Source organism: Rhodococcus sp. IEGM1428 (assembly GCF_050321865.1).
Classification (GTDB): Bacteria; Actinomycetota; Actinomycetes; order Mycobacteriales; family Mycobacteriaceae; genus Rhodococcoides.
On record NZ_JBNQFW010000002.1, the window covers coordinates 280,507 to 511,192 of the forward strand.

Below are 230,686 nucleotides of genomic sequence, written 5' to 3' on the forward strand. Positions count from 1 at the left end.
GGCGCAGCGCAGGTGGTGGCCGACGCCCTCTACGACTACCACCGCGCAGCAATCGCTCCATACTGGTCGGCGATCAACCGAGTCCTGGAGTCGGACATCATCTTTCGCGGCAGAGAGTTCGCACAGCGAGGTGCAACGGGTCTGTTCGACGGGCTCGGTAGCTCTATTCGGTGGCTGGAAAACGGACTGCTGGAAGTGCACTTGACGACGTCGTCCGTCGGCGACGGGTCACCTGACGACCGAGGACTGGTGCTCACCCCGTCCGTTTTCACCAAGAACGTGACGGCAATCTGGAACCAGGCGTCACCCGGCCACTCGTGGCTGTCGTATCCGGCGCGCGGACAGGGAACGATGATCGGGGAGTACACCCCACTCGACCGAGGTCCTGCACTCGCGGCGTTGGTCGGTAGCGCAAAGGCCGAGCTGCTGCTCGCGCTCGCCGAGCCCGCTTCCACCTCGCAGCTCGCGCACCGGTTCTCCGTTACGCCAAGCGCCGTGTCACAGAACCTTCGGGTGTTGCGCGACAACGGACTGATCGAGGGCTCTCGACACGGCCGGTCGGTGTTGTACCGGCCCACGCCGCTCGGAACACAGATGGCGGCACAGCATCGAGGAGATCGGTAACCCACCTGCCCGCTCCATCGCTCGATTCGAGCTCACGGCAGCGTCTCGGCACGACAAAACCGGACACCGGCTTGTCATTCAATGTATCGGCGCGATACATTCTTCGATAGTGCAGTCAATCGCATCGCCATGTTGTGTCGTCGGAATCGAGAAGGGGGAGTTGCATGCTCGAGCTCGCAATTCTCGGTTTGCTTCTCGAATCCCCCATGCACGGCTACGAGCTCCGCAAGCGGCTCACTGGCCTACTCGGAGCTTTTCGAGCATTTTCGTACGGATCGCTGTACCCGGCACTCCGTCGACTTCAAACCGACGGTCTCATCGCCGAGGACGCCGGTCCCGAATTGCTCGTGAAACGACGAGCAAAACGGGTGTACGTGCTCACCCCACTCGGCAGGGAACGATTTGCCGAACTGGTGGCCGACACCGGACCGCAGAACTACACCGACGACGGATTCGGCGTACATCTGGCCTTCTTCAGCCGGACCCCGGCGGAAGCTCGGGTCCGCATTCTCGAAGGCAGACGTCGCCAGGTCGAGGAGCGCCGAGAAGGCCTCCGCGACGCAGTAGCCAAGGCGAACGGGACTCTCGACCGCTACACCCGGCAGCTACACCAGCTCGGTCTCGAATCGAGCGAACGCGAGGTGCGCTGGCTCAACGAAGTCATCGCGGCCGAGCAGGCCGGCCCCAACCCAGCACCGTCCCACACAGCACCGAACCGGACAGTCAAGACAGAAGGAGAACCCGACCATGGGTGAGAACAACAACGCAATCCGCGTGGCCATTGTGGGTGTGGGCAACTGCGCCTCATCCCTGGTCCAGGGTGTCGAGTACTACAAGGACGCAGACGAGAACGCCACCGTTCCCGGCCTGATGCACGTGATGTTCGGCAAGTACCACGTCCGCGACGTCGAGTTCGTCGCCGCGTTCGACGTGGACGCCAAGAAGGTCGGCTTCGACCTCTCCGAGGCCATCTTCGCCAGCGAGAACAACACCATCAAGATCGCCGACGTGCCCCCGAGCACCGTCAGCGTCCAGCGCGGACCGACCCTCGACGGCATCGGCAAGTACTACTCCGAGACCATCGAGATCTCCGACGCCGAGCCCGTCGACGTGGCACAGGCCCTTCGTGACGCCAAGGTGGACGTGCTCGTGTCCTACCTGCCCGTCGGATCCGAAGAAGCCGACAAGTTCTACGCACAGGCATCCATCGACGCAGGCGTCGCCTTCGTCAACGCACTGCCCGTCTTCATCGCCAGCGATCCCGTCTGGGCCAAGAAGTTCGAGGACGCAGGCGTTCCCATCGTCGGCGACGACATCAAGAGCCAGGTCGGTGCCACCATCACCCACCGGGTCATGGCGAAGCTGTTCGAGGACCGCGGCGTGCAGCTCGACCGCACCATGCAGCTCAACGTCGGCGGCAACATGGACTTCCTCAACATGCTCGAGCGCACCCGCCTCGAGTCGAAGAAGATCTCCAAGACCCAGGCCGTGACGTCGAACCTCCAGAAGGAGTTCAACGCCAAGGACGTCCACATCGGACCGTCCGACCACGTCGGCTGGCTCGACGACCGCAAGTGGGCCTACGTCCGCCTCGAAGGCCGCGCCTTCGGTGACGTTCCCCTCAACCTCGAGTACAAGCTCGAAGTCTGGGACTCGCCCAACTCCGCCGGCGTCATCATCGATGCTGTCCGCGCCGCCAAGATCGCCAAGGACCGCGGCATCGGTGGACCGGTCATCCCGGCTTCCGCATACCTGATGAAGAGCCCGCCGAAGCAGCTGGCCGACGACGTCGCCCGCGAGCAGCTCGAAGCGTTCATCATCGACGCATAAGTGCCTGCGACAGTGGTGTGACCGAGTGCCCCAGCGGCACTCGTCCGCACCACTACGCAAAACGCCCGCCGGTCCACTAGATGTGACATTGACCCCCGAAAGGGCCACCAATTTGTCACATCGAGTGCCGGCGGGCGTTCGCTTATCCCGCGGCGATGATGTCGCGCGGATCGAATGTCACCTTGATTTCCATGATTTTGCCGTTCTCGATTCGCTGCCAGTTCGCGGTCGAGGCCGACGGTGCGATCGACGTGTGCAGGTCGAACCACGTCAGTACGTTCGGGCCATCCACGAAGACGTGCGCGATATCGATATCGGTCACGATCTGCGACATTCCCTTCAATCCGGCCACACATTCGGCACCGCTGGCCGCTGTGCCGAGTGGCCCCCGAAACGTTGCGTTCTCGTGCAGGATCGTCGCCAGGGTGTCGAAATCTTTGCCCTTCCAGGCCTCGAAGTAGGTCGCAGCAATTTCTTCGGGTGTCGGTGTCATGACTTCGAGTCTCGAACGAGCAGAGTCAGAAGTCCAACAGTTGGTTCCGATAAAGCCTAGAAGTTCTACTCATAGCCGCAGCTAGACAACACGCGCTATCGTTCTCGAGTGGCCATCGATCCCACCTCCCAGCATCCGGTCCTCGAACGCGTCCGGACACTGGCGTTCGCCTACCCCGACGTGACCGAGAAAATTTCCCACGGCAGGCCGACGTTCCGTACATCCACGGTGTTCGCCTACTTCGGCGGTGGCGTCAAAGGTGGTGACCAGTTCGATCTGTCGATTCTGGTCAAATGCGAGAGCGCCGAGGAGCAGCGGGCCTGCGAGCTCGAACCGCGCTACTTCCATCCCGCCTACCTCGGTCCATCACGATGGGTGGGCTTCGACCTGTCCGATGCCGACGACGACGTCTGGGCCGAAGCCGCCGAACTGATCGACTGCAGCTACCGCGTCACCGCACCGAAGCGCACTGTGGCGAGGCTCGACGCCGGCGAGGGTCCGAATCTTGGAGTCCAGCAATGGAACTGAGACAACTCGAATACTTCGTGGCCGTCGCAGAGGAAGCGAACTTCACCCGAGCCGCGGCCCGCGTGCATATCAGTCAGTCGGGGGTCAGCGCTCAGATCCGTTCGCTCGAAAGAGAACTCGGCGCCGAGTTGATCGACAGATCCGGCGGCACAGCCACGTTGACGACTGCCGGCAAGGCTGCATTGACGCAGGCTCGCGCCACATTGGCCGCAGCCGGATCCGTCAAACAGTCCGTCGACGACGTGACCGGGCTACTGCGCGGCTCACTGAGCATCGGTATGGTCACCGCCTGCACCGTTCCACAACTGTTCGACGCATTGGCGCGCTTCCACGCGGCTCATCCCGGCGTCGAACTTGCACTACGCGAGGACAATTCGGACCGCCTGGTGGCCGCTGTTCGCGCGGGAGATATGGATCTCGCGCTGGTAGGTGTCGCCGCCCGCAGCCCCGACGGGCTCGAATCGATGGTCGTGATCGACGAGCGGATCGTCGCAGCCGTTCCGGCGGAGCATCCACTGGCGACGCAGAAGGAAGCGACACTCGCCGAGGTGTGCGAGTACCCGGTCGTCGCCTTACCATCGGGTACCGGCATTCGTGCGGTGTTCGACAGGGACTGCTATGGAGTAGGTCTGACTCCGTCGATCACATTGCAGGCCAGCGCACCTGACGCGGTGGCCGACCTCGCTGCCCGCGGTCTGGGGGTGGGGATCCTCAGCCGATCGATGGCGGAGTTCTACGGCGACAAGCTCGTCGCAGTCGAGCTGAGCGACTCACACACCGCCGCCATGCTGGCACTGGTGTGGCGCAGTGCGATGAGTCCTGCACTGACCGAACTGGTGTCCGTGGCGACGGCGAGTTTCAGCGAATCCTCTTGACGACGAACCACAGTGCGGCAAGCAGACCGAGCAACGCTACGGACGGCAGCACGCCCGGATCACCACCGATGATCCCGGCTACGGCGAAACCGAGTGCCACCAGTGCGAAGAACCCGAGGATTCCGGCAAGCAACTGCAGGTGGTCCTGGGCCGTCACGACTTGACGCCGCCCGCCGTCAGTCCGGAGATGATGCGGCGCTGGAACAGCAGCACCATGATCACCAGCGGAATCGCGACGATGGTGCCCGCGGCCATGATCGCGGCATACGGCACCACGAGTGGATCGTTGCCGGTGAACCGCGCGATGGCCACGGTCACCGGTTCGGTCTTGTCGCTCGAAAGTTGGCTCGCGAGCAAGTATTCGTTGACCGCCGCGATGAACGCGAGGATCGCGGTGGTGAACAGGGCAGGTGCAGCAAGTGGGAGCATCACCAGGCGGAATGCCTGGAAACGCCCGGCGCCGTCGATCCGCGCGGCTTCTTCGAGTTCCCAGGGTAATTCGGCGAAGAACGCGGCCAAGGTGTAGATCGTCAACGGAAGCACGAACGAGATGTTCGGGATCACCATCGCCTGGTAACTGCCGATCCACCCGATGTTGGTGAAGAACTGGAACAGCGGGGTCACCAATGCGACGACGGGGAACATCGACGCACCCAGGATGATGCCTGTCACCACGTACTTGAAGCGAAAGTCGATGCGCGAGAGCGCGTATGCCGTGAAGATACCGATGACCAATGCGATCAGCGTGGTCGCGCCGCCGACGATCAGACTGTTGCCCACGGCACGCAGGAAATTGTTGCCGTTCGCCGTCGACAATGCATTCTCGAAGTTCTGCCACGTGACATGGGTCGGCCATGGCGTCGTATCGAAGGTGTAGCGAGGGTCGCGGAATGCCGTGACGACCATCCAATAGAACGGTGCCAGTCCCCAGACGAGAATGACGACGACACCGAGGTAGATGCGAGCCTGCTTCATCGGCCGGGCCCCTTACGCTGATTGTCCTGAGTAGCAACTGCATTGGCACCGAGAAACTTCACCAGGATGAACGCCACGACGAATATGAAAATGAACGAGATGGTCGACAACGACGCAGCGCTGTTGAATCCCTGCCGGATCTGCTCGACCACCAGGATCGAGATGGTTCGCGTGGCGGGGTTGCCCTCGGTGAGGATGGCGGGCAAGTCGTACATGCGCAGCGCGTCCATGGTGCGGAACAGAATTGCCACCATCAACGCAGGCTTGACCAACGGCAGTGTGATCTTGGTGAACCGCTGCCACGCCGATGCTCCATCGACGCGAGCAGCCTCGTAGACGTCGGCGGGAATCATCTGCAATCCGGCCAGAATCAGCAGCGCCATGAACGGCGTCGTCTTCCACACGTCGGCGATGATGACCGCAAAACGAGCGGGCCAGGCGTCGCCGGTCCACAGAATGTTCGTTCCCAGAATGCGATTGGCGATACCGTCGTACGCAAAGATGAAGTACCAGAGTTTGGCCGTCACGGCGGTGGGGATTGCCCAGGGGATCAGAATCGCCGCGCGCAGCAGGGCGCGTCCGGCGAAGGTCTTGCCCATGATGACGGCCATCCCGAAGCCGATCACCACCTCGATGGACACCGTCACGACCGTGAAGAACGCGGTGTTGCCGACGGCACCCCAGAACTGAGACCCGAGAGTTCCCGGCGGGCAGGGCACCAACGTGCCCGACGCCGAGGTGCACTGCTGCAGAATCCAATGCGTGTAGTTGTCGAAGCCGGCAGAACCGCCGGTGACGAACATGCCGGTATCGGGATCGAGACCGGGATCCTTGGAGAAGGACATCACCAAAGCTCGGATCACCGGGTAGACGATGACGATCGCAAGGATCACCATCGTCGGTGCGATCAACAGCCAGGCCCGACCCTGCGTGAGGCCGAACCGCTTGTTCTTGGACCGCACATGCCGACCGCGGCCGGGGGACGAACCCCCGGCCGCGGTGGTTGCGGCGGCCCCACTGGTCACACCAGCAGGTACAGCCATTGGTTCTCCCGAAATCAGTTGGCGCCGGCGGTTTCGATACCGGCCTGCATGTCCGTGATCGCCTGGTCGACGCTCTTCTCACCCTTGATGGCGGCAGAGACGTTGTCCTGCACGGCCTTCGAGACGGCCGGGTAGAACGGGGTGACGGGACGCGGAACAGCGTTCTCGATGGATTCCTTCAATGCGGGAAGGTACGGCATCGCGGCGATCAGTGCGGGATCGTCGTACAGCGACGAGAGCACGGGCGGCAAAGCGCCCTCGGCGATGATGCGCTGTGCCTGCTCTCCCTGCATGAATCGCAGGAAGTCGGCCGCAGTGGCCTTGTTCTCGGAGTACGCGCTGATCGCGGCGTTGTAGCCGCCGAGCGTCGAGGTGCCCACACCGGTGACTCCGGGAAGCGGCGCGACCGCGTACTTGCCGACCACAGCCGAACCTTCTTCTGCGGCGGTGCCGTAGACGTACGGCCAGTTGCGCAGGAACAGTGTCTTTCCGTCCTGGAACGCCTGCTGGCTGTCGGACTCCTTGAACGTGGTGTCCTGGGCCGGGATGACGCCGGTCTCGAACGCGGTGACCAGAGTCTGCAGTCCGGCCTTGGCCTCCGGGCTGTTGACGGTGGGGGTCTTGCCGTCCTCGGCAACTATCGATCCGCCGTGTGCGTTGATGATCTCCGACGCGTTGGCCGTCAGACCCTCGTAGGGGGCGAATTGCCCGGCGTAGCAATCGATGTTGTTGTCCCGGGCGACCTGGCAATCCTCGGTGAGCTCGGCCCAGGTGGTGGGCGGCTCGGGGAGCAGGTCACTGCGGTAGTAGAGCAGTCCGCCATTGGTGTTCTTCGGTGCCGCGTACTGCGTGCCGTTGTAGGTCGCACTCGCGACGGTCGCGGGCAGAACGCCTGCGTTGTCGAGAGCGAATTCGCCCTCGAGCGGGACGAGCCAACCCTTGGCCGCGAACTCGGCGGTCCAGACGACGTCGAGTGCCATGACGTCGTAGTCGCTCTGCTGTGCCTGGAGCTGCTGAACGAAGTCGTCGTGGGCCTGATCGGCGTCGGCGGACTGTTCCTTGAAGGTGACCTGCTCGTCGGGGTGGCTGGAGTTCCACGCCGAGACGATCTGCTGGACGACACCGGTCTCGGTGGTGTCCTGGCCCTCTACATAGGTGATAGGTCCACGGCCATCGGCGTTTTCGGATGCAGCACCCGAATCGCCGCTCGAACCGCTGTCGCTCGAACATCCGGTGAGCGTCAGCAGCGTGGCTGCTGTTGCAACCACTGCCACCTTCGTGATCAAAGACGCCATGTGTTCTCTCCACTTACTTCTACGCGGTGGTATGCGCCCGGAGATCGGCATGCAGAATCGTGCAGTGATGCTCCCCCGACACATATGTCGATGGGTACTGTGGCACACAACTCACCGACTGGTGGTCATTATCGAGTTCCTGAATCGGTCAACCAGGACGTGTCGGAGGTGCCCGGTAGCCTTTCGCTCATGAGTTCGGACAAGATGCTGACGCGAATCGGCGGACTGCTACGCCAGGCAGAGTCCACCGACAACCCCCACGAGGCCGAGGCCTTCATGGAGGCTGCTCAACGTTTGGCCACGTCGGCATCGGTGGACCTTGCTGTTGCGCGTTCGCACAGCGCATCCCGCGAACGGCAGGCGACGCCGACCCAGAAGGTCATCCCCATCGGTGAACCGGGCAAGCGCGGGCTCAAGACCTACGTTCAACTGTTCGTCGCCATCGCGCATGCGAACGATGTCCAGTGCGATGTGTCCAGATCGTCGACGCAGGTGTTCGCTTACGGCTTCGACTCCGACATCGAGACCACCGAGGCCCTGTACTCCTCGCTGCTGATCCAGATGGTGCGAGCATCGGATGCGTACATCAAATCCGGTGCCTACAAATCCGAGACGGCCATTCGTACCGTCACCGAGATCAAGAATCGTCGACGCTACACCCGGCGCGAGGAAGTGCCCGTCGCTGCCGTGACGGCACGACTGAACTTTCAGACCGCGTTCGCAGCCCGCATCGGTCAGCGACTGGGCGAGGTGAAGAAAGACACCGAGGCCAAAGCGATCGCTCAGGAACAGCAGGGTGCCGGTACCGCATTGGTGTTGCGCAACAAGGAGGTCGAGCTACGCGACTACTATCGGCAGACCTCGACTGCGCGAGGACACTGGCGGGGCCAGAGCGCGAACGCCGGGTACTCCGAGGGTGCCCGCAAGGCCGGAGATCGAGCGGGACGAAACGCGAAGATCGGTGCGCACGCCGAACTCGACGGCGCAAGCCGACAGCTGGGTCGCTGATCAAGGCGCGGTCGACGTCGCAGTGAAGACCGGCCATCCGATTTCGGTGCGCCACAACGTCGAGTTATCGGTATCGCGCGGCCCGACGACGTAGACCTCGCGTACCGGTCCCGCGATCGCCAGGCCGTTGGTCTCGACATATACCCCGAGTGCGCCGTAGGTGACGTCGATGTCGTCGTGCGGTCCGTGGTGGACCGTCACGGCAAGTTCTTTGGGCTGCAACGTCATCGGACGAATTCGGCCGACGGACGGTACCATCGAAGCGGGGACGTACACGGTCATCACCCCGCGACCTTCGGTGAACAGCTCGTTGTCGTACAGCCCGCCCGGAGGTCCGGTGGTTTCGGAGACGACCGCGTCGATCTCGACCATCGCCTCGGAGTACCAACCAAGCGCCTCGGACGCGTCGACCATCTCGGAAACTGCTGCGCCCGAACACTGTTCGGTGAGTATGCGCTGAACCTCGATAGTCGGCGGGGTCGGATCCAGCAACCGGCGAAGTGCCGTCACCGCTGATCGGGTGTCGTCCAACTGCCTCTCGAGCCGGGTGAGGTGTTCGCTGACCAACCGGGCTCGTGCGTCGGGGTCCGGGGTGTGCACGATCGCCCGCACCTCCCTCTCCGGCATCTGCATGCTGCGGAACCGTCTGATGATCTGCGCCGTTGCGACCTGTTCGGTGTCGTAGTACCGGTAACCGGAGTAATCGTCGACGGTCGCAGGCTCGAGCAGCCCCGACTCGTGATAGCGCCGCAGCGTCTTCACCGACAGGTGCGTGATCCGAGAGAACTCGCCGATCGTCAGCAATCCGTTCATGCCGACATTCTCACCCCTCCCGGTGGGGGAGAGTGGACTCTCCGTGCGGGGGAGGGGTGACGCTGGGTGTAGCCGAGGCCGCCGCAAACGCGAGCGCGTTCGCCAGGTGCGCGCGGAATCGGAAGCGAACTCGCTCGCGTATGACCAACGCGCGCGCGTTTGCGGGAATGGGGAAGCGGGCGATGGGGCTGCGGGAATGGGGAAGCGGGCGATGGGGGCTGCGGGTCACTCCAGACGCTTCAGCACCACGCGAAGGCCGATGACGCTAGCGATGGGGAACAGCGCAGCGACCAACCATGGGATGGCTGCACCCCAGCCGCTGTCGGGGGAAGCGTCGATCACCGCGCCGAGTGCGATCGATCCGATCAGTACTCCGATGCCACCGAGTGAGGCCATGAAGCCGTAGTACGAGCCCAGTCGACGTTCGGCGGCCATGCGCGGCACCAGGTCCCGAGCCTGTGGCATGGCAATCATCTGGCCCAGAGCGAGAAGCAACACGAACAGTGCCGCCGGGACCAGACCGACCCATCCGTGCAGTTCGAGCGGCGCGGCGACAGCTACGAGAACGAAAGACGCGGCCATGACGGCGAATCCGATCGGCAGCGTGAGTCGCGGTGCCGTACCCGCGACGCGTCGGGTGATCGGCATCTGCGCCGACACCACGAGTACCGCCGAGATCGCGAAGAACCACCCCAGTACCGTCTGCGATCCCCACGCCCGCTCCACCTCGAGGGGTAGCAGTAGATACAGCTGGTTGTAGGCCACCAGTTGCGCACTCATCGCCACCGCGAACAGCACAAAAGTTCTGTTGCGCACCACATCGGTCCATCCCGAGAGCCACGGATCGTCGCGGTGTTCGCCGGGCTCACGTGGCAACCATCGGATGTGTGCGGCAATGACGAGGACAAAGATGCCTGCGGCGACGAGGCATGCGACCCGAAAGTCGACCAACAGCAACAGTGATCCGACGAGCGGGCCGGTGAACGAGCCGATCTGGCTGCACACCGACATGAGCGCGAACGTCTCCACCCGACTGACGGAGCCATTGCGCTCACTCTTGCCCGCCTCGATTGCGACCGCGGATTCGACTGCGGGAGAGAACAGTGCGGCAGCAAATCCGATCGATACCGTAGCGAGCAGCACCGCCGGCAGCGAATCGGCGAACGCCAGGCCCACGAAGCCCGCCACCCGCAACACACAGCCGACGAGGACCACCGGTTTGATGCCCCACCGATCGGCGAGGGTGCCACCGACGAAGAACAGCCCTTGCTGCGAGAAGGTTCTGATTCCGAGCACAACTCCGACGAGCGCCGCCCCGAGTCCCAGATCGGAGGTCAGATGCACCGAGAGATACGGCAACACCATGAAAAAGCCGATGTTGAAGGTCATCTGGGTGAGTACGAGAAGTCGGACGGTGGGGGTGGCCCGCCGTAGATCGACGAGAAACGACCACCGCCATCGCGTCGGCGACCGGTCGGTCTTCGTGCTCATGTACTCGAACTCATGTAACGCGCCCTCCTGCATCGACTTTCTCGACGACGCTACCGGTCGACCTCACTCGACCCGACGTGGCCGCCGCGAGAGATACAGCGAGAACGGCGAGGGCGATCAACGATGCCAGCGGAGCTGCCGCCACCCACGGTGCTCGCTCGACCGCTACGACCCCGTCGGACAGGATCAACCCCCAGTCCGCCGTCGGCGGTTGCGGTCCCAGACCGAGAAATCCGAGTGCGGCCAGGGCCAGAGCGACTCCGGGCAGACGAATCATGGCGTGCCGCAGCACTACCGGAACCACAGTGGGGACGACGGACCCGAAGAGAATTCTTGCGTTGCCTGCCCCGAGCGTGGGCAGGATGGAAATGTACGGCCGAGCGCGGGTTTCCTCGACGAGCGCGGCGGTGTGCGCCGCAAGCGGAGCCCACGTGACGATCAGGACCGCGACGGCCGCCCCGCCTGCGCTCGGACCCCAGATCGCCGCGATCAGAATTCCGGTGACCACCGGCGGTGCCGCGTTGGTCACCTCTACCAGGCCCCTCGACGCGCGCGGAACCAAACCCAGCAGCACACCGACCACCAGCGCCGCGAGCGTCACCGCCAGCGAGAGTCCGATCGACCGCAGTGCGCCGTCGGCGACCCGGGCCAACAGATCTCGCCCTGACGCGTCCGTTCCGAACGGGTAGGCAAGGGATGGAGCCGCGAACTTCTCCCTCGTCGTCGCCTGGCCGTCGCGTGGGAGTCCGGCAAGCACTATGACCAGCAGGACCGACGCGGCAGCGATCGGCACCAACCACCGTCGCGGTGACGGATGGAAAACACCGGACGGGACGGGCATCGCCTTCTCGTGCACTGCGCTGCCGAGGAGCAGCCGTCGGGCAAGTTCTGCAGCGATACCAAGGGCAGCGCTGACCGCCAGCAGGAGCAGAATGTCGATCTGCAGAGCAGGAAGGTCCTGAGACTGCGCATCACCGAGGGTGGCACGACCCAATCCCGGTATGGCGAACACCTTTTCGACGGCCACCGCGCCGCCCGTCATGGCGACCATGACCAGACCGATCTGCGGAGCGATACCAGGAAGTGCGCGGCGCAGCACTGCGCCGGCGACCTGCGGCCGGGAGAACCCGGCCACCGTCCACGTGATGACCCAGCCCTCGGTGAAGGTGACGGCGATTGCGTCGGCGAGCAGTCGGCCGATGAGTCCGCCCGCGGGTAGCCCGAGTGCGAGTGCGGGTAGCACCGCGTACTCGGGGCCGTTCCAGCCGTACGCCGGAAAGGACAGCCACACGGCTCCGAGAAGGACGAGCCCCGACGCGAGCAGGAACTCCGGTAGCGATGTCAACGCTGCGGCGACGCCACCCCCAGTGCGTTTCGGGCAGCCGCGCAAACCTGTTCGCACACTGGGTACTACGACTAGCGCCGCCGTGACGACTGCAACCACCATCGCGAATCCCATGAGTGTGAGCGAGACCGTCAAGGCATCGAGGGCACCCGGCAGCACCGGTTGGCCTGTGTTCCAGGATGTTCCGGGATTGCCCGACGCGATGCCGGTGAGCCAGTCCCAGAACATTCGTAGCGGCCCGGCATCGAGCCCGAGGTCGCGGCGAATGGCGGCCAGGGCCTCAGGTGTTGCTTCCTGCTCGGCCGACCGAGCCCGCAGAATGCTCAGTGCCGGATCGCGATTCGACAACCAGGGCAGCATCCCGACGAGAAGGACGACACCGGCGACGGCAACCAGACGTGAGGCGGTAGTGCGCACTCCGTTACTCGAATGTGGTCTGGTTGGTGATGAGCGTGCGTTCCCTAGGATCGCGGGCGACGCCGGTGATGGCCCCGGATTCACCCTGGATCACGCGTTCGTGCAGCATCGGCACGGCCGCATCCTGCTCCAGGATCAGCTTCTCGGCTTCGAGGATCGCCGCGCGTCGCTCGTCACCCGGCTCGGTGGCCGATGCGTCGGACAGGGCGGCGTCGACCTGCGGGTCGCAGAACTGCGAGATGTTGAACGATCCGTCACAGGCGAAGTCGGAGTAGAGATATGCCACCGGATCGCCGGAGTCGAGCACCGTGGCGCGGGAGAGGATGAACGCGTCGAATGCCCCGCTGAGAGCGTCGGTTTCGATGAACTGGTATTCGCGCACCACCTGGTTCACGACGAAGCCCTTCGCCTCGAGCTCCTGCTGCAGCAGTACCGCGACCTCGGGGAGCTCGGCGCGGTCGGTGAACGTGGCGAGGGTGATCGTCTTACCGGTGGCGTCGCCCGCCGGGGTCTCGGTGCGCGCGGGACGGTCCGCGGCCCACGGGAGCGCCGGTCCGAGCAATCCGTTCGCGGCGTCGGCCCGACCCTCGTAGACCTGCTCGACCAGACGATCCTTGTCCACCGATTCCCGTGCGGCAGCGCGCATGGTCGGATCTGCGAACACCCCGGACGCGGTGTTCAGGTAGAGGGTGTTGGTACGCGGCATGGGGACCTCGTGCACCAGCGCTCGGTCGATGTTGGCGGCCTGCGACACCGGAATCGCCTCCACCACATCGGCCGTCCCGTTGCGGAGCGCAGCGGCACGGGCGGTGCCGTCGGGCACGAAGTCGACGTCGATGCCGGCGAGCCTCGCGGTCTCACCCCAGTAGTTCTCGTTGCGATCGAGAGTGGCACTCGACGTACCGTCCACGGCAGTCAACACGAACGGCCCGGTGCCGGTGCCGACGGGATTGCTACCGCCTGCGGAGTAGGCCTCGGGCGCAAGGATTGCCAACTGCGGGCTCGAGAGTCGCTGCGGCACCAACGGATCAACGTCCTCGGTGCTCACCTCGACGGTGTTTTCGTCGGTGACAGTCACCGTCAGCTCGACGCCGTCGAGGATGCGCGGCTTCGGCGCGGCCGTGGTGGCTGCGGTCAGGGCGGTGACGACGGCGGCGGCATCGAGTGGCGCTCCATTGTGGAAGGTCACATCGGGGCGGAGGTCGAAGCTCCAGGTGCGGTCATCGACACGATTCCAGGCTGTCGCCAACAGGGGCTGAGCATCGCCCAGGTCATCGAGAGAGATCAAGGTTTCGGCTGTCGACCAGCGTGAAAGTTTGAAGGCGTCATCGCTGAACTGCGAGAGCGCCGAGCGCGGAGGCTGCAGCATCGCCACACGGGCGCGGTTCTCTGCATCCCCGGACGCGGACCCGGACGCGAAGCAGCCGGTGAGCGTGAGGGCGCCTATCGCTGCCAGGGCGCCGATACGGAACACGCTGGTAGACAACAGAGTGGTGATCAATGAATCTCCTGTGATGGTCATGCAAGCCGGGGTACGGCGTCGATCAGGTCTCGGGTACAGAGGTGCTGCGGTGCGGTGAGAATGTCTCGTACGCTGCCGGTTTCGACGATCCGGCCGTCGTGCATCACCGCTACGTCGCGGCAGAGTCGAGCGACTGCCGACAGATCATGGCTGACGATCAGCACCGCGCTCGGCAGTCCGGCCAGGACCGCGAGGACCTGCTCACGCAGGTCGGGGTCGAGGCCACTGACCGGCTCGTCTGCCAGCAGGTACTGCGGTTCGCAGGCCACCGCACGAGCGATGGCGACGCGTTGATTCTGACCACCGGACAGTTCCGTCGGTCGGCGCTGCAGATAGCGCTCGTCCAGCCCGACGGCAGCGAGTGCGGTGCCCGCCTTGGCTCGATGATCGCCGTCGACGCCGAGAAGTCGCAGCGGCGTCGCGACCAGATCGAGGACGCTGCGTCGCGGATCGAGACTGGTTGCCGGGTCCTGCGGCACGTATTGCACACGCTGCCGAAACCACCGCATCGATCGCGCGGATCCGGGACGCACTGTGCGCCCGTCCAATTCGATGGCTCCTCCGGAGGGCGTGTCCAACGCCAACAGCATGCGCAACAACGTGGTCTTCCCCGAACCGGATTCACCGACCACTCCTGTACGACCGGCCGGCGGCAGCGTGAACGAGACGCCGTCCAGCGCAGTACGAGACGAGCCGTGCCGAACGTAAGTGCGCATGATATCCGTGGCCACCAAGCCCGCGGTCATGGCATGACCAGCTGACGAAACGGATCGGCAGCACGCGCGTGATCGACCATGCGTCCAACGATGTCGGTCGCAGGGTGCTCCAGAATTGTTGCTGTGGAGCCGGATTCGACGATGTGTCCTGAATCGAGAACCATCAGATGGTCGCACAGCTGCGCGGCGACGGCGATGTCGTGCGTGATCATCAGCAGCGACGGCACCTCACGGAGGGCGTCCAGCACCCGAGCCTGGCTGACCACATCGAGGGCCGTCGTAGGCTCGTCGGCGATCACCAGTGACCTCGCCCGCGCCAATGCGACTGCGATACAGACGCGTTGACGTTGGCCACCGGACAGCTCGAGCGGGTGCGCGGCCAGGATGCGCTCGACATCGAACAGACCCACCCGCTCGAGCAATGCGGGGGCGTCGGACGTACGCAGTTGTTTGCCGACGGTGACCATCGGATTGAGGGCGGTGGCCGAATCCTGAAAGACCATAGCCGGGCGGGCGGCGTGTGGCCGCCGTGGCGTCGGAACTCCGGTGACGTTGTGGCCGTCGACGACGATGCTGCCGCTGCAGGTGATGCCCGGCGGCAGCGCTCCGATCAACGCCGAGGCGATCAGCGACTTTCCCGATCCCGATGCGCCGAGCAAACCCAGGCGTCGACCGTCGGGGATCTCGAAGGACACATTCTGGGCGATGCGGGTGCGTCCGGCGTCGATGCAGAGGTTTTCGACGACGAGCACGGAATCTCCTGAACGCTGGAACTGGGAACGACTTCGACAATCGTTGTCGATAAAGACTCTAGGCGAGGGGAGCGGGCGACACAAATTAGGCTGACCGGGTGAGCAGGGCGAGGGACACGCAGCGGTCCGCGGTGTATGACGCCGAACAGTTGGTGCGCACCATGTTCGATCGCGCCGAGGAGCGTGACATTCGTGTTGTGCAGGTGATGGGCTCGCAGATCACCCTGCCGATCGAGCGTAAGTTCGCGTCGCTGAAATCCGTGCAGACCTACATCGACGCGGTCCTGGCACTGGATTGGGTCGCAGCCACGTGGCCCGAGGCCGGTCGTGTGATCACCGTCCGAGCTCGTTCGGGCTCGGGTGCCGCGCACTACGAACCGGACACGGCCACCATCGCCGTTCCCTTGCATCACGGCAACAGAGCGTGGGCGTTGCGGGAACTGGTGGTCCTGCACGAGCTTGCGCACCACTTCGCAGACGAGGACGAGCAGCAACACGGAGGCGCATTCGTCGATCGCTACATCACCCTCGTCGGCGAGATCGTCGGTTCCGAGGCCGGGTTCGTGCTGCGGGCGATGATGGCCGAGAGCGGCGTCCGCATCGGCTAGTCGTTTTCGGGTGCATCATGGGAGACGCAGCCCACACGACGAGGAGACCCACATGACCGTCAAGATCGGTGTTCAGCTTCAGCCCCAGCACGCTCCCGACTACCAACTCATTCGCGACGCCGTGTTGCGGTCGGAGGATGCGGGCGTCGACATCATCTTCAACTGGGACCACTTCTACCCGCTGTACGGCGATCTCGACGGTGCTCATTTCGAGTGCTGGACGATGCTGGGTGCCTGGGCCGAGCAGACGTCGAACGTCGAAATCGGCGCCCTCGTCACCGGCGGTGGCTACCGCAACCCCGACCTGCTGGCCGACATGGCCCGCACCGTCGACCACATCAGCGGCGGCCGGTTGATCCTCGGCATCGGTGCAGGCTGGAACGAGAAGGACTACGACAACTTCGGCTACGAGTTCGGCACGGCCGGTTCGCGACTGGCATTGCTGAAAGAGAGCCTGGCCAGAATCCGTCACCGACTGGACGTCGGAAACCCGGCCCCCACCCGCGACATCCCGATCCTCATCGGCGGCGGCGGTGAGAAGAAGACGCTGAAGATGGTGGCCGAGTACGCGCACATCTGGCACAGCTTCGCGGACCTCGAGGCGTTGAAGCGCAAGTCGGAGATCCTCGCCGAGCACGGCACCACCGTCGGACGTGACGTTTCGGGCATCACCCGATCGGTCTCGTGGCCGGGCGCGGACGCCGCTCAGGACTTCGTCGACGCCGGAGCAACGCTGTTCACCGTGGGCGTCAACGGACCCGATTACGACCTCGCCGAGCTGGGCCAGGCCATCGCGTGGCGGGACGCACACCGCTAGGCGCGATTGGACTTCGGGAATTTCGGGAACAAGACGGGTGCTTCATACAACTGCAACGTGATTATCGTGTGCCTCCACCGGCGCGATAGCCTCGTTCGTCCCTCCCGATTTACACCTAGGAGCTCCATCTTGAACACACGTCGTTTACGAGGCCGTGCCATCGCAGCCGTTGCTGCGACGCTCGCACTCACACTCGGAGCCGTCGCGTGTTCCGACGGAAGCTCGGGAGGCACGGGCGAGAACGCCCTGGCCGGTTCCGACCAGGCATCGCTGGACAAGTACACGACCGACGGCGTCACCGCGCTCGACCAAATCGACACCGCGAACCTCGGTCTGATCAAGCCGGGAACGCTGTACGTCGGCACCCTGTCCGACGCCCCGCCCAACATCTTCATCGACGAGGCCGGCAACTTCACCGGCTTCGACAACGAGCTGCTCAAGGCGGTCGCGGCCAAGCTCAACCTGACCGTCGAGTTCTCGGCCACCGAGTTCTCCGGACTGCTCGCAGCGGTCAACAACAAGGTCTACGACGCCGGTTCCTCGTCCATCTCGACCACGGATGCGCGTCGTCAGACCGTCGCCTTCACCAACGGCTACGACTTCGGTGAGATGGCACTGGTCGCGAAGAACGACTACTCGATCAAGACGATCGCCGAGTTGAACGCCGATCAGCGCATCGCCGTGGTGCAGGGCACCGTGCAGGACGACTACGTCACCAACACGCTCGGCATCGAGCCGGTGCGGTTCCCGGACTACAACACCGCGTACGCCAACGTGAAGTCCGGACAGGTCGATGCCTGGGTCGCTCCGTCGCAGCAGGCAACCGGCCAGGTCAAGACCGAGGACGGCGTCTCCATCCTGGAGAAGACGATCAACACCACGAACTTCACCGCCTACGCCGTCGCCAAGGACAACCAGCCGTTGGTCGACGCGCTCAACGCCGGCCTCGACGCCGTGGTCGACGACGGCACCTGGAGCACGCTCGAGAAGCAGTGGTACCCGGACCGTGAGGTTCCCGCCGATTGGAAGCCGGGCAGCAAGGCTTCCGTTCTGCCTGCCTCGTAGCCCATGAGCACACTGTCGAATCTGTACGACACGTTCTTCGATTGGGAACTGATCGGCGAGACCATTCCCAAACTGGTCACGGTCGGATTGCCGAACACCCTCATTCTGGCGGCCTCGTCGGGAGTGATCGGTACCGTGATCGGACTCGGGCTGGCGGTGGCGGGCATCTCCCGCACCCGCTGGCTCCGGTGGCCGGCGAGGGTGTACACGGACATCTTTCGTGGACTGCCCGCCGCCGTGGTCATCCTGCTCATCGGACTGGGGTTCGGCCCGACGCTGACCCAATTCACCGGCAGCAGAAGCCCGTTCCCGTTGGGAATCCTGGCGCTGTCGTTGATGGCAGCAGCCTACTTCGGCGAGATCTTCCGGTCCGGCATCCAGAGTGTCGATTCCGGCCAGCTCGAAGCCTCCCGCGCACTGGGTTTCAGCTACCGCCGGTCCATGAACCTTGTGGTCGTACCGCAGGGCATTCGGCGGGTGCTGCCCGCGATCGTGAACCAGTTCATCTCGTTGATCAAGGACAGCTCGCTCATTTATTTCCTGGGTCTGCTTGCCTCACAACGTGAGTTGTTCCGCGTGGGCCAGGACACCGCCGCCCAGACCGGCAATCTGTCGCCGCTGCTGGCCGCCGGATTGTTCTATCTCATCCTGACTATTCCGCTGACTCACCTGGTCAACTACATCGACCGACGCCTGCGCTCCGGTAAGGCCGACACCTCGGGCACCCTCGGTCCCGTCGAAACATCCATCGTGGTGGAGAGGTAGCCGACGTGACTTCAGTTTCTCTGACCGGCAAGGGCATTCACCTGTCGTTCGGCACCAACAAGGTTCTGCGCGGGGTGAGCCTGCACGTCGACGCAGGTAAGACCACTACCGTCATCGGGCCGTCGGGCTCGGGCAAATCGACGCTGCTGCGGGCCCTCAATCGCCTGCACGAGCCGGAGCAAGGCGACATTCTGCTCGACGGGAAGTCGGTGCTGAAAGACAATCCCGACGAACTTCGGCAACGGATCGGCATGGTGTTCCAGCATTTCAACCTGTTCCCGCACAAGACCGTCGCCGACAACATCGCACTCGGGCCGCAGAAGCTGCTGGGGCTCAACAAGGATGCGGCCCGCGCAGCGGCGATGGAACAGCTCGAACTGGTGGGCCTGGCCAACAAGGCCGACTCCCGCCCTGGCAACCTCTCGGGTGGCCAGCAGCAGCGCGTTGCCATTGCCCGCGCTCTGGCGATGAAGCCGGAGGTCATGTTCTTCGACGAGGCCACCTCCGCTCTCGATCCCGAATTGGTCAAGGGAGTGCTGGCATTGATGGCCGACCTCGCCAAGGGCGGCATGACCATGGTGGTGGTGACCCACGAAATGGGCTTCGCGCGCTCGGTGTCCAACAAGGTGCTGTTCATGGATCACGGCAGCGCCGTCGAAACCGGAACGCCGGAGCAGTTGTTCGACGATCCGCACACCGATCGGCTGAAGACGTTCCTCTCGCAGGTTCTGTAGCGAGCCGTCGTCAGCTCGGTACCCGGTACAGACGCCAATCCGGTTGATCTGCACCATCGTTCGGCACCTCGAGAACCAGTGGATACAGATCGGCACCATTGTCGTAGATCGTGGGATAACGCCGGTTGACGGCATCGGATACGCCGCGCCCCTCGTTGGGCACCGTCAACAGGTAGCGCACGCCCGCGGATTCCGGGTCGTTCAGGGTCTCGGTGAAGTCCAGATCGGACGGAACCACGAACTGCTTCGGATGTTCCGAGGCCGCCAGAACAGCGAAACCGTAGACGGTGTCGACGAGGATCGAACCCTCGGGTAAGTCCTGGTTGTCGAGGTAGGACGCCAGTCGACGTTCGGTGGAGAAGGAATCGATGATTCGTCGCGCCGCCATCGCCTGGGGATCGTCGGCCGAAGGATCCTCGTCGAAGAGACGGCCGAGGGCGTACTGCTGGCTGGACAACGTCGGCTGCAACATCGCCCATCCCGTCACCGGAAGCGCGAGTGCGCAGAGCAATACGACGGCAGCCGTGGCGGCAGAACGGAGGGGCACGAGCACGGGGCGGTGCCTACGGAAGGCGCCCGCTCGCCGCGTCGGCTGGTCTCCGGCAGCCGGGAACAGTTGCACCACAACGACGGCAGCCAACGGAACAGCACAGATGAAGAACCTCAAGAACCCGAACGTCGAGCCGGTGATGTAGCTCGCGGCCTGGAACCCGAGCACACCGCCGAAAAGCAGGGGTGCCACCACGAATTCGAGGTCTCGTCGACGCAGAGCCAGCACCACCGCGAACGGCAGCGCCACCAGCAACGTCGGTCCCAACGCGACGACGGCACCGAGCGAGAACAACCCGGTGCTGAGAAGGTCACCGCTGGAGCCACCGGACTGCGTCAGAATCGCAGCATTTCCGTAGCTCGAAGACAACTGGGCGAGCGCCTCACCGGTGATCAGCCAGCTCGTGGTGATCCAGACCAGGAACGCCGCTGTACCGGGACCTGCGACGAGCACAGCGTCGAGAATCGCTCTGCGCCGCATCTCTTTCCAGTACGGACGGCCCTTCCGAAGCACAGTGACGACTGCCACCAGAATCGCGGCGAAAGCTATCGGGACGACGCCCTCGTAGCGGGCCAGGAAGGCGAGCGCCAGCGCGACGCCTGCCAGCAGAAGATCGTGGACGTCGTCGGTGTTCACCCACCGAATCAATCGCCGTACGGCCCAGCAGAGGAAGAACAGGAAGCCTGCCTCGCTCATGCCGTTGGCACCGTAGAAGACGATCATCGGGTTGATCGCGAAGACGACGGTGATCAGGAGGCGGTGACGACCGGGCAGTCCGCGGTCTCGACAGATACCGTGAATCATCACCACTGCACCGGCCATGAACACCGCCGATACCGCGACGCCCGAGATGTTCCACCGGGTGATCGCGGGCCACCACGACGCGAACGCGACCACGGGCAACTGTGCCAGGGCTGTCAACGGCGTGAAGATGAACCCGATCGCCGACACGTGGGGGTCACGGCTGAGCAGCACTGCTTGCGCGGCCGAGGTCCGCGACAGCGCGTCCCCGAGCAGGTAACCGAAGTGCAGGCTCAGTGTCAGTCCCACCGCAAGATAGCCCGCCAGCGCGCTGCCGAAGACGGTCCACGGAGTGCGCCGATTCACGTGGTCTTCACTTTGTCGGCGGCAGGGTCCGCGGCGGGCCCGGACAGGCCGTGGAACGTCTTCTCCCAGTAAGAGGGATTGCGGACCAACTGCCAACAGCCCTTGATGGACGCCACACTCATCATCACCCAGTACAGGGGCATCGTCAGGCTCGGCACGAGCAGGTAGGCGTTGTCGCTCTCTCGGCTCGCGATCAGGTACATGTAGATCGTGGCGATGTTGCCCACCACCAGAGACAGCAACGAGAAGTAATAGATGTACGGCGGAAAGAGCTCGGCAACCAACGCGGGCTGGCCGAGAATCCATGCCGCCGTGGTGAACCAGAAAACCATGTTGATGCACGCAGTGATCGGAGTTCCCGCGAGCAACAACGTGAATCGGTAGGTGCCGACGGGCCCGAGGGCACGAACCGTCGCGACCGGTCTGCGCATGTGCACCAACCACGTCTGCAGATAGCCCTTGTACCAACGGGAGCGCTGACGGACCCAGTTGATCGGATCGCTGTTGGCCTCTTCGAGCGTGGTCGAGTCCAGTACGGCCGTCGAGTAGCCCGAGGCCGCGATGCGGACGCCGAGATCTGCGTCCTCGGTGACGTTGAAGCCGTCCCAGGCCCCCACTTCGTCGATGACATCGCGTCGAAGATGATTGGAGGTTCCGCCGAGGGGGATCGGCGATGTGCTGGCCATCAGACCCGGCAGCAGGTACCCGAACCACAGTGCATAGTCCGCAGTGAACCAACCGGTCAGCAGATTCTGAGATCCGTTGTGGAACGCCAGCTTTGCCTGAACACACGCCACGGTGTCGGGCAGCCGTTCGAAAGCCGCGACGACACGACGCAGCTGCAGTCTCTCGGGTAGATCCTCGGCATCGAAGATCGTCACGATGGTCCCGGTGGCGAAATGCAATCCGTAGTTGCATGCTTTCGGCTTGGTGCGAGGGTCGCCTGCGGGCACCAGAACCACGTCCACGAGATCACTGACGCCGCTGCGCGCGGCCGCTTCGATGGTCACCTCGTCGTCCTCCTCGAGCAGCAACAGAACCTGCAGCTTCTCGGCGGGATAGTCGAGGCCGGTCATCGCCGCGATGAGGTCACCCACCACCTCCGGCTCGTCGTACGCCGGAACCAGAATGGTGTAGTACGGCAACCGATCATCGGGAACGGCCCTGGCCTCCTCGTCGGTCACCGTGACGATCGCCGACGCGTCCAGACCACGCGAGAACAGCAGTACACGGTCGATCATCGCGAGCAGATACCCGATGGTGCAGACGACCGTGACTGCGAGAAGCGTCCCGACTGGGGCGATCACTCCACAGGCGAGCAGGAGCAGCAAAGCCCCGATCGCCACGTACTTCTGCCAGGGAACGAAGGCAATTGCCGCAGACGCCAACGGATTTCGATCGGCCAGCCCGTTGATCGCGTCGTCCAGTGCACTTGCTCGGAACTCCGCGGTTTCCGTTCCGACGCGCGGGGGAGTCGGCCGTTTCCCCTGGGGAGTCGTGGTCATTGCGGCGCACCGTTCGCCGGGGCCCACTGTTGGCGAACCAACCCGGTACCGAAGGTGGTGAGCAGGTCTCGGTCCTTGTACTCCGGATCGTCGTCGATGGAGATCGCATTTCCGCGCAGAAACGTCCCGACGGCCGTCCCGAGGTTCGACGCCATCGACGGCATCGGCTGCGGGAACACCGCATCCTCGTCGTGGTTGTCGACGCTGATGATGGTCACGCGCTGAATCACATCGCCTCGCTCCCAATGGAAGACCAGCTTGGTCCAGGTGAGCAACAGAGCGTCGCTGACGGCGGTGTACAACGAACCCGTCACCCCGCGACCGAGATCGATCGTCAGCGGATGGCTCGTGCGGGTGTTGGACAGCCGGTAGAGCGTGCTTTCCGGATACACGGCCAGACTCGCCCGATTCGTGGTCGACAACACATCCACCACCACCGTCCTCGGCCGGGCCCGCAGATCCCACGCGGAGTTACCCTCGTCGGCGCGCATCGTCTGCCGGGTCAGAGTCGACCGTGTTCCGAAAAACGCACGTACCCAATCGAACTCCTGCATATCGATCACGCTGAAACCGGCCGGCGGAACCAAGGGAACCGATGCCGCACCGGGTGGTCCCGCCACCGACGCCATGTCCGGACGGCTGGGTAGGGGAATGAGGGCAAGAACGACCGCCGCCGCAATCGCGACGATCTTCGAGCTCGGCGACCATTTCGCCGTGGGCAACCCGATACTGCGCGGACCACGCGCCTCGAACCGGCCACGGCGGGCAATGCCGTAGAAGACGAGCCCCATGACCACCGCTGCACCCACGGTAGGCACGAGCTGCAACCAGACGATGTCGATTCCCGGCCACAGCGTCAGCATCAGAGCGGCGACCACGGACCCTGACGCGACGGTGCACCCGAAGCCCAGCCATCCACGGCGCCTCGTTCGCCCGACCGCGATCGCACCAGCGACGCCGGCCAGCAACACCATCACCAGTGCATACGCGAATCGGCCGCCGCCGAGCGCGACTGCGACCAGTCGGTAGCCCAGCGGACTCAACGCCAGCAGCAGAAGCCACACCGACCAGAAGCGGCCGACCGGCCGGAGTCCGAATATCAGGATCGCGCCACCGAAGACGAAGGCAATCGCCGCCAAGACATCCAAGTGGGCCAGCTCGTACTGGTCTGCGTACCGGGGCAGCCAGAGAGCTTTGATGGCGATGGAGACCAGCAACGCCAGGCCGCCGACGATGTTGTCGGTCTGACGGTCGTGGATCGGCAGCTCGTCGGCTCTGCGCCGCGCCACACCCTGAGCCGCAACCGCGGCCAGCAGCGGCAGCACGAAGACATACGCGGTGATGGCTCCTTCGGCTGCCTCCTGAGCAAGCCGCACCCAGGTGGAGAAGAACGCCACCACCACACAGACGAACAGGACAGACCAACGAAAAACCAGAACGTCGACCGGACTGCGGGACAACCTGAACCGCGTGAAGGACCCCGGCAGCTCGGCGTCCACGCTCATTGTGGACCGCTGTGTCGACTCGGCTCGGTCGTCGACCGGCGCGCTCGAAGTGTGACGACCAGAGCGCCCACTCCGGCGACGGCAAGTACGGCCAGACCGACTCCCACGATCAGCACCGTCGTTCGGTCGGAGGGGGCGTCGGACATGGCAGCAGACTCGTCCCTACCGGACAGTGCCGCGCTCGACAGTGACATCGGTTCGGTGTTCTGCGCAGCGAACACGATGTCGCCGTCCAGTGCGTACCACCGAGCGGGATCGGCATCGAGCCAGGACAGCATGGCGTCGAATCCGTCCGGCGTCGAGTTCCAGGAACCGACCAGGACCGCGCTGTCCTGAACCGACGTGACCTGCACCGTCGCGAACGGCTGATCGGTGTCGATCGTCAGTTCGGTGGGACCGCCGGTGGAGCCCGGGTTCGCGACCCGGAATGTCGTCTCGTCGATCGACGACAGCGGAAGCGTCACCGTGTCCGGCAGATCCGACGCCGGTGCGATCACGAGTGCGGGGCCACTACCGTCGAGCGCCTGATCCATCGACACGACCTCCGGCACGAGCGGCAGACTCGACAGACGCTGCAATCCGGTTGCCATCGTGACCGCTCGGACGACTCCCACATAGGACTCGTCGGCGAGCGCGATCTCGAACTTCGGCATCAGCGCCTGCGGCATCGATCGCAGTCCCAGCGGGGCCGGCGTCGAGGAATCGGACGACCGCACCAGACTCGAACCATCCACGGTCACACTCGTATCGGCGGCTGCCGAGCAACCACCGCTTCCGGTGGTCAGCGGATGGTCGACGGCAATGTCGAGTGTCTCGACGCGGGACAGTGCCGAATCGGGAATGTCGATCCATCGATCGAGCCGACCGGTGTCGTCGGCCTCCCACACTGCGAGCGGAGATCCGTTCACCGTGGCCCGCACCGATCCGGCGCCCGGCGTGTAGCTGCCGATCAGGTGCACGGACATGTTCGATGCAGACCGGCCGAGCCGCGTCTGATCGATCGTGATGGATGCGGTTGCAGTGGCACCACCCGACCCGGTCACCGTGCCGATCCCGAGATCGTCGAGCGTGATCGATTCGGGTGCCAGTTGCGCTTTCGGGGCGGACGGTCCTGCCAGAGCAGAGGTGGCCACCGCAATCTCGGAAAGATCGCTGGTGATCAGGCGGGCCTGATCGGTGAGATCCGACCCGGTACCGGTGAGGTACATGCGCGGCGGAGCCTGCTCGAGAGGATAGATCAGCTCGGCACCGGCGTCGGAGTTCTTCGCCAGGACCACCGACCTCTCGAGCGGACCGTCCGGCGCAGCTCCTTGCAGCTCGTTGTCCGGCCGCACGACGACCTGAACCGGCTGCGATCCGTAGCGATGGACTATCGATGTCGCCACAACTGTTGCTGCGGTGATCATGTCGCGATCCGGATCGAACGGAACGAACACCGTGAGCTTGCTCAGCAGGGCAGGCAGAAATTCCGCGACAGTGCCCGGCACAGCGAATTGCCCTGCGTAGTCGACAGACGCGTCGATGAGCCGGACCGCGTCCGAAGCCGGATCCGGGCAGTACCGATCGTCGGGGATCAAGGAGGGGATCAGGTCGAGTGCGATCACCCCGTCGACCGTCTGCGCTGCGGCGAGAGGAATCGATACCGGGGTTGTCGGTGCCGCGTTGTCGAGGGTGATGCGGGCGATCGGCCGGCCGGCCGATTCGACGTCGACCCATCCACGGTCGAGCCAGGCCGGTGTGGTCAGCACACCGCTGAGGGTCGCTGGCACCGAGCCCACGGGGGACGGCACTGTCAGCCGGGTGCGCTCTCCGGTCGGATCGACGGTGGTGGATCGACCCAGGCCCAATTCGGCGAACGTGAATCGGTCGGCATCCTGATCGGCCGGTTGCGCCGACGCCACCGTGACCGGAATCAGCAGATGAATCACGGTGAGAACTATGGCGGAAGCAACGCGAACGATTCGCATAGGAATTGGTCCAGCTTTCGATGAAAGAAACGTAAAGACCATGAGGGTATCGCGCATTATCGTTTTCGGTTGCCCCGGAGGATAAACAAGTGGGTATCCCTGCGTCTCGATTGCCTTCGAGAAACCGACTGGGAGACAGGATAATTGAGAAGTATCGGCGCTTCCGTCCACTCGATCCGAAAGGGATGAACTCGACCCGAAAATCCAGGGGAGGCGGTAATCGCCACCGGCGGCGCACCTTTGCCGATATCAGCGAAATTCGTAAATCGGCAGGAGCCGTCTAACATTACGCCGATGCGGATCGTCTCGATGCTTTCACGGTGCGCACTCGCCACCGCAATGGTGCTGTCTCTCATGTTGAGTGCCGACGCGGCCGACGCCGCAGCAGCCCCCAACCCCGGTGCCCGAGTCACAGCGAACGCCGACGGTCTCGCGCTCGACGGGAATCCCTGGTGGCCGACCGGATTCAACGCCTACCAGCTTGCGACCGATTGGTCGGTCAACGCGGGCTGCGGAGCAATGGTCGACCTGGACGGCTACTTCAGCGCATTGCCTCCGCATTCCCTGACGCGATTCGACGCATTCCAGGCCCTGGCAATCAACCGATTCACCGGCACACTCGACTTTCGTCCCATGGACGCGGTCTTCGCTGCGGCCGAGGCACACGGTCAGCTGCTCGTACCGGTTCTCTCGCCTCAGGACGGGGCCTGTGAAGGAAACGTGTTCAAAGGCAAGCAGTGGTACGTCGACGGTTGGACGACGCCCCCTGCCGTCCCGGGCACAACCGCCGTGACCAGCTTCCAGCAATGGATGCTCACCGCCGTGAATCGGTGGAAGGATTCACCCGCGCTGGCGGCCTGGGAATTGGTCGGTGAGCCGGAGACCAGCTCGTGCACCGACGCGGCATGCTCCTGGACCACCCGAACCTGCACCGCCGACGCAGCCCAGGTTCTGCGATCCTTCTTCGACACCGCGGGGCAGCAACTGCGCTCGGTCGATGCCCGCACACTGATCACCGCCGGTCTCACCGGCGGTGGACAGTGCGGAAGCCAGGGGGACGAGTACGAGTACCTCGCCCAGTCGCCCTTCGTCGACGTGTTGCAGTATCACGATTACGGTGCCGACGGTGTGCCGCTGCCCGGAGATCAGTGGAACGGTTTGCAGCGGCGGATCACTCAGACCGCCTCGGTCGGCAAGCCTCTGTTGGTGGGCGAGATCGGCCAACTTGCCGGTTCGTGTGGCGATATCGGGGCTCGCGCAACCAGTATCGCCACCAAGATCGCCGGTCAACGGGCCGCAGGAACTGCGGGTGCGCTGCTGTGGGCCTTCGTGCCGGACCCACGAGCCACCGTGTGCACCTACGACATCGGTCCGAACGATCCACTGTGGCAGACCATCGGGTCTTAGGGCAGCCTCGTTATCCCCAACTTCATCTGAACGTTCCTTTACTTTCGCTTTTGGGTGACAGCGTGCCGTGACATGAAGCCACTACCCTTGTTCGCCGTTCACGACGGAAGCTCCAAGCGCTCATCATTGACGTGCAAGTACAAGTGCGGTGATGCGTGCTTCCACGAGATTCCCAATACGTCGAAGGGCGAGTACTTCGGCGACATCGTCAAGACCGCGATGTCCCGGCGTGGCGTCATCAAGGGAGGAGCGATGGCGGTACTCGCCGTGGGCGCGGGCAGTGCTCTGGCGGCGTGCTCCACCGACGAGCCGGCGGCCACCGGAACCTCCACCACCTCGGGCACCGACACCCCTCCGGTCGACGGCGTGGATTTTGTTGCGGTGGAACCGAACACCGAGGACGCCGTAGTGGTACCCGAGGGCTACGAACAGGGCATCGTCATCCGCTGGGGTGACGCGGTCGTGGCAGGCGCACCGGCGTTCGACTTCGACAACCAGACGGCCGCCGCGCAGGAGAAGCAGTTCGGCTTCAACAACGACTTCGCCGGCCTTCTGCCGATCGAGGGCACACCGAACGCGCACCTGCTGGTGGTCAACCACGAGTACAGCACCGAGCCGGCCATGTTCAAGGGCTACGACGCGGAGAACCCCACCCGGGAGCAGTTCGACGTCGCCCTTGCCGCACACGGACTTTCGGTGGTACAGGTGCAGGGCGAGTCGGGCACCGGCAAGCTGACCCCGGCCATGGGGCAATACAACCGCCGCATCACCGGCACCACCGAATTCGTCGTCACCGGCCCCGCCGCGGGTAGCAACTTCCTCAAGACGAGCGTCGACCCCACCGGCACCAAGGTGTTCGGCACGTTCAACAACTGCTCGGGCGGCCTGACACCGTGGGGAACCGTGCTCTCCGGCGAAGAGAACTTCAACCAGTACTTCGGCAATGCCGAGTCGGTCACCGATCCCGTTGTGGCCGAACGGCTCTCGCGCTACGGCGTCGAGGGTGCCGCGAGCGACCGCAAGTGGGAGCGCTTCGACAAGCGCTTCGACCTGGCGCAGGAGCCGAACGAGGTGAACCGCTTCGGGTACATCGTCGAGGTGAATCCCTGGGACCCGCAGTCGACTCCCATCAAGCACACCGCCCTCGGCCGCTTCAAGCACGAGGCCGCGACGATCCACGTCACCGATGACGGCACCGTGGTCGCGTACAGCGGCGACGACGAGCGCTTCGACTACATGTACAAGTTCGTCTCCAGCCGAAAGATGATGCCCGGCACCGGCCAGGCCGCGATGCGCAACAACCTGACGCTGCTCGACGCGGGCACGCTGTACGTCGCCACCCTCACCGGGGATACTCCCGACGAGATCGACGGATCCGGCACTCTACCGTCCAACGGCGAATTCCGTGGCACCGGTACGTGGATCCCGCTGCTCGAAACCGGCGAGGACGGCCGCGGCACATCCCTCGTCGACGGTATGTCGGCCGAGGAGGTCGCGGTGTTCACCCGTCAGGCAGGCGACAAGGTGGGCGCAACCAAGATGGACCGTCCCGAGGACTTCGAGCCCAACCCGGTGACGGGCAAGGTCTACGTTGCGCTGACGAACAACTCCAACCGCGGCACCGAAGGCAAGGCTGCGGCCGACGAGGCCAACCCCCGCAACACCAACAAGAACGGTCAGGTACTCGAGCTCGACGACGACCACGCGGGCACGTCCTTCACCTGGAATCTGCTGTTGGTCTGCGGTGACCCCAACGAGGCCGACACCTACTTCGGCGGCTTCGACAAGAGCCAGGTCAGCCCCATCTCGTGCCCCGACAACCTCGCGTTCGACGCCAAGGGCAACCTGTGGGTCTCCACCGACGGCAATGCCCTCGACTCCAACGACGGCCTGTTCGCCGTCGTGCTCGACGGCGAACGTCGCGGCGAGACCCGGCAGTTCCTGACGGTCCCCGCCGGCGGCGAGACCTGCGGTCCGATCGTCACCGACGAGCGTGTCATGGTGTGTGTGCAGCACCCCGGCGAGAGCGACGACGCCACCGCCGACGCGCCGATTTCGCATTGGCCCGACGGCGGTGACACCCAACCGCGACCGTCCGTCGTCGCAGTCTGGAAATCGGCTTAGCCGTATCTGTTTCGCCTGAACCGGGGCACTTATAGTCGGCAAAAGTCGGCTGTAAGTGCCTTTCGGTGTTGTTAGGTGTCATCGAATGCCCGACGGGGATTCTGTGAATTCACAAGGTCTACGGCGATGCGCCAAAGATGGTTGACCCGTTGGTAACGGATGTGTAAACCTACGTCGATAGGCCGGTAGCTGGAACTCCATTCGCGCTGTGCGCGCAATGGAGGACGTTTCGGGGCAACGTCGATTTCCTTTCATCGCACGACGGCGTGCCGGTAACTGCTCCCTTATGTGCGCGAAGAGGCGAGTCATTGGAATCTGTTGATTCACTGACGATTCGGGAAGAAGAACTGGATCGGACGTCCATAGAAGACACCCGACCTTTTCCTCTCACCGCCGCCCAACGCGGTTTATGGTTTGCTCAACATTTGTTGAGTAATGTTCCGATCACTATCGCCAATTACCTCGATATTCACGGTGCCGTCGATCTCGATCTGATGCGTTATGCCTGCCGCCGCACAGCGCGAGAGTTCGGAGTCGGATCTCTGCGTTTGCTCAAGAAGGACGGAGAACCCCACCAATACATCGACGTCGAGCAAGGCGACGATTCGGAGACAGTGGATTTCCGCCAGGAATCCGATCCGGAGAATGCGGCGCGTGAGTGGATGCGTACCTCGTACGGCACCGCTGTCGATCTGACGAACGGTCGCCTGCTCAAGGGCGCGATGCTCCGCATCTCCGACGACCGCACGTTCTGGTACTCCCACGTCCATCACATCGTGCTCGACGGTTACGGCGCCGTTCAGTTCATGCGTCGCGTCGCGTCGATCTACACCGACGTCAGCGAGGGCCGCGAGCCCGCACCGTCCCGGGCGGGCTCGCTCGGGGAGGTCTACGCCGCCGAGGCGCAGTATCGGCAGTCCCCCCGCTTCGCCAAGGATCGTCGGTACTGGCAGAGCAAGACGACCGATCTGCCCCCGCCGCCGTCCATCACCGGCGCTCTCGCGCCGCCCGCGGCCAGGGCACACGTGCGCGGCGGGTACCTGCCGGAGACGATCGAGCGGGTACTGGACAGCGCCTCGAACCGACTCGACTCCGCCTTCGCGCCGCTCGCCATCGCCGCCGTGGCGACCTTTCTGGCTCGCATGACAGGCACCGACGACGTGGTGCTGAGCCTGCCGGTTGCCGGCCGCACGACGGCCCTGCTGCGACGTTCCGGTGGCATGGTCTCCAACGTGCTGCCCGTCCGGGTACGCATCGGCCCGCAGTGCACGCTGTCGGCGTTGGTCGAAGACGTGCAGTTGGAACTGACCGGTGCGCTGCGACACCAGCGCTATCGAGCCGAGGACATCCGCCGCGATGCCGGCGCAGGCAGTGAGACTCGCGGATTCTTCGGCCCGGCGATCAACATCATGGCTTACGAGACCGAGGTGACGTTCGGCCCGCTCACCGGCGAGTTCAACGTGCTCTCCACCGGACCGGTGGAGGATCTCTCGATCAACATCTACCCGGCGTCGGACGGAACACGCTCCCGTTTGGAGTTCGAGGGCAACCCCAACATCTACGGAGCCGAACAGTTCACCGACCTGCATCGTCGCTTCCTGACATTGTTCGAGCGCTTCCTCACGGCCGACTCCGACACACGGATTCTCGAACTCGATGTGCTCGACGCCGCCGAGCGATCGACCCTCGTCCCGCTCGTCGGGCCCGATGCAGTTGTGCCCGCACTCTTTCCAGACTTGCTGCGCCGCGGCGTGGACACTGCGGCCGACAACATCGCAGTCGAGTTCGGTGCCGAAAAGCTGACCTACCGCGAACTCGACGAACGCGCCAACGCGATTGCACGTGCCCTGATCGAGCGCGGAGCCGGGCCGGGCAGCGGGGTCGCCGTCGCACTACCTCGCGGGATCGCCTCCATCGTCGCGCTGTGGGCCGTCGCTGCGTCCGGTGCCACGTTCGTTCCGATCGATCCCGGCTACCCTCCCGAGCGCATCACCCACATGCTCGTCGACTCTGCGGTAACCATCGGGATCAGCGAACACGGGCTCTCACAGCAACTTCCGCAGCGAGTTGGCTGGCTCGACCTCGAGGACGAAGACTTTCGAGCGGAATGCGCGGGCAGATCTACTGCGCCGATCACCGACGCGCATCGACACGCGACCCTCCTCGAGGACCACGCCGCGTACATGATCTACACCTCCGGCTCCACCGGCACTCCGAAAGGTGTTCTGGTCACCCATGCCGGCTTGGCGACGTTCGCCTCGGACGCCAGGCCAGAACTGCGCGTGAATTACTCGTCACGACTACTGCGCTTCTCGTCGTCCAGTTTCGACGCGTCCCTGTTCGAGATGATCCAGGCATTCAGTGCGGGTGCGACGATGATCGTCGCCCCGCCCACCGTGATCGGCGGTGCAGAACTGACTCATTTCCTTCGTGACCATCGCGTCACCCACATCATCTGCGCACCAGCGCTGCTCACCACCGTCGACGCCACCGAGCTCGACGACCTCGACGCCGTTGTCGTCGGCGGAGACGTGATGCCGCCGGACCTGGTCGATCGGTTCGGCACGAAAGCATTGATGTTCAACAGCTACGGACCCACCGAGACCACCATCGTCGTGACGATGACACAGCCGCAGACCGATCCCCGCGCCATCACGATCGGCCGTCCCGTCCAGGGCTCACACGCAGTCGTGCTGGATCGCCGGCTGCAGCCCGTGCCGCCCGGATCGGCGGGAGAGCTCTATCTCGGCGGCCCCGGCATCGCCCGCGGCTACCACCACAGAACCGGGCTGTCGGCCGCGCGCTTCGTTGCCGACCCCTTCGGTCACGGACGGCGTCTCTACCGCACCGGAGACATCGTGCGGTGGACCGGTCCGCTGGACTCCGCCGAGCTCGAGTTCGTCGGCCGCAGCGACTTCCAGGTTCAGATCCACGGCCAACGCGTCGAACTCGGCGAAATCGATGCAGTCCTATCGCAGTTCGAGGCCGTCGACTTCGCGGTGTCGGTGGTGCACCGTCGCGGCGAGGCGTCGATCCTGGTGTCGTACGTCAAACCGGCAGACGCTCTCGATCACACGGCGCTGCGTGCCTTCGCTTCTCGATCCCTGCCCACTCACATGGTGCCCGGGGTGTTCGTCGAACTCGACGCCATACCCCTGACCCCGACCGGCAAAGTAGACCGATCCGCGCTCCCGCCACCCACCTTCGACTCCGACGCCACGGCCTACCGCGCCCCGTCGACACCGGTCGAGAGAATTCTTGCCGACGCCATGGCCGTTGTGTTGCAGCGAGACTCGGTGGGTGTGGACGAATCCTTCTTCGCACTCGGCGGAGACAGCATCATCGCCATCCAGCTGGTGGCTCGCGTGAAGTCGCTCGGAGTGGTGATCACTGCTCGTGACGTCTTCGAGCGTCGTACAGTCGCCGGGTTGGCCGAGGTCGCGACGGACGTAGCGCATCAGGTGACACTCGACGAGTTACCGGGCGTAGGCGTCGGCGATATGCCGTTGACCCCCATCATGAATCAGACGGTTCGGTCGCTGACCCGGGCCGACGGCATGGACGCGTTCCACCAGACCGTCGTACTCACCGCGCCTGCAGATCTCGAACTGGACGGTCTACGCCGGACCGTCGCCGCGATACTCGACCATCACGACGCACTGCGCTCGATACTGACCGACGACGGCCTGACGATCCGGCCGACCGGCAGTGTGGATCTCGATACTGTCGTCACCCGCGTGTCCACCACGAGCAGGCCGGGTAGTCGCGAGTTCACCTCTGTGCTGGTCGAATCCGCTCGGGTGTTCGCTGCGCGCCTTCGACCGCGTGCGGGCGTCGTGCTGCAGGTGGTCTGGGTGGCACCCGACACCGGCCACCCCGAGATCATCGACACCCATGGCATCGGTCGCATCATCGTCATCGCGCATCACCTGGTGATCGATGGCGTGTCGTGGCGCATTCTGGTTCCCGACCTGGCCGCAGCGTGGCATCAGGTGCAGTCGAAGGCCGAGGTGCAGCTGCAACCGGTGGCCACCTCGATGCGCCGGTGGGCCCATGGGTTGAGTGACGTCGCTACGCAGGTGCAGCCGGAATTGGCCGGCTGGACAGCGCTTCTCGACGGTCCGCACGATCTCATCGGTCGACGTCCACTCGATCCTTCGATCGACGTCGGTGCCACCCGCGATCAGGTCTCGGTAGAGCTCACCGCGGAGGTCACCGAGGCACTGATCGGGCCGCTCACGCGCGTCTACCGCGGCACCGTCGACGATGTCCTTCTCACCGCACTGGCGCTGGCCGTCTGGTCCGAGCGTCCATCGTCGTTCCTGGTGTCGGTCGAAAGTCACGGCCGCGACGAGGATCTGGTACCCGGTGCCGATCTGTCTCGAACGGTCGGCTGGTTCACGTCCTCCCATCCGGTACGCCTGTGCCTGGACGGTATCGATACCGAGCGTGTCCTGGCCGGTGAGATGTCGGCCTCCGATTCCGTAAAGCGCATCAAGGAGCAGATCCGCGCAATACCGGGTGCGGGCTCGGGGTTCGGCTTACTGCGGTACCTGAACGACGACACCAGCGCCGTCCTCGCCGAAAGCCATTCTCCGCAGATCTGTTTCAACTATCTGGGACGCATCGCCACCGACATTCCCGACGCCTTGCGCGGGCGGGGCTGGATCCCGGACGCGTCGATGGACATCGGGTCGGGGAGTGGTGATCGGCTGCCGGTCACGGTCGCACTCGACATCAATGCGGTGGTCCTCAACGATCGGTTGCAGGCCACGTTCGCGTTCCCCCGTGGGGTGCTCGACCGCGCGGAGGTCGACAGGCTGGCCGATCGATGGACGGCAGCGCTGGCCCGCCTGGCCGAGCATGCATCCGCACCGGATGCGGGTGGACTGACGCCGAGCGATGTGTCGCTGGTGAATGTCGATCAGAACCAGATAGATCGATGGGAGGGCGCTCACGGCGCACTCGACGACATCTGGCCACTGGCCCCGCTTCAGCACGGACTGATGTTCCACTCCGAGCTCACCCGCGGGCACGTCGACGTCTACACCGCCCAGCTGGTGTTCGAGCTCGGGGGCGAGATCGACGGGGCACGACTGCAGCGCGCGGCACGCAGACTGCTCGCCCGCCACGACAGCCTGCGCACGGCCTTCGTTCGTGACAACCGGGGAACCGCGGCGGCGCTGGTCCTCACCGATCCCGAACTACCCTGGCGCACAATCGATGCCGAGACCACCGAAGTGCCCACCATTGCCCATGCCGAACGCACCACGCGATTCGACCTGGACGCACCACCGTTGCTGCGGTTCGTACTGGTCAACACCGAGGACGGCGCATCGCTCGTGGTCACCAACCACCACATCCTCTTCGATGGCTGGTCGATGCCGATCTTCGTCAAGGAACTGCTGGTGCTCTACGCCGCCGACGGTCCCATTCCGATTCCGGCCAGGACGTACCGGGACTACGTGAAGTGGCTCGACGAGCGCGATCACACCGGTGCACTGGACAAGTGGGCCGATGCCTTGGCGGGGGTCGAAGAACCGTCACTGCTCGCTCCCGGCCACGGAGCGGACCATGAGATACCCGCCGAGCTGGCGGTGCCCCTGGCCGACGCCTCCGTGATTGCCCTCGAAGCCGCCGCTCGGGACCTCTCGGTCACCGTCAACACCGTCGTGCAGGCAGCGTGGGCTCTGGTGCTCGCCGCCGAGCTCGGGCGCGACGACGTCGTGTTCGGTGCGACCGTCTCGGGTAGGCCCGCCGATCTGACCGGCGTCGAGGACACGCTCGGGCTGTTCATCAACACCCTCCCGGTCCGGGTTCGTGTGCACCGAGACGACACCGTCGCAACACTGCTCACCCGAGTACAGGCCCAGAGCGTGGACCTGCTGGACAGTCATCACGTGGGGTTGCCCGAGGTCCGCTCGCGAGTGGGTGCCGGCGCCGGATTCGACACGCTGACCGTCTTCGAGTCCTACCCAGTGGACCGTTCGGCACTCGATCAACACACCGACATCGCCGGGCTCAGGGTGCGTGACCTGCGAGTCACCGACGCCACCCACTATCCTCTGACGCTGATCACCGTCCTCGAGCCGACGGTGCGCATGACGCTGAAATATACTGCCGGAACCATCGATCCGTCTCGAGCGGCGTCGATCGTCGAGCGCTTCCGCCGGGCCCTGAACGGACTCACCGGCGATCCACGGCGCCCGGTAGCGCAACTCGACCTGCTCTCCGAGAACGAGCATGCGCGTCGAGCAGCCTGGAATCGCACAGAGCACCCGGTGGCCGCGCTCACCCTCGTCGACCTGCTCGCTGCCGCGGCGGACGAACACGCTGCCGAGACCGCAGCGGTGTTCGAGGGGAAGAGCCTGACGTACGCGAACTTCTGGGCCCGGGTGCGGTGCTTGGCTCGCTACCTACGCAGTATCGGAATCGGACCCGACGACGTGGTGGGTGTGGCGATGGCGCGCTCGCTCGATCAGCTCGTCGCGGTCCACGCTGTCGTGGCTGCAGGCGGTGCCTACCTGCCCATCGACCCGTCGATGCCGTGCACCCGCATCGAACACCTGATCACCACCGCGTCACCGTCGCTGATTCTCGGTGCACTGGTGGATGTTCCGGTCGACGTGGTCGACCTCGAGTCAATGGATCTGAGCGGCTTCAGCACCGCGCCCCTCGATCCGCTGCCCGAGCTGTTGCCGGACCACGCTGTCTACGTTCTGTTCACCTCCGGCTCGACAGGAAAGCCCAAGGGCGTCACGGTCTCCCACCGCGCGATCGTCAACCGGCTGCTGTGGATGCAGCACGAGTATCCGCTGACGCCCCACGACGTCGTGCTGCACAAAACTCCGGCCACGTTCGATGTCTCGGTGTGGGAATTGTTCTGGCCGCTTCTCGTCGGTGCCACGACGATCATCGCCGAACCCGACGGCCATCGTGACCCGATGTATCTGTCGGGTCTGATACGCGAACATGGCGTCACAACAATACATTTCGTACCCTCCATGCTGGAGTTGTTTCTCACGTACGGCACTCCCGAGCAGTGCACCTCCCTGCGGCAGGTATTCGCCAGCGGTGAGGCGTTGCCCCGGGCCATCGTCGACCGGTACCACGGGGCAATCGACGCCGAGCTGCACAATCTCTACGGACCGACCGAGGCTGCCGTCGATGTCACCTACCATCGCACCCGAGCCGGCGAAGGAGGCCCTGTCCCGATCGGCGCACCGGTCTGGAACACCACCGTCCACGTTCTGAATTCACTGTTGACACCCGTGCCTGTGGGCGTCACCGGCGAGCTCTATCTGGGCGGAGTACAGCTGGCCCGCGGTTACGCCGCGCGGCCGGACCTGACGGCCGCCCGCTTCGTCGCCGCGGACTCGGGACGCCGGCTGTACCGCACCGGCGACCTCGTTCGGTGGTCCGAGGACGGATCTCTGCAATATCTGGGCCGCAACGACTTCCAAGTCAAGCTCCGTGGCCAGCGTCTCGAGCTCGGCGAGGTCGAATCGGCCCTGCTCGCGGTCGACGGTGTGCACTCGGCCGTTGCCGTCGTGCGCTCGGACCGCCTCGTCGCCTACATCGTGGGCACCGCGGACACCGAAGCCGTGACGGCGCACGCGGCACGCACCCTTCCCGACTACATGGTGCCGTCGACCATCGTCGTGCTCGACGCGATGCCGCTCGGTATCACCGGAAAGCTCGACCGCACCGCACTTCCGGACCCACTGGTGTCGCCCGAGAGTGTCGTGGCACCGTCGGGAGAGTCCGAAGAGGCAGTGGCACTGATCTTTTCCGACGTGCTCGACGCCGAGCGCGTGAGCGTCACCCGGTCGTGGTTCGCCCTCGGTGGCGATTCGCTCACCGCCACCCAGCTGATCGCGCGGATCAATGCGGAACTCGACTCCGACCTCGGCGTCCGAGACCTGTTCGAGGCCCCGACCGTCCGTCTGCTGGCGACCCGTCTGAGACGTGGCGTCGGCAGCCACGGCATCGTCGTCGGACCTCGACCGGACCGGATTCCGTTGTCGCCGGCCCAGCACCGGATGTGGCTGCTCAACCGATTCGATCCGTCGTCCGGGGCGTACAACATCGCGGCCGCCTTCCGCGTCGTCGGTGCCCTCGACGTCGACGCACTGCGCACCGGTCTGATCGACGTCGTCGAACGCCACGAAATTCTGCGTACCGTCTACCCCGACGGCCCGAACGGGCCCCAACAGGTCGTCACCTCGCAGTACCCGGACGTCACCGTCGCCCGGACCACCGAGCCGCTGCTCGACGGAGCCCTGTACGCAGTTGCAGCGCGAGGATTCGACGTGACCGTTGCTCCGCCGCTGCGCGTGGCGGTACTCGAAATGTCGCACGAGGACCACGTACTCGTCGTGGTAGCGCACCACATCGCCGCCGACGGGTGGTCGATGAACCCACTGGCTCGCGATGTCATGATCGCCTACGGATCCCGTGCCGCCGGCCACGCCCCGCAATGGACGCCGCTGCCGGTGCAGTACGCCGATTACGCGCTGTGGACCCTGGGCCGTCTCGGTGCCGAGGAGGATCCTGATTCGATTGCGTCCCAACAGATCCGATACTGGACTGCCGCACTGGAGGGTGTGCCCGAGCGACTCGCGTTGCCGACCGATCGGCCCCACCCCCCGGTGGCGTCCCATCGCGGGGGCCGACTGTCGATCGATCTGGAACCGGGCACCGTCGCGGCAATGACCTCGATGGCCGAACGCACCGGAACGACACGGTTCATGATCGCGCACGCGGCACTCGCCGTGGCACTCGCCCGCATTTCGGGTGCCCGCGATATCACCATCGGCACTCCGGTGGCCGGCCGCGGGCAACGCGAACTGGACGACCTCGTCGGAATGTTCGTCGGAACTCTGGTGTTACGCTCGCAGATCGAGCCGTCCGACACGTTCACCGACGTCCTGGGCGCGGTGCGCGAGCGTGATCTCGACGCCTACGCCAACGCCGACATCCCCTTCGAGCGACTGGTCGAGATCCTCCAACCCCCACGTTCGACGGCGTATCACCCGCTGTTCCAGGTGATGCTGTCGATCGAGGATGCGTCGCCACCGGCGGTGGAGCTGCCGAACCTGTCGGTTCGCCCCCTCGATACCGCGCACGTGGCGGCCAAGTTCGACCTGCACGTCACCGTCTCGTTTTCATCGGACGCAGCCTCCTGGTCGTCACCTGAGACCGCATCGATCGAGTTCGTCTATGCCACAGATGTATTCGATGCCGATACCGTGGCCGGGACAGCCGAGCGGTATCGCACGATACTCACGGCGGCGCTCGCGGATCCCGATCTCCCGGTCGGAGACATTCCGGTTCTCTTCGCCGATGAGCCACAGCGGCTGCAGGGCGCGCCCGCGCTGGCTCATCGCACCCTGCCGGATCTACTGGCGGGGGCCGTCATGAGTGCAGGCGGCAGCGCTCTCGCCGTCGAGGCAGGCGGAGTCCGGTGGACCTACTCCGAGCTCGACGACGCGGCGACCGTGCTGTCGCGCAGGCTGATTCGACGCGGCGTCGGGCCGGAGCAGTACGTGGCAGTCGCACTGCGTCGCGGCCTGTCCTCGATACTCGCAACCTGGGCCGTGGCCAAGACCGGCGCCGCGTTCGTTCCGATCGACCCCACCTATCCAGCGGAGCGCCTCGCGTACATGCTCGCAGATTCCGCTGTGGTACTGGGGATCACGGATGATCGGCATCTCGGATCTCTGCCGAACGGACCCACCTGGATGTCCATCGACGATGCGGCCGACGTCGACTCGGACTGCACGCCGGTGGGCGACCTGGACCGAACCGAGATGCTCCGATCGGATCATCCCGCCTACATGATCTACACCTCGGGCACCACCGGGCAACCGAAGGGGGTCGTCGTCTCGCACCGCGGACTGGTGAATCTGGTGGCCGACCTGGTAGATCGCTTCGAACTCGACAACTCCTCACGCACTCTGCATTTCGCATCACCGAGTTTCGATGCCTCGGTGCTGGAACTGTTGTTGGCCGTCGGCGCGGGATCGGCGATGGTGATCGCCGACGCCGACGTACTCGGTGGGGTCGAACTCGCTGCAGCGTTGCAACGCGTCACCCACGCCTTCGTGACCCCTGCAGCATTGGCCACCGTTGACCCCGCCGATGTTCCGGAGACAACCACGATCGTCGTCGGCGGCGAGGCCTGCCCACCAGCTCTCGCGGACGCGTGGTCCGCACGCCTGCGGATGTTCAACGGGTACGGACCCACCGAAACCACCATCTTCGCCACGATCGACGGACCGCTCGAGCCAGGGGCTCCAGTGTCGATCGGGAGCCCGGTTCGAGGCGTCGAATCGGTGATTCTCGACGACCGCCTGCATCCGGTGCCCACCGGAACCATCGGGGAGCTCTACCTCACCGGAGACGGCCTGGCACGCGGCTACCACCGCCGATTCGGTCTCACAGCAACACGTTTCGTCGCCGACCACCGCGGCCGGAGGCTGTATCGCACCGGCGACCTCGTTCGCCGTCCAAAAATCCGGTACGAGTACATCGGCCGACGCGACGCTCAGGTGAAGGTCCGCGGATTCCGGATCGAACTCGGCGAGATCGACGCGGTACTGACCACCTACGACGGCGTCTCGCAGTCGGTGAGCGCCGTGATCGGTTCCCAGGTGGTCGGATACGTCGTCCCCGCGGTCGGTCGGGTGCTGGACCCCGAGCTGATTCGACAACACTCGCGCCGCTTCCTGCCCACTCACATGGTGCCGCAGGCGATCATGATCCTGGAGGCTCTGCCGCGGACCGGCCCGGGAAAGATCGACCGGGCGGCACTGCCGGCACCGACTGTCTCGCCACGGGTCTTCGTCGAGCCCGCGACTGCCACCGAGCGCATCGTTGCCGACGCCTTCGCCGTGGTCCTCGATGGGCCATCCGTCGGTGCCGGGGACGACTTCTTCGCCCTCGGCGGTACGTCGCTCTCGGCCACCCGGGTGATCGCGCACATCAACGACGCCGCAGGAACCGCGCTGCCGGTCCGCGCGCTGTTCGAGTCGACGACGGTGCGGTCGTTGGCCGTGGCGGTCGACTCCGCCGAGCGCTCAGCGTTGCCGCGTCTGGTCGCCGGTCCGCGGCCGTCGGTCGTCCCACTGTCGTTCGCGCAGATGCGAATGTGGTTGCTCAATCGGTTCGATCCGACGTCGGCGGCGTACAACATCGCCTTTGCAGTGCAGTTGAACGGCACCGTCGACCACGAGGCGTTGCAACTCGCCGTCGACGATGTGCTGGCCCGACACGAGTCGTTGCGAACCTACTTCCCAGTGGTCGACGGGGATCCCGCACAGGTGATCGCCCGGAACGTGGCACTCGACCTGTGCCCGGTGGACGTCGACGACAGCGAGATGCTGGCCCGAGTGGCTGCGGTGATCGGCCGCGGATTCGACGTCACCGACGGTGTGCCGTTGCGCGGTGCGTTGCTGCGGACCGGGCCGAGCGCGCACGTTCTCGTCCTGGTCGTGCACCACATCAGCGCCGACGGTCTGTCGATGACTCCCTTGGCACGCGACGTCGCACTGGCCTACGGGGCGCGGTCCCACGGCACTCCACCGCAGTGGACTCCGCTTCCGGTGCAGTATGCCGACTTCGCCGTGTGGCAGCGACAGGCATTGGGCAGCGCCGAGGACCCTACTTCGGTGCTGGCACAACAGATTCGGTACTGGACGCAGACATTGGCCGACCTGCCCGCGGTGCTCGAACTTCCGACCGACCGACCCCGGCCGGCGGTGGCATCCAAACGTGGACGCGCCGTGCAGTTCTCGTTCTCCGAGCAGACCACTGCGGGCGTGCGCTCACTCGCGAGGTCGACCGGATCCTCGGTCTTCATGGTGCTGCACGCGGCGTACGGTGCGCTGTTGGCCCGGCTGACCGGAAGCACCGACATCCCTGTCGGCACCCCGGTGTCGGGCCGCGGATCGGGTGCACTGGACGACGTTGTCGGCATGTTCGTCAACACCCTCGTGTTGCGCCTCGACGTCGACCCGAGTCGATCGTTCACCGAACTCGTTGCGCAGACCCGCACCGTCGATCTGGCCGCGATGGAACACTCCGACGTTCCGTTCGAGCGAGTGGTCGAGGCGGTGGCCCCGGCTCGCTCGACCGCGCATTCCCCGCTGTTCCAGGCCTTGATCGCACTGGAGACCGAGCGGCCAAATGACATGCAATTGCCCGGGCTCGAGATCACGCCGTTCCCGTACGAATCGGAGGTCACTCGCTTCGATCTGGCATTGACCGTCACCGATTCCGACCGGCTGGGCGGATCGCTGCGCTACGCAACCGATCTGTTCGACGAGGCCACCGCTGGGCGGTTCATGGACGAGTTCACCGCTCTGCTCGACGCGGCACTGGCCGATCCGTCGGCACCGATCGGAGATCTCGCCCCGTGCCAGGACGCCGTGCTCATCGGCCCGGTGGACGTCCCGGCCCGCACCCTCGGTCAACTGATCGACGATGCCGTGGCTGCTCGACCCGATGCAGTTGCCCTGCGCTGGAACGGGATCGACTACACGTACCGCCAGGCGGACGCGTACGCGAATCGGTTGGCTCGCGTTCTGCTGGGGTACGGGGTCGGTCCCGAGACCGTGGTGGCCGTCGCCCTCCCTCGATCGGCGGAATCGGTTCTGTGCACCTGGGCCGTCACGCGAACCGGTGCGGCGTACCTACCGGTCGATCCCGCCTATCCTGCTGAGCGCATCGCGCACATGATCGCCGATTCCGGTGCCGTGCTCGGGTTGACGTCGTCGACGGCCCGACGCGGCCTGCCGTCGGAGGTGCCGTGGGTGGAACTCGACGATCCCGCGACGATCGCCGAGCTCGACCTGGCACCCGAGTCGGCCATCGAAGCAGCCGAACTGTTCGGCCCGGTGTCGGCTTCCACCGCCGCGTACGTCATCTACACCTCCGGCTCCACCGGCCGACCGAAGGGCGTCGTGGTGAGCCACCGGGGACTGGCGAACCTGGCCGCGTCCCGCAAGGAGCTGCATCGCGTCGAAACGTCGTCTCGGTTCCTGCACAACACTTCTCCGAGCTTCGACATGGCCGTCGGCGAGATGATCTCTGCACTGTCTGCCGCCGCGACGCTCGTCGTCTCCCCGCCGGCAATTCTGGGTGGCGCGGAGCTGGCCACATTCATCCGCGACGAGCAGATCACCCATGCGTTGATGACGCCCTCGGCACTGTCGACCCTCGATCCGGAGGGACTCGGGTGCCTCGAGGTGCTGTGCGTCGGTGGTGAGGCGTGCAGCGCCGAACTGGTGGCGAAGTGGAGCCCAGGGCGGCTGATGCTCAACGGGTACGGGCCCACCGAGGCCACCGACATCTCGACGCTCGGTGAGGTTCGCCCCGGCGAGCCGATCACGCTGGGCCGGCCACTGCACGGGCTACGCGCGATGGTGCTCGACGCGCGTTTGCGTCCCGTGCCGGTCGGAGTGCGCGGAGAGTTGTACGTCGCCGGGCCCGCTGTGGCACGCGGCTACCATCGCCGATCCGGCTTGACCGCAACACGATTCGTTGCCGACCCACTGAACCCGGGAACTCGGATGTACCGCACCGGCGACCTGGTGCGGCGCACCGTCGACGGTCGACTGCTCTACAGCGGCCGCGCCGATCAGCAGGTGAAGGTTCGCGGCTTCCGCATCGAACCGGGAGAGATCGACGCTGCGCTGACCACGCACACCGACGTCGATGTCGCGGTGACGCTCGCAGTGCCGGGCCCCGCTGGGGAGCAGACATTGGTCTCGTACGTCACCGGCACCGCGGCACCCGAGGCCGTCCGCGAGCATGCGCGACGATTGCTGCCCGCGCACATGGTGCCGTCTGCCGTGACGGTCATCGACCAGGTTCCTCGCACCGGAACCGGGAAGCTCGATGTCGCCGCGCTCCCGGCACCGGTGTTCGGTACCACCGGCTACCGACCCGCCCGGACGGCGGCCGAGATCGCGGTGGTCGAGGCCTTCGAGTCCGTGTTGGAGACACGACGAATAGGACTGGACGACAACTTCTTCGACCTCGGGGGCAGCTCACTGTCCGCGATGCGTGTCATCGGCGAGCTTCGAGCGCGCTCCTACGACATTGGCATGCAGTCGCTACTGATGGATGCATCGGTGACGGCAGTCTCCGAGCGGATCTCGTCCGATTCGGTCGACGCCGAGGAGCTGGCCGTACTGCTGCCGCTTCGGGAGTCCGGCGAGGGCGCTCCACTGTTCGGTATCCATCCGATCCTCGGATTGTCTTGGTGCTACACCGGATTGGGTAGCTACATCGACAATCCACTGTACGGTCTGCAAACTCCTACACCGAAGGAACTGCCGACCACGCTGGCGCAGTTGGCTTCTCGCTACATCGACGAGGTCATCCGCGTTGCACCCGATGGCCCGGTGCACCTACTCGGGTGGTCGCTGGGCGGCGTCATCGCGCACGAGATGGCGGCGCAGTTGGCCGCGTCCGGCCGAACCGTGGCCTCGCTGACGCTGCTCGATGCCCACCACGGAGATCGGGGCGAGTGGGCCGAGGCGATTCCGGTGGCGGATCTGATGTCGGGGCTCGGGCTCGATCTCGCGGTGCCCGACGGTCAGGTCGTCTCTCTCGACACCGCAGGCGAACTGCTCGACTCCGTCGACACCGGTGGCATCCTCGGCCGCGCCGACATCGAGCGACTCATCGGCGCAGCGAAGCACAATCACGCACTGCTGCAACGACATCGGCCGAGCGTCTATCCGGGTGATGTCCTGTACGTCGCGGCCGGACTGGACGACGGTGACGGCGTCGGACAGTGGTATCCGCATGTCGCGGGTTCCACCACGGTCGTCTCCGCACAGGCCACGCACTGGCAGATGTGCGCACCCGCCACACTCGCTGCCATCGGTCCGCGGATCGCCCACGAACTTCGCTCCACCGAGAAGAGAGAAATGACGAATCGATGAAAGCTCCATTCCCGACGGCCACCGTCCGCCGCCTCGCGGTGATGACACTGGCAGTCGGATTGCTGTTCGGCCTGCCCGCGGTAGCAACGGCAGATCCGGTGACACCTGCGGCCGAGCAGGACCGAGGGCCGGTGGGAACCGTCCGAGGAATCGACAAGATCGACGACGTCCGTTCGGATGTGCTCGTCTACTCGCCGTCGATGAACGCCGACATCAAGATTCAGGTGATCCGGCCCGCCGACTCGTCGGTGCCGCGGCCGACGCTGTACATGCTCAACGGTGCCGGCGCAGGTGTCGACGGTGCCAACTGGTTGGCCAAGACCGACATCGTGGACTTCTTCGCGGACAAGAACGTCAACGTCGCCATGCCCGTCGGTGGGTACCTGAGCTATTACACCGATTGGGAGCGCGACGACCCGAAGCTCGGTCGCAACAAGTGGCAGACGTTTCTCACCCACGAGCTACCGCCGGTGCTCGACGAGGCGTTGGGGGCCAACGGCGTCAATTCCATCGGTGGGCTCTCGATGTCAGCGGGATCGGTGCTCGATCTCGCGATCCAGGCTCCCGGACTGTACCGAGGCGTGGCGTCGTACAGCGGATGCGCGCAGACCAGTGATCCGGTGACTCGCAGCTTCATTCGTGCGTTGGTACAGCTACGCGGTGGCGGCAACACCGACAACATGTGGGGACCCGACGGTGATCCGCGTTGGGTGGAACACGACCCACTCGTCAACGCCGAGAAACTCCGCGGACTCGATCTGTTCGTCTCCAATGCCAGCGGGCTGCCCGGGCCCTACGAGGTGCCCGGCAACGTCCGCCCGGCCGGTTCGCCGCCGCTGGCCGACCAGGTGGTGCTCGGTGGTCTCATCGAGGCCGGAGCCAACGCCTGTGCTCACAATCTGGTGAACCGACTCGGCGAACTGGGCATCCCCGTCACCACGAATTTCCCTGCGGCCGGGACTCATTCGTGGCAGTACTGGCAGGACGCACTGAGGGCATCGTGGCCGACACTGGAGCGGTCGCTGAGCTAGCGATCACCGCACGTGAGCGAGAACCCAGGTCATTGCTCGAGTGACCGCACTGCGTGCTTCGTCGGTGTGATCGAGCATGTCGAATCCGTGTCGTCCGTCTGGTACCTCGATGATCTCGAGGTTCGCACCGTGGGCTGCCTCGACAAAAGCGTGTACCCCCGAGACGAATTCAGGACGATCGCGACCCACACGCGTGAGCAGAATCGGCAGTTCGCCCGAATCCGACACGGCAAGAGTGGGATCGAATCGCGGCTCGACGCCCCATTCAGGGAGGTTCTGTAGTACCGGGTATGTCAATGCGAGGCAGGTCAGCCACGCCGGAGAGTCTCTCAGCCAGTCGGCAGCAAGCAACCCGCTCCCGGAAAAGAACCACAGCGCAACTCGATTCGGATCGACTCCGGGGAGTTGTCGAACCTCGTCGAGTCCGATGGCGATCTCATCGGCAGCTGCAGCACACTCGGCCAACGAAGCCATGTGATGTTCGAGTACGACACCGACGACCCCTGCTGCCGCGGCGATGGATCCGTACCCGACGAAGACCGGTTGATCTCGCGGTCGCCATTCGACGCCCGGCGGACGCGGACCGCCGTGAACGAAGACGACTGCGGGCCGAAGTGCATCGTCACCGGGTGCGTTGTTCGGTGCCCGATAGACGTCGAACGAATCGTGGCATTGACGTAGTGCGTCGGGCGTTGCAAGCACGAACGGCTGCGGTTCCATTCACTTACCTCCGTTCACTTACCTCCGTCGATGGTGCGCTGGAAATGGTCGATCGCCCAGCGGGCCCAGTCGGCCAGAGCGTCGTCTGCGCGGATTCCGTACTCCGCGGCGATATGCCCGAACGCCGAGGGCCCTTCGGGGACGAGATCGCGGTTCGGTTCCCGTACACGGCGGAGCTCCGCCGCCTCCGACTCCGCATGCTCGAGAATCTGCGTCAGCACGTCGACCGCGTCCTGGGGCTCGAGAGCCGACAGCAGGAACAGCCGAAGGATATTTTCGTTCCGCACAACAGCCGGGCGAATCGGGGTCTCGACCAGCCACCGCCTGAGTTCGTCTCGTCCGGCCTCGGTGATGGAGTACGTCCGCCTGCCCCGCGCTCCACGTTCGATCACCTCGATGTGACCGGCAGCGTCGAGGCGGTTCAGCTCCGGATAGATGCTGGTGTGCCCGGCTGTCCAGGCATGTTTGCCTATTCCTTCTGCGCTCAGGGCTTCGGTGAGGTCGTATCCGCTACGCGACTCGATGGCGAGAAGGCCGAGCAGTGCGTGCGGGAGCGACATACCGAAAGCTTAGATTCCAATTTCGACATGTCAAGAGTGGCACGTCGCCGTCCTTCACTCGGCGATGTTCCGACCGGGATGGGTTTGGACAGCACGATCGGATGCGTGAATTCTTGTTGTGTGAACACAGTAACTACCTCGCGCACCGGGGTGAGCACGCCCGTCGTTGCGCTGATGGCCGTCGCCACCGGACTCTCCGCCGGCGGTAACTACCTCAACCAGCCACTGCTCGATCTCATCGCCACCGAGTTCGGTGTCTCGGAATCGGCCGCCGCGGTCTCGGTGACCGTCGCACAGATCTCGTACGCGCTGGGGCTGCTGCTGCTCGTTCCTCTCGGCGATGTGGTGGACCGTCGGAAACTCAGCGTCGGCCTCATGGTTCTCGCCGCAACGGGTCAGGCTGTCACCGGCTTCGCACCGGGACTGTCGTGGCTACTGGTCGGCACCGCTGTCGCGGGCTTGTTCTCGGTCGCCGCGCAGGTCATCGTTCCGTTTGCCGCGTCGATGGCACACCCGGAACAGTCCGGACGCATCGTCGGCATCGTGATGGGCGGACTGCTGACGGGAATCCTGCTGGCTCGCAGCATCTCGGGACTGCTGTCCTCGGTCACCGGCTGGCAGGGCGTCTACCGGCTCGCCGCGGTGCTGATGCTCATCTCCGCTGCCGGACTGTGGCGGGTACTGCCGCGTCGCACCGCCACGGCGGACGTCACCTATGGCTCGGCGCTGTTCTCCATGGGTCGGCTGGTGCGCACCCACGCGCGGCTGCGCACGCGCGCTCTGCTCGGTGGTTTGGCCTTCGCGTCGGTGAGCACCGTGTTCGCCAGCATGACGCTGTTGCTCTCCGGCGACCGGTTCGGATTCAGTGCCGCACAGATCGGTCTGATCGGACTGACCGGCGTGGCAGGCGCTCTGATGGCCTCGGTCGCAGGCAGACTCGCAGACCGCGGGCTGGTCCAGTGGGCCAGCGGTGCCTGCGCCGTGCTGCTGATCGCGGTATGGCCGTTGTTCGCCCTCGGCGGGCAGTACTGGGTGGTGTTCGTGATCGCGTTCGTGCTCGTCGACCTGGCTTTGCAGGGCGTGCACGTGAGCAATCAGAATGTCGTCTACGCCCTGGATCCGGCCGCTCGCGCCCGCATCAACTCCGTGTACATGACCACGTACTTCGTGGGCGCGTCAGCCGGCTCTGCCGTCGGCACACTGGCCTGGGAACACTTCGAGTGGACGGGCGTCTGCGTCGCCGGAGCCGGATTCGCCGTCCTCGCCCTACTGGTGTGGCTGTGGGACATGCAGGTCGAACGGCGTCACCAGCGAGCCAATGCCCTCAACGATTCCGGTGTGCCCGCGTAGTGGTTGACGTCGGTGCGCCCGTCGATTCCGGGGATCGTGCCGCGGTCGGTGAACTGCCAGAACAGCCATTCGGTCCAGCCGCCGGGTAAGGGCCCCAGCTCGTCGTTGTAGTCGGCGATCCACAGCGGGTAGTTGTTGAACTCGTGGGTGTCGGCCATCGCCGTCCGCCAGAAGTTGGGATACGTGTAGATGATCGGCTGACGTCCGGTCAGCGTCTGAACGGTGTTGAGGTATCGGTGCGCCCAGTCGATCAGCTCGGCAGGAGACTTGCCTTTGGCGTCTTCGAGGTCGAGTACCGGCGGCAGATCGCCCGGGCCGTTGATGCCCAGCACCAGCGCGGAGTAGTACGCGCCCTGCAGTTCCGGGGAGAGAGTCACATCGGCGTAGTGGTACGCCCCACGCGCCACGGACGCCGTACGCATGACGATCGAATCCTCGACGAAGTACGGGTTGACGTAGTCCAGACCCTCGGTCGCCTTGACCATCGCGAACCCGTGGCCTGCGGCTTTGACGGTGTGCCAATCGATGGCAGTGCCGTCGATGTGTTGCCACGACGAGACGTCCGGTCCCTGCGGAACGGCAGAGGCGACCGCGGGCACGGCACACGTGATGACGCCGACAGACAGGATTCCGAAGAGTGCACGAACTGTGCGAGAGAAGACCACCGGGCTGAGGCTAGGGGCCCGGACCTGGGCACTCAATGGTGAACAGTCACTAATGCGTTCTGTCCACGGACGTGGTTGAGTCGACGGTAATGAGACGTGGGTAACACTCACGCTGCCGACGGCGACATACCCAGAGTCGGCACGAACAAACCCTATGGAAACACGAACTACATCTCTTGGCTCGGAGGCGCACCCATGACTGTCGTGAACGATCTTCCCCATCTGGCCCTCACGGAGCTCGACCCGTCGAACTATGCGGTACCCACTATTGCGCCGATCCGAACCACCGGCCATCTCGATCCCGTGTTCTGCGTCCACCCGCTGGTGGGTCTGGTCGATTGCTACGCAGGTCTGGCCACTCACGTCGACGACGCCCGGCCCATCTACGGCGTCCAGGTACCGACGTCCGGTGAACGCTCCGAGTCCCTCGCGGCATTGGCCGCCTCCTACGCCGACGACATAGTTCGTGTCCAGCCCGCCGGTGCAGTCCACCTCCTGGGGATGTCGTTCGGCGGAGTTCTCGCCCACGCCATCGCCGTCGAACTACAGAGCCGCGGCGTCACCGTGGGCGCGCTGACGCTGCTCGACAGCGACCCGGTCCGGGCCCGCGCCGAGGGAGCGGATCTCCTCGCGTCCATGGGCGACGAGATCGATCGCAGTCACGTCGAGGAGTTGCTGGCCGTCGCCTCGCACAACGACGAGCTCGTTCAGCGGCACCTGCCCGGCATCTACTTCGGCGACATCCTCGCCGTCTCGTCCGTGGGAACCGACTCCGGTTCCGCATGGCATCCCTTCGTGTGCGGCACCGTCGCCAAGTACCTCGTGCCCGACGCCACCTCCTTCGACGTCGTCGGCCCGCTGGTGGACAGCTACCTCAGCTGAGCTTTCGCTCTATCCCAGCCAGTCCAGCACGGCCGCCGCAGTCCACGATTGCTGCATACTCCCGAGCGGCTTGCCGGTGAACGGCTCGTAGTACTCGGCGAAACTGCCGTCGCTGGCCTGCCGCAATCCCTCGTCCCGCAAGGTCAGTGACCGCTCGGACCAACCGCGCCGCGCGAACGCCCACGAGAACAACCACGTCATCACCGGCCACACCGGTCCACGCCAATACTCACGGGCGCGGAAGTCCTTCGACACCGGCGACGTCGACGGCGGGACGGCGTACCGCAGATCCGGATGGCCGCAGAATCGTGTGCCCTCGAATATTCGAAGCAGATTGCGCTCCTGCTCACGGGGCAGACCACCGCACAACAACGGCGCGAACATCGCGATGGTCTCGGTGCCGATCCACTGGCCGGTGCGCAGATCGAAGTCGCGAGCCCCTCCGGAGCGCGCATCCGTCGTCGCGACGACGCCCTTGCGGAACTTCTCGGCCCACGAGCGCAACTCGCGAACGTCGGAGCGCGGACGCGAATGGTCCTCCCCGATGGTGGCGAGCACGTCGCATGCCACTGCGAAGATGGCACTGACGAACACGTCCTCGACAGCGAAACTCATTTTGGTCTTCAACGCGTCGTCGTCGTACCCGACCTGCTTCATCTCCTCCACCAACCAGATGTAGCGGTCGTACTCGAGGTTGCTGGGCCGCTGAGAGGCGTCGGTGATGACCGCCTTGTCCTCCCTGAAGTACGGATCCATCTCTCCGGGAACAACATTGGCGTAGGCCGAATCCCAGCGCGGCGAGTTGTCCATACCCGACTCCCAGCCGTGGAACAACGCGATGCGTCCGTTGTCGTCGACGTCGCGAGCCTGTGCGAGCCAACGATGCCACCGCACCAGATCGCCCCAGCGTCGATCGAGAAACTCCTCGGCGACGGCGCGCGTGGTCCGACCGTGGCGCTTGGAGTGATCGAGGATGCGCTGCACGGCAATCGCGTGCACCGGGGGTTGGGTGATGCCGGAGGTCTGCGGGTTCATCGGAGCCTGCGGGGCGAGGGTACCGGTGGCCCACCGCGCCGGACCGGGAAAGTAGCCGTCGACCCCGTTGGCGAAGACGATGTGCGGGATCATCCCGTTCTTCCACTGCGCCGAGAGCAGCGTGTCCATTTCCACCACGGCACGCTCGACACTCAGCGGTGCCAGCCCGACGGAGACGAATGCCGCGTCCCAGCTCCACATGTGCGGATACAGCCTCGGGGCCGCGCTGGTCATGGTGCCCAGGTCGTTTCCTCGAAGCAGGTACGCCGCCCGTGCCGCCAACTGCGTGGAAGTGAAACCTCGATCGCCCATGCAGACAGTTTGCGTCCATACGCGCAATTCCGCTCGTTTGGATTGCGGACCGAATCTGACCGCTATCGAGCCTAGTGTGAATTTCACCAGCGACCAGGAGGAAAAGATGACCACCGAAAGCACCGACATCGTGAAAATGCTCGCCGAACAGCGCGCCAACTTTCTCATCACCGTCCGCGGAATCACCGACGAGCAGGCACGCACCCGAACGACCGTCAGCGAGCTGACCCTGGGCGGGCTGCTGCACCACGTTGTCAGCAACGAACGGCACTGGATGAAGGTGATCGCGGACCTGGACGAGACCGCCGAATTCGACATGGCCAGCGCCGGCAGCGAGTACGTGATGGCGGAGGACGAAACCGTGGCAGGCCTGGTTGCCGAATGGGAAGAGGTGGCGCGGTCCACCACCGATGCCCTCGCAACGTTGGATCTGAACCTGTCCGTCCCGGTCCCGACAGCACCCTGGGCACCCGAACGAATCTGGCAGACTGCACGATTCACCGTGCTGCACATCCTGCGCGAAATCTCGCAGCACGCCGGCCACGCGGACATCATTCGCGAAGAACTCGACGGTGCGAACACCACCCAGACCTGGGCCTCCGAGGCGGGGATGAGCTTCTAGTTAACCTGATTGCATGACTCGTACTGCACTGGTGACCGGAGCAAGCCGTGGCCTCGGGGCCCATATCGCTCGACTGCTCGCTCCGGATCACCACGTGTTGTTGGGGGGACGATCGGCCGAGTCGCTGGAGCCCATCGCGTCGGAATTGGCCGGGTCCACCCCATGGCCGGTGGAGTTGACCGATCCCGACGCCGTGGCGGCCGCCGCGTCGAGCATCGATTCTCTGGACGTGTTGGTGCACAACGCCGGAGTGGCAGCACTCGGGACGGTCGAGGAGTCGACGGCGGAGGAGTGGCGTCGCCAGTACGAGGTGAACGTCATCGCCGTCGTCGAACTCACTCGATTGCTGCTTCCTGCACTGCGCGCCACCAAAGGCCATGTGGTGCTGATCAATTCGGGAGCAGGCATTCGCGCCAACCCGGGTTGGGGCGCCTACGCGGCGAGCAAGTTCGCACTTCGCGCCTTCGGTGATGCATTACGCCTGGAGGAACCGTCGTTGCGAGTGACCTCCGTGCATCCCGGCCGCATCGACACCGAAATGCAGCAGGAAATCGTCGCGCACGAGGGTGGGGAGTACGACGGCTCGAAGTTCTTGCAGCCCAGTACCGTTGCCCTCGCAGTGCGCAATGCAATCGATACGCCGGCGGATGCTCACCCGACGGAAGTGGTGCTTCGCACCAGGTGAGCGAAACTTCGTAGTGGGGGTCGAGTTTCCGCTCACGACAAGGGGTTTGGCGTTGGACTGGTAGTCCGTTGGTTGGATGAACTTGCGCGGGGCATCGGCTACGTAATTTGCATTTTCCGCACCGTCTATAGCAAAACGCCAGTTCAACACAGTTTTGCTCTGCGGATGTGCCGGTGACCTGCGCTACGCTGCCGGTATGGACTTCCGGTCAGGCCGAATACCTGTGGTGACCCCTTCCGCAGGCATCTCCGGTGCAGGCAGGCCCACGGCTGTCGAGCCGCACATTCCACCCGCCGTCGCGAAGCGGATCGCCAGCGCCGTGCAGTCCTCCCGCTCAGAAGGAACCCGCAAGACCTATGCGGCCGCGTGGAGGCGGTTCACCAGGTGGTGCGAGACGAATGGTCACGTGACACTTCCGGCGCACCCGATCACCGTCGCCGCATACCTCGTCGACGCCGCAGACACCCGCACCGAAACAGGGGAGCGGGCCTACGCCGTCGCCACCTTCGGCACTTGGATCGCCGCGATCAACCACCAGCACCGCACCACCGGCCACCTATCTTCGTGCGCACACGAACTCGTCACCGCAACACTGTCGGGGATCCGGCGAGAATATGCGGCAGCGGGGGACCGACCCCGCACCCCGCGGGACCCGTTGCTGGTCGAGGACATCAAACTGCTTGTGGAGACGGCGCGGAAACAATGCAAAGGTTGGGCAGATGAGGTCTTGGAACGCCGCGACTCGGCGATCCTGTTACTCGGGTTCGCCGGTGCGTACCGCCGCAGCGAACTCTCCGAGCTGGTGTGCGGAGACGTCATCATGCATCGGCACGACGGACTGCACGTGCGGCTGCGGAAGTCGAAGACCGACCAGGAGGGCAGGGGAGCGATGAAAGCTCTGCCGTACACCGACTCTCACGAGACGTGCCCGCCCTGCGCGTATGTCCGCTGGGTGCAGGTGGTCGCCGCGTTCGATGTCGGCGGCCGCCCCTCAATCATCCGGCTACTGCGCAAACGGGAACCCTTTGACGGACATGTGTGCCGTGGGGGAGTGCCACGCACCGCCGCACGATCGCCGTTGCTCCGGGCCGTCGCCAAGAACGGCAACCTTGGCAGCACTGCACTCTCGGGCGCTGCGATCCACCAGACCATCCGCCGCCGCGCTGAACACGCTGGCTACGACCCCGCCGCGCTATCCAAACTCGGCGGACACTCGCTCCGCGCCGGCTTCGTCACTCAAGGCACCCGAAACGGTGCCGAAGGATCTGCCATCGCCCGCCAGACCGGCCACGCCAGCCTTGACTCGGTCGAGGTGTACCGACGTGAACACGCACCTCTAATAGGTAACGCTGTCAACGACATTGGGCTATAGCGAGTAAACAAGCGCAATGTCTACGCGTGCAACGCAGTTTGGAACACCAGTTCGATTCCGCAGACCTCGCGTTAGGTCGGTCCAGAGTCGAACTCCGCACTACGAGTACCACCATCATTGGGTACGGCAATTTGGGCGTTTCTGATTCCGCCCGGTCCGCATCGGTTCCCCGCGGTTCCGGTAATCGTCGTAGCGTCGGCAACCGTGGTCGTCGCTGCGCTTGCATTGGTTCTGAGTCGATCGCGACGGATCAGTAGGCAGTCCCTGTTTGTGTGGAGGGCCCCGTTGGTTATTGCCCTCGCCACGACGGCTGGGTTCCGGGCGCTGTCCTCAGTCTGGATGCCTCGAAGTCTTGGTTTCACCTTCACTGCCCTTGACGGTTTGCTGACCTGGCTGGCGGCGAATGCCCTGTCAGGCAGCTGATTGGATCTACCTCGTAGAGCGCCTGGCGGTCGGAGCCCGGACCGGAGGTGCGGTGTCAGCCTTCGCGGCGCTCGGGCAACCGGCGGAATGAACAAACTTCGGGTCCCTCGCACTGAACCAGTATGCAACCAACGCGATTCGTAGATCGACTACCTGGGCGGGAGATCTCGGCGATCGGCGTGCCCTGCCTGTGTAAGCTCGGCCGGCGTCGAGTTCACCATTGTCGGGGCTACGACCGTACTCGTTACAACAGCATGCACTTCGGACCATCCGGCCACCGATTCGGCTCACCCTCCATTCGAAAAGTGTGCCTCGCGAGGATCCCGCTCGAGGCGGGTAGCACCGAGCAACCGGCGCGCGTCCACGGTGGCATCAACCGATCGGTTGATTCGTCAGTAACCATTTGGTTGATGTAGCGGTGCGCATTCTCGGCGACTGTAGATGCATGCCGATTATCGAGGTAACTCATCTGAGCAAAAGGTATGCGGGAGGTCGGGGCGTCGACGACGTGTCGTTTGCCGTCGACGAAGGCGAGATCTTCGGAATTCTCGGACCGAACGGTGCCGGGAAGTCCACTACGGTCGAATGTATCGGCGGTCTTCGGGTACGCGACGGGGGCCATCTCCGGGTCGCTGGTCACGATCCGGGGCGAGAGCCCCTGGAGCTACGGAAGATACTAGGGATTCAACTGCAGGAGTCCGTCCTGCCGGACAAGATGCGTGTCGGCGAGGCAATGGAGTTGTTCGCCTCGTTCTACGACAGGCCCGCGAACACGGACGAGTTGATCGAGCGACTCGGCCTCGGGAAGCACCGGAAAATGTTCTTCGCCAATCTGTCCGGCGGCCAGAAGCAGCGATTGGCGATCGGAATCGCACTGGTCGGGCGCCCTCGCGTGGCCATCCTGGACGAACTCACCACCGGACTCGACCCGCAGGCCCGCCACGAGGTGTGGTCACTTCTCGAGGATCTGCGCTCGACCGGACTGACCCTGCTGTTGGTCTCCCACTTCATGGAAGAGGCGCAGCGTCTGTGCGACCGCGTGGCTGTCATCGCCGACGGCACTGTAGCTGCTCTCGGGTCGCCTGCGGAGTTGGCTGCGCGCGGCGGCAGTGCTCAGATCGTGTCCTTCATTCCTTCTGGTCCGGTGGACGTCGAGGATCTTCGGGTTCTGTCCTCGGTTACCGACGTCGATCAGCACGGCCTCGAAATCCGCGTTGCCGGAAATGAAGACGTTCTCGACGAAGTCCTCGCAGCATTGCGGTCACGCGGCGTCAGGGCCGCACACGTGCGAGTGGATCAGCCCACGCTCGACGACGCGTTCGTATCGCTCGTCACCGACAGGAAGGCAGACCGATGACAGGTCTCGACACATCCGAATCAACTGCTGCACAGAGCTATTCAGTACGCTCGCATCGGATCCTGAGCTCTCTGTTCATTTCCGAGGCACGATTGATGTTGCGCAATGCGGCGTTGCTCGCGTGGGTGGCTGCAATTCCGGTCGTCGCGTCCATCGCCCTCGGCGCGATTCCTGCGACGCGGTCACCGATCGACGGCCTCGATGGGTCCAGCTGGTTCACGGCCTATCAGCCCATTCTGGTGATGTTCTCGGCCGTTCTACTGAGCGTGCAGATACTTCCCGACGTACTCACCAAGTATCGAGAAACCGGAATGCTCAAACGTCTGCGAACAACTCCGGCATCACCGTCTGCGCTACTCCTCGTTCACGTTGCGCTGACCTTGATCATCGAATTGGTCGTCGCGGCCGCTATGGTGCTATTACCCGCCCTGTGCGGTGCGCCGCTTCCCCGCAACGTGGTGGGAGTCACGATCGCCTTCGTGTTCGCGGCGGGTGCGATGCTCGCGATCGGCATGATGCTGGCGAGTGCCATCAGGAATAACAAAGTGGCCACGGCGGTCGGCACCGTCCTGTTCTTCGTTCTGCAGTTCTTCGCTGGGCTGTGGCTTCCCCGCGCCGCCATGCCAGGCTGGCTGGTCCACGTCTCGGACGCCACACCCAGCGGCGCGGCAGTCGCGGCGCTCACAGAAAGCGTGCAGGGCGGCTGGCCCGGTCTGATGCATCTGGCGATACTCGGCGCGTGGATGGTGGTGCTCTCTGTCGTATCGGTACGCATCTTCCGTTGGGAGTAGCGGTGTCGACACGCCAGCATCGAGGCGCGAATGCGTGCGACACTGAGCCCATGCGTGTCGAGCGCAGCAGCGCACGCCCCCTCCGCTGGGATCGATTCGATATCCCCCCAGCTCTATTGATCGTGATCCCTGGTGGGTTGTTGGTGGCCTCGGCGGCGATTACCGTTCTCTCCGGGTTCATCGGAGGCGGACGGCCCCTGCTCGAGCTGATCGGGCTGTCCGTCATCGCCTTCGCCCTGCATTTTTCGTGGATCCGCTCGACGGCGTTGTCGAATGCGGCGCGAGTGTCGATCTTCCTCGTTCAGTTCGTGGTCAATGCGGCACTGGTGTGGCTCAGTCCGTTCTACGGCGTCTACGTGGTTACCGGGTATCTGACCGCGCTTTTGATGTTCTCCGGCGCAGCATTCTGGGTTGCCGTGTTCGCGAATGCCGCTCTGTCCGCATCCGCTCAGATCGGCGGAATTGGACAGGTCCCGAATTCGTGGCCCGCATTCGTGTTGCTGGCCGCTATCAACACCGGTCTTGTCTTCGCGTTCACCTGGGTAGGCAGCCGACGCGATCGAATAGTCGAAGAAAGAGAAGCTGCGGTGCGCGCACTCGAAGCCGCCCAACTGCGGAATACCGAACTCCAAGAACAGCTTCTGCAGCGCGCTCGAGAACGTGGTGTCCTCGAGGAACGAGCCCGGCTCTCTCGCGAGATCCATGACACCGTCGCGCAGGATCTCGTGGCCATCGTCAGCCAACTCGAAGCCATCGACGGCGACACCGAGTGGAAACCGCGCGTGGAGACAGCCAAGACACTTGCCCGCTCGGGACTGGGAGAGGCGCGTCGGGCCGTCTACGCCTTGCGTTCACCGATGCTCGACGCCCAGCCGCTGCCGTCTGCCCTCGACGAGTTGGTCCGAGCGTGGGCCACAGTCCACGACGTGCGCGCGCACGTTCGCGTCGACGGAGATCCGGTACCCACCGATATGGATCAGGACCTGCTCCGCATTTGCCAAGAAGCGCTGTCGAACGTATTCCGCCATGCCGAGGCGAAATCGGTCGACGTCCGTCTGTCCTACGTAGACGAGGGCGTACTTCTCGACATCCAGGACGACGGGCAGGGATTCGAGCTGCGCCACGTCCGAGAAGGAAACGGCCTCAGAGGCATGCGAGAACGGGTGGCAGCGTCGGGAGGCACCGTGGACGTCACGACGCAGGTCAGCGGAGGTTGCCTGATCAGTGTGGTGGTTCCAGCATGAATACCGACATCACCGTCCTGATCGCCGACGACCATCCCATCGTGCGAGACGGCGTGAGGGGAATGTTGTCCACCGACAGCAGCATTCGGGTGGTCGCAGAAGCATCGTCCGGTCCGGAAGCGTTCGCTCTCGTCGCTCGTCATGACCCGGACGTACTGCTGATCGATCTTCGGATGCCCGACGGCGACGGCGTCCCGACCATCACCGATCTGCGGCGACGCAACGCAGATCGTCCAAAGATCCTGGTATTGACCACCTTCGACTCCGATCGAGACATCGCCACCGCCATCGATGCCGGCGCCGATGGCTACCTTCTCAAAGCGCTGAGCCGTCAGGAGCTGATCGCGGGCGTCGTCGATGTCGCTGCCGGGCGCAGTGTCTTGTCACCGAGTGCAGCGCATAGCTTGCTGGCTCGACGCACAGTAGAAAATCTCACCGGACGCGAGGTAGAAGTTCTGAAAAGAATCGCCCTCGGCGGCACCAACCGCACCGTTGCGCAGGCTCTCGTGATCAGTGAAGCCACGGTCAAGACCCATCTGCTGCACATCTACTCCAAACTCGGGGTTCGCGACCGAGCCGCAGCAGTTCGAGTGGCATACGAACGCGGGCTTCTCGGCTGACCGGCATACCCGCCCGCCCCCGCCTCGGAAGCTGTTGATTTGAGCCTGACGTAACGTAAGCGTCTAGCTTCAGGGCATGACCATCACGGTTCTGGACACACATGCTGGTATCGACCATGTCCTCAGCGGCCCGGTCGCAGAACGCTCGGCACGACTGATCTCGATGCTTACTCCTATGGCGGGGATGTACCGGTACTTCTCGGGCGAAGTCGATCTCGAAGCAATACACCGGATGAGCTTCGTTCGTGCATGGACCGGTTCGGACGGTGATGTACGAAAAGCGTTGCAAATAAACAAATATAGAGTCCAGAGTAGTTCAGGTAAATCCACTTCTAGGGACTTAGAATCCGCACAGTGTCGGTTCGAGTCCGACTGGGGGCACCAGAGTCCATGTGGATCCGAAAATTTCTGCCAGCCGACGAGTTCCGGCGGGTGTCGTGGACTTCGGTGAACTTCGCTGGTTTTGAATAGACAAGTAAAGCAGCAGATTTGAAATCCACTGACGGGCCGGAGCCTGCTTAATCGCTTCCAGGCAAGTATGCGCAGTTCAGGGCAGGTCGCTGCGCCGAAATTCGGCGTAGTTACTTCGTCGACAACAACGATCTCACCACATAGATTTGCGGCAAACCGAAGCCCATTTTTTCGGTTGCGGCGCGAGTACAGGGTGGTCATGGCACCATCAGACCGGCGGGTCGGGACCACATAAACGAAAGTAGCCACCCAGATGCGCAAGACCACAACCGCCGCCCTCGCGGCCGCAGCCGCGATACCTATTGTCTTCCTCGCCGCTACACCCGCCTCGGCAGCACCCGGCGACGTCGCCGCCGTCTTCACCGCTACACCCAACAGAGGGGGAGGGGACAGCACTGTCACCGGAACATTCACCGCAACGGGAGAAAACGCGCCGGCCTACTGCATGATGGTCGACAACAATGTCATCAGTGACGCCGGCGGAGAACGCAATTTCGTACTGGTTGGCAACGCGTACGCATCCAGCGACACACCCAACGCAATCACGGTCGTCGACATGTCCGTGCCTGCCGGCACCTACTCCATCGACTGGGTGTGCTTTCAGAACTCGGGAGTTCTGGACGGTACGAAGTACAACACCGGCGACGACAGCTACGGCGAACCGACGACACTCGTAGTCCCGGTCGCACCTGAAGCGCCAGGTTGCATCGGATCGGTTTGCCTCCCCACTGGATCAGCATTCGGGTTCTGACACCGAAGCGCACGATACTCCGCCACTTCCTGAGTGGCGGGGCATCGTGGGTGCTTTGAGCATCTGCAATAGAGACGTATCGGTCACCGCAGAGATGCAGTCGAGCGAGGACCGTGCCGCGCAATTCCGAGATCTTCTCCTCCGGCCGCAATTCAGTGGCATATCGGATCGCCTTCGACGTGACAAGGTATCCGATCCTGACGCCGCCACCGAACTCTTTTCGGGGCCCATCTTTGATCGCTGGTTGCTCCGCACAGGTCCGTTCGACTCATCGTGGGTAGCGTGTCACGTCGCTCGCACGGTCCGCGCCTATCCCGACGGTCCGGACCATGCCGATCGAGCCGGATGCCGGTGCCATTTCCTCGTCTGGGCACTGTCGAATCAGAACAAGCAGACCTCAGTGCTGTAAACGGTGAGCTGCATCGGTGTTCATCTTCGTTCGGGCCGGGTGGCGCTCCCTGCCGACGTTGCGGAGGGGTGCGTCACGGCGGCGAGGGCGAGTCCGACGATGAACCCGCCGGTGAATGCGAGCCCGTGAGCGTCGCCCGTTACCACGAGACCGGCACCGACGATCACTGCTACGCCCGATGCGACCACGACCCCTCGGGTCAGGCCACGCACGAGAAGCATGCTCAGTACAGACGTGGCCAAGAAGAACGTCGCGCCCGAGTTCCCCCCTCCTGCAGACGGATATAGGTAGACGGCAGGCAGATCGAATGCCGCCGTCGCGAACACGAACAGTCCTCCCGTCCTCAGCCCGCCCCACAGCGGAACTGCGAGCGCTGCGACGATGTACAACACGACGAGGTTGGTGACCGTCCCGAATACCCCACCGTCCTGAACGTAGGCCGAGGTGATCAGTCGCCACCACTCATGACCGTCGCGGATCGCATCCGGTTGCCGGGAGAGTGCGTCGTATATGGCCGGCACAGCGAACTGCGCAATGGACGGAACCGCGACCATCGACCACAGGACAAGCGCAGATCGGTGCGGCCTGCGCATCAAGGCACCGGCGTCGATGACGGTGTCGACCCCACGGAACACCGCGAAGATCACGACGGCATACGCCAGCGCGTTCAAGCCCCCGCCACCCGATGTAGTCACTGTTGCAGCCTGAACCACATCTCGCGCGCGCGCAACGACATCAGACGAAACGCTCGCAGGCTCGATAGGATCGGGCGGGGGTGGAGGTTCGAGCAGTTGGCGACGCACGCCGCACAGAGCCAAGCTTTCTCTCACTGTCCGGCGGGGAGCGGCAACGAGTTCTGATCGCACGCGCGTTCGCGCAGGAACCGAAGGTGCTGGTACTGGACGAGCCGACCAACCATCTCGACGTCCACCATCAATATGCTGTGCTCTCCGCCGCGAAAAAGCTCGGTGTCACCGTCGTCGCTGCCCTGCACGACCTCAACCTCGCAGCCCAGTACTGCGACCAGCTGTTCGTGCTCGGTGCCGGGCGGCTGGTGTGCTCGGGCACCCCCGCCGAGGTCCTCACTGCCGACGTTCTGCGGCGCTGGTTCGAGATCGGTGGCCACATCATCACTCACCCCCGACTGGGCGTCCCCCAGATTATTTTCGACGAGAAGGAGTACCGATGACACATCCGAGACGGAACTGGGTGCCGATCGCTGCAACCACCCTGGCGCTGAGCGCCTGCGGCGCAGAGGTGGAGACCGCAGCAGAACCAGGCGGCGCGGCCGTCACCGTCGCCAACTGCGATGAGCCGTTGACCGTTGATGGCGTTCCGAAGCGCGTGGTCACCAACGACACCGGAATCACCGAGATGATGTTCGCGCTCGGCCTGGCAGACCGAGTCGTCGGCTTCTCCGCGCAAGCATCGAAGGACGGGGACATCGAATCCTCGCCCTGGAAAGTCGATTTCGAGGCCACACCCGATATCGGTGACACCTTCACCAGTGAGGCGGTCCAGGCCGCGAATCCGGACTTCGTCTTCGCCGGCTGGAACTACGGATACAAGGAATCGACCGGTCTGACACCGGACTGGGTGCGCAGCATCGGTGCCACCCCGTATCAGCTCACAGAGGCATGCCGTCAACCCGGCACCACGCAGCGCGGAATCATGGACCCGCTCGACGCGCTGTACGCCGATATCGAGAACCTCGGCGATATCTTCGACGTCCGTGACCGCGCCGACGATCTCGTCGCCGGGTACCGCGAACAAGTTGCGGAAGCGAACGCAACAGCACCGGCCGGGCAGGATCCGGCACGAATGTTCCTGTTCGACAGTGCGACCCCGGAACCGTTCACCTCCGGCCGTACAGCAGCCCCATCGCAGATCTTCCGAGAAGCCGGCGGCAGCAACATCTTCGACGACATCGACAACTCGTGGACCACCGCCTCCTGGGAGGCCGCAGCTCAGCGCGACCCGCAAGCGATCGTCATCGTCGACTACAACTCCGGCGCGGGGGAGACCGTCGAGGCGAAAATCGAACAGCTACGGCAACATCCGCTGATGTCGGGTACGACCGCGGTCCGCGAGAACAACATCACGGCCCTTCCCTACGCGGCGCTCGTCGAAGGCCCACGCAACCCGCAGGCGGTGACTTTCGTCGCGGATTTTTTGCGGTCGAAGGGTCTGTAACAGCGATCGCGGCACGCGACGCTTTTTACCTTGGTGACCGGTACATCGGAGCGACTCGAAACGCTGCATGTGGATAGGAGATGGACACAGTGGCATTGGATCGATCCAGACCGACAGTCATCGTATGCCGCGGATGCTGCTGCGGCACTAGCGACAAGCATCCGGACATCGACCACGACGCCGAACTCGAGAGTTTGCGTCACCTGGTCGATGGTGTCGCTAACTTTCGCGTCACCGAGTGCCTTGGACCATGCGAACGATCGAACGTTGTCGTGGTTGCCCCATCCAGATGCGGACATCGAACCGGTGGCCGACCAACGTGGCTTGGTTTCGTTCTGGGGGGCAGGAATGAAGGAAGAGATCGCAGGTTGGCTCTGCAACGGAGGACCTGGGCTTGCCGAGATTCCGGCGTCTCTCGCTTCGCACTGCTTCGAGCAGCGTCGAAAATAAGCTCAGGGTGCGGACTTTCCTACCGGTGTCCTGTCCGTCGCTTCAATGAACGACCCGACAGGCCTCGGATCGCGCTTCAACGCAACGTCGTCGGGTTCTAAGCGTGACGAGGCTATCTCCAAATTGACGACGGCGGTAACAAGGGTACGAAAGGCAAAGGACTTCGACATTGACGGTAAGCATGCAGACGCTGTTGCGCAACTGAAACTGCTGTTCGATCAGTAGTTCGGCCTAGGCCGAGCCGTCGTGTGCAGCATGACAGAAACCGTCAAGATATCTTGACGGTGCGGTAACTGTCGTAAGCGCACCGTCCACGTCTCGAGTTCGCCTACAACCACCCCATCCGTCGCTCAGAGGTCGTCGAGTTTCACTATCCCGTCTTGCAGGGCCCGGGCGACGAGTGTCGCCTTCGTCGGCGCAGCCCGGCCGACGCGGGAGTATTTGTCCCGAATTCGGGTCAGGTGGGTGTTGACGGTTCCCAGCGCGATGTGGAGGCGTGCACCGACCTCGACTTTGGAGTCGCAGTCCAACCAGACCTTCAGGACTACGACCTCGCGCTCGGTCAGCCCGGGTGACGCGTAGACCGGCGCTGGTCGTTGGCCAAGGATGCGCCCCGGCGCAAGAGCAGTGCGCGTGACGGGCGGCCTCGGGCCGAGGGGGTTGCGCACAGTCCTGGGCACTGCGACTCGGGTCTGCACTTGGGGTCGATGATCGATCAACACCATCTGATCCTCCTCGAGATACCGGCCTTGAGGCCGATGTACATCGGACCACGGGCGTTGAACCCTCTGCAACACAAACCAATTCGAGAAGAATGTCCATTTGAGTGTGTCGTCTACACCGGGATGTAGTCTGAACTAAACCGTGCGGGCTCGACCACTGAATTGCTATAGTTCGTGATCTATTCAGGTGCTGTGAAGTCCAGTGAAGGCGGTTGACGTTGAACCCTAGGTCTGTCCCGCGTGAGCAATTTCTCCACGCCGGATACCGGCTCCTGAGCGAAGTGGACATGACCGATCTCGCCCGGTCGCTGTCCATCTCGGCGGTAGTCGACGGTGCTGGGCTGTCGCATCAAACATTCCACAACACGTACCCCGGCAACTCTCGTAGCGGAGGTTCCGGCGGCAAAGAAGCGTTTGTGGCGGATCTGCTCGACAACCTCACCGTGAATTACAGCGGCACTGCACCCACCGATCCACCTGCCGGGCTGCGAGACGCGGCCGCACCGGTATCCGCCCTGTTCGAGGACCTGACCTCCGGCCTGATGCGGCGGCGCCTGATCGCCACCTTGCTGGCTTCGGACCACGACGGGGCCCGCAAGGCGGTCACTCCAGAATTCGAGCGACTGGATGCAGACCTGCGCACCAAGGTGGGTCAGGCGATTCAAGCTCAGGGCGGGTCCGTCCGCCAACCAATGTCACTGACCTCCCTCTCTACCGTCCTCGGAGCTCTGCTGGACGGACTCGCACTCCGAGAGATGCTGACTCCCGGGTCCTTCTCCGGGGACGACATCGCTGCAGCGACCACCTCGATCCTGCGGTGGGCGATCGATCCACTGCATTCCGATCGACAGACACCCGACCCCGAACCGGCATACCCTTTCGACGACTCCGACGCTCTACGGCCAGACCTCGAGGCCGACGTGATCGCCGCAACGGAGGCTCTGTTCGTCGACAACGGATACTTTCTCGTCACCCTCGCCGATATCGCGGCGGCCGCACGCCTCCGAGCCGACGACCTTCGACGGCTGTTCCCGAGCAAAGTCGACATCATCGTCGCCGCGCTGAAACCGAAATTCGATCGCGTCCTGCGACTACGTCGAGCCGACGAGCGCCTCGGCATCGAACCTGCAATCGCATTGCGCCGCACCCTGATCGAAGTTGGGGAATTCGTGATCGACAACCGTGCCATGAGTTCCGGGATGCTGCTCGCCTTGAGCTTCGAGCAGTTTCAGCAACCCAACACCGTGACCACAGTTCTGGAAAACCTCTACCTTCCATCTGCCGTGGTCCCGATCCTCGAACGGGGACGCGAAGCGGGCGTGTTCAGCGATGAAGCACCGACGATCGAGGCTGCAATCATGCTGACCAACAACGTCCTGTTTCGATGCCTGACGCGGCCGACCGAAACGGCGATCGACGTTGTCGACGGCGTTCTCCGCCTGCTCATGCCCGGCATCGCAACTAGGACCCCATAAGGGTGCCGCACCACCGCGCCCATGCTTGCGGCGTGGCGAGGTGAGTGTGACCGAAATCGATCCCATGCACTGGGATCGATTGTCACGACTGTCGCAGCACCTGCTCGACGACATCGAAGTGGGATCCGGAGACGACGGCACCTGGTATGTGAGTCGCGATATCGAGGCCGCGTTACTTCGACGCACGGTCCAAGGATCCGAGCCACAGATAGTCGTCGGTGGAGCCGGGCACGGAAAGTCGACACTGCTGTGGTCGCTCCACCGAGCGCTACAGGAGCAGGGGCTCCATCCGTTACTGGTCTCTGCCACCTGGCTCCATCCCGGCGACGACGGCATTCGTACAGCCTCGACCGCCGAGATCATCTCCGCCGTAACCGGTCGACCCGGCGCAATACTGCTGCTCGATTCCGCGGACCTGATGCTGCACAGCCGCTCTGCTCGCCACGACATCATCGACCTGGTCACAGTGCTCGCTCGGACGGCAGTCCCCGTGGTTCTGACGACCAGGCCGCTCGAAGGACAAAGCCTTCCCACGAACCTGGGGCACAAGATCACCCTCGGGCCGTTCTCTTCGAACTCGGAACTTCCGACCGCAATCGAGGCATTGACCGTCGAATTCATCGCCGACGACTCGGTGATGCCACCGAATCCGGTGACGGCGATCCAGTCCGCCCTGGCCCGCGGTGCTCTCGTCGACGACGTGTGCACCAGCCCCTTGCTGCTCAGACTGCTCTTCTCGCTGTCGGCACCACATTTTCCTCAGCTCGAACTCGACGTCACCGGCCTCTACAACCTGTTCTGGTCTCGTCGCATCGTCAGCGATCACCGCTCCGGACCGGAGGTACCGGCTGAGGACTCTGATGACCTGTCGGCCAGTGCCGGGTTTCTGGCGATTGCCATGCTCGCGTTGGGAACACCCGAACCACCCGTCGACGTCGTCGTTCGACGCGCGGCGCAGGTCGCGGCATCGGCGGACCATACGTACGACGACGTGGTCCTGCGCAGACATGTACGGGCACTGACCCGGCGCGGCGTACTGGTCACAACCGACAATCGTGCCCGGTTTCTCCATCAAACGTTCTTCGAGTTCGCCGCCGCCAAGGGGCTTGCCAACAGGGGGGCCGAAGACGAACTGCCGCGATTGATCGCTCGTGTTGCACAGACGCCCGACGATCTGTTCGTCGGTGCCGTGGTCGAACAAACCTTGATCATCCTGGGAGCAGATCTACTGGCCAGACCCGCTGTCCGCGCGAGCTGTCAGACCCTCATCCGCACCGGGCTCCCGTATCCCATCTCGATTGCCATGACCGCGTGGGCGCATCATCCTGCGATACTCGAGCTCACCACGGACATGTTCGCTGCGGTCGCCGATGTCCGGCTGCGTCGATACCTGACGACGCTGCCCTTGCTGGATTCGCGGCAATTCGCCGAGCGTGCACGAGATTTCGGCAACCGGCTCGACATCGTTCCCAGGGGAACAGGAACAGGTACTTTTCACGAAATACTGTCGCCTCACGACAGCTCGGTTCACCCGTCGGATTCGCGGGAGCCTGACGAACTCACCACGTACCAAGAGCGCCTCGTTCGCGCTCTGCACCGCGTGGAGGCACGGCGGCGTGATCTCGAACGTGCCACGGACGAGGCCTACCGTGCGATTCGACGCGCAGCCGGCAGCAAGGACGACGATCATCTCGGCCGTATCTTGTTCAGCATTTCCCGATCTGCGTTCTATCGGTTGAAAGCCGGTTCGAGTTGGAGTGCACCCGGAAGAAAGCTCTGCGCCGACATCGATGCCCACGGGGACACCATCGGCGAGCGCTTCGACCTCACACGTTTGCACGACGCCTATGCGGCCGCGACTCAGGCGGCGGACGATGCCCGCCATGCCAGGGATGGGCAGGGCGGATCCGCAGGTCGATGATGTTCGTCGCCAGTTCCGAGTTTCTCGAGAACTCGAACACGCACCCCGCGCGATCGGATCACAGGGTCCCCCAACGTGATTCCCGTTCACCGCCCGGCCGGCGGTGGACATGATCGAAAGGTCAGGCCATGAACCAGGCAGATCGGCACGACCCGACACACACAGCTCTTCGGCTCGTCCAGTCCATCGCACTCTCGGTACCCGCGTATCGCCGTCTGCTCGCCGAGCACGGAATCGAGATCGACGCGATCGCAACGATGACCGACCTCGCTCGATTGCCGACCACCTCGAAGGACACCTACCGAAGAACCAACATCCTCTCCGATCTGCAGGCCGGCGGACCCGAAGAGGTCGAGACCATCGCGAGCAGCGCAGGGTCGTCGGGAACCCCGACCTTCTGGTCACGCGGACAGCGAAGCACCGATCACGGAGCAGCGATGTTCGGGCACGTGCTGCGGGAATGCGCCGACACCGAACACAGAACGACCCTCGCACTCGTGACGTTCCCACTCGGTCCGTACATCGGAGGTGCCTTCATGTACGCCATGTTGCTCGAACTCCGAAAGCGAGGCCATCGGCTCTCGATAGCGACCCCCGGTATGGATCCCGACGTCATTGCCGAGGTGGTGTCCGAGGCCGCAGATGGTTATCAGCAGATCGTGATCTTCGCGTACCCCCCGATCGCCCGGGACCTCCTCGACACCCATGGAGAACTGCTTCGACGGCACGACGTCGTGATCATCGTCGGGGGTGAACCCGTCAGCGAGGCGTGGCGATCCCTCGTCCACGGCATGCTCGGCGACCCCGACGGAGACCGGGTACGTGTGGTCTACGGGGCAACCGACGTTGGATTCGTCGGCTATGAAACGGCAGCCACGACTGCCATACGTTCGGCGGCAGCTGAGGATTCGGCCTTGAACGGCGCGATATTCGGCACCGAGTACGCCGATGAAGATGTCGTGCAACAACCCGCATTCGTGCAGTATCGACCCGAGTTCACCTACATCGAAGTCGATTCCGACGGGTACTTACTCTTCACCGTGGGTGGAGTGCTGCCACTGGTTCGCTACCGCGTGAACGACAGGGGCCACACGCTCGTCGGTAGCGAAGTCCGCGACCGCCTCGTCGATGCCGGGTATTCCGCTCTCGCTGAAGACATCGACCCGAATGCTCACTACCTGTTGGTGTTCGGCCGTACCGACGTCGCCGCCATCTACAGTGCCGTCAACATCTATCCCGACTACTTCCGACCGGCCGTCGAACACATCTCTCTGGCAACACGATTGACGGGACGGTTCATCGCTCGCTGCGAGACCGACAGCGACCAGCGCCAGACATTGACGCTCGACGCCGAGCTTCGGCCCACACTGGAATCCGATCCCGATACTGCCGAACAACTCCGGCAGCTGTCCATCGCCAGCCTGCGGCAATTGAGCGCGGAATACCGCATCGTGCACGACCAGAAGGGTCACGACGCAGAACCCGTCGTACGCCTGCGCCCGTTCCGCTCCGCCGGCTTCGTCACCGGAGGAAAGCAGAAGTCGATCGACTAGCAACCGTCAGCCATCTCGGTTCTCGTCCACCCATTCCGGATGCTCGCGCCGGGCCCACTCTCGCGTGACGACTCCCTCGGTCATCCCGCGCATGGCCTCGGTGTCTTTCCACGCGTACGTGATGTGCCCGACCACCAGCAGGCCGAATCCCAGTGCGAACCAATCGTGTACGAAGGTCGCGCCGATTCGCCAGTTCAGCGGGCTCCAGTTCTGGAAGTACATCACCGCACCGGTCAGCAGCAGCACGAGAATCGACCCACCGCTGAGCGCGCCGTTCAGCTTCTGACCGGCGTTGAACTTACCGACCCCCACCGCCCCGAGGCGACGGGCCTTGGAACGCAACCACTTCCAGTCGTCGTCGACGAATCTGTTGAGGCGCGCCATGTCCCGTCGGTAGCCCCTCGATATCGCACCGGCGACCAACGGAACCGGAAGGAGGAAACCAGACCACACGTGCACGAACTCCACAATCGGGCGGTGCCCCACCAGCACTGCGAGCGACCCGATGTACAGGATCGCAGCGGTGACGATGCAGACGATCACCAGAATCCCGACGGCCCAGTGCACGTATCGTTCGACCCGTCCGAAGCGAGCGAGCTCAGCCCGTTGGGTCATCGCGACGCCCGTTCGATTCGCCGACGTATGCGTCGATGTCGTATCCGCGATTCTCCCAATAACCCGGCACCACGTTGTCGGTGAGCTCGATCCCGCCGAGCCACTTGATGCTCTTGTAGCCGTACATCGAGGCCACGAACAGTCGAACGGGCCCACCGTGGTCGTGGGTCACCGGATCGTCCAACATCGTCAGCGCAACCAGGACGTCGTCCGAACGCGCCTGCTCGAGCGTCAGACTCTCCGTGTAGGTCCCGTCGAACGAGGTGAAGCGAAGCGAGTTCGCCGACGCGGTGGGTCCGACGGCATCGAGAATATCGACCAATCGCACTCCGCTCCAACCAACTTCGGGTACTCGCCATCCCGTGACGCACTGGAAGTCACGTACCAACGACGTCTGCGGCATCGAACGGAGGTCCTGCAGCGTGAACGTGCGCGGTGTGTCGACGGAACCGCCCACCGTCAGGGCATAGGAGTTCTCGTCCTTGCGCGGCGCGCCCTGCGTCACCGAATAGAACCGAAAGTTGTTCCCGACGGGAATCAGCCCGATCAATCCCGTCGGGTCGTGGTTACCGATCGGACCGAGTACGGAAGCGAGACCCTTCTGGATCGCCCCGCCGCCCACGATGCCCGCGGCACCGGCTGCCAACAGGCCGAGCACGACTCGGCGACCCACGGGACTACCCGGGATCTCTCGTTCGTCGATCGGCATCCCTCCACTGTCCACGCTCGACGCCGATCCGTCACCTGGCGATGCTCGAAGTCTGGATGTTCGACGCCGGAAGTCCTACCGTGGAAACATGGCACTGTCGAAGGCAGAACGCGAAGAATTTCTGGCCGAGTCTCGGATCGCCGCCTTGTCCGTCGCTGCGGGTCCGGATCGGGGGCCGCTCACCGTCCCCATCTGGTACGACTACACCCCGGGCGGTGACGCGTGGGTCCTCACCGGCAGAACGTCGCAGAAGGCCCAATTGATCAGGGCAGCAGGTCGATTCACTCTCATGGTCGAACAGTCGAATCCGACGATCAGATACGTGTCCGTCGATGGGCCGGTCGTACGCGAAGAGCCCAACACGCCGGAGCTTCTGCGCGCCATGGCAGCGCGCTACCTACCCCCGGAGAAGGTCGACGGCTACCTCGAGATGGCGAACAGCGAACACGAAGAAAACGTGGTGTTCTACCTGCAACCGGAGCATTGGCTGTCGGCCGATCTCGGGGCCATCTGACCGCCGATCACCGTGTGAACGGCGGTCCGTATCCCGGAGGAGGACGGTTGTAGGTCGGCGCGACGGGGTTGTTCCTCTTCGGACCTATTACCGCATCGATACCGACGGCAATCCACGCCGGCACCGCGATACTCACCAACAGCACAACATCGAGAACCGCGGGCGTCGCTCGAGAATTGAATGCGTCCAACATCAACCAGTGGGCGAAAAGCTGAAATACCGACCCCACCACTGCGGAAATCGCGACCACCACCAAGGTCACCAGTGAGCGGCGTCGGACCAGAACCCACGCAAGTACGGCAGGCACCATCACGATGATGGACAGCAACGCCGCATAGACCACGTAGTCGCTGATGCCGAAGTAGACCGGCCCCAACTCCGCAATCACCGAAATCAAGACCGAAATGCTCAACGCAGCAACGGCAACGATGCGTCGGACCGGAGCAACGGGCTGAAGCACACAGAACACGGCCAACGCGAGAGACGGAATCGTATTCGCTGCGAGAAGGTGGAGGGAGGTGCTGCCGAGAGGCCCCATCGCGAGTCGCAAACCGAGACCGATCACGCACCCCACGACGAGTATCACGATCGACACGACGCTCGGCCGCGGTGACATCCGAGGCTGAGGACGCGGTGGCTGCGGCGGATACGCAACCGGTGGTGGCTGATAGCCGTAGTTGCCTGGACCGTGCATGAGTCCGTCCTTCCGTGGGTAGTGGAGGCCGGGCAGTCACCCCCCGGTTGCCTGCGATGAACCATAACGAACCAAGTGGTATTTCGCGAGAGTACGGACTCGCTGCGGCTACGCGGAGAGGTACCCGGTGACGCACCCGACGCGACGCCGAACTCGAAGTTATGGACGAATACTGAGCGATTTTCATCCATAACTTCGAGCTCGGCGGAGGATGTGCCCATGTTCGAACGTTCCCTGGGTGGTCGGCCTCATCGCTGCGGCCGCAGCCGCTGCGCTGGCAGTGCTGCTCCGCCGCAGTGGTGCGAACAGGAGCCCTGAGGGCACTCAACCGCACCACTGCGCCGGAGGCGCACTACTTCAGGACGATGTTGACCATTCGACCCGGGATCACGATGATCTTGGTCGGGGCCTTGCCGTCGAGCAAGGCCGCGATTTTCTCGTCCGCCAGAGCCGTCTTTTCGACGTCGTCCTTCGTTGCATCGGCAGAGACGGTGATGCGGCTGCGTACCTTGCCGTTGACCTGGATGGGGTAGTCGACGGTATCAGCGACGAGCCACTTCTTCTCCACGCGCGGGAATGGCCCGTGCGCCAACGACTTCTCGTGACCGAGCTTGCCCCACAGCTCCTCCGACAGGTGCGGAGCCAAAGGAGCCAGCATCAGGATCAGCGGCTCGACGACCCCGCGCGGGGCACCGTCGGGGTAGGCCTTGGTGATGTGGTTGGTCAGCTCGATCAACTTGGCACCGGCCGTATTGTCGCGCAGCGCAGCGTAATCCGCGTGCACGCCGTCGATCACTCGGTTGAGCACTCGCAGCGTGTCCTCGGTGGGCTTGGCATCGGTGACGCGGACCTCGCCGGTCACCTCGTCGAGCACCAGTCGCCAGACGCGCTGCAAGAACCGCTGCGCGCCGACGACGTCCTTCGTCGCCCACGGCCGCGAGGTGTCCAGCGGCCCCATCGACATCTCGTAGAACCGCAGGGTGTCGGCACCGTACTCGGCGAAGATCTCGTCGGGGGAGACCGAGTTCTTCAGTGACTTACCCATTTTCCCGTACTCACGGTTGACGGGCTGGTCCTGGTAGAAGTAACCGCCGTCGCGTTCGATCACCTCGGCCGCGGGCACGTAGACCCCACGCGCGTCGGTGTAGGCGTAGGCCTGGATGTAGCCCTGGTTGTACAACCGGCGGTACGGCTCGCTCGAGCTGACGTGACCCAGATCGAACAACACCTTGTGCCAGAAGCGCGAGTACAGCAGGTGCAACACCGCATGCTCGACGCCACCCACGTAGAGATCGACCCCACCCGGATCGTTGGGTCCGTGGATCTCCGGACGCGGTCCGACCCAGTACTTTTCGTTCTCCGGGTCCGCGAAGGCCTCGGAGTTGGTGGGGTCGACGTAGCGCAGCTGGTACCAGGAGCTGCCGGCCCACTGCGGCATGACGTTGGTGTCGCGGGTGTAGGTCTGCAGTCCGTCACCCAGATCGAGCTCGACGTTGACCCATTCGTCGGCCTTGGCCAGTGGTGGGGACGGCTCGGAGCTGGCGTCGTTCGGATCGAACGACACCGGGGCGTAGTTCTCGATCTCCGGAAGTTCGACCGGCAGAGCGGAATCCGGCAAGCCGTGCGGGTTGCCCTCGGCGTCCCAGACGATCGGGAAGGGCTCACCCCAGTACCGCTGGCGCGCGAACAGCCAGTCGCGCAGCTTGTACTGAATCGTGCCGCGGCCGGTGCCGTCCGCCTCCAGACGTGCGATGACGGCGGCCTTGGCCTCGTCGACCGGCAGGCCGTCGAGGAAGTCGGAGTTCACCAGCGCACCGTCGCCCACGTACGCTGCCTCGGTAACGTCGCCGCCCGAAATGACCTCTTGCACAGGCAGACCGAAAGTTGTCGCAAATTCCCAGTCACGGGCGTCGTGGCCGGGTACGGCCATGATCGCACCGGTACCGTAGCCCGTCAGCACGTAATCGGCGATGAACACCGGCACCTGCTCGCCGTTGACCGGGTTCGTCGCGTAGGCGCCGATGAAGACGCCGGTCTTCTCCTTGTTCTCCTGCCGCTCCAGATCGGACTTGGCGGCGATCGACGCCCGGTATGCCGCAACGGCTTTCGCGGGAGTCGCGGCACCGCCGGTCCACTTGTCGGAAACGTCCGCCGGCCACTCGGGAGCGATCAGCCCGTCGACCAGATCGTGCTCGGGCGCGAGCACCACGTAGCTCGCGCCGAACAGGGTGTCGGGGCGAGTGGTGAACACCTCGATGCCGGAGAACGAGACCTGCGCACCGCGGGAGCGTCCGATCCAGTTGCGCTGCATCGTCTTGACCTTCTCGGGCCAATCCAGGTACTCGAGGTCGTCGACCAGGCGGTCGGAGTATGCCGTGATGCGCATCATCCACTGCCGCAAGTTCTTCCGGAAGACCGGGAAGTTACCGCGATCGCTGCGGCCGTCGGCGGTGACCTCTTCGTTGGCCAGCACCGTACCCAGACCGGGGCACCAATTGACCATCGAGTTGGACTCGTACACCAGACGGAAGCCGTCGATCACCGCACGGCGCTCGCCGACGGTCAGCGACTCCCAGGAGCGGCCGTCGTCCAAAGTCCGCTCACCCGAGGCGAAGGCCGCATCCAGTTCCGCGATGGGCCGCGCCTTGCCGACGTCCGTGTCGAACCACGAGTTGAAGATCTGCAGAAAGATCCACTGCGTCCAGTGGTAGAAGTCGACGTCCGTCGTCGCCAGGGACCGTCGACGATCGTGCCCGAGGCCCAGACGTCGCAACTGGCGCCGCATGTTGACGATGTTGTCCTCGGTGGTGCTGCGCGGGTGCGTGCCGGTCTGCACGGCGTACTGCTCGGCGGGCAGACCGAACGCGTCGTACCCCAGCGCGTGCAGCACGTTGCGGCCCTGCATGCGGTGGTAGCGCGCGAAGACGTCGGTGGCGATGTAACCGAGGGGATGGCCGACGTGCAGGCCGCTGCCCGACGGATACGGGAACATGTCCTGGACGAACAGCTTGTCTTTCGGGACGTCTCCGGCGAGCGTGCCGACCGGGTTGGGCGCGTCGAAGGTGCCCTGGGTCTCCCACAGGTCCTGCCACTGCTCCTCGATCTGTCCGGCGAGCTCCGCGGTATAGCGGTGTTCGGGAACGGACTCGGTGGATGCGTCAACGGAATCGGTCACGTCGACCAGCCTAAAGTGTGACGCGGCCCGCCTGGTACCAGGACCTCGCTGCGCCGTATCCTGGCGAGGTGGTCATCGTCTCGGTTGTGTTGTTCGTGCTCGCCCTCGTCGTCGGCGCTGTCGCTGCGCTGTCGCTGCTGGGTCGGCTCCCGCGTAACCGTTTCGCCGGTGTTCGCACCACCGAGGCCATGCGCGACGACGAGACGTTCGTTCTCGCCAATCGCGTCGCCGGGCCGACCACCGCGGCATCGGCTCTGGTGCTGGTCCTCGGCGCAGTGGCGGCGGTTGCGTTGAGTGGAGTATCGGCCGTCGTCGCAGTCGTCGTTGCCCTCGTGGCCGCTCTGTTCATCGCTGCGGCCGGCGGATCCATCGGGGCCCGCGCCGCAGCGGCCGTCCCGCCACCCGCCGAGGCGGACGGATGCGGAAGCTCGTGCATCTCGTGCAGCCTCAAGGACGCCTGCCAGCCGAGCTGAGCAGATGAAAACGAGAGCTGCGCGCACGTTCGACCCCGCTGGAGTGGTCTTCGGTGTTCTCGGACCACTCGTCGTCGCTGCCCTGGTTCTCGTCCTGGCCTACCTGTGGCAGGGCCGACTACCGGACCAGGTCGCCACGCACTTCAGCGGCACCGAACCGGACGACCTCGCCGATCCACTCTCCAATGCCTGGACACTTGCGATCGTGATCGTGCTGGTGGGGGGCGGGTGCAGCGCCGTCGCGTCGCTGGCTCGGGTGCTGCTGATCATGCGCCGAACGATGCTCGTCATCGGACTCACCGTCGTCGGCATGATCGGTGTTCTCCAGATTGCGACCCTGACGCGGGAGTTGGACCTCTCGTCCGGCCAGAGCGTCACCATCCCGGGCTGGGCCATCGCGATGGGCACCGTCATCGGATTCGCCGCTGGGCTGTTCGGTGCTTCCAGGCTGCGCGACCACCGCGAACGCGTGGTCGCCACCTCTGCGCCGCATGCCGATCTCCCGCGCTGCAATCCCGAGCTACCCCTGGTGGTCCGCGTCGGTGCCAGTCGCGTCGCCGGGATCACCGTCGTAGTGATCTCTCTGGCCGGAGCCGGGTTGACGTGTTATCTGACCAGCTCGCCGTGGCCGATCTTTCTCTTCGTCCCGCTGACGATTCTGATTCTGTCGCTGCTGCGCTTCACCGTGCACATCGACAGCGACGGGCTCTACGTGTCCAGCCTGGGCATGGCGGCATTCGACTACGACATCGACGAGATCACCGGTGCCTCGGTGCGGACTGTCGATCCGGGTAAGGACTTCGGCGGTTGGGGTCTGCGGGCCAAGGGGCGCGGGAACTACGCCGTCGCTACCGAAGCCGGCCCCGCGGCCTTCGTCACCTTCGCCAACGGTGACCGGCTCACCATCGGTTCCGACCAGGCCGACACGATCGCAGGCACCCTGAACACCTTGACCGCCCGCACTCGAACCGCAACGGTGGATTAAGTTAGCCGAGTGAAGTTGTTGCGGGATACCGTGCTGGATCCCTTCTTGCTGAGCATCTTCGCAGTGGCGGTACTGGCGAGTCTCTTCCCGGCGACCGGCACGGCCGAGGATGTGCTGGGCTGGGTCACCCGGATCGCCATTGCGCTGCTGTTCCTCATCTACGGTGCAAGGTTGTCGCCTCGAGACGCTTGGGACGGCATCAAGCACTGGCGGCTGCACTCGGTGATCCTGGCGTCGACCTATCTGCTGTTCCCCGCGCTCGGCCTGGCTCTGCGAATACTCGAACCCGGATTGATCAGCGACGACCTCTACACGGGAGTGCTGTTTCTCTGCCTCGTTCCCTCGACGGTGCAGTCCTCGATTGCCTTCACCTCCATCGCCCGCGGCAACGTCGCCGGCGCCGTGGTGAGCGCGTCGTTCTCCAACATCATCGGAGTGTTCGTCACCCCGCTGCTGGTGATCGCGTTGATGACCACCACCGGATCGGTGAGCATCGATCCGAGCTCGATCCTCGACATCGTGCTCCAGCTGTTGCTGCCGTTCGCCGTCGGTCAGTTGATCCGGCCATGGGTGACGGGATGGCTCACCCGGCACAGCGCGCCGACGAAGCTCGTCGACCGAGGCTCGATCCTGTTGGTCGTCTTCGCCGCATTCAGCGAGTCGATGAACCAGCACGTGTGGTCCTCGGTGGCGGTGTGGCGCATCGCCATCGTGGTCGCGGTGTGCGCTGTGCTGCTCGCCGTCGTGCTGACGATCACCTGGTACGCGGGCAAATGGTTCGGCTTTCCCCTCGAGGATCGACTGGTGCTGCTGTTCTGCGGGTCCAAGAAGAGCCTGGCGAGCGGCCTGCCGATGGCCGCGGTGCTGTTCGTCGGACAACCCGTCGGACTGATCGTGTTGCCGTTGTTGCTCTTCCACCAGATCCAGCTGATGGTGTGCACCGTGATCGCTCAGCGATTCGCTCGGCGACCGGAATCGGAACCGAGCCCGGCGGCCTCCGCGGCGGACTAGATTGGGTGTCACTCGAGGCAATGGGGAGAAGACGATGACCAGGAAACTTCACACCGACGGTGTCGTCTCGGCGGCCTACACAGGCCGACTCGCCACCAATCCTGTTCCCGCACTGCGCCTTCCCGAGGAACAACTCGACCCCGACGCGGCCTACCGCTACATCCACGACGAACTGATGCTCGACGGTAGCTCGCGCCTCAATCTGGCGACGTTCGTCACCACCTGGATGGATCCCCAGGCCGAGAAGCTCATGGCGGAGACGTTCGACAAGAACATGATCGACAAGGACGAATATCCGTCCACCGCAGCCATCGAGGAACGGTGCGTCAACATCGTCGCCGATCTGTTCCACGCGCCCGGACTCGACCGCGAGGACCCGTCGTCGGCCACCGGGGTCTCGACCATCGGATCCAGTGAGGCCGTCATGTTGGCCGGCTTGGCGCTCAAGTGGCGCTGGCGAGCCAAGGGAGCCGGCACCGGCACTCCGAACCTGGTGTTGGGCAGCAATGTTCAGGTGGTGTGGGAGAAATTCTGCCGCTACTTCGACGTGGAGCCCAAGTACCTTCCGGTCGAGCGCGGTCGCTACGTCATCACCCCGGAACAGGTTCGCGACGCGGTGGACGAGAACACCATCGGCGTCGTCGCGATCCTCGGCACCACGTTCACCGGAGAACTCGAACCGGTCCAGGAAATCTGCGCTGCACTCGACGAGATCGCCGACGGCGGCGGGCCGGACGTACCGGTCCATGTCGACGCGGCCAGCGGCGGCTTCGTCGTTCCGTTTCTGTATCCGGAACTCGAATGGGACTTTCGGTTACCTCGGGTCAAGTCCATCAATGCCAGTGGGCACAAGTACGGATTGACCTATCCGGGAATCGGATTCGCCGTCTGGCGAACCAAGGAAGACCTCCCCGAAGACCTGGTGTTCCGCGTGAACTACCTCGGCGGCGACATGCCCACCTTCACACTGAACTTCTCCAGGCCGGGCAACCAGGTGATCGGTCAGTACTACAACTTCCTGCGTCTGGGCCGCTCCGGCTACACCGACATCATGAAAGCACTGCGCGACACCGCTGTTCGCGTCAGCCGACACCTCGAGAAGCATCCGGACATCGAGGTGATCACCAACGGATCGGCCATTCCGGTGCTCTCCTTCATGCTGAAGGACCACTGCGAATTCACCGTCTTCGACGTGTCCCACGAGTTACGCGCCCGCGGCTGGCAGGTACCGGCATACACGATGCCCGACAACGCAACCGACGTCGCGGTACTCAGAATCGTGGTCCGAGAAGGCTTCAGCGCAGACCTGGGGCGCATGCTGTGCATTGCCCTCGACGAGGTGATCGATGGCCTGAAGTCAGGCGGACATTCGAGCGCGCAGGCCTTCGCTCACTGAGCGGCTCCGCCGCATGTGATCGGAAAGTCGACCCCTGCTACGAGGCGGGAGTGGAGCCTGCGGAACGACCCGAAGGCACTGCCGCGCACGTGCGGCGCAGCCGCTCAGTTCCGGTCGACGTCGATCGGATGGGACGCGAGCAACGCCAACGGCATCGGCTGACGACGCAACACGTGTGCCCACAGATCGATTCGCGGCGGGCCGATCACATCGGATGGCAAGGCAGACAACACCATCCAGTCCTCGCGGTCCAGTTCGCCTTCGAGTTGCCCGAATGTCCAGCCCGAGTAGCCGGCGAACACCCGCACACCCTCGATCAGTGGGGCGATATCGGCGGGATCGGAATCGAGATCGACCATCACCACTCGGCCGTCGACGCGCCGCAGTCCGGGAACGCCGTCGATCGAGACCCCGGTCCGCAGCGTCGCCAGGCACAGAGCCGAATCGCGCTTGACCGGACCACCGACGTACAGCGCCTGCGGCTTGGCGGCCAGCTCGGACCAGTCGGGGAGCACGTTCTGCACGGCCGTCTCACTGGGACGATTGATGACGACACCGAGGCTGCCGGCATCGTTGTGTTCGATGATGTAGATGACAGTGCGTCGAAACGTGGGCTCGACGAGCTCGATCGACGACACCAACAGACTGCCGGGCCGGACATCGCGCAACGCCGACGCCGTCTGGTCCTCGGGTTCCTCCGCATGCGTTGCCACGTAGCCATTGTGGCACCGCGCACCGCCGGATGTGGCGCAAGCGATGCGGCCAGTCCCTGCTCCTACTCGAGCCCCGCGATCTTCGTCAACAATCCCAACTGATATTCGAACAAGTCGTCCCTGCTGGCGAATGTCGTGGCACCGTACTGATCGAACACATCGAAGCTGATCGCGCCGAACAGCGATGCCCACACCATCACTCCCCGGGCCATCAGCTCGTCGGGCAGGTCTGTTCCCATCTCCCGGCGGATCTCCTCGAAGCTGCCGTGCAGTGATGCCGGTGCCGACACATCGGTCGGGGCCGCGGGCCGGGCATCCGCCCAGGCGGAGTCGAGGACCTGGACCAGCGCGGTGATCACGCGGGTGCCCGGCCCGGTGGTCTGCTCCGCGGGAGCGTGGTAGCCGGGTACCGGGCTGCCGAACAGCAACGCATACCGTGCCGGCTCTCGCAATCCCCACTGCCGCACCGTCCGGCCGAGGGCCAGGAACTTCTCTCTCGGTCCCTCGGCGGCGTCCACCGCTGCGTCGACGGTGTCCCCGAGCTCGGTGTATGCGTCGACGACGAGCAGGGTCAGCAATTCGTCCCGGCTCGAGACGTATCGGTACACCGCGGAGGACACGACTCCGAGATCCCTCGCGACGGCCCGCAACGACAATGCGGCCGCGCCACCGGCGGCCAGATGATCGCGCCCGATACGGGTGATGTCGGCCAGGGTCTGCGCGCGGGCTCGGGTCCGGGGGGTGCTCGCCATGGGCTCACTGTAACTGCCGCTCTTGCGAGAGAGCACTGCTCTTGCTTTTCGTGCGTCCAGGGTGCACACTCGTATCAACAGAGAGCACCGCTCTCGTTTGCAGGAAAGGGAGCACATCATGACCGAACTACACGTCGTCACCGGAGCCGGGCCCGTCGGCTGGACCGTTGCCGAACAACTTGCTGCACAGGGCCATTCGGTGCGGGTTCTGACCCGGTCCGGTAGCGGACCCGATCATCCGATGATCGAGCGCCGCGCCGTCGACATCGAATCCGATGATCTTCGACCCCATCTGAGCGGGGCCACCGCCATCTACCATTGCACCCACGCCGCCTACGACGACGCGGTCTGGCGGGACAAGCTCGAAGCGATGGAAAAGCGAGTGCTCGACGCAGCCGCGGGCACGATCGTCGCGTTCCCCGAAAGTCTGTACGCCTACGGCCGAGTCGACGGCCCGATCCGCGAGAACACTCCCCGCAAAGCCACCTACCGCAAGTTGGGTGTGCGTACGCAGCTCCTGGCGGCTCGCGAGATGCACTCGACTCCCACTGTCAGCGTCGCTGCCTCGGACTTCTACGGGCCTCGCGTCATGACGTCCCACATGGGCGAGAGGGTGATCGCGCCCATCCTGGCCGGCAAGACGATCCGCGTCATCGCCTCCGCGGACCTACCCCACTCGTTCACCTACGTGCCGGATCTCGCCGCGTCGATGATCACGGCCGCCGCGTCACCGACGACCTGGAACACCGTCCTGCACGCACCTACTGCTCCCGCGGTATCGCAGCGGTCGATGATCGAGATGTTCTCCGCCGCGGCCCACGTGCCCACTCCCAAGACAGGCACCATTCCGGCCTGGGTGATGCGGGCACTGAGCGTCGTGCCAGGACCGATGAAGGAACTCGGCGACACCCTGTACCAGTTCCGCTACCCGTATGTGCTCGACTCGAGCCGCAGCGAGACGATCCTGGGACTCGAACCCACCTCGCTCGCCGACGGCACCGCCGCAACGATGGCGTGGTGGAAGGCTGCGGTTCCTGCGGTGGTCAGCGGCAACTAGAGTCCCCTCGGTGAACGACGCCTCCTTCCGTACCCGCCTACGTCGGTCCCCAGGAGTCGGCAAGCTCACCACCATTCGGTTCGCCGGTCAGTGCGGCGACGGATTGTTTCAGGCGGCACTGAGCGGTGCGATCCTGTTCAATCCCGAGCGCGCGACCAATCCAGCCGAGATCGCGGCCGGATTTGCGGTGCTGCTCGTACCGTATTCGTTGGTCGGGCCTTTCGCCGGAGCCCTTCTGGATCGCTGGGACCGACGATCGGTCCTGTTGTGGGCGAACATCGTTCGCATCGTTCTGATCGTCGCTACTGCCATCCTGCTGTGCGCCGGAGTCGACGCGACGCCGTTGTTGCTGTTGGCGCTGGCTACCGTCGGGCTGAGCCGGTTCGTCCTGGCCGGGGCCTCTGCCTCACTGCCCCATGTGGTTCGGCAGTCCTGGTTGGTCCCGATGAACTCGGTGTTGGCCACCGTCGGGTCCGGTTTCGCTGCCGCCGGTGCCGGGCTCGCCGTCGCCGTGATCAGCCTCGTCGGTGCCGGCGATCTCGGCTCGGGTGTGGCTGTGGGTGTCGCCGCCACCGGGTCGATCGTCGGGGCGATCGCGGCGGCACGCTTCCGACCACGGTCACTCGGACCGGGCACCGAGATCCGAACCGACAATCCTGTGGAAGATGTTGCTGCCGGACTGAAGTCGGGTGCTCTCGCCGTCTGGCGAGCGCCCGGAGTGACGGCAGCCATGATCGGTATCGGCGCACACCGCGTGGTGTTCGGCATCAACACGTTGATCATGGTGTTGGTTCTGCGCGAGGCCACCGCGAGCACTTTGCCGGGAGGGCTCGCGGGCTTCGGGATAGCCGTCGGTGCCACAGCCGTCGGCATGTTCCTCGCGGCCGTCATCACCCCGTTCGTCGTTCCGCGGTTCGGACGGACCCCCACGATCGCCGCGGCCCTCGTCCTTGCCATCGCGGCCCAGCTCGGAGCCGTCTCCGGCCTGACGCAGAACAGCCTGCTGATTGGAGCCTTCTTTCTCGGGATCGCCGGGCAGACAGTCAAACTCAGCGGTGACGCCGCCATGCAGATCGAGATCGACGATGCCCACCGCGGGCGGGTGTTCGCTCTGCAGGACACAGTCTTCAACATCGCGTTCGTCGGCGCTCTGGCCGCGGCGGCATTCGTAGTCGGGCCCACCACCACCGATCTGAGCCAGGATCCCACTGCGCACGCCCTGGTGTTCGCCGGAGCGGGCCTCTACGCCCTCGGATTGATCGCAGTGGCCCTCGTCAGCAGGCGCGCACGCCGCTGACGTGGTGTACCTTTCCGTATCGGACCGGGAGTTTTCGTCGGGGAGATGGGGAACCACATGTACGGCCGCACAACGTCGCTCGGCTGTATCTTCGCGGTTGCCGCGGGAACAGCGGTCCTTGCTGCGCCCCCGGCGTTCGCCGCGCCCCCACCCCCGGTGAACTCTTGCGGCGAAACAGGATTCGATCCCAGGGACCATCCACCCGAACCCATCGGCCCGGGAAATCCGCCGCAGCTCCCCCCGCTACCGGACCGCCTGGTGATACCCGTGCCGTACCCGTCCCTCGAACTGGTTCCGGTACCCGACCCGGTCCCGAACAACACCCGCGTCCAGGCCGATCCGCTCAGCGACCCGTGCGCGGACCCGTGCCCCGATCTGACCGACCCCGCCGAATCACCCACGTCGGGGACAGGGTCTGCAGGCCGCCTGCCCTTCCCCCGAATCGAGATCGACCCACAGCCCGAAACCATCCCCATTCCGATCCCCGGCCCCGGTGGCACCCCGGCAACACCGCCCCCTGCCCCGGCCGTCACCGCAGCAGAGCCAGGGCCGAGTACGCCACCGCCGGCGGCAACCGCCGTCGGAACTGTCGATGTGGTCTCGCAGCTGACCGGACCGGGATCGACGAACCGCACCGACAAGCGCTGGCAGGTCGACGGCACCGACCTCGGCATCATGTGGGAGAGCAACCCGGGCGAGGTCGCCGTCGCATTCGGCGACTCCTTCGGCAAGGGCTGGGAATTCGGCGTCGTCGGCGGAGAGGACTGGCGGTCGAACGTACTGGGTCACAGCACCGACACCGACCTGACCGACGGCATGACCCTGGACTCGATGGTGCAGGATTCCCGTTGTCACGCAGCCGAATTACTGCCTTCGCGCAAGGTGAAGAACTGGGAGACCACGGTCATTCCCACCTCCGGGTTCGCCATCGACGATCGGCAGTACATGTCGTACATGTCGATCAGGCGCTGGAGCACGATTCCCGGACTGTGGTGGACCAACTACGGCGGCATCGCCTATTCCGACGACAACGGTTCCACCTGGGTGAAGGACGATCATGCCAAGTGGGACAACGTGTTCGGCTTCTCCAAGTTCCAGGTGTCGACGATGGTCCCGGCGGGGGAGTACGTCTACATGTTCGGCACCGTCAACGGACGCGTCGGACAGGTCGGTCTCGCTCGCGTCCCGAAAGCGGACGTGCTGAACAAGACCGCCTACCAATACTGGGTGAACGGCACCTGGGCTCCGGTCGACTCGAACGAGGCCACCCCCATCGCCGACGGTATGGCCGGGGAACTGTCGGTCCATCACGACGAATCCCGAGACCTGTGGCAGATGACCTACCTCGACCCGATTCGCGGCGATATCGTCCTGCGAGAGGCGAATTCACCGCAGGGGGAGTGGACTCCGCCCAGCACGTTGATCGACACTGCCGAGTACCCGAAGGCGTACGGCGGCTTCATCCACCCCTGGTCGACGCCGAACGAGCTGTACTTCACCATGTCCGAGTGGGACAGCTACAACGTCTACCTCGTCAAGGCCGAGCTTCGCTCGTCGTGAATGGAAGTTCGTAGTGGGCTACGAGGTTCCGCGCACGTGCGCGGGACGCGTCTAGTGCGTAGGCCACCACTCGAGCAGCGCCGCTTCGGCGTCCTCGCGGGTCAGTGGTCCGCGATCGAGTCGGAGTTCCTTCAGGAACTTCCATGCCTTGCCCACGTCGGGACCGGCCGGGATGCCGAGCAACTCCATGATCGCGTTGCCGTCGAGATCGGGGCGGACCCGGGCCAGATCCTCCTGCTCGGCGATGCGGGCGATGCGCTCTTCGAGATCGTCGTACGTCGCCTGCAGCGCGGCCGCGCGGCGTTTGTTCCTGGTGGTCGAATCGGCTCGAACGAGCTTGTGCAACTTCGGAAGTAGCTCGCCGGCATCGGTGGCGTAGCGGCGGACGGCGGAGTCGGTCCATTGACCCTTGCCGTAGCCGTGGAACCGCAGATGCAGGAACACCAGATGCGAGACTTCCTCGATCATCTTCTTGGAATACTTCAAGGCGCGCATACGCTTTCGCACCAACTTGGCTCCGACGACCTCGTGGTGGTGGAAACTCACTCCACCGCCCGGCTCGTTTCGCTTGGTATCGGGCTTGCCGATGTCGTGAAGCAGTGCAGCCCAACGCAATACGAGATCCGGATCGCCGTCTTCCAAATCGATCGCCTGCTTCAGCACCGTCAGCGAGTGCGAATACACGTCCTTGTGTTGGTGATGCTCGTCGATCTCGAGCTTCATGTTGGGAACCTCGGGGATGATCCGCTGCGCCAACCCCGTCTCGCACATCACGTCGATGCCGTCTATCGGGTGCGCGCCGAGCATCAGCTTGTCGAGCTCCACCTGGATTCGCTCGGCCGTGATCCGGTCGATCTGATCCGCCATGTCCTCGATGGCCCGGTGCACCCGGGGCATCAGCGAAAATCCGAGCTGGGAGACGAACCTCGCGGCGCGCAGCATGCGGAGGGGATCGTCGCCGAAGGAGACCTCCGGTGCCGACGGCGTGTCGAGTACGCCCTCGAGCAGCGCATCCATCCCGCCGAGCGGATCGACGAACTCCTGTGCGCCGTCGGCTCCCAGACGCACGGCCATGGCGTTGACCGTGAAATCGCGTCGAACGAGATCTTCTTCGAGGCTGTTGCCGTATTGCACTTCGGGATTACGGGAGACCTGATCGTAGGAATCGGTGCGGTAGGTGGTGATCTCGATCTGCTGGTCGTCCTTGGCCGCACTGATCGTGCCGAACGCGATGCCCGTATCCCACTGATGATCCGCCCAGCCCGACAGCATCGCCTGCACGTCCTCGGGCCTGGCGTCGGTGGTGAAATCCAGATCGGTGCCGAGTCGACCGAGAACCGCGTCGCGTACCGTCCCGCCGACGAGATACAGCTCGTGCCCGGCCGCCGCGAACAGAGCACCGAGCGGAGTCAACACCGGAGCGAGCTCGCGCAGCGTCACCGCCGCTCCGGCCAGCAACCTCTCCCGGCGGGCATCGGTCTGCTCGGCGGAAACGGAAGACAGGGACTGATCGGCCACGGTGGAAGAGCCTACTTGCGCCGAGGCGATCGATTGTCCCGGCCTTTACCCCGCGGTGCGGCACGGCAGAAGAGTGCGCATGGGCAACTAGTATGGATCGGGTGTCTGCTGCCGAACGATCGAACAGGAGTCGCCGCAATCCGCGGCGGCGTCAGGCACGCGCCGACACCGAAGCACCCAAGCTGCGGACCGTCCGCGAAACCTCGGCAGGGGGCCTGGTGGTCGACGGCCTCGACGGTCCGCCCGCCACCCGCTGCGCCGCCCTGATCGGACGTACCGACCGTCGCGGACGTCTGCTCTGGTCCCTGCCCAAGGGTCACATCGAGCAAGGCGAAACCGCCGAACAGACAGCCATGCGCGAGGTCGCCGAGGAAACCGGCATCCGCGGGACCGTCCTGGCATCGCTGGGCAGCATCGACTACTGGTTCGTCACCGAGGGCCGACGCGTCCACAAGACCGTCCACCACTACCTGCTCCGATTCCTCGGCGGCGAACTCTCGGACGAGGACCTCGAAGTCACCGAGGTCGCCTGGGTACCGCTGAGCGAACTGCCGTCGCGACTCGCCTACGCAGACGAACGCAAACTCGCCGCGATCGCCACCCGCCTCATCGACGACATGAACAGCAGCACGAACAACGGGAACTCGAGCGCACCGACCCCCGGCGAGAAGTGATCGTGCGGGCCCGGAAGGTCACTGCCGCCGCACTGACCTCGTTCCTCCTTGCGGTGGCGCCGGCCGTCGGGGTGGCGACGGTTGTCCCCACACAGCTTCCGACGGCCACAGCTCAGCCCGACGCGTCCGTCGGCGATGTCGAGTCCACCAGCGCCGTTCCGGACACCCCGATGACGCAGGCCGGCAACCCCTTTCTGACGCTGAGCATCGAGACCGTCGCCCCGTCGACCGTCACCACCAGCAGCGACCCGTTCGTGACGGTCCGGGCCACGGTGACCAACACCGGAGACCGACGCGTCGACGACGTCAGTGTCCGCATGCAGGCCTCGGCCGCCATCGACACCACGGCAGACCTGCGCACCTCGCTGACCCTCGACCAGGAACGATTCGACCGCGTCGGCGATTTCGTCACGGTGGCCGAGTCGTTGGAGAAGGACGAGAGCCGCCAGTTCGACCTGTCGATGCAACTGCGCAGCACTACCGAGCCCTCGCTCGGGATCGAGGCACCCGGCGTCTACCCACTGCTGCTCAATGTCAACGGCACGCCCGAGTACGGCGGAACCGCACGACTCGACGACGCACGCTTCTTGCTCCCTGTCGTCGGGCTGCCGCGTAACCCGGGCGAGATGGACCCGGCTGCTCCCGACGCGCTGCCGCTGCCTCCGAACACGCGCAACCCCGTGGCGATGACCGTGCTGTGGCCACTGGCCGACATTCCGCGCCTTGCCGCCGGACTACCCGGTTCGGTCGACGAGCGTGTGCGACTGATCGACGACGAACTGGCCGGCGAGCTCGCCTCGGGCGGACGACTCGACACCCTGCTCAAGGCCGTGGAGTTCGCGACGCAACCGGGCCTCGATCCCGGCGGCAACCTCGCGTCGAGCCTGTGCATCGGCATCGATCCCGACCTGCTGGTCACCGTCTCGAACATGACCCGCGGCTACCTCGTCGTCGACGATCCGGCCGATCCTGCGAGCACCGCTCGGGACGGCACCGGGAGCGCGGCTGCGACCCAATGGCTCTCTCGCCTGGAAGCCATCGCGTCGAGCACCTGCGTGACTGCGATGCCGTTCGCGCAGACAGACCTGGGGGCGGTGGCCGACATCGGCGACGCCTCGCTGATCCAGAGCGCGATCTCCACGCCTGCAGATGTCGTCGACGGCATCCTCGGCATCACGTCGACGCGGGGCTTCACCTGGAGCCCCACCGGAGGCGTGGACGCCGACACCGCCGACGCTCTACGCGCGGCGGGCACCGGAACCGTGTTGGTGGCCGACAACAGCATCAGTCCACCGACATCGGCACCGATGGCCCAGCTGCTGTCGACGAACGTTCCTCCGACCGGAACCCAGCCGCCCTCGACGCTGGCCGCTGCCCACTACGACGCGGCCACCGCAGCGGCACTGGCCGGCATGGGAGCTACCCCGTCCACTCCCGCCCTCACTCCAGCCGAGCAGCGCTACGACCTCGACACGGACTCCCGCACAGCGCGACTGCAGGACGCACTCGGTGCCATCAACTTCCATGCTCTCGTCGGCACCGATCGGCCCGGGCGCACCGTCACCGTCGCACCCCCGCAGTACTGGACCGCAGGGGGAGACGAGCCGTCGGCCATTCTCTCGACGGTGTCCTCGCTGCTACGTTCCGGATTGGCGACGCCTCGCCCGCTGGCAGAGCTGATTGCCGAGCCCACCTCGGGCACTCCGGTGACCAGCGTCGATGCCGCCACCGAACTCGACACCGGCACCATCGGCCTGGTGCGATCGCAGAGCGATCGGATCGAGACCCTCATGCAGTCGCTGGTCGACGACCCCCAATCGGCGCTCACCCCGCGTCTGTTCACCGCACCGCTGCGCGAAGACATGCTCCGCGCACTCTCGACGGCGGGCCGAGCCAGTTCGATGGCCGACAAGACCGGCACCATGGCATTCACCCGACTCGCCGCAACCCGGATCGGCATCGACACCATCTACGGATCGGTGACCGTGCTCGCGCCGGGCGGCGTGTACACCCTCGCCTCCGAGCAGAGCCCGTTGCTGCTGGTCGCGCGCAACGACCTGCCGATGCCGGTCAACGTGCTGCTCCGAGTCGATGCGCCACCGGAAATGACGATCAGCGACGTCGGCGTCACCCAGCTCCCCGCCCGTGGCTCACGAACCATCACCGTCCCGGCCGAGGTCGACGCCACCCGCAACCTGTCGGTGGACTTCTCCGTGACGGCGCTCGACGGCAGCAGGCTCGGCGAAGTGTCCACGGTATCCGTACGGTCGAACGCGTACGGCCAGGCGCTGGCCATAATTACCGCCTGCGCCGGCGCTCTCCTACTGTTACTTGCAGGTCGACGACTCTGGCATCGATTCAGAGGTCAACCCGACCCGGCCGACGAAGGGTACGAGAGACCATGACAGGAAACGTCCCGTACGACGGGGACCTGCCGCGGTCGCGTATGCCGGCAGCACAGGTTTTCCGGCGCACGACGCCACCGCGGTCGGCACCCTGGGAACGGCAGTCGACTCCCGAGCTGCGCTCGTACCCGGCACCGCCCCCGCTGGACGGTCAACCGGCCGCCGACGATGCCGTCACCCAACTCATCCCGCGGTTCCGCGACGAGGACTACCCCCAGGCGCCGTCGGGAACGGTTCCTCCGTCGAAAGTTCCGCCGGGCGGGTCAGACCCGGCATCGCAGCCCGAGCCGAGGCCACAGAAGTCGTTGCTGGCCGCGTCGGGATCCATCGCGGTAGCAACCCTGGTCAGCCGCATCACCGGATTCGCCAAGCAGGTCGCCATGACGGCCACCCTCGGCGCAGGGCTGGCCAGTGCGTTCACCGTCTCGACGATTCTGCCGAACATGATCTCCGAGTTGGTCCTCGGCGCGGTACTGGGAGCGATTGTCGTTCCGGTGCTGGTCCGGGCCGAGCAGGAAGACGCCGACGGCGGGCGGGCATTCGTTCGACGCCTGTTCACCATCGCAGTCGCGTTGCTGGGGACCGTTGCGCTCGGAGCGACCATGGCCGCGCCGCTGCTGGCGCGGCTGATGCTGTCGGGAGATCCGAAGGTCAACGAGGACCTGACCATCTCGCTGACGTACCTGGTACTTCCGGCGTTGCTGTTCTACGGTCTGTCCGGTCTGCTCACCGCGGTCCTGAACACCAGGCAGAATTTCAAGCCCGGCGCGTGGGCACCGGTGTTCAACAACCTGGTAGTACTCGCGGTGTTCGGCATCTACTTCCTGATTCCGGACGACCCCACGTTGAATCCGAACGAAATGAGCACCACGCAGGTGCTCGTCATCGGCCTCGGCGTCACCACGGGTGTCATCACGCAGGTACTGGCCCTGATTCCCGCGCTGCGACGCGAACGCATCGACCTACGCCCACTGTGGGGATTCGACGAACGCCTCAAGAAGTTCGGCGCGATGGCCGCCGCCATCGTGCTCTACGTCGTCATCAGCCAGGTCGGGCTGATCGTTGCCACCAACATCGCGTCGGGCACCGACGATGCGAGCAACACGATCTACTCGCAGGCCTGGATCGTGCTGCAGCTGCCCTACGGCATCCTCGGCGTCACGGTACTGACGGCCATCATGCCCAGGCTCAGTCGCAATGCGGCCAACGGTGACACTCCGTCGGTCGTCGACGATTTGTCCGTTGCCACCCGGCTGACGATGGTGACGCTGGTCCCGATCGTGGTGTTCCTGACCTTCGCGGGGCCGTGGGTCGGCGAGGCGCTGTACGGGTTCGGCCGATTTGCCGACGTTGCGAGCCGACTCGGTGAGGCCGTCAGCTGGTCGGCGTTCTCCCTCATCCCGTACGCCCTGGTGCTGATCCACCTGCGTGTCTTCTACGCACGTGAACAGGCCTGGACACCGACCTGGATCATCCTCGGCATCACCGCCGTGAAGATCGGCCTGTCGCTCCTCGCCCCGATGGTCGCGTCCGATCCGAACCAGGTGGTGCTGCTCCTCGGAACGGCCACCGGCCTCGGCTACACCGTCGGCGCGATCATCGGCGGATACCTGCTGCACAAGAGCCTGGGCAACCTGCGGATGGCCAACGTCGGCAAAACCATCTGGCTGGTCCTCATCGCCTCGCTGGCCGGCGGTGCTGCCATGCTTGCGATCGACCGGATCCTCGGGCTCGATGCCATGACGAACGGCTGGATCGGAAACTTCGTCCGCGTCGCGATCGACGCCATCGTCATGCTCGGCATCACGTTCTCGATCCTCTGGTTCGGCAAGATTCCCGAAGTCCTGGCGGTCACGGTGGCCCTGAGCCGCGTCGTTCGTCGATTCCGTGGCGCGCCTGCCGACCGGGACGCCGATCTGGCCGCTGCAGAAACCGGCGTGATTCCGGTTATTCGAACCGAGCCCACATGGGACACTGCGCGGGATCGGCTCCCGTACCCTGGTCCTCGGCACCCGGGGGCATACGCCCACACGGGTCGACCGTTTGCAGAACAACACGGGGCATATTCGCCTGAAGGAGTGACAGTGACCGACGACGATGTTGCTGGGGGGCCGGCACAGTCTCCAGCAAACGAAGCCGACCGAACGAGCGGCGGAGTCGAAGTCGACACCCAGGACCGCACCGAGCCCGTGAAGGCCGAGCCCAAGACGCCGGCCAAGACAGCGGCTCCCGCCAAGGCAATCACTCCTGCGTCCTCGGAGGCAGCGAAGACTGCTGCGGATTCCGACAAGGGCAGCGAGAAGTCGGCAGAGACGGCCGACGCGGTCGAATCGGAGAACGAGGCGACTACCGACAAGACGAGTGCCGAAGACGCCACCACCGAAGAAGCCACTACCGACAAGAGCGCCGCCACCGAGCCTGCTCCGAAGCCGGCCGATCGAACGGTATCCATCTCCAAGTCCGTTCTGGCGTCGCGCCCGACCGACAAGACCATCTCGATCTCGAAGGCACAACTGCCGGTCGAAGAGCCCGCCGACAAGAAGACAACCGACAAGGATTCGAAGCCCGAGGCGGTGTCCGAGGACACGGCAACGGCTCCGACCACGGACAAGGCGACGGAGAAGGCCACCACTGACAAGTCCGAGGCGACCGGTGCGGCTGCCCCCGCGCCCGAGCGGACTCTTCGTGGCCCGACGCTCATTCCCGGTGCCTCCGTCGCTGGTGGACGGTATCGACTCCTGGCTCCGCACGGCGGCGCACGTGGACTCAAGTTCTGGCAGGCCCACGACGTCAAGCTGGACCGCGAGGTGGCACTGACGTTCGTCGACGCCGACCAGCAGTCCACCGCGTCACCCACCGATCGCACCGAGGGTCCGCAGGCGATCCTCTCGCGCACACTGCGCCTGGGTCGGATCAATTCGCCCGGGCTTGCGCGCGTGCTCGACGTGGTGCGTGGCAGCTCCGGCGGCATCGTCGTCGCAGAGTGGACGCCCGGCCGGTCGCTACGCGAAATGGCCGACACCGTGCCTGCACCCACCGGGGCTGCTCGCGCGATCAAGGTTCTGGCTGCAGCGGCCGAGGCAGCACACCGCAGCGGCGGTGCCCTGTCGATCGATCACCCCGATCGCGTGCGCATCAGCTCCAGCGGCAATGCCGTCCTCGCTTTCCCGGCCACGCTCGCCGACGCCGATCCGAGTTCGGACGTCCGCGGTCTCGGTGCCATGCTCTACGCCCTCATCACGGCCAGGTGGCCACTGTCCGACACCACCGGCGGATCGGTCGTGTCCGGTGATGCGGCTCCGGCTCGCAGCGTCGGCGGCATGCGTCCGGCCGACCGAGACGACAAGGGCGCGCCGCTCGAGCCGAGGCAGGTTCGTCCCGACGTTCCGTTCGAGATCTCTGCGGTCGCAGTGCGGGCGCTCGAGCAGAACAGTGGCATCCGTACGGCTGCCACCGTGCAGCACGTCCTCGATCAGGCCGCCGTCGTCAACGACAAGACCGATCTGATGCCGGCTCTACGACTGGGCCAGCGCGCACCAGGAGCCAGCGGGCATTCGCTCGCCGACCCCGAGGAAATCGCCGCCGAGAAGGCCAAATCAACCCGCACCAATATCGCCATCGCAATCCTCGGTGCGTTGACGGTCGTCATTCTGGCGTTCGCCGGCTACTGGCTGTTCACCTCGATCGCCGGTGACAGCACGGACGCGCCCCTCGACAGCCAGGAATTCGGCCTCACCACTCCGGCGGCGGCACCTCCCGCAGGCGAAACTGCCGCACCCCCTGCCGAGACGGGTGGGCCCGTTGCCTTGAACGGTGTCAGCGTCTTCTCGCCGCAGGGTTCGGCCGACAACCCCAGCACGGCGTCCAACGTGATCGACAACGACCCCAGCACCGCGTGGACGACCGACTCGTATTTCCAGCAGTTCCCCGCTCTGAAGAACGGCGTGGGCCTGCTCGTCACGATTCCGGCGACAGCGCTGAACAATGCGTGGATCGAGTCGACGTCCCCGGGAACCGTCGTCGAGATCAGGTCGGCACCGAACGACTCGCCCAGCCTGAGCGATACCACGCTGCTCGGTGAAGCCACTCTGCAAAACGGCCGAACCGACATCGCCCTCGACGACGCCGAGCCCACCGGGAACGTGCTCGTCTGGATCACCACACTCGGAGAGCAGGGCGGCCGCATCGCCACGTCGATCTCCGGGATCGGTTTCGACTCCTAGACCCGACGCTCGGTACGGAATCCGGGCTCGTTTCGTACTTCACGGTCTCCATGGCCTAGGCTCCCCCCAATGCGTTAACACGGGGGGAGCCGTTTTCGTATGACCGAACGTATCGATTCGGCGCTAGGGGAGCGCACGGATGCGGAACTTCTGGCTGCTCATGCGGCCGGGGAGCCGAACGCATTCGCCACTTTGATCTACCGACACCACGAGCATCTGTGGCTGACAGCTCGTCGCACGAGCTACACACCCGAGGACGCCTCCGACGCTCTGCAGGAGGCTCTGCTTTCCGCCCATCGCACCGCCGGGTCGTTCCGCGCCGACGCCGCCGTCCGCAGCTGGTTGCACAAGATCGTCGTCAACGCCTGCCTGGACCGCATCCGCCGCAACAAAGTACGGCCCTCGGTTCCGTTGAGCGAAAACGAAAGTCACGAGCCCGCGTCGCCCAGAGACCGCATCTCCGAGACGGAGACCACCATTCTGGTCCGGCAGGCTCTGATGACGCTGCCGCCCGATCAGCGTGCGGCCGTCGTCATCGTGGACATGGAGGGCTACTCGGTGGCCGACGCAGCCGTTCTGCTCGGCGTTCCCACCGGTACCGTCAAGAGTCGATGCGCACGTGGTCGACTCAAACTCTCGACGCAGCTCGCCTACTTGAAAGACGCAGGGAACCGAATCTAGACCCCTCGCGTCTATATCGTGTGAGAGAGAAAGCAGATTCGGCGAAGGGAGGCAGGAACGTGTCGTCGAGCACCGATGCGCTACCCGATGCCCCGTTCTCACCTGAGCTGTTGGCCGAACTGCATGCCGATGCCCTGCCCGAGGATGTCAGCAGTCGGCTGTGGCCGCTGGTCCGTCGCGACGAGCAGTCGATGCAGGTCCTCGCCGGTCTCGACGCGGTGTCGGCTCGGCTCAACGAGATGGGCGAGGATCCGACCGGGACGTTGTCGATTCCGCCCGACGTCGTCGAACGGATCGATCGCACGATCCATTCCGTCGAGCAATCCGGTCCGCAATTCAGCGATCCGGTCGTCGTTCCGTTCCGGTCCCGCAGGCGTCATGTCGTTCTCGGAATTGCCGCTGCCGCAGCACTTCTCGCTACCGGTTCGGTCGTGTTCGCAGCGGTGTGGCGTACCCCGGACGCACCCGAATCCGTTGCCGCAGAACCGTCGTCGGCACCCGACGGGTCACTGATTCTCGATTCCGCCGACCTCGACTCCGGTTTCGCATTCAGCATTCTCGGCAAGCGCGATGCAGGTACCCTCTCGGATCCAGCGGACCTCGAGGCGTGTCTGGCGGCCAACGACGTCGACCCCGCAACCTCGGTCCTCGGATCCACTCGGGTCAGGATCGACGGCCGAGACGGAACCCTGCTTGTGCTGGCAGGCGCGCAGCCGGCCCAGTTCATCGCCTTGGCGGTGGGCAACGACTGCGGCGGTACCAACCCCGATGTGCTGACTCGGCGCGATATCGGCTGACACATCTCTCTCCGGGGAACAACTGCCTCTAGGGTGGTGTTGACCAGATGTACGTCGACCGGCGCGTGCAGTGTGCACTCGGCTGTCGGCGGCCAGTACACGCCGCACAAGATCGGAAGGTCTGCATTGAGTACCCCCAAGGTTCACGATCTCATCATCGTCGGTTCGGGACCGGCCGGTTATACCGCCGGTGTCTACGCGGCCCGCGCAGAGCTGGAACCGATCCTGTTCGAGGGAACCCAGTTCGGTGGAGCACTCATGACGACCACCGAGGTCGAGAACTTTCCCGGGTTCCGTGAGGGCATCATGGGCCCCGATCTGATGGAGCAGATGCGCGAGCAGGCGAAGCGATTCGGTGCCGACATCCGCACCGAGGACGTCGAGGAGCTCGATGTGACCGGTCCGATCAAGACCGTCTCCGCGGGCGGCGAGACCTACCAGGCTCGCGCGATCATCCTCGCAATGGGCGCAGCAGCCCGCTACCTGTCGATCCCGGGCGAGGAAAAGCTTCTCGGACGCGGCGTCAGCGCCTGCGCCACCTGCGACGGCTTCTTCTTCCGCGACCAGGACATCGCCGTCATCGGTGGTGGCGACTCGGCGATGGAGGAGGCCACCTTCCTCACCCGGTTCGCTCGTAGCGTCACCATCGTGCACCGACGCAGCGAGTTCCGTGCGTCGCGCATCATGCTCGAGCGTGCCAAGAACAACGAGAAGATCCGCTTCCTCACCGACACCAAGGTCCTCGAAGTCCTGGGCGAGACCAGTGTGACCGGCATCTCGCTCGAGCACGCCGAGACCGGAGAGAAGACGACTCTCGACGTCACCGGGATGTTCGTCGCCATCGGCCACGATCCCCGTAACGAGCTGGTCAAGGGTCAGGTCGAACTCGACGACGCCGGCTACGTCAAGGTCGCGTCCCCGTCGTCGGCCACCTCGGTGGAGGGCGTCTTCGCCGCCGGAGACCTCGTCGATCACGTCTACCAGCAGGCGATCACCGCTGCCGGTACCGGATGTACCGCTTCGATCGACGCCGAGCGCTGGCTGGCCGAGCAGGGCGACATCACCAGCAACACGCTCGAACACGCCGATCAACCGGTCGACGCAGTCAACGCCTGACCGGCCCCGTTCACTCACCGCTTCCTACATCGAGGAGATAGAAATGTCCGACGACAAGAGCACAGTCACCATCACCGACGCGTCGTTCGTCGACGACGTGCTGACCAGCGAGAAGCCCGTCCTCGTCGACTTCTGGGCAACCTGGTGCGGCCCGTGCAAGATGGTCGCTCCGGTTCTCGAGGAGATCGCCGCTGAGCACAAGGACAAGCTGACGATCGCCAAGCTCGACATCGACGCCAACCCGCAGGCCGCCCGCGACTTCAAGGTCATGTCGATTCCGACGCTCATCCTGTTCCAGGGTGGCAAGCCGGTCAAGCAAATCGTCGGCGCCAAGGGCAAGGCCGCGCTGCTCAAGGACCTCGAAGGCGTTATCTGATTCACCCCCGAATCGTGTGGATTGCAGCGGAAGGCAGTCTTTCTGCGACAATCATCTGATGTGCCGATGCCCAGCGTCGGCACATCAGCCGCATCGGGATGCGGTGTAGTCAGAACGATCTGGAGGCGTTTCGAGGATGCAGGAACTCAGTCACGGCGATTCCGGACCCGCCGTCGCCGAGGTCCGCGGCACCCTGTCGGCTCTCGGCTTCCTTCACGAGGCCGTGGTTCCGCCCGGTCCCATGGACGACGGTCACTGGACAGCTCCCGGTTCCGTCTTCGACGGCGCCCTCGGTGGGGCTGTACGCGCATTCCAGCAGCACCGTGGTCTGTTGGTCGACGGTGTCGTCGGCCCGGCCACGTATCGAGCGTTGAAAGAAGCGTCGTACCATCTCGGCGCACGAACCCTCATCTACCAGTTGTCCGCCCCGCTGTACGGAGACGACGTCGCCTCACTGCAGACGCGACTGCAGGACCTCGGTTTCTACAACGAACGCGTCGACGGCTTCTTCGGCCCTCGCACTCACGAGGGCTTGTCCTCGTTCCAGCGTGAAATCGGACTTTCCCCGGATGGCATCTGCGGACCGGCAACGTTGCGTTCGCTCGATCTCCTCGGAACGCGTGTCACCGGTGGATCACCGCATGCCATGAGCGAAGAAGAGCTCGTCCGAAAGTCGGGACCACAGCTGACCGGCAAGCGCATCGTCATCGATCCCGACCTCGGCGGTGCCGATACCGGACGCATCGTCGACGGGGCGCTGGGTCGAGTCTCCGAATCGGAAATTCTGTGGGACCTGGCCAGTCGCCTCGAAGGCCGAATGGCTGCGACCGGAATGGATACGTTCCTCTCCCGTGCCCGCGGCACCAATCCCTCTGTGGCCGATCGCGCCGAGACTGCCAATGCCTGGGGTGCCGATCTGATGATCTCCCTCCGGTGTGCCTCGAGCACCAGCCCGGTGGCCAACGGCGTCGCCAGTTTCCACTTCGGCAATTCGCACGGTTCGACGTCCATGATCGGGCAGGTGCTCACCAGCTATGTGCAGCGCGAAATTGTCGCTCGCACACCGCTTCTCGATTGCCGCAGCCACGGCCGAACGTGGGATCTGTTGCGCCTGACCAACATGCCGACCATTCAGATCGACGTCGGATACCTCACCAACGAATCCGACGTCGAGGTGCTGAGCGACCCGCGGTTCCGCGACATCATCGCCGAGGCAATTCTGATCGCCGTGAAACGGCTGTATCTACTGGGTCAGGACGATCAGCCGACCGGAACCTTCACGTTCGCCGAATTGCTCGCCGAGGAACTCGCCGCCGCCGATCGCCCCTGATCTCCCAGTCGCCCCTGATCTCCTGGTCGAGAATCAGCGGGCTCCGACGGTCGACTTCTGTTCGATGTCGACGACGGAGATGCTCGCTGCAATGAGCAACTGTTCCAATGCAGATTCGACATCCTGCTTCCATCCGTGATCCCGATCCAACTCGAGTCGTAGTCTGGGAAATCTGTGATGGGGTGCAATCACTTCGAATCCGACCTTCTCGAGAAAATCGGCCTCGATCATGCACGTCGACGCCGAACACGTCAGATGTGCCGTCGCATTCGGAACCACCGGCGCTGCGTCGTCGGCGTTGTGCCGAATGCCGAATGCCTCGAGGGCGCGCACACCTCGATTGACGAGATCTCCCACCACCGCCTGAATCAGGGTGGCCGAGTGCAGATCGGCATCATCCGGAGAATCGATTCGTAGTTGCGTCAGCAGAACCGCGTCGTGACTGACGGGCGACGTCGGAAACGTACTCGCCCGCGGAACGGCACGGGGTGGGCAATAGAGTGCGCAGCCGATCGTCTTGCCGTCGACGGACAACAGCTGCCCACATGATCCCCACTCGAGCATGATGGTCGACAACCACACTTCGTTCTCGAACTCGAGGTCGACCGACAAATCCTCCGATGCAGGATCGAGCACCCAGAAGCTACAGCGCCGCGAATGCGACGGCAGATGCTCGAACGAACCGAGAGTCACTCCGGTCACCATCGCCGACACCGCTTACCTCAGCCTTCGTGCATTCGTTCCAACGGGAAAATTCTGTCTCGGAGCCGATCCGTACCTCGACAAGAATAGGCGATCCGATCGTCGACCCTCTCGCGCGGACCGTTTCCCTGAAATAGGTTGCATGACAATGTTTTTCGACATCAATCGCGACTTTCGAGACCGTAGATTGTGGAGCTACGTCACAGTGACGTTTCGCCCGCGTACGTCTGGTCCTGAAAAAACGCCGCTACTTTTTCTTCTGCGCTTCCATCATCTCGACGATCCTTTCGAGGTCGTCCACCGACCCGAACTCGACCACAATCTTGCCTTTTCGCTTGCCCAAACTGACCGTCACCCGAGTATCGAAGGAATCGGAGAGCCTGTCGGCGACGTCCTGAAGCCCGGGCATCTGCATCGGCTTACGTCGAGGTGCCGGTTCCGGGCTCGTTCCGTCTTCCCGATTGGCAAGGGTGACGGCTTCCTCGGTCGCGCGGACGGACAATCCTTCGGCAACGATCCGCGCAGCCAACGACTCCTGTGCATCGGAACCTGCATCCAACGACAGCAGTGCACGAGCGTGCCCGGCCGACAGAACTCCCGCCGCCACTCGACGCTGGACCGGAATCGGTAGCTTCAACAGTCGAATCATGTTGGTCACGACCGGACGTGAACGCCCGATTTTCGCGGCCAATTCCTCGTGGGTCACATCGAATTCTTCGAGCAGTTGCTGATACGCCGCCGCCTCTTCGAGCGGATTGAGCTGTACCCGATGGATGTTTTCGAGCAACGCATCGCGCAGCATTGCGTCGTCTGCTGTTTCGCGCACGATCGCGGGGATCGACTCGAGGCCGGCTTCCTGGCTCGCACGCCACCGACGCTCGCCCATGACGAGCTGATATTTTGCGTCTCCGGCGGCGGCGGTACCCGAAACCAGTCGAACCACGATGGGCTGCATGAGCCCGAATTCGCGGATCGAGTGCACCAATTCGCCGAGAGATTCATCGTCGAAGACGTGTCTCGGCTGCTTCGGATTGGCTTCGATTCGATCCGGTGCGATCTCGCGATACACGGCGCCGACGGGGGAGAGGTCGTCTCCGTTGAGCACAGGCGGCGTCGGGGTGGGAGCCGTAGCAGTCTCCGTTGCGTCGTCGGCCGACGGCGTGCGCTTCGGCTTCGTGGACGTATCCGGCTTGTCCTTGGCATTGCGATCCGCCCCGATGATCACGTCTGCGGCAGCGCTGCCGAGGCGCGGCCCGGCATCGGGTCCCGTCGGAATGAGCGAGGCCAGGCCTCGGCCGAGGCCACCTTTACGCGTTTGGCTCATCTATTTACTTCTTTCGTGCTTCGTCGATGCCGGCCGACCGCGCGGCGAGTTCTCGTCCGGCGTCCAGGTAACTCATCGCACCTCGTGAACCGGGGTCGTAATCGAGCACCGTCATGCCGTAACCGGGTGCCTCGGATACCTTCACGCTCCGAGGAATGACGGCCCTCAGGACGGCGTCCCCGAAGTGCTTGCGGACCTCTTCCGCGACCTGGTCCGCCAACTTCGTACGGCCGTCGTACATCGTCAGGATCACCGTGGAGACGTGAAGTTCGGGGTTCAGATGCGACTGCACCAGCTCGATATTGCGCAGGAGTTGTCCCACTCCTTCGAGTGCGTAGTACTCGCATTGGATCGGAATGAGTACCTCGGTCGCTGCAACGAGCGCGTTGACCGTCAGCAGGCCGAGTGACGGAGGGCAGTCGATCAGGATGAAGTCCGCGTCGATTCCCCCGAGCTCCTCGACCGACAGGGCTGTCTTCAGTCGGCCTTCACGGGCAACCATCGACACCAACTCGATCTCTGCTCCGGCAAGATCGATCGTGGCCGGAATGCAGAACAGTCGCTCGCTGTGCGGGCTCTGCTGCACGGCATCCTTGGCGCTGACTTCACCGATGAGCACCTCGTAGCTCGACGGCACACCGGAGTGGTGCTCGACGCCCAGAGCGGTGCTGGCGTTGCCCTGGGGGTCGAGATCGACCACCAGGACCGTCAGGCCCTGAAGGGCGAGCGCGGCAGCCAGGTTCACGGCGGTGGTGGTCTTGCCAACGCCGCCCTTCTGATTGGCGATCGTCAGCATGCGCCGCTTCGCCGGCTTCGGGAGCGACACCGATCCCGGGTGCAGAACCTGACTGGCTCGATGTGCCGCGGCACCGATCGGAGTGTCGTCGGGCGAGATCGCGTTGGTGTACTCGAAGTCGGAGCTCTTCTTCACCGCCGGTGCCGACTCGGACGAGTTGGACGCGTTCTTCTTGGATGCTGTTTCACGTGAAACAGCGGAATCGGACCCACCCGACATATGTGCTCCTTAGTGCGGAACTGACTGTGTTCAATACGATCGATAAGGACGAGCGCGGGACTGACGAGTCCGCAACCGAAGGTCAGTGACGACCCGGTCTCCGAGGCTGACGGACCGCTCTGACGACGATGGTTGGAGTAGGCAGCAGGCCCACTCCACACTCCACTACCTCCAGCTTGCCAGCACCCATCCGTGTGAGGGAAGCCCGGTCTCGCTCGATCTCTTCACCGGCGCTCGATCCCTTCAGAGCCAGCATCCGACCGTGATCGTGAACAAGAGGAAGCGACCACTTGGCCAGCTTCTCCAACGGGGCCACTGCCCGTGACGTCACCACATCGGCGCCGCCCGCCTCCTTCTTCACGCCGGGCTGTTCAGCGCGACCGCGTACAACCAGGACGTTCAGATCGTGCTCCTCGATGAACTCGGCGAGGTACACGGTGCGGCGAAGAAGCGGCTCCACAAGAGTGACACGTAGGTCCGGCCTCGCGATTGCCAACGGGATTCCAGGGAGTCCCGCGCCGCTGCCGATGTCCACGACGGTCTCGCCCTCGTCTATGAGTTCGCCGATCGCCGCGCAGTTGAGGATGTGGCGTTCCCAGAGTCGTGGAACCTCTCGAGGTCCGATGAGCCCACGCTCGACGCCCGCAGTCGCCAACGAGTCGTGATATTGCCGGGCCAATTCGATTCGGTCCCCGAATACCTGCTCCGCGATTGCCATCAACTGGGTGCTATCCGAGCGTTCTTGTTCCACGTGAAACATCTTCCCGTGCCCGGGCGCGGAACGCCAAACGACATCGCTGTAAGTACGCGAAACTGCACACTGATTCGGACATCGCTCTCCTCGGCGGGCTATCCGATACTTCTCAAGCCGGGCGGCGCCATCCCTTGTATCTGTCCAGACCATGTGCGGTCCCTAATCCTGCGGGTGGCGTCCGCCGAACTGATTCCCTGACGATCCAGATCCCATCGGCTCCCAGTTCTCGACGACGCCGACCGGGGTGCACCCCGGATGGGTCGCCCGAGCGAGAGCCACGCGGCTCGATCAGCCGTCGCGAGGGTTGTCCAGTGTTGGCGGCGTTGCCAGATGTTTCACGTGAAACTGCTTCGGACCCGACGGACGCGGGGGTTCTGCTGTGGCAGCTTCCGACCGATTACTACAGAGGCTCGCCAGAACCGCGCGGATTCGGTCTGGCGGGATCGAGGTCTACGCAACGACGAGTCGCACCTTCGTCGCGTCGAGCAATCCGGCGTGGACGCTGAGGTTCCGACCGCGTCTAGGGTCGGCCGATTCTCGGTATCTCGATGGATACCGACGACGATGTTTCACGTGAAACTTTTTCCCATTCGACGCGCCTGAGACTCTGCTGTTGCAGCCTTCCCTCGATTGCCGAGACCTCTCGGTCGAGGCGAGCGGATGCAGTCCCGTGGGGAGGATGTCGACAAACCGACATACGCTTCACGTTCGACACTTCGAGTGCCATCGTGCCAACACCTCAGATCCGATCGGCTAGAGAAGTCCGGCTGTATTCACAATCCATAGGATCGGCGGCCACGATTTCTCACATGACGCTGACCGATCGCCCCATCGCCGGATCGCCCCTGCGCGAACGGGTGACACGTGCGGTCGCGTCTCGGATTCGGGGCGTGAGGCCTTCGGTGAAGATCGTCGCGTTTGCTTCCCCGCTGTGACTGATCATCGACCTGTCGAGTGAGCCGGGGGGAGCGGTTCGCCGCCGGCACCACCTGATGGCCAACCGCCCCGCCTCTCCCAGTTCGTGGGCCCGACGCCACGCGTCCGTGAGGGACAGAGGCGGCACCGGTCAAGGGAGACTCCGCACAACCACAGCGAAGACTTTAGAGCCGGCCACCCTGACGGTCTGCACACTCGAAGCTCTGGTCGGGAACTCGGCCGAAGCCCGTGCGCGCGATGCGTCCAGGATCCGAATAACCAAGCGCAGGCGGAAGTCACTGGTGCGTCTGATAGGTCTCTCCACCATCCACTGACAGATGGTGGCAAGAGATCGCGGCAACTGTCCATTCGTCGCTGATCCCGCCGCACCATATCTCCGATCAAAGTCGCGGCCCCGATTCGTGTCCGACGCGAGTCTGGAGATGCCGGTCCGGCGATACCTGGAGAGGCCGGCGTCATGACTCGAACACCCGATGCCGAGGACCACTTCATGACCTAACCGAGCGACAGTCAAAAAATTCGATTCACCCCAGCTGCGCACGGAAGCCCGGTTTCACGTGAAACATCAAAGGTCGGTCGTGACCGTCCCCGGCGCGTACTTCCCCGTCGTCAACCCTCGGTTTAGGAGCGCTGCCCAACCGGGGACCTTCCCGAGTGTCTGAAGACTTCCGGCGTTGTTTCACGTGAAACCACAACACTCGACTCTTATCGACCACCAACAACCGAGCACGCGTACACGCGTCACAGTGACGAAAGCGTCGCGCATACCTGGATCGAAAGATTTCGTCGACGAGTTCGGTCACAGACCATTCTCGAACCGTGTTTTCGTCCGAATTACACGGATGACATTCGAGCCGATCCTGGACACCAATGACCGCATACGACGATGGCCCCCACCGAAGTGAGGGCCATCAGATCGTGCAACCGAACAGGTTGTCGGGAGGTGGTGCGCTGCTATCCCTTGACGACAACTACCCGCCGAGACGGTTCGACTCCTGTGCTCTCGCTGGCAACGCCGTCGATCTTGGCGACTGCATCGTGCACGATCTTGCGCTCGAACGGAGTCATCGGAGTCAGTTCTTCTCGCTCGCCTGATTCCAACACTCGACGCGCGGCTTCGGCACCGAGATTGCCCAGTTCGGTACGACGCTTCGCCCGCCAGCCGGCAACGTCGAGCATCAGCTTGCTGCGCTCTCCGGTCGACTGCTGAACGGCCAATCGGGTCAGTTCCTGAAGAGCATCGAGAACCTCACCCTTACGGCCTACGAGCTTGGCGAGATCGTCCCCACCGTCGATGCTGACGATGGCCCGGTCACCCTCGACGTCCAGATCGATGTCTCCGTCGAAGTCGAGAACGTCGAGAAGCTGTTCGAGGTAATCGCCAGCGATCTCGCCTTCCTCGACCAAGTAGTCCTCGTCGTCATCATCATCGTCGTCATCGTCAGGCGCGGCCTTCGCAGCCTTGTCTTCGACCACCTCGGACGCGGGGGATTGCTCTATCACGGCATTCTCGTCCGCATCCGCGTCGACCGCGCTGAGCTGATCGGCCTCGACCATCACGTCATTCACTCCATCCCCGGATACCGCACCGACTGGCTTCTGTACTTCGTCGTTCTGAGCTTCTTCTACGTCCGCTGCCATGTTCGTCCTTCTCTCGACGTGTCGGTCAGCGCCGCTTGCGCTTGGTCGACTTGTTCCGGTTCGCCTGCGGTCTCGGCCTGACCGGAGCTGCCGCACCGTTGGTCGGATCCGAGGTGTCACCGGTGTCGGTCGTCGCATCGTCGTCTACCGGCGCCATCTTCGACAGCTTGGGCCGCGCACCCGGCTTCGGCTTGGTCACCGATACCGGCTTCACGCCCGGCTTCGGCGCATTCTCGGAACGCTTCTCCACGGCAGCGACAGCCTTGGCAGCTTCTTCTTTGTCGATCTTTCCGAATACCAGGTGCTGCTGTGCGTACGTCCAGGTGTTGTTACTGACCCAGTACAGCAGGATCGCGATCGGTAGCAGGGCGCCGAAGACCAACACGCCCAGCGGGAACACGTACAGCGCAAGCTTGTTCATGATCGCGGACTGCGGATTCGCAGCTGCTGCAGCACTCTGACGGGCCACCGATGCACGCGAGTTCATGTGGGTCATGATCGCCGCGATGATCATCAGTGGAATCGACACCGCCGCGATGACGAACGTCGACGGAATGGAGGCGCCCGGTCCCACGGCGAACGCGTTGAGCTGCTCCTGCGGCATGGTGATCCATGCCGAAATCGGGGCTCCGAACAGTCGAGCGTCGAGGAAGGACTGCACATCGGCCACGCTGAACGCATAGTTCGAGAGTTCGCGGTTCTCTTCCGGGCTCAGGCCGAGCTGACCGACACCGGTGCCGGTGCGGTTGAACGAACGAAGCACGTGAAACAGTCCGATGAACACCGGTGCCTGTGCCAACACGGGTAGACAGCCCATCAGCGGGTTGAAGCCGTGTTCCTTCTGCAGTTTCTGCATCTCGACGGCCATTTTTTGTTTGTCTTTGCCGTACTTCTTCTGCAGAGCCTTGATCTGCGGCTGTAGCTCTTGCATCTGCCGCGTCGTGCGAACCTGCTTGACGAAGGGCTTGTACAGAATCAAGCGCAGGGTGAAGACCAGGAAGACGACGGACAGTGCCCAGGCGAATCCATTGCTGGGATCCTGGAACACAAAGCCGAACACCTTGTGCCACACCCAGAGAATCCAGGCAACCGGATAGTAAATGAAGTCGAGCACGGCTCTATGTACTCCTCTGTTCTTCCACTCGCACGAGATCGTGGTGTTCTTCGGTTTCGGTCATCTCGGTGACGCTCGCGCGCCACTTACCGGGTTCAGGCACCGGGTTCCATCCTCCAGAGTGCCAGGGAGCACATTTGAGGAGGCGGACGACTGCCAGCAACGAGCCCTTCAACATCCCGTGCACCTCGAGCGCCTCGATGGCGTACTCACTGCAGGTGGGGGAGAAGCGACAGGTAGGAGGTCTCATCGGGGACACATAGATTCGGTACAACCCGATGAAATACATGAGAGATCGAGCAGGAATGGAACGAAGGTTGCCCATGAATGTCATGACGGCGGACCCTTCGGAGCTTCGAGAAGACCGAGCTTCTTCAATCCTGAACGCAGTTGAACCAATAGATCTGCCGAGGACGCTGTCGCGGCACCCGGCAATGCGCGGATGACCACGTCGGTGGTCTCGAGGAGCTCACCGACCACGTCGGTACAGATATGCCGAAGCCGGCGCGCAACTCGATGACGAGTTACGGCCGGCCCGACTGCCTTGCTGACGATCAATCCGAATCGTGGTCCCCGAACGGTCGATGCGATGTCCTGCTCGTCCCGCACAACGGCGTGAACGACCAGATCAGATCTACCCATTCGGCGTCCTCGACGCACCGCTACGGAAAAATCACGTGCTCGGTGCAGTCGATTCGGCTCAGGAAGCATCCCGAGCTCCAAGGTCCGGACGAACGAATATCAGGCTGTGAGTTCTTTACGGCCCTTGCCGCGACGTGCGGAAACGATTGCACGACCCGCACGGGTACGCATACGAAGACGGAAGCCATGAACGCGCGCGCGGCGGCGATTGTTCGGCTGGAACGTCCGCTTGCCCTTGGCCACGGTCAACACTCCTCGAGATTCGAAGACGCCGATCTGTCGGCGCCTGCTGTAAAGGTTCCAGCGAGTTCGGATGAAGTCGCTTGCCTCCCGAGCGAGAAATCCGAGTGAAGACAGACTGTGAGCAGCCAGCAAGCATCGGCCACCTCGCTATTGGGTGACTGTTCGAGAGTACTGATCGAGTCACCGGTGGTCAAACTCGCTCCGAACCGATCGGCTCGGCCGTTCATGCACAGGCACCGGAGGATTCGGTGACCGAGGGTGTGATGTGCCTCGACATCGCTCGCCGATGACCGATCGAGCCCACGCGGTTCGTCCGATCGTACGACAGACAGCGACCATCCATGCAGGTCAGACTTGTGCGTGCGTCATACCACGAGCAGGGAGGAGCCCTGGGGTCACATCGGTGTCGTTTATCCACACCTGTGGATAATTGTGTGGAAACACAGATCAGGTGGCATATTCGTACCTTGCGGGGTCCACCCACGGACCCTGGTCTCCGCCGCGGCGACGCACGATCGACGACGCTATCCGACGCCGACGTCGCGCGGGCAGGAAACGACGCACGAGTTTCGACGCGTCGTACCCGTACGAGACCAATGCTCGGCGGTCCAACCACCGCCGAGACACCGATGCTCGACAACGGAGGGATCGACGTGAACGACGATCCGGATGCGCTCGCGCGTATCTGGCCCGAGGTGGTCGCGGAGCTCACTTCCGACCGTCACAGTGGGTCTCCCCTCACCAAGGGCCAGAAGGCCTGGCTCGCGCTGGTCAAACCGCTGACTCTGACGCAGGGGTTCGCCCTCCTGGCCGTTCCCTCGACATTCGCTCAGGAAGCGATCGAGCGAGACCTTCGAGAGCCGATCCTCGGAGCACTGGGCCGACATCTCGGGCAGGGCGTCGAGGGCCTCGGGGTCCGCATCTCCGCTCCCGAGGACGAGAAGATCGACTCCGAGCGGTCGGCCTTTCCCGACGCCGTCAGCTCGCCCACCTACCGGCGCCGCGTCCTGACCAGCAGAGACGACGAACCTTCCGATTCCGAGACCGCCGATTACGAAGAGGTGGACGACGAGCGCGAAGCGTTGGCGAGCGTGCAGAACTCGTGGCCGACTTATTTCACCAAACCCCCTGAATCTTCACCCCCATCGTCCGGCGCGAACAGCCTGAACTCGAAGTACACCTTCGACACGTTCGTCATCGGCGCCTCCAATCGGTTCGCTCACGCAGCTGCCGTGGCCATCGCCGAAGCACCTGCCCGCGCCTACAACCCGCTGTTCGTGTGGGGTGCGTCGGGATTGGGCAAGACTCATCTCCTGCACGCGGCCGGTCACTATGCGCAGCGACTGTTCCCCGGAATGCGGGTCAAGTACGTCTCCACCGAAGAATTCACGAACGACTTCATCAACAGTCTTCGTGACGACCGCAAAGTGGCGTTCAAACGCCGCTACCGCGAGACGGACGTGCTGCTCGTCGACGACATTCAGTTCATCGAGGGCAAGGAAGGCATCCAGGAGGAGTTCTTCCACACCTTCAACACCCTGCACAACGCCAACAAACAGATCGTCGTCTCGTCCGACCGGCCCCCCAAGCAGCTGGCCACCCTGGAAGAGCGTCTCCGTACCCGCTTCGAATGGGGCCTGATCACCGATGTGCAGCCGCCCGAGCTCGAGACGCGCATCGCCATTCTGAGCAAGAAGGCTCGGATGGACCGCCTGGACGTGCCACACGACGTACTCGAACTGATCGCCAGCCGCATCGAACGAAACATCCGCGAGCTCGAAGGCGCCCTCATTCGCGTGACGGCATTCGCATCGCTCAACGGGCAAGCGCTCGACCTCACATTGGCGGAGGTGGTGCTGCGCGATCTCATTCCCGATTCGTCGAGTCTCGAGATCAATGCCGCAACGATCATGGCCGTCACGGCGGAGTACTTCAACACCTCCATCGAGGACCTGTGCGGCCCGGGTAAGGCCCGAGCGCTGGCGATGGCCAGGCAGATCGCCATGTATCTCTGCCGCGAGCTCACCGACTTGTCGCTGCCCAAGATCGGCCAGACGTTCGGACGAGACCACACGACGGTCATGTACGCGGACAAGAAGATTCGCAAGGAGATGACCGAGCGCCGGAAGGTGTACGACCAGGTCCAAGAGCTCACAGCACGGATCAAGCAACGCTCGAAGCGGTAGCCCACCGGGCACAGACGAACGCAGAAGACGGCACCGAATCCCATCGCGGGTTCGGTGCCGTCGCCGTTTCTCGTCCGTGATCGGCGTCGATTTTCGACTCGATGTCGACCTATTTTTCCGGCGTCGACCATTGATTCACACCTGTGGATAACCATGTGGACAACATTGAAGTTCTGGGGATGGAGTGTGGGCGCCTGTGCACCGATGGGATTCGTCCACAGGCAGCCGCGCGTCAATCGCATATTGGTCCCGAATTCATCCCCACGACACCACGCGAGGCGACCAGCAGATCCGACCGTCCGTGCACAGATTGCACAGGACCTATTAATACTTCTGTTTTCTCCTTGAAAGAACTTCTTTGAAAACAGGTGTTGGGGAACGATCCGTTCACAGGCCCGAAGAGATCACCCGAATCCCACGTACGGCTCGAACCTCGAGCTTTCGTCTCGGGTTCGGAGGGCATACGGTGTGCTTGCGCTGGATGTGCCACACTCGTCGTTGCATCGGTTCGAGCCGCAACCTTCGTGGTTGCACCGCTCCGGCCGTGAGGACGAACGCCACCGAACGAGAGGAAATGCCGAGCGATGGAGCTTGGAAGTTTGAAGTTTCGCGTTGCTCGTGAAGATTTTTCCGATTCCGTGGCGTGGGTGGCCCGTAGCCTCCCGTCACGGCCGCCCGTTCCCGTTCTCGGTGGAGTTCTTCTTGCCGCCGATGAGCAGGGTCTGACGGTCTCCGGATTCGACTACGAGGTCTCCGCTCAGGTCAAAGTCTCTGCCGAGGTAGCCACGGCAGGCCGAGTTCTGGTGTCGGGCAAGCTACTTGCCGACATCACCAAGTCGCTGCCGAACAAGCCGGTGGACGTCACGGTCGATGGAACCCGCGTTCTGGTCAACTGCGGAAGCGCCAAGTTCTCCCTGCCGACGATGCCGGTGGAGGACTACCCGCAGCTCCCCGAGTTGCCCAGCAACACCGGTTCGCTGGCCGGTGATGTCTTCTCCGAGGCAATTGCCCAGGTCGCCATCGCGGCGGGCAAGGACGACACGCTTCCCATGCTCACCGGTATCCGCGTCGAGATCGACGGCACCAACGTCGTTCTTGCTGCCACCGACCGCTTCCGGTTGGCGGTTCGTGAGGTGGAGTGGGCTCCCGCCGGGGCCGACACCACCACCGCGGTGCTCATCCCGGCCAAGACTTTGTCCGAGTCGGCAAAGACTCTGGGCGGTAACTCCGGCTCGCCGGTCGAACTGGCTCTCGGTTCCGGTTCGTCCATCGGCAGCGACGGTTTGTTGGGCATCGTCAGCGACGGGCGCCGCACCACCACGCGCTTGCTCGACGCCGAATTCCCGAAGTTCCGTCAGTTGCTGCCGGCCGAGCACACTGCGGTGGCGACTCTCGAGATCGCATCGCTGGTCGAGGCGATCAAGCGTGTGGCACTGGTGGCCGAGCGCGGTGCGCAGGTCCGCCTGGAATTCAACGCCGACGGTGTACTGCTGTCCGCAGGTGGCGACGATGCAGGTCGCGCCGAGGAAGCTCTGCCTGCCGACTTCCAGGGCGAAGCACTGACCATTGCCTTCAACCCGGGATACCTCATCGACGGGTTGTCCTCGCTGCACAGCGAAAAGGTGACGTTCGGGTTCACGACGCCGAGCCGGCCTGCAGTGCTGCGTCCGACGTCGGACGAAGAACTGGTGGCCGACGACGCAGGCAAGTTCGCGGCGCCCAAATCCGAATACACCTATCTGCTGATGCCCGTCAGGCTGCCGGGCTGATCCTGCCTGGTTACTGTTGGACCCGCGGGAACTTTCGCACCTGACACAGACAAGGACGCGTCATCATGCAGCTCGGCTTGGTCGGTCTCGGAAAAATGGGCTTCAACATGCGCGAGAGGTTGCGCGAGCACGGTCACGAGGTCATCGGCTACGACCCCCGGCCGGAGGTGACGGACACCCCGTCGTTGGCCGGTCTGGCTGAGGCGTTGACGGCACCGAGGGTGGTGTGGGTGATGGTTCCATCCGGCCAGATCACCCGCGATACGATCACGGGCCTGGCTGAGGTTCTCGAGCCGGGCGATCTGGTGATCGACGGTGGAAACTCACGATTCACCGATGACAAGCCCAACGCAGAGTTGTTGGACGCCAAAGGAATCGGCTACGTCGATGCCGGTGTATCCGGTGGTGTGTGGGGCCTGAAGAACGGCTACGGGTTGATGGTCGGCGGTCAGGACGAGCACGTCGCCCACGCAATGCCGATTTTCGACGCCTTGCGTCCGGAAGGCGAACGCGCGGACGGATTCGTTCACGCCGGCCCCGTCGGCGCGGGCCACTACTCGAAGATGGTGCACAACGGCATCGAATACGGATTGATGCAGGCATACGCCGAGGGCTACGAGATCCTCGAAGCCGAAGAGCTCGTGCAGGACGTGCAAGGTGTGCTGCGGGCGTGGAGCAAGGGCACGGTCGTGCGATCCTGGTTGCTCGATCTGTTGGTCGAAGCACTCGGTCAGGATCCGGAATTCAGTGCGATTTCCGGATACACCGAGGACTCCGGTGAGGGTCGTTGGACGGTCGAGGAAGCTATTCGCCACGCCGTACCCGCTCCGGTGATCTCTGCCGCGCTGTTCGCGAGATTCGCTTCGCGACAAGATGATTCGCCGGCAATGAAGGCCGTCTCGGCTTTGCGGAACCAATTCGGTGGGCACGCGGTCAAGAAGGCAGACGCCGACGAGACCCTGCGCGCACCGGCCCCGAAACACGAGTAAGTGTTCGTCCGGTCTCTGCAGCTACACGACTTCCGATCCTGGGACGACGTCACCGTCGACCTGGGACCGGGCTCGACGGTGTTCGTGGGACCGAACGGGCACGGCAAGACCAACCTGCTCGAGTCGCTCAACTATCTGTCGACGTTGTCCTCGCATCGCGTGTCGACGGATGCTCCGATGATTCGGGCGGGTGCTCCCAAGGCGTTCGTGGGCAGCGCGGTGGTCAATCGCGGTCGTGAGCTGATAATCGATGTGGAGCTGCTCGAGGGCAAGGCCAACAAGGCTCGGATGAACCGCTCGCCGTTGCGACGACCGCGGGAGATTCTGGGCGTGTTGCAGAGTGTGCTGTTCGCTCCCGAGGACCTGTCCCTCGTGCGTGGCGATCCCGGCGAGCGTCGACGGTATCTGGACGAACTGCTCACCAGCCGAATTCCTCGAATGGCCACTGTCCGTGCCGATTACGACAAGGTTCTGCGTCAGCGCTCGGCACTGCTCAAGACGGCCAGCGGCTCGTTGCGTCGAGGATCGTCGTCGAGCGACGGTGCAAGTGCTCTCGCCACCCTCGACGTCTGGGACGGGCATCTCGCGGCGCACGGAGCTCGATTGCTCGCTGCCAGAATAGGTTTGGTGCACGAGCTGATGCCTTTCGTGCAGCAGGCCTACGGGTCCATCGCGCCGGAATCGCGACCCGCGACACTGTCGTATCGCTGCAGCCTTGCCGAAGCATTGCCGCCGGAATTCTCCGACGCCGGCCGAGCCCCGTTACCGGACGACGTCGATGTGCTGGAAGCCGCTTTCCTGCACCAACTCTCGGTGATGAGACAGCGAGAAATCGAACGCGGTGTGTGTCTGGTGGGGCCTCATCGGGACGATGTGGAGTTGATGCTCGGTGATCAGCCCACCAAAGGTTTTGCCAGCCATGGTGAATCGTGGTCGTATGCTCTGTCGTTGCGACTGGGGTCCTTCGGGCTGTTGCGCGAGGACGGCACAGATCCCGTGCTGATGCTCGACGACGTGTTCGCCGAACTCGACCGAAAGAGGCGTGCTGCGCTCGCGGCGGTGGCGGCCGGTGCCGAGCAGGTGTTGATCACGGCCGCGGTACCGGAGGACGTACCACCCGAGCTCGATGCCCGTCGCTACGGCGTCGAAGCACATCAGAACTCGGAATCCGGTGCAGCAGGCCGTATCTCGCGTATCACGGATCTGTCGATCACCGTCGACGCCGCACGCGAGGAGAGCGAGGTTCGATGAACGACGACGAAGGAGCATCCGCAGACAAGGGCGAGACGCCGGAGTTGAAGGGCGTCGATCTCGCGCGTCGTGCACTCGAGGACGCGCGCGCCGCGGCCAAAGCCAGTGGAAAGTCGGTGGGGCAAGGGCGGTCGTCTCCGACGGGTGGTGTCCGTGCGCTGCGGGGGCGTCGGCGACGGGGTTGGTCGGGAGCCGGGCCCGACGACCGAGATCCGCAGGCATTCGGCGCACTCGCCAATTCGATCGCGTCCAAGCGTGGATGGTCGGCCAAGGTGTCCGAAGGCGCCGTGCTGGGGCGGTGGGCCAGCGTCGTCGGTGAGGACATCTCGGCGCACGCCGATCCCACCGGGCTCAAGGACGGGGTGCTCAGTATCTCCGCCGAGTCGACGGCATGGGCGACGCAACTGAGGCTGATGCAGTCTCAGATTCTGGCGAAGATCGCCGCGGCGGTGGGCCACGGTGTGGTGACCTCACTTCGTATTACCGGGCCGACCACGCAGAGCTGGCGAAAAGGTGAACGTCACGTCCGCGGTCGGGGTCCGCGAGACACCTACGGATAGTGATTGTTCCCAAAATAGGTTTGTCGTAATGCCTGGTCCACATGATCCTCAACAGATGTTGGGTGCAGTGTTGCTGTGAGACTGTCGGTGTGCGTAGCGTGATTCGGAACACGCAACGGTCGGGGGACCGAATACTGATACATGCGGCCATCGGACGAGGAGAAGTTGTGTCTGCACCTACGAAGAAGGCGTCGACAACGGCGGTCGACGTCGATGGGACCCCCGAAGACAGAGTGGTTCTGCACGCTCGGAACGTCGAGTTCGACTGGGAAACTCTGCCGCTGCACTATATGGACGGCAATCCGCTGGCCACGCACCTGATCAATGTGATGCACCTACTTCTGCCCGAGGGTGAGGAGTGGTTCGTGCGCACGTTCAAGGAGGCGTTGCCGCTGATTCACGACGATCAGTTGCGCGACGACGTGATCGGCTTCATCGGCCAGGAAGCCATGCACGCGCAGGCCCACACCGATGTCCACGACCAGCTCCGTGCACACGGCATCGATGTCGATCCATACGTGGATCAGATGAAGTTCCTGTTCGGCCGCGCTCTCGGTAACCGTTCGGGCCACGGACAGAACAGTCTGGTCGAGCGGCTCGCCCTGATCGCTGCAGCCGAGCACCTGACCGCGTTCCTCGGCGACTGGGTTCTCAATGCGAAGGAGCTCGACGCCGCCGACGTCCACCCGGTGATGCTGGACCTGCTGCGTTGGCACGGTGCCGAAGAAGTCGAACATCGTTCGGTGGCATACGAGGTGATGCGCTACTTCGATGTCAGGCCGGCGCGGCGAATCCGTACCTATGTCGTCATTGCACCCACCCTCGTCTGGTTCTGGACGCGCGGCGTTCGCTACCTGATGAGCCAGGATCCGACGTTGGCACATCTGTCGCCGAAGCAGCGCACGCCGTCGTTCCGCGAATTCCGACGAGTGGCCAAGGCTGGTCTGTTTCCTACCCCGATGTCCATGGTCAAGGCGTCGTTGCGGTACTTCAAGAGCACCTATCATCCGTCGCAGGAAGGCTCGACGGCTCAAGCCGTGCAGTACCTCGCTACCTCTCCGGCGGCGCGGTCCGCTGATCGATGACCAAACGCACGTTGCGGAGCAAGCTCGGCGCAATGGCGCAGAAGGTCGACTCGTTTCGAGTGGGCCGTACGATTCCTCGGAATCTGTACGGGCGTGACGAGCCGGATCAGACGGTGTCGCTGGTCACCGATGCACTCGACAAGTGGTTCGCCCTACTCGACAACGAGAAGTACGACGATTCGTTCGCGGCACCTCCGGTTGCGCGTACCCGAGAACTGACGTTGGTCTCCCGGGAGGTGCTCTGCGTCGACGAGCAGGTGGTGCTGTTGACCTTCGCCGCGGCCGACGGGTCCGCTCTGCCGGCGTGGGCGCCGGGGATGCACTTGGATTTCTACCTTCCGTCCGGTCGTCGACGGCAGTACTCACTGTGCGGTCTGCCGAGCGAGAACACGTACTCGATCGCTGTGCGGCTGGTGCCCGACGGCGGCGGTGGATCTCCGGAGATGCATGCTCTGACGGTGGGCACGCACGTGTCGATTCGGGGACCGCGCAACGGATTTCCTTTCGTCCCGTCCGAACAGGCTGTGTTCGTGGCGGGCGGAATCGGTATCACCGCGATCATCTCGATGGTGCGTCGAGCTCGTGATCTCGGGATGGACTGGCACTTCGTCTACTGCGGTCGCTCGCGTGAGTCGATGCCGTTCCTGGACGAGATCGCCGGCTGGGATCCCGCACGGGTCACCGTCCGCACCGACGACGTGGAGGGCATGCCGTCGAGCATGGATCTGCTCGGATCGACGGCACCCGGCGGATCGGTCTACGTATGTGGTCCGCCGCCTATGATCGATCTGGTTCGCGCGTCGTTCGATGCCCTCCCGGCCACACATCTGCACTTCGAGCGCTTCTCGCCGCCGCCGGTGAAGAACGGTACGGAATTCGAGGTGCAGCTCGTCGACTCGGGAGAGATTCTGTCTGTCGGTGCGGAAGAGACTGCGCTGCATGCCATTCGACGGGTTAGGCCCGATATCGCGTACTCGTGCCAGCAGGGGTTCTGCGGTACCTGTCGGGTGCGAGTACTCAATGGAACACCGCAACATCGAGAGAATCGCCTCACGTCCGAGGAGCAGAAGAACGAGATGTTGATCTGTGTGTCGCGTTCGGACGGACAGCGGATCGTTCTCGATCTGTAGCCGAATCGCCGGTTTTACCCTTCATCTTTGCCGTCCGGTATCGAAAAAATGCGTCTGTGAAGCAATCAGGGGCCTTTTAGGGGTGTCATCGTGCCCATGCTGTCGCAGCCAACCAGTACTATGGACCGGTACGACATCAAGCCCGGAACAAACGCATGGAACGCGCACGGTCGAAAGACCGTGCCGGCCCTCTGCGGTAGCACCTGGTACAGGTGTGAGCGGGGTAGTGGACGCGTAGAAGGAGAACCAGCTAACCGTGGCTGCCCAGAAGTCAGGTAACAGTGAGAACAGCAAGGATTACGGCGCGTCTTCCATCACGGTCCTCGAGGGCCTGGAAGCAGTTCGTAAGAGGCCCGGTATGTACATCGGTTCCACCGGTGAACGAGGCCTGCACCACCTGATCTGGGAGGTCGTCGACAACTCCGTCGACGAGGCCATGGCCGGTTATGCCTCCACCGTCGACGTCACCATCCACGAGGACGGCAGCGTCGAGGTCAAGGACGACGGCCGCGGTATCCCCGTCGCCATGCACTCCTCCGGTGTTCCCACCGTCGAGGTCGTCATGACCCAGCTCCACGCCGGCGGCAAGTTCGACTCCGACTCCTACGCCGTCTCCGGCGGACTGCACGGCGTCGGTATCTCCGTCGTCAATGCCTTGTCCACCAAGGTCGAATTGCAGATCGCGCGTGACGGGCACCGCTACAAGCAGACCTACGACTACGCCAAGCCCGGCCCTCTCGAGACTGTCGGAGACACCGGCGAGACCGGCACCACGGTTCGCTTCTGGGCCGATGGCAAGATCTTCGAGACCCTCGACTACAGCTTCGAGACCGTGCACCGTCGCCTGCAGGAGATGGCGTTCCTGAACAAGGGACTGACCATCAACTTCACCGACGAGCGAGTCGCAGCGACCGACGCGACCGAGGAAGAACTAGGTGAGACCGCCGAGGCACCCAAGACCGCCGAGGAAGAGCAGGCCGACGCGGCCAACGCGAAGCCGGCCAAGGTGCGTAAGCGGACGTACCACTACCCCGACGGTCTGGTGGACTTCGTCAAGCACATCAACCGCACCAAGACCGCGATTCACAACTCGGTCGTCGGCTTCACCGGCAAGGGCGAGGGCCACGAGGTCGAGATCGCCATGCAGTGGAACGCCGGCTACTCCGAGTCGGTGCACACCTTCGCGAACACCATCAACACGCACGAGGGCGGCACCCACGAAGAGGGCTTCCGTACCGCTCTGACGTCGACGGTGAACAAGTACGCGATCGAGAAGAAGCTGGTCAAGGAGAAGGACGTCAAGCTCACCGGTGACGACATCCGTGAGGGCTTGGCTGCAGTCATCTCGGTGCGGGTCGGCGAGCCGCAGTTCGAGGGACAGACCAAGACCAAGCTCGGTAACACCGAGATTCGCTCGTTCGTGCAGAAGGCCTGCAACGAGCATCTCTCGCACTGGTTCGAGTCCAACCCCGCCGACGCCAAGACCATCATCAACAAGGCGGTCTCGTCCGCGCAGGCCCGCATGGCCGCGCGTAAGGCACGAGAGTTGGTGCGCCGCAAGAGCGCAACCGATATCGGTGGCCTGCCCGGCAAGCTCGCCGACTGCCGCTCGAACGATCCGAGCAAGTCCGAGATCTACATCGTGGAGGGCGACTCCGCCGGCGGCTCGGCCAAATCCGGCCGCGACTCGATGTTCCAGGCGATTCTGCCGTTACGCGGAAAGATCATCAACGTCGAGAAGGCTCGCATCGACCGCGTCCTCAAGAACAACGAAGTCCAGTCGATCATCACCGCGTTCGGCACCGGCATCCACGACGAGTTCGACATCACCAAGCTGCGCTATCACAAGATCGTGCTGATGGCCGACGCCGACGTCGACGGCCAGCACATCTCCACGCTGCTGATGACGTTGCTCTTCCGGTTCATGCGGCCGCTGATCGAGAACGGCCACGTCTACCTGGCCATGCCGCCGCTGTACAAGCTCAAGTGGAGCCGCGGAGAGCCCGATTTCGCGTACTCCGATCGCGAGCGCGACGGACTGCTCGAAGCCGGTATCGCCAACAAGCGCAAGATCAACGTCGAAGACGGCGTCCAGCGGTACAAGGGCCTCGGCGAGATGAACGCCAAGGAACTGTGGGAAACGACCATGGACCCGGCAGTGCGAGTGCTGCGTCTGGTCACCCTCGACGACGCTGCTGCTGCGGACGAACTCTTCAGCGTCCTGATGGGCGAGGACGTGTCCGCACGCCGAAGCTTCATCGCCCGCAACGCGAAAGATGTTCGCTTTCTTGACGTTTAGTCACTTCCCTTCACGCGCCGACGAGTGCTCTCGGCGCGTGAAGGTGACCGTTTCTCGAGGAGATTTGTATGTCTGACATCACCGAACCGCCGGTAGGACCCCCGCCGGGCTCGACCACCAATGCCGAGGGTGGAGACCGGATCGATCCGGTCGACATCCAGCAGGAAATGCAGCGCAGCTACATCGATTACGCAATGAGCGTCATCGTCGGCCGCGCCCTGCCCGAGGTCCGCGATGGTCTCAAGCCGGTGCACCGTCGCGTGCTGTACGCGATGTACGACTCGGGCTTCCGTCCCGATCGCAGTTACGTGAAATCCGCACGCCCCGTTGCCGAAACGATGGGTAACTACCACCCCCACGGCGACACCTCGATTTACGACGCGCTCGTGCGTCTGGCTCAGCCGTGGTCGATGCGGTACCCATTGGTCGACGGCCAGGGCAACTTCGGTTCGCGCGGCAACGACGGCGCCGCCGCCATGCGATACACCGAGGCGCGCCTGACCCCGCTCGCCATGGAGATGCTGCGCGACATCGACGAGGAAACCGTCGATTTCATCCCCAACTACGACGGCAAAACCCAAGAGCCGACGGTACTTCCGTCGCGAGTGCCCAACCTGTTGATGAACGGCTCCAACGGCATCGCCGTCGGTATGGCCACCAACATCCCCCCGCACAACCTGCGTGAATTGGGCGACGCAGTGTTCTGGGCCCTCGACAACTTCGAGGCCGACGAGGAAGCGACTCTCGCGGCCTGCATGGAACGCGTCAAGGGTCCCGACTTCCCCACCCACGGACTCATCGTCGGCGGTCAGGGTATTCAGGATGCGTACTCGACCGGCCGCGGTTCGATCCGCATGCGCGGCGTCGTCGAGATCGAGGAAGACTCCAACGGTCGCACGACGATCGTCATCACCGAACTGCCCTTCCAGGTCAACCCCGACAACCTGATCACCTCGATCGCCGAGCAGGTTCGTGACGGCAAGCTGTCCGGTATCTCGAAGATCGACGACGAGTCCTCGGACCGCGTCGGTATGCGCATCGTCGTGACGATCAAGCGCGACGCCGTCGCCAAGGTCGTCCTGAACAACCTCTACAAGCACTCGCAGTTGCAGACCAGCTTCGGTGCCAACATGCTCTCGATCGTCGACGGCGTGCCGCGCACCCTGCGGCTCGATCAGATGATCCGGTACTACGTCACTCACCAACTCGACGTGATCGTTCGTCGTACGCGGTACCGCTTGCGCAGAGCGGAGGAGCGCGCCCACATTTTGCGCGGCCTCGTGAAGGCGCTCGACGCGTTGGACGAGGTCATCGCCCTCATCCGTGCGTCGCAGACGGTCGATCTCGCCAAGCAGGGCTTGATCGATCTGCTCGACATCGACGAGATCCAGGCGCAGGCGATCCTCGATATGCAGCTGCGGCGCCTCGCCGCCCTCGAGCGCCAGAAGATCATCGACGAGTTGGCCGAACTCGAACGCACCATCGCCGACCTGCAGGACATCCTGGCCAAGCCGGAGCGTCAGCGTCAGATCGTGCGAGACGAGCTGGCCGAGATCGTCGAGAAGTTCGGCGACGACCGTCGAACGCGGATCATTGCCGCCGACGGTGACGTCAACGACGAGGATCTGATCGCCCGGGAGAACGTGGTCGTCACGATCACCGAGACCGGATACGCCAAGCGCACCCGAACCGATCTGTATCGCTCGCAGAAGCGCGGCGGCAAGGGCGTGCAGGGAGCGGGCCTGAAGCAGGACGACATCGTCAGCAAGTTCTTCGTCTGCTCGACGCACGACTGGATCCTGTTCTTCACCACCAAGGGTCGCGTCTACCGGGCCAAGGCGTACGAACTGCCCGAGGCCAACCGCACGGCACGCGGCCAGCACGTCGCGAACCTGCTCGCGTTCCAGCCCGACGAGCGCATCGCGCAGGTCATCCAGATCAAGACCTACGAGGATGCTCCCTACCTGGTGCTCGCCACCAAGGGCGGTCTGGTCAAGAAGTCACGCCTGACCGACTTCGACTCCAACCGCAGCGGCGGCATAGTCGCGGTCAACCTGCGCGGCGACGACGAATTGGTCGGCGCAGTGCTCGCATCCTCCGAAGACGATCTGCTGCTCGTCTCGGCACAGGGTCAGTCGATCCGATTCTCGGCCACCGACGAGGTACTGCGACCCATGGGCCGCGCGACGTCCGGTGTGCAGGGCATGCGCTTCAACGGTGAGGACGAGCTGCTCTCGCTCAACGTGGTCAGTGAGAACAAGTTCCTGCTGGTGGCGACATCGGGCGGTTACTCCAAGCGCACCGCGATGGAGGACTACCCGCAGCAGGGCCGCGGCGGAAAGGGAGTACTGACAATCCAGTACGACCCCAAGCGTGGCACGCTGGTGGGAGCTCTCATCGTCGACGACGAGGACGAGCTGTATGCCATCACATCCAGTGGTGGCGTCATTCGGACTGCTGCCAAGCAGGTCCGGAAAGCCGGCCGACAGACCAAGGGCGTGCGGTTGATGAATCTCGGTGAAGGCGACACACTGCTCGCGATCGCGCGCAACGCCGACGAGATCGAACCGGATGCCGTGGGCACCGAAGACGATGCAGCGAAGGAGTCGTAAGTGAGCACTCCCAACCGGCCTGGTAGCAGGCCCGGCCCCAGCGGCGCACCGGACGGCCGCGAGGCACCGCGGGCCGAGCAGCCCGCGCGGCCTGCGCCGCCCGAGGGAGCTCGCCCGGGTAGCCGACCGCAGCCTGCCACTCGTCCGGCACCCGCTGCCGGCCGCGGACCGGCTCCCCAGGGGAACTCCCGTCCGCCGGTGCGTCCGGCACAGGGTGCTCCCTACGGTCCGGCACGACCGACACAGGGCCCGCCCCCGCAGCGGCCGCCTGCATCTCAGGGACCGCCGCCGCAGTCTCAGCCGGGAGTGACGAATCAGGGCCCCCCGACGGCTCGGCCGGTTCAGCCCGGTTCCGGCCAGCCCCCGCAGCGACAGGCGCCGCCGGCAGGACCGCCGTCTCGTCCGGCTCCGCCGCGGGGCCCGGCACCCACCGAGGTGTCGCAGGCACCGGAGGGGTCGGCCGAGGGTGATGACGCGACTCGCGCCAATCGATCGGTGCCCCAGGCTGCTCGCGAGCAAGACCACGCCGCACCGGCCGCCACCCAGGCAATGCCTGCTCAGTCGGTAGAGGGTCCACAGGGTGGGTCGGGAACGCCGCCGTGGCAGCGTGGTGCCGGGCAGCGTCCGCCGCAGCAGGGCGCGGAGGACCGTCAGCAGCCGCAGAACCAGCCGCAGACCAATCTCTCGGGTCGAGGCGCAGCCCTTCCACCGAATGCCGAGTTCGACCGGTCTGCCCGCACGACCGCCGAGCCCGTTCAACGTGAGTCCACCGAGGACAAGACCGAACGGCGCGAGGCCGCTCGATCGAAGGCAGCGGTGATCGACGGGCCGACCCGTCATATCGAACGCAAGGATCTGGCAAAGGACATGCCCGATCTGTCCGCCGTCCGGCATCCCGAGCAGAGCCAGGCCGACCGCGCCGCGCCCGCCGCCATCACGGCAGTGCCCAGCGCGGACGGCAATCCTTTGCGCGCGACCATTCAGATCCGCAAGATCGATCCGTGGTCGACGCTCAAGATCGCGCTCGTCATCGCGGTGTCACTGTTCTTCGTTTGGATGGTGGCCGTCGGCCTGCTGTACGCCGTGCTGGACGGTATGGGCGTATGGGACCGGCTCAACAGTGCGTTCACCGAGATCGTCAACGAATCCGGTGACGGTGGACTCGTCAGCGCCGGACAGGTGTTCGGCTACGCAGCGGTGATCGGTGTGATCAATGTCGTACTCTTCACCGCTCTCACCACAATCGGCGCGTTCATCTACAACCTGTCGTCGGACCTGGTCGGTGGCGTCGAAGTGACGCTGGCAGACCGCGACTGACCTGCACAACGAGTAGCCGTATCGGGCCGTTTTGGAAGACAGCGGCCCGATACGGTAATCTCATCCCTCGGTTCGAGGAGAGGAATTCTTCGACCGAAAGCAGTGATGAGGGCCTATAGCTCAGGCGGTTAGAGCGCTTCCCTGATAAGGAAGAGGTCGGAGGTTCAAGTCCTCCTAGGCCCACACCGAACGAACGAAAAGAGGCAGGACGTGAAAATCCTTCTTCTCGTCGCATCGGTGGTGATCGCAGTGCTGACAGTATCGAAGGTGCGCTCGACGCGCAGCTCGGACGGCGTCTGGCACAGTATCTCCACCGGGTGACAATCGCTCGGAGCGAACGTGTAATGTTCGTGCACGTTCAACCGCAACACCCGGGGCCTTAGCTCAGTTGGTAGAGCGCTGCCTTTGCAAGGCAGATGTCAGGAGTTCGAATCTCCTAGGCTCCACAACAAAAGGACGTCCACTTCGTGGGCGTCCTTTTTCGTGTTCGCACCCTCTCCGGCGGCCCAAGTCCACTCGATGTGCCATTGACCCCCGAAAAGGCCACCAGATGTGACATCGAGTGCCGAGGAAGCCTGGGGATCCGAGGCGGGCCGAGCGCGCGGGTTGTGACCGTACCCAAGGGTGCTCGTCGCCGGCGCCCATATGTCCAGACACTCGACTGTTCTGTTTCGTATCGGGAGCGTGGTCCCTAGCGTTGTGGGTGCGCAAGAACCGTCGGTCCCACGACCGGCGTGAACGGTCGCGACGGCGCACCGCAGGGGGGTGTGCCGTCGCAGCTGTCTCGGCGGACATTGTTCGCCCCTGTCTCGAATCGATTGTCGGTTCGGGCACCTCGATGTTCGAAGGAGCCCCGCAGATGACACGTGTTCTCGATCATGAAGAGCTGTTGACCGAACTCGACGGCACCCTGGAAGCCAATTTGAATCGCCATCTGTCGATGGCGAAGGAATGGCATCCACATGACTACGTTCCGTGGGATCTGGGCCGGAATTTCGCGGCGATGGGTGGGGAGGACTGGTCTCTCGAGCAGTCGTCGTTGTCGGAACTGGCCCGCACGGCGATGATCACCAATCTGCTCACCGAGGACAATCTGCCGTCGTATCACCGGGGATTGGCAGACAATTTTTCGTTGGACGGTGCCTGGGGCACGTGGGTGGGGCGTTGGACCGCAGAAGAGAATCGCCACGGGATCGTCATGCGCGACTATTTGGTGGTGACGCGTGCAGTCGACCCGGTGGAGTTGGAGCGGGCTCGGATGCACCACATGACTGTCGGCGTGGATGCGCCGATGGACGGGGCAAACTTCCTGCATTCGGTTGCGTATGTGACGTTCCAGGAGTTGGCGACTCGGGTGTCGCACCGTAATACGGGGTTGGCGTGTGGTGATCCGGTGGCGGATCGAATGTTGGCTCGAGTTGCTGCGGACGAGAATCTGCACATGATCTTCTATCGGAACCTCGGTGAGGCGTCGTTGGATCTCGTGCCCGATCAGATGGTTCGCGCCATCGCCGATGTCGCAACGGACTTCCAGATGCCCGGCCTGAACATGCCGAATTTCCGCAAGAACGCCATGATTCTGGCCAAGAATGGAATCTACGATCTCCGGCAGCATCTGGACGAAGTCCTGATGCCGGTGCTGCGCAAGTGGAAGATCTTCGAGCGCAACGATTTCACCGGTGAGGGCGAGCGGGATCGCGATCGGCTGGCTGCATTCGTCGAGGACTTGGAGTCCAAGGCGACCAAGTTCGAGGAGTCGAGGGATCGATTGCTCGCCAGGGAGGCTGCGCGCGCCGAGAAGGCGTCCTGACCTGCTGCGTCTTCCCTGCGTAGAGTCGTGGTCGCGCCTCGAAGGTGTTAGAGTCCGGGCATCGTTGGGTCATGTGAGGCGATGGCCGTAGTGCGTGGGGAGGGCCGATGGTGCCTGGGGGGTATCAGGTGAGTGGTGTGGTCCGGTTCGGTGTGCGTTGCCGCGAGCACGAGCAGGCATTGCCCGACGCAACCGGCACCGACTGGTGAGCAGGCCGAGGTTCGACGAGTCCGGCCGCATGCTCGCGGTGTTCGCGGCTGTGACCACCGTCCTCTACGCCGCGAGCGCGGTCGCCTCGTGGTCCAATCTGTCCGGTCCCCAGCAGGTTCTGGCGGCATTGGCGCTGCTGATGGGCCCATTGGCGATCGTGGTTCTGGTGCGGGCGGGTGTGCCGAGCCCCAAACGAGCGGTGGGTTGTGCGACAGCGCTGTCGGTGGTGGGACTCGCCTGTGCGCTGGGTAGCAGCGACACCATGCCTGCCTTCTTGATCTGTGTGCAGGCCGCGATGTTCCTCGGAATGCACATCGGCGCCTTCTGGTCCGAGCGAAACGCCGGCATCTGGGTTGCGGTACTTGCTGTTTCAGCAGTGATCGGTGCCGCGATCGCGCCGTACGGGACACCGTTCATCTCCTACATTCTCGTCGCTCTCGGAATTGTCGGTGCGACCGAGGTGTTCGGCGTCTTCGCACGCCGGATGCGGTATTTCTCGACCCACGACGCATTGACCGGACTTCTCAACCGCTTCGGTTTCGAGTCCAAGATCGAGAAGATGCTTCCGGCCTGCGCTGCCCGCGGACTTTCGGTCAGCCTCGCGGTGCTCGATCTCGACAATTTCAAGGAGATCAACGACGAGTACGGCCACATCGCGGGTGACGTACTCCTGACTCGGGTCTCGAAAGCGTGGAAGGGGCAGCTGACCAAACGAGATGTTCTCGGTCGCCTCGGTGGAGACGAGTTCGTGTTGTTCATGCCCGGGGTTCTCGAGAAAGAAGCCTTGCAGATCATCGATCGGTTGCGCCGTGCCCATCGGGCCGAGTGGAGCGTCGGCCTGGCGTGTATGCCCGCGGGTCGTCGTTGGGGTGAGATCTATCGGGCAGCCGACGCAGATCTCTACCGGGCCAAGCGGAGCAGGCCGCCTCGGACCAGTCGTCCGACCGACCCGGGAGACGGCTTCAGCGGACCGGTTCACAGAATCGCGCGGTGAGGTGCACAGAACGCTTGCGTTGATCCTCAGCTTGCCTTGATCCCCAGATTTCATCCACAGGCTGGGGATAGATTTCGCGGCCGGACTCGTCTTTCGCGTTGACTCGTCGAATACGACGACGCTGCGGGGGGATTCACGATGGTCACACTCGACGAGTTCAGATCGTGGAACAGCCGTGAGTTGATCACTGCCTCCGACGGTCTGATGCGGCAGTGGCGAGAACTGGTCGTCGTACATGGTTCGTCCGCGGACGCCGTGCTGGGCGACGACTGGGTCGGTGCGGCCGCCGATGCTGCGCGAGAGGCGATGAGAGGCGTCCGATCCGATGTACGCGGTTCCTCCGACGAGCTGCTTCGAATCGCGAGCTGCGTCGCCGACGCCTCGATCGACATGGCGAGCCTGATCGCAGCTCTGCGCACGGTGGAGCAGGAGGCCGGCGAATCTCGGTTCGGAATCCACTCCGACGGTTCGGTGACCGACTCGGTCGAGTCGTACTCGGTCGCGCTCTCGGACCTGTGGTCGACGACGCGGGATCGTCGGCGCCTCCGAGAGGAGTTGGCGGCGCGAGTCTCTCAGTTGATCCGCACGGCAACGGCTTTCGACGACACCCTTGCTCGACGCCTCGCCGGGGGAACCCCGGAGATACAGGTCGCGACCGCAGTTGCGGCCTCGGTGACCCCGGGCGCAACTCCGGCTGCCAATTCTGCGTTCTGGAGCGCGCTCTCGCCTGCCGCGCGAACCAGGTTGATCGTGGAGCAGCCCGCGCTGATCGGCAGTCTCGACGGTCTGCCGGGTCGGGTGCGAGACAGTGCCAACCGGCGGGTTCTGGCCGCCGAGCGTGTTCGCCTCCTCGCTGTCGAGGCCGAGTTACGGAAGGAGTTGGACGACAACCTGTTCGGAGGAATCTTCAGCGACGCAGACGCGGGGCTGGAACAGACGCTCAAGCGACTTCAGTCGCTCGATGCGATCGAATCTGTCCTTGCGCAGGGAGGTCGGCAGCTTCTGGTGTTGGACAACTCCTCGTACGAGGAGACCTCTGCGGCTGTTGCGGTGGGTGATGTCGACACAGCCACTTATGTTGCCGTCTTCGTACCCGGTCTCGGTTCGACCGTGCATGGAGAGATCGAGAACTACGACGGCGATATGGAAGGATTGAAATCGACTGTGCAGCAAGAAATTTCAGGAGATCAGGGTGAGAGTGCGGCGGTCGTGACGTGGATGAACTACCAGGCCCCCCAACTCGGCTGGAGACTGCTCGATCCCGACCGAACCGTGATGTCCTCACTGGCGGCGGAAGCGGGGGCAGATCGGCTCGGTCCGTTTCTGGACGGACTCGACGCAGCGCGTGCGAGCGATCCGCATCTGTCGGTGCTGGCCCACTCGTACGGGTCGCTCACCGCGGCATCGGCGCTTCGAGACGACACCGGGGTCGACGACTTCGTGGCGCTCGGATCCCCAGGATTGGGTACGCACACGGTCTCGGATCTTCGGCTACCCGACGGACACGTGTTCTCCGCCGAAGCCGGTGGCGATATCGTCGCCGACCTCGGTGCCTTCGGTCGCGATCCAGGCGCGATGGACGGGGTCACGCTGCTCTCGACCGATGGCTCCGACGGCCGCAGCGGATCGATCGGCCACAGCGACTACTTTGCCGAGGGATCGACCAGTCGTCACAACGCCGCGCTTGTCGTCGCCGACCGCAGCGAGGACGCCGTGGTCAGAACAAGGCCGGCCTTGTTCGACCTACTGCAGAAGATTCTGTATCTATGACGAGCCCTCGTCGTAGTCGGCCAGGCTCGGCGGAACGTCGGCGGGCGGCGGTACCTCGTTTCGGCGACGGCCGAGGTAGAACACGACACCACCGATGACGGCAGCGGCAACCCCGAACACCAGAACGCGGCGCTTGTTTCCCGACTTCGGGTCGACCGTCAGAGCCGTCCTGGTGAGGTTGGCTTCGGCGATCCGTTCCGCAGTCGCGGCGCGACGCTGTGCAGCCTGTTTGCGGGCCAGACCGTAGCCGCGCTTGGCGAGCAGCAGACCCACTCCGGCAGGGCCCTTGCTCACGGCGGAAGCGGCACCGAGCAGCGCCGATGCCGCCGTGCCGGTGGAGGAGTGAACCTGCTCGGTTTTCGTAGTGCTCGTCATACCCTCACTGTTCCACAACAGCACCCCGATCGACCCTCCCGATACACCACCTGTGAACTACCCGAACGCCCGAGATGGCACGATGGTGGGCGTGACTTCACCAAACAAGACCCAAACGGCAACGCTGCACACCAACCGCGGCGACATCGTCATCGAACTGTTCGGCAATCACGCCCCCAAGACCGTCGCGAACTTCGTCGGTCTCGCGGACGGGTCGAAGGAATACACGACGCAGAACGCGTCGGGTGCCAAGACCGGACCGTTCTACGACGGCGCAGTCTTTCACCGCGTGATCGACGGTTTCATGATCCAGGGCGGCGACCCGACCGGAACCGGCTCCGGCGGACCGGGCTACAAGTTCGAGGACGAGTTCCACCCCGAGCTCTCGTTCGATCGCCCGTACCTGCTGGCCATGGCGAACGCAGGCCCCGGCACCAACGGCTCGCAGTTCTTCATCACCACCGGCAAGACCCCGCACCTCAACCGCAAGCACTCCATCTTCGGTGAGGTCACCGACGAGGCGTCCAAGAAGGTCGTCGACGCCATCTCGAGCACGCAGGTCGGCCGCGGCGATCGTCCGGTGGACGAGGTCGTCATCAACAGCGTGACGATTGCCTGATCCAGTTCCACAGAAAGATTCACGATGACGAACCCCGGCTGGGGTGGCCCGTACGGTGACCAACCCAACCCACCCCAGTCGGTGTGCGTCCGACATCCCGACCGCCCTACGGGCCTGGCGTGCTCGCGCTGCGGTCGCCCGGCGTGCCCGCAGTGTCTGCAGACCGCCGCTGTAGGCCAGCATTGCGTCGATTGTGTGCGGGAGGGCAACAAGAACGTCCGCACAGCGCAGACGGTCGCCGGAGCGCCGGTCACTCGATCTGCCAAGACCCCGTTGACCTACGCGTTGATCGCGATCAACGTCGTGGTCTTCGGCATCACCGCCGCTCAGTCCGGCAATGTCACCAGCAACTTCACCGGCTCTGCTCTGGCTCAGGCATGGTCTCTGAACAGTTTGCTCGTGGCGAACGGCGATGTGTTTCGCCTCATCGGCAGTGGATTCGTACACATCGGGCCGATTCATCTGCTGGTCAACATGTTCGCGCTCTATCTCATCGGTCGCGATGTCGAACTTGTCCTCGGCCGCAGCAGGTATCTCGCCGTCTATTTCCTGTCGCTGCTCGGCGGTAGCGCGTCGGTCATGGTGTTCGAGAACCCGCTGTCTTTCACCGCCGGTGCTTCCGGAGCGGTGTTCGGGCTACTGGGTGCCCAGGCCGTCATCCTGCTCAGGCTCAAGCGAAGCCCGGCACCGGTTCTGATCGTCATCGCACTCAACATCTTCATCAGCATCTCGATCCCCAGCATCTCGCTGTGGGGTCATATGGGCGGACTCGTCGCCGGTGCCGCCGCCACCGCCGGTTTGGTGTTTCTCCCCAACCGACGCCGGGGGCCGGAGAGTTCACGAACCTCGGCGGGTGTGTCCATGGCCTGGATCTCGGTGATCGCGGTCGCTCTGGTGACCCTCGGCATCATCGCGGTACGAATGCTCGACTTCCGCTCTCAGATGGGCATCTGACAGCCCGCCGCGTGCCGACCCGAGTCCACTCGATGTGCCATTGACCCCCGAAAAGGCCACTGAACGTCACATCGAGTACCTCCCCGGGCCGCTCGGCTATCAGCAGTTGGGCGGCACCAAACCGTGTGTGTTCAGGGCGTCGAACACATCCCGTGGATCGGTGCCGAGGTCCCATCTGCCGAAGATGATCAGTCGGTCGTCGTCCTCGCCGGGTGGGCGAATGTCGAGTTCGAGCATCGGGACGCGTCGGCCGAGTCGTGGGTAGCGCACTATTTTGACGCGCACGATGTCGGCGCGGGAGTACGTGCGTATGCCGCCGAGGCGTTTCATCGTCAATGATCCGTCGCGCGTGATGGCCAGACGGGGACGCTGTGCGGCGGCGAGTGCCGCGATCACCCACATTCCGACGGCTGCCAGTCCGACGAGGAACGTTCCCGCGGCGTCGGTGGAGGACAGCACGGCACCGATTCCGAGCGCAAAACCGCCCACCACCAGTGCTGCGATGGCCACGACGGGTGTTGCCCAGCGCTCTTCGTACACACCCTGTGGATTGTTCGAGAAGTTATCCACAGGGTTTATCCACATTGGGGATGAATGACATCGGTGTAACTCGTTCGACTGTCAGCGCCACCGCATGGTCATGACGAGCCCGACGACCATGAAGCCGAAGCCGATCAGGAAGTTGTAGGCACCGAGGTTTCCGATGAATGCGATGTCGTCCGCAGCGAGGTAGTAGACGATCAGCCACAGCAGGCCGACCAGCATGAATCCCAGCATCAGGACCACGTACCAGACCGGAGACGGTCCGGCGTTGACCTTCACCGGCGTGCGGTTCGCCGGGTTGATCGTGTAGTCGTTCTTCTTCCGTACCTTCGACTTCGGCATTGCTTCCTCTTCGCGTTCTTGACGGCTGTCGGTCCTGCGACCGACCTGTGGACAACTGACGACGGGAACCTGTGGATCGACGGGTGTCGCGCATCCCCAGGCTATTGTCTCCTCGAGGACCGTGACAGTGATCGACCCGGTTGCTGTACACGCTAACCCAGGTGAGCCCAGCACCGACCCACCGGACAAATTGCGAGCACCCGTGACACGACGATCGACCCGCGCCGACACCCGCTGGTGGCTTCTCGCCGTCGCGGTGTGTGCAGTCGTCGGTCTGCTGCTCGGTACCACCAGACATATCTCGGACGGCACCGAACTGCGCAGCGGGGACACCACTCGTCTGTCCGATCTCGTCGACGCGGCTCGTGGCAGCAGCGAGGATGCCCAACGCAGCAGGGACGCGCTCGAGCAACAGGTCGACACGATCCAGCAGCGCACCGCCTCCGGCGACACCGACGTCGCCGACGCGTTGGCCCGCATCGATTCCCTCGCCGACGCGGCAGGACGCGAGGCCGCGTCCGGCGCCGGACTGACTGTGACGATGGCCGACGCGTCCCGGGGCCCCGACGGCGCTTATGCATCCGATGCCTCGCCCAACGATCTGGTGGTCCATCAGGTCGACGTGCAGAGCGTGCTCAACGCGTTGTGGGCCGGCGGTGCCTCGGCGATCGCAATGCAGGATCAGCGGCTGGTGGCCTCGTCCGCTCCGCGCTGCATCGGCAACACCTTGTTGCTCGGCGGCCGGACGTACAGTCCGCCGTACGTGATGACGGCGATCGGCGACCAGGACCGGCTGCGCGCAGCGTTGAAGAACGAGCCCGGCGTGCGGTTGTACGAGCAGTACGCGCTGCGCTACGGCCTGCGCTACGACGTTGAGACCTCCGCGGACGTCTCGGTGCCCGCGTACACCGAATCGGTGCGCATGCGGTATGCGCAGCCACGCTGAGTACGCTGTCGACATGCGCATTCTCGTCGTCGACAACTACGACAGCTTCGTCTTCAACCTCGTCCAGTACCTGGGCCAGCTGAACGTCGATGTCGAGGTCTGGCGCAACGACGACGAACGGCTCACCGATCGCGATGCGGTCGCGGCCCAGTTCGACGGAATTCTGCTCAGCCCCGGGCCGGGTACGCCGCAGCGCGCCGGTGCCACGATGGATCTGGTGTCGGCCGCCGCCCGCGCGAAGACGCCGCTGCTGGGAGTGTGTCTCGGACACCAGGCCATCGGAGCCGTGTTCGGTGCGACCGTCGAGAAAGCCCCGGAACTGCTGCACGGAAAAACCAGTCTGGTGCATCACTCGGGCGTCGGAGTGCTCGAAGGGATGAGCGATCCCTTCACCGCCACTCGGTACCACTCGCTGACCGTCCGTGCAGACACCATTCCGGCGGAACTCGAAGTCATCGGTCGCACCGAATCGGGTCTCGTGATGGCCATGCGGCACACCGAGCTGCCGATTCACGGGGTTCAGTTCCACCCGGAATCCATCCTCACCGAGGGCGGGCACCGCATGCTGGCCAACTGGCTCGCCGTCTGCGGCATGCCCACCGACGCCGGCCTCGTCGCCAAGCTCGAAGCTCAGGTATCCGAAGCCTTCGCCTGAGTTACCGACTAGCCGGTGGGAATCCCCAGGGCGCCGATGCTCACGGAGAGAGTGTCGGTCTTGCTGATCTCCGAGCCTGCGGGCTGAGTCTGGTTGACGATTCGCCCGACCATCAGCGGGTCGAGCGTCGACTGCCTCGATGTCGACAGGTTCGACGCGGTCCCGGTCCATCCCGCCGATTCCAGTGCCGTCAGGGCCTGAGCTTCGGTGAGTCCGGACAGGTCCGGCATCGGGATCTTGTCACCGTTGGAGACCCGCAGCGTGACGACGGTGTTCTCGGCGACGTTGGTTCCTCCGGCGGGATCGGTCGACACGACCTGACCCACCGGCTGCGAGGAATCGATGTTCTGGACCTGCACGCGGAGGCCGGCACCCTCGACGTTCGGCTGAGCGACGTCGACGAGCTGGCCGACGACGTTGGGCATCCGTACCTGCGCCGGTCCGGATCCCAGGGTGATGCGCACCTGTGAGTTGGCGTTCATGCTCACGCCCGACGACGGATTCTGCTCGACGACCTTGTCCAGGTTCTCCGGTGTCGACGGTGCACGGGCGATGGTGGGATCGAGTTCGAGTCCCACCTCGTTCAATGCGTCGGACGCCTGCTGTTGCGTTCGACCGGTCAGTCGCGGAACCTGCACTTGCTGAGGTCCGGAGGACACGTCGAGCGAGATGGCTCCTGGTGACTCTGTCTGCGACCCGGCCGCCGGATTGGTACCGATCGCAGATCCTTCCGGCACCGACGAGTCGGGCTTCTCCTGGATCGTGACCCGGAGTCCGACGTCTTCGAGCTGGCGTTGGGCTTCGTCTGCGGCCAGTCCGACGACGGTCGGCACCGTGACGGTCTTGGGGTCCGCACCGGGTCCGAGCGACCACAGGAAGGCACCGACGATGGCGACGACGATCACGGCCGCGACCGAGACGAGCCCGATCTTCAGACCGCGTCGGCTCCAGCGCTCGTCGTCGGGTCCGGCGTGCCGCGAGGGGCGAGATGCTTCGGCGGCCGCAGCGGGCTTGTCCCGTCCGGAGAAGTCGGCCTGACGGGAGTCGACCGACCCCAGAATGGTGGTGCGGTCCTCGTCGTTCATGACCATCGGTGCGCTCGGCCGTTGACCGCCGAGAACGCGAACCAGATCGGTACGCATCTCGGCAGCGCTCTGGTAGCGGTTGGCCGGGTTCTTGGCCATCGCCTTGAGAATGATCGAGTCGAGTTCGCGCGGCACCGTGTCGTTGACGAGGGACGGTAGCTGAGGATCCTCGCGCACGTGCTGGTAGGCGACGGCGACCGGCGAGTCTCCCTTGAACGGTGGTTCTCCGGTGAGGATCTCGAAGAGCACACAGCCGAGCGAGTAGACGTCCGATCGAGCATCGACCTGTTCGCCGCGAGCCTGTTCGGGCGAGAGGTACTGCGCGGTTCCGATCACGGCGGCGGTCTGGGTCATCGGCGACGAGGAGTCGGCGATGGCGCGCGCGATGCCGAAGTCCATCACCTTCACGGCGCCGGCGTTGTTGATCATGATGTTCGCGGGCTTGACGTCGCGATGCACGATGCCGTTGCGGTGGCTGAAATCGAGCGCGGCACAGACGTCGGCGATGACCTCCATGGCCCGGCGCGGCGGCATGGGTCCTTCGGCGCGGACGATATCGCGCAGGGTGTCGCCGTCGACGTATTCCATGACGATGAACGGGAGCGGACCGGCTTCGGTCTCGGCTTCACCGGTGTCGTACACGGCGACGATGGCGGGGTGATTCAAGGCAGCAGCGTTCTGGGCCTCGCGTCGGAACCTCAGATAGAACGTGGGATCGCGGGCGAGATCGGCGCGCAGGACCTTGATGGCGACGTCACGGTCGAGTCGGGTGTCCCTGGCCAGATGGACCTCGGACATACCGCCGAAACCGAGTATCTCGCCCAGCTCGTAGCGAGAGGAGAGCGTACGGGGAGTCGTCATCGTTGTCCTTGTGGCTCTTGCTGAAACGGATTCTCGAATAGCGGCCGGGGGGTAGTGGTCGTCGTCTGCGTCGGCTCCTCCGACGTCGTGGTGGGGCTCGTCGTCGTGGTGGTGGGTTCGGTGGTCGTGGTGGTGGTTGTTGTCGTCGTCTCTTCGGTGGTCGTTTCCTCGGTGGTGGTCGTCGTGGGCTCGGTGGTCGTCCGAGTGGTCGTGACCGGCTGCGTGGTGGTGGTCGGCGGCACGAACGGCGTCTGCGTGTCGTCTCGACCCCCGGTCAGCAGTACGTAACCGCCGATGAGGATGGCGAGCAACAGCAGCGCGCCGCCACCCCAGGCGAGTGCCTTCTGCGCCGAGGACATCCCGGTGGGCTCGGGCACAGCTGCAGCAGCCGTTCCGGTGGCGGGTCCGCGGTACTCGCGTTGGGACGTCGGCATCATCTGGGTGCTCGACGGCGGAGGCGGCTGTGGACTCGGCACGACGCCGGGCATCATCACCCGGCCGGTGCCCGAGCCGCGGGAGTTCCCGGGTGCAGGGGGTCGGCGACCCGCACGGACCGCGGCGACCGCGTCGGCGAATTCGCCGCCGTTGGCATAGCGCGTGGCCGGGTCCTTGACCATCGTGATCTCGATGAGTTCGCGCACGGCAGGCGGCAGGTCGACCGGCATCGGTGCCGGCTGTTCGCGAACGTGCTTCATCGCGACGGTGAGGGCACCGTCTCCCACGAACGGCCTCGTGCCTGCGAGCACTTCGTATCCGACGACGCCGAGCGAGTAGACGTCGGAGGCCGAGGTGGCCTCCTCGCCGAGTGCCTGCTCGGGGGCGATGTACTGCGCGGTGCCCATGACCATGCCGGTCTTGGTCACCGGGGACGCGTCGACGGCCTTGGCGATGCCGAAGTCGGTGATCTTGACCTGCCCGGTGGGGGTGATCAGGATGTTGCCGGGCTTGACGTCACGGTGCACGACGCCTGCCGTGTGTGCGATCTGCAGAGCGCGGCCGGTCTGCTCGAGCATGTCCAGGGCATGGCCGAGTGGCAACCTGGACATACGGCCCAGCACTGCGTTCAGCGGCTCACCGTTGACCAGTTCCATCACGAGGTAGGCCAGCGATTCGCCTGCGCCGTCACGAGTCTCGCCGTAGTCGTAGACCCCGGCGATCCCCGGGTAGTTCAGCTGCGCTGTGGTGCGAGCCTCGAACCTGAAGCGCTGCAAGAACTCCGGGTCCTCGGAGAACTCGGCCTTGAGTACCTTGACCGCCACTCGGCGATCGAGACGATTGTCCATCGCCTCCCACACCTGCCCCATACCGCCGGTGGCGATGAGGCGCAGCAGTCGATAGCGCTGGGCGATTACGGCTCCGTTGCTCAATGGCACCTTATGTCACCTCCCCTGCAATGCGGCTGCGATGACGGCGCGCCCGATGGGTGCGGCCACGGATCCACCGGTTGCAGCCAGAGCTCGGTCTCCGCCGTCTTCCACGATGACTGCGATGGCGACCTTGGGATCGTTCGCGGGCGCGAATCCGATGTACCAGGCATGGGGTGGGGTGTTGCGTGGATCGGAACCATGTTCTGCGGTACCGGTTTTCGATGCGATCTGGACTCCGGGGATCTTTCCCTCGCCACTGGTGTTGTTCTCGGAGCCGATCATCAGATCGGTCAGGGTCGCAGCGGTATCGGAGGTGATGGCCTCTCCCATGGACTTCGGCTGGTAGCTCGACAGGTCGGACAGGTCGGGAGATTGCAGCTGCTGCACCAGGTTCGGGGCCATCCGCACGCCGCCGTTGGCGACCGTGGCTGCGATGACGGCGTCCTGCAAGGGGGTCAGTGCAACGTCGCGCTGGCCGATGCTGGACTGGCCGAGGGCCGCGTCGTCGTCGATCGGGCCGATGGTGCTGTCGGCCACGGCGAGCGGAATGGAGGTGTCCTCTCCGATACCGAAAGCGGCCGCGGCGTCGCGCATCTTGTCGACTCCGGTGTCGATGCCGAGCTCGACGAAGGCGGTGTTGCACGACCGTGCGAACGCTTCGCGCAGGCTTGCCGTCTGGCCGCCGCCACACGTCGAACCGTTGTAGTTCTCGAGTGTTGTCGAGGTCCCCGGCAACGTGATGTTCGACGCGGCCGTGAGCTGAGTATCGGGCGTCGCGCCCGCCTCGAGTGCGGCGGCGGTGGTGATCACCTTGAAGGTGGATCCGGGGGGATAGGTCTGCGAGATCGCCCGGTTCACCATCGGCTTGTTCGGATCGTTGCTCAGGTTCTCCCACGCCGTGGTCGTCGTGCTGCCGTCGTGGCTGGCCAACAGGTTGGGGTCGTAGCTGGGGGTGCTGGCCATGGCGAGGATGTTGCCGGTGGCGGGATCGAGAGCCACCACCGAACCGGTGTACCCCTTGGCCGTGAGCTGGTCGTATGCGACCTGTTGGACGACGGGGTCGATGGTGGTGACGACGTTGCCACCGCGCGGATCTCGGCCGGAGATGAGGTCGAACAGACGCCCGCCGAAGAGGCGGTCGTCGGATCCGTTGAGCACGGGATCCTCGGCCCGCTCGAGGCCGTTGCTCGAGTACAGCATCGAGTAGTAGCCGGTGATCGGCGCGTTGGCCTGGGGGCTGGCCGGAGAGATCGAGTTCTGCGGGTAGGTCCGCAGGTACTTGTAGCGGTCGTCGGTCGCGACGGAGGACGCGAGAACCTGGCCGCCGGCCGAGATCTGACCGCGCTGGCGTGAGTACTCGTCGAGCAACACACGTGAGTTGCGGGGGTCGGTTCGCAGATCGTCGGCCTTGATGACCTGGAGGTAGGTGGCGTTGGCGAGCAACGCGACGACCATGACCATCACGGCGATGGACACGCGGCGTAGGGGAGTGTTCATGGGCGCTTCACCATTTCGGTCGGAGCGTCCGCGATAGGTGCTGCAGGAGCGGGCTTCTTCTTGGGGGTTGCCGGCTCACGGGCCGCATCGGAGATCTTGATCAGCAATGCGAGCAGCAGGTAGTTGGCGAGAAGCGAAGATCCTCCGTAGGACAGATACGGCGTGGTGAGGCCGGTGAGCGGAATGAGCTTGGTGACGCCGCCGACGACGACGAACAGTTGGATTGCAATGGTGAACGACAAGCCGGCGGCCAGCAGTTTGCCGAAACTGTCCCGGACGGCCAGCGCGGTGCGCATGCCTCGAATAATGAACAGTAGGTACAGGATCAGCACCGCGGTCAGGCCGATGAGCCCGAGCTCTTCGCCGACGGTCGCGATGATGAAGTCCGTCTTGGCGAACGGCACCTGGGACGGGCGTCCGCTTCCGAGGCCGGTGCCTGCCAATCCGCCCGTGGCGAAGCTGAACATCGACTGGACGATCTGATATCCGGTGTCGTTGTAGTCGTCGAACGGGTGCAGCCAGGTGTCGGTTCGGATCTTGACGTGGCCGAATACCTGATACGCGAACAGGAATCCGACGATCAGCAGACCGAACCCGATGATCAACCAGCCGACCCGCTCGGTCGCGATGTAGATCATCACCAGCACGGTTCCGAAGATCAACAGCGACGTGCCGAGGTCCTTCTCGAACACCAGCACTGCGACCGAGACGACCCAGACGACCAGGATCGGACCCAGATCGCGGGCGCGCGGGAAATCCATACCCAGCACGTGCTTGCCCGCGACGGTGAACAACTCGCGCTTGGCGACCAGCAGCGAAGCGAAGAAGATGAGCAGCAGAATTTTGGCGAACTCGCCGGGCTGAATGCTGAAGCCGGGCAGCCGGATCCAGATCTTCGACCCGTTGACCTCCGAGAATGCGGACGGCAGCATCGCCGGGATTGCGAGAAGAATCAGGCCGGCGAGACCGACGGTGTAGCCGTAGCGGGCCAGGGTGCGGTAGTCGCGGAGCAGCACCAGCAACGCCACGAAACCGGCGATCGCCAGTGTCGTCCACAGCACCTGCTGGTTGGCATCGGGTGAAGGGATCGGATTGCCGAGGTACTGCGCCTGCTGCTGATCGGCGAGGTCGAGCCGGTGAATGAGCACCAGACCGAGGCCGTTGAGGAGAGCCACGATCGGGAGCAGCAGCGGATCGGCATGAGGCGCGAAGCGTCGTACGGCCAAGTGCGCCACCGTCATCAGCGCGAGATACGCGAGCGCGTACTTCGCCAGATCCCAGGTGATGGTCTGCTCCTGGCTGGCCTCGACCAACACCAACGAGATCGTGGTGATCAGGACCGCGGCCCCGAGCAGAAGCAACTCGACTCCGCGCCGGTTCGATTGGATCGGTGCAGGAGCGAAACCCCCGGGCGGACTCGGAAAGGACCCTCCGGCAGAGGTAGGCGAACTCATCGAGTACCGGTCCTGCAGTTCTGGCCGGGAACCTGCGGAACCGTCGGTGTCGGTACCGCGGTGGTCGTCGGGGCGGCCTCGGGAACGGGCTCTGCGGTCGGCGGCAACGGCACCCCGGGTGGCGGGATGATCGTCGTGGGGGTCGGTTCGGGGGTGGTGGTGGTGACGGCGGGCTCGGTCTCGCAGACCGGCAGCAGGTCGCCCGACGCCAGGCGTTGCACCTGGCCACGCGCATCGTCGAGGGATCCCGACGGCAGCCCGGCCGTGACCTGCTCGCGGGCGGCAGGCAGAAGGTCGTCGATCTCGAACGGAACGCAATCAGCAGGCTCGGCATCGGGAGCGGTCAGTGTGACGGCTCCGTCGCCGTCGAGGCATCCGGTCAGTTCCACGCTCTGCAGCGAGTACCCCAGCACCGAGCCGGGCAGGCCCCGCAGCACCGTGACCTTGCTGTTGTCGGCACCGACGTAGTAGTTGCCTCTGATGATCGAATTGGCAACGAGCGCACCGATTGCGGTGAGGACCACCAGGGTGAGGGCGATCAGCGTCCAGCGCAGCTTGTGCGACTTCTTCTCCGGGGTGACCACCGGCGTGGTGACGCGCTTGGGCGTCGAGCGAGGCGGCCGCATCGCCGCGGCGCGTCCTGCTGCGGTGTTGGGGGGAGGAGCGTCCTCCTCGTCCTCGGTACTGGCGGCGCCGCCGAGGATGGGATGGCTCTGCCCGTAGTCGAGGTCGATGACATCTGCGACGACGACGGTCACGTTGTCGGGTCCACCGCTGCGCAGTGCGAGTTCGATGAGACGATCGGCGCAGGGACCGGTTTCGCCCTCGTTCATCGTGTTCTCGATGGTCTCGTCGCTGACGACATCGGACAGGCCGTCGGAGCACAGCAGGTAGCGGTCGCCTGCGCGCACCTCTCGGACGGTGAGCGTCGGCTCGATCTCGTTACCGGTGAGGGCACGCATGATCAGCGATCGCTGCGGGTGCGTGTGCGCCTGCTCGGCGGTGATGCGGCCTTCGTCGACGAGTGATTGGACGAAGGTGTCGTCGCGGGTGATCTGGGTGAGCGATCCGTCGCGCAGCATGTACGCGCGTGAGTCGCCGATGTGAACGAGCCCGATTCGCTTGCCCGCGAACAGGATTGCTGTCAACGTGGTGCCCATGCCGTCGAGCTCGGGCTCGTCCTCGACCTGATCGGCGATGGACGCGTTGCCTTCACGGGTGGCCGCCTCGAGCTTGCCCAGCAGATCCTCACCCGGCTCGTCGTCGTCGAGGTGGGCCAATGCGGCGATCATCAACTGGGAGGCCACTTCACCGGCAGCGTGACCGCCCATACCGTCTGCCAGTGCCAACAGTCGAGCTCCGGCGTACACGGAGTCCTCGTTGTTGGAGCGAACCAGACCGCGGTCGCTGCGGGCGGCGTAGCGGAGAACGAGGGTCACGGGCGCAACTCGATCACGGTCTTGCCCACACGAACCGGGGTTCCCAGGGGTACGCGCACCGCGGTGGTCACCTTGGCTCGGTCGAGGTAAGTCCCGTTGGTCGAGCCGAGGTCCTCGACGTACCAATCTCCGCCACGAGGTGAGAGACGGGCATGCCTGGTGGACGAATAGTCGTCTGTCAGAACGAGAGTCGAATCGTCTGCACGTCCGATGAGGACGGGCTGCGTACCGAGTGAGATGCGCGTTCCGGCGAGACCGCCCTGGGTCACCACGAGGTACTTGGCCACCTTCTGCTTGTTGAACGACGGAAGAACCTTGGAGCCACCGGTGTAGCGCGCTGGTACTCGCATGCCTGCGGCCGCGTAGATGTCACTGCGCAGGGTGCGAAGGACGGCCCAGACGAAGAACCACAGCAGAAGCAGGAAGCCCGCCCTGGTCAATTGCAGAATCAATCCCTGCACGACGATTCACCTCCTCCTTCGCGATCGGACCTGCTCCCCACACGCCTGAACGTTGCGGCGCGGCAGACATGGTTGTCTCGCAGCATCATAGGGTGAAGCCGCTCGGGTGGACGACATTCGGGTGGACGAGCACGAGAGTCGACCATCGCTCGTGCCTGGTAGCCCGTTCTCGGTCGTTCCGCGGGCTCCACTCCTATCCCCTTGTGTCAGACGATCCGGACCAGAATTTCGGAATGTCCGGCCCTGATGACGTCACCGTCGGCCAGCTGCCAGTCCTGAACCGGGGCACCGTTGACGGTGGTGCCGTTGGTGGAGCCGAGGTCGGAGAGCATGGCCACTCGGCCGTCCCAGCGAATCTCGATGTGCCGCCGCGAGACACCGGTATCGGGCAGCCGGAACTGGGCGTCCTGGCCGCGGCCGATGATGTTCTGACCGTCACGGAGCTGGAAGTAACGGCCGCTGCCGTCCTCGAGCTGCAGTGTGGCTGCGAGCGACTGAGCCTGACCGGCGTACGCGGCGGGCTGGTCGTAGCCGTACCCGTCGTTACGATCGCCCGCGCCTTGCGGGTAGCCGCGACCGTAGGCAGCCGGGGCAGGTGGGTAGTCGTATGCAGGCTGCTGGTAGCCGGGCTGCTGATACCCGGCGGCCTGGGGCTCGGCGTACTGCCCGGCCGGGTCGCTGTAGGCCTGCTCCTGGTACGGGGACTCGGAGTAGGCACCGCCGTCGGCACCGTTGTACTGGTAGCCCTGGGCGTCGTACCCCTGCGCGTTGTACCCCTGTGCGTCGTAGCCTTGCGCGTTGTAGCCCTGGGCGTCGTATCCCTGGTCCTGACCGTTGGCATTGCCGTAGGCGTGCGGGTCGTAACCCTGGTCCTGGCCGCCGGCCGCGCTGTATGCCTGGCCCTGCTCGGCGTACTGCTGCTCGTCGTAGCCCTGACCGTTGTACGGCTGCTGCTGGTCGTAGCGCGGATCGTAATCGGCAGGCGCGTACGCCTGGGCGTCGTAGCCGTTCTGCTCACGCGCGGCGTAGCGGGGATCTTGGCCACCGGCGTAACCGTTGCGAGCGCGCGGATCGGGACGATGACCGTCCGCGGGGTCGCGCTGCGGGTCGTAGCCTGGGTTCTGCGTCATGTGGCCGGCTCCTGGTATCGACATCGGTGGGGCAGACGGTCGCTGCGTAGCTGAAGGGACGGGACTTCGTGCCGGCTTGGCCGATACGTTCTGCTGGGCCGATACGTTCTGCTCGGCCGACGCGCCGTGCTGCGCAGTCGGGTTTCGTGCAGCAGTCGCCGATCGTCCCACATCGGGGTCGACCGAGCCACTGGCCCGGAACTGACCGGTGTGCAGAGTGGGCGACGGTTCGAAGCGAACCACCACGTCACCGTAGGTCTGCCACCCCTGATCGCGGATGTAATCGTCGAGGTGGCGGGAAAATGCCTTGACCGTGAGTTCTCGATCGCCTGCGAGCTCGTCGTGGTCCGAGCTGTTGATGGTGATCACGTAGCTGTTGGGTGCCAGGTAGTGGCCGCCGTCGAGGGGCCGAACCAGATCCGACGCTTCTTGTTGGAGCGCCGCTTCCACCTCGGCCGGTACGACGCCACCGCCGAACACGCGGGCGAAGACGTCGCCGACAGCGCCCTGGAGCTTGCGCTCGAAACGTTGAACGATGCCCATCGTGACCCCTCCTCTCACTGTGTTCTTCCACCGTGTGGTGCCTGCAGGTGCGCAGGGTGCGACAGCCGCGTGTCATCACGAGGTCGCGCTTCAAGCATGATATACGGTGCCGCCGACGCAGACCGCCTGCCGCCGTTCGCTCCGGACGACGCGAGGCCGCGATTTTCGAGCGCGGCAGGGTGCGTGTTAGTGTTCTCGCCGTCACCCGGGCGGGTGGCGGAATGGCAGACGCGCTGGCTTCAGGTGCCAGTGTCCTTCGGGACGTGGGGGTTCAAGTCCCCCTCCGCCCACCACACTGGCCGCAGCTGATCTCGATCGCTGCGGCCAGTTTTTTCGATGCGGTTGCGGTCCGATCGTCTTACACGCGTGTACTTTTCGGCCGTCGCGTCCCCGCCGTCTCGAGAGGGGGCCGATACGTCGACCGATGTGGGGAAATTCGCAGGTGAGAGCCGATAATAGGCTTACCTTATTTGCGGGGGTACCCAGGTGCTGACTTATCGTTCGTAGTTGGATCGGCCTCACCACGGCCGGATCCGTCGAGACCCTCACTTTTCTACCATGAGCTCACCCGCTCGTGCAGAGGAAAAGCGTCGACGATCGACAGGTGCTGCTTCAACGGCGAGGACGCACCGCAGGCCGTTCGAGCAGCCGGTTACACCACACCGTCGCCGACGAGTTTCAAGGCTGGACTTATCCGAAGGCTAGGTATGAAGCACACTCCGGGCCCGCAAGGCCTCTACGATCCCGTCAACGAGCACGACTCCTGTGGTGTCGCGTTCGTGGTGGACATGCACGGTCGCCGCAGTCGCGACATCGTCGAGAAGGCGATCACCGCACTGGTCAACCTCGAGCACCGCGGTGCCGCCGGCTCCGAACCGAACACCGGTGACGGTGCAGGCATTCTGATCCAGGTTCCGGACGCGTTCTTCCGCGCCGTCGTAGATTTCGAGCTTCCCGCTCCCGGTGCCTACGCAACCGGTGTCGCATTTCTGCCGCAGGGCCGCAGCGACGCGGCACGTGCCTGCGAGGGTGTCGAGCGCATCGTCGAGAGCGAGGGCATGACGGTTCTCGGTTGGCGTGAGGTTCCCACCGACGATTCGTCACTCGGCGCGCTCGCGCGCGACGCGATGCCGACCTTCCGTCAGCTGTTCCTCGCTGCTCCCGACGCATCGGTCACCGATCTCGACCTGGAGCGCAGCGCGTTCGTCATCCGCAAGCGCGTCGAGCACGAGCTGGGCGAAGAGGGTGCGGGCAAGGACGGCCCCGGTCGCGAGACCGTGTACTTCCCTTCGCTGTCCTCGCAGACCTTCGTCTACAAGGGCATGCTGACAACTCCTCAGCTCAAGGGCTTTTACCTCGACCTGCAGGACGAGCGCGTGGAAAGTGCACTCGGGCTTGTGCATTCGCGCTTCTCGACCAACACGTTCCCGTCCTGGCCGCTGGCGCATCCGTTCCGGCGCGTCGCGCACAACGGCGAGATCAACACCGCCACCGGCAACGAGAACTGGATGCGTGCCCGCGAGGCGCTCATCACGTCCGACGTGTTCGGCGGCTCCGAGGCGCTCGAGAAGATCTTCCCCGTGGTTACCCACGGAGCAAGCGACACAGCACGTTTCGACGAGGTACTCGAGCTGCTGCATCTCGGTGGACGAAGCCTGCCGCACGCCGTACTCATGATGATCCCCGAGGCATGGGAGCGGCACGAGTCCATGGACCCCGCGCGTCGGGCGTTCTACAAGTACCACTCCTCGCTGATGGAGCCCTGGGACGGACCGGCATCGGTGTGCTTCACCGACGGCACCGTCATCGGAGCGGTCCTCGACCGCAACGGCCTGCGCCCGAGCCGGCTGTGGGTCACCGACGACGGCTTGGTCGTCATGGCGTCCGAGGTCGGCGTTCTCGACATCGACCCGTCCAAGGTCGTCCGCAAGGTTCGGCTGCAGCCGGGCCGGATGTTCCTGGTGGACACCGCACAGGGCCGCATCGTCTCCGACGACGAGATCAAGGACGAGCTCGCCGCCGAGCATCCGTACCAGCAGTGGCTCGACGAGGGTCTGACCTCGATCGACGATCTGCCCGAGCGCCCGCACGTGCACATGCCGCACGATCGCGTGCTCATCCGTCAGCAGATCTTCGGGTACACCACCGAGGAACTGAACGTGCTGGTCTCGCCGATGGCGAAGTCCGGTGCCGAGGCTATCGGATCCATGGGTACCGATACCCCGATTGCCGTGCTGTCGGCTCGCCCGCGGATGTTGTTCGACTACTTCTCGCAGCTTTTCGCGCAGGTCACCAACCCGCCGCTCGACGCGATCCGCGAGGAGATCGTCACCAGCCTCGGCGGCACGATCGGCCCCGAGGGCGATCTGCTCAACCCGGATGCCGAGAGCTGCAAGCAGATCGTGCTGCCGCAGCCGATCCTGCACAACGACGATCTCGCCAAGCTCGTGCACATCAACGACGAAGGCACGCAGGAAGAACTTCGTTCGGTGGTCGTGCGCGGCCTCTACCCGGTTGCCGAGGGCGGCGAAGGTCTCCGAAAGTCGTTGGAGGCCATCCGAGCTCAGGTCTCCGCTGCGATCTCGGGCGGGGCACGGATCATCGTGCTCTCCGACCGTGAGTCGAGCGAGAAGCTCGCTCCGATTCCGTCGTTGCTGCTGACCTCCGCGGTGCACCATCACCTGGTGCGGGAGAAGACCCGTACCAAGGTCGGCCTGATCATCGAGTCCGGTGACGCCCGCGAGGTCCATCACATGGCTCTGCTCATCGGTTTCGGTGCCGCAGCGGTCAACCCGTACATGGCGTTCGAGTCGATCGAGGACATGATCGAGCGCGGCGCACTCACGGGCATCGAGTTCGACAAGGCCGTCGGCAACTACATCAAGGCCGCAGGCAAGGGCGTGCTGAAGGTGATGTCCAAGATGGGCATCTCGACGCTCGCGTCGTACACCGGAGCGCAGTTGTTCCAGGTCATCGGCCTCTCGCAGGAACTGGTCGACGAGTACTTCACCGGCCTCAACAGCCACCTCGGCGGCATCGATCTCGATCAGGTGGCCGACGACGTCGCAGCGCGACATGCGGTCGCCTACCTCGACAACCGTCAGGAACGCGCGCACCGTGAGCTCGAGACGGGCGGCGAGTACCAGTGGCGCCGCGAGGGGGAGTACCACCTCTTCAACCCCGACACCGTGTTCAAGCTGCAGCACTCCACCCGCACCGGTCAGTACGACGTCTTCAAGGAATACACGAAGATGGTCGACGACCAGTCCGAGCGTCTCGCGTCGCTGCGCGGTCTGTTCCGCTTCAAGACCGAAGAGCGACAGGCCATTTCGATCGACGAGGTCGAGCCGGCGAGCGAGATCGTCAAGCGTTTCTCCACGGGCGCGATGAGCTACGGCTCGATCTCGGCCGAGGCGCACGAGACCCTCGCGATCGCGATGAACCGTCTCGGTGGACGCTCGAACTCCGGTGAGGGCGGCGAGGATGTCTCGCGGTTCACCCCCGACGAGAACGGGGACTGGCGACGGTCGGCCGTCAAGCAGGTCGCGTCGGGACGCTTCGGTGTCACCTCGCACTACCTGACCAACTGCACCGACATCCAGATCAAGATGGCGCAGGGAGCCAAGCCCGGTGAGGGCGGCCAGCTTCCGGCGCACAAGGTGTACCCGTGGGTCGCCGAGGTTCGGCATTCGACGCCAGGCGTCGGTCTGATCTCGCCGCCGCCGCACCACGACATCTACTCGATCGAGGATCTCGCGCAGCTGATCCACGACCTGAAGAACGCCAACCCACAGGCCCGCATCCACGTGAAGCTGGTCTCCGAGGTGGGCGTCGGAACGGTCGCGGCCGGTGTGTCCAAGGCTCACGCCGACGTGGTGCTCATCTCGGGCCACGACGGGGGCACCGGCGCGACGCCGCTGACGTCGGTCAAGCACGCAGGTGGACCGTGGGAACTCGGCCTGGCCGAGACCCAGCAGACGTTGCTGCTCAACGGTCTTCGTGACCGCATCGTCGTACAGGTCGACGGCCAGCTGAAGACCGGCCGCGACGTGATGGTTGCCGCGTTGCTCGGCGGCGAGGAGTTCGGTTTCGCCACCGCTCCGCTCGTGGTCTCGGGCTGCATCATGATGCGTGTCTGCCACCTCGACACCTGCCCCGTCGGCGTTGCTACGCAGAACCCGTTGCTGCGCAAGCGTTTCGCGGGCAAGCCCGAGTTCGTCGAGAACTTCTTCATGTTCATCGCCGAGGAGGTTCGCGAGCTCATGGCCGAGCTCGGGTTCCGCACACTCGACGAGGCCGTCGGACAGGTCGGTCTGCTCGACACCACCGCTGCCAAGGAGCACTGGAAGGCGTCGAAGCTGGATCTGTCGCCGATCCTCGAAGAGGTCGAATCTGCTTTCATGAACCAGAACCTCTACAACACCGGGGTTCAGGATCACGGCCTCGACAAGGCTCTGGATCAGCAGCTCATCGCGGCCAGCCGCGACGCATTGGACAAGGGCGAGAAGGTCGTCTTCGAATCCAAGATCACCAACGTCAACCGCACCGTCGGAACGATGCTCGGACACGAGGTCACCAAGGCGTACGGCGGCGTCGGGCTCCCGGACGACACCATCGACATCACGTTCACCGGCTCGGCCGGCAACAGCTTCGGTGCGTTCGTCCCGTCGGGAATGACGCTGCGCCTGCAGGGTGACGCCAACGACTTCGTCGGCAAGGGACTGTCCGGTGGACATCTCGTGCTGCGGCCGTCGTTGAGTGCTCCCAAGGGATTCGTCGCCGAGGACAACATCATCGGCGGCAACGTCTTCCTGTTCGGTGCCACCAGCGGCGAGGCTCTCATCCGAGGTGTGGTCGGCGAGCGTTTCGCCGTACGTAACTCCGGCGCGGAGGCCGTCGTCGAAGGCGTCGGCGACCACGGGTGCGAGTACATGACCGGCGGCAAGGTGGTCATCCTCGGCACGACGGGCCGTAACTTCGGTGCCGGTATGTCCGGCGGCGTCGCGTTCATCTTCGATCCGAACAAGACGTTCGAGGCCAACCTCAACACCGAGCTGGTCGACATCGACGAGCTCGAGGGCGACGAATTCACCTGGTTGAAGGACATCGTCACCCGTCACCAGGAGCAGACCGGCTCCGAGGTGGCCGAGCGGATCCTCGCGGACTGGTCACAGCAGGTGAACCATTTCGTGAAGGTCATGCCTCGCGACTACAAGAAGGTACTGCTGGCCATCTCCGAAGCCGAGAAGAACGGCGCGGACGTGGACGAAGCGATCATGGAGGCAGCTCGTGGGTGACCCACAGGGATTTTTGAAGAACACGGTTCGCGAAGTACCCAAGCGGCGGCCCGTCGATCTGCGCCTGATGGACTGGAAAGAGGTCTACGAGGACTTCTCGAAGGACACTCTGCGTACCCAGGCCAGCCGGTGCATGGATTGTGGTATTCCGTTCTGCCACAACGGTTGTCCTCTCGGGAATCTGATTCCCGAGTGGAACGACCTGGTGTTCAAGGATCGCTGGCGCGACAGCATCGATCGACTGCACGCCACCAACAACTTCCCGGAATTCACCGGGCGGCTGTGCCCGGCTCCGTGCGAGGCGTCGTGTGTCTTGGGCATCAACCAGGATCCGGTCACCATCAAGCAGGTCGAGGTCGAGATCATCGACAAGGCCTTCGAAGAGGGCTGGGTCACGCCGGTCTACCCGACGCACCTGACCGGTAAGACCGTTGCCGTCGTCGGGTCCGGACCCGCGGGACTTGCTGCAGCGCAGCAGCTCACCCGCGCAGGCCACACCGTCACGGTGTTCGAGCGTGCCGATCGCATCGGAGGACTGCTGCGCTACGGCATTCCCGAGTTCAAGATGGAGAAGCGCCACATCGATCGACGGCTCGCGCAGATGGAGGCCGAGGGCACCGTCTTCCGCACCGGTGTCGATGTGGGCGTTGACATCTCGGCCGACGAACTGCGTGAGCAGTTCGACGCAGTGGTGCTGTCCGGCGGCGCCACCGCGTGGCGCGACCTGCCCATCGAGGGCCGCGAGCTCGACGGCATCTACCAGGCCATGGAGTTCCTGCCGCACGCCAATCGCGTCCAGCAGGGCGACTTCGCTGCGCCGCCCGTCAGTGCCGAGGGCAAGAAGGTCGTCATCATCGGCGGCGGCGACACCGGAGCCGACTGCCTGGGCACCTCGCACCGTCAGGGCGCGGAGAGCGTCCACCAGTTCGAGATCATGGCGCGGCCGCCCGAGGAGCGTGCAACGTCCACCCCGTGGCCGACGTATCCGCTGATGTACCGCGTCGCGTCCGCACACGAAGAGGGTGGCGAGCGCGTCTTCTCCGTCAACACCGAGCGTTTCGTCGGCGAAGACGGCAAGGTCACCGCACTCGAGGCCTGCGAGGTCGAGTTCAAGGCCGGCAAGTTCGAGAAGGTCGAGGGTAGCGAGTTCACCCTCGAAGCCGATCTCGTTCTGCTCGCCATGGGATTCGTCGGACCCGACAAGGGCGGTCTGCTGACCGACCTGGGCGTCGACTTCAACCAGCGCGGGAACGTGGAGCGCACCAACGAGTGGGTCACCAACGTCCCCGGCGTCTTCGTTGCCGGAGACATGGGCCGCGGCCAGTCGCTCATCGTGTGGGCCATCGCCGAGGGCCGCTCCTGCGCGGCCGCCGTCGACACCTTCCTGCAGGGAGCAACGGCACTGCCGTCGCCGATCGTGCCCACCCAGGCACCGCAGCGGTAGACAACACTCGACCGCCTCCGGTGGGATCAATGTCCCTTTGTTGCATTCTGAGCGACTGAATCTCACATTGATCCCCCGGGTGGGTGCCGAGAATCCGCCATACGGTTACGTCCGTTAACCATGTAGGCATCTGATGGTCACAGGCCCATGGCATTGTCGGTATCGAACAACGAAGCGTTCGATCACCCAGTGAGGCCCCCTCCCCATGAGTGTCAAGAAGATCTGCGCCGGTGTCGGCGTCGCTGCAGCGGTTGCATCCGGTCTGGTCGTCGGAGCATCGCCCGCCGCAGCTGATCCGGGCGATTGCCCATCCATGTACGTCGTGGCCATTCCGGGAACGTGGGAGACCAGCTCTGGTGCCGCACCGAAGCCGGGGATGCTCACCGACGTCACCGATCGTCTCGGCGACGACATTCGCACCGACTACGTCTCGTATCCCGCCACCGCGTTCCCGTGGGAGGGCGAGGTCTACGGGCAGTCGCGCGCAGCTGCGGTCACCAATGCCGGCGGGATGCTGAAGGCGATGGCAGATCGCTGTGGGGCAACAAAACTCGGCATCATCGGCTACAGCCAGGGAGCCGACGCGGCCGGTGATCTCGCCGCGGCGATCGGCACCGGGGTCGGTGTTGTGCCTGCCGACAAGGTGGTGGCGGTGGGTCTGATCTCGGATCCCAAGCGCTCCGACACCGACGCTCTGGTCGGGCCTGCCGTGGTGGGCACCGGGGTCGGTGGACCCCGCGTCGGCGGATTCGGTTACGTCAGCCCTGTGGTACGGACGTTCTGTGCCGTCGGCGATCTGTACTGCTCGACGCCGAAGGACGACTACGTGGCGCGTCTGGCCGGCTTCCTCGCTGTCTCCTCCAACCCCGCGCCCGATGTAGCCGATCAGTACTCGCAGGAAGCGCAGTCGTTGATCGCGGACTTGGCGGCGGCCGGGGGCCTTCCGGTTCTGCAGGGTCAGCTCACCGACCAGGCGAACGAACAGCGCAGCCGGGAGATCGAAGCGTTCTACCGCTCGGGAATCCATCAGGAATACCAGAGCTACGACGTCGACAACGGCCAGTCCGCGACGCGCTGGTTGGCGCGCTATCTCTCCGACGCGGTCTGACGGCGAAGTAGCACGAAGACAGCCACCGCACTGACGGCCATCAGACCAGCGCTCCATCCGGCCGCCAAAATGAAGCCGTCGATGAACGACGAGTTGGCGACGGCGGTCAGTTGCGAGCCGAACGGTTCCGGTAGGTAGTCGGCGACGGCGATGGCACCGCCGATGGTTTCTCTGGCGGGATCGGCGATCTCGGCGGGCGTGCCGACCGGGATGACGTCTTCCATGCGGTGGCGGTAGACGGTGCTGCCGATCGTGCCGAGGATCGCGATGCCGACGGCCCCGCCCAATTCGGCTCCGGTTTCCGACAATGCCGATGCGGCACCGGCCTTCTCGGGTGCGGCGGCGGTGAGGACGATGTCGGAGTTGAGGGTCGACGCCGCTCCGATTCCGAACGTCAACAGGGCCATCCCGGTGAGCAGTAACGGCAGGCCCGAGTCGGCAGCAACGAAGACCATTGCCGCGCAACCGAAGGCGATGAACAGCAGGCCCCCGGCGATGATGGTGCCGGTCCTGATCACCTTGCTCAGTGTCGGCGCAAGAACGGCGCCGGCCGCCGCCGCAACGGCAGGTATCAGCAGCCACAGTCCGGCTTCGAGCGGTCCGAGGCCTACGACGAGTTGCAGGTACTGCGAAGCGAACAGGCTGAACCCGGTCATGGCGAAGATGACGAGGAACTGCACCACAACCGCTGCGCTGAAGGCTCGTTCGGCGAAGAGCGTCACGTCGATGAGCGGATTCGCTGCCTTCCGTTGCCGGACGACGAATACCGTGCCCAGCGCCAGCCCGAGCACGGCCGTGGTGATCGTTGCTGCGTCGATCCCTTCCTGCGCGCCGTGTTTGATGGCATAGACGATCGAGAGCATCGAGGAGATTGCGAGTATCACGCTGATCGGATCGAATCTTCCGGGGTCCGAATCCTTGAACTCGGGGACCAGCAGCGGTGCCGCGACGAAGAGCACCACCATGATCGGAATGTTGATCAGGAACACCGAACCCCACCAGAAATGTTCCAGCAGAACACCTCCGATGACGGGGCCTACTGCGGCTCCGCCGGCGAACCCTGCGGTCCACAGTCCGATTGCTTCCTTGCGCTGAGCGGGGTCGTGAAACATGTTGCGTATCAACGACAATGTGCTCGGCGCGATGGTCGCCCCGCCGATCCCCAACAGGGCGCGTGCGACGAGAAGCATCTCGGGGGACGTGGAGAACGTAGCGGCGAGTGACGCCGCACCGAACACGACTGCGCCGATCATCAGGAGGGTCCGCCTGCCGATGCGGTCACCGAGAGAGCCCATGGTGATGAGCAGGCCGGCGAGGAGAAATCCGTAGATGTCGAGAATCCACAGCGTCTGATTGCTGGTGGGTTCGAGATCGGCCGTCATGAACGGCAGAGCCAGATAGAGCACCGACATGTCCATCGACACGACGAGAATGGGTACCACCAGGACTGCGAGGCCGAGCCAATCCTTCTTGGTGGCGCGTTGCTCGGTGGTCCTGTGGCTCACTGTGACTTCCCTTTCCGTACGGACACCTCAGCTTAGGGGTGTCGGGAGTACGTTCGGTGAGGAAAGTGGGACTCGCCGAGAGAAGGAAACATCACCTCATGAGCAACGATCTGCAGGTTGTCGCGACGATCATCGCCAAGCCCGACGCTATCGACGCTGTGCGCGACGGCTTGTCGGCCCTGGTGGCCGAAACCCGGAAGGAAGAGGGCAACATCTCGTACGAGCTGTTCGAGTCGGTAGTCGAGCCGGGAACCTTCGTCACCGTCGAGTTGTGGAAGTCGCAGGAGGACCTGGACGGTCACATGCAGACTCCACATCTGCAGCAGGCTCTAAGCGAGTTCGGTGCCCATCTCGCTGCCCCGCCCGCTATCCACCCGCTCCGGCCCGTCGGCTGAGTCACCCCGCGCGCTGACGTACACGAGTGCCGAGACAGCCAGCAGAGCAACTGTGGCACCGATCGCCAGCCACCCGGTCCCGCTCATCTCGCCCGACGCGATGATGCGGGCACCGGCGGCGGTGTAGCTCATCGGCATGAATGCGGCGAGGTCGCCCCAGATCGGTGCCGTCGATGCGTACGCAAAGCCGCAGACGACGACCTGCACCGCGAGGGCGACAACGTTGACGATCTGACCCACCACAGCACCGAGGACGCGTTGAATTGCGCCCGCTGCGGCGAGATATGCCGCGGCGGAGACGATCAGGAACACGCCCGCTCCGATCACCGGTCCGATGGCGGCGTCGGTGGCGAAGGCGAACGCGAATGCGGCGCTGACGCCCACCGCGGCGACGGCCGCTCCGACGGCGAGCCAGCGCGGCTTGGTATCCCTGCCCAGGACCCGCACGAGGCTGACGCAGCCGAGGGCTCCGAGGGCCACCAGGGCGGCGATCAGGTACGGGGTGGCACCGGTGCCGGTGCTCGTCGACGTGGCGGCGACGTTCTGATCGGAGGTGGCGTCGTCGGTGGCGGCTGCGCCTCCCTGCGGAAGTGCCGCGGAGGCGTCACGCACGTTGGTGGCGATGCCGTTGACGATTCCCTCGACCGGCTTGACCGACGTCACTAGCTGATCGGTGCCGGCCTTGAGCTGCTGGCCGCCGTCGTCGAGTTGGCCGAGTCCGTCCCGCAACTGCACGGTCGCGTCGCCGAGCTGCGCGGTGGCACCGAGGAACTGACTGTTCGGGTCGTTCAGTTCGGTCGAGAGCTGCTGAGCGCCACCCTTGAGGGTCTGCAGCTGCGCGAGCGTATCCGGACCGAAGGCCTGTGTGTTCAGGGTGTCGATGACGCCCCGGATTTCCCCGGAGATGGCGTCGGATCCCGGGTGTGGAAAGCGATCGACCTGGTCCGCGGTGGCGGCGAGCTTTGCGGTGAAGTCGGCCTGCAGAGCTCCGAATCCGGTGAGCTGGTCGACCACCTGGTCGACGCCACCGCTGATCTGCGATGCGCCGTCACCGAGCTGGCCGATGCCGTCGCGGTACTGCCCGAACCCGTCGGCGAGCTGGATGGTTCCGTCGTGAGCCTGGGTGATGCCGTCGGCGAGCTGCCCGACGCCGTCGTTGAGCTGCGTTCCGCCGGCAGTCAGCTGACCGATACCACTGGAGAGAAAGGTGATGGGAAGTGACGCGCTGTTCAGACTGGTCCGCGCCGCAGCCAGGGGATCTGCCGACGCCTGCTCGGATGCCGGTGCCTGCTCGGTCTCGGCCGCGACCGTGGTCGTGTCGGGAGCGGACTCGCCGCCGAGGTCGTAGCCGGTGCCGAGTGCGAAAGCACCGACTGCCACCAGTGGAAACGCCAGTGCGGTGAGAGCAACGGCAGGACGTCGGAAGATACGCAGTTCACCCATGATGAGTTCGAGGCTAACTGCCGCTGACGGCGTTCCGAACCGACGAGCAATCGCAAACGCCGTGTTCGATGGTGCTGACCTGGGATTTTAAGAGGTCTCTGTGGATTGCCGATTGCGAGGTAGCAGGTCCCATACGTGCTCGGTTTCGTTCACCGAGGACACCGATCGCGCACCGCTCCGCGAGAACAGAATGCGCGTCACCGAGCAGTAGTCGATCGGAAAACCCAGGACCTTCGGGGTGTGCAGGATGTCCTGCAGCAGGATGTTGATGACGCCGCCGTGGGCGAAGAGTGCGACGGTGTCGTTGTGCTTGCTCGCCGACACGATGTCGGCCACCCCGGCCAGCACGCGCTGACGAAACGCGTGCTCGTCGACCTGTTCGGGGAGATGCCCGGCCTTGATGCGATCGAAGGCCTCGCGGAACTCGGTCTTGGCCGTTTCGATCGGGACGTAGCCGCCGAAATCGCGATCGTATTCGGTCAAGCGCTCGTCGGGTTCGACGGTCAGACCGAGCCGATCGGCCAACGGCTGTGCCGTCTGAACGGCGCGGAGCTGGGAACTCGCGACGATTCGAGAAATCGGGAACCGGGCCACGGCATCCGGCACTCGCCGGGATTGTTCGACGCCGAGCTCGGCGAGAGCAGGATCGGCCGAGGTCTCCGAACGCTGCGGCAGCGCATGCCGCACCAGAACCAGTTGCATCGACTCACCTAATCACGAGTGTTCGACCGCTGCGTTGCACCATCGACCGAAAACTGGCCACTTGGCGCGGAAGGTCGGCTCGGGGATTCCAGACCATGCCGATGCGCCTGCGTGCCGCGGGTTGGGTGAGGCCGACGTCGACGGTCCCGCCCTCACCGCCGTGCGCACGGATTCGCGGCAGGATGGCTATCCCGAGACCGGCACCGACCAGTCCGCGCACGGTGTGGGTGTCCTGGCCCTCGAATGCGATGCGCGGGCTGAAGCCGGCGTCGGCCCACAACTCGTCGCAGATCGATCGCATTCCGAAGCCGTGGCCCATCGCGATGTAGTTCTCGTCTGCAGTGTCGGCGAGATCGACGGTTCTTCTCGACGCAAAGCGGTGATCGGAGGGCACGACGAGCATCAGCCGCTCGTCGTAGAGCTGGAACGAATTGGCGTCGGTGTGTTCGGCGCTGAGAGATACGAACGCCAGGTCCGACACCCCATCGGCGAGCCGCTCGAGGCAGCGCGCGCGTGCGCCCTGGTCCAGATCGAACGTGACGGCCGGGTGGTCGACGCGAAACTGGCGGATCAGCGCGGGTACGACGTCCTCGCCCAGAGTGTTCTGGAACGCCACGGCGATGCGGCCCCTGGCTCGGGCGTCGTGCTCGGTCATGGCGTCGATGCCGGCGTCGAGGTTGCTCAACGCTCGCTGCAGGTACGGGATCAACACGCGTCCGGCGCTGGTGAGCACGATGCCGCGGCCGCGTCGTTCCACGATGTCGACGCCGAGGATCGCCGACGCGCGAGCGACCTGACGGCTGACGGTGGGTTGTGGAACGCCGAGAACGTGGGCGGCGTCGGTGATGTGCTCGGTGTCGGCTACCGCGACGAGCGTCGGCAGTAGGGGCAACAGCTCGATCGTTTCGCGCCGCATGGTCGAATCATAGCTCTGCCGTATCGATTGGACATGTCTCATGCATTGGACGAATGTAGTGAGCACTTCTAACGTGATCGGTATGACTACGACGCGTACCGACGTCCTCGGATGGGAGGGACACCCCAGGGGATCGCGCGAGTACCGACGGTTGGTGCTGGCATTGCTGTTCGCCGGAGTCGCGACCTTCGCTCAGCTGTATTCGGTGCAGGGAATTCTGCCGCTGATCGCCGCGAACCTCGACATCACGCCGTCGCAGTCCTCGCTGGCCGTCGGTCTCGCGACGGTCGGGGTGGCAGTGTCGGTGATTCCTTGGTCCGTGGCCGCCGATCGCATCGGCCGAGTGCGGGCGATGACGGCCTCGATCCTCGTTGCGACGACGCTGGGTCTGCTGGTTCCGCTCTCGCCCTCGCTCGAGGTGCTGTTGGTCGTTCGATTCTTCGAAGGTGCTGCACTGGGCGGACTTCCGGCGATTGCGATCGCCTACCTCAGTGAGGAAGTGCACCGCAGTCACACCGCACTCGCCGCCGCCACCTATGTTTCGGGGACGACGCTGGGCGGGTTGCTGGGCCGTATCGTCGCCGGACCCGTTGCGGAATACACCAACTGGCGTATCGGCACGTTGACCGTCTCGTTGATTGCTGCGCTGGCCGCCGCGCTCTTCGTGTGGCTGGCCCCGAAACCGCGAACGACACTGGCACACAGCGAAATTCGCGACCTGCCGAGTCGGCTGTGGGTGAATCTACGCGAGCCGGGAATGTTGGCGCTGTACGGCCAGGGCTTCCTGCTGATGGGCGGGTTCGTCGCGATCTACAATTTCCTCGGATTCCGGCTCGAGGCCGTTCCTTTCGGGCTACCGCAATCGCTGATCAGCCTGATCTTCGTGGCGTATCTGAGCGGTACCGTCTCGTCCCGAGTGGGCGGGAAGCTGGCGACGAAGCACGGACGATCAGCAGTTCTCGCCGGAGCCACCGCCACGATGATCGTCGGAGTGGCGTTGACGATGGCGTCGAACCTCGCCGTGATCCTGATCGGCCTGGTGATCCTGACCATGGGCTTCTTCGCCGCCCACGCCATCGCGTCGGGATGGACCGGCCAACGCGCAGTACACGGCCGCGCGCAGGCGACCTCGCTGTACAACCTCTTCTACTACGGTGGCTCGTCCATCGTCGGCTGGCTCGGCGGCGTGGTCTTCCAGTCCCTGGGATGGAACGCGTTGGCGCTGTTCGTCATTGCGTTGGCCGTCGTCGCAGGAATTTGGGCTGCGTGCCTGGGCCGTCGGCTGGCGCGGCCAGTCTCAGTAGGTCGATGAGGTCGACGCCGCCACCGCGAACAGAATGATGGCCCCCACCACGATGACGAACAGCGCGATCGATACGTACCCGACCACCAGGCCTGCCGTAGCGAACCCGGATCCGCCCTCGCCGGTGCGCTTGATCTGACCACGCGACAGGTGGCCGCAGACCACGGCGCACACCGACGCGATCAGTGGCAGAAACGTCAGACCCAGAATCGCCAACACGAGGGAGACGATCGCCAGCGTGTTCGTGGGTGCGGGCGTCTGATACCCGCCCGCATACGGCGCATTCCCGTACTGCGGGTTGGGGTACTGGGGATTTTGGTATTGGGGATTTTGGTACTGGGTGTTGGGGTACTGAGGGTTCTGGAACTCGGGGTTTTGGTACTGAGGGTTCTGGTACGGCGGGTACTGCTGCTGGCCCGGATACGGCTGATCCTTGTCGGATGCGTCGAACGGATCGCTGCCCTCGCCCTGCGGATTCACCATTGCGGGAGTTTGACACTTCGACACCTCCGCCGCAAGAGCGCACGCAGTGGCTACGTCCCGAGCTTGCCCCAGCCCACATACGCGTCGACGGTCACGTATCCGGTCACCCGAGGCTGATCCCGAACCGGATACGGATTCCCGGTGTAATGCGTCGAAATGCGATCGATATCCACCAGATTCGGGTCGTCCTGCAACTCGATCGAGCCGTGCACCGTCACATGCGTGTACCAACTGGCCTCGTCCAACACCGAAATGGAGACCTTCGGATTGGCCCGGATGTGCTCGAGACGCTTCCGAGACGCGTCGAAATTGAGCACGATCTTCCCGTCCTCCCACAAATACCAAGTGGGTGCGGTGATCGGCGTTCCATCGGCACGAACCACAGCCATGACCGCGGGATTCGGCTTCTTCAACAATTCCACTGCATCATCAGGCAACGGGGGCTTCGGCATGCAACAACCTTACGACTCGACCCCCGCTCCGGTCCTGCTTCCGCCCACACCGACCCCCAAAGTCCACTCGATGTGCCATTGACTGCCAAAAAGGCCACTGAATGTCACATCGAGTGCACTGGGGGGATCCGGGCGCGGTGGGAATCGCGTCGAGTCCAGGTGGGGGCGTCGACTACAGGTTGGGGAGTTTGACTACCTGTCCGGCGTAGGAGAGTCCGGCTCCGAAGGCGAGGAGGAGTGCGGTATCTCCTGCTTTTGCTTTGCCGGTGCGCAGTAGTTCTTCCATGGCCAGGGGAATCGAGGCTGCCGATGTGTTGCCGGTCTCGGCGATGTCGTTGGCGACCGGGGTGCCGTCGGCGAGGTTCAGGCTCTTGGCCAGCAGTTCGGTGATGCGGCTGTTGGCCTGGTGGGGGATGAAGGCGTGCAGTTCGTCGGTTTTGATGCCGGCGACGTCGAGGACACGCTGCGCAGCTTTGCCCATTTCGAATGCGGCCCAGCGGAAGACGGAGATTCCGTTCATCCGGATCCAGGGTCGCTCGAGGCCTTCCTCGGTGATGTAGTCGTACCAGTCGGTTGTCTGGACGATGGCGTCGGATTGCGAGCCGTCCGAGCCCCAGACGGCGGGCCCGATCTCGGTTTCGTCGCTCTGTCCGACCACCACGGCACCGGCGCCATCGGCGAAGATGAATCGTGTGGTGCGGTCGTAGGGGTCGGTAGTGACGCTGAGCTGTTCTGCACCGATGACCAGGACGTACTTGGACGTTCCGGCCTTGACCAGGTCCGATGCGACGGCGAGGGAGTAGCAGAAGCCTGCGCAGCCGGCGCAGATGTCGAATGCGGCCGGTCCCTTGGTGCCGAGGCCGTGTGCCACCTTTGCGGCGGCCTGAGGGGTCAGCTCGAGATGAGTCGACGTGGCGACGATGACGGTGTCGACTTGGTCGGCCGTGATTCCGCTGGCTTCGAGGGCCTTACGGCCTGCCGCGATGGACATCTCCACGACGTTTTCCTTGGGATCGGCGAAGCGCCGGTTCTTGATTCCCGATCGCGTCTGGATCCACTCGTCGCTCGAGTCGATGAATTCGCAGATCTCGTCGTTGGTCACGACTCGCTCGGGGCGGTGAACGCCGAGTCCGAGTAGTTTCGACTGTCGTCCCTGCGTCGTGCTGATCGCACCCATCTTCAATTTCCTCTCGTGCTACCGCGCCATCGCCGAGCTTCGGCTCGGGTCTTGGGCTGCGGGCTCGGTGACACACGTTACGTGCGTCGCCGCGAGGAGTTCACACCAGTTCGGCGATGAGGGCCGCGACCTCGGCAGGTTTGTCGATCATGGCGTGGTGATGGGCGGGCATGACGACGGTGAAATCCGCTTGCAGGTAGGCAGCGAGTTTGCGCTGCGTTCGTATCCATCGCTTGCCCCACGGGGACGGTCGTCCTGTATGTGCGGCTGCCACGATGACGGGCACGTCGAGTCGAAACTTCTTACGAATGCGATTCAGTTCGACAGCGAGATCCGGATACACGACGTCCTCGGTCAGCGCGGCGGCGAGATAGGTGGGCCGGCGGTAGATGTCGTCCACCCAGTCGAACGTTTCCTGCGGTATGCCGTCGGGCGGCGTTGCTTGATTGAGGACGCGTCGAACGCGGGGGCCGACCAGTTTCTGCAGGCCGGTTCCACTGAGCACCGCTGCGATCCTGCGTGCGGCCTCGATGCGTACGGCCGCCGGGATGATGCGTCGCGGGTCGGATTCGGCGCTGGAGTCGAGAAGCAGAACCCCGCGGATGCGCGACGGGTACAGCCGGGCGACAGCCTCGGCATAGAAGCCTGCGATCGAATGGCCGGCAACCACCGCCGGTTCGGTGACGCCGAGCGCGTCGAGAACTCCGAGAATGCGTTCGGCTTCGCCCCGCACGGTGGGGGTGACACCGGCGGGAAGCGGATCACTGAGTCCGAAGCCGGGACGGTCGATGACCACGACGTGGTGCTTGTGGCCCAGAATGTCGACGGTGTCCTGCCAGTCGAACCAGTTGCTGCCGAGTCCGCCGCACAGGACGACCGTGGGGCCGGAGCCGCGCACGAGTACGTGGAGGCGCTGGCCGTCGACCTCGACGAAGCGTCCCGGCGGATGTTTCACGGGAAACAACGCACTGGGCTCGATTCTGTCTCCACGGTCCATGTTCTCTCCAGGGCGATAGCGGTGACGCGTTTCCGGTTTTCGCCACTGTTTACAACCATATTCCCTGTTTTGCGTCGTTCAGTCCAGTCGGAACTGTGAACTCGGGCGTCACTGACGTGGCTTGGCCAGCGGGAAAGCCAACGTTTCACGGATGCTGCCTCCGGTGATCAACATGACCACCCGGTCGACACCCATTCCGAGACCGCCGGTCGGCGGCATTCCGTGTTCGAGCGCCTGCAGAAAATCCTCGTCCAAGCTCATCGCTTCCTCGTCGCCGCCGGCTGCCAACAGTGACTGCTCGGTGAGGCGCTGCCGTTGATCGACGGGGTCGGTCAGTTCGCTGTACGCGGTACCCAGTTCCACGCCCCACGCGACGAGATCCCACTTCTCTGCGACGCCCGGAATGCTCCGATGCGGTCTGGTCAACGGTGACATCGACGTCGGAAAGTCCTTGTAGAACGTGGGGAACTCCGTGTAGTCCTCGACGAGATGCTCGTACATACCTTGCGCGAGCGCCCCTGCATCCCAGGACTTCTCGTACGGGATGTCGTTTTCGTCGCACAGTCGCTGCAGCTCCTCCAGTGGAGTCGCCGGTTCGACGGGTACCCCCAGCTTCTCGGCGACGGCACCGTGCAGTGTCTTGACGGGCCACTCGCCGGAGATGTCGATCTCGATCATTTCCCCGTTCGGGCCGTCGGGACGCAGGATGATCTCGCGACCGTGCGCCGCAACGGCCGCCCGCTGAATCAGCTCGCGGCACAACACCATTGCGCGTTCGTAGTCACTGTGCGCCTCGTAGGCTTCGAGGATCGTGAACTCGGGATTGTGCTTGAAATCTGCGCCCTCGTTGCGGAACACCCGGCCGATCTCGAACACCTTCTCCATACCGCCCACGCACAGGCGCTTGAGATACAGCTCCGGGGCGATCCGCAGATACAGATCCAGGTTGTAGGCGTTGATATGAGTGACGAACGGTGCCGCGTTCGCACCGCCGTGCACCTGCTGCAGGATCGGAGTCTCGACCTCCATGTAGCCGCGCTCTCCCAACGAATCACGCAGGGATTTCACAACATTGGACCGTGCGATGAGTAAGGAGCGAGCATCGCGATTGATCGCCAGATCGACGTAGCGTTGCCGCACCCGCGCTTCCGGGTCGGTCAGACCGCGGTACTTGTCGGGCAAGGGATGTAGGCATTTGGCGTTCATCCGCCACTCGGTGGCCAGCAGCGACAGCTCACCACGCCTGCTGTACCCGATGGTTCCGCTGACCTCGATGAGGTCACCCAGGTCGAAGTCGGCATCGAATTCTTCGATTCTGTCGCCGACGCGTTCGCGGTCGAACAGCACCTGGATATCGGACGACCAGTCCCTGATGACGGCGAAGGACACACTGCCGTAGTCGCGGATACGCAGTATGCGGCCCGCGATCCGGACCGTCGTTCCCTGAGGCGAGGCCGCCGCGTCGCCGACCGTGTGTGTCGGGGGATAGGCGACGGGATACCCCTCGATACCCTCGTTCCGGAGGCGTTCGAGTTTCGACATGCGAACGCGCACCTGGTCCGGACGTTTGCGGCCGGGCACGGGTTCGTCTGCCAGAGTGTTCGGTCCGCTGCCGTCGGGATGGATGTCCTCGGCGTCGGCCAGAGCGGCGGGCACCGCGACATGAGACCCGGTGTGCTTCGATGCGCGCCGGAACGTCGGGAGCGTGAGGAAGCCCTCGGCGATGGCCGACGCGATGCCGACCTTGGGCAACACTCGATTGTCGGCGAAGCACAGGTAGCGCGGCTCCCACTCCGGCAGATACTTCACGTTCGATCGATAGAGCGCCTCGAGCTGCCACCACCGAGAGAAGAAGACCAGCATGCTGCGCCAGATCCGCAGGACCGGACCGGCACCGATTCGGCTGCCCTCCTCGAATGCAGCGCGGAACACCGCGAAGTTCAGCGAAATCTTGCTGACACCGAAATGATCTGCACCGGTGGCCAATTCGGTCACCATCAGCTCGATCACTCCGTTCGGTGACGCTGGATCGCGGCGCATCAGATCCAACGAGGCGCCGGTTCGTCCCCACGGCACCAGGGAGAGAACACCCACCACCTTCTCGCCCTGAACCGCCTGCACCAGAAGACAATCGCCGTCGAGCGGATCACCCAACCGGCCCAACGCCATCGAGAATCCGCGCTCGGTCTCGGTATCGCGCCACGCATCCGCGCAGGAAATGATCTCTGTCATCTCCTGCGAGGAGATATCGCGATGACGACGCACCGTGACCACGACACCCGCCTTGCGAGCCCGGTTGACCGCCTGACGCACGGGGCGCATCTCGCGTCCATTGAGGTTGAAATCCTTGGTTTTCAGGATTGCTTCGTCGCCGAGTTCGAGGACGCTGAGCCCGGCGCGCTTGTAGGCCGTAGCTCCGATCTCGCTGGCCCCCATGACAGCTGGGGTCCAGCCGTACTTCTCGGCCAGGTCGAGCCATTCCGAAATGGCATGCGGCCAGGCCTCGGGGTTGCCGATCGGGTCACCGCTCGCCAGACACACCCCCACCTCGACGCGATACGTCACTGCCGCCTTGCCGCTGGTGGCGAAGATGACGCCCTTGTCGCGGCGCGTCGCGAAGTAGCCGAGGGAATCGTCGGCACCCCATTTGTCGAGCAGGCCACGCAGCGCCGATTCGTCGCGTCCGGTGAGCGCGTTGCTGGAGCGCTGCGATCGGAACAGCGTGACCACGGCCCCCAACAGCGCCAATGCGCCGAACAATCCCAACGCCGTGTTGACGAAGCCGTTGGGCCTGCCGTCGAACTGTTCGTTGTCCACGGTCGCCAACGCCGTGACGCGGTTGAAGGCCCACAGAAATGTCTGGCTTTCCGGCAGCGACCCAGGGAACAACGCCACCAACGCCCACCCGATGATGGTTCCGACGGTCGCTCCGAGAACGAGCACGCCGAGCGCCCTCCACACCGCACCGCGACGGACACGGGTGTAGAACTCCTTACGCGCAGCGATCAGCAACCCTGCCGCAACCACATGGACCGCCAGCGCGATCCACGAATTGATGTCCTTGTCCTGCATACCTTCGACGACATTGGTGATCGCCAACAACACCAGATAGATGGTCAGCAACCACCACGCAATTCTCTTCCGACTCGCCAACGCCGCCGCCAGCAGCCCAACAACGAGCGCCCACGACAAACTCGTATCCGGCGCATCGAAGTAGTACCTGTCGACGTATTCGCGAGGGGCGTGAACGAGGTAGCGAAGAGTCGGCGACAGACTCCACAGAAACAACGCCGCCGCGAACACCCCGAGCACCAGCCCCGCGATGTGCGGAACCTCGCGCAAACGACCGCGCTCGGGTGGCGAAAACGACCGGGGAACCGAGGATCCGGACCGCTCCGAGGGAACTGCTGTCGCCGTCATATCTCACTCCCGAAGTCAGAATGCACCTATGCAAGGTAGACGGTATCCCCGTCAGCCCCGAGTCAGGCGACGGATTCCCACCCCGCTCGCCACTCAATGTGACCGACGGTGGCCTTTTCGACGGTCAATGTCACATCGAGTGGCCCCCCAGACTCCCGACTGGACGCCGATTGTGGGATCACCATCGTCCGGTTACGGCATCGGAGGGTCAGGCGTTTGTCCACAAGGTGTGAGTTATCCACAGCCCAGAACGTTCGCCGTCGTTTCGTGCGATTGCTCCCGTGCGGGCAGAGCATCATCTTGGTCATGAAGCGGGGCGGCGCAAAGATCGATGCGAAGGTGATCGCGGCTGCGTCGGACCGTGGATTGGTGCGGACGGCGCATCTGCTGGAGCTCGGGGTGGCGTCGAAGACAATTGTTCGACGCACCCTGCCCGACGGCATCTGGTCTCGGGCGCTGCCCGGACTGGTGTTCTTGAAGAACCGGTCCTTGACGGCGATGGAACGAGCGACTGCAGTGTCGATCTACTGCGGACGCGATGCCGTGATCAGCGGTCGGGCCGGGTTGGCGTTGCATGGATTGGGGTCGGCCGGGTCGTTCGAAGAAACGTTTGCACTCATCCCCGAGTCGCAGCATCGCAAGTCCGTGGGTTTCGCCGCGGTGGAGCGTACGTGGCGGATGCCGACCCCGGAGATCAAGTCGGGGCTGCGCGTCGCACCGGTTGTTCGGTGTCTGTGCGATGCGGTACGGCGGATGAGGAATACCGAACAGTGCATGGGTCTGATTGCGAGCGTCGTTCAGCGGGGAGCGGCCACCGTGGACGCGATCATGAAGGAACTCGACGCCGGCAGCACCCGAGGGACTGCGATGCCTCGGCGAGTGTTGCGGGAATTGGCTGCGGGCGCACATTCTGTGGCCGAAGCCCAAGCCCAGAAGCTGTATCGACGCAGCGGACTTCCGGCGATGCAACACAACGTGGCTGTGTACGACGCGCAGGGAAAGTTCCTCCTGATCGCCGACAATTGGCTCGATGACGTTGCATTGGACTGGGAGATCGATTCGCTCGAGTACCACCTCTCGCCAGTGGCCCACAGAGCGACTGTGGAGAGACGCGAGCGAGCGCAGAACGCCGGCCTCATCGTGGTGACACACCTTCCGAGCGACATACGTGACGATCCGGAACGGGTGCTGTCGGACCTGCGGTCACGTTACGAGCAGGCCAAAGCACGGGAGCGTCCCAACGTCAGGGTGCGCCCGACACCGGACCGGACCTACCGACGATCCGGCTGATACACCCACACCATGTGTCGGCCGGTTTCGGACGCCGCCGCGATCGATCGATGCTCGATACGGTCCAGGGCGAAACCGAGCCTCTCGGGTACGGCCTGGCTCCTCGAATTTGCTGCATCGCAATGGATTTCGACCCGTGTGATGCCGTCGAGTTCGAGTGCCTCCCGCACGAGCGCCGCGGTCGCCTCCGTCATCACTCCACGTCCTTCGGCCTCGGCGTCGAGCCAGTACCCCAATTCGATTCCGTGCGGACCGATTCTGCGATGCATACCGATCTTGCCCATGAAGGACCCGTCGACCAGGTCGAAGATCCCATAGTCGAACATCTCGCCGGCGTCCCATTGCGCACGCGCGTCTGCGATACGAGCAACCTGCGTAGTGACCTGGGCAGATTCATCCGTCACCCACCCCATCCACGGAAGTAGCCGCGTGTGATTGCGAGCGATCGCATCGGCAACGATGAAGGAATCGTGCGCCGACTCACGACGAATCACGAGGCGTTCGGTCTCGATCCAATCGGGAGGTGCGGCGGCCATAGGGATCAGTCTGACGACCGTGCCGCATGTCGGCGAACGATTTTTGTTGCACGTTCGCCCGCTGTCCTGTCCACTCGATGTGTCATCGACGGTCGAAAAGGCCACCGGATGTCACATTGAGTGGACGAGCCGATCGCGTGTCAGGAAGCGGACCAGGATCGCCAGGACAGTTTTTCGATAATGATGACCGGGCCCCCAGGTCTGTTGTTCTTGTATTGACTGTATTTCGCGACCAGGGCGTCTATGGCTGCTGTGCCGTCGGTGCTGGAGGATTCGGCGATGTGGGCGTTTCCGTCGGCGCGGATCCACCAGAGTTGGGACCAGTCGTCGGTGTAGTGGTCGACGATGAGGCTGACGGCGGGGTCGGCGCGGATGTTGTCGAGTCGCTGGAGTTTCTGGGTGGTTTTGGGCTTCCAGTCGATGGCGGTGAAGATGCGGTCGCCGGTGTCCGCGACGGCGAAGACGATCGGGACCAGGTGTGGTGTGCCGTCGGGGTTGATGTTGGAGAGCTGAGCTCGGGGTGCGTCGGTGAAGCGCTGAACTTCGTTGTCGATCTTCACGTTCGGTTCCTCGGGTTATGCGGATTCGCTGTGGGTGCTGTGTCGGGCGATGAACTGTTCGAGTGCCGCGCTGGACATGGGGCGTCCGAGCAGGTGTCCTTGGCCGAACGTTACGCCCATGTCGGTGCAGATCTGGAGTTGTTCCGCGGTCTCGATTCCCTCGATGACGGTGTCTTTGCCGAGGGTGGACGTGACGTCGACGAGGGCGGTACACAGCGTCGTCATGGCGCGGCGCCGGTGCAGGTTGTCGCTGTCGAGGTGTTGGGTGAGAGATTTGTCGATCTTGAGGATGTCGACGGGAAGGGTAGCGAGTCGCTCGAGGGAGGAGAAGCCGCTGCCGAAATCGTCGATTGCGATGAGAACGCCGTGGCGTTGGACGTCGCGAAGTTGGTAATGCACGGCATCGAGGTCGTGCAGTGTCTGCGATTCGGCGAGTTCGAGCGCAAGCCGTCCGGGTTCGATGCGGTAGGTGTCGACGATGTCGATGACGTCCGTGGCGAGGGTTCCGGTGGCGAAGTGTGCCGGGCTGACGTTCACCCCGATCTGGAGGTGGATGTCGCGGGCCTGCCAATCAGCTATCGTGCCCGCGACCTCGGCGATGATCCACATGCTCAGTGGGACGATGAGGTCGGCGTCTTCGGCGAGGGGTATGAAGGTATCGGGCATCAGCAGGCCGAGTTCGGGGTGGTTCCATCGGATGAGCGCTTCCGCGCCCACCACGGTTCCCGTCGCCAGTTCGACGATGGGCTGATAGGCCATCGTCAGTTCACGCTCGACCATGGCGACGCCGCGGAGCCGTTCGATGAGTTCCAGTCGGGTGCGGTTGGTGTTGTGCAACTCGTCGGTGAAGACGTGATGCTTGTTCCGCCCGACGGCCTTCGCTGCGTGCATCGCTGCGGTGGCATTGTGAACCAATTGCGTTGCGCTGATGTCTGTGTCGGTGCTGGAGGCGACTCCGACGCTGGCCGTGAGGGTCAGTTGCCGATTGCCGAGCTCGAAGGCGGGCTCGAAGATGCTCGCGAATCCTGCGGCCATTGCCCGGGCGGCGATGGAGTGGCATCGGCGTGCGATGACGACGAATTCGTCGCCGGCGAGTCGGCCGATGGTGTCGCCGGGGCGCAGAGACGCGGTGAGTCGGTCGGCGATCATGCACAGCAGTTCGTCGCCTTGGGCCGGCCCGAGTGCGTCGTTGAATTCTCGGAATCCGTCGATGTCGACCAGCAGGACGCTGAAGTGGCGGTCCGAGCTCCGGCAATCGAATTCTGCGGTGATGAGGGCAAGAATCTCGTCACGGCTCGCAAGTCCAGTCAGCGCATCGTGGCGGGCGGCGACATGACGGGGCGGCGCGTCGTGCTCTCGGCTCACTGTTCCCCCTCATGGCCGGATAGCCACAACGGATACTAGCTGAGAGTTTGCTTTAACGCTATAAACCGGGGACATCCCCTTTTTATGACCTATTAGATCACGCTGTTCACGGTTTGTGGCCCGTTTCGGCTCCTGTCGAGCCTCGTTCTTCGACCCTCCAGGCCGCGGCGTCCACGGAGTCGTCGAGCCCGAGTGCCCACCGAGCCGCCGAGCGTCCCTGGTCGAACAAGGACTGCGCCACCGTGGTCAACCCCGCGGCCGCCGCAGCGCTGGAGTCGTCCCATCCAGTGACGGCCAGCCGTGATGGAATCTCGACACCGGACGCCGCTGCAGCGTCGAGAGCTCCGAGTGCGAGTTCGTCGCTCATCACGAGCAAGGTGTCGATGACGTTGTCCTGCAACAACAGTCGCGCAGCGCGATCACCCTCTGCGCGAGCGTTGTGGGTGGTGAACAGAGTCGGCACCGTCGACCAGTCGATACCCACGCGCAGGCACGCGTCGCGATAACCGTCCAGTCGAGCGCGCGTCACCGGCATCGAGGCGGCCGACGGGTCCGCGCCGCGTACGACGGTCGACGTGCGTAGCGAATCGGGTCGAAGGGCCACGATCGCCGGGTGTAGTCGGTCCTTCAGCGCAACAGTGGCCACGGCGTCGGCCGCTGCGCGGTCGTCGATGGTGATCCACTCCAGACCCGGATGGTCGGGCCCACCCTGGATGCACGTCGGACGGCCGGTGTCGACGAGTACGTCGAGGAGGGGGTCGGCGATCTCGGTGGTCCACACCACGTATCCGTCGACCTGGGCGTCACGGATTCGAGCAATATCGTTGTCGCGATGCAGGTTCGGAAGCATCACGAGCGCGGTGTCGGCGTCGAGACACGCGTCGGCGATACCCGACAGGAAGCGTCGAGCCTGCGGATCCTCGAAGGCATAGGTCAGCTTTTCTCCGAGTACGACGCCGATGCTGTTGTGCTTGCCGCTCCGCAACGAGCGGGCCGCGCGGTTGGGACCGGTGTAACCGAGATGCGCCGCTGCTGCGTGGACGCGGTCCTTGGTGGTCTCCGAAACGCGGTTCGGTTGGTTGTAGGTATACGACACGCTCATGGTGGAGACGCCTGCCGCCGCGGCGACGTCCGCCATGGTCACCCGAGTGTTCACGGGGCAACTGTAGCGCGAGGCCGACATGTTGTGTAACGATACACAACATGTCCTCCCCCGTTCCGAAGCTGCTGGTGCTCGCAGCGGCCGCCTTCATCTACGTCACGGCGGAAACCCTGCCCGTGGGCTTGCTGCCGGAGATATCCGGCGACCTCGGTGTCAGCGAATCGGCCGTCGGGCTCCTTCTGACCTTTTACGCCTACGGCGTCGCTGTGATGACCATGCCGTTGATCAGGTTCGTGCGCGAATGGCCGCGCCGGCGAGTCGTCGTGATCACCGTTGCCGCGCTTGCACTCTCGCAACTGCTCTCCGCTGTGTCCGTCGGCTATCCGATGTTGGTGATCTCGCGCATGCTCTGTGCGGCAACGCACGGCATCTTTTGGGCCGTCGTTGCGCCCGTCGCCGCGTCACTGGCGCTACCCGGCAAGCAGGGCAAGGCCATCGCGACGGTGTACGCAGGAACCTCGTTGGCATTGGTTGCCGGCAACCCTCTCACCGCTGCGCTGGGACAATGGCTCGGATGGCGCGCCGCTGCAACAATTCTCGGGGTAGTAGCGGCTGCCATCGCGGTGGCGCTGTATTTCGTACTTCCGCCCCTACCGGTCCGCCGCGCTGCGTCGGACAAGAACAAGACACCGCGGGTGCTCGACGGCACCCTGGCGATTCTGTGTGGGGTGACGTTTCTGGCCGTCCTCGGTCATTTCGCCGCGTACACCTACTTTGCGCTGATCGTCGATCGGGCAATCGGTTCGGCAGGAACCACACTGACGCTGATGTTGATGCTGTATGGGCTGTTCGGAGTAGTCGGCATCTGGGTGATCGGCAGAACGTACGACCGTTGGCCCCGTCACTCCACCGTTGCGGCACTCGGTGCAGTTGCCGTCGCGGCGGCGATTCTGTGGTGCGCGCTCAGTGGCGCACCGCGTAGCTTCGCCGTGTTTGCCGTCGTGGCCATTGCGTTGTGGGGGCTGGCCTTCACCACGCTTCCGGTGTGCATTCAATCCGCCGTTGTGCGGGCGGCACCGGCCGATGCGGACAAGGCGTCGGCGATTTACGTGGTCGCGTTCCAACTGGCCATCGCCACAGGCGCCCTGGTGGGCGGTGTCGTCGTCGATGTCAGTGGCATCGTGGCCGTCACCGCTGCTGCAACGGTCCTGGTTGCCGGCGCCCTGGCGGTGGTTCTACTGGCGCGCAACACTTTCCCGCGAGCCCACGCACAGGAGCCGGCGAGGGCAGCGGCACGCTGACCGTTGCGGTACCCCGCACGATAGGGTCAGCACGCGACGAACGAGGGAATCCGGTGCAATTCCGGAGCTGGCGCGCAACGGTGACGGGTGAGAGCCCGAAGTCCGAATGCTCGGACGTCGTGATTCACCTCCATCCGCGGCTCCGCGACACGAGCCCTCAGCAGGAAGCTCTGACGATGCGCACCACTCTCGCCGTTCTAGGCGCTGTCTCCATCCTTGTTCTCGCCGGTTGTTCGTCCGCGGCGACCACCGACGCGGCCACTCCGACGACCGGCACTTATCCGCTGACCATCGAGAATTGCGGCCGCGAGGTCGTCGTCGACGCACCGCCCCAACGCGCGGTGTCGCTGAATCAGAGCTCGACGGAAATTCTCCTCTCCCTGGGACTGGCCGACCGAATGGTGGGCACCGCCACGTGGACGGACCCGGTTCGCTCCGATCTCGAAACAGACAACGCCAAGGTTCCGAGGCTGGCCGACAACAAGCCGTCACTCGAGGTCGTGCTGGACACCGAGCCCGATTTCGTGTCGGCGTCGTTCGGCGGGACCCTCGGTCCGGGGGGTGTCGCCGATCGAAGCCAGTTCGATCGACTCGGTGTACCGAACTACCTCTCACCGACCGACTGCAACGGAAAGACCGACGAGAGCGTCAATTCCGACGGTGCTCGCACTCAGCCGCTCGAGATCGAGACCGTCTATCAGGAGATCCGAGACCTGGCGGCGATCTTCGACGTGCGCGACCGCGGTGAGCGCTTCGTCAACGAGCTGCAGGACCGCTTCACGAAGGCTTCCGGTGCGGTCGACGCGTCGGGTACGACGTTGGCGTACTGGTTCGCCGACACCGATACCCCCTACATGGCGGGGTGTTGCGGGTCGTCGGGCATCATCACCAATTCTGTCGGCGCCGAGAACATCTACGCCGACACCACCGACGAATGGCCTCAGGTCAATTGGGAGAGTGTTCTCGACCGCAATCCGACGGCGCTCGTTCTCGCGGATCTGAGCCGTCGCAGCATCGCAGGAGATGCCCTCGACAGCAAGATCGAGTTCCTCGAATCGAATGCCGTCACGAGCCGTCTGACGGCCGTCGAGAGCAAGCGCTACATCGTCGTCAACGGTGCCGATCTCAACCCGTCGATTCGTACCGTCGACGGAGTCGAGAAAGTGGCTGCTGCTCTGAAGAATTGGGGACTGACCACCCGATGACCCGAACCGATCGCGGGTTGTTGATCCCGCTTCTGCTCGGTGGTTGTGCGGTGTTGGTGCTGTCGATCGGGGTGGCCGTGACGATCGGCCCGGCGTCGGTGTCGGTATCCGATGTGTATCGAGTGATACTGGGGCACATCGGGATCGGGACGGCAGAGGTCAGTCGCATCGAGGACGGTATCGTCTGGGAGCTGCGGCTGCCCAGGACGTTGCTCGCCGCCGTGTGTGGTGCCGGACTGGCGCTGTGCGGCGCAATCATGCAGTCGTTGCTGCGCAATCCTCTGGCCGACCCGTTCGTCTTGGGAATTTCGTCGGGAGCGTCCACCGGCGCCGTCGTCGTAGCTGTGCTCGGAGTCGGCGGCGGCGCACTGTCGCTGTCGACCGGAGCGTTCGCGGGTGCGCTGCTGTCCTTCGTCCTGGTGATGCTGCTCGCCGTCGGAGCGGGCGGCGGGAACGACGGCGTCGTACTGGCGGGAGTGGCTGGTACGCAACTGTTCTCGGCCCTGACGTCGTTCATCGTCATCTCTTCGGCCGATGCCGAGCAGACTCGTGGGGTGCTGTTCTGGCTGCTCGGCTCCCTGAGCGGTGCCGACTGGACGGACGTAGCACTGTGCGGTGCGGTCACGCTGTTGGGAATGACGGTGTGCCTGTTCAACACCTCCGCCCTCGACGCCTTCACATTCGGGCACGACGCGGCCGCATCCCTCGGCGTTCCGGTGAAATGGGTGCGAATCCTGTTGCTGGTCATCACTGCATTGATCACCGCCGCTCTCGTCAGCGCGGCAGGGGCAATCGGTTTCGTGGGGCTGGTCCTCCCGCATGCCGCCCGCTTTCTCGTCGGGGCGCGGCACCGCCGACTACTGCCGACAACGGTGGTCATCGGTGCCATCTTCATGGTCTGGGTCGACACCATTGCCCGAACAGTGTTCGCACCTCAGGAAATTCCCGTGGGAGTGGTCACTGCACTGATCGGAGTGCCTGCCTTCGCCCTCATTCTGTTCCGGCTCAGGAGATCCCGATGACACTGCACGCCAGAGATATTCGCTGGACACGTAGCGGACACCCCATTCTCGACGGAATCAGCTTCGAGCCGGAACCAGGGGAGACCATCGGTCTGATCGGCCCCAACGGATCGGGCAAGTCGTCCCTGCTACGAATCCTTGCGGGCATAGTCGCCCCCGACAGCGGCGACGTGCTGCTCGACGGAGACAGCCTCCGTACGTTGCGTCGACGGCGCGTGGCCCGGCGCGTGGCGATGGTCGACCAACACTCCGACACCGACGTCGACATCAGCGTCCGCGATGTCGTGCGTCTCGGGCGAATACCGCACCACGGAATCCTCGGTGGAGACGCGGCCGACGACGACATCGCGATAGCCCGAGCACTGACCGACACCGCCATGGCGTCGAAAGCCACCCGGCGCTGGCACACGCTCTCCGGCGGCGAGCGCCAACGCGTCCAGATCGCGCGAGCCCTGGCTCAACAGCCCACCGAACTACTGCTCGACGAGCCGACCAATCACCTCGACATCCAACATCAACTCGACATCCTCACCCTCGTCGCAGGCCTACCCCTGAGCAGTTACATCGCCCTGCACGACCTCAACCTCGCCGCGATGTTCTGCGACCGCATCGTCGTCCTGAACAACGGAACCATCGTGGCATCGGGAACCCCGGAAAATGTGATCACCGAGCACCTGGTCCGCACGGTGTACAACGTGCACGCCAGCGTCACGAATGCCGACAACTATCCACAGGTGACCTATCGACGTCCCTGATTCCTCTCGCTGCCGGGCCCCATGAGTCCACTCGATGTGCCATTGACCCCCGAAAGGGCCACCAGATGTCACATCGAGTGCAGGCGGAAATGGTGCACCGGAGGAATCGGCGGGCGATTTCAGAGTTGGCGGAGTTTCTTTTCGAATGCGTCTATGCGTGTGGTGTCCTCGAAGAAGTCTTCCTGCGAGACGATTTTTCCCCAGCTCGTACGGACCAGTAGCACCGTGCGGTTGCTGTAGAGCTCGGTACCTTCGGCTGTGTGGGCGTGGTCGTCGAAGCGCGCGAGCAGGGTCATTCGCCAGGGTGTCCCGCCGCTGTAGATTTCGGTGATCTGCCCCTTGATGCCGGCGGCGACGAAGTCCTGGAAGAACTTTTCGATGGCCGGGCGGCCGCGGTGGGTACCAGACCAGCGGCTGTCACCGTCGGCGAATTTGAGCACTGCATCTCGGTGGAACGAGGACAGCAGGGGTCGGTAGTCGCCGTTGTTGAGTGCCGCGATGTCTCGCTGCAGCTTGAGTGTCAGCGCTCGCATCACCAGGAGCTTGACTGCAAAGGCCGTCGAGACGCCGGCCAGAAATCTCAGTTGCATACCCATACGTTTGCCTACCGTTCACCGACGTGTCAATCGAGATGGCGGTACGTTCGTTCGATGATTCACCATGTGCAGGTCGCATGTCCGGCGGGCGGCGAGGACCGCGAGCGTGAGTTCTACGTGGGCGCTCTGGGCTGGCAGGAGATCGCGAAGCCGCCGCTGTTGGCTGTGCGCGGGGGCTGTTGGTTTCGTGTGCCGGGGGTGGGCGGTCCCGACGGTGAGGTTCACGTCGGCATCGAGGACGACTTCCGGCCGGCGCGGAAGGCGCATCCGGCCTTCGTCGTCGATGTCGATGCGACTGCTATGGCGTTGTTGGCTGCCGGCTATCCGGTGGACTGGGCCGACTCGGACGAGATCCCGGGGCGAAGGCGGTTCCATACCAGCGACGGGGTGGGCAATCGCATCGAATTCGTAGCAGCACAATAGATCACAGACCCACCGAGATGGCTCCGGTCAGTATCGCGAAGACGATGTACATCAGGGACGCGGCCAGTACCCACAGGAATGCGAAGCGCTGGAAGTCGCCCAGTGATGCGCGGACCAAGCCGAGCAGAACCCACAGCGGTGCCGACGCGGGCCCGATCGAGTGAGCCATCTGTCCGATCACTGCGGCGCGCGCCATCTCCTCGGGTGGGATGGCGTACTGCGCAGCCGATTCCGCGAGGACCGGCACGATTCCGAAGAAGTAGGCATCGTTGGCCATGAAGAAGCTCAACGGTATGCCGATCAGCGCGGCTGCGGCAGGGATCATGCCCTCGGCACCGTCCGGAATCAGCGAGATCAGCGCGTCGGCCATGGCGGTGGTCATACCAGTCTCGGTGAGTATGCCGGTGAACACGCCGGCACCGAGGACCAATATGACGACGGGGACGGCGTTGGCAGCATGCGATCGGATCACGTCGCCCTGATCGGAGGGCTTGGGGTGATTCACGATCAGCACGATGATGAATCCGAGCATGAACAGCACCAGCAGGTCTGCAACCCCCAGCACGAGCAGCACCAGCAGTGTGACCGTGAGTGCTGCATTGGCGAAGGTTCGCCAGGTTGTCTTCGTCAGAAGTGTTCCCTCCGAGCCCTCTTCGTGTCCGCCGGAGGACACGTGTGCGGTGACTTCGGCGATGCGTTCCGGGGAGATCTTCTTACGTGCGTTGCGCCCCAACAGGTACGCAAGCCCGATGATCGTCGCAGACATCAGCAGCATGGCCGGCAGCATGTGCACGAAGTAATCGGTGGCATCGATCTGCAGCACGCTGATCGCTCGGGTGGCAGCCCCACCCCACGGTGTGGTGCCGGATATCGTCCCGAGAGCCATCGTGGCAATTGTGGCAATCACCAGGGGGTTGATTCCGAGCTTGCGATAGATGGGCAGAAACGCAGAGCAAATGATCATGTACGACGTCGTGCCGTCGCCGTCGAGTGCGACCAATAGTGCGAGAACCGCTGTGCCGACGCAGATCTTGACTGGATCCCCGCCGGACAGTCGGATGATGCCGCGTGAGATTGGGTCGAAGAGTTTGGCGTCCATCATGATTCCGAAATACAGAACGGCGAAGAGTAGAAGAATTGCTGTGGGAGCGACGGTTTCGATGCCCTCCGCCACCATCCCGGGCAGTTCTGCGCCCTGACCGCTGATCAGCAGAACGGCGATGGGGATGGTGACAACGGCTACGAGCGCCGTCGCCCACTTCTTGATGACGACCAGCATGAAGGACGCAAGGGACAAAAATCCCAGTACTGCCAACATGATTCAGATCGCCGAATCGAGATGCTCGATCACCGCGCGCGTGAAGTGCTCGGTGGTTGCGGTTCCGTGGAGGTCCGCGGTGCGCGTCTCGGGCCTGCCCACGGCTGTGTCGATGGCTCGATGAATCGATCGACCGGCTGCAGAAAGTCTTTCGTCTCCCCGCTGCTGACCGATCCAGTCCAGGAGCATGGCTGCCGAACCGATCAAGGATGCCGGGTTGGCGATTCCTTGCCCAGCGATATCGGGTGCCGATCCGTGCTGGGCTTGCGCAACGGCATGACTGTCGCCGACATTGAGCGACGCTGCCAGCCCCAAGCTGCCCGAGAGTTCGGTCGCCTCGTCGGACAGGATGTCCCCGAACATGTTGGTGGTGGCGATGACGTCGAACGACTCCGGTCGACGGATGAGCAATGCGGCGACTGCGTCCACCAATAGCTCCTCGTAGTCGACGCCGGGAAAGTCCTGTCGGACGGCCCTCGCCGCCTCGAGGAAGAGCCCGTCGCTCAGCCTGAGAACGTTGGCCTTGTGTACCACTGAGACCTTCGATCGACGCGTCTGTGCAAGCTCGAAGGCGCGGCGAACGATCCGTTCGGAACCGCGTCGAGTCACTTTTCGGACGGCGAGGGCAAGATCCTCTGTCGGCATGAATTCGCCTCCACCTGCGAACATGGTGCGATCGGCGTAGAAGCCCTCGGTGTTCTCTCGGGCGATCACGAGGTCGAAACTCTTGTTGAGCGGATTCGGCAGAGCCGAGATGGTCCTGGCCGGACGGATGTTGGCGTACAGGTCCAACTTTCGCCGCAGAATTCCAGACGGGTTGACGCCACCCTCCGAGGTCGGGGGATAGTCCAGATGGGACACCGGGCCCAGGACGACGCCGTCGGCTGCGCGTGCGAGGTCGACGATTGCGTCGGGCATCGTCGTCCCCGATGCGCGAAGTGCGTCGAAGCCGATGGTGGCTTCGGTGAACGTAGCGCTGATGCCGTTGCGTGCGAGCGCGGCCTCGACGACCGAGACCGTCGAGACGCTGATCTCGGGACCGATGCCGTCCCCGGCGAGTATCACCAGGTCGACGGTGTTGGTAGCGGCGTCTGCGGAATGTCCGGGTGTCACGATGTCTCCAGGTGTTCACGTCCGCACCGTTGCGGACTCGGTCGTTGTTGTGACCTGTGGCATACCTTGCCGGGCCGCGAGCGTGAAGACCAGAGACTGTTTCTTACATCTGACTTAAGTGAGATTCATGGCTGCGAACAGTGCGACGAGGACCGATCTCATGGCGTCCGTCGCGGGGGTCGGTTTCCGTTGATCGAGTAGGCACAGGAGGATTCGCCGTTTCGACAGTTCGTCCAGGGCGATGGAGTCGACGCCGTCGCGCAGGTAGCGAGTGGTCATTGCGGGTGCCACGGTGAGTCCCAGCCCGGCGGCCACCATTGCCTGAGACTCCATGTAGTCGTTGGACTCGACCAGGACCCTCGGCTCGAAACCCGCTTTGCGACAGGATGATCGGAACATCGTGGTGATGGGGTGCTGCGATGCGCGGACGATCCACTGCTCGTCTGCGAGCGATTCGAGCAGAACCGGACCTCCGCGCGACCAACCCGCTGGAACGAGAAGGACCGTGGCGTCGTCGGCGATGACTTCGGTCTCGACGTCGTCGACCACCATCGGCAATTCCGGGTAGTCCCATGCCAAGGACAGATCTACCTCACGTCCCAGCAGCATGGCGTGCAGGTCGCGCAGTCGTGACGACCGTATGCCCAGTTCGATCCCCGGGTGCGCCGAGCGAAATGCGCCCATGACATCAGGCAGAAGAGATGCAGCGAAGGAAGGGAAGACGCCCAGGTTGACGTGGCCGCTGCGGGCGTCGAGTAGATCGTCGAGGTCGGCGCGCAGGGCAGACAGTTGCGTGTCGATCGCGGACGCTCTTCCGGCTACGAGCCGACCGGCCTCGGTGAGGCTCACTCCGCGCGCGTGTCGCTCGAGGACGGGGGTTCCGACGACGGCCTCGAGCCTCTTGACCTGCTGTGACACCGCTGAAGGGGTGAACATGAGCCGTTCGGCGGCGGCCGTCATCGACCCACTGCGGTCGATTTCCACCAGCAACTTGAGAAGGGACAGTTCCACATCCATCTGTCGAGACTAAGCGGTGTCTGCAACGATGGAGCGCGTGACGACAGGGGGAGGCAACGTGGACCCGGTAGCGGCGTTCTGGCGCGACGCGGACGACGCCGACCCCGTCCGGATGCGAGTCGAGATGGAGCACTTGTTTTCGGCCACATCGTATTCGGATGCTCAAGTGCTGTTCGAGCGGGCATCGCTCGAAGACTTCTTGGGCGACGAAGCGGGTGCGGTCCCGTTGTACGAAGCCTCCCTGTCGGCTGGGCTCGACGGCGACCGAGAGAATCAAGCCCGGATCCAATTGGCGAGTTCATTGCGCAATGTGGGGCGATTGCACGACGCGCTTCAGGTGCTGCAAAGTTTCGAGTTCTCGAACGAATACATTTCTGCACGTGACGCATTCGTGGCGCTGACCCTCTGGGATATCGGGGATGCGGCGCAGGCGCTACGAAGTGCACTTCAGGCCGCGAGCCCGGCGACGGGGAAATATCGTCGAGCAATCGGGGCATACGCGGCCGAGCTGTCCACACGACCTGAGGGGAATCCATGACCGACAGCGCATTCGATCCACACGACCTTCTCGAGCAGAGCCGAATCGGCGTGCTGGCCACCATCAAGTCCAGCGGACTTCCGCAGCTGTCGCCGGTGACGCCGTTCTACGATCGCGCCGCCGACACCATCCGAATCTCGGTGACCGAAGGACGAGCGAAGACGGCCAACTTGCGCCGAGATCCACGTGCCGCTCTCGAAGTGACCAACGCCGACGGCACGGCATGGGCAACGGCGGAAGGAACCGTCACCCTCACCGGCCCGGGTACGTCACCGAACAGCCCCGAAATCGAGGCTCTGGTCGACTACTACCGCGCTGCGGCCGGTGAGCATCCCGACTGGAACGAATACCGAGCAGTCATGGTCGCCGACCGACGAGTGTTGGTGACGATCTCCGTGACCCACGTCTACGGGCAGTCCCTCACCTGACCGCCCTTGAGTCCACTAGATGTGACATCGACCGTCGAAGAGGCCACCGAAGGTGACATCGAGTGCACGTCGTCGCACCGCTCAGGTGACCTGATACACGTCCAACTCCACGGAGTTCGGCAATCGCTGACCGGATCCGAGAAACAGTCGTTCGTTCATCCAAGTGAGGCGGCTCGCGGCGGAGGACAGGCGTGGTTGGCTTCGGAAGTAGATGCGCTCTGGGGGCACATCTTCACCGCGGACAAGTGCGTCGATGTCATCTTCGGCACCACTGCGCATGCCCATGTTGTGTACGGCGATTCGTTCGCCCGCATCGGTCTCGAGCGCGTATCTGGCGTCCAACTCGGTGAGTGTTGCCGTGCGGAGAATCTGGTGATCCGCTCCGCCGGGCAGGACTCGGCCGCGCAGTAGAGGGCCGTCGACGGTCCCGCCGAGGATCGGCACGAGGCGACGGTGACCATCGACTACCTCCCCCACGTCGATCGGTTCGCCCACGGTGACTGACAGATGTGCGACGAAGATCAGCTCGGGGCCCACGTCAGTTCGTTCGGTCGGCGAATCCGTCGGGCAAATCGCTGGGCGCGACCGACACGATCGTCTCGTCGTCGATGCCGACGTACTCGAACAGAGTGATTCGGGCGAATTCGGGGACCACGTAAATGGGGTAGGTCGGTCCGGCATCACGGTAGGCGCGCATCTCGTCGAGATGATCATTTTGGTACAGAACTGTTTTCGTACCGTCCAGCTCGATCCACTGAGGGAAGAAGATAGTGCCGTGCAGACGTCGCTTACCGGGTATGACGTTGACGACGACGGATGTTCCGGTGGGTTCGTTCCACGAGATCTTGTAGACATCGTCGTCGAGTTGGACGAGATCGACCTCCTGGTTCTTGACCCATCGTCCACCGACCATGCCGGTGTGGATGCGGTAGTCGATGGTGGTCGCGTTCTTGACGTACATCTCGTACTGCCAGTTGTTCGCGTAGGTGTAGATGAAGCGGTGTCCGACTATGCCGCTGAGGTCTTGAGCCGGAACTGGGTTGTGGACGGTGGTGTCTGCGCTCATGAAGCCATTTTGTCACAAAACTATGTTTGCGGCAAAACTAATTGTGGGACCATCGAACGATGCACTCCACCGCGATCGAACTCGGTCGACAACTGGGACCGCTGCGACGTTCGTTGCTTCGTGCGACGAGAGAAGCCGCGCAACTGCCAGACATCCCCGATTCGCACATCGAGGTCATGAGAGCCCTCGTCGCTGAGCCGTATATGAGTCCGGGGAGCCTCGCCGCACACCTGAACCTCGCTCGGTCCACCGTGAGCAATCTGATCAAAGCAATGGTTGATGCGGAACTCGTCGAAAGATCGGTCTCGTCGGACGACCTGCGCGGAGCGGCCCTCACGGCGTCACCGAAAGCAGTGCACCTCTTGGCCAAATACGACGCGGTCAGCTCTCAGGTGCTCTCCGATGCGCTCGACGAACTGACCCCGGACGGCCGTCGAGCACTGTCTGCGGCAACTTCAGCCCTGGCCGACCTGACGGCGATCTTGGCTCGCCGGCCTTCTTGATTTCGACGGTCGGGATCGTGCAGTCCACTCGATGTGACATTGACCTCCGAAAAGGCCACCGGATGTCACATCGAGTGCACTGCGCGCCCGTGCTCTGAGGGGTCAACTACCGGTGTTCAGATCCCGGACGAGGCGAGGTGTGCGCAACTGGCCGACGGTCGACAGCCAGAGGCGCGGGGGATAGGACAGTCGAATCGCGAAGTAGTTGACGTATTCGATGACCCCGAAGAACCAGATGGCCAGAACTCCGAGACCGGTACCGAGGTTGTCGGGGAGCCACACCATCACTCCTAGTAAACCGCCGACCAACAACGCGAGGTCTATTCTGCGAAAGGCGCGGTAGATAGTGCGCAGAGAAGGCGGCATTGGGTGACGCTCGACCCAGGAGCGTGCCAGCAGCCAATAGATTCCTGCTTGCACCAGCACGACCAGCAAAGGGACCAGCGCGAACCAAAGCGCCAGACGGCTTTCCTCGTCGAGCCTCGGCACCACCATGGCAAGTGCAATCGTCAGGAACACCCCGGCTGCGGCCAACTCTCCCAACCCCAGCGACAAATATCGACGACGCAATACCTGCCGTCGACTCGTACCCATATCGCCAGATTATCGAGAACTGGATGCCGGACCCCCTCGCGCAGTCCACCGAAGGTGACATTGACCCCCGAAAAGGCCACCGAAGGTCACATTGAGTGCCGAGGGAATGGGGGGTGCGAGAGAAGAACCGAGACAATGGCTAGAGGCTTCGTCGAATCGGGATCCACAGTTCTCCTGCTCCCGAGGACCAGTCTGAAGTGTTTTCGGTGACGGTGAGGATTTCAGGTCCGGGGATTGTTTCGTAGGGGTTGGAGGGGAACCATTCGCCGAAGGCGTCGGTCCAGAGTTGTTGGAGTGCGGGGGCGAGTGCGGTATCGCTGCGTGTTTCGAATACCGCCCAGGTCGATGCGGGGACGGCGAGGGTGTTCCATTCGGGTGGTGCGGGCGATGTGGTGGCGACGGCGAAGTAGTAGTCGAAGAGACTGCCGTCCTCGCGTTCGGGTTCGAAGCCGTCGCTGACGAACAGGATCTCTGGAAGTTGGGGCAGGTCGGCGAGTTCGCGCAGTCGGTCGCCGGTTCCCGGGGTCAGGGTTCGGTGGAATTCGGTCATTGCGGTGTTCTCGCCGCTGAACCGAAGTGGGATTCGGGTGGTCTTGCCGACGATGTGGAATGGCGGCAGGTCGGTGATGCGGTATCGCATGGTGCTTCGTCCTTCGATGGTCAGGTGGAATGTCACTGCTTGTCGGGAACGAAGGATGGCTCCGGGTCGGCGTGCCTGAGACGGTGTGACGCCGTGTAGATCTCGGAAGGCTCGGGTGAATGCATCGGCCGAGTATCCGTATTTGGTCGCAACATCGAGTACGCCCTGTCCGTCGAGGATCTCCGCTGCTGCCAATGTCATTCGGCGTTCTCGGATGTACAGCGACAGCGGGATCCCGGCGAGAGCCGAGAACACGCGTCGGAAGTGGTATTCCGATGTCAGTGCAATGCGGGCGAGCTCGGTTGTTTCGATCTCGTGGTCGAGATTGTCCTCGATGTAGTCGAGTGCTGCGTTCCATCGTTCGAGCATGTGCCGCCAGACCTTCCCTCGTTCTGACCGAAACGATAGGCAGAAACAGCAGCGCAAACCCGACTTTCTGTGCCCGGCACAGTCGGATTCAGATGGTGTGCAGGCGCCGCTGCGATCGCTGCGTGCGCAGACGCCCGAGTTCGTCCAACGCAGAACGGGATTGCGCGTCCGCCGGACGGTAGACGATGAGCCGCAGGTCCGGGTCGCCGAGTGGGGTGAGGACATCGAATGTCACGGTGATCTGCCCGACAAGTGGATGCCGCATCGGTTTGTCACCTCGGTTCCGCACGGACACTTCCCGGGACTGCCAGTAGCGGGAGAATTCCGTGCTCTCTCGTTCGAGCTCCTCGATCAACGCTGCCAACTTCGCGTCGTGTGAGTGGTTCACCCAGGCAGCGCGAAGGTCGGCCACTGCACCCCGAACGACATCATCTCGGGCCTCGTAGAATCCATCGAATCGATTGTCCAGGAAACACATTCGAAGAACATTGCGGTCCACGACGGGTCGTCTGTCGATGTCGAGCAGCAATGCGGCCATCATGTCGTTCGTGGCCAGGATGTCGAGCCGGTGATCGAGCACCATCGCCGGTAACGGGGCGACGTCGTCGATCAGCTGCAGAATGCCGTCGGGCACCTCGTGGGCGGAGGCCCGCTCCGGTGCCCGATGGCCGGCGAGCGAGAACAGGTAGCCGGTCTGATCGGGAGACAGCTTGAGCGCATTCGACAGGGACTGAACCACCTGGGCGGATGGCCGAACATCCCGTGCCTGTTCGAGCCGGACGAGGTAGTCCACGCTCACTCCAGCCAACGCAGCGACCTCCTCACGCCGCAAACCGGGTGTCCGGGAGGCCCCTATCCGTGGTGGTAGACCGACGTCCGACGGGCCGAGCGCCTCACGCCTGGCACGCAGAAATGCTGCCAGTTCGTTTCGACCCAACCGAGTACTCACCCGATCCACGGTAGGCCACTTCGGTGCGATCAGCCTGGTATCGCTCGTCCCAGGATGATCTTGTCCTTCCCGTTTCCCGACGGGGCAAGGACGGTGAGTAGGACCGCACACGAAGGAGACATGATCGATGACACGCATGGACGAGTACAGACTGCTGGGCCAAACCGGTCTTCGAGTATCACCACTCTCGCTGGGAGCGATGACATTCGGAACCGCCTGGGGCTGGGGTGCAGACGAGGTCGACTCGAGAAGAATATTCGACGCCTACCTCGATGCCGGCGGAAATATGGTCGACACCGCCAATATCTACACCGACGGCCAGTCCGAGCAGTACCTGGGCCGATTCCTCCGGGGTCGCCGCGATTCGGTCGTCGTCGCCACGAAATATGCGGCGACGCGTGATCCGTCGGATCCGAATGCGGGTGGGGGCAGTAGGAAGAGCCTGCGCGGGTCCGTCGAAGCAAGCCTGCGGAACCTCGGCACCGACCACATAGACCTGCTGTACCTGCACGCCTGGGACGGCGTGACGCCCGGTGACGAGATCATCGCCTCGCTCGGTGAGCTGGTCCGTTCGGGAAAGGTTCTGTACATCGGCATTTCGGATACGCCGGCATGGGAAGTCGCGCGCATGCAGACCACAGCGGAGCTACGCGGCTGGCCGTCGTTTGCGGCGCTCCAGGTGGAGTACAGCTTGATCGAACGGACGACCGAGCGGGAATTGTTGCCGATGGCAGCGAGTCTGGGCATCGGCGTCGTTCCGTGGGCCCCACTGGGCGGTGGGGTGCTGACGGGGAAATACACTGCCGCAGACCTTGTGGCGGTCGGTTCAGCGAGTCCAGCTGGGACGCGGCGCGATCACGCGAAGGCGAACGGAACGTTGACCGTGCGTGGGCTCGAGATTGCGGATACCGTCGTCGACGTCGCGAACGAACTCGGGGTCACCGCTGCTCAGGTGGCGTTGGCATGGACCCTTCGGCATCCATCGGTCGTCAGTTCGCTGATCGGGGCGCGGACGTTGGAACAGTTGCAGCAGAACATCTCTGCTCTCGATGTCGCATTCGACCGATCGCAGCTCGACACACTGCATGCAGTCAGCGCTGTCGATCCCGGGTTTCCCCACGAATTTCTGATGCGCCCCATGGTGCGTGGCGTCACGACCGGCCGCACCACCGTTCGTCCCCGGCCTGTCAGGACGTGGTGAGTCAGGGCACCGGATTACGCCGGTAGGTGAGGGGATCTCCATCGTCGACGAGTGCGAACCTGGCCCGCTCGAGAACCCGACAGGAGGCTCTGTTCTCCCGATACACCTGCGCTGCCAACGGTAGACCGGACGCATGCTCATGCGCGTGAACGAGAAGCTTGCCCGCGTAGCCGCGACCCCAATGGTCCGGATGTACCCAATAGCCGACCTCCAGGTGGTCGGATCGACGAATGGTGCTGAGCAAACCAACACGCGCCGGCTCCTCGGTAGTCCCGATGAACCACTTCTGCACGTCCGGCTCGTGGCTGCCCGTCGCGTTCAGTGCCAGCGCAAAACGATGATCGAAATACTCTCTACTCCATGGGTTTCCGTCGCCAACCCATCGAACTACCTCGACGTCCGACGCCATGGAGAACAGAAACTCGGCGTCGGACCGAACAGCCGGATGCAGCAGAACTGCCGTCACAACTCTTTGACCTGCGAGGTCCTGTCGCCGCCTGCATCGCCGGTATTGACGGTGCCCGATCGCTCGAACAGCAGAGCCGACACCTCTTCGGCTGCCTTGGGACAGTGCTCGACGCCTGCCGGGACGACAAGAACATCACCGGGCCCGAGTACAACGTCGCGGTCACGCAGTTGGATGGTGAGTTCTCCGCTGTGGACGAGGAACATCTCGTCGGTGTTCGGGTGCGTGTGCCAGACGAATTCGCCGAGAAGTTTGACTACCTTGACGTCGTAGTCGTTGATGCTGGCGAGTCGGTGCGGTTGCCAGGGTTTGTCGATCTTGCTCAGGGCGTCGTCGACGTTGCGCTTGTGGTTGCCGGTACTGCCGCTGTCGATGCTCATGGGCTGCCTTCGTTGTCCGTCGAGTCGGCTCGGTGAAACTCTACTCGGTTCTGGCCGACGGCCCGGCGCAATCGTTGCGAGACTGTTCGCTTGTCGGATATTTTCGGATAGGACTCCGCGCTCCGAGTCATATGTGCTGTAGCGCAACAGGTTTGAATCCTGATCGGTCAGTGTCCGATCAGGCGATAGCAGCGCCAGTCGGATGGTCGAGAACAGATGAACGGCAGTACGATGCTCATGACCTGCAGACGGTATCGGCACGACCCGTCGTCCGCCATTGATTTTCGCTAGGAGCGCTGCCACATGAATCTCGCCGACTACGACGTGCTGAGCTTCGACTGTTACGGGACGTTGATCGACTGGGAAGCCGGCATTCTCGAGGTGCTCGGAGCGTGGGCGCAGCAGGCCGGCTCGGAGCTGTCGGACGACGAGTTGCTTACGGCCTATGGCCCCAACGAAGCTGGGGCGCAGCGAGATTCTCCCGCCGCCCTCTACCCCCGAATACTCGCCGAGGCCTTCGTGAGGACCGGTGACACACTGGGGATTTCTGTCTCGGCCGATTGGGCGGACAAGCTCGGAGCATCTGTTCCGGATTGGCCGGCTTTCGCGGACTCAACCGACGCGCTGGCGTCGCTCGCCCAGCGGTACAAGCTGGTCATACTGTCCAACGTTCACCGCGACGGTTTTGCGGGTAGCAATCGCCGTCTCGGCGTTCAGTTCGACGCCATTGTCACTGCCGAGGATGTCGGGGCGTACAAGCCGGCCGACAACCACTTCGACGCAATCGATGGAGTTCTCGATAACCTGGGCGTGCCCCGGTCGCGTCTGCTCCACGTCGCGCAAAGCCTGTTCCACGATCACGTACCGGCGAAACGTCATGGCCTCGCGTCGGTGTGGATCGATCGGCGGCACGATCGCCCCGGATGGGGTGCGACGCCGGAACCGTCCGAGGAGTACAGCTTCGATATGAAGTTTCCGAGTATGGCCGCATTCGCAACAGCTGCCCGCGAGGCGCACCCGGATGCGTAAGTTGTTCACGCTGATCGGTTTTTCGGTCGGTCTCATCGGTGCGGTCGGCTATCTGTTGTGGGATCGCCAGCCGCAGCGGGTGAACTACGCATTCGTCGGCGACGAGCGGTACCAGGGTGCGCCCGGTTGGATGCTCCTGGTATTCGGCCTGCCTGTTCTCGGTGCACTTCTGGGACTGGCGATTGCGGTATCGGTCAGCCGCATTCGACGCAGCTGATCTCACCAATGCCAGGCGTCGCCCCCGACGTTCTGGATCGTTTTCTGCAACACCTGAATTGCGGTGACGAACTCGTCCTGACCGATGCCCTGCATACGTTCGTCCTGCAGCATTAGCTGAACGTCCGCCCCGCGTCGGAATTGTTCCTTGCCGTCCGGGGTGAATGTCACGCGTGAATTGGACTCCGTGATCCAGCCCTTCGCACGTGCGGAGTCGAGTGCCTCGACGATTGCCTCCGGGGTGTCGTTGTGGCCGATCTTCTCGATCGTCGCTTCCCTGTCGGCCCCTGCGGGATGCAGCGAGATCTGATGCAGGAGCCACCATTCGGGTTGGGTGATGCCGATGTCGTGGAGGGCGCCGCGGGTACGTGCTCGGATGGCCTCGCCGGCGCGGGCGGTCCAGAATCCGATCGGCTGTCGCTCGGGCGGTTGCATCGGTCGTGGCTGTCGGTGTGCTTGTGAGTTCATGAAAACGACAGTAGAACCTCAACCACGCTTCAGGTCAACAGGACAGAGGCCACAAGAGCTGTACCCACCAAGACTGCGCTGGCGGCTAGGGGCCCGATCGGTCCGAGTGCCGAGCTGTAGACCACTCCGCCGAGAGCAGGCCCGGAGGCAGCACCGATGTTCAAGCTCGCTGTTGCGAACGAGCCCGCCATGGTCGGCGCACCGACCGCGTTGCGCATCACTCGGCTCACCAGTGTGCTGCCGAGGGCGAACGACAGTCCGCCCTGCAAGAAGGCAAAGACCAACATGGCGACCGGGCTCTGGGATAGCAGCGCGAACAGACACCAACCGACGAGAAGCGCTGTGCCACCGAACGACACGACTCTCCTCGCGTGCCGGTCACCGTACCTGCCTGCGGTCCGGACTCCCCCCAGAGCGCCGAGTCCGAACAACGCAAGCACTACCGGCACCATCGCTGTCTGCAATTCCGCTCGTTCGGTGACGACGGGAGCCAAGTAGGTGAACGAACAGAAGGTGGCACCGTTGACGAGAACGCAGAGAACGAGGACCCGCTGCACTGAGCGTAGTTGCAGGACAGCCAATTCGGTGGCCAGCGAACCCATGGCTCGCACGTCCTGGGTGGCGGGTGCAGCCGATGCCACGGCGACGAGCGCAGGAACCGACAGCAACGCCACAGCCCATAGTGCCGCACGCCAACCCAGAAGTGTTCCTACGAGTGTGCCCAACGGAACGCCGACAACGAGTGCGAGAGTGGTGCCGGCAAGGATCGTGGCGACGGCGCGAGAGAGGCGATCGGGTGTGACCGATGCCGAGACGATGGCCAAGGTGAGTGCCAGGAAACCGGCGTTGGCGAATGCGGCCACTACCCGCGAGACGAACAGCAGCGCGTAGCTGTTGGTCGATGCGCCGAGTACGTGCATCGCGATGAAGGTCGCCAGGAATGAGCACAGGGCCAGACGCGGTGGACACTGCCGTGTCGCTACGGCCATGACCGGTGCCCCGACAATCATGCCGATGGCGAATGCCGAGTTCAGCAATCCAGCGCGGGGGACCGTTGTGTGGAGATCGGTGGCGATGTCGGTCAGCAGTCCGGCCAGCATGAACTCTGACGTTCCCTGCGCGAAGACAGCTGTGGACAGCAAGAATACGAGCGGTGGCATGGAGGTTTCTCCGAATGTGAGACGGGTCCAGGACAAATGGACCGGCACACGGGTGCTCACCGAACGTGTCGTGATCGAGTGCTTCGGTTTCGTCGAGCTACCGGGGTGCCGGTAGCTCGAATCTGGATGCCTCGGGTGAACTCACCGAAACACCGTAACGCGAAGTTTCCCTCCGCCGCCACCGAGTTTCCGTCGTGGGTAGAGTCCGGACCGTGGACAGCCCATCAGGGAAAGGCCTCGTGGCGGTGCTCGCCGCAGTCGGTGCCTCGATAGGTGGTGCGGCAGCGGTCGTGTGGCATGTCGCCATTGCCGGCTCGTCCGATGGCGCGCCCGATATCGGTGCGGCCTATCTGCGGCCGAGCTGGTTTCCCGTCACCTTCTATCTCGTCGGTGCCGGTCTGGTGATCGGTTTGGTGGCGGCGTCGTTCGTCGTCGACACGGGTCTGCGTCTCGTCCAGGATCGCCAGCGCAGTCGCATCGATTTGTTCGCGTTGTTGGTCGTGATCGGTGCGACGCTCGGAGCCGGCAGTGCACTCGCCTGGACGCATTGGCCGCCGCAACCAACCGAAGCGGCGTCGAATTGGTCGTGGGAGCATCCGTTCAGCATCGAGATCAACTCGCCTCCTGCAGCTGACTTCGGCTGGACGTCAATCGGTAGTTCAGTTTCGGACACCTACGTGGCCGAAACGTATGAGACAGACGCAGTGTTTGTGCCGTATCTCGGTGATGAAGAGGTCCCGTCGACCTTCGCTCCCACCATCGGCAATCCGTGGTTGGTGTTTCCGATCGGTGGAGTAGCGATTGCAGCGTTGGCCGCACTCACTCTGTCGCTGCGAGACTACCGGCCGACCGTGGTGTCGCGCTCGGACCCCGACGCTGTGTAGCGAGGCCGGAACTATTCGTCGGTCCGCAGTTCGTCGACCAATGAGAAGAGGCGTTCCAGGTAGTCGCTGTGAAACACCTCTGTCGCGCGGATCTTGGCGTCTCCGTCGAGGCCGAATTGAAGGTTGACGAGCTCGACCCCGATGGCGACGCGTCGAGCATCGAGTTGTTCGAGTTCGGCGGCGAGAGCATCGACCTTGGCCACCGGGGACAGTTCGTCGGTCATATCGGAATCGTAGAGGTCAGCCGACGGCCGCGAGGAATTCGCTGTAGAACAACCCGAGCCCCAATGCCGACGCGATCGCGGCGAAGAGCCAGAACCGGATGATGACCGTCGTCTCAGCCCAGCCGCCCAACTCGAAGTGGTGGTGGATCGGCGCTATACGGAACGGCCGCTTGCCGGTGCTCTTGAACGAGGCGACCTGAATGACGACCGATGCAGCTTCGGCTACGAACAGAGCTCCGAAGACCACGGCGATCAGCTCGGTTTTGCTCACGATCGACAGACCTGCGAGCAGTCCACCGAGGGCGAGCGAACCGGTGTCGCCCATGAAGATCTTGGCCGGGGCGGCGTTCCACCACAGGAACCCGATACAGGCACCCGCAGCGGCAGCACAGACGACGGCGAGGTCGAGTGGATCGCGCACCTGGTAGCACCCGGCAACGGAGTTGGTCGCGCACGACTGCCGGTACTGCCAGAACGTCATCACCGTGTACGCGCCGAGGACGAGGGTCATCGACCCTGCCGCCAAACCGTCGAGCCCGTCGGTGAGGTTGACCGCGTTGGACCACGCGACGATGAGAAATACACAGAACAGCACAAAAACGATCGGGGCCATCGTGAAGAACGTCGATTGGCGCACCAGCGAGAGTTCGACGTTGCCCGGCGTCAGCCCGTTCCCATTGCGGAACTGCAGCGCCAACACTGCGAAGATCACCGCTGCACTGATCTGCCCGACGTACTTGCCGGTTGCCTTGAGGCCGAGGCTTCGTTTCATGCGGACCTTGATGTAGTCGTCGAGAAAACCGACGACGCCGAGAGCAGTCGTGAGACCGAGGATCAACAGGGCGGACGCCGACGGGCCGTCGCCGCCCATCGCCACGAGGTGGGAGCCGAGATAGCCGGCCCACAGACCGACGATGATCGCGACGCCGCCCATCGTCGGGGTCCCTCGCTTGGCCTGGTGGCTTGCGGGTCCCTCGACGCGAATCTCCTGGCCGAAGCCCTGTCGGGTGAACAGCGCGATGAGAAACGGCGTCAACAGAATCGAGACCGCCAACGCGATACCACCGGCAACAAGAATGTTGATCATGCGTTGGAGCCCACTCTTCCTCTGTGCTGCTGTTCCCCGCCCGGTGCTACCGAGCACCGCGGGATACTGTGCCAAACGAACCGGCAAAAGTCCCAATGCGTGACGAAGGCGTTACTCACAGTTGATACGAACTCGGTGGCATTCCCACCAATTCGGTGAACTCGCGCGTGAAGTGCGCCTGGTCGAACCAGCCGTATCGCGCCGCAAGGTCTGCCAGGGGACCCGAGTAGCCGCCGTCGAGCTCACTGAGCGCATCGTGAATGCGATACCGGCCGAGGACCCATTTGGGCGTCGCTCCGACATAACGCTCGAACAGCCGCTGGAGCCGCCGAGTGCCTATACCGCACCGCTCTTCCACCTGGGCGACGCGAATCAGCGTCCGATCGCCCAGCATGGTCCCGATGATGTCCAGAACGACCTCGTACTCCGACTCGACGTCAGGTGCATAGGGCGTGAGAACCGCATCGACGACGGTTCGGCAGTGGTCGGCGTCCAGATGTCCGCCCAGTTCCGCCAATGCGTCGACGGTGTCGGCCCGGAACGGAGTGGGCGGAGCCGCCTGGACGTCGCGCAGGCTTCGAGCCACCGTTCCCGTGAAGGCCGCATAGCCGCCCGGCCGGAACTTGACGCCGAAGACCCATCCGGATTCGGCGAGCACGACGTCGAAGCGGCGGGTGAGCACTCCGGTCACCACCACAGGGTCGACGACACCTTCTCTGGTCCGGCCGTGTTCGACGCTGAGCGTGCAGGCCGGGTGCGGGAGCGTCGAGCTGCGGTACGAGATGCCGGGTGGCAGATTCCACTGAAGCTGCCAGTAGTTCTCGACCCACGGTTCCAACTCCGCCGCACACGGCAGCCGCGTCAGGTCGACATACTGCGCCAGCTGATCCGGCCGCAGGACGCCGGACTGGGTGGCTGTCGCATTTTTCCTATCCGGCACGGGCGTCAGTGTAGGAGTCTGGTCCGACATTCGCTGTGAAGGAGGAACACCATGACCGAGACACCCGTGGCCACGCTGAAGATGGTTACCCTGGACTGCGCAGACCCTGCGGCCAACGCGACATTCTGGTCGTCCTTGTTGGGCTGGAGCGTCGTACATTCGGAGCAGGAGTACGCGATGCTGCAGGGTCCGAGCAGTGCGCTCGGATTCGGTCGCGTCGACGACTATCAGCCGCCGCGGTGGCCGAATGCCAATGGCAGCAAGCAGTTTCACTTCGATCTTGCCGTCGAGGATCTCGACGCCGCGGCGGCGGCCGCCGTGAAACTCGGGGCGACGCTGCCCGACGACCAGCCGGGTGAGACCTGGCGCGTACTGCTCGACCCGGCAGGGCATCCCTTCTGCCTGACAAATGCCGCGAACTGGGGCTGACGCGGCTAGCCTTGTCGTCGTGAAACCACGTCTGGCAGGAATCGAAATCGTCGTCGCCGATATGGCTGCCGCACTGGCGTTCTATCGCGTTCTGGGACTGGATATTCCGGCCGACGCCGATGCCGAGCAACATGTGGAGGTCGACCTCGGCGGCGTTCGACTGTTGTTCGATCTCCCGTCCACGATCACCTCCTTCGACCCGACGTGGACCCCGCCCAGCGGCGGTCATCGCGTTGCGCTCGCCTTCGATTGCGGTTCCGCCGCCGGAGTGGACGCGGCGTGGGCAGCGGTGACCGAGGCGGGGTACATCGGTCACCTGCAGCCGTGGGATGCGTTCTGGGGTCAGCGTTATGCCGTCGTGCACGATCCCGACGGCACCACCGTCGATCTGTACGCGAACGTCTGAGTTGTCAGCTCGCCGGAGCGATGATCTGAATCAGGTTTCCACAGGTGTCGTCGAACACCGCAGTGATCACCGGGCCCATCTCGGTGGGCTGCTGAGTGAACCGAACGCCGAGGCCGATGAGCCGATCGTATTCTGCTGCAACACTGTCCACCGCGAACTGCGTGAACGGGATGCCGTCTGCGAAGAGCGCATCCTTGAACGGCGCGGTTGCGGGATGACCGCTGGGCTCGAGTAGCAGCTCGGTACCTTCCGGATCCTGCGGTGAGACGACCGTGAGCCAACGGTCGGGTCCACCCATGGATACATCGTGTTTGACGACGAAGCCCAGTACGTCGGTGTAGAACGTCAGCGCCTTGCTCTGATCGTCGACGAAGACGCTGGTGATGTTGATTCTCATGCCGGTCCCTCCCCTCTCGGCCCGCCGGCCAGTTCGACAGCGACGTCGAGGTGGCCGAGATGACGGGCGTATTCCTGGAGTACATGGAAGCAGATCCAGATCAGAGTCGGCCGCTCATCGGTGAATCTTCCACCGAGCGTGGCCAATTCGTCCATCCGGTGTGTGCTCAATACTTCTTCGGTGAGCCTGGCACCGTCGTCGAGCCTGGTCAGGAGGGTCTCGGCGTCCACCTCGGCCGGCACATGCCAGGAGCCGTCCCTCTCGTCACCCCACGGCGCGTCCACCGCCCTGCCGAGAAACCCCCAGACGAACCAGCGCTGCTCCATGTGCACCAGATGGGTCAGCATCTGCAGCGGGGTCCACTCCGAGGGAACGGCTGTGGTGGTCAGGGAATCGCGGCTCAGGGCAGTGATTCGCCGAACCAACTCGCTGCGATAGAAGCGTAGGTACTCGCGAAACAGGTCGGCGGGATCGGACAGGGCGGAACTCGGTTCGGGAAACGTCGTCAGCTTGGCCATGGTGTTATTCCGCGTGCACTGAGCGCTGTTGGCTCATTCGCTCTTGCGCTGTTCGCGGGCGATGCGACGCTGTTCCTCGGCGCGGGCGCGGCAGCGGCGGAGGAACTCCTCGTCGCTTTCCTGCGACTGGGCGACGGCCCGGCCGGGTTTGGCGTCGTACTCGGCGTATGCCGACGCGGTGCGCGGTGCACCGCTGCCACCCCAGATGCCGCCGCCTTCGGGTCTTCCCACGACGAGCCATGCGATGGAGCCGGCCAACGGCAGGACGATGACGAGTAGTAGCCACACCATTTTCGGGAGGTGGCGGATGCCGGAGTCATCGGCGGTGATGACGTCGATCAGACAGAAGATGGCCATCAGCATGATCAACAGGCCGAGGTACGGCACGGGAGTCCTCCAGGGTTTTCGAGACCGTGCGGTCGGTCTACCGCGACTATCAGATCACTCGTTGTACCGCGGATCAAGTGGCGGGAGTGGAGCCTGCGGAACGACCCAGAGTGGCGGGAGTGGAGCCTGCGGAACGACCCAGAGTGTCGGGAGTGGAGCCTGCGGAACGACCCAGATAGTCAGGGTTCAACCGAATACCAGCAGTGCCGCCAGGGTGAGCATCATGATCCCGATCCCGAGGTCGAGGATTCGCCAGGCCAACGGCCGCGCGAACAGCGGACTGAGCACACGGGAGCCGTAGCCGAGCGCGGTGAACCAGAGCACGCTGCCCAGCATCGCGCCGATGGCGAACCACCAACGCAGGTCTCCTGGCTGACGGTTTCCGATGGAACCGAGGAACACCACCGTGTCGAGGTAGACGTGCGGATTGAGCCAGGTCAGCGCCAGACAGGTGGCGACGGCCGCGATCAGTGAACCGCCACCGGTCGTCTCGGTCGTCATCGTCGAGGGAGTGCGCGCTCGATTGAGTGCCATCAGTCCGTATACGAGGAGGAACACGGCACCGAGGACGGTCACGACGCGCAGAGCGACGGGGAAGCGGTCGACGAGTACCCCGATGCCGGCCACCCCGGCCAGAATGAGTACCGCGTCGGACAGGGCGCATACCGCCACCACCGGCAACACGTGGGTGCGTTGCAGGCCCTTGCGCAGCACGAACGCGTTCTGCGCGCCGATGGCGACGATGAGCGAGAGCCCGACGCCCAATCCGGTGAGGGTCGATTGTGCGGCGGCAAGCGATGTCATGACTGCAAGGCTAGGAGGACACCACAGTTAGGTCCAGCGAATGTTTTTCAGTATTGATTAGAGTACCTTCATATGATGGAGATCGAGCAGCTCAGAGCCCTGAAAGCAGTGGTCGACGGCGGAACGTTCGAGGCTGCGGCTCGGGCGTTGCACGTGACGCCGTCGGCGGTGAGCCAGCGAATCAAGTCGCTCGAGCAGTCGTTGGGCCGAACCTTGGTCCAGCGAAGCAAACCGGTGGTGGCCACTCAATCCGGCATCGCCGTGCTGCGTCTGGCGCGTCAGATCGATACCTTGACCGACCAGACTCGGGCCGAACTGAACGACGACGGAATCGCCGCTCCTGTCTCCCTTGCCGTCAATGCGGATTCGATGGCGACCTGGGTACTGCCTGTGCTCGCGCCACTGGCGTCCCAGGCGACCTTCGACCTGCATCGGCAAGATCAGGATCGTACCGCTCAACTGCTGCACGACGGGATCGTCTCTGCCGCAATAACATCAGTGGCAGATCCGGTTCGTGGCTGCACCGTTCGACGCCTCGGTGCGATGCGCTACCGGCCGTCGGCCACGCCTGAATTCGTCGAACGGTGGTTCCCTACAGGGGCGACAGCCGCTGCGTTACGCGTCGCCCCGGTGGTGGTCTTCGACGTCGATGACCGGTTGCAGGACAACTACTTACAGCGATTCGGTATCGAACCACACGAGCCTCCGCGGCATCTGGTGCCGGCGTCCGCGGACTATGCGCGGGCCGTCGACCTCGGCTTCGGCTGGGGCATGATCCCCGATCTGCAGGCCCGTGACTCGCTGAAGTGCTTCGACGACAATGGAATCGACGATGTGCTGCTGTACTGGCAGCAGTGGTCGCTGTCTTCTCCCGCACTCCAGCGAGCAGCCGATGCCGTCGCGGCAGGGGCAGAACGCATGCTGTTGTAATTCAGGCCGGACTGTCGTTCGGGACGATCTCGGGCAGTCCGTCGCCGACGGGGTCGAGAATCGCCGCCGATCGGGCACCCCATCGCTCGTGGGCCGACTGCCGCGACATGCCGACCGCTGTTCCGATCGTCGCCCACGTTGCACCCTGAACCCTCAGCACCACCACGGTTTCGAGGCCGTCGAGCCCCGCTGCCAGTTGCACGCGAAGACTGAACAGATGCCACGCGAGGCTGCGTCGTGCGGGCAGGTCGGTCGATTGCTCGGCATTCCATTCCGGTGTTCCCGGCAGGGGACCTGTGCCGATGATCTCGTCGGCAACCCGTCCGGCCTCGATGGCCGCTGCTGTCACGACTGCCCGCGTTGCAGCAGAGATATCCGCCTCGGTGGCGAGGGTGATGGGATCCATGATCGACCTCCTGTGTCAGGTACAGCCTGACGACCGGACGTTGATTTGTCAAGGAACTCCTGACACGGATCCGCCCCTAGTCCTCAAACCCCTAGGAGGAAGCTTTGACTGCACGTCGCCCCACTGGACGACTCCCGATTGCTCAGACGCAAGGTGCGCCAATACAACCAACTGAATGACTTGACATGGGTCGGCATCGACTGCGGGCGCTCACCTGGTCTGATCCACACGTACAGTCAGCCACCATGCCGGATCGCTGCCCCCACGTAGCCGATCCATTGCCATCGAATGTGTGCGGGAGGTTTACGTAATTTGCTAGCCGTGAGTTGGTCGCAGCTACCTCTTGATAAGCCCATTCAGCTATCTGGCAACAGTTTTGATGCTCTGGAGCGGGCGCTTGACCCCTTGCCTGAAGATTGTCCGCTGGTGTTCGGCTACAAATCAGACGTCGATGTGGGGTTTCGCAATCTGGTGAGCAACGTCATCGGCCTGCTGGAACAAACCGCTATCGATATGTTTCCAGCCTGGTTGCCTGGGGCCGCCGAACTGGGCGATCTCACTGCTCAGTCGCTCTTGGCTGCCGATGATCTGGCGCGTCGAGAAGCGACTCGCACGGGTGCCTTTGCGCCTTACCTGTGTGCACTCACTCGGACTGCATTGGGCTCGCCTTCGTCCACCGCTGGCTTCTCACGTGAGATCCAGACCGAGCAGCTTTCCCGCATACTCAAGCGAGGATCAGACCGGCCCGGTCTGGCCTTGCTAGTGCACGTCGAGGGTGAAGGACCCGCGGGTCGCGACCTCGAACTTGCAGCCGATTGGCTTTCACGCCACGGCCGTATGGGTGTGTGGATGACCGACAGTGTAGTCGAGCGATTTACTCAGTGGGAGTTGAGGATTCCTGAATCAACGACGACAGCAAGGCCGCCGCAGCCCCCGGGACGGTCTGTCCCGAAGTCTGGTTCGCCGCGCGCCGACAGTGATGTCGAGTGCATCTTGGAAGAAGCACTGTCCAAGGAGCTGTGGGCCTCCGACCGGGAGTGGAACAAAACATTGAGAGTGGGGACACAGCTCACTTCACCCATTCGGGTCGACCTGGTGTGGCAGGACAGTGCCTTGGTTATCGAGATTGACGGGGACGAGCATCGTGCAGTGGGCAAGTACGCTTCAGACCGCAAACGTGACAACATGCTCCAACTCCGCGGATACGTGACACTGCGTTACACCAACGGCCAAGTTTTGCATGACCTGACTGCGGTTCTCGACCAGATCCGTACTGCAGTCGCTTTACTCCGCAACCCGCGAACAGTGAGGAATTACACCGGATGAGTACCGCCGACCTGACTCAAAACGAAATCCTGGTCTTGCTTGTTCTGATGTCGGAGGATCGGGTAGTCAAGAATGCCGATCTGAAGGACTTCGGTCCAGTACTCGACGCTGGCAGCAGGACAAAACTGGTAAAGCTTGGACTGATTGAATCTGCGAAACCGAATCGGTTCATCGAGTTGACGCTGACGGCCAAAGGCTGGGAGTACTGCACCAACCTCTTCGTCGCGGATGCTCCCGATGGTTCGAACCCGGCAACCCGTGTCTTGTTTACCGTGCTCCGAGGTGTCGAGCGCTTTTTGGAGCCGAGAGGGCTCGTTGCTGCACAGCTCTTCGGTCGAACTTCGATCGAGAAGAGAATTCGAGCAGGATACGAGGCGCTCGCATCCCGGCCCGGTGCTTGGGTTGGTTTGCGAGCACTCCGCGAAGCTCTGTCTGATGTTGACCGAGAGAGCCTCGATACAGCACTTGTCGAGTTACAGCAGCATGAAGGAGTCAGCCTGATCCCCGAAGAGAATCAAAAAACGTTGACTGACGAAGACCGCCTTGCCGCCGTTCTTGTTGGCACTCAGCTCACCCATCTTCTCGCGATCGAGCCAACGCGATGAACCGTGACCAGCGGCGTGCTCTTGAGTCCATCCGGCTCGACTGGGCAACGACGCCAGATGATATTTGGGAGTCGCAGTCCGACGTGCATGTCGGCGGTCTGCACGAGCATGCCTATCGCGAGGTCATGGCGGCTTTCGGCGATACCGAACTCACCCGGACAAAGAGCCCGCTGGGGGTAGTGATTCCTGGTCCCGCAGGTGCGGGCAAGACACACCTGCTCGGGGAGATCCGTGCGAGTGTGCAAGAACAACGCGGGTATTTCTTCCTCGTGGACATGCTCAGCGGAGAGCGGTTTTGGTCGACGATCTTGAACACGGTCCTCGAGGACTTCAGTCGCCCCGTTGTGCAGACCCAGCGATCGCAGCTCCAGGAAATGCTGTGGCGTCTTTCGGAACAGGCAGCAATACCGGAGGGTGAGCGGGCACCCATTGTCGGTCAAGCGCCGTTGGACAAAGAACAACTCGACACATTCGTTGCAGCAGTCTTCAAGGTGCACGCTAAGTATCGTCGGCGAGCGCAGAACACCCTTCGTGCGCTTGTGCTGGCAGCGGCGGAGGACCAGGACGTCAACGATCTCGGCTACATCTTTCTACAGCCTCACGAGACCGACAGTTCAGTTCTCGAATCATTGAAGCCGTGGGGCATACAGCGGGTAACCATGACGGATCAAGATGTGGTGGAGAGTATCTCGCAATTGCTGGCGCTCACAGGTCCTTCGGTCATGGCGGTAGACCAGATCGATACGGTTATTGGCAGCTCGACCAAGTCGACCGGACAGGATGCGGCAAGTTCGGAGGATCAGGCGCTGGAAGGGTTTGCACATGGGTTGATGTCGATGCGGCAGAACCTTCACAGGACTGTCACCGTGGTTGCCTGCTTACCCGCCGCCTGGACGCAGATCGAGACTCGGGCTACGGCAACTGTTCGCGACAGATTCCGGGAGGCAACGCCTCTGCAAAGGATTCCAAACCGTGAATTCGCTCGAACGATGGTCGAACATCGTTTTCAGACGTGCTTCCGAAAGGTCGGATACGACGCTCCGTCAGCGACTTGGCCCGTGGCGGGTGCTGCGTTTGGTGAGGCGAAAAACTACACGCCTCGTTCACTACTGCAGAATATCGACAAACATATTCGCCATTGTCTGAATACTGACACTGTGACGGAAATGCTGACTCTTGCGTTCGAGAACAAGGCACCCAACGATGGGGAGGTGCCGATTCCTGATCCTAGTCCGGACTTGACGGACTGGGCTCTCGTTGAATTGGATGAAGAATTCAAGGCTTTAAAGGACGCAGCCGACATCGCGGACGTTCTGGATGACAAGAAGCAGGATTGGGCATTTCCCCCGCTCTTGTTGTCCGGGTTCCGTGTCCTGGTGCAGCAGTCGACCCGATCGGATCAGACGTGGAGCCCGGACGCCGTCCCTAGCAACAAACCGTCAGTGCACGGCCGGATCAGCCGCACTGATGACGCGGATCAAGAGACGTACCAGTGGTACTTCCGCGTTGTGACGACGGCAAGCGCGACCAGCGCGACCAGTAAGATTCAGAAGGCCAGTGACTACGCAAACCTAGACCAGCGCTTACCTAACCGAACTGTCGTGTTGTTGAGAAACGATCAGTGGCCCTCGGGTCCGAAGACGGCACAGACAGTATCGGGGTTCCACGACGCCGGAGGACAGACTCGTCCATTTACTGATAGCGACATCAAAATCCTTGTTGCACTCCGTGAACTGTTAGCCGGAGAGAACGTCGACCTTGGTAGATGGATCTCGTCGCGTAAGCCCGCTTCCGCAGTCAGCTTCTTCAGCGATCTGATTACTACGGTGGAGTCGAAGGATGACTCGATAGGACCCGACGGGTCCAAGCCAACGGTGCCAGTCGAGGAACCGCAGTTGGAGGGTCGGATTGTAGTAGGTCAGACGTCGTCGGGTGCTTCCATCGAATTGCCTCTCAGTGCACTCCGGAAGCACACGGCAATCTTCGCGGGGTCGGGGTCCGGGAAGACCGTTCTGATCCGTCGCATCGTGGAAGAGTGCGCGCTTCAGGGCGTGTCGTCCATCATTGTTGATTCGAATAACGATCTTGCGCGTCTCAGTCAACCTTGGCCATCGGACTCGACAGTCCACCACGACGATGACATCGTCAAGAGAAAGCTGTTCTTCGAGACCACAGACGTGAAAGTTTGGACTCCGAACCGGTCTTCAGGCCGACCGTTGATGTTTCATCCTCTACCGGACTTCGCAGCGATCAGAGACGACAACGAACTCTTCGAAAGTGCTGTGGATTCTGCGTACTCCGCACTCGCACCGCGCGCTGTTACCGGAACCTCGAACAGGGCAATGCACGGTCGGGCGGTACTCAAGGAATCGCTCCGTTGGTTTGGACGCGGCAACTCGGGCGGCCTCAATGACTTCATCAATCTGCTGTCAGATTTGCCGGATGATGTCAGCGATTTGGACGATGCAGGAACTTTAGCCCGAGGTCTAGCTCAGAATCTGAAGGCGCAGATCTCTATCGATCCCATGTTCGGTGAGTCCGGTACAGCCGCTGATCCCGGTGAACTGCTCAGGCCGGCTAGCGGCTTCAAGGCCAGGGTCTCGATAGTAAACCTTTCTGGACTGCAGTCGGACCTCCAGAGAGAAGGATTCGTAAACCAGTTAGAAATGGCTTTGTTCTCCTGGTTGAGGAAGAACCCCTCTGACAAGCCACTTGGCGGGTTGCTTGTTATCGACGAAGCCCAGAATTTCGTACCTGCTGGTAAGCAAAGAGTCTCCTCGGAAAGCACGATCGCCTTGGTATCGCAGGCGAGGAAGTACGGCCTCGGCATGATCTTTGCGACCCAGGCCCCTAAAGGGTTGGACAACAAAATTCCAGGCAATGCATCCACTCAATTCTTCGGTAAATTGACCGCTCCCGCCCAGACGCAGGCTGCCGAGGAAGTTGCCAAGTCGAGGCAGAGTTCGATGGAGGGAATCGGTAGGCTGCCGGCGGGCACATTCTTCGCATCTTTAGAGGGTGTAGACAACGGACGGTTCAAGAAGATAAAGACACCGATGTGTTTGACCCTCCACACTTCGAGTGCGCCCACCGAAGATGACGTCGTCGAGATGGCTCGTCAGTAAAATGACGGCTGTCGTCCCCGGCTGGGCGGTGCGGTGTGCGCGAAGGAGGTGTTGTGGCCTCCTATGTGTCAATAATCGTTGTACCCAACCGTGTCTCGTTGTTAGCTTGTGCCGATGACCATTCGCTATCACGTGACCTCGGTGCGCAATCGTGAGTCGATTCGACGGCACGGACTCGACTGGCGTCGAATGGGTGCCGCTCGCGGTATTGCCGGTAGCTACCAGCCCGAGCAGGAAGGTTGCTTTCTGGCGGCCGACGAGTGGGAACGTGATTGGTTCGTGGGCATGAACAACACCGGTGGACCCGTCGATGTCTGGGAGGTCAGCGGCGTCGAAAACGGTGATCTGCGGCAATCGCCGGAGAACTTCTACTTCCGTCCAGGCATCATTCCGACGTCACAGATTCGATTGGCGCAGAAGGACATCGAGCCCGAGCGCTAGAGCATGCTCAGCACCCGATCGATGGCCGCGACGGCCTGGGTCAGCTCGGCTTCGGTGATCGTCAGTGCGGGGCGGAATCGCACTGCCGTGTCGCCGCAGCCGAGCGCCAGTACATGTTCCTCGGTACGCAACAGCTCGATCACTCGGTCGCGAGTGGCGGCGTCGGGCAAGGAGAAGGCGCACATCAGACCGCGTCCGCGTACCTCCGAGACCACGGTGTGTCGTGTTGCCAACTCCTCCAGCATGTTCAGCAGCACTACTCCGAGCGTGCCGGCGCGGTCGATGAGTTTCTCGGACTCGACCACTTCCAGTATTCGACGCGACCGCACCATGTCGGTGAGGTTGCCACCCCACGTCGAATTGATGCGAGAGCTGACGGCGAAGACGTTGTCGTCGATGTCGTCGACACGGCCGCCGGCCATGACGCCGCAGACCTGCACCTTCTTGCCGAAGGCGACGATATCCGGCACGACGTCGAGCTGCTGGAAAGCCCATGCGGTACCGGTCATTCCGGCACCGGTCTGAACTTCGTCCATGACGAACAAGGCGTCGAACTCGTGGCAGAGGTCGCGCAATTTCTGCAGGAAGCGAGGCCGGAAGTGGTGATCTCCACCCTCGCCCTGGATGGGTTCGATGATGGCGCAGGCGATGTCGTGCGGGTTGGCCTCGAAGGCCAGGCGGGCTGCCGCCAATGATGCGTTCTCGAGTTCGTCCATGTTCGCGTCGGATCTGATGAACGGGGACGGGATTCGCGGCCAGTCGAACTTCGGGAAGCGTGCAACCTTGTTCGGGTCGGTGTTGGTCAACGACATCGTGTAACCCGAACGGCCGTGGAACGCATGCTCGAAGTGCATCACCTGGGAGCCCAGTGATGGGTCCAGACCATGACTTTCGTTCCAGCGTGACTTCCAGTCGAACGCCACCTTCAACGCGTTCTCCACTGCCAGTGCGCCGCCCTCGACGAAGAACAGGTGCGGCAACCGATCGTCACCGAGTACACGGGCGAACGTGTCGACGAACCGGGCCATGGGCACGGTGTAGATGTCGGAGTTGCTGGGCTTGTTCATCGCCGCCTGCATCAGATCTGCCCGGAACTCGGGGTCGTCGATCAGGGCGGGATGGTTCATGCCCAGGGCGTTGGACGCGAAGAACGTGAACAGGTCCAGGTAGCGGGTGCCGTCCCTGGCGTCGACCAGGGTGGAGCCGGTCGACGCATCGAGGTCGAGGACCAGCTCGAAACCGTCGGCCAGTAGGTGTTCACCGATCACGTTGCGAACGTTGGAGGCGTCGACCGTCACTCCGGTGCGCTGTAATACTTGCGTCATAACGTCGAAGATACGCGTTAATATTCCGTAAGCAAGCCCAATACGCAGGAAATTATACGGTTGTGACCCTCGTCGGTAGGCTGATCTCCCGACGGTTCGGTTCTCTCCACGGAAGGTGTACGCGCATGTCTGCATCCATCACCCACGACGAGTTGAGTGTGCGCACTCGCGCCATCCTCGACCGGCTGGGTGCGACGATCGCGCTCGACGCTCCCGCTGGACCCGACGCGATCGTCGCGCGCTCGCCCATCACCGGCGGAAACCTGGCGTCGATGGCGTCCGCATCCGCAGCCGACGTCGAAAGCGTCATCGCCGACGCGCACACCGCGTTCGTGTCGTGGTCGCAGGTGCCTGCCCCGGTGCGGGGTCAGGTGATCCGCGAACTGGGCGAACTACTGCGGGTGTACAAGGAAGATTTGGGCGCGCTGGTGTCGATCGAGGCCGGAAAGATCGTTTCCGAGGGCCTTGGTGAGGTGCAGGAGATGATCGACATCTGCGACTTCGCCGTCGGACTCTCACGTCAGCTCTACGGCAACACCATTGCCACCGAGCGGCCCGGGCATCGCATGATGGAACAGTGGCACCCGCTCGGAGTCGTCGGCGTCATCACGGCCTTCAATTTCCCGGTCGCGGTGTGGAGTTGGAATACCGCCCTCGCGATCGTCGCGGGCGATACCGTCATCTGGAAGCCGTCGGAGAAGACTCCGTTGACTGCCGTCGGAGTGCAGGCACTGTTCGAGCGTGCTGCCGCTGCGGCAGGCGTGGACCCCAAGATCGCGCAGCTGGTGGTCGGTGGCCGTGCATCCGGCGAAGCGCTGGTGGACGATTCGCGCGTCGCACTGGTATCGGCCACCGGTTCGACGAGGATGGGCCGGGCCGTGGCCCCGCGGGTTGCCGAACGATTCGGCCGGGTGTTGCTCGAACTCGGCGGTAACAACGCGGCGATCGTGACGCCGTCGGCCGATCTCGATCTGACGACGCGTGGACTGGTGTTCTCGGCCGCCGGCACGGCAGGTCAGCGCTGCACCTCGCTTCGACGCGTCATCGTGCATTCATCCGTCGCGGACGAACTGGTCGGCAAGCTGGTTGCGGCGTACGAGACGCTGTCGATCGGATCTCCCTTGGCCAGTGACACTTTGGTGGGCCCGCTCATCGACGCGGGTGCCTTCTCGGGTTATCGGAAAGCCCTCGAGACCGCAGTGTCCGACGGCGGAACCGTGGTGGTCGGCGGCGAGCGGGTGAACGTGGTCGACGAGTACTCGTTCTATGTTCAGCCCGCGATCGTGACGATGCCCGCGCAGACCGACATCGTCAAGCACGAGACCTTCGCGCCCATCCTGTACGTCCTGACCTACGAGACCCTCGACGAGGCGATCGCCCTGCACAACGATGTGCCGCAGGGTCTTTCGTCGTCGATCTTCACCACCGACCTGCGTGAAGCGGAGCGCTTCCTGTCTGCCGCCGGCTCGGACTGCGGCATCGCGAATGTCAACATCGGACCCTCCGGCGCGGAGATCGGTGGCGCCTTCGGTGGTGAGAAGGAAACCGGCGGCGGACGCGAATCCGGTTCGGACGCATGGAAGGCCTACATGCGCCGCGCAACCAACACCGTCAACTACTCCAACGAACTGCCCCTGGCGCAGGGAGTGAAATTCGGCTGACGGCATGATCGGCAGTATGAAAGTACTGTCGATGCTCCTGGCCGGTTTTGTCGTCGGCTATGCCATCAGTGACATCGGCCCGGTCGATTCCCTGTTGAGCAGCACCGCAGAATTCCATTCGTTCTGGGCAATTGTCAACGGGCTGACCGTCGTTGCGATCTCTGCCTGCGTGGTCTCGGTCGGGCTGGCGCGTGCGAGCGCACGCGCCTCGATCGTCGTGGCGATCGCAGCGGTGCTCGTCATCGTGTTCCAGACCGTCGGAATGGTGACCGGATTGCTCGGCCACTGGGCCGGCGCACTGGCCACCGGTGCATTACTCGCCGCGGCTGCAGTGTTGGCCGGGCGGCAACGTGCTGAACAGGCCACGTTGGCAGTTGCCGTCCTCGGGGCCGGTCTGCTCGGTGGTGCACTGGATGCGCTGTTGGAGGCGAACGACGGTCCCGTGTTCGTCTGGGATGTGGTCGGTGCCGAGGACGACGTGAGCCCGCAGCGGGCGATAGTGATGGTGATCGTCGCGTCGGGCACCGCGGTTGCGCTGTTCCTGGCGCACCGCCGCGAGGAGCTACAGCCGTACGAGACCCGGCAAATTCTGTTGGTCGGCATTCCACTGCCCGTCGCAGCGGGAGTCCTGAGCTGGATTGCCGCCGGTCACAACGCCGGGAGCGTGGTCTGGCTCGGCAGCCTCGCCGGTGTGACGGCAATCGCGTTGCTGGCCTCGTTCCTGATCCCCGGGCGGGACGGCCGCATGCTGCTGGTGCTCGTCGCACTGGCAGCGTCTGCGCTCGGATCGTTCGGCCTGGCCGCTGAAGACAATGCACAGCTGGCTCTCGGTGTTGGTCTGCTGATCGTCGGAGCAGGTATCGGCTACCGGTGGCCGCAGTTGTATGTCGGGCTGGGCGGGCTGCTCCTGATCGCTGTTGCGGGAGTTGTCGAGGGCTACTTCGAGGTGCCGACAGGAACGGAGTTCGTACTGCCGTTGGTCGCTGCCTACGTTGTGGTGTCTGCTCTGACGGCCTCAACGGGTTCTCTGGCACTTTCGCTGCCCGCGTTGTTCACCATGACCCTGCCCGTAACGGTGTATGCAGCGAGCTCTCAGACCGCATCGGCATACGATCGCGCGGTCTTCACGACCACAAGCGAGCCCGACCACCTGATGTTGTCGGTGGCCGGGCTCGTGGTTGTTGCGGTGATGACGGGTGCCTGCGCGCTGCTGATGCGCAGACCCACCGTCGTGAGCGGAACTTCGTAGCGGACTACGAGTTTCCGTTCACCTACGGTGCAGGAACCGCCGCCGTCGTGGTCGGAACCGCAGTCTCGGGAGCTACTGCAGCGGGTGTCTCGGTCGTGGTGACGCAGACCGGCGGTGCACCCTCGACGGGGGTCTCACCCTCGACGCGGACGGTGCACTCGGGGGTTGCGACCGGCTCGGACGCCGGTGCCGGTGCTTCTGCGGCGGGTGCAGGCACAACCGGAACCGTGGTGGTCACTACGGGACTGGTGGTGACCGGTGCGGTCGTCGTGGCCGTCGGAGTCGGCGTTGCCGAGGTGGTCGCGGGTGCCACGATCGTCTCGACCGCTGCACGTCCGGCCTTCTCCTGAACCGCTGCGGACTTGATCGGCTCGCCCCTGTTGGCCTCTTCCGCCAGCTGGGTCAACCAGGCCGCGGCGTACTGCACCGAGGTCATCGGCTTGCCGTTGGCGGCATCGGCGTCACGCCAGTAATCGAAGTGGTGTCCCGATCCGGGGCCCAAGGTGAGGCCGTACGGGTCGTTCATGATCACCGGAACGGTGTTCTGGTTGGAGGCGATGAAGCCGGTGATCTCGCGGAAGATCTTCTGCGGCAGGTATGCCAGGTCGACCATCTGACCGGTTTCGATCGGCTCCTGCTCGCCGTCGACCTTGGCCGAGACGGGAGTGGTGACGGTGCCGGGCTTGTAGTTGGGCTCGGACACCTTGATCAGCACGTCGAGGAATGTCTCGTCGCTCTGCATCCAGTTGGGCTGCGAGGCGATGTCGTTGAAGGCGTTGACTGCGATGCGTCCCAGGGCCAGTGCGAGATCTGCACCGGTGGCGGGGGTGAGCTGCTCGTTCTGCAGTGCGTCGGCATTGACCTGGCGACCGACATTGGCGGCCAAATGAATCAGTGACGTGTTCTCCGGCAGTGCGCAGGTGAGGTCGCCGTCGGAGCAGAAGGACGCCACTCGGCCGTCGAGCGCTCCGAATCCGCCGGACGTGCCGGGCAGTGCGCCCTGTCCGGGAATTGCGGTGTTGCCGTTCTGGTACTTGGTGTCGAAGCCGTCGGGGTTGCTGAACGGGTTCTCGGCACCGGGGAAGGGGCCTTCTCCCGAGACGCGGCCGGCGTCGGCGAAGATGACGACTCCGACGACCTGCGAGGGATCGACGATTCCGTACGTGCCGTCGGCCGCGGCGACCTGGTTGCCGACCTCCATGGCGGTGCGGCGGGCGACGTCTGCACCCTCGCTGTACCCGACGATGGCGAATCGCGTCTTGGGGCAGGACGCCGTGATGGACTTCATGATGGTCTGCGAGTTGGTGACGCCGGTCTGTACAGCGTTCTCGTAGCTCGACAGATCGGCGGGGTACTCGACGTACACCGCGGCGTACGAATCCGGAACAACGTTGCCGTTGTTGGGCGCGCGTACGGCCTGGTCGATCCAGTCGCTGGAGTAGTCGCCGGACATCGCGGCAGGCAGTCGTTCGCCGTCGGGTGTGGTGAGCCACTTGACGCCCTCGCGGGGTGTGTCGCCGCGGCCGCCGATGGCGATGCTGACCATGTCGTAGCACGTTGCCGTCGACACCAGTTCGATAGACGCTTCGGTAGTCGTCGACGAGGTGGACCACGGTGCGGCCATGACCACTCCGGCACCGAGTGCTCCGATTGCGAACGCGCTCAAGGCAACGCGCACTCGCTTCGACTTGCCAACAATCATGTTTTCGATCCCCATCGCTCACGGCCCGACACCGAATTTCCCGACTGCAGTTGCCAGTGGGCTACCCGGCATTTCGTCCTCGGGGTCATTCGCGTTACAAAGCGGATGATTTACCGTCGTGCGCATGACAATTCACCCCCGAATGACATCGACGGAATTCGACCTGACCGACGGGTCGACGTGCGTCGTGCGTGAGGCGGTTGCGTCGGACCTGGAGTCGATCGTGGCAATGCTGGTCGACGACCCGCTGGGTGTCACGCGGGAGTCCGCCGACGACATGGACGGGTATCGCGCCGCCTTCGATGACATCTCGTCGGATCCGCGGAACCTGCAGTTCGTGGCGGTGCACGGTGACGAGGTGGTGGCAACACTGCAGTTGACGGTCATTCCGGGGCTGGCGCGCGGGGGAGCGTTGCGGGCGCAGATCGAAGCAGTTCGAGTGGACGCTCGGTGGCGCAACCGGGGACTCGGCGGCGCGCTGATCACGTGGGCGATAGACGAGGCCGAGCAGCGGGGATGTGCTCTGGTGCAGTTGACCTCCGATGTCCGTCGCACGGACGCGCATCGCTTCTACACCCGTCTCGGCTTCGTCGACTCCCACGTCGGCTACAAGATGCATCTCGGAACTACCGCTTAGATACCCTGGGGGGGTAGGGTAGTGACATGAACTTCGGACGACAGGAACTCGACGCCCCCACCAAACTCGTCGGATTCTTCGTGGGCATCGCATTTCTGTTTCTCGCGGCACTGTTCGTCGGCGACACGATCGGACCAGCGGCCCCGGCAACCGCGGCCGCGTCACACACCGGTCACGACGAGCACAACGAGGAGACATCGATTCCGGCCGGGCTCCAGGCCACCCAGGACGGCTACACCCTCGAGCTCGATCGATCCGTCGTCGAGTCCGGACCGGACGTACCGGTCGCCTTCACGATCACCGGACCGGACGGGGCGGCGCTGACCGACTACGACGACATGCACACCGAGGAGCTGCACCTCATCGTCGTTCGGCGCGATCTGACGGACTTCCAACATGTACATCCGATGCGTGACGCGTCGGGAACATGGTCGACGGCTCTCGATCTCACTACGCCCGGCCCGCACCGTCTGTTCGCGGACTTCACCCCGGCCGGCGGGGAGAACATCACCCTCGGAGCCGAGCTGACAGTTCCCGGCGACTATCGGCCGCAGCCTCTGAGTCCACCAAATGTGACATCGAGTGTCGACGGTTACACCGTGACACTCGCCGGCGCGGTCACCGCGGGCACGAACTCCACCGTCTCGCTGACGATCGAGCAGAACGGACGCGAGATCACCGACCTCGAGCCGTACCTCGGTGCCTACGGGCATCTGGTGGCACTGCGGGCCGACGACCTGGCCTACCTGCACGTTCACCCCGAAGAAGGGCCGCCGGGCCCGACGGTCGATTTCACCGTCGACGCGCCAACGGCGGGAACATATGCGCTCTATCTGGACTTTCAGCACGGGGGCGTCGTGCACACAGCCGAATTCACCATCGAGGTACAGGAGGGGCAGGCATGAGCCAGGAAACAGAGCTGATTCTCGGCGGCATGACCTGTGCGTCGTGCGCCAACCGCATCGAACGCAAGCTCAACAAGCTCGACGGGGTATCGGCGACGGTCAACTACGCGACCGAGAAGGCGCGCGTCACCAGTGACGGCGTGGCCACCGAGGAATTGATCGCCGCCGTCGAAGCCGCCGGTTACACCGCCACGTTGCCCGCCGCCGAACCCGCGGACGAACTCCCTACCGATCCGCTGAAACAGCGGTTGATCGTTTCGGCAGTGCTCAGCCTTCCGGTGATCGCGATGGCCATGATCCCGGCCCTCCAGTTCACCAACTGGCAGTGGCTGTCGCTGACGCTCGCCGCTCCCGTCGTCGTGTGGGGGGCCCTACCGTTCCACCGTGCCGCGTGGACCAACCTGCGGCACGGCACCTCGACCATGGACACCCTCGTCAGCATGGGAACCCTTGCGGCGCTCGGGTGGTCGCTCTACGCACTGTTCTTCGGCACCGCGGGCACACCCGGTATGACGCACCCCTTCGAGTTCACGATCGCGCGGACGGATGGCGCAGGCAATATCTACCTCGAAGCCGCGGCGGGGGTGACCACGTTCATTCTGGCGGGTCGCTGGTTCGAGAGTCGATCGAAGCGGCAGGCCGGGGCGGCGCTGCGCGCCCTCATGGACCTCGGTGCCAAGACGGTCTCCGTCCTGAAAGATGATGAAGAACAACAGATCCCGATCGATCAGTTGGTCGTCGGAGATCTGTTCGTCGTTCGTCCGGGTGAAAAGGTAGCCACCGACGGAACCGTCGAGAGTGGGTCCTCGGCCGTCGACCGTTCGATGCTGACGGGTGAATCCGTGCCCGTGGAGGTCGGCATCGGCGACGCCGTGGTCGGTGCGACGGTCAACGTCGGTGGCCGAATCGTCGTGCGCGCAAGCCGAATCGGATCGGATACCCAGCTGGCACAGATGGCGAAGGCAGTCGAGGACGCGCAGACAGGTAAGGCGCAGGCGCAGCGCTTAGCCGATCGTATCTCCGGCATCTTCGTGCCGATCGTCATCGCGATCTCGGTCGCCACGCTCGGGTTCTGGCTCGGTGCAGGCAGTTCCGCAGCCGGAGCGTTCACCGCTGCGGTAGCAGTGCTCATCATCGCGTGCCCCTGCGCGCTCGGATTGGCCACGCCCACCGCGCTGATGGTCGGCACCGGCCGGGCTGCGCAACTCGGGATTCTGATCAAGGGCCCGGAGATTCTCGAATCCACCCGACGCGTGGACACCGTCGTACTGGACAAGACCGGCACCGTCACCACCGGCGAGATGACACTGCACTCGGTGCACGTGGCCGACGGTGAGGACGAGGACGTTGTCCGTGCCGTGGCGGCAGCGTTGGAATCGGGTTCGGAGCATCCCATCGCCCGGGCCATCGCGGGTTCGACCCAGTCCACGGCTGTCGAGGAGTTCACCAGCCTCGAGGGCCTGGGGGTGCAGGGCGTCGTGGATGGGCGCGCTGCCGTCATCGGACGTCGCACACTGCTGGCCGACTGGTCGATGCCCCTGCCGGCAGAGTTGGCCGCCGCCTTCGAGACCGCCGAACATCAGGGCCGGACAGCCGTCGCACTCGGGTGGGACGGCAAAGCCCGCGGGGTGCTGGTGGTCTCCGACTCGGTCAAGCCGACCTCGAAGCAGGCCGTCGCCGAACTGCGGGCACTCGGCCTGACTCCGGTGATGCTGACCGGAGACAACGAGGCCGCCGCCCGGACCATCGCTGCCGAGGTGGGAATCGAGCAGGTCATCGCGGGCGTGTTGCCGTCGGGCAAGGTCGATGCCGTCCGGAAACTGCAGGCGTCCGGCAAGGTGGTGGCGATGGTCGGCGACGGCGTCAACGACGCGGCCGCCCTGGCCACGGCCGACCTGGGCCTCGCGATGGGGACCGGCACCGATGTGGCGATCGAGGCCAGTGATCTCACCTTGGTGCGAGGAGATCTGCGGGCCGTCGGCGATGCCATCCGGCTCTCACGGCGCACGCTGAGCACCATCAAGGGCAACCTGTTCTGGGCCTTTGCCTACAACGTCGCTGCCGTTCCGCTGGCCGCCGCGGGCCTGCTCAACCCCATGCTCGCCGGTGCCGCGATGGCTCTGTCGTCGGTGTTCGTGGTGACCAACAGCCTGCGATTGCGGAGGTTCCGTTCGTCGATGTGACTCGTTGGTAGCAGCGAACGGCGCGCTAGTACAGGATGGAGCCATGTCCGACGCACACGATGTCCCCATTCGCGACGAATCGATCAGATTGGGTCAGTTCCTCAAGCTCGCCAACCTCATCGAATCCGGTGCCGAGGCGAAGGGCGTCATCGCCGACGGTCTGGTGAGCGTCAACGGCGACGTCGATGTGCGGCGCGGACGGCAGTTGCAGCACGGTGATGTCGTAACGGTCCAGGGTGGGCCCTCTGCCCGCGTGAGCAAGGAAGAGGCACTGTGAAGGTCGGTAAGAGCGGACTGCCGCGTAACGAAGTTCCCGGAGCATTCGACGTCGGTGCGAAGGCGTACGACCGACTGGTCGGAGCGAACCCCGGCTATCACGAACACCTGCTCAAGTCCGCTCAGCGCCTGCGGATCCCCGATCTCGGTGCGGGCCTGCGTCTGCTCGACATCGGTTGCGGCACGGGTGCATCCACCGCCGCGCTACTCGAAGCCGCTCCGCACGCCGAGATCGTCGCTGCCGACGCATCTGCCGAAATGCTCGAGGTGGCCCGTAGCAAGGACTGGCCGGCGAACGTGAAGTTCGTGCACTCGCGTGTCGAGGACCTGGCGGTCAACGGGGTCGACGGCCCGTTCGACGCAATCCTGGCCGCGTATCTCATCAGGAATGTCGACGAACCCGACACCGAGCTCAAATCGCTTCTGTCGCTGCTCCGCCCGGGCTCGACCATCGCATTCCACGAGTACTCGGTACACGATTCGCTGCGAGCCAGGATCTCCTGGAACGTGGTCAGTTGGGGCATCATCATTCCGCTCGGTTGGCTGGCGACGCGCGACGCCACCCTGTACCGGCACCTCTGGCGCAGTGTCGTGACCTTCGACGGTGCCTCTGCCTTCATGCGGCGGATGCAGCGAGCGGGTTACACCGGCGTCGCCAGAGAGACGATGACCGGATGGCAGAACGGTGTGGTGCACACGTTCCTCGGCTCCCGGCCCGCGGAGGAAGAGCGTTGACCGATTCCAAGAAGGTCACCCATGCTGCGCCGCAAGGGTATTCCGATGCCGGTCAGTTGGCTGACGTTCCACATGTGGTGGTGGTCGGCGGCGGTATCGCCGGACTGAGCGCTGCAACCGCCCTGGCCGAGCGCGGCGTGAAGGTGCACGTGGTCGAGCGCGAGAGCTACCTCGGCGGCCGCGTCGGCGGGTGGGACACGACGCTCGAGGACGGCTCGCCCGCGACCATGAGCCGCGGCTTTCACGCATTCTTTCGTCAGTACTACAACCTCCGAAACCTGTTGCGCCGCACAGATCCGGGGTTGGCTCGGTTGCGTCCGGTGGACGATTACCCGCTGATCGACGGCGACGGTCGAATCGACGGATTCAAGGGGCTACCGGATACGCCGCCGCTCAACGCGTTCGCGTTCGTCAAGCGCAGTCCGACGTTCCGGTGGAAAGATCTCACCGACCTCAACGGCATCGCGGCACTGCCGCTGATGACGGTGAGCGTGCCCAAGACTTTCGACGAGCTGGACACCACTCCGGCCGCAGAGTTTCTGCGCAACATCAACTTTCCCGAGGCAGCGCGGCATCTGGCGTTCGGGGTGTTCTCTCGCAGCTTCTTCGCGGATCCCGAGAAGATGTCGGCTGCCGAGCTGGCGATGATGTTCCACATCTACTTCCTGGGTTCTTCCGAGGGCCTGATCTTCGACGTTCCCCGTGACGCGTACCCACAGGCGCTGTGGAACCCGTTGGGTGAATACCTCACCGGGCTCGGTGTCGAGATCAGAACGTCGACACCGTGTGGCGAGATCACCCGCGGCGGCCTCCGCAAGTTCCGCGTCGATGCCGGCGGAATCATCGACGCCGACGCCGTGGTACTTGCCGCCGACATCGCAGGATTGCAGCGAGTGCTCGCGCAGTCACCCGAACTCGGGACGTCCGCGTGGCGGGAACAGATTGCCGCGCTGCAGAACACACCGCCGTTCCTGGTGCACCGGGTGTGGCTGAGCAAACCGGTCAACGCAGATCGCCCCGCCTTCATCGGCACCGGCGGAATGCCGCCGATCGACAACATCAGTGTGCTCGAACGTTTCGAGGACGAGGCCGCGCAGTGGGCTGGCCGCACCGGCGGCTCCGTCGTCGAACTGCACGCCTACGCTGCCGAGGAATCCGAGGAAGTCACCCGCGCGCAGTTGATGGATCGGATGCACGAGATCTATCCGGAAACGGCTGCGGCAGAAGTGATTGCGGAGCGGTCGGAATGGCGAGACGACTGCCCCATGTTCGGACTCGGAGCGTTCGCCGAGCGGCCTACGGTCCGCACCCCCGAACCTGCGCTGGTCCTCGCCGGCGACGGCATCCGCATCGATCTGCCGGTGGCGTTGATGGAGCGCGCAGCCACAACAGGGTTGCAGGCTGCCAACACCCTTCTGTCGAGCTGGGGTATCGCGGGACATGACATCGAAACAGTGCCCACGAGTGGAAGATTCAAGATGTTCGACGCCATCGAAAAGCTCATGAATCGGTGACGTCGGAGATGCGGATCGAGGTCGACGATCTGTCGCGTCCGGAAGTCCGTGCACTGCTCACCGAGCATCTCACGGACATGCACGCCACCTCGCCTGCCGAGAGTGTGCATGCCCTCGATCTGTCCGGACTGAGCCGATCGGACGTCAGCGTGTGGACGCTATGGGATGCGAACTCGCTGTGGGGCATTGCTGCGCTGAAGGAACTCACACCCGATCACGGTGAGTTGAAGTCGATGCGCACGTCGGCGGCGGCGCGAGGTCGCGGAGTGGCGTCGAGTCTGCTCGTTCACGTGCTCGACGATGCGCGTCGACGCGGGTACGGCCGGGTGAGCCTGGAAACGGGAACTCAGGACTACTTCGCTGCGGCCCGCAGGCTGTATGTGCGCCACGGATTCGTCGAGTGCCCGCCTTTCGGGGACTACGTGCCGGATCCGTCGAGCACGTTCTACTCGTTGTCGCTGTAGGGGTTCGGGCGAATAGGGCCGGCACCGAGTGTTCGGTGCCGGCCCTCTCGTCATGCTGCTTGCTGAGTGTGCGGGTACAGATCGTCGTCGAGGGGCTCGGCTCGACACTGATCGAGCGCATCAGCCGTCGTGCATTCCCTCATGCTCGTCTCGACGCCTACCACCGTGCGCCACCAGTGCTCACGATCGGTCGATTCCGCCCACACCACTGCATCGGATTCCATGCGCATCACCCCCCACTGCCGTGTCGTGGTCGGTTCGATTCAGGCCGGCTCGTGTTCGATGGACTTCTGCTCGCCGGTCGACTCGGTGCGAGCGATGTCGATCTTTCGAGGTTTCGCACGCTCTGCGAGCGGAATCGTCACCGACAGGACGCCGTTGTCGTAGGACGCAGCGATACGCTCGGTGTCGACGCCATCACCGAGTGAGACCTGGCGACGGTAGGTTCCGGCGAAGCGCTCCGAGGAAATCCACTGCACACCAGAGCTTTCCGGTACCGAACGATGGGCGGTGAGCGTCAAGGTGCCGCGATCGACGTCGACGTCGATAGATCCGGGGTCGATGCCTGGCAGATCGGCACTGAGTACGTAGTGATCATCGACCTTGTACAGATCCATCGGCATGAATCGTGGGGCGCGGTCCGAACCGGAAGAGACACCCAGCATCGCCGAGGCCAGTGAATCGACGTCACGGAACGGATCGAATCGAAGCACAGCAACCACCTCCTGTACGCAGATGCGCTCACCCCTGTGGCGAGTCGCTCTTGACTGTGCAGAACAGAAATTAGCACTCGCGCCCTGCGAGTGCCAAGAGGGAATCGGAGGTTCTCAGAAATTTTTCAGAACCAATGGTGCTGTGCCGCAGCGTGGGTCGCTTCGAGGAGCTAACGGTTGTCACTTTGCCCTTGTGCTCAGTAATGCATCGAGGATAGTGTGCCTTATGGCTCAGTATTCGATGGTTCTCGACGACGTGTTCCAGGCGCTGGCCGACCCGACCCGCCGGGCCGTGTTGAGCCGGTTGGGGTCCGGTCCGGCCACGGTGGGCGAACTTGCCGAACCGTTCGATATGACCCTGCCGTCGTTCATGAAACACATTCACCTGCTCGAGCGCAGTGGCTGGATAACCACGCGCAAGGTCGGTCGAGTGCGCGCATGCACGATCGAGCGAGCCAACTTGGACGTGGCCGGTCACTGGCTACAAGAACAGCGGGCCGTCTGGGAATCCCGCACCGATCGCCTCGATCACTTCGTCACCGATACCTCGAAAGAAAGTGAAGCGCAATGACATCGATCGATCCCGCTCTGGACCTGACCATCTCCCGCGTCATCAAGGCGCCACGCGCGGCAGTCTGGAGTGCGTGGACGGACCCGTCCAAATTCGAGAAGTGGTGGATTCCTGCGCCCGCGCTGTGCCGCGTCGACGCCTGGGATGCGAAGCCCGGTGGGGCATTCCGCACACTGATCAGTGAGTCCGGCGGGCCTTACGAGCCTCACATCGACGGTTGTTTCCTCGCCGTCGACGACGGTGAGCGCATCGTGTTCACGAACTCACTCGTCGAGGGATGGCGGCCAGCACCGCAGTTGTTCATGACCGCGGTGATCACGTTCGCCGATCATCCTGACGGAACGGATTACCGCGCGCACGTGATGCACCGCAACGAAGAGGATCGAAAGATGCACGAGGACTACGGTTTCTACGACGGTTGGGGAACCGTAATCGGTCAACTGGCCGAGTTCGTCGAGGGTCAGGTGGTCAAAGATCCCACGTAGTGCGGAAGCCCGGTTCGGCTGAGCGGTCGACCAGTTCGATGTTCGCTCCGATGCTGTCGATCCGGTGATAGCTGAACGGCCGGCCGAGTGGGCAGGCGTCGAACACGGTTTGTCCGACGCCGTCCAGGGCCGTGCGGTCCAAGTCCATGTTGTCGGACCAGAACCCGAGGTGGTGGAATCGCGGGCCCGTCGTGCAGTCCCATGGACTACCGGGTGGTCCCTCGATCAGCTCGAAATGTGGAGCGGCGACGGAGAATACGATGCGATACGTCCACTCGCCCAGCGTGCCTGTACGAGGAGCTCGCCACCGTGCACCGGTCGTCGCCGACAGGTCCGACATCGCCGCGTCGAGATCCTGCACGGCGAAGCATACGTGGTAGAGCTGCACTCAGGCCCGGCCTGTCGAGCGCAGTTCGTAGCGGCGTTCGGCGTAGTCGAGATCGTCCTTCCACAGGCGTGCGGCGGTGAAGTTCATCGCCGGTCGCAGCAGCCCGGATACCTTGCGCGCCATCTGGAATCCCGGGCGATCGGAGCTGGCGATCGTGGCCTCGATGACGGCGGTGCGCGGCGTGCCGTCGGCTGCTGGGGCCAGTGGCGTCGCATGCGTTTCGACGACGCTGCCCGCACCCTCGCCGTCGAGGATGCGCATGACGATGGTGCGGGGACCGGGGCAGACGAACTCGGCCCGTACTGGAACTCCGACGCCACGGCTGACTCGGAAGGTCACGTCGACGAGAAAACGATCGTCCTCGTCGGGCACGTCGATCTCGGTGGGCGCACTGACCACCTTCAGGCGTGCGAACGAGTACGGGTGGAACCACGCGCCGTGCCAAGGATCGAGGCGATTGGCGATGATGTCGTCGGGCTCGCACTTGCCGACAAGGGTGACCACGCCGGCGATGGCGGTCGAAGCGGGCGGGCGGATCGGGACCACGGGGACGGGCGTCGGCTCCTCCCCGCCGAGCTCGTCGAGCCGCACCCACACCAGAACTCCATCGTCGAATGCGGGAACCGGACGCCAACCCGGCTTGCCCTTCGGGCCGAGCGCCAGACCGTGCCAGCGACAGACCAGCGCGTCGCACTCGATCTTCGCGGTGTCCAGCGCAGCGCCGAGATGCGGACACGCGCCGGGGCCGATGTGCACTTTGCCTGCCGAGTCACGCCAGGCAACCAGTTCGGTGGTGCCCACGTAACGTCCGAACGGCTTGTCGGCCTTGATGTCGCGACTGGCGGCGAACACGAACCAGTTGCCCGAGGTCCGCGTCTTCGCACGTTTGAGAGCAGACTCGATGACCTGGGGATTCGCACCCTTCCAGGTGGGCTCCTGCTTGGCCCACGACTCCGACGGCAACGGCTGCAGAGGCATCGTCTTCGGCCACCGTCGTCGTACTGCATCCAGCGCGGTCATTGCTGCTCCCAAAGTCGACAGTCGTTTTCCCGTGTTCCTCTTCCATTGTTCCCGCTCCCCGGTACTCGATGTGACATCTGGTGGCCTTTTCGGGGGTCAATGTCACATCGAGTGGACTTGGGGCGGTGTCGGGGAGCGCGCGAGACGGATTTGGATGCGTTGTGGATGTGGTTCGGATGTGGATGTCAGTTGACGCCGATCCAGCGCAGCCCCGCAGTGGTTGCTGCTGCGGCGATCACGATCACGACGAAGGGTGCTTTTCGCCAGGCGAGTATGCCCGCGACGGTGACGCCGATCGGGGCCGCGAAGCCCGCGAAGTCCTTGCCCACGAGCAGGGAGGAGGTGGCGACCAACGCGACGAACACGACGGCAACGGATGTGTTCATGACCCTGTCGATGCGCGGCGAGATGGTGATGCGCGTGCGCAGTGCCGGCCCGGCGATGCGGAGTGCGTAGGTGCCGACGACCAGTGCAATCAGCGGGATCGTGAGGTTCATGCGGGTTCCTTCTGGGTGCCGGGAGCAGTGGAGAGCATGGCCGGAACGACGGCGATCAAGGAGAGCAGCACGGGGAGTCCACTGGGCAGGAACATCGAGGCGATCAGGGCGATCACTGCGCCGGCGAGGGCGGCATTGCGCGTAGTTCGGTCTCGTAGTGCGGGCATGATCAGTCCCAGCAGGATGGCTGGGAACGCCGCATCGAGTCCGAGCGCGGCGGTATTGGTGATCGCTCCACCGGCGAGTGTGCCGATCGCAACGCCGATGTTCCAGGTGACGAAAAGTCCGATTCCGCACAGCCAGAAGGCTGTTCGACGGCCGCCCTCGTCCTTTTCTGCGACGGTGAAGGCGACGGCCTCGTCGGTGATGAGGTGCGTGCCCAGAAGCCGCTTCATCGGTGACACGTTCTCGAACACAGCTCCGATGGAGAATCCGAGCGGAACCAGACGGACGTTGGCGAGTAGAGCGCTCGCCACTGCGGCGACGGGGTTGCCGCCGACGGCCAGTATGCCGACGAAGATGAATTGTGAGGAGCCCGCGAAGACCACCAGTGACATCACCACCGGTAGCCACAGCGGCAGGTCGGCGGCCACGGAGATCGCACCGAACGAGGCTCCGACGAGGGCATCGGCCAGACAGACCAACGCGATGTCGCGGATGTTGACCCCCTGCAGGGTTCGCCATGTCGAACGCATGATCGTTATAGTGGACGATGTTAGGGTGTTCGTCAAATCAAACGTACGTACCGATGGAGTGAACGAATGGCGGATACCGGTCCACCGATAGCAGCTATCGCCGCAGCCCTCCAGCAGGAACGACGACGTGTCGGACTCTCTCTGGCCGAGGTGGCCCGCCGTGCCGGTATTGCGAAGTCAACTCTGTCGCAACTGGAATCGGGAACCGGTAACCCCAGTCTCGAGACCCTTTGGGCGCTAAGCGTCACACTGGGCGTGCCGTTCTCCAGACTGGTCGAGCCCGCGAAGCAGTCGGTCCGCCTGATCCGTGCGGGAGAGGGGCCGAGATTCGCGTCGGACAGGGCGGACTACACGGCGACGCTGCTGGCGTCGTCACCGCCGAACGCTCGACGAGACATCTATCTGATCAGCGCGGACGTCGGCGAGCCGAGGCGCTCGGACCCGCACTCGCCGAATGTCGTCGAGCATGTGGTGCTCAGTGCAGGACGAGCCCTGGTGGGGCCGACGGGAGAGGCCGTCGAACTTGCTCCGGGCGACTACGTCGCCTACCCCGGAGACGTGCCGCACATCTTCGAGGCGCTGGAGCCGAACACCATGGCGGTGATGATCACCGAACACAGCTGACGTGCGGGGAATAGTCGGCGGAGGCACCTCGTTGGACTCTTTCGACGGCGTTCGCTTGGCAAGCCCCGGGCCTCACCCCATTTGTCGCTACGAGCGACCACTCGCCGAGAGGCGTTTGCAGCGGACGTCGTCCTTACTTTTGTCCGTGTAGCGAAGGGACGAGTTTCATGGCAGCGAAGACATGGTTCATCACCGGTACGTCCAAGGGATTCGGACGCGAGTGGGCGATCGCAGCCCTCGAGCGCGGCGACCGCGTGGCGGCAACCGCCCGCAACACAGACACCTTGAAAGATCTCGTCGAGCAGTACGGCGACGCGATTCTGCCGATCGAACTGGATGTGAACGACCGCGCCGCTGACTTCGCGGCAGTCCAGCAGGCCTTCGACACGTTCGGCTCACTCGACATCGTCATCAACAACGCCGGCTACGGCCAGTTCGGCATGATCGAGGAGATCTCCGAGGAGGACGCTCGCGCGCAGATCGAGACCAACGTCTTCGGAGCGCTGTGGGTCACGCAGGCGGCACTGCCGTTCATGCGTGAGCAGGGGAGTGGCCACATCTTGCAGGTGTCGTCCATCGGCGGAATCTCGGCATTCCCGAATGTCGGTGCGTACCACGCCTCCAAGTGGGCCCTCGAGGGCTTCAGTCAGGCGCTGGCCCAGGAGGTCGAGGACTTCGGTATCCACGTGACGCTGATCGAGCCGGGTGGGTTCTCCACCGACTGGTCCGGCCCGTCTGCCAAGAAGTCCACCGACATCGCCGCGTACGACCCGATTCGGGACAAGGCAGCGAAGCTGCGCAGTGCCCGGCAGGCAACTCCCGGTGATCCGAGCGCTACACGGTCGGCACTGCTCAAGGTAATCGACGCCGAAAAGCCGCCACTGCGAGTCTTTTTCGGCGACGCACCGCTGCAGATCGCAACGAAGGACTACGAGTCGCGACTGGCCAACTGGCGCGAATGGCAGCCCGTGGCCGTCGAGGCGCACGGAGGCTGAGTCTTCGGCGGACCTGAAGGTTCACGATCCCATCCAGCCGGCGGCTTCTCGCGCATCGAGGTCGATCGTGAACCACCGGGTGCGTCTACAGCCACCCGTTTTCGCGTGCGGACTTTATTGCCTCGAGTCGACTGGTCGAGCCCAGCTTGGTGATGGCACTGGACAGGTAGTTACGCACGGTTCCGGGGCTGAGGAACAGGCGCTCTGCGATGGATTTGGTCGACAGTCCCGCGTCGACCAATCGAAGTACGTCGAGTTCGCGGTCGCGCAGCGGATTCGGTCCGGCGCGCAGTGCCTCGGCGGCCAGCGCCGGATCGATCACAGTGTGCTTGGAAACCACAGCCTTGATGCCGTCGAGCAGATGCAGTGCATCGGTGGACTTGAGCAGATAGCCGTTCGCGCCGGCAGCGAGAGCGTCGTGCACATGTCCGCTACCGGGTAGCGCGGTCAGCAGCAGAACCGGAATCGCTACCCCTGCTCCACGCAGGTCGGCGGTGGCCTCGATACCGGTCATCCCCGGCATGTCGATGTCCATCAGGATGATGTCGGGATTCAGCTCGGCAGCGGCACCGCGTACTTCGTCGCCGCGGGCCACTCGTCCGACCACCTCGATGTCGGGGTCGGTGGAGAGCAACACCTCGAAGGCTTCGGCCAGCAGAGCCACGTCCTCGGCCAGCAACAGCCTGATTGCCACTTACTCCCCCTTGCTCAGCGGTATTCGAGCCAGCACGACGAATTCTCCGTCAGAGGTGCAGTCCGTTGTGAATTGCCCCCCGAGTTGGACCACCTGATCGGTCAGGTCTGCAATGCCTGTTCCCGTACCGCTGATCCGTCCACGGGTGATGCCGTCGTTGGTGAATTCCAGGACGTGTGACTCGGACTCCTGAGCTACGCGCACCGAACAACGACGGGGGTGCGCATGCTTGAGCATGTTGGTCGACGCCTCCCGCACGATTGCCGCGAACACCCGATCCACGTCCTCATTTTCCGGCGGTTCGACTGCCGCGTGGCAGACGATGTCCAGTCGGGCGCACATGGCTTCGACCGTCGCGAGTTCGGAGGCCAGGTCGGCCAGAATCGGCCCGGTCGTCAACCGTCGGAGATCTGCCTGACCGGCACTGAGAACCTGATGGACGTGATCGAGCTGCTCCCGTGCTCGCTCCGGATCGACCGTGAACAGCTGAATTGCGGCCTGGTTTCGCAACAGGGCCGTCACGAGAGTCCGGCCGATGACGTCGTGCAGATCCCGAGAAATTCGGTGCCGTTCGGCGTCCACCTGCAATCGGGCCACCTCCTCTCGTGAGGCATGAAGTGCGATGAGTGATCGAGCGAGTTCGGAGAAGGCGATCAGGACCACGGCCAATCCGACGGTCCCCAACAGGATTCCGAACGCCTCCAGCTCGTCGTCGCGATCGGCGTAAACGGTGGCTGCTGTGACGAACGCGAATACACCTCCGATGGCGAGCCCCGCCCACCGTCCCCGGACCAGAGTTGCGGCGATAGCAACGGAAATGCAGCAGGTTTCCCACGTTTCCGACAGCGGGATGTTGACGATCCCGAGCGGAATTGCGACCCACCCGGCAATTCTCAACCGTGGACCGACGTAGTTGTGAGCGAGTGCGTATTGCGCCAGAGCCAGGACGGTGCCGACGAACACGACGATAGCAGCCGCCACCACAGCGATCGGTGCCCCGGTATCGACGCGACGTTCGACGATGTTGGTGAGCCCGAGGAATGAAATGAGGACGACGACAAGCCACGTCGCAGCGAAAGCGACGGACTCGCTTGGGTATCTGTCGCGGGAACGGGTACTGCTGATCTGCGCTGTCACGGTGGCTGCTTTCTCGGGAATCGACTCGCACTATCGATCACCGGGCCAACCCTATCGGCGCAGGAACGAAGGTCGGTCAGACGCACCAACCGTTGACCGAAACCCCGCTCATGGCGGCGACGATGTCGAGGGAGTCGGCAGACTTGTCCACGGTGAGCTCGTGCAGTTCGACGATGTTCATGATGGGGCCTCTCGTTCGTGTGGATGTGACACCGAAAATATTGCCCAACAGGACGCCTGGAGCGGCAGTACCTGTCATCACCTCTTCCGTATGACGCTGTGGGCACGGCGAACATGACAGCCGTCATGTCGAGAACCCGCAGCTCGACGCGAATGCGGCTACCGGATCCTGTGCGAGAGCTATCAGTGCGCCCGCGGATCCGGTTGCGAGATCCGTTGTGTATCTAGCATTTTGGTCGCCTCTGAACATGGAATTACCATCGACGTTGCCGACGGACCAGCACAGCCGCCGAGTCAGCTCGGGCAAGTACGGATGCTCACCGGTCGAGACGGCGTGCGCGGCGACGGCCAACCCCGCTCGGCCCTCGTACAGTCCGCCGAACGCCACGATCGGGGTCGCCGATGCGGCAGACAGGCCGGCAACCACATCGGCGTCCAATTCGATGCCACACAATCGGGCGGCGACCGCAACACCACCGCTGCCGCGTCCCAGGTACGGCAGCAGCACGCTGTTTTGTCGACCGTACAAACCGCTGGCTCGCTGTTCGCACGAGCGCAGGTCCCAGTCCAGCGCTGCCGCAGAGACGGCTGCGGTATCCCCGTCCAGCAATCTACCGAGAGTGTCTGCTGCACAGGCGACTCCCGCGCCACCGAACCCGATTCCCGGGATGTGATCGACGGGTCGACTGCCCGACGTCGGTAGGGAGTCGGTGAGCTCGAGCGCTCTGTCGCGGAGATCGTCGCGTCGGGTCGCCCGAGCGATGTGGGCGTAGGCGAGCGCGATACCGGCACTACCGTTACGCCACCATGGGCCCGGTGGGTCGGGCCGGCCGTCGTTCAGGCGGTCGAGTACTCGCTCAGCAGACACCACATCACCTAGTTCACCGAGCGCCCAGGCAATTCCGTGTCCCCCGTCACCGAATCCGGAGGGCAGTTCCTGCGCCGCGAGCGCGGCCTGTGCCAGCCACTGCACACCGGCGTCGAGAAACACGTGATCCGTCCCGCAGCGTTTCAGCTGGACGAGCACGCCTGCCGTCCCCCACAGCAGCGATAGCCCCGCGCCGAGTACGTGGAATCGACGATGGTCGACGGGAAACAGGGCGTCGAACGCGTCGAACTGTGCCGCGCCGCATATTCCGTCCACCAACGCGCCGGTAGTCGGCACCGGGAGCCGATCGAGATGAGGGGCCAGGTCGAGATCCGCCCGAGCACCGGCCACCATGTCGGCGCGCACCGATGCCGAGGTCGCGTTCGCTGCAGCGGGATGCAGCAGGGAGTCGGCGATGTTCTTCACGGAATCGCGGTCGCCCTGCGGTGTGGGAGGTTCTCCGTTCGAATAGCCGGCCGCCACGATTCCGCGGGAGCACGAGACGCCGTCGACCGCGCACGACTCGAAATCGATCATCGTCGCCGAACCATCCTCCTGCAGAACCACATTGGCCGGATGCACGTCTCCGTGCGCGACACCTGCGGCGTGCATGATGTCGAGTGCCCGGCGCACGGCGGCGAGGACGTTGCCGATCCAGGCGACGTACCCCGAGTCCTCGACGTCGAGACCGGGAATGACGGCGGGATGACGGCGTGCTTCGTGATGAACGAGTGTGCCGACCCCTACGTCCTGCATGGCGAGGAAGTCGCTGGGTCCGATGGTCCCGTACCAGATCGGCTCGGGCGCAACACCTTTCCCTGAAAGTCGTTGTAGCGCAATATGTTCCTGCGCAAGCCGGATGGGCGCGGCAATCCCGTCGAGATCGAGGCCGGCGCGATGACGAGCTTCCTTGACGATGACGGCGCGTCCGTCGTCCCACGTACCGCGGTACACCCCACCTGCATTGGTGCGATGAATCAGCCGCGCGTCCCGCAGCGGCAGGGTTGCCGCGGTCAGAATCCGGCGATGCTCGGCCGCCACGGCATCGGCGTACGGGTGCGGGGGCGACTCGCCTGCCGAACCCCGGCGGTCGTGCTCGAGCTCCCCACCGCGACGCATGGCCGGCACCACGCCGTCCCCGGTGGCCAGCCACTCGCCGATGAACGCGCCGAAGCGGAGGTGCACCGACGAGGTCCCGATTCTGGGTTCACCGACGATGTCCGGCCCCTCGATACCGTCGAGCGCGTCCACCAGTGCCAGGCAGAGATCCTCCAGTGCGTCCGGCTCCGGGTAACACGCCACGACTTTGCCGCTGTGGGCCGTGGGCGCGAACTTCATCTGCAGCGCGTGCACGAGTCCGGACGAGCGGAGGTGCTTGAACGCGACACCCTGATCGACGCACACGCGGGCGGCGAGTCCGATCGCTGCCGCCGCCTGATCTGGGTGCGCGGAGATGTGTACCTTCCAGCCGGAGGGCGCGAGCGGGGCAGCCGGGCAGTGTGACCGCCACGGCCCGCTGTCGCTCGAAGTCCACTGCGGGGGGACCGCGGGATCGGGGAAAAGACCCCGCAACCAGGGTGAACCCTCCGTCCAGGGCGGCGCGAAGAAGTGCTCGTGCCCCAGTGCGAAGAACCCCCAGTCGACCCCCATGCGGTCATCGTTACCTGTGCAGACGAGTTCCGCAACAGCAACAGGGCCAGGTGGTCGGTATCAGGACTCGGTGCGTACCTCGGCTCTGGCCAGCGCAATGGCGGGCACGAGCGTCACGGCAGCGGCACCGACGAGCCACCAGCTGGTCTGCGCGAACGCCCCGGGGACCAAACCGCCGTGCTCGGTCGCGGCCCGTGAGAGCACGAGAGAGACGATCGCGGCCGCCAGAGCGCCGCCTATCCGTTGCAGCAAATTGAGCTGAGCTGCGGCATCGGCGATCGACTCGGCGGGGCTCGACTGGTACGCCCTGGTCATCACCGCGACAACCGCAAGGCCGATGCCCGCCCCTCGGACGACGAGCAGTCCGCACAGCAGCGGATAGGACGTGTCGTCGGACAGGGTGACGAGCGGGACGGTCGCAACGAAGGTGGCGACGATACCCACGATCATCGTGCGGCCCGCGCCCCACCGCCGCATCAGGCGCGGGCACAGGCTCCCGGAGATCACCACGCCGAGACCCGCGGTGGAGAGCAACAGTCCGGTGCTGACACTGGATTCACCGCGGGCGGCCGAGAAATACAGCGGAATGACGACCATCGGGGCGTAGAGCAGGAAGCCGAGGAGAAAGACGTTCACCGAGGCACGAGCGAAGATGCGATGACGCATGAGGCTCAGATCGAGCAGGGGGTGTTCGATTCGGTTTTCCCGCAACACGAACAGCACCAAAGCCACTGCGCTGATCGCCGCGAGCCCGGCAACCCGGATCCAACGCAACGAATCGTCCTGCGACAGAGCGGAGATGGCGGAGACAGCGCAGACCGTCGCGGTGGCACCGGTCACCAGCCCGAGGACATCGAGGGGTCGAGGGCGTCCAGTGGGCCTCGGTCCGACGACGAAGGCACCGATGCAGGCGATGCCGATGCATACCGGGACATTGAGCCAGAACACGGCGGGCCAGCCGCCGACCTCGATGAGCAAGCCGCCCACCGTCGGGCCCAGCAGTGGACCGATGAGTTGGATGCTGCCGTTGAGAGCCTGCACGCGAGCGAATTGCTCGCGGGAGACATCTCGCGCGACCAGAACGGTTGCCAGAGGGATGATGATTCCCGCTGCGGCACCGGACAGGACGCGCGAGGCGACGAGTAGTTCGAGGGACGGACTGAGCGCGCAGAGCGCAGAGCCGATGCCGAACAACGCTATTGCGCCCAGATATGCCCGTCCTGCACCGACGCGAGCGGCGAGCCAACCGGCCAGCGGCATCGCGGCGACCAATGCCAGGAGATACCCGGTGACGATCCATTGGACCTTGTCGATGGTGCCGAACCGTTCGGTCACCGAATGCAGCGCGACGTTGACGACGGTGGTGTCCAGGGTCGCCAGCAAGGTTCCGGCCAGGGCGCAGGCGATGGTCACGCGGGCTCTGCGCGAGGGTGCGGTCTCGGCGGGCGCGGCTGTGACCGTGTCGGATTCCAGTTCGACGGAACGGATGGTCATCGGATACTTCCTCTGTCGGCGGGGTCGCCGCCCGGCAGCGCCGCGGCGTTCGCGGCACCGCCGAGGGCAACGGAGGCGTAGTTGAGCAGGGCCAGGCACAGCTCTGGGTCGTCGTCGCGCCGGCAGCCGAGGGTCAGTACCGTCGACCTCGACGTCGTGACGGCACTGACGAACATCGACGCGTGCGGCACGACCATCGGCAGTGTACTGATCGTCATCGGGTCGAAAGATGCTGTACGGAAGAGACTCTCGTCGATGCTGCCGTGGTCGGAGATGATTGCAGTGACGGGATGCCCACCGGGGGAGTCGGTGCCAAGAGCGGAGTCGAGAGTTCTGGCAAAGCCGTTGGAGGCGCGATAGTCGCTGCGGTACGGGTCGAGTTCTCGGCCGCGCATCAGGGCCATCAACACTGCGCCCTGGGCGGCCCGAGCGTCCGTGTCGCCGGTGATCGGGATCGCGATGGGCGAGGACAGATTGGCGGTGGATCGGACGCTGGGGCTGTGCCGTCGCAGATCGACGGGAATCGAGACGGTGCCTGCATCCGATCGCAGTGACTTCGCCACTGCTGCCACGATGTGTCCGACTACCGGTTCGGTGACCGGCGGAAGTTCGGCTCGATACCAGCACGCTGTCGTCTCCTCGCTGTTGCCGCTACGACGAAGCGGTGAGGGACGTGTCTGCGGTGCCGGCGACGGCGCGCTGCGCTTGCCGAATGTCGGTGCTCGGCGTGCGACGTCGATATCGGCGTCCTCCGACGGAAAGCCCAGGGCCGCTTCGCCTCGTAGCTCGCGGAACACATCGGCGAGCCAGGCGGTGAACCCGTGCCCGTCGGTGACCGCATGATCGACCACGGCTGCGATGCGGGTGCGCGCGTCGGTGGCCAAGGCCGGATCGGAATGCCCGACGGCGATCCGCACCACCGGGCCCTCGGTGATGTCGATCGGATCGTGAAAGAACGTTGCGCCGGAGTGCAATCGGTCGATCGGCAGATGGGTGACCACCGGTAGAGGACCGCCGCTGTGCCAGGTGGCACCGCGCCGACGCACCGACAGTCCGGGGGCGAGGGCGAACGCCGCCGCGACGGCCGAGTCGAATTCCGCCGGCTCGATCGATCCGGTGCCGTCCACCACCAGGCGAATGAGTGTGTTCGCACCGAGGGTGCGGGCGTTGACGTAGGTGCGTTCCACCCGCGATAGCCGTCGACGATACCGGTGGTCGAGTACTGGTGCGGCGCTCATGCTGCCTCCTCGAATCTGGGCGAACCGTCGATCGCGCTGCAGCGCAGCGGTAGTGGTTCGGTGGTGACAACTGCCACGGCACTGCCATCGGGCCTGACGTCGGTGTGGACCCAGTAGCCGTCGTGCATGGGCCGCCAGCCGGGGGCTGCGGCGGGCAGGTGCACTCCGTGAAAGGTTTCCTTTGTCAGATGCGAGGCCTTGATGAGCGCCTCGCATTCGGCGAACTGGGCGATGGTGCACGGACCGGGTAGTCCGACCAGCTCGCCCAACCACGCCAACGCCAACGGCCGAGGGCGCGAATCCTGCAGGTCCACCCCCACCGGGGCGCTCGGGTGCAGTGCCACGACGGCATCGGCACCACAGTGCGCCACCGAGGCATGCAGGCCATGATCGGAAACGGTCCAGCGCCGCAGTGCATCCGCGCGTATCGACCGTCGGTCCGGTGCGACGCCGTCACGGCACTGCACGGCCGTAGCGATCAGACCACGACCGTGCAGTCGTACCGGATAGCCTGCGCGATCGCGTGGCAGAGAGCGTCGGCGGGAGGAGATCACGTCGATGACGGCTGAGGTCCTCACGAGAGCCTCCGGGCGACCAACGCGGCGTAGCTGCCGCCGTACGCCTGAGCCGACACCAGTACTCGGGACGGGCCCTCGGGCGTCGACAGTGCGGTCACCAGACCGATGGCGGACGAGGAGCCGAACGTCTCGCCCGTGGTGTTCTTGAACAGATGCCGAGCCGAGTCGGCGAGTCCCGTTGCCGCAAAAGCAGAATGCTCCGCATGGGAGAGTAGATCACTTCCGACCGCCGAGGGAACTACGGCATCGACATCGGTGGCGTCGATGCCGGCCTGCTGCAACGCGGTCGACATCGCCGAGCTCCAGTGGGCACCGTTCGGATCTATTCGTCCGACGCCGTCGGTGTCGCCGGCGGATCCGAATCCCTCGAGTGCCGCTACCGGAGTCACTCCGCGCGCCGTCGCTGCATCCTCGGACTCGACGAGGAATGCGGCGCATCCCTCGCTGAGCACCATGCCGTCGCCGGTCTCGGCCTCCTCGACGCCGCGATATCCGGGGAACCCGGCCACGGTGCGGGCAGCCATCTCGGGGAATTCGTCTGCGATCACAACGAGGATGCGCTTGGCGGCCCCGCGTTCGATGACTCGGTTGGCCAGGTGCAGGGCCGCGATCGCACTGGTTCCACCCGTCGAAATGGTCGCCGTGTAACCGCGAAAGCGATTGAGCATGGCCAGATGTCCGGCGGCGGCGTTGACGACGGTGTTGGGAAACACCAGAGCATTCGCCCCGGCCGCGCCGTGTTCGACGATGCCGCGGTGGAAATCCGACACCGCCGTCGTCGGGCCGTAGCCGGTCGCGAAGATCACGCCGGTCTCTTCGGCCTCGGCGCGCGTGAGTTTGCCGAACCTTTTCAGTAGGTCGTTGGTGGCGGCGGCGGCCAAGATGCTGAGCGGATCCATCCGACGTAGCTTCGCGGGATTGATGCCTTTCGACAGACCGCGAATATTCGCCTTGCCGAACAACATCGACTTCTCCGACGGTTCGATTGTCTCGACCCCGAACAACGGCGTTCCCGATTCCACCGCGGCCACGGTCTCCTCGGTGGACGTGGCGGTACCAGCGATGGCGGACATCCCAGTGATGACCGCGGTGGTGCGGACGCGGCGCGGGGCGATGTGCTCGTCACGTGTCTGTCCGGCGCGGGTGATGACGAGCGAGGCGTTGTTGCCGCCGAAGGCGAACGAATTGGACAGCACCACATCGGTCTTCGCGGACCGTCCGATATCGGGGACGATATCGAGGCCCGTCGCTCCCTCGAGTCCGCGGGTGTTGACGGTGGGTGGTTGAACGTCGGTGGCGATGGCCAGGATGCAGCACACCGCCTCGACGGCTCCGGCTGCGCCGAGGGTGTGTCCGATCATCGACTTCGTGGTGCTCGCGGGTGGCGCATCCTTGCCGAACACAGCTCGAATCGCTTTGGGCTCCACCACGTCGTTGGTCGGTGTACCGGTGCCGTGCAGGTTGACGTAGTCGATGTCGTCGGCGTGGAGCCCCGCTGTGCGTAGCGCCTCGGTGATCGACCGAGCTGCGCCCTCGCCGGTAGGGTCGGGTGCCGTCTGGTGGTAACCGTCGAGTGTCAGACCGTAGCCGGCGAGCTCGGCGATGACCCGAGCCCCGCGGTCACGGGCTTCGTCGTTGCGTTCGAGAATCATGAACCCCGCGCCCTCGCCGAGCGAGATTCCGGTGGACGCCGCCATCGGAGAGCACGGCTGCGGATCCAGAGCACCCAGGCACGTGAACCCGTGGGCCGACAGGGACGCGAGAGGGTCGACGCCGCCGCAGAGCACCACGTCCACCTCGTCGTTCCACAACAGTTCGGCGGCGTAGCCGACGGCAACGGCACTGGCAGCGCATGCATTGGACGTCACGATGCGGGGGCCCGAGATGCCGAACTCTCCTGCGATCCAGTCGGCGACACAGTGAAGCTGCGAATTCGCCACGGCCACATGATCGAAACCGGACGTCTCCACAAAACGTCGGTGCTCTGCCTCGAGGGTAGGCATGGCCCCCAGACTGCTGCCGACGACCACGGCGACGCGTCGATCCGACCGCGCCGGGTCGAAGTCTGCGCCGGCGAATGCCTCGCGGATCGCGCGTTCGGCCAGGGCATAGCACCGGTCCAGGTCCTCGCGCAATGGCGCTTCGACCATGCCGGCCCATTCGGTACGTAGTTGAGATGTGTCGAACAGAGTGTTGATGCGGATGCCGGACCGGCCGTTGGAGATGGCGTCCCAGCATTCCTCGGTGGTGGCACCTGCGGCCGTGATGAGCCCGACGCCGGTGACGGCGATCTCCTGATGTGTCATGTCATTTCCTTCGATAGGTTCGGCGATCTCGGGGATCAGGCCGATGCGGCCGCGCTGGAGCGCGAGAGCACCCGGGGCAGGGTGACGGTGACTGCGGTGACCTCGTCGATCGTCACGTCCAGCGCCGGAACGACGAACGGGTCGTCGAGTAGTGCGAACGCGAGCTCCTCGGTGTCGTTGCCTGCCGCTGCAGTCCAGACGATCGTGCCGATACGCTCGCCGTCGGCGATGACCGGCGCTCCTGCGGCGATCCGGGTGCCGGGGGCGGTGACGACCGGCGTCAGTTTGGGCGAGTCGGCCGCCGGGCGAACGAGCTCGTCCGAACCGAGGAATTCGCCGATGCGCTCCCAGTCGACGATCCACGACAGATCTGCTTCGGCAACGCTCAGGGTCGCGAATCCGTGGTCGTAGTAGGGCATTCCGGCCTCGGCTCGCACTCGCGCCAGTCCGTCGGGACCGACCGCGCCGCCATCGACCGCCGTGGCCAGCTCCACGAACTGTGCCAGATCGGCCTCGCCGTCGGTGGTGAGTAGTAGGTAGCCGTACTCGCCAGTCGTGCCGACTCGGGCGAGCCGGGCTTGCCCGTCACCGGACTCACGCTCGACGTCGACCACCGAGTGCAAGAGCAAGTCCTCGATGTCGCCGTCGACGAAGTTCCCGGCGACGCGGGGTGCGAGCGGGCCCTCGACCGCGATGGCCGACCAGCCTTCGGGGGCCACGGTGACGTTGACGCCCTCGGGGATCTCGAGTGCGCCGACGTACTCGGTCACCTCGGCATCGGTGATGGGGGTGCGCGGAATCAGCCACGTGTCCTCGTCGCCCTCCACCTGCAGGACGAGGGCGAACGGTGACCCGTCGGCGCGCAGGGCGAGTGCTTCGCGAGTGGTGTCCGGATCGGCGAAGTCGGAGGACTTGGACAGGAAGGTGTCGAGCAGGGCGAGACGCTCGTCGCCTTCGAGGTGAATCAACGGAGCGGCGATCGGGTACACGCCGGCAGCTTCGCGGACGATGCGGTAGTCGTTGGTGCTCATGATCGTAGGCCTTTCGTTGCTGTGAGTGGGTTCGTAGTGCGGTCTAACCGGCGAGCGAGAGGGTCGAGGCTGTTGCTGTGCAGTCGAATTCCCACAATGCGGGTACGTCCGACGCGGCGGTGACGCATCCGACGAGGAGTCCGGACGAGGTGGCACGAACGAGAATTTCCGGGTCGTGGCCGGTGATGTTCCTGATTCGCAGAGTGACGCCTGCTGCGGTGGGAACCGAGAGCTCGTCGGTCCAGATCTCGAACCGACGGTCGAGATCGAGCAGGTTCTCGGGGCCCGATCCGTCGCGGACTCCGATGGGCGCTCCACGAGCGACGGTCGGTGTCGACCAGACGACAACGTCTCCCGATCCGGGAGCGTCGGCTTCTACTGCGAGAAGATCGTGGATGGTGTCGGTGTGGTGGCGAGCAGACCATCGGAGCAAGCCTTCGTGGCCTTCGAGCCACTGTCCGCACAGACTCCACCGAGTGGATTGTGCTGCACCCCAGCCTATTCCATGATCTCGATCTGTGCGACCCGGTTCGACGGTAACCCAGAGACCGCCCGAGCGGGCAGGATTGGGTCCGATCGCCGACGTGCGTGGCCACGGGGTGGCCAACACTCGGCTGCCGTCCCGCCGCCACCGTGCCAGTACGCCACGTTCGACGTCCAGTGCGATCGTCGTGTTCGGAACCGCCTCGACCGGCGACGCGGCCTCGACGAGTGGCGAGGCCGGAAGCAGCGCCGTGGGCCTCGGTGCCGAGGCCTCCACTGTGACGGCGATTGTCTGCGTGCCCGGTTCCACTCGATGGGCGAGCAGCGTGCCGGTCACCAATCCGCCGCCGCGGATTCCGTTGTAGCGCAGTACGACCCCACGGGAAGAGTCGTGCCAGATCGGGTCCACGTCCGGATCGAGTTGTACTGCAGCCGAGGGTATCTCGGAGGAATCTCGCAGCTCCACACCGGATGCGATCAGCGCCGGACCGTCGCCGACATCTACGGTGCCGTGCCGGAGGCCGATGGTATCGAACAGATCTGCCTGCCACTCGGACCGAGAATCGCCGACGCAGTCCAGCACGTACGTGCGGCGCACTCCGTCGGGGAAGACCTCGAATCGTGCCCGTAGCGTGATGTTCTCGGTGCGTTCCTGTACCAGGATGGTGTGCCCGAGAGCCTGCACATCGAGGGTGCGCGGCTGAGAGTCACGCCACCCGGACAGATGATCGACGTGCAGGTTCGGCAGGGTCGAGGTCAGCAGTGGGCCGGTGATGCCGGCTCGGTCGTCGAACATCCGCAGTAGCCCGTCGCGGGTATCGACCGTTGCCCTGATCGACCCGGCCGTCACCTCGACCGACGTTGACGCGATCATCCTCGGCCGCGGCACGATCGGCAGGCTCAGAACGTGTTCGGACTCGCCCTGGTCGGTCACGACCGCTCGATCGACCACGTTGTGGAGCGGATCCACGAGTGCGTCGACTGCATACCCGCCGAATCGCAGCCGGTATCGCACGAAGGACATTCCGTCGACCGTCTCGAGATCCTCACCGAGATCGGTGCCGCGCGGGGCAGTCACCGATCCGAACGAGGTGATCGCTCGCAGCGCCGCCCGCGCCGTGTCGTCGAGATGGGGAGCGATGGTACGCAGGACGAGCGGGACGTGGTTGACGAGTTCGACGTTTCCGTCGGCCCCGGCGACAGTGTGCCGCAGGCAGACGCTGCCGACGCGGCGATAGAGCGAGAACGCGGTTGCATTGGCGGGATCGACCGTCAGACGTAGGACGTCGTAGCCGGCGTCGAACACCGACTCGAGGGCGGCGGCGAAGAGTCGGCCGGTGGCAGTCCCGCCGCGCCGACCCGGTGCGAGATAGAACATGTCGGCGATGACCTCGCGGGGTGCGGTGGTGCGTCGACCCGACGTGCGAAACAGGCCGAGGGTGCCGTACAGCTCGGTCGTATCACCAGAGGTGTCCTCTGCCACGAAAAACGCTACCGTTCGGCGCAATTCGAGTTCTCGGAGAACATCTGCGCCGGCGATTCCCCCGGTGACGCGATTGGGTGAATCCGCTCGCGCGGTGAGCAGGGTGGCAACGCGATCCGCGTCGTCGGGGGTGAACGGTCTGATGGAGGTGTGCGAACCGGTGCTCATGTCACCCCCGCCCCTCGGTCACCACGAGAGAGCCTGCCGCAACTGGCTTGCCGTCCACCGACGCCGTGACATCGACGGAACGCAACCCACCGAGCTTGGCACCGAGGCGAGCACCGAGCTCGAGCATGTCTCCCGGCACGACCAGGCGATTGAACTTCATGGCCCGGATCGAACCGAGGTAGCCGACGCCGTCGGCCGGGTTCTCGTCGCCGATGGACTTCTCCAGACTCTCGGCCACGTACACGACGGCCACCAGCTGGGCCATGGCCTCGACGATCATGACGCCCGGCATGATCGAGTGGCCGGGGTAGTGGCCGGCGAAGTAGGGCTCGTTGACCGAGACGGCTTTGATGCCGCGGCCGGACTTCCCCGGTACGACGTCGTAGGCCCGATCGATCATCAACATCGGCCACCGATGCGGCAGCATTCGCTGGATGTCGTCTATTCCGAAACTCAGTGTTCGCGTCTTCTGTGCGGGGGAACGCTGCGCGGTGGAATCGAGTGTGGGAGCGCTCATCACTGGGTCCGATCGACGATGTGATCGACCATGGCGTTGATGGAGCCGAACGCCTTGGTGTCGTCGTCGGTGATGTCGACCTCGAACTCGGCGGCGACGGCCACGACGAGCTCGAGCGTGTCCAACGAGTCGAGCTCGATACCGCGGCCGAACAGAGGCTGGTTGTCCGACACCAGCTCCGGCGAGGTCTGCAGACCCAGGCGGTCGATGATGAGTTCCTTGAGCCGGTTGTTCAGGGCGAGGCGTTCGGTGGCTGCGGCGCGAGTGGAGGAGCGGGTTGCGGTGGTCATGATGTTCCTTCCGGTTGGTGTGTCGAATTTCGGGGATCGATGGGGGAGTCGGTTCAGGCGGCGATCATGCCGCCGTCGACGGTGAGGACCTTGCCGGTGATGTAGGACGAGGTCGGCATGCCGAGAAAAACGACTGCCTGGGCAACTTCGGCGGCAGTACCGAAGCGCTGCAGCGGGATCGCGTTGCGGGCGCTTTCGCGCATGGCCTTCGGCACCGCGCGAACCATGTCGGTCTCGATGAATCCGGGAGCGACCACGTTCACTCGTATCCCGCGTCCGGCTACCTCGGCAGCGAGGGACTTCGCCATCGAGATGATGCCGCCCTTGCTGGCGGCGTAGTTTCCCTGACCGGCCCTGCCGGCGACACCACTGGTAGAGCTGATCATCACGATCGCGCCGCCGGTGGAGAACATGAGCTTCGTGGTCTCGCGGGCGGTGAGGAATGTACCGGTCAGGTTGGTGGCGATGACGGAGTCCCACTTGCGGGCACTCATCGTCGCGAAGTGCCCGTCGGCGGTGATACCGGAATTGAGCACCGCGACGTCGAGTCTACCGAAGCGGGAACGTATTTCACGGAACATCGCGATCACGGCTGTCTCGTCGGATACGTCGGCGGCGATGGTGGTGGCTTCGCGTCCGCGCTCACGGACGGACTGGGCGACCTTCTCGGCGTCCTCGGAACTGCTGCGGTAGTTGATGATCACGTCGCATCCTGCCTCGGCGAGTCCGATCGCCACGGCGGCTCCGATGCCGCGCGATCCTCCCGTCACGAGTGCGACGGGCGGACGGTCGGTCACGGGGGTGTCGGTCATGAGCGTGCTCCTCTCGAATTGGTGGTTCCTGCCACGATGTGTTCGGGCGGGTCGAAGCCGGGAACCTCGGTCCCCAGACCGAGGCGACTCGAGCGCTCGAGAACCAGAGCCGCGACGGCGAGGTCGAGGATGCCGAGGCCGAACGGAGAGAACACAACTCCCGCTGGATCCGGCCGATAGGTGCCGGTGCGCAGAATCGAACCGAGCGTTCCCTGCACGAAGGACAGGTCCGGTTGCTGCTGCGCCGCCAACGCAATCGATGTGTTCTCTCGATTGACGTGGTCGACGTCGTCGACCACGTTGTGCGAGGACAGAATCGACGTGACCGTCAGATCTCGCAGCGAGACGTGCAGCAGCACTTGACCAGTCGGCCTGCCCGATGCAGCGAGGGTGAGCCAGGGGGCGGGTGCGGTGGTGGTGACGGCGACCGTGTCACCGCGCTGGATCACCTGCTCGGCGCGGTCGACGACGATGGGTGTCAACTGTGGGAATTCGCGACCGATGACGTCCCCGAACTGCCGGGCCCGGTGGGGGTCGTGGTCGAACAGCAGTGCCGTGCGTGCCTCGGGATGAGCGATGCGAAGGAACCGAACCTGTTCGAGTGCAATGGTTCCGCAGCCGATCACTCCGATCGTCGTGACGGGTTGTCCGGCTCGCAGCGTCATGCTGGCCAGCGCCGCTGAGGCCGCGGTACGCCAGGCGTTGATTCTGCTGCCTTCCACGATTGCGCGCGGGTAGCCGGTGTCGAGACCCGACAGGAGCACCAAGGACGAGGCCCGCTGACGGCCGGTGTCCACATTGTGCGGAAAC

General features: G+C 64.1%; 200 protein-coding genes, 3 tRNA genes, 2 pseudogenes and 1 riboswitch (2 of these 206 running past the window's edge). Of the genes and pseudogenes, 103 read left to right on the forward strand and 102 right to left on the reverse strand.

From position 1 onward, the window contains the following. The 3 genes from ACQR3T_RS09920 to ACQR3T_RS09930 form a co-directional block, all read left to right on the forward strand. Positions 1-624, forward strand: partial view of an ArsR/SmtB family transcription factor gene (locus ACQR3T_RS09920; protein ID WP_428693273.1) — the 3' portion only. It extends 378 nt beyond the left edge of the window; only the last 624 of its 1,002 coding nucleotides appear in the window; the start codon falls outside the window, past its left edge; its stop codon occupies positions 622-624. A gap of 164 nt (positions 625-788) precedes the next feature. Further along, positions 789-1,379: a PadR family transcriptional regulator gene (locus ACQR3T_RS09925; protein WP_032378711.1), complete on the forward strand. Its 591-nt coding sequence runs from the start codon at positions 789-791 to the stop codon at positions 1,377-1,379. Further along, positions 1,372-2,454, forward strand: a complete 1,083-nt coding sequence (locus ACQR3T_RS09930; protein ID WP_032378712.1) for an inositol-3-phosphate synthase — start codon at positions 1,372-1,374, stop codon at positions 2,452-2,454. The genes ACQR3T_RS09925 and ACQR3T_RS09930 overlap by 8 nt, the downstream gene beginning before the upstream one ends. Positions 2,455-2,596: 142 nt before the next feature. Here the strand turns inward: ACQR3T_RS09930 and ACQR3T_RS09935 are convergent, their stop codons facing one another. Next, a complete protein-coding gene (locus ACQR3T_RS09935) occupies positions 2,597-2,947 on the reverse strand; it encodes a nuclear transport factor 2 family protein (protein ID WP_428693274.1) in 351 nt (116 codons plus the stop codon). A gap of 108 nt (positions 2,948-3,055) precedes the next feature. On the opposite strand from ACQR3T_RS09935, the gene ACQR3T_RS09940 reads away from it, so the two are divergent. Then, positions 3,056-3,475, forward strand: coding sequence for an MmcQ/YjbR family DNA-binding protein (locus ACQR3T_RS09940; protein WP_428693275.1), 420 nt, complete (start codon positions 3,056-3,058; stop codon positions 3,473-3,475). Next, positions 3,466-4,350: a LysR family transcriptional regulator gene (locus tag ACQR3T_RS09945; protein WP_428693276.1), complete on the forward strand. Its 885-nt coding sequence runs from the start codon at positions 3,466-3,468 to the stop codon at positions 4,348-4,350. Before ACQR3T_RS09940 ends, ACQR3T_RS09945 begins: the two co-directional genes overlap by 10 nt. Here the strand turns inward: ACQR3T_RS09945 and ACQR3T_RS09950 are convergent. Genes ACQR3T_RS09950 through ACQR3T_RS09965 form a run of 4 tightly spaced genes read right to left on the reverse strand, consistent with a single transcriptional unit; the run spans position 4,334 to position 7,663 of the window. After that, entirely contained in the window at positions 4,334-4,507 is a 174-nt protein-coding gene (locus ACQR3T_RS09950) for a hypothetical protein (protein WP_428693277.1), read from the reverse strand. The genes ACQR3T_RS09945 and ACQR3T_RS09950 overlap by 17 nt on opposite strands. Beyond that, complete coding sequence (locus ACQR3T_RS09955; RefSeq protein ID WP_428693278.1) at positions 4,504-5,325, reverse strand: carbohydrate ABC transporter permease; 822 nt, start codon at positions 5,323-5,325, stop codon at positions 4,504-4,506. Before ACQR3T_RS09955 ends, ACQR3T_RS09950 begins: the two co-directional genes overlap by 4 nt. Next, positions 5,322-6,368: a carbohydrate ABC transporter permease gene (locus tag ACQR3T_RS09960; protein ID WP_428693279.1), complete on the reverse strand. Its 1,047-nt coding sequence runs from the start codon at positions 6,366-6,368 to the stop codon at positions 5,322-5,324. Before ACQR3T_RS09960 ends, ACQR3T_RS09955 begins: the two co-directional genes overlap by 4 nt. Positions 6,369-6,382: 14 nt before the next feature. After that, positions 6,383-7,663 (reverse strand): ABC transporter substrate-binding protein, encoded by a 1,281-nt coding sequence (locus tag ACQR3T_RS09965; protein ID WP_428693280.1) that lies wholly within the window; start codon positions 7,661-7,663, stop codon positions 6,383-6,385. Positions 7,664-7,852: 189 nt separating this feature from the next. Between ACQR3T_RS09965 and ACQR3T_RS09970 the strand changes: the two genes are divergently transcribed. After that, complete coding sequence (locus tag ACQR3T_RS09970) at positions 7,853-8,671, forward strand: DUF2786 domain-containing protein (protein WP_094609087.1); 819 nt, start codon at positions 7,853-7,855, stop codon at positions 8,669-8,671. Here the strand turns inward: ACQR3T_RS09970 and ACQR3T_RS09975 are convergent, their stop codons facing one another. The 6 genes from ACQR3T_RS09975 to ACQR3T_RS10000 form a co-directional block, all read right to left on the reverse strand. Next, positions 8,672-9,484, reverse strand: a complete 813-nt coding sequence (locus ACQR3T_RS09975; protein ID WP_428693281.1) for a MerR family transcriptional regulator — start codon at positions 9,482-9,484, stop codon at positions 8,672-8,674. Positions 9,485-9,709: 225 nt separating this feature from the next. After that, positions 9,710-10,975 carry an MDR family MFS transporter gene (locus tag ACQR3T_RS09980; RefSeq protein ID WP_428693282.1) on the reverse strand — a complete coding sequence of 422 codons (1,266 nt, stop codon included), beginning with the start codon at positions 10,973-10,975 and terminating at the stop codon, positions 9,710-9,712. Between the two features lie 10 nt (positions 10,976-10,985). Then, the gene (locus ACQR3T_RS09985; protein ID WP_428693283.1) at positions 10,986-12,737 is read right to left on the reverse strand and encodes an ABC transporter permease subunit; all 1,752 of its coding nucleotides are present in this window, start codon (positions 12,735-12,737) and stop codon (positions 10,986-10,988) included. Between the two features lie 4 nt (positions 12,738-12,741). Further along, positions 12,742-14,259 (reverse strand): ABC transporter substrate-binding protein, encoded by a 1,518-nt coding sequence (locus ACQR3T_RS09990; protein ID WP_428693284.1) that lies wholly within the window; start codon positions 14,257-14,259, stop codon positions 12,742-12,744. Next, positions 14,256-14,975: an ABC transporter ATP-binding protein gene (locus ACQR3T_RS09995; protein WP_428693285.1), complete on the reverse strand. Its 720-nt coding sequence runs from the start codon at positions 14,973-14,975 to the stop codon at positions 14,256-14,258. Before ACQR3T_RS09995 ends, ACQR3T_RS09990 begins: the two co-directional genes overlap by 4 nt. Positions 14,976-15,001: 26 nt before the next feature. Continuing rightward, positions 15,002-15,727, reverse strand: a complete 726-nt coding sequence (locus tag ACQR3T_RS10000; RefSeq protein ID WP_428693286.1) for an ATP-binding cassette domain-containing protein — start codon at positions 15,725-15,727, stop codon at positions 15,002-15,004. A 98-nt stretch (positions 15,728-15,825) separates the two neighbouring features. On the opposite strand from ACQR3T_RS10000, the gene ACQR3T_RS10005 reads away from it, so the two are divergent. From ACQR3T_RS10005 to ACQR3T_RS10020, 4 genes and pseudogenes are all read left to right on the forward strand, one after another. Continuing rightward, complete coding sequence (locus ACQR3T_RS10005; protein WP_032378719.1) at positions 15,826-16,335, forward strand: TIGR04338 family metallohydrolase; 510 nt, start codon at positions 15,826-15,828, stop codon at positions 16,333-16,335. A gap of 52 nt (positions 16,336-16,387) precedes the next feature. Further along, complete coding sequence (locus ACQR3T_RS10010; protein ID WP_428693287.1) at positions 16,388-17,152, forward strand: LLM class F420-dependent oxidoreductase; 765 nt, start codon at positions 16,388-16,390, stop codon at positions 17,150-17,152. Between the two features lie 126 nt (positions 17,153-17,278). Then, positions 17,279-18,982, forward strand: a pseudogene (locus ACQR3T_RS10015) (ABC transporter substrate-binding protein/permease). Positions 18,983-18,987: 5 nt separating this feature from the next. After that, positions 18,988-19,716 (forward strand): amino acid ABC transporter ATP-binding protein, encoded by a 729-nt coding sequence (locus ACQR3T_RS10020; protein WP_428693288.1) that lies wholly within the window; start codon positions 18,988-18,990, stop codon positions 19,714-19,716. 10 nt (positions 19,717-19,726) lie between these two features. Here the strand turns inward: ACQR3T_RS10020 and ACQR3T_RS10025 are convergent, their stop codons facing one another. Genes ACQR3T_RS10025 through ACQR3T_RS10040 form a run of 4 tightly spaced genes read right to left on the reverse strand, consistent with a single transcriptional unit; the run spans position 19,727 to position 26,311 of the window. Continuing rightward, positions 19,727-21,373: an ABC transporter gene (locus ACQR3T_RS10025; RefSeq protein ID WP_428693289.1), complete on the reverse strand. Its 1,647-nt coding sequence runs from the start codon at positions 21,371-21,373 to the stop codon at positions 19,727-19,729. Further along, a complete protein-coding gene (locus ACQR3T_RS10030) occupies positions 21,370-22,878 on the reverse strand; it encodes a glycosyltransferase (RefSeq protein ID WP_428693290.1) in 1,509 nt (502 codons plus the stop codon). The genes ACQR3T_RS10025 and ACQR3T_RS10030 overlap by 4 nt, the downstream gene beginning before the upstream one ends. Beyond that, a complete protein-coding gene (locus ACQR3T_RS10035) occupies positions 22,875-24,383 on the reverse strand; it encodes a hypothetical protein (protein WP_428693291.1) in 1,509 nt (502 codons plus the stop codon). The genes ACQR3T_RS10030 and ACQR3T_RS10035 overlap by 4 nt, the downstream gene beginning before the upstream one ends. After that, positions 24,380-26,311 carry a hypothetical protein gene (locus ACQR3T_RS10040; protein WP_428693292.1) on the reverse strand — a complete coding sequence of 644 codons (1,932 nt, stop codon included), beginning with the start codon at positions 26,309-26,311 and terminating at the stop codon, positions 24,380-24,382. The genes ACQR3T_RS10035 and ACQR3T_RS10040 overlap by 4 nt, the downstream gene beginning before the upstream one ends. Before the next feature lie 333 nt (positions 26,312-26,644). Here ACQR3T_RS10040 and ACQR3T_RS10045 point away from each other — a divergent pair, with 333 nt between their 5' ends. The 4 genes from ACQR3T_RS10045 (at position 26,645) to ACQR3T_RS10060 (ending at position 45,869) form a co-directional block, all read left to right on the forward strand. Next, positions 26,645-27,757 carry a beta-mannosidase gene (locus ACQR3T_RS10045; RefSeq protein WP_428693293.1) on the forward strand — a complete coding sequence of 371 codons (1,113 nt, stop codon included), beginning with the start codon at positions 26,645-26,647 and terminating at the stop codon, positions 27,755-27,757. Between the two features lie 72 nt (positions 27,758-27,829). Next, complete coding sequence (locus tag ACQR3T_RS10050) at positions 27,830-29,881, forward strand: PhoX family protein (RefSeq protein WP_428693294.1); 2,052 nt, start codon at positions 27,830-27,832, stop codon at positions 29,879-29,881. Between the two features lie 308 nt (positions 29,882-30,189). Then, positions 30,190-44,838: an amino acid adenylation domain-containing protein gene (locus ACQR3T_RS10055; RefSeq protein ID WP_428693295.1), complete on the forward strand. Its 14,649-nt coding sequence runs from the start codon at positions 30,190-30,192 to the stop codon at positions 44,836-44,838. Next, entirely contained in the window at positions 44,835-45,869 is a 1,035-nt protein-coding gene (locus ACQR3T_RS10060) for an alpha/beta hydrolase (protein WP_428693296.1), read from the forward strand. The genes ACQR3T_RS10055 and ACQR3T_RS10060 overlap by 4 nt, the downstream gene beginning before the upstream one ends. 3 nt (positions 45,870-45,872) lie before the next feature. On the opposite strand, the gene ACQR3T_RS10065 is transcribed toward ACQR3T_RS10060, so the two are convergent. Both ACQR3T_RS10065 and ACQR3T_RS10070 read right to left on the reverse strand, forming a co-directional pair. Then, positions 45,873-46,589 carry an alpha/beta hydrolase gene (locus ACQR3T_RS10065; RefSeq protein ID WP_428693297.1) on the reverse strand — a complete coding sequence of 239 codons (717 nt, stop codon included), beginning with the start codon at positions 46,587-46,589 and terminating at the stop codon, positions 45,873-45,875. Positions 46,590-46,603: 14 nt separating this feature from the next. After that, positions 46,604-47,149: a PadR family transcriptional regulator gene (locus ACQR3T_RS10070; protein ID WP_428693298.1), complete on the reverse strand. Its 546-nt coding sequence runs from the start codon at positions 47,147-47,149 to the stop codon at positions 46,604-46,606. Positions 47,150-47,227: 78 nt separating this feature from the next. Between ACQR3T_RS10070 and ACQR3T_RS10075 the strand changes: the two genes are divergently transcribed. Continuing rightward, positions 47,228-48,499 carry an MFS transporter gene (locus tag ACQR3T_RS10075; RefSeq protein ID WP_428693902.1) on the forward strand — a complete coding sequence of 424 codons (1,272 nt, stop codon included), beginning with the start codon at positions 47,228-47,230 and terminating at the stop codon, positions 48,497-48,499. On the opposite strand, the gene ACQR3T_RS10080 is transcribed toward ACQR3T_RS10075, so the two are convergent. Next, a complete protein-coding gene (locus ACQR3T_RS10080; RefSeq protein WP_428693903.1) occupies positions 48,454-49,128 on the reverse strand; it encodes a glycoside hydrolase family 25 protein in 675 nt (224 codons plus the stop codon). The two genes, ACQR3T_RS10075 and ACQR3T_RS10080, sit on opposite strands and share 46 nt — an antisense overlap. A gap of 231 nt (positions 49,129-49,359) precedes the next feature. Between ACQR3T_RS10080 and ACQR3T_RS10085 the strand changes: the two genes are divergently transcribed. Next, positions 49,360-50,046 carry a thioesterase domain-containing protein gene (locus ACQR3T_RS10085; RefSeq protein WP_428693299.1) on the forward strand — a complete coding sequence of 229 codons (687 nt, stop codon included), beginning with the start codon at positions 49,360-49,362 and terminating at the stop codon, positions 50,044-50,046. Positions 50,047-50,055: 9 nt separating this feature from the next. Here ACQR3T_RS10085 and ggh read toward each other — a convergent pair whose 3' ends face one another. Further along, complete coding sequence (gene ggh, locus ACQR3T_RS10090) at positions 50,056-51,393, reverse strand: glucosylglycerate hydrolase (RefSeq protein ID WP_032402738.1); 1,338 nt, start codon at positions 51,391-51,393, stop codon at positions 50,056-50,058. Positions 51,394-51,499: 106 nt separating this feature from the next. Here ggh and ACQR3T_RS10095 point away from each other — a divergent pair, with 106 nt between their 5' ends. The 8 genes from ACQR3T_RS10095 (at position 51,500) to ACQR3T_RS10130 (ending at position 59,729) form a co-directional block, all read left to right on the forward strand. Further along, positions 51,500-52,015 carry a DinB family protein gene (locus ACQR3T_RS10095; RefSeq protein WP_428693300.1) on the forward strand — a complete coding sequence of 172 codons (516 nt, stop codon included), beginning with the start codon at positions 51,500-51,502 and terminating at the stop codon, positions 52,013-52,015. A gap of 13 nt (positions 52,016-52,028) precedes the next feature. Continuing rightward, a complete protein-coding gene (locus ACQR3T_RS10100; RefSeq protein ID WP_428693301.1) occupies positions 52,029-52,700 on the forward strand; it encodes an SDR family oxidoreductase in 672 nt (223 codons plus the stop codon). 196 nt (positions 52,701-52,896) lie between these two features. Continuing rightward, entirely contained in the window at positions 52,897-54,072 is a 1,176-nt protein-coding gene (locus ACQR3T_RS10105; protein WP_428693302.1) for an integrase, read from the forward strand. An 868-nt stretch (positions 54,073-54,940) separates the two neighbouring features. Then, positions 54,941-55,852 (forward strand): ABC transporter ATP-binding protein, encoded by a 912-nt coding sequence (locus ACQR3T_RS10110; protein WP_135044843.1) that lies wholly within the window; start codon positions 54,941-54,943, stop codon positions 55,850-55,852. Then, complete coding sequence (locus ACQR3T_RS10115; protein ID WP_428693303.1) at positions 55,849-56,643, forward strand: ABC transporter permease; 795 nt, start codon at positions 55,849-55,851, stop codon at positions 56,641-56,643. Before ACQR3T_RS10110 ends, ACQR3T_RS10115 begins: the two co-directional genes overlap by 4 nt. 50 nt (positions 56,644-56,693) lie before the next feature. Continuing rightward, a complete protein-coding gene (locus tag ACQR3T_RS10120; RefSeq protein ID WP_135044840.1) occupies positions 56,694-57,887 on the forward strand; it encodes a sensor histidine kinase in 1,194 nt (397 codons plus the stop codon). Then, entirely contained in the window at positions 57,884-58,507 is a 624-nt protein-coding gene (locus ACQR3T_RS10125) for a response regulator (protein ID WP_135044838.1), read from the forward strand. The genes ACQR3T_RS10120 and ACQR3T_RS10125 overlap by 4 nt, the downstream gene beginning before the upstream one ends. Before the next feature lie 724 nt (positions 58,508-59,231). Further along, the gene (locus tag ACQR3T_RS10130; RefSeq protein WP_135044836.1) at positions 59,232-59,729 is read left to right on the forward strand and encodes a hypothetical protein; all 498 of its coding nucleotides are present in this window, start codon (positions 59,232-59,234) and stop codon (positions 59,727-59,729) included. Positions 59,730-60,158: 429 nt separating this feature from the next. On the opposite strand, the gene ACQR3T_RS10135 is transcribed toward ACQR3T_RS10130, so the two are convergent. Continuing rightward, the gene (locus ACQR3T_RS10135) at positions 60,159-60,833 is read right to left on the reverse strand and encodes a rhomboid family intramembrane serine protease (protein WP_428693304.1); all 675 of its coding nucleotides are present in this window, start codon (positions 60,831-60,833) and stop codon (positions 60,159-60,161) included. Positions 60,834-60,955: 122 nt separating this feature from the next. On the opposite strand from ACQR3T_RS10135, the pseudogene ACQR3T_RS10140 reads away from it, so the two are divergent. Then, positions 60,956-61,327: pseudogene (locus ACQR3T_RS10140) on the forward strand (ABC transporter ATP-binding protein); the annotation flags it as partial. Further along, the gene (locus tag ACQR3T_RS10145) at positions 61,324-62,331 is read left to right on the forward strand and encodes an ABC transporter substrate-binding protein (protein ID WP_428693305.1); all 1,008 of its coding nucleotides are present in this window, start codon (positions 61,324-61,326) and stop codon (positions 62,329-62,331) included. The pseudogene ACQR3T_RS10140 and the gene ACQR3T_RS10145, both read left to right, overlap by 4 nt. Positions 62,332-63,131: 800 nt before the next feature. Here ACQR3T_RS10145 and ACQR3T_RS10150 read toward each other — a convergent pair. Then, complete coding sequence (locus ACQR3T_RS10150; protein ID WP_428693306.1) at positions 63,132-63,506, reverse strand: helix-turn-helix transcriptional regulator; 375 nt, start codon at positions 63,504-63,506, stop codon at positions 63,132-63,134. A 284-nt stretch (positions 63,507-63,790) separates the two neighbouring features. Between ACQR3T_RS10150 and ACQR3T_RS10155 the strand changes: the two genes are divergently transcribed. The 3 genes from ACQR3T_RS10155 (at position 63,791) to ACQR3T_RS10165 (ending at position 68,452) form a co-directional block, all read left to right on the forward strand. Continuing rightward, positions 63,791-64,978: a TetR family transcriptional regulator gene (locus ACQR3T_RS10155; protein WP_155293217.1), complete on the forward strand. Its 1,188-nt coding sequence runs from the start codon at positions 63,791-63,793 to the stop codon at positions 64,976-64,978. A 46-nt stretch (positions 64,979-65,024) separates the two neighbouring features. Further along, complete coding sequence (locus tag ACQR3T_RS10160) at positions 65,025-66,899, forward strand: hypothetical protein (protein WP_428693307.1); 1,875 nt, start codon at positions 65,025-65,027, stop codon at positions 66,897-66,899. A gap of 128 nt (positions 66,900-67,027) precedes the next feature. Beyond that, positions 67,028-68,452, forward strand: coding sequence for a phenylacetate--CoA ligase family protein (locus ACQR3T_RS10165; RefSeq protein WP_428693308.1), 1,425 nt, complete (start codon positions 67,028-67,030; stop codon positions 68,450-68,452). A 6-nt stretch (positions 68,453-68,458) separates the two neighbouring features. On the opposite strand, the gene ACQR3T_RS10170 is transcribed toward ACQR3T_RS10165, so the two are convergent. Both ACQR3T_RS10170 and ACQR3T_RS10175 read right to left on the reverse strand, forming a co-directional pair. Beyond that, positions 68,459-69,067 carry a cytochrome b/b6 domain-containing protein gene (locus tag ACQR3T_RS10170; RefSeq protein WP_428693309.1) on the reverse strand — a complete coding sequence of 203 codons (609 nt, stop codon included), beginning with the start codon at positions 69,065-69,067 and terminating at the stop codon, positions 68,459-68,461. Continuing rightward, positions 69,051-69,776, reverse strand: a complete 726-nt coding sequence (locus ACQR3T_RS10175; protein WP_428693310.1) for a molybdopterin-dependent oxidoreductase — start codon at positions 69,774-69,776, stop codon at positions 69,051-69,053. The genes ACQR3T_RS10170 and ACQR3T_RS10175 overlap by 17 nt, the downstream gene beginning before the upstream one ends. A gap of 88 nt (positions 69,777-69,864) precedes the next feature. Between ACQR3T_RS10175 and ACQR3T_RS10180 the strand changes: the two genes are divergently transcribed. Next, positions 69,865-70,290 (forward strand): pyridoxamine 5'-phosphate oxidase family protein, encoded by a 426-nt coding sequence (locus ACQR3T_RS10180; RefSeq protein ID WP_428693311.1) that lies wholly within the window; start codon positions 69,865-69,867, stop codon positions 70,288-70,290. 7 nt (positions 70,291-70,297) lie between these two features. On the opposite strand, the gene ACQR3T_RS10185 is transcribed toward ACQR3T_RS10180, so the two are convergent. Continuing rightward, entirely contained in the window at positions 70,298-70,984 is a 687-nt protein-coding gene (locus tag ACQR3T_RS10185) for a hypothetical protein (RefSeq protein WP_428693312.1), read from the reverse strand. A 352-nt stretch (positions 70,985-71,336) separates the two neighbouring features. After that, positions 71,337-74,159 (reverse strand): leucine--tRNA ligase, encoded by a 2,823-nt coding sequence (leuS, locus tag ACQR3T_RS10190; protein WP_428693313.1) that lies wholly within the window; start codon positions 74,157-74,159, stop codon positions 71,337-71,339. A gap of 68 nt (positions 74,160-74,227) precedes the next feature. Between leuS and ACQR3T_RS10195 the strand changes: the two genes are divergently transcribed. Genes ACQR3T_RS10195 through ACQR3T_RS10210 form a run of 4 tightly spaced genes read left to right on the forward strand, consistent with a single transcriptional unit; the run spans position 74,228 to position 78,024 of the window. After that, complete coding sequence (locus tag ACQR3T_RS10195) at positions 74,228-74,632, forward strand: SdpI family protein (protein ID WP_428693904.1); 405 nt, start codon at positions 74,228-74,230, stop codon at positions 74,630-74,632. A gap of 4 nt (positions 74,633-74,636) precedes the next feature. Continuing rightward, a complete protein-coding gene (locus tag ACQR3T_RS10200) occupies positions 74,637-75,617 on the forward strand; it encodes a DUF1648 domain-containing protein (protein ID WP_428693314.1) in 981 nt (326 codons plus the stop codon). A gap of 9 nt (positions 75,618-75,626) precedes the next feature. Continuing rightward, positions 75,627-76,628 carry a bile acid:sodium symporter family protein gene (locus ACQR3T_RS10205; RefSeq protein WP_428693315.1) on the forward strand — a complete coding sequence of 334 codons (1,002 nt, stop codon included), beginning with the start codon at positions 75,627-75,629 and terminating at the stop codon, positions 76,626-76,628. 34 nt (positions 76,629-76,662) lie between these two features. After that, complete coding sequence (locus tag ACQR3T_RS10210; protein ID WP_428693316.1) at positions 76,663-78,024, forward strand: glutamate decarboxylase; 1,362 nt, start codon at positions 76,663-76,665, stop codon at positions 78,022-78,024. Positions 78,025-78,128: 104 nt separating this feature from the next. Here the strand turns inward: ACQR3T_RS10210 and ACQR3T_RS10215 are convergent, their stop codons facing one another. Together ACQR3T_RS10215 and ACQR3T_RS10220 are read right to left on the reverse strand one after the other, a co-directional pair. After that, positions 78,129-78,737, reverse strand: a complete 609-nt coding sequence (locus ACQR3T_RS10215; protein ID WP_032401683.1) for a YqgE/AlgH family protein — start codon at positions 78,735-78,737, stop codon at positions 78,129-78,131. A 62-nt stretch (positions 78,738-78,799) separates the two neighbouring features. Continuing rightward, entirely contained in the window at positions 78,800-79,489 is a 690-nt protein-coding gene (locus ACQR3T_RS10220; protein WP_032379450.1) for a TetR/AcrR family transcriptional regulator, read from the reverse strand. A 118-nt stretch (positions 79,490-79,607) separates the two neighbouring features. Here ACQR3T_RS10220 and ACQR3T_RS10225 point away from each other — a divergent pair, with 118 nt between their 5' ends. Genes ACQR3T_RS10225 through ACQR3T_RS10235 form a run of 3 tightly spaced genes read left to right on the forward strand, consistent with a single transcriptional unit; the run spans position 79,608 to position 83,403 of the window. Next, entirely contained in the window at positions 79,608-80,546 is a 939-nt protein-coding gene (locus ACQR3T_RS10225) for an NAD-dependent epimerase/dehydratase family protein (RefSeq protein WP_428693317.1), read from the forward strand. A 10-nt stretch (positions 80,547-80,556) separates the two neighbouring features. Continuing rightward, positions 80,557-81,843 carry an MFS transporter gene (locus ACQR3T_RS10230; RefSeq protein WP_428693318.1) on the forward strand — a complete coding sequence of 429 codons (1,287 nt, stop codon included), beginning with the start codon at positions 80,557-80,559 and terminating at the stop codon, positions 81,841-81,843. A 45-nt stretch (positions 81,844-81,888) separates the two neighbouring features. Then, positions 81,889-83,403: a DUF4185 domain-containing protein gene (locus ACQR3T_RS10235; protein WP_428693319.1), complete on the forward strand. Its 1,515-nt coding sequence runs from the start codon at positions 81,889-81,891 to the stop codon at positions 83,401-83,403. 51 nt (positions 83,404-83,454) lie between these two features. Here the strand turns inward: ACQR3T_RS10235 and ACQR3T_RS10240 are convergent, their stop codons facing one another. After that, the gene (locus ACQR3T_RS10240; protein WP_428693320.1) at positions 83,455-84,921 is read right to left on the reverse strand and encodes a CCA tRNA nucleotidyltransferase; all 1,467 of its coding nucleotides are present in this window, start codon (positions 84,919-84,921) and stop codon (positions 83,455-83,457) included. Positions 84,922-85,022: 101 nt separating this feature from the next. On the opposite strand from ACQR3T_RS10240, the gene ACQR3T_RS10245 reads away from it, so the two are divergent. From ACQR3T_RS10245 to ACQR3T_RS10280, 8 genes are all read left to right on the forward strand, one after another. Beyond that, positions 85,023-85,595, forward strand: coding sequence for an NUDIX hydrolase (locus ACQR3T_RS10245; RefSeq protein ID WP_032379451.1), 573 nt, complete (start codon positions 85,023-85,025; stop codon positions 85,593-85,595). Further along, a complete protein-coding gene (locus ACQR3T_RS10250) occupies positions 85,592-88,000 on the forward strand; it encodes a glycoprotein (RefSeq protein WP_428693321.1) in 2,409 nt (802 codons plus the stop codon). The genes ACQR3T_RS10245 and ACQR3T_RS10250 overlap by 4 nt, the downstream gene beginning before the upstream one ends. Continuing rightward, entirely contained in the window at positions 87,997-92,223 is a 4,227-nt protein-coding gene (locus ACQR3T_RS10255) for a lipid II flippase MurJ (protein WP_428693322.1), read from the forward strand. Before ACQR3T_RS10250 ends, ACQR3T_RS10255 begins: the two co-directional genes overlap by 4 nt. Before the next feature lie 99 nt (positions 92,224-92,322). Next, positions 92,323-92,904 carry an RNA polymerase sigma factor SigM gene (sigM, locus tag ACQR3T_RS10260; protein WP_052058538.1) on the forward strand — a complete coding sequence of 194 codons (582 nt, stop codon included), beginning with the start codon at positions 92,323-92,325 and terminating at the stop codon, positions 92,902-92,904. Positions 92,905-92,963: 59 nt separating this feature from the next. Further along, positions 92,964-93,701 carry a hypothetical protein gene (locus ACQR3T_RS10265; RefSeq protein WP_428693323.1) on the forward strand — a complete coding sequence of 246 codons (738 nt, stop codon included), beginning with the start codon at positions 92,964-92,966 and terminating at the stop codon, positions 93,699-93,701. Positions 93,702-93,827: 126 nt separating this feature from the next. After that, complete coding sequence (gene trxB, locus ACQR3T_RS10270) at positions 93,828-94,817, forward strand: thioredoxin-disulfide reductase (protein WP_428693324.1); 990 nt, start codon at positions 93,828-93,830, stop codon at positions 94,815-94,817. Positions 94,818-94,860: 43 nt separating this feature from the next. Then, positions 94,861-95,193, forward strand: a complete 333-nt coding sequence (gene trxA / locus ACQR3T_RS10275; RefSeq protein ID WP_008711582.1) for a thioredoxin — start codon at positions 94,861-94,863, stop codon at positions 95,191-95,193. Positions 95,194-95,329: 136 nt separating this feature from the next. Beyond that, entirely contained in the window at positions 95,330-96,523 is a 1,194-nt protein-coding gene (locus ACQR3T_RS10280; RefSeq protein WP_032378747.1) for an N-acetylmuramoyl-L-alanine amidase, read from the forward strand. A gap of 33 nt (positions 96,524-96,556) precedes the next feature. On the opposite strand, the gene ACQR3T_RS10285 is transcribed toward ACQR3T_RS10280, so the two are convergent. From ACQR3T_RS10285 to rpmH, 9 genes are all read right to left on the reverse strand, one after another. Beyond that, the gene (locus ACQR3T_RS10285) at positions 96,557-97,237 is read right to left on the reverse strand and encodes a hypothetical protein (RefSeq protein WP_037174975.1); all 681 of its coding nucleotides are present in this window, start codon (positions 97,235-97,237) and stop codon (positions 96,557-96,559) included. A gap of 235 nt (positions 97,238-97,472) precedes the next feature. Next, entirely contained in the window at positions 97,473-98,549 is a 1,077-nt protein-coding gene (locus ACQR3T_RS10290) for a ParB/RepB/Spo0J family partition protein (RefSeq protein ID WP_428693325.1), read from the reverse strand. A 4-nt stretch (positions 98,550-98,553) separates the two neighbouring features. After that, a complete protein-coding gene (locus ACQR3T_RS10295; RefSeq protein ID WP_032378750.1) occupies positions 98,554-99,564 on the reverse strand; it encodes a ParA family protein in 1,011 nt (336 codons plus the stop codon). 82 nt (positions 99,565-99,646) lie between these two features. Next, entirely contained in the window at positions 99,647-100,324 is a 678-nt protein-coding gene (gene rsmG / locus ACQR3T_RS10300) for a 16S rRNA (guanine(527)-N(7))-methyltransferase RsmG (RefSeq protein WP_037174972.1), read from the reverse strand. A 1,884-nt stretch (positions 100,325-102,208) separates the two neighbouring features. Beyond that, positions 102,209-102,811, reverse strand: coding sequence for a protein jag (locus ACQR3T_RS10305; protein ID WP_080739140.1), 603 nt, complete (start codon positions 102,809-102,811; stop codon positions 102,209-102,211). A 109-nt stretch (positions 102,812-102,920) separates the two neighbouring features. Next, complete coding sequence (gene yidC / locus ACQR3T_RS10310) at positions 102,921-104,009, reverse strand: membrane protein insertase YidC (protein ID WP_428693326.1); 1,089 nt, start codon at positions 104,007-104,009, stop codon at positions 102,921-102,923. 4 nt (positions 104,010-104,013) lie between these two features. Next, complete coding sequence (yidD, locus tag ACQR3T_RS10315) at positions 104,014-104,343, reverse strand: membrane protein insertion efficiency factor YidD (protein ID WP_428693327.1); 330 nt, start codon at positions 104,341-104,343, stop codon at positions 104,014-104,016. Next, complete coding sequence (rnpA, locus tag ACQR3T_RS10320; RefSeq protein ID WP_428693328.1) at positions 104,340-104,720, reverse strand: ribonuclease P protein component; 381 nt, start codon at positions 104,718-104,720, stop codon at positions 104,340-104,342. The genes yidD and rnpA overlap by 4 nt, the downstream gene beginning before the upstream one ends. Positions 104,721-104,750: 30 nt before the next feature. After that, the gene (gene rpmH / locus ACQR3T_RS10325; protein ID WP_026347786.1) at positions 104,751-104,894 is read right to left on the reverse strand and encodes a 50S ribosomal protein L34; all 144 of its coding nucleotides are present in this window, start codon (positions 104,892-104,894) and stop codon (positions 104,751-104,753) included. A gap of 653 nt (positions 104,895-105,547) precedes the next feature. Here rpmH and dnaA point away from each other — a divergent pair. The 15 genes from dnaA (at position 105,548) to ACQR3T_RS10400 (ending at position 124,876) form a co-directional block, all read left to right on the forward strand. Further along, positions 105,548-107,080: a chromosomal replication initiator protein DnaA gene (dnaA, locus tag ACQR3T_RS10330; RefSeq protein ID WP_037175211.1), complete on the forward strand. Its 1,533-nt coding sequence runs from the start codon at positions 105,548-105,550 to the stop codon at positions 107,078-107,080. Between the two features lie 584 nt (positions 107,081-107,664). Then, on the forward strand, positions 107,665-108,849 hold the full coding sequence (dnaN, locus tag ACQR3T_RS10335) for a DNA polymerase III subunit beta (protein ID WP_032378757.1): 1,185 nt from the start codon (positions 107,665-107,667) through the stop codon (positions 108,847-108,849). 65 nt (positions 108,850-108,914) lie between these two features. Then, positions 108,915-109,838, forward strand: a complete 924-nt coding sequence (gene gnd, locus ACQR3T_RS10340) for a phosphogluconate dehydrogenase (NAD(+)-dependent, decarboxylating) (protein WP_032378758.1) — start codon at positions 108,915-108,917, stop codon at positions 109,836-109,838. After that, a complete protein-coding gene (recF, locus tag ACQR3T_RS10345) occupies positions 109,839-111,089 on the forward strand; it encodes a DNA replication/repair protein RecF (RefSeq protein WP_032378759.1) in 1,251 nt (416 codons plus the stop codon). Next, positions 111,086-111,649: a DUF721 family protein gene (locus ACQR3T_RS10350; RefSeq protein WP_032378760.1), complete on the forward strand. Its 564-nt coding sequence runs from the start codon at positions 111,086-111,088 to the stop codon at positions 111,647-111,649. Before recF ends, ACQR3T_RS10350 begins: the two co-directional genes overlap by 4 nt. Before the next feature lie 167 nt (positions 111,650-111,816). Then, entirely contained in the window at positions 111,817-112,734 is a 918-nt protein-coding gene (locus ACQR3T_RS10355; protein WP_428693329.1) for a metal-dependent hydrolase, read from the forward strand. Between the two features lie 32 nt (positions 112,735-112,766). Then, positions 112,767-113,864 (forward strand): PDR/VanB family oxidoreductase, encoded by a 1,098-nt coding sequence (locus tag ACQR3T_RS10360; RefSeq protein WP_032378762.1) that lies wholly within the window; start codon positions 112,767-112,769, stop codon positions 113,862-113,864. A 256-nt stretch (positions 113,865-114,120) separates the two neighbouring features. After that, on the forward strand, positions 114,121-116,163 hold the full coding sequence (gene gyrB, locus ACQR3T_RS10365; RefSeq protein ID WP_428693330.1) for a DNA topoisomerase (ATP-hydrolyzing) subunit B: 2,043 nt from the start codon (positions 114,121-114,123) through the stop codon (positions 116,161-116,163). A 68-nt stretch (positions 116,164-116,231) separates the two neighbouring features. Next, positions 116,232-118,775, forward strand: a complete 2,544-nt coding sequence (gene gyrA / locus ACQR3T_RS10370) for a DNA gyrase subunit A (protein ID WP_032378764.1) — start codon at positions 116,232-116,234, stop codon at positions 118,773-118,775. Continuing rightward, positions 118,776-120,092, forward strand: coding sequence for a DUF3566 domain-containing protein (locus tag ACQR3T_RS10375; protein ID WP_428693331.1), 1,317 nt, complete (start codon positions 118,776-118,778; stop codon positions 120,090-120,092). 109 nt (positions 120,093-120,201) lie between these two features. Beyond that, positions 120,202-120,275: transfer RNA gene (locus ACQR3T_RS10380), tRNA-Ile, on the forward strand. 190 nt (positions 120,276-120,465) lie between these two features. Beyond that, positions 120,466-120,538 (forward strand) — tRNA-Ala (locus ACQR3T_RS10385). A gap of 413 nt (positions 120,539-120,951) precedes the next feature. Next, entirely contained in the window at positions 120,952-121,902 is a 951-nt protein-coding gene (locus tag ACQR3T_RS10390; RefSeq protein ID WP_032379456.1) for an acyl-ACP desaturase, read from the forward strand. Positions 121,903-122,107: 205 nt separating this feature from the next. Next, the gene (locus ACQR3T_RS10395; protein ID WP_230594633.1) at positions 122,108-123,106 is read left to right on the forward strand and encodes a GGDEF domain-containing protein; all 999 of its coding nucleotides are present in this window, start codon (positions 122,108-122,110) and stop codon (positions 123,104-123,106) included. Between the two features lie 138 nt (positions 123,107-123,244). Then, positions 123,245-124,876 carry an alpha/beta hydrolase gene (locus ACQR3T_RS10400; protein ID WP_428693332.1) on the forward strand — a complete coding sequence of 544 codons (1,632 nt, stop codon included), beginning with the start codon at positions 123,245-123,247 and terminating at the stop codon, positions 124,874-124,876. On the opposite strand, the gene ACQR3T_RS10405 is transcribed toward ACQR3T_RS10400, so the two are convergent. Beyond that, positions 124,871-125,251 carry a hypothetical protein gene (locus ACQR3T_RS10405; RefSeq protein WP_428693333.1) on the reverse strand — a complete coding sequence of 127 codons (381 nt, stop codon included), beginning with the start codon at positions 125,249-125,251 and terminating at the stop codon, positions 124,871-124,873. The genes ACQR3T_RS10400 and ACQR3T_RS10405 overlap by 6 nt on opposite strands. 82 nt (positions 125,252-125,333) lie before the next feature. Here ACQR3T_RS10405 and ACQR3T_RS10410 point away from each other — a divergent pair, with 82 nt between their 5' ends. Both ACQR3T_RS10410 and ACQR3T_RS10415 read left to right on the forward strand, forming a co-directional pair. Then, positions 125,334-125,870 (forward strand): peptidylprolyl isomerase, encoded by a 537-nt coding sequence (locus ACQR3T_RS10410; protein ID WP_094616207.1) that lies wholly within the window; start codon positions 125,334-125,336, stop codon positions 125,868-125,870. Positions 125,871-125,894: 24 nt separating this feature from the next. After that, positions 125,895-126,824 (forward strand): rhomboid family intramembrane serine protease, encoded by a 930-nt coding sequence (locus ACQR3T_RS10415; protein ID WP_428693334.1) that lies wholly within the window; start codon positions 125,895-125,897, stop codon positions 126,822-126,824. 99 nt (positions 126,825-126,923) lie between these two features. On the opposite strand, the gene ACQR3T_RS10420 is transcribed toward ACQR3T_RS10415, so the two are convergent. Together ACQR3T_RS10420 and crgA are read right to left on the reverse strand one after the other, a co-directional pair. Then, complete coding sequence (locus tag ACQR3T_RS10420; protein WP_428693335.1) at positions 126,924-127,409, reverse strand: PH domain-containing protein; 486 nt, start codon at positions 127,407-127,409, stop codon at positions 126,924-126,926. Positions 127,410-127,445: 36 nt separating this feature from the next. Next, positions 127,446-127,709, reverse strand: coding sequence for a cell division protein CrgA (crgA, locus tag ACQR3T_RS10425; RefSeq protein WP_032378768.1), 264 nt, complete (start codon positions 127,707-127,709; stop codon positions 127,446-127,448). Between the two features lie 202 nt (positions 127,710-127,911). Between crgA and ACQR3T_RS10430 the strand changes: the two genes are divergently transcribed. After that, positions 127,912-128,655: a DUF881 domain-containing protein gene (locus ACQR3T_RS10430; RefSeq protein WP_428693336.1), complete on the forward strand. Its 744-nt coding sequence runs from the start codon at positions 127,912-127,914 to the stop codon at positions 128,653-128,655. Between the two features lie 13 nt (positions 128,656-128,668). Beyond that, positions 128,669-129,310, forward strand: coding sequence for an aminodeoxychorismate/anthranilate synthase component II (locus ACQR3T_RS10435; protein WP_094616355.1), 642 nt, complete (start codon positions 128,669-128,671; stop codon positions 129,308-129,310). An 8-nt stretch (positions 129,311-129,318) separates the two neighbouring features. Here ACQR3T_RS10435 and pknB read toward each other — a convergent pair whose 3' ends face one another. From pknB to ACQR3T_RS10470, 7 genes are all read right to left on the reverse strand, one after another. After that, a complete protein-coding gene (gene pknB / locus ACQR3T_RS10440) occupies positions 129,319-131,256 on the reverse strand; it encodes a Stk1 family PASTA domain-containing Ser/Thr kinase (protein WP_428693337.1) in 1,938 nt (645 codons plus the stop codon). After that, a complete protein-coding gene (locus tag ACQR3T_RS10445) occupies positions 131,253-132,629 on the reverse strand; it encodes a serine/threonine-protein kinase (RefSeq protein ID WP_032378771.1) in 1,377 nt (458 codons plus the stop codon). Before ACQR3T_RS10445 ends, pknB begins: the two co-directional genes overlap by 4 nt. Positions 132,630-132,635: 6 nt before the next feature. Then, positions 132,636-134,120 carry a peptidoglycan D,D-transpeptidase FtsI family protein gene (locus ACQR3T_RS10450; protein ID WP_428693338.1) on the reverse strand — a complete coding sequence of 495 codons (1,485 nt, stop codon included), beginning with the start codon at positions 134,118-134,120 and terminating at the stop codon, positions 132,636-132,638. Continuing rightward, positions 134,117-135,574 (reverse strand): FtsW/RodA/SpoVE family cell cycle protein, encoded by a 1,458-nt coding sequence (locus tag ACQR3T_RS10455; RefSeq protein WP_032378773.1) that lies wholly within the window; start codon positions 135,572-135,574, stop codon positions 134,117-134,119. The genes ACQR3T_RS10450 and ACQR3T_RS10455 overlap by 4 nt, the downstream gene beginning before the upstream one ends. Beyond that, complete coding sequence (locus ACQR3T_RS10460) at positions 135,571-137,013, reverse strand: PP2C family protein-serine/threonine phosphatase (protein WP_428693339.1); 1,443 nt, start codon at positions 137,011-137,013, stop codon at positions 135,571-135,573. The genes ACQR3T_RS10455 and ACQR3T_RS10460 overlap by 4 nt, the downstream gene beginning before the upstream one ends. After that, positions 137,010-137,474 carry an FHA domain-containing protein FhaB/FipA gene (locus tag ACQR3T_RS10465; RefSeq protein ID WP_032378775.1) on the reverse strand — a complete coding sequence of 155 codons (465 nt, stop codon included), beginning with the start codon at positions 137,472-137,474 and terminating at the stop codon, positions 137,010-137,012. Before ACQR3T_RS10465 ends, ACQR3T_RS10460 begins: the two co-directional genes overlap by 4 nt. Positions 137,475-137,680: 206 nt before the next feature. Beyond that, positions 137,681-139,147: an FhaA domain-containing protein gene (locus ACQR3T_RS10470; RefSeq protein ID WP_428693340.1), complete on the reverse strand. Its 1,467-nt coding sequence runs from the start codon at positions 139,145-139,147 to the stop codon at positions 137,681-137,683. 207 nt (positions 139,148-139,354) lie between these two features. Here ACQR3T_RS10470 and ACQR3T_RS10475 point away from each other — a divergent pair. The 4 genes from ACQR3T_RS10475 to ACQR3T_RS10490 all read left to right on the forward strand — a co-directional run bounded on the left by ACQR3T_RS10475 (position 139,355) and on the right by ACQR3T_RS10490 (position 146,996). Continuing rightward, positions 139,355-139,440 (forward strand) — tRNA-Leu (locus ACQR3T_RS10475). A 414-nt stretch (positions 139,441-139,854) separates the two neighbouring features. Next, positions 139,855-144,444 (forward strand): glutamate synthase large subunit, encoded by a 4,590-nt coding sequence (gene gltB / locus ACQR3T_RS10480; RefSeq protein WP_428693341.1) that lies wholly within the window; start codon positions 139,855-139,857, stop codon positions 144,442-144,444. Beyond that, a complete protein-coding gene (locus tag ACQR3T_RS10485) occupies positions 144,437-145,888 on the forward strand; it encodes a glutamate synthase subunit beta (protein WP_094616198.1) in 1,452 nt (483 codons plus the stop codon). The genes gltB and ACQR3T_RS10485 overlap by 8 nt, the downstream gene beginning before the upstream one ends. A 205-nt stretch (positions 145,889-146,093) precedes the next feature. Next, positions 146,094-146,996, forward strand: coding sequence for a cutinase family protein (locus ACQR3T_RS10490; protein ID WP_032378779.1), 903 nt, complete (start codon positions 146,094-146,096; stop codon positions 146,994-146,996). Here the strand turns inward: ACQR3T_RS10490 and ACQR3T_RS10495 are convergent. After that, on the reverse strand, positions 146,975-148,501 hold the full coding sequence (locus ACQR3T_RS10495; RefSeq protein ID WP_428693342.1) for an MFS transporter: 1,527 nt from the start codon (positions 148,499-148,501) through the stop codon (positions 146,975-146,977). The two genes, ACQR3T_RS10490 and ACQR3T_RS10495, sit on opposite strands and share 22 nt — an antisense overlap. Before the next feature lie 98 nt (positions 148,502-148,599). Between ACQR3T_RS10495 and ACQR3T_RS10500 the strand changes: the two genes are divergently transcribed. Continuing rightward, a complete protein-coding gene (locus ACQR3T_RS10500) occupies positions 148,600-148,896 on the forward strand; it encodes a putative quinol monooxygenase (RefSeq protein WP_428693343.1) in 297 nt (98 codons plus the stop codon). Here ACQR3T_RS10500 and ACQR3T_RS10505 read toward each other — a convergent pair. The 3 genes from ACQR3T_RS10505 to ACQR3T_RS10515 all read right to left on the reverse strand — a co-directional run bounded on the left by ACQR3T_RS10505 (position 148,831) and on the right by ACQR3T_RS10515 (position 151,957). Further along, positions 148,831-150,339, reverse strand: a complete 1,509-nt coding sequence (locus tag ACQR3T_RS10505; protein WP_428693344.1) for a phage infection protein — start codon at positions 150,337-150,339, stop codon at positions 148,831-148,833. The genes ACQR3T_RS10500 and ACQR3T_RS10505 overlap by 66 nt on opposite strands. Positions 150,340-150,426: 87 nt before the next feature. Further along, positions 150,427-151,041 (reverse strand): histidine phosphatase family protein, encoded by a 615-nt coding sequence (locus ACQR3T_RS10510; RefSeq protein WP_428693345.1) that lies wholly within the window; start codon positions 151,039-151,041, stop codon positions 150,427-150,429. Between the two features lie 4 nt (positions 151,042-151,045). After that, positions 151,046-151,957 (reverse strand): LysR family transcriptional regulator, encoded by a 912-nt coding sequence (locus ACQR3T_RS10515; protein ID WP_428693346.1) that lies wholly within the window; start codon positions 151,955-151,957, stop codon positions 151,046-151,048. Between the two features lie 82 nt (positions 151,958-152,039). Here ACQR3T_RS10515 and ACQR3T_RS10520 point away from each other — a divergent pair, with 82 nt between their 5' ends. Further along, positions 152,040-153,269 (forward strand): MFS transporter, encoded by a 1,230-nt coding sequence (locus ACQR3T_RS10520; protein WP_428693347.1) that lies wholly within the window; start codon positions 152,040-152,042, stop codon positions 153,267-153,269. Here ACQR3T_RS10520 and ACQR3T_RS10525 read toward each other — a convergent pair. The 5 genes from ACQR3T_RS10525 to lysX form a co-directional block, all read right to left on the reverse strand. After that, positions 153,255-153,743 (reverse strand): DUF4190 domain-containing protein, encoded by a 489-nt coding sequence (locus ACQR3T_RS10525; protein WP_428693348.1) that lies wholly within the window; start codon positions 153,741-153,743, stop codon positions 153,255-153,257. The two genes, ACQR3T_RS10520 and ACQR3T_RS10525, sit on opposite strands and share 15 nt — an antisense overlap. Before the next feature lie 50 nt (positions 153,744-153,793). After that, a complete protein-coding gene (locus tag ACQR3T_RS10530; RefSeq protein ID WP_032401644.1) occupies positions 153,794-154,195 on the reverse strand; it encodes a PPOX class F420-dependent oxidoreductase in 402 nt (133 codons plus the stop codon). 172 nt (positions 154,196-154,367) lie between these two features. Further along, positions 154,368-155,372 carry a beta-ketoacyl-ACP synthase III gene (locus ACQR3T_RS10535; RefSeq protein ID WP_032378786.1) on the reverse strand — a complete coding sequence of 335 codons (1,005 nt, stop codon included), beginning with the start codon at positions 155,370-155,372 and terminating at the stop codon, positions 154,368-154,370. Positions 155,373-155,472: 100 nt separating this feature from the next. Next, positions 155,473-156,369 carry an alpha/beta fold hydrolase gene (locus tag ACQR3T_RS10540; protein ID WP_196249152.1) on the reverse strand — a complete coding sequence of 299 codons (897 nt, stop codon included), beginning with the start codon at positions 156,367-156,369 and terminating at the stop codon, positions 155,473-155,475. A gap of 108 nt (positions 156,370-156,477) precedes the next feature. After that, positions 156,478-159,789 carry a bifunctional lysylphosphatidylglycerol synthetase/lysine--tRNA ligase LysX gene (gene lysX, locus ACQR3T_RS10545; protein ID WP_428693349.1) on the reverse strand — a complete coding sequence of 1,104 codons (3,312 nt, stop codon included), beginning with the start codon at positions 159,787-159,789 and terminating at the stop codon, positions 156,478-156,480. 306 nt (positions 159,790-160,095) lie between these two features. On the opposite strand from lysX, the gene ACQR3T_RS10550 reads away from it, so the two are divergent. After that, positions 160,096-161,079: a hypothetical protein gene (locus tag ACQR3T_RS10550; RefSeq protein ID WP_428693350.1), complete on the forward strand. Its 984-nt coding sequence runs from the start codon at positions 160,096-160,098 to the stop codon at positions 161,077-161,079. Here ACQR3T_RS10550 and ACQR3T_RS10555 read toward each other — a convergent pair. From ACQR3T_RS10555 to ACQR3T_RS10570, 4 genes are all read right to left on the reverse strand, one after another. Continuing rightward, a complete protein-coding gene (locus tag ACQR3T_RS10555; protein ID WP_428693351.1) occupies positions 161,061-161,615 on the reverse strand; it encodes a GNAT family N-acetyltransferase in 555 nt (184 codons plus the stop codon). The genes ACQR3T_RS10550 and ACQR3T_RS10555 overlap by 19 nt on opposite strands. A gap of 140 nt (positions 161,616-161,755) precedes the next feature. Beyond that, positions 161,756-162,175, reverse strand: a complete 420-nt coding sequence (locus tag ACQR3T_RS10560; RefSeq protein ID WP_428693352.1) for a TIGR03668 family PPOX class F420-dependent oxidoreductase — start codon at positions 162,173-162,175, stop codon at positions 161,756-161,758. Positions 162,176-162,190: 15 nt separating this feature from the next. Further along, positions 162,191-163,540, reverse strand: a complete 1,350-nt coding sequence (locus tag ACQR3T_RS10565; RefSeq protein WP_052065280.1) for a putative bifunctional diguanylate cyclase/phosphodiesterase — start codon at positions 163,538-163,540, stop codon at positions 162,191-162,193. Between the two features lie 106 nt (positions 163,541-163,646). Then, complete coding sequence (locus tag ACQR3T_RS10570; RefSeq protein ID WP_428693353.1) at positions 163,647-164,696, reverse strand: LacI family DNA-binding transcriptional regulator; 1,050 nt, start codon at positions 164,694-164,696, stop codon at positions 163,647-163,649. Positions 164,697-164,743: 47 nt separating this feature from the next. Here ACQR3T_RS10570 and ACQR3T_RS10575 point away from each other — a divergent pair, with 47 nt between their 5' ends. The 4 genes from ACQR3T_RS10575 (at position 164,744) to ACQR3T_RS10590 (ending at position 168,925) form a co-directional block, all read left to right on the forward strand. Next, positions 164,744-165,943 carry an MFS transporter gene (locus ACQR3T_RS10575; protein ID WP_428693354.1) on the forward strand — a complete coding sequence of 400 codons (1,200 nt, stop codon included), beginning with the start codon at positions 164,744-164,746 and terminating at the stop codon, positions 165,941-165,943. A gap of 43 nt (positions 165,944-165,986) precedes the next feature. Then, positions 165,987-166,101: riboswitch (cobalamin riboswitch) on the forward strand. Positions 166,102-166,119: 18 nt separating this feature from the next. Then, entirely contained in the window at positions 166,120-167,148 is a 1,029-nt protein-coding gene (locus ACQR3T_RS10580) for an ABC transporter substrate-binding protein (RefSeq protein WP_428693355.1), read from the forward strand. Next, on the forward strand, positions 167,145-168,170 hold the full coding sequence (locus ACQR3T_RS10585; protein WP_428693356.1) for a FecCD family ABC transporter permease: 1,026 nt from the start codon (positions 167,145-167,147) through the stop codon (positions 168,168-168,170). Before ACQR3T_RS10580 ends, ACQR3T_RS10585 begins: the two co-directional genes overlap by 4 nt. Continuing rightward, positions 168,167-168,925 carry an ABC transporter ATP-binding protein gene (locus tag ACQR3T_RS10590; RefSeq protein WP_032378793.1) on the forward strand — a complete coding sequence of 253 codons (759 nt, stop codon included), beginning with the start codon at positions 168,167-168,169 and terminating at the stop codon, positions 168,923-168,925. The genes ACQR3T_RS10585 and ACQR3T_RS10590 overlap by 4 nt, the downstream gene beginning before the upstream one ends. Before the next feature lie 119 nt (positions 168,926-169,044). Here ACQR3T_RS10590 and ACQR3T_RS10595 read toward each other — a convergent pair whose 3' ends face one another. Then, positions 169,045-169,515 (reverse strand): nuclear transport factor 2 family protein, encoded by a 471-nt coding sequence (locus ACQR3T_RS10595; RefSeq protein ID WP_196249153.1) that lies wholly within the window; start codon positions 169,513-169,515, stop codon positions 169,045-169,047. Positions 169,516-169,575: 60 nt separating this feature from the next. On the opposite strand from ACQR3T_RS10595, the gene ACQR3T_RS10600 reads away from it, so the two are divergent. Next, the gene (locus ACQR3T_RS10600) at positions 169,576-169,944 is read left to right on the forward strand and encodes a glyoxalase (RefSeq protein ID WP_032378795.1); all 369 of its coding nucleotides are present in this window, start codon (positions 169,576-169,578) and stop codon (positions 169,942-169,944) included. Between the two features lies 1 nt (position 169,945). On the opposite strand, the gene ACQR3T_RS10605 is transcribed toward ACQR3T_RS10600, so the two are convergent. The 3 genes from ACQR3T_RS10605 to ACQR3T_RS10615 all read right to left on the reverse strand — a co-directional run bounded on the left by ACQR3T_RS10605 (position 169,946) and on the right by ACQR3T_RS10615 (position 173,392). Then, positions 169,946-171,262 carry a CitMHS family transporter gene (locus ACQR3T_RS10605; protein WP_428693357.1) on the reverse strand — a complete coding sequence of 439 codons (1,317 nt, stop codon included), beginning with the start codon at positions 171,260-171,262 and terminating at the stop codon, positions 169,946-169,948. Between the two features lie 3 nt (positions 171,263-171,265). Continuing rightward, positions 171,266-172,375, reverse strand: a complete 1,110-nt coding sequence (locus ACQR3T_RS10610; protein ID WP_428693358.1) for an isocitrate/isopropylmalate dehydrogenase family protein — start codon at positions 172,373-172,375, stop codon at positions 171,266-171,268. A 114-nt stretch (positions 172,376-172,489) separates the two neighbouring features. Further along, a complete protein-coding gene (locus tag ACQR3T_RS10615; RefSeq protein ID WP_428693359.1) occupies positions 172,490-173,392 on the reverse strand; it encodes a LysR family transcriptional regulator in 903 nt (300 codons plus the stop codon). A gap of 112 nt (positions 173,393-173,504) precedes the next feature. Here ACQR3T_RS10615 and ACQR3T_RS10620 point away from each other — a divergent pair, with 112 nt between their 5' ends. Both ACQR3T_RS10620 and ACQR3T_RS10625 read left to right on the forward strand, forming a co-directional pair. Further along, on the forward strand, positions 173,505-173,930 hold the full coding sequence (locus ACQR3T_RS10620; RefSeq protein WP_428693360.1) for a tetratricopeptide repeat protein: 426 nt from the start codon (positions 173,505-173,507) through the stop codon (positions 173,928-173,930). Beyond that, positions 173,927-174,358 carry a PPOX class F420-dependent oxidoreductase gene (locus tag ACQR3T_RS10625; RefSeq protein ID WP_032401631.1) on the forward strand — a complete coding sequence of 144 codons (432 nt, stop codon included), beginning with the start codon at positions 173,927-173,929 and terminating at the stop codon, positions 174,356-174,358. The genes ACQR3T_RS10620 and ACQR3T_RS10625 overlap by 4 nt, the downstream gene beginning before the upstream one ends. An 81-nt stretch (positions 174,359-174,439) precedes the next feature. Here ACQR3T_RS10625 and ACQR3T_RS10630 read toward each other — a convergent pair whose 3' ends face one another. Next, positions 174,440-174,895: a DUF3237 domain-containing protein gene (locus ACQR3T_RS10630; protein ID WP_032378799.1), complete on the reverse strand. Its 456-nt coding sequence runs from the start codon at positions 174,893-174,895 to the stop codon at positions 174,440-174,442. A gap of 1 nt (position 174,896) precedes the next feature. Next, complete coding sequence (locus ACQR3T_RS10635; RefSeq protein WP_428693361.1) at positions 174,897-175,424, reverse strand: phenolic acid decarboxylase; 528 nt, start codon at positions 175,422-175,424, stop codon at positions 174,897-174,899. 59 nt (positions 175,425-175,483) lie between these two features. On the opposite strand from ACQR3T_RS10635, the gene ACQR3T_RS10640 reads away from it, so the two are divergent. After that, entirely contained in the window at positions 175,484-175,927 is a 444-nt protein-coding gene (locus tag ACQR3T_RS10640) for a MarR family winged helix-turn-helix transcriptional regulator (RefSeq protein ID WP_428693362.1), read from the forward strand. A gap of 102 nt (positions 175,928-176,029) precedes the next feature. On the opposite strand, the gene ACQR3T_RS10645 is transcribed toward ACQR3T_RS10640, so the two are convergent. From ACQR3T_RS10645 to ACQR3T_RS10655, 3 genes are all read right to left on the reverse strand, one after another. Beyond that, entirely contained in the window at positions 176,030-176,521 is a 492-nt protein-coding gene (locus ACQR3T_RS10645) for a hypothetical protein (RefSeq protein ID WP_428693363.1), read from the reverse strand. A gap of 139 nt (positions 176,522-176,660) precedes the next feature. Then, positions 176,661-177,530 carry an AraC family transcriptional regulator gene (locus tag ACQR3T_RS10650; protein WP_428693364.1) on the reverse strand — a complete coding sequence of 290 codons (870 nt, stop codon included), beginning with the start codon at positions 177,528-177,530 and terminating at the stop codon, positions 176,661-176,663. Between the two features lie 88 nt (positions 177,531-177,618). Further along, on the reverse strand, positions 177,619-178,479 hold the full coding sequence (locus ACQR3T_RS10655) for a helix-turn-helix transcriptional regulator (protein ID WP_428693365.1): 861 nt from the start codon (positions 178,477-178,479) through the stop codon (positions 177,619-177,621). A 127-nt stretch (positions 178,480-178,606) separates the two neighbouring features. Between ACQR3T_RS10655 and ACQR3T_RS10660 the strand changes: the two genes are divergently transcribed. Then, the gene (locus ACQR3T_RS10660) at positions 178,607-179,680 is read left to right on the forward strand and encodes an aldo/keto reductase (RefSeq protein WP_428693366.1); all 1,074 of its coding nucleotides are present in this window, start codon (positions 178,607-178,609) and stop codon (positions 179,678-179,680) included. Between the two features lies 1 nt (position 179,681). On the opposite strand, the gene ACQR3T_RS10665 is transcribed toward ACQR3T_RS10660, so the two are convergent. Then, a complete protein-coding gene (locus ACQR3T_RS10665) occupies positions 179,682-180,146 on the reverse strand; it encodes a GNAT family N-acetyltransferase (protein WP_428693367.1) in 465 nt (154 codons plus the stop codon). Further along, positions 180,143-180,526 carry a cupin domain-containing protein gene (locus tag ACQR3T_RS10670; protein ID WP_428693368.1) on the reverse strand — a complete coding sequence of 128 codons (384 nt, stop codon included), beginning with the start codon at positions 180,524-180,526 and terminating at the stop codon, positions 180,143-180,145. Before ACQR3T_RS10670 ends, ACQR3T_RS10665 begins: the two co-directional genes overlap by 4 nt. 303 nt (positions 180,527-180,829) lie before the next feature. Between ACQR3T_RS10670 and ACQR3T_RS10675 the strand changes: the two genes are divergently transcribed. Together ACQR3T_RS10675 and ACQR3T_RS10680 are read left to right on the forward strand one after the other, a co-directional pair. Continuing rightward, the gene (locus ACQR3T_RS10675; RefSeq protein ID WP_032378806.1) at positions 180,830-181,555 is read left to right on the forward strand and encodes a haloacid dehalogenase type II; all 726 of its coding nucleotides are present in this window, start codon (positions 180,830-180,832) and stop codon (positions 181,553-181,555) included. Further along, the gene (locus ACQR3T_RS10680; protein WP_428693369.1) at positions 181,548-181,772 is read left to right on the forward strand and encodes a hypothetical protein; all 225 of its coding nucleotides are present in this window, start codon (positions 181,548-181,550) and stop codon (positions 181,770-181,772) included. The genes ACQR3T_RS10675 and ACQR3T_RS10680 overlap by 8 nt, the downstream gene beginning before the upstream one ends. Positions 181,773-181,774: 2 nt before the next feature. On the opposite strand, the gene ACQR3T_RS10685 is transcribed toward ACQR3T_RS10680, so the two are convergent. Together ACQR3T_RS10685 and ACQR3T_RS10690 are read right to left on the reverse strand one after the other, a co-directional pair. Further along, the gene (locus ACQR3T_RS10685; protein WP_032378808.1) at positions 181,775-182,239 is read right to left on the reverse strand and encodes a MarR family winged helix-turn-helix transcriptional regulator; all 465 of its coding nucleotides are present in this window, start codon (positions 182,237-182,239) and stop codon (positions 181,775-181,777) included. Positions 182,240-182,268: 29 nt separating this feature from the next. Further along, positions 182,269-183,399 (reverse strand): Cmx/CmrA family chloramphenicol efflux MFS transporter, encoded by a 1,131-nt coding sequence (locus ACQR3T_RS10690; RefSeq protein ID WP_428693370.1) that lies wholly within the window; start codon positions 183,397-183,399, stop codon positions 182,269-182,271. 212 nt (positions 183,400-183,611) lie between these two features. Between ACQR3T_RS10690 and ACQR3T_RS10695 the strand changes: the two genes are divergently transcribed. After that, positions 183,612-184,283: a hypothetical protein gene (locus tag ACQR3T_RS10695; protein WP_428693371.1), complete on the forward strand. Its 672-nt coding sequence runs from the start codon at positions 183,612-183,614 to the stop codon at positions 184,281-184,283. 11 nt (positions 184,284-184,294) lie between these two features. Here ACQR3T_RS10695 and ACQR3T_RS10700 read toward each other — a convergent pair whose 3' ends face one another. From ACQR3T_RS10700 to ACQR3T_RS10710, 3 genes are all read right to left on the reverse strand, one after another. Beyond that, entirely contained in the window at positions 184,295-184,507 is a 213-nt protein-coding gene (locus ACQR3T_RS10700; RefSeq protein WP_032378810.1) for a hypothetical protein, read from the reverse strand. Positions 184,508-184,523: 16 nt separating this feature from the next. Beyond that, positions 184,524-185,594, reverse strand: a complete 1,071-nt coding sequence (gene mraY / locus ACQR3T_RS10705; RefSeq protein ID WP_032379473.1) for a phospho-N-acetylmuramoyl-pentapeptide-transferase — start codon at positions 185,592-185,594, stop codon at positions 184,524-184,526. Positions 185,595-185,709: 115 nt separating this feature from the next. Further along, complete coding sequence (locus ACQR3T_RS10710) at positions 185,710-186,534, reverse strand: DUF6597 domain-containing transcriptional factor (protein WP_428693372.1); 825 nt, start codon at positions 186,532-186,534, stop codon at positions 185,710-185,712. A 51-nt stretch (positions 186,535-186,585) separates the two neighbouring features. Here ACQR3T_RS10710 and ACQR3T_RS10715 point away from each other — a divergent pair, with 51 nt between their 5' ends. Both ACQR3T_RS10715 and ACQR3T_RS10720 read left to right on the forward strand, forming a co-directional pair. Continuing rightward, positions 186,586-186,963, forward strand: coding sequence for a VOC family protein (locus tag ACQR3T_RS10715; RefSeq protein WP_428693373.1), 378 nt, complete (start codon positions 186,586-186,588; stop codon positions 186,961-186,963). After that, positions 186,944-187,369: a VOC family protein gene (locus tag ACQR3T_RS10720; protein WP_428693374.1), complete on the forward strand. Its 426-nt coding sequence runs from the start codon at positions 186,944-186,946 to the stop codon at positions 187,367-187,369. The genes ACQR3T_RS10715 and ACQR3T_RS10720 overlap by 20 nt, the downstream gene beginning before the upstream one ends. Positions 187,370-187,373: 4 nt before the next feature. On the opposite strand, the gene ACQR3T_RS10725 is transcribed toward ACQR3T_RS10720, so the two are convergent. The 4 genes from ACQR3T_RS10725 to ACQR3T_RS10740 all read right to left on the reverse strand — a co-directional run bounded on the left by ACQR3T_RS10725 (position 187,374) and on the right by ACQR3T_RS10740 (position 189,475). After that, positions 187,374-187,766, reverse strand: a complete 393-nt coding sequence (locus ACQR3T_RS10725) for a VOC family protein (protein WP_037174917.1) — start codon at positions 187,764-187,766, stop codon at positions 187,374-187,376. Continuing rightward, complete coding sequence (locus tag ACQR3T_RS10730) at positions 187,763-188,284, reverse strand: DUF664 domain-containing protein (RefSeq protein ID WP_032378814.1); 522 nt, start codon at positions 188,282-188,284, stop codon at positions 187,763-187,765. The genes ACQR3T_RS10725 and ACQR3T_RS10730 overlap by 4 nt, the downstream gene beginning before the upstream one ends. A gap of 33 nt (positions 188,285-188,317) precedes the next feature. Continuing rightward, positions 188,318-188,671: a PLD nuclease N-terminal domain-containing protein gene (locus ACQR3T_RS10735; protein ID WP_032378815.1), complete on the reverse strand. Its 354-nt coding sequence runs from the start codon at positions 188,669-188,671 to the stop codon at positions 188,318-188,320. A 186-nt stretch (positions 188,672-188,857) separates the two neighbouring features. Continuing rightward, entirely contained in the window at positions 188,858-189,475 is a 618-nt protein-coding gene (locus ACQR3T_RS10740) for a LysE/ArgO family amino acid transporter (RefSeq protein WP_032378816.1), read from the reverse strand. A 72-nt stretch (positions 189,476-189,547) separates the two neighbouring features. Here ACQR3T_RS10740 and ACQR3T_RS10745 point away from each other — a divergent pair, with 72 nt between their 5' ends. After that, entirely contained in the window at positions 189,548-190,405 is an 858-nt protein-coding gene (locus tag ACQR3T_RS10745) for a LysR family transcriptional regulator ArgP (RefSeq protein ID WP_428693375.1), read from the forward strand. Position 190,406: 1 nt separating this feature from the next. On the opposite strand, the gene ACQR3T_RS10750 is transcribed toward ACQR3T_RS10745, so the two are convergent. Further along, complete coding sequence (locus tag ACQR3T_RS10750) at positions 190,407-190,811, reverse strand: hypothetical protein (RefSeq protein WP_428693376.1); 405 nt, start codon at positions 190,809-190,811, stop codon at positions 190,407-190,409. A 321-nt stretch (positions 190,812-191,132) separates the two neighbouring features. On the opposite strand from ACQR3T_RS10750, the gene ACQR3T_RS10755 reads away from it, so the two are divergent. The 4 genes from ACQR3T_RS10755 (at position 191,133) to ACQR3T_RS10770 (ending at position 196,308) form a co-directional block, all read left to right on the forward strand. Beyond that, positions 191,133-192,137: an endonuclease domain-containing protein gene (locus ACQR3T_RS10755; protein WP_428693377.1), complete on the forward strand. Its 1,005-nt coding sequence runs from the start codon at positions 191,133-191,135 to the stop codon at positions 192,135-192,137. Further along, positions 192,134-192,742 carry a hypothetical protein gene (locus ACQR3T_RS10760; protein ID WP_428693378.1) on the forward strand — a complete coding sequence of 203 codons (609 nt, stop codon included), beginning with the start codon at positions 192,134-192,136 and terminating at the stop codon, positions 192,740-192,742. Before ACQR3T_RS10755 ends, ACQR3T_RS10760 begins: the two co-directional genes overlap by 4 nt. After that, entirely contained in the window at positions 192,739-195,867 is a 3,129-nt protein-coding gene (locus ACQR3T_RS10765) for a helicase HerA domain-containing protein (protein ID WP_428693379.1), read from the forward strand. The genes ACQR3T_RS10760 and ACQR3T_RS10765 overlap by 4 nt, the downstream gene beginning before the upstream one ends. Before the next feature lie 114 nt (positions 195,868-195,981). After that, entirely contained in the window at positions 195,982-196,308 is a 327-nt protein-coding gene (locus ACQR3T_RS10770; protein WP_428693380.1) for a hypothetical protein, read from the forward strand. On the opposite strand, the gene lat is transcribed toward ACQR3T_RS10770, so the two are convergent. Then, positions 196,305-197,633: an L-lysine 6-transaminase gene (gene lat, locus ACQR3T_RS10775; RefSeq protein ID WP_428693381.1), complete on the reverse strand. Its 1,329-nt coding sequence runs from the start codon at positions 197,631-197,633 to the stop codon at positions 196,305-196,307. The genes ACQR3T_RS10770 and lat overlap by 4 nt on opposite strands. 125 nt (positions 197,634-197,758) lie before the next feature. Here lat and amaB point away from each other — a divergent pair, with 125 nt between their 5' ends. Further along, positions 197,759-199,294 carry an L-piperidine-6-carboxylate dehydrogenase gene (gene amaB / locus ACQR3T_RS10780; protein WP_428693382.1) on the forward strand — a complete coding sequence of 512 codons (1,536 nt, stop codon included), beginning with the start codon at positions 197,759-197,761 and terminating at the stop codon, positions 199,292-199,294. 16 nt (positions 199,295-199,310) lie between these two features. After that, entirely contained in the window at positions 199,311-200,543 is a 1,233-nt protein-coding gene (locus ACQR3T_RS10785) for a hypothetical protein (protein WP_428693383.1), read from the forward strand. Positions 200,544-200,565: 22 nt separating this feature from the next. Here ACQR3T_RS10785 and ACQR3T_RS10790 read toward each other — a convergent pair whose 3' ends face one another. Further along, a complete protein-coding gene (locus ACQR3T_RS10790; RefSeq protein WP_428693384.1) occupies positions 200,566-202,245 on the reverse strand; it encodes a cutinase family protein in 1,680 nt (559 codons plus the stop codon). Between the two features lie 124 nt (positions 202,246-202,369). Here ACQR3T_RS10790 and ACQR3T_RS10795 point away from each other — a divergent pair, with 124 nt between their 5' ends. From ACQR3T_RS10795 to ACQR3T_RS10825, 7 genes are read left to right on the forward strand one after another with little or no spacing between them, the layout of a single operon-like run. Next, complete coding sequence (locus tag ACQR3T_RS10795) at positions 202,370-202,882, forward strand: GNAT family N-acetyltransferase (protein WP_428693385.1); 513 nt, start codon at positions 202,370-202,372, stop codon at positions 202,880-202,882. Positions 202,883-202,908: 26 nt separating this feature from the next. After that, a complete protein-coding gene (locus ACQR3T_RS10800; protein WP_428693386.1) occupies positions 202,909-203,787 on the forward strand; it encodes a hypothetical protein in 879 nt (292 codons plus the stop codon). After that, positions 203,784-205,970 (forward strand): heavy metal translocating P-type ATPase, encoded by a 2,187-nt coding sequence (locus ACQR3T_RS10805; RefSeq protein ID WP_428693387.1) that lies wholly within the window; start codon positions 203,784-203,786, stop codon positions 205,968-205,970. The genes ACQR3T_RS10800 and ACQR3T_RS10805 overlap by 4 nt, the downstream gene beginning before the upstream one ends. A gap of 43 nt (positions 205,971-206,013) precedes the next feature. Further along, the gene (locus ACQR3T_RS10810) at positions 206,014-206,247 is read left to right on the forward strand and encodes an RNA-binding S4 domain-containing protein (RefSeq protein ID WP_032401604.1); all 234 of its coding nucleotides are present in this window, start codon (positions 206,014-206,016) and stop codon (positions 206,245-206,247) included. Then, positions 206,244-206,981, forward strand: coding sequence for a class I SAM-dependent methyltransferase (locus tag ACQR3T_RS10815; RefSeq protein WP_032378826.1), 738 nt, complete (start codon positions 206,244-206,246; stop codon positions 206,979-206,981). Before ACQR3T_RS10810 ends, ACQR3T_RS10815 begins: the two co-directional genes overlap by 4 nt. Next, positions 206,978-208,495: an FAD-dependent oxidoreductase gene (locus tag ACQR3T_RS10820; RefSeq protein WP_428693388.1), complete on the forward strand. Its 1,518-nt coding sequence runs from the start codon at positions 206,978-206,980 to the stop codon at positions 208,493-208,495. The genes ACQR3T_RS10815 and ACQR3T_RS10820 overlap by 4 nt, the downstream gene beginning before the upstream one ends. 8 nt (positions 208,496-208,503) lie before the next feature. Next, on the forward strand, positions 208,504-208,959 hold the full coding sequence (locus tag ACQR3T_RS10825; RefSeq protein ID WP_428693905.1) for a GNAT family N-acetyltransferase: 456 nt from the start codon (positions 208,504-208,506) through the stop codon (positions 208,957-208,959). A 50-nt stretch (positions 208,960-209,009) separates the two neighbouring features. On the opposite strand, the gene ACQR3T_RS10830 is transcribed toward ACQR3T_RS10825, so the two are convergent. Together ACQR3T_RS10830 and ACQR3T_RS10835 are read right to left on the reverse strand one after the other, a co-directional pair. Beyond that, positions 209,010-209,183: a hypothetical protein gene (locus ACQR3T_RS10830; RefSeq protein WP_428693389.1), complete on the reverse strand. Its 174-nt coding sequence runs from the start codon at positions 209,181-209,183 to the stop codon at positions 209,010-209,012. Between the two features lie 39 nt (positions 209,184-209,222). After that, positions 209,223-209,672 (reverse strand): Hsp20/alpha crystallin family protein, encoded by a 450-nt coding sequence (locus tag ACQR3T_RS10835; protein ID WP_032402026.1) that lies wholly within the window; start codon positions 209,670-209,672, stop codon positions 209,223-209,225. 226 nt (positions 209,673-209,898) lie between these two features. On the opposite strand from ACQR3T_RS10835, the gene ACQR3T_RS10840 reads away from it, so the two are divergent. Together ACQR3T_RS10840 and ACQR3T_RS10845 are read left to right on the forward strand one after the other, a co-directional pair. Beyond that, positions 209,899-210,243, forward strand: a complete 345-nt coding sequence (locus ACQR3T_RS10840; protein ID WP_428693390.1) for an ArsR/SmtB family transcription factor — start codon at positions 209,899-209,901, stop codon at positions 210,241-210,243. Beyond that, the gene (locus ACQR3T_RS10845) at positions 210,240-210,728 is read left to right on the forward strand and encodes an SRPBCC family protein (RefSeq protein WP_428693391.1); all 489 of its coding nucleotides are present in this window, start codon (positions 210,240-210,242) and stop codon (positions 210,726-210,728) included. The genes ACQR3T_RS10840 and ACQR3T_RS10845 overlap by 4 nt, the downstream gene beginning before the upstream one ends. Here ACQR3T_RS10845 and ACQR3T_RS10850 read toward each other — a convergent pair. From ACQR3T_RS10850 to ACQR3T_RS10865, 4 genes are all read right to left on the reverse strand, one after another. Beyond that, complete coding sequence (locus ACQR3T_RS10850) at positions 210,712-211,116, reverse strand: VOC family protein (protein WP_032378831.1); 405 nt, start codon at positions 211,114-211,116, stop codon at positions 210,712-210,714. The two genes, ACQR3T_RS10845 and ACQR3T_RS10850, sit on opposite strands and share 17 nt — an antisense overlap. Beyond that, the gene (locus tag ACQR3T_RS10855) at positions 211,117-212,136 is read right to left on the reverse strand and encodes a DUF5914 domain-containing protein (protein ID WP_032378832.1); all 1,020 of its coding nucleotides are present in this window, start codon (positions 212,134-212,136) and stop codon (positions 211,117-211,119) included. A gap of 185 nt (positions 212,137-212,321) precedes the next feature. Next, positions 212,322-212,633 carry an AzlD domain-containing protein gene (locus ACQR3T_RS10860; RefSeq protein ID WP_032378833.1) on the reverse strand — a complete coding sequence of 104 codons (312 nt, stop codon included), beginning with the start codon at positions 212,631-212,633 and terminating at the stop codon, positions 212,322-212,324. After that, the gene (locus ACQR3T_RS10865; RefSeq protein ID WP_428693392.1) at positions 212,630-213,328 is read right to left on the reverse strand and encodes an AzlC family ABC transporter permease; all 699 of its coding nucleotides are present in this window, start codon (positions 213,326-213,328) and stop codon (positions 212,630-212,632) included. Before ACQR3T_RS10865 ends, ACQR3T_RS10860 begins: the two co-directional genes overlap by 4 nt. 66 nt (positions 213,329-213,394) lie before the next feature. Between ACQR3T_RS10865 and ACQR3T_RS10870 the strand changes: the two genes are divergently transcribed. Then, the gene (locus ACQR3T_RS10870; protein WP_032378835.1) at positions 213,395-213,952 is read left to right on the forward strand and encodes a helix-turn-helix domain-containing protein; all 558 of its coding nucleotides are present in this window, start codon (positions 213,395-213,397) and stop codon (positions 213,950-213,952) included. 167 nt (positions 213,953-214,119) lie between these two features. Next, entirely contained in the window at positions 214,120-214,947 is an 828-nt protein-coding gene (locus ACQR3T_RS10875) for an SDR family oxidoreductase (RefSeq protein ID WP_428693393.1), read from the forward strand. An 85-nt stretch (positions 214,948-215,032) separates the two neighbouring features. Here the strand turns inward: ACQR3T_RS10875 and ACQR3T_RS10880 are convergent, their stop codons facing one another. The 13 genes from ACQR3T_RS10880 to ACQR3T_RS10940 all read right to left on the reverse strand — a co-directional run. Next, complete coding sequence (locus tag ACQR3T_RS10880; protein ID WP_032378837.1) at positions 215,033-215,641, reverse strand: response regulator; 609 nt, start codon at positions 215,639-215,641, stop codon at positions 215,033-215,035. Next, a complete protein-coding gene (locus ACQR3T_RS10885; RefSeq protein ID WP_428693394.1) occupies positions 215,642-216,778 on the reverse strand; it encodes a sensor histidine kinase in 1,137 nt (378 codons plus the stop codon). It abuts the gene before it with no gap. A 304-nt stretch (positions 216,779-217,082) separates the two neighbouring features. Continuing rightward, positions 217,083-219,476, reverse strand: coding sequence for a hypothetical protein (locus ACQR3T_RS10890; protein ID WP_428693395.1), 2,394 nt, complete (start codon positions 219,474-219,476; stop codon positions 217,083-217,085). Positions 219,477-219,536: 60 nt separating this feature from the next. Next, positions 219,537-220,970, reverse strand: a complete 1,434-nt coding sequence (locus tag ACQR3T_RS10895; RefSeq protein WP_428693396.1) for a DHA2 family efflux MFS transporter permease subunit — start codon at positions 220,968-220,970, stop codon at positions 219,537-219,539. Then, positions 220,967-222,208 carry a hypothetical protein gene (locus tag ACQR3T_RS10900; RefSeq protein WP_428693397.1) on the reverse strand — a complete coding sequence of 414 codons (1,242 nt, stop codon included), beginning with the start codon at positions 222,206-222,208 and terminating at the stop codon, positions 220,967-220,969. Before ACQR3T_RS10900 ends, ACQR3T_RS10895 begins: the two co-directional genes overlap by 4 nt. Then, positions 222,205-222,786, reverse strand: a complete 582-nt coding sequence (locus tag ACQR3T_RS10905; protein ID WP_428693398.1) for a 4'-phosphopantetheinyl transferase family protein — start codon at positions 222,784-222,786, stop codon at positions 222,205-222,207. The genes ACQR3T_RS10900 and ACQR3T_RS10905 overlap by 4 nt, the downstream gene beginning before the upstream one ends. Further along, positions 222,783-225,092: a beta-ketoacyl synthase N-terminal-like domain-containing protein gene (locus ACQR3T_RS10910; protein ID WP_428693399.1), complete on the reverse strand. Its 2,310-nt coding sequence runs from the start codon at positions 225,090-225,092 to the stop codon at positions 222,783-222,785. The genes ACQR3T_RS10905 and ACQR3T_RS10910 overlap by 4 nt, the downstream gene beginning before the upstream one ends. 35 nt (positions 225,093-225,127) lie before the next feature. Beyond that, on the reverse strand, positions 225,128-226,123 hold the full coding sequence (locus tag ACQR3T_RS10915; RefSeq protein ID WP_428693400.1) for a hypothetical protein: 996 nt from the start codon (positions 226,121-226,123) through the stop codon (positions 225,128-225,130). Between the two features lie 43 nt (positions 226,124-226,166). After that, positions 226,167-228,257 carry a hypothetical protein gene (locus ACQR3T_RS10920; protein ID WP_428693401.1) on the reverse strand — a complete coding sequence of 697 codons (2,091 nt, stop codon included), beginning with the start codon at positions 228,255-228,257 and terminating at the stop codon, positions 226,167-226,169. Between the two features lies 1 nt (position 228,258). Further along, positions 228,259-228,774: a 3-hydroxyacyl-ACP dehydratase FabZ gene (gene fabZ / locus ACQR3T_RS10925; RefSeq protein ID WP_032401585.1), complete on the reverse strand. Its 516-nt coding sequence runs from the start codon at positions 228,772-228,774 to the stop codon at positions 228,259-228,261. Then, positions 228,774-229,064: an acyl carrier protein gene (locus ACQR3T_RS10930; RefSeq protein WP_032378844.1), complete on the reverse strand. Its 291-nt coding sequence runs from the start codon at positions 229,062-229,064 to the stop codon at positions 228,774-228,776. Before ACQR3T_RS10930 ends, fabZ begins: the two co-directional genes overlap by 1 nt. 53 nt (positions 229,065-229,117) lie before the next feature. Further along, positions 229,118-229,876, reverse strand: coding sequence for a 3-oxoacyl-ACP reductase FabG (fabG, locus tag ACQR3T_RS10935; protein ID WP_094611301.1), 759 nt, complete (start codon positions 229,874-229,876; stop codon positions 229,118-229,120). Beyond that, positions 229,873-230,686 carry the 3' portion of a hypothetical protein gene (locus ACQR3T_RS10940; RefSeq protein WP_428693402.1) on the reverse strand. Its footprint extends 215 nt past the window's final position, so 814 of the gene's 1,029 nt are visible here — the last part of the coding sequence; the start codon falls outside the window, past its right edge — the gene reads right to left on this strand; it ends in the stop codon at positions 229,873-229,875. The genes fabG and ACQR3T_RS10940 overlap by 4 nt, the downstream gene beginning before the upstream one ends.

Excerpts from the sequence above, each read along its gene's own strand:
- ACQR3T_RS09925 (WP_032378711.1), top strand. The coding sequence starts at position 789 with ATGCTCGAGCTCGCAATTCTCGGTTTGCTTCTCGAATCCCCCATGCAC.
- ACQR3T_RS09930 (WP_032378712.1), top strand. The coding sequence starts at position 1,372 with ATGGGTGAGAACAACAACGCAATCCGCGTGGCCATTGTGGGTGTGGGC.
- ACQR3T_RS09935 (WP_428693274.1), bottom strand. The coding sequence starts at position 2,947 with ATGACACCGACACCCGAAGAAATTGCTGCGACCTACTTCGAGGCCTGG.
- ACQR3T_RS09945 (WP_428693276.1), top strand. The coding sequence starts at position 3,466 with ATGGAACTGAGACAACTCGAATACTTCGTGGCCGTCGCAGAGGAAGCG.
- ACQR3T_RS09955 (WP_428693278.1), bottom strand. The coding sequence starts at position 5,325 with ATGAAGCAGGCTCGCATCTACCTCGGTGTCGTCGTCATTCTCGTCTGG.
- ACQR3T_RS09960 (WP_428693279.1), bottom strand. The coding sequence starts at position 6,368 with ATGGCTGTACCTGCTGGTGTGACCAGTGGGGCCGCCGCAACCACCGCG.
- ACQR3T_RS09965 (WP_428693280.1), bottom strand. The coding sequence starts at position 7,663 with ATGGCGTCTTTGATCACGAAGGTGGCAGTGGTTGCAACAGCAGCCACG.
- ACQR3T_RS09970 (WP_094609087.1), top strand. The coding sequence starts at position 7,853 with ATGAGTTCGGACAAGATGCTGACGCGAATCGGCGGACTGCTACGCCAG.
- ACQR3T_RS09975 (WP_428693281.1), bottom strand. The coding sequence starts at position 9,484 with ATGAACGGATTGCTGACGATCGGCGAGTTCTCTCGGATCACGCACCTG.
- ACQR3T_RS09980 (WP_428693282.1), bottom strand. The coding sequence starts at position 10,975 with ATGAGCACGAAGACCGACCGGTCGCCGACGCGATGGCGGTGGTCGTTT.
- ACQR3T_RS09990 (WP_428693284.1), bottom strand. The coding sequence starts at position 14,259 with ATGACCATCACAGGAGATTCATTGATCACCACTCTGTTGTCTACCAGC.
- ACQR3T_RS09995 (WP_428693285.1), bottom strand. The coding sequence starts at position 14,975 with ATGCGCACTTACGTTCGGCACGGCTCGTCTCGTACTGCGCTGGACGGC.
- ACQR3T_RS10010 (WP_428693287.1), top strand. The coding sequence starts at position 16,388 with ATGACCGTCAAGATCGGTGTTCAGCTTCAGCCCCAGCACGCTCCCGAC.
- ACQR3T_RS10030 (WP_428693290.1), bottom strand. The coding sequence starts at position 22,878 with ATGACCACGACTCCCCAGGGGAAACGGCCGACTCCCCCGCGCGTCGGA.
- ACQR3T_RS10035 (WP_428693291.1), bottom strand. The coding sequence starts at position 24,383 with ATGAGCGTGGACGCCGAGCTGCCGGGGTCCTTCACGCGGTTCAGGTTG.
- ACQR3T_RS10045 (WP_428693293.1), top strand. The coding sequence starts at position 26,645 with ATGCGGATCGTCTCGATGCTTTCACGGTGCGCACTCGCCACCGCAATG.
- ACQR3T_RS10050 (WP_428693294.1), top strand. The coding sequence starts at position 27,830 with ATGAAGCCACTACCCTTGTTCGCCGTTCACGACGGAAGCTCCAAGCGC.
- ACQR3T_RS10060 (WP_428693296.1), top strand. The coding sequence starts at position 44,835 with ATGAAAGCTCCATTCCCGACGGCCACCGTCCGCCGCCTCGCGGTGATG.
- ACQR3T_RS10065 (WP_428693297.1), bottom strand. The coding sequence starts at position 46,589 with ATGGAACCGCAGCCGTTCGTGCTTGCAACGCCCGACGCACTACGTCAA.
- ACQR3T_RS10070 (WP_428693298.1), bottom strand. The coding sequence starts at position 47,149 with ATGTCGCTCCCGCACGCACTGCTCGGCCTTCTCGCCATCGAGTCGCGT.
- ACQR3T_RS10075 (WP_428693902.1), top strand. The coding sequence starts at position 47,228 with ATGGGTTTGGACAGCACGATCGGATGCGTGAATTCTTGTTGTGTGAAC.
- ACQR3T_RS10085 (WP_428693299.1), top strand. The coding sequence starts at position 49,360 with ATGACTGTCGTGAACGATCTTCCCCATCTGGCCCTCACGGAGCTCGAC.
- ggh (WP_032402738.1), bottom strand. The coding sequence starts at position 51,393 with ATGGGCGATCGAGGTTTCACTTCCACGCAGTTGGCGGCACGGGCGGCG.
- ACQR3T_RS10095 (WP_428693300.1), top strand. The coding sequence starts at position 51,500 with ATGACCACCGAAAGCACCGACATCGTGAAAATGCTCGCCGAACAGCGC.
- ACQR3T_RS10100 (WP_428693301.1), top strand. The coding sequence starts at position 52,029 with ATGACTCGTACTGCACTGGTGACCGGAGCAAGCCGTGGCCTCGGGGCC.
- ACQR3T_RS10105 (WP_428693302.1), top strand. The coding sequence starts at position 52,897 with ATGGACTTCCGGTCAGGCCGAATACCTGTGGTGACCCCTTCCGCAGGC.
- ACQR3T_RS10110 (WP_135044843.1), top strand. The coding sequence starts at position 54,941 with ATGCCGATTATCGAGGTAACTCATCTGAGCAAAAGGTATGCGGGAGGT.
- ACQR3T_RS10115 (WP_428693303.1), top strand. The coding sequence starts at position 55,849 with ATGACAGGTCTCGACACATCCGAATCAACTGCTGCACAGAGCTATTCA.
- ACQR3T_RS10120 (WP_135044840.1), top strand. The coding sequence starts at position 56,694 with ATGCGTGTCGAGCGCAGCAGCGCACGCCCCCTCCGCTGGGATCGATTC.
- ACQR3T_RS10125 (WP_135044838.1), top strand. The coding sequence starts at position 57,884 with ATGAATACCGACATCACCGTCCTGATCGCCGACGACCATCCCATCGTG.
- ACQR3T_RS10130 (WP_135044836.1), top strand. The coding sequence starts at position 59,232 with ATGCGCAAGACCACAACCGCCGCCCTCGCGGCCGCAGCCGCGATACCT.
- ACQR3T_RS10145 (WP_428693305.1), top strand. The coding sequence starts at position 61,324 with ATGACACATCCGAGACGGAACTGGGTGCCGATCGCTGCAACCACCCTG.
- ACQR3T_RS10150 (WP_428693306.1), bottom strand. The coding sequence starts at position 63,506 with ATGGTGTTGATCGATCATCGACCCCAAGTGCAGACCCGAGTCGCAGTG.
- ACQR3T_RS10155 (WP_155293217.1), top strand. The coding sequence starts at position 63,791 with ATGACCGATCTCGCCCGGTCGCTGTCCATCTCGGCGGTAGTCGACGGT.
- ACQR3T_RS10165 (WP_428693308.1), top strand. The coding sequence starts at position 67,028 with ATGAACCAGGCAGATCGGCACGACCCGACACACACAGCTCTTCGGCTC.
- ACQR3T_RS10170 (WP_428693309.1), bottom strand. The coding sequence starts at position 69,067 with ATGACCCAACGGGCTGAGCTCGCTCGCTTCGGACGGGTCGAACGATAC.
- ACQR3T_RS10175 (WP_428693310.1), bottom strand. The coding sequence starts at position 69,776 with ATGCCGATCGACGAACGAGAGATCCCGGGTAGTCCCGTGGGTCGCCGA.
- ACQR3T_RS10180 (WP_428693311.1), top strand. The coding sequence starts at position 69,865 with ATGGCACTGTCGAAGGCAGAACGCGAAGAATTTCTGGCCGAGTCTCGG.
- ACQR3T_RS10185 (WP_428693312.1), bottom strand. The coding sequence starts at position 70,984 with ATGCACGGTCCAGGCAACTACGGCTATCAGCCACCACCGGTTGCGTAT.
- ACQR3T_RS10200 (WP_428693314.1), top strand. The coding sequence starts at position 74,637 with ATGAAAACGAGAGCTGCGCGCACGTTCGACCCCGCTGGAGTGGTCTTC.
- ACQR3T_RS10210 (WP_428693316.1), top strand. The coding sequence starts at position 76,663 with ATGACCAGGAAACTTCACACCGACGGTGTCGTCTCGGCGGCCTACACA.
- ACQR3T_RS10220 (WP_032379450.1), bottom strand. The coding sequence starts at position 79,489 with ATGGCGAGCACCCCCCGGACCCGAGCCCGCGCGCAGACCCTGGCCGAC.
- ACQR3T_RS10225 (WP_428693317.1), top strand. The coding sequence starts at position 79,608 with ATGACCGAACTACACGTCGTCACCGGAGCCGGGCCCGTCGGCTGGACC.
- ACQR3T_RS10235 (WP_428693319.1), top strand. The coding sequence starts at position 81,889 with ATGGGGAACCACATGTACGGCCGCACAACGTCGCTCGGCTGTATCTTC.
- ACQR3T_RS10255 (WP_428693322.1), top strand. The coding sequence starts at position 87,997 with ATGACAGGAAACGTCCCGTACGACGGGGACCTGCCGCGGTCGCGTATG.
- sigM (WP_052058538.1), top strand. The coding sequence starts at position 92,323 with ATGACCGAACGTATCGATTCGGCGCTAGGGGAGCGCACGGATGCGGAA.
- trxA (WP_008711582.1), top strand. The coding sequence starts at position 94,861 with ATGTCCGACGACAAGAGCACAGTCACCATCACCGACGCGTCGTTCGTC.
- ACQR3T_RS10280 (WP_032378747.1), top strand. The coding sequence starts at position 95,330 with ATGCAGGAACTCAGTCACGGCGATTCCGGACCCGCCGTCGCCGAGGTC.
- ACQR3T_RS10290 (WP_428693325.1), bottom strand. The coding sequence starts at position 98,549 with ATGAGCCAAACGCGTAAAGGTGGCCTCGGCCGAGGCCTGGCCTCGCTC.
- ACQR3T_RS10295 (WP_032378750.1), bottom strand. The coding sequence starts at position 99,564 with ATGTCGGGTGGGTCCGATTCCGCTGTTTCACGTGAAACAGCATCCAAG.
- rsmG (WP_037174972.1), bottom strand. The coding sequence starts at position 100,324 with ATGTTTCACGTGGAACAAGAACGCTCGGATAGCACCCAGTTGATGGCA.
- ACQR3T_RS10305 (WP_080739140.1), bottom strand. The coding sequence starts at position 102,811 with ATGGTCGAGGCCGATCAGCTCAGCGCGGTCGACGCGGATGCGGACGAG.
- yidD (WP_428693327.1), bottom strand. The coding sequence starts at position 104,343 with ATGACATTCATGGGCAACCTTCGTTCCATTCCTGCTCGATCTCTCATG.
- rnpA (WP_428693328.1), bottom strand. The coding sequence starts at position 104,720 with ATGCTTCCTGAGCCGAATCGACTGCACCGAGCACGTGATTTTTCCGTA.
- dnaN (WP_032378757.1), top strand. The coding sequence starts at position 107,665 with ATGGAGCTTGGAAGTTTGAAGTTTCGCGTTGCTCGTGAAGATTTTTCC.
- gnd (WP_032378758.1), top strand. The coding sequence starts at position 108,915 with ATGCAGCTCGGCTTGGTCGGTCTCGGAAAAATGGGCTTCAACATGCGC.
- ACQR3T_RS10350 (WP_032378760.1), top strand. The coding sequence starts at position 111,086 with ATGAACGACGACGAAGGAGCATCCGCAGACAAGGGCGAGACGCCGGAG.
- ACQR3T_RS10360 (WP_032378762.1), top strand. The coding sequence starts at position 112,767 with ATGGCGCAGAAGGTCGACTCGTTTCGAGTGGGCCGTACGATTCCTCGG.
- gyrA (WP_032378764.1), top strand. The coding sequence starts at position 116,232 with ATGTCTGACATCACCGAACCGCCGGTAGGACCCCCGCCGGGCTCGACC.
- ACQR3T_RS10390 (WP_032379456.1), top strand. The coding sequence starts at position 120,952 with ATGACACGTGTTCTCGATCATGAAGAGCTGTTGACCGAACTCGACGGC.
- ACQR3T_RS10400 (WP_428693332.1), top strand. The coding sequence starts at position 123,245 with ATGGTCACACTCGACGAGTTCAGATCGTGGAACAGCCGTGAGTTGATC.
- ACQR3T_RS10405 (WP_428693333.1), bottom strand. The coding sequence starts at position 125,251 with ATGACGAGCACTACGAAAACCGAGCAGGTTCACTCCTCCACCGGCACG.
- ACQR3T_RS10410 (WP_094616207.1), top strand. The coding sequence starts at position 125,334 with ATGGTGGGCGTGACTTCACCAAACAAGACCCAAACGGCAACGCTGCAC.
- ACQR3T_RS10415 (WP_428693334.1), top strand. The coding sequence starts at position 125,895 with ATGACGAACCCCGGCTGGGGTGGCCCGTACGGTGACCAACCCAACCCA.
- ACQR3T_RS10420 (WP_428693335.1), bottom strand. The coding sequence starts at position 127,409 with ATGTGGATAAACCCTGTGGATAACTTCTCGAACAATCCACAGGGTGTG.
- crgA (WP_032378768.1), bottom strand. The coding sequence starts at position 127,709 with ATGCCGAAGTCGAAGGTACGGAAGAAGAACGACTACACGATCAACCCG.
- ACQR3T_RS10435 (WP_094616355.1), top strand. The coding sequence starts at position 128,669 with ATGCGCATTCTCGTCGTCGACAACTACGACAGCTTCGTCTTCAACCTC.
- pknB (WP_428693337.1), bottom strand. The coding sequence starts at position 131,256 with ATGACGACTCCCCGTACGCTCTCCTCTCGCTACGAGCTGGGCGAGATA.
- ACQR3T_RS10450 (WP_428693338.1), bottom strand. The coding sequence starts at position 134,120 with ATGAACACTCCCCTACGCCGCGTGTCCATCGCCGTGATGGTCATGGTC.
- ACQR3T_RS10455 (WP_032378773.1), bottom strand. The coding sequence starts at position 135,574 with ATGAGTTCGCCTACCTCTGCCGGAGGGTCCTTTCCGAGTCCGCCCGGG.
- ACQR3T_RS10470 (WP_428693340.1), bottom strand. The coding sequence starts at position 139,147 with ATGGGCATCGTTCAACGTTTCGAGCGCAAGCTCCAGGGCGCTGTCGGC.
- gltB (WP_428693341.1), top strand. The coding sequence starts at position 139,855 with ATGAAGCACACTCCGGGCCCGCAAGGCCTCTACGATCCCGTCAACGAG.
- ACQR3T_RS10490 (WP_032378779.1), top strand. The coding sequence starts at position 146,094 with ATGAGTGTCAAGAAGATCTGCGCCGGTGTCGGCGTCGCTGCAGCGGTT.
- ACQR3T_RS10500 (WP_428693343.1), top strand. The coding sequence starts at position 148,600 with ATGAGCAACGATCTGCAGGTTGTCGCGACGATCATCGCCAAGCCCGAC.
- ACQR3T_RS10505 (WP_428693344.1), bottom strand. The coding sequence starts at position 150,339 with ATGGGTGAACTGCGTATCTTCCGACGTCCTGCCGTTGCTCTCACCGCA.
- ACQR3T_RS10510 (WP_428693345.1), bottom strand. The coding sequence starts at position 151,041 with ATGCAACTGGTTCTGGTGCGGCATGCGCTGCCGCAGCGTTCGGAGACC.
- ACQR3T_RS10515 (WP_428693346.1), bottom strand. The coding sequence starts at position 151,957 with ATGCGGCGCGAAACGATCGAGCTGTTGCCCCTACTGCCGACGCTCGTC.
- ACQR3T_RS10520 (WP_428693347.1), top strand. The coding sequence starts at position 152,040 with ATGACTACGACGCGTACCGACGTCCTCGGATGGGAGGGACACCCCAGG.
- ACQR3T_RS10525 (WP_428693348.1), bottom strand. The coding sequence starts at position 153,743 with ATGGTGAATCCGCAGGGCGAGGGCAGCGATCCGTTCGACGCATCCGAC.
- ACQR3T_RS10530 (WP_032401644.1), bottom strand. The coding sequence starts at position 154,195 with ATGCCGAAGCCCCCGTTGCCTGATGATGCAGTGGAATTGTTGAAGAAG.
- ACQR3T_RS10535 (WP_032378786.1), bottom strand. The coding sequence starts at position 155,372 with ATGGGTGCGATCAGCACGACGCAGGGACGACAGTCGAAACTACTCGGA.
- ACQR3T_RS10540 (WP_196249152.1), bottom strand. The coding sequence starts at position 156,369 with ATGGACCGTGGAGACAGAATCGAGCCCAGTGCGTTGTTTCCCGTGAAA.
- lysX (WP_428693349.1), bottom strand. The coding sequence starts at position 159,789 with ATGACGGCGACAGCAGTTCCCTCGGAGCGGTCCGGATCCTCGGTTCCC.
- ACQR3T_RS10550 (WP_428693350.1), top strand. The coding sequence starts at position 160,096 with ATGAAGCGGGGCGGCGCAAAGATCGATGCGAAGGTGATCGCGGCTGCG.
- ACQR3T_RS10555 (WP_428693351.1), bottom strand. The coding sequence starts at position 161,615 with ATGGCCGCCGCACCTCCCGATTGGATCGAGACCGAACGCCTCGTGATT.
- ACQR3T_RS10575 (WP_428693354.1), top strand. The coding sequence starts at position 164,744 with ATGTCCTCCCCCGTTCCGAAGCTGCTGGTGCTCGCAGCGGCCGCCTTC.
- ACQR3T_RS10580 (WP_428693355.1), top strand. The coding sequence starts at position 166,120 with ATGCGCACCACTCTCGCCGTTCTAGGCGCTGTCTCCATCCTTGTTCTC.
- ACQR3T_RS10585 (WP_428693356.1), top strand. The coding sequence starts at position 167,145 with ATGACCCGAACCGATCGCGGGTTGTTGATCCCGCTTCTGCTCGGTGGT.
- ACQR3T_RS10590 (WP_032378793.1), top strand. The coding sequence starts at position 168,167 with ATGACACTGCACGCCAGAGATATTCGCTGGACACGTAGCGGACACCCC.
- ACQR3T_RS10595 (WP_196249153.1), bottom strand. The coding sequence starts at position 169,515 with ATGCAACTGAGATTTCTGGCCGGCGTCTCGACGGCCTTTGCAGTCAAG.
- ACQR3T_RS10600 (WP_032378795.1), top strand. The coding sequence starts at position 169,576 with ATGATTCACCATGTGCAGGTCGCATGTCCGGCGGGCGGCGAGGACCGC.
- ACQR3T_RS10605 (WP_428693357.1), bottom strand. The coding sequence starts at position 171,262 with ATGTTGGCAGTACTGGGATTTTTGTCCCTTGCGTCCTTCATGCTGGTC.
- ACQR3T_RS10615 (WP_428693359.1), bottom strand. The coding sequence starts at position 173,392 with ATGGATGTGGAACTGTCCCTTCTCAAGTTGCTGGTGGAAATCGACCGC.
- ACQR3T_RS10620 (WP_428693360.1), top strand. The coding sequence starts at position 173,505 with ATGCGAGTCGAGATGGAGCACTTGTTTTCGGCCACATCGTATTCGGAT.
- ACQR3T_RS10625 (WP_032401631.1), top strand. The coding sequence starts at position 173,927 with ATGACCGACAGCGCATTCGATCCACACGACCTTCTCGAGCAGAGCCGA.
- ACQR3T_RS10635 (WP_428693361.1), bottom strand. The coding sequence starts at position 175,424 with ATGAGCGCAGACACCACCGTCCACAACCCAGTTCCGGCTCAAGACCTC.
- ACQR3T_RS10640 (WP_428693362.1), top strand. The coding sequence starts at position 175,484 with ATGCACTCCACCGCGATCGAACTCGGTCGACAACTGGGACCGCTGCGA.
- ACQR3T_RS10645 (WP_428693363.1), bottom strand. The coding sequence starts at position 176,521 with ATGGGTACGAGTCGACGGCAGGTATTGCGTCGTCGATATTTGTCGCTG.
- ACQR3T_RS10650 (WP_428693364.1), bottom strand. The coding sequence starts at position 177,530 with ATGCTCGAACGATGGAACGCAGCACTCGACTACATCGAGGACAATCTC.
- ACQR3T_RS10660 (WP_428693366.1), top strand. The coding sequence starts at position 178,607 with ATGACACGCATGGACGAGTACAGACTGCTGGGCCAAACCGGTCTTCGA.
- ACQR3T_RS10670 (WP_428693368.1), bottom strand. The coding sequence starts at position 180,526 with ATGAGCATCGACAGCGGCAGTACCGGCAACCACAAGCGCAACGTCGAC.
- ACQR3T_RS10675 (WP_032378806.1), top strand. The coding sequence starts at position 180,830 with ATGAATCTCGCCGACTACGACGTGCTGAGCTTCGACTGTTACGGGACG.
- ACQR3T_RS10680 (WP_428693369.1), top strand. The coding sequence starts at position 181,548 with ATGCGTAAGTTGTTCACGCTGATCGGTTTTTCGGTCGGTCTCATCGGT.
- ACQR3T_RS10685 (WP_032378808.1), bottom strand. The coding sequence starts at position 182,239 with ATGAACTCACAAGCACACCGACAGCCACGACCGATGCAACCGCCCGAG.
- ACQR3T_RS10690 (WP_428693370.1), bottom strand. The coding sequence starts at position 183,399 with ATGCCACCGCTCGTATTCTTGCTGTCCACAGCTGTCTTCGCGCAGGGA.
- ACQR3T_RS10700 (WP_032378810.1), bottom strand. The coding sequence starts at position 184,507 with ATGACCGACGAACTGTCCCCGGTGGCCAAGGTCGATGCTCTCGCCGCC.
- mraY (WP_032379473.1), bottom strand. The coding sequence starts at position 185,594 with ATGATCAACATTCTTGTTGCCGGTGGTATCGCGTTGGCGGTCTCGATT.
- ACQR3T_RS10715 (WP_428693373.1), top strand. The coding sequence starts at position 186,586 with ATGACCGAGACACCCGTGGCCACGCTGAAGATGGTTACCCTGGACTGC.
- ACQR3T_RS10720 (WP_428693374.1), top strand. The coding sequence starts at position 186,944 with ATGCCGCGAACTGGGGCTGACGCGGCTAGCCTTGTCGTCGTGAAACCA.
- ACQR3T_RS10725 (WP_037174917.1), bottom strand. The coding sequence starts at position 187,766 with ATGAGAATCAACATCACCAGCGTCTTCGTCGACGATCAGAGCAAGGCG.
- ACQR3T_RS10730 (WP_032378814.1), bottom strand. The coding sequence starts at position 188,284 with ATGGCCAAGCTGACGACGTTTCCCGAACCGAGTTCCGCCCTGTCCGAT.
- ACQR3T_RS10740 (WP_032378816.1), bottom strand. The coding sequence starts at position 189,475 with ATGACATCGCTTGCCGCCGCACAATCGACCCTCACCGGATTGGGCGTC.
- ACQR3T_RS10745 (WP_428693375.1), top strand. The coding sequence starts at position 189,548 with ATGATGGAGATCGAGCAGCTCAGAGCCCTGAAAGCAGTGGTCGACGGC.
- ACQR3T_RS10750 (WP_428693376.1), bottom strand. The coding sequence starts at position 190,811 with ATGGATCCCATCACCCTCGCCACCGAGGCGGATATCTCTGCTGCAACG.
- ACQR3T_RS10760 (WP_428693378.1), top strand. The coding sequence starts at position 192,134 with ATGAGTACCGCCGACCTGACTCAAAACGAAATCCTGGTCTTGCTTGTT.
- ACQR3T_RS10765 (WP_428693379.1), top strand. The coding sequence starts at position 192,739 with ATGAACCGTGACCAGCGGCGTGCTCTTGAGTCCATCCGGCTCGACTGG.
- ACQR3T_RS10770 (WP_428693380.1), top strand. The coding sequence starts at position 195,982 with ATGACCATTCGCTATCACGTGACCTCGGTGCGCAATCGTGAGTCGATT.
- lat (WP_428693381.1), bottom strand. The coding sequence starts at position 197,633 with ATGACGCAAGTATTACAGCGCACCGGAGTGACGGTCGACGCCTCCAAC.
- amaB (WP_428693382.1), top strand. The coding sequence starts at position 197,759 with ATGTCTGCATCCATCACCCACGACGAGTTGAGTGTGCGCACTCGCGCC.
- ACQR3T_RS10785 (WP_428693383.1), top strand. The coding sequence starts at position 199,311 with ATGAAAGTACTGTCGATGCTCCTGGCCGGTTTTGTCGTCGGCTATGCC.
- ACQR3T_RS10790 (WP_428693384.1), bottom strand. The coding sequence starts at position 202,245 with ATGATTGTTGGCAAGTCGAAGCGAGTGCGCGTTGCCTTGAGCGCGTTC.
- ACQR3T_RS10795 (WP_428693385.1), top strand. The coding sequence starts at position 202,370 with ATGACAATTCACCCCCGAATGACATCGACGGAATTCGACCTGACCGAC.
- ACQR3T_RS10800 (WP_428693386.1), top strand. The coding sequence starts at position 202,909 with ATGAACTTCGGACGACAGGAACTCGACGCCCCCACCAAACTCGTCGGA.
- ACQR3T_RS10805 (WP_428693387.1), top strand. The coding sequence starts at position 203,784 with ATGAGCCAGGAAACAGAGCTGATTCTCGGCGGCATGACCTGTGCGTCG.
- ACQR3T_RS10810 (WP_032401604.1), top strand. The coding sequence starts at position 206,014 with ATGTCCGACGCACACGATGTCCCCATTCGCGACGAATCGATCAGATTG.
- ACQR3T_RS10825 (WP_428693905.1), top strand. The coding sequence starts at position 208,504 with ATGCGGATCGAGGTCGACGATCTGTCGCGTCCGGAAGTCCGTGCACTG.
- ACQR3T_RS10830 (WP_428693389.1), bottom strand. The coding sequence starts at position 209,183 with ATGGAATCCGATGCAGTGGTGTGGGCGGAATCGACCGATCGTGAGCAC.
- ACQR3T_RS10840 (WP_428693390.1), top strand. The coding sequence starts at position 209,899 with ATGGCTCAGTATTCGATGGTTCTCGACGACGTGTTCCAGGCGCTGGCC.
- ACQR3T_RS10845 (WP_428693391.1), top strand. The coding sequence starts at position 210,240 with ATGACATCGATCGATCCCGCTCTGGACCTGACCATCTCCCGCGTCATC.
- ACQR3T_RS10855 (WP_032378832.1), bottom strand. The coding sequence starts at position 212,136 with ATGACCGCGCTGGATGCAGTACGACGACGGTGGCCGAAGACGATGCCT.
- ACQR3T_RS10860 (WP_032378833.1), bottom strand. The coding sequence starts at position 212,633 with ATGAACCTCACGATCCCGCTGATTGCACTGGTCGTCGGCACCTACGCA.
- ACQR3T_RS10865 (WP_428693392.1), bottom strand. The coding sequence starts at position 213,328 with ATGCGTTCGACATGGCGAACCCTGCAGGGGGTCAACATCCGCGACATC.
- ACQR3T_RS10870 (WP_032378835.1), top strand. The coding sequence starts at position 213,395 with ATGGCGGATACCGGTCCACCGATAGCAGCTATCGCCGCAGCCCTCCAG.
- ACQR3T_RS10875 (WP_428693393.1), top strand. The coding sequence starts at position 214,120 with ATGGCAGCGAAGACATGGTTCATCACCGGTACGTCCAAGGGATTCGGA.
- ACQR3T_RS10890 (WP_428693395.1), bottom strand. The coding sequence starts at position 219,476 with ATGGGGGTCGACTGGGGGTTCTTCGCACTGGGGCACGAGCACTTCTTC.
- ACQR3T_RS10895 (WP_428693396.1), bottom strand. The coding sequence starts at position 220,970 with ATGACCATCCGTTCCGTCGAACTGGAATCCGACACGGTCACAGCCGCG.
- ACQR3T_RS10900 (WP_428693397.1), bottom strand. The coding sequence starts at position 222,208 with ATGAGCGCCGCACCAGTACTCGACCACCGGTATCGTCGACGGCTATCG.
- ACQR3T_RS10910 (WP_428693399.1), bottom strand. The coding sequence starts at position 225,092 with ATGACACATCAGGAGATCGCCGTCACCGGCGTCGGGCTCATCACGGCC.
- ACQR3T_RS10915 (WP_428693400.1), bottom strand. The coding sequence starts at position 226,123 with ATGAGCACCAACGACTACCGCATCGTCCGCGAAGCTGCCGGCGTGTAC.
- ACQR3T_RS10920 (WP_428693401.1), bottom strand. The coding sequence starts at position 228,257 with ATGAGCACCGGTTCGCACACCTCCATCAGACCGTTCACCCCCGACGAC.
- fabZ (WP_032401585.1), bottom strand. The coding sequence starts at position 228,774 with ATGAGCGCTCCCACACTCGATTCCACCGCGCAGCGTTCCCCCGCACAG.
- ACQR3T_RS10930 (WP_032378844.1), bottom strand. The coding sequence starts at position 229,064 with ATGACCACCGCAACCCGCTCCTCCACTCGCGCCGCAGCCACCGAACGC.
- fabG (WP_094611301.1), bottom strand. The coding sequence starts at position 229,876 with ATGACCGACACCCCCGTGACCGACCGTCCGCCCGTCGCACTCGTGACG.